At 61.3% G+C, this 230,199-nt stretch carries 205 protein-coding genes, 1 tRNA gene and 1 riboswitch (2 of these 207 running past the window's edge); of the genes, 131 read left to right on the top strand and 75 right to left on the bottom strand.

The window, feature by feature from the left end; all coding sequences use genetic code 11:
• The 5 genes in view from AACH87_RS18275 to AACH87_RS18255 are tightly spaced (at most 15 nt apart) and all read right to left on the bottom strand, a layout consistent with a single transcriptional unit that may run on beyond the window.
• Nucleotides 1–1,121, bottom strand: the 5' portion of a protein-coding gene (locus tag AACH87_RS18275) for a hypothetical protein (RefSeq protein ID WP_338795951.1). It extends 292 nt beyond the left edge of the window; 1,121 of the gene's 1,413 nt are visible here — the first part of the coding sequence; the start codon lies at nt 1,119–1,121; its stop codon lies off the left edge, out of view.
• A 9-nt stretch (nt 1,122–1,130) separates the two neighbouring features.
• Nucleotides 1,131–2,102: a glycosyltransferase gene (locus AACH87_RS18270; protein WP_338795950.1), complete on the bottom strand. Its 972-nt coding sequence runs from the start codon at nt 2,100–2,102 to the stop codon at nt 1,131–1,133.
• Nucleotides 2,103–2,117: 15 nt separating this feature from the next.
• Nucleotides 2,118–2,462: an EamA family transporter gene (locus AACH87_RS18265; RefSeq protein ID WP_338795948.1), complete on the bottom strand. Its 345-nt coding sequence runs from the start codon at nt 2,460–2,462 to the stop codon at nt 2,118–2,120.
• Between the two features lie 13 nt (nt 2,463–2,475).
• The gene (locus tag AACH87_RS18260) at nt 2,476–4,914 is read right to left on the bottom strand and encodes a hypothetical protein (protein ID WP_338795947.1); all 2,439 of its coding nucleotides are present in this window, start codon (nt 4,912–4,914) and stop codon (nt 2,476–2,478) included.
• Nucleotides 4,915–4,919: 5 nt separating this feature from the next.
• A complete protein-coding gene (locus tag AACH87_RS18255) occupies nt 4,920–6,545 on the bottom strand; it encodes a peptide chain release factor 3 (RefSeq protein WP_338795946.1) in 1,626 nt (541 codons plus the stop codon).
• 273 nt (nt 6,546–6,818) lie between these two features.
• A riboswitch (S-adenosyl-L-homocysteine riboswitch) is annotated at nt 6,819–6,899 on the top strand.
• A 65-nt stretch (nt 6,900–6,964) separates the two neighbouring features.
• Between AACH87_RS18255 and ahcY the strand changes: the two genes are divergently transcribed.
• The 4 genes from ahcY (at nt 6,965) to AACH87_RS18235 (ending at nt 11,068) form a co-directional block, all read left to right on the top strand.
• Nucleotides 6,965–8,401 (top strand): adenosylhomocysteinase, encoded by a 1,437-nt coding sequence (ahcY, locus tag AACH87_RS18250; protein ID WP_338795945.1) that lies wholly within the window; start codon nt 6,965–6,967, stop codon nt 8,399–8,401.
• Nucleotides 8,402–8,646: 245 nt separating this feature from the next.
• Nucleotides 8,647–9,648, top strand: coding sequence for a TlyA family RNA methyltransferase (locus AACH87_RS18245; RefSeq protein WP_338795944.1), 1,002 nt, complete (start codon nt 8,647–8,649; stop codon nt 9,646–9,648).
• Nucleotides 9,645–10,496 (top strand): methylenetetrahydrofolate reductase [NAD(P)H], encoded by an 852-nt coding sequence (gene metF, locus AACH87_RS18240; protein WP_338795943.1) that lies wholly within the window; start codon nt 9,645–9,647, stop codon nt 10,494–10,496. Before AACH87_RS18245 ends, metF begins: the two co-directional genes overlap by 4 nt.
• Nucleotides 10,497–10,543: 47 nt before the next feature.
• Entirely contained in the window at nt 10,544–11,068 is a 525-nt protein-coding gene (locus AACH87_RS18235) for a septal ring lytic transglycosylase RlpA family protein (protein ID WP_338795942.1), read from the top strand.
• Nucleotides 11,069–11,109: 41 nt separating this feature from the next.
• Here the strand turns inward: AACH87_RS18235 and rlmJ are convergent, their stop codons facing one another.
• On the bottom strand, nt 11,110–11,997 hold the full coding sequence (rlmJ, locus tag AACH87_RS18230) for a 23S rRNA (adenine(2030)-N(6))-methyltransferase RlmJ (RefSeq protein WP_338795941.1): 888 nt from the start codon (nt 11,995–11,997) through the stop codon (nt 11,110–11,112).
• Nucleotides 11,998–12,239: 242 nt separating this feature from the next.
• Here rlmJ and AACH87_RS18225 point away from each other — a divergent pair, with 242 nt between their 5' ends.
• From AACH87_RS18225 to erpA, 6 genes are all read left to right on the top strand, one after another.
• The gene (locus AACH87_RS18225) at nt 12,240–14,189 is read left to right on the top strand and encodes a serine/threonine-protein kinase (protein ID WP_338795940.1); all 1,950 of its coding nucleotides are present in this window, start codon (nt 12,240–12,242) and stop codon (nt 14,187–14,189) included.
• A gap of 221 nt (nt 14,190–14,410) precedes the next feature.
• On the top strand, nt 14,411–14,839 hold the full coding sequence (rplM, locus tag AACH87_RS18220; protein ID WP_338795939.1) for a 50S ribosomal protein L13: 429 nt from the start codon (nt 14,411–14,413) through the stop codon (nt 14,837–14,839).
• An 11-nt stretch (nt 14,840–14,850) separates the two neighbouring features.
• Nucleotides 14,851–15,243 (top strand): 30S ribosomal protein S9, encoded by a 393-nt coding sequence (rpsI, locus tag AACH87_RS18215; RefSeq protein WP_044396979.1) that lies wholly within the window; start codon nt 14,851–14,853, stop codon nt 15,241–15,243.
• Nucleotides 15,244–15,350: 107 nt separating this feature from the next.
• Nucleotides 15,351–16,064 carry a DUF6776 family protein gene (locus AACH87_RS18210; RefSeq protein WP_338795938.1) on the top strand — a complete coding sequence of 238 codons (714 nt, stop codon included), beginning with the start codon at nt 15,351–15,353 and terminating at the stop codon, nt 16,062–16,064.
• A gap of 114 nt (nt 16,065–16,178) precedes the next feature.
• Nucleotides 16,179–16,577, top strand: a complete 399-nt coding sequence (locus tag AACH87_RS18205; protein ID WP_338795937.1) for a polymer-forming cytoskeletal protein — start codon at nt 16,179–16,181, stop codon at nt 16,575–16,577.
• A gap of 58 nt (nt 16,578–16,635) precedes the next feature.
• Nucleotides 16,636–17,001 carry an iron-sulfur cluster insertion protein ErpA gene (erpA, locus tag AACH87_RS18200; protein WP_338795936.1) on the top strand — a complete coding sequence of 122 codons (366 nt, stop codon included), beginning with the start codon at nt 16,636–16,638 and terminating at the stop codon, nt 16,999–17,001.
• A gap of 44 nt (nt 17,002–17,045) precedes the next feature.
• On the opposite strand, the gene AACH87_RS18195 is transcribed toward erpA, so the two are convergent.
• Complete coding sequence (locus tag AACH87_RS18195; RefSeq protein WP_338795935.1) at nt 17,046–18,155, bottom strand: anhydro-N-acetylmuramic acid kinase; 1,110 nt, start codon at nt 18,153–18,155, stop codon at nt 17,046–17,048.
• A 39-nt stretch (nt 18,156–18,194) separates the two neighbouring features.
• Nucleotides 18,195–19,553: a M23 family metallopeptidase gene (locus AACH87_RS18190; protein ID WP_338795934.1), complete on the bottom strand. Its 1,359-nt coding sequence runs from the start codon at nt 19,551–19,553 to the stop codon at nt 18,195–18,197.
• A gap of 199 nt (nt 19,554–19,752) precedes the next feature.
• Here AACH87_RS18190 and tyrS point away from each other — a divergent pair, with 199 nt between their 5' ends.
• The gene (gene tyrS / locus AACH87_RS18185) at nt 19,753–20,988 is read left to right on the top strand and encodes a tyrosine--tRNA ligase (protein ID WP_338795933.1); all 1,236 of its coding nucleotides are present in this window, start codon (nt 19,753–19,755) and stop codon (nt 20,986–20,988) included.
• A gap of 133 nt (nt 20,989–21,121) precedes the next feature.
• On the opposite strand, the gene AACH87_RS18180 is transcribed toward tyrS, so the two are convergent.
• The gene (locus tag AACH87_RS18180) at nt 21,122–22,219 is read right to left on the bottom strand and encodes a GGDEF domain-containing protein (RefSeq protein ID WP_338795932.1); all 1,098 of its coding nucleotides are present in this window, start codon (nt 22,217–22,219) and stop codon (nt 21,122–21,124) included.
• Nucleotides 22,220–22,395: 176 nt separating this feature from the next.
• Nucleotides 22,396–23,391, bottom strand: coding sequence for a LysR substrate-binding domain-containing protein (locus tag AACH87_RS18175; RefSeq protein ID WP_338795931.1), 996 nt, complete (start codon nt 23,389–23,391; stop codon nt 22,396–22,398).
• Nucleotides 23,392–23,553: 162 nt separating this feature from the next.
• Here AACH87_RS18175 and AACH87_RS18170 point away from each other — a divergent pair, with 162 nt between their 5' ends.
• A complete protein-coding gene (locus AACH87_RS18170) occupies nt 23,554–24,201 on the top strand; it encodes a DUF2917 domain-containing protein (RefSeq protein WP_338795930.1) in 648 nt (215 codons plus the stop codon).
• Between the two features lie 97 nt (nt 24,202–24,298).
• On the opposite strand, the gene AACH87_RS18165 is transcribed toward AACH87_RS18170, so the two are convergent.
• On the bottom strand, nt 24,299–24,697 hold the full coding sequence (locus AACH87_RS18165) for a BLUF domain-containing protein (protein ID WP_338795929.1): 399 nt from the start codon (nt 24,695–24,697) through the stop codon (nt 24,299–24,301).
• 124 nt (nt 24,698–24,821) lie between these two features.
• Here AACH87_RS18165 and AACH87_RS18160 point away from each other — a divergent pair, with 124 nt between their 5' ends.
• From AACH87_RS18160 to AACH87_RS18150, 3 genes are all read left to right on the top strand, one after another.
• Complete coding sequence (locus AACH87_RS18160; RefSeq protein ID WP_338795928.1) at nt 24,822–25,574, top strand: Crp/Fnr family transcriptional regulator; 753 nt, start codon at nt 24,822–24,824, stop codon at nt 25,572–25,574.
• 120 nt (nt 25,575–25,694) lie between these two features.
• A complete protein-coding gene (gene glmU, locus AACH87_RS18155) occupies nt 25,695–27,125 on the top strand; it encodes a bifunctional UDP-N-acetylglucosamine diphosphorylase/glucosamine-1-phosphate N-acetyltransferase GlmU (protein WP_338795927.1) in 1,431 nt (476 codons plus the stop codon).
• 18 nt (nt 27,126–27,143) lie between these two features.
• On the top strand, nt 27,144–27,953 hold the full coding sequence (locus AACH87_RS18150) for an ATP-binding protein (protein ID WP_338795926.1): 810 nt from the start codon (nt 27,144–27,146) through the stop codon (nt 27,951–27,953).
• Nucleotides 27,954–27,982: 29 nt separating this feature from the next.
• On the opposite strand, the gene AACH87_RS18145 is transcribed toward AACH87_RS18150, so the two are convergent.
• Nucleotides 27,983–28,474 (bottom strand): Lrp/AsnC family transcriptional regulator, encoded by a 492-nt coding sequence (locus tag AACH87_RS18145; RefSeq protein WP_338795925.1) that lies wholly within the window; start codon nt 28,472–28,474, stop codon nt 27,983–27,985.
• 134 nt (nt 28,475–28,608) lie between these two features.
• Here AACH87_RS18145 and glmS point away from each other — a divergent pair, with 134 nt between their 5' ends.
• Nucleotides 28,609–30,528 (top strand): glutamine--fructose-6-phosphate transaminase (isomerizing), encoded by a 1,920-nt coding sequence (gene glmS / locus AACH87_RS18140; RefSeq protein ID WP_338795923.1) that lies wholly within the window; start codon nt 28,609–28,611, stop codon nt 30,526–30,528.
• Nucleotides 30,529–30,599: 71 nt separating this feature from the next.
• On the opposite strand, the gene AACH87_RS18135 is transcribed toward glmS, so the two are convergent.
• The 8 genes from AACH87_RS18135 to AACH87_RS18100 form a co-directional block, all read right to left on the bottom strand.
• Entirely contained in the window at nt 30,600–31,262 is a 663-nt protein-coding gene (locus AACH87_RS18135) for a methionine ABC transporter permease (protein ID WP_338795922.1), read from the bottom strand.
• Nucleotides 31,234–32,448, bottom strand: a complete 1,215-nt coding sequence (locus tag AACH87_RS18130) for an ATP-binding cassette domain-containing protein (protein WP_338795921.1) — start codon at nt 32,446–32,448, stop codon at nt 31,234–31,236. The genes AACH87_RS18135 and AACH87_RS18130 overlap by 29 nt, the downstream gene beginning before the upstream one ends.
• Nucleotides 32,445–33,269: a MetQ/NlpA family ABC transporter substrate-binding protein gene (locus AACH87_RS18125; RefSeq protein WP_338795920.1), complete on the bottom strand. Its 825-nt coding sequence runs from the start codon at nt 33,267–33,269 to the stop codon at nt 32,445–32,447. Before AACH87_RS18125 ends, AACH87_RS18130 begins: the two co-directional genes overlap by 4 nt.
• Nucleotides 33,266–34,087 carry a MetQ/NlpA family ABC transporter substrate-binding protein gene (locus AACH87_RS18120; protein ID WP_338799009.1) on the bottom strand — a complete coding sequence of 274 codons (822 nt, stop codon included), beginning with the start codon at nt 34,085–34,087 and terminating at the stop codon, nt 33,266–33,268. The genes AACH87_RS18125 and AACH87_RS18120 overlap by 4 nt, the downstream gene beginning before the upstream one ends.
• Nucleotides 34,088–34,262: 175 nt before the next feature.
• Nucleotides 34,263–35,687: an LLM class flavin-dependent oxidoreductase gene (locus AACH87_RS18115; protein ID WP_338795919.1), complete on the bottom strand. Its 1,425-nt coding sequence runs from the start codon at nt 35,685–35,687 to the stop codon at nt 34,263–34,265.
• 29 nt (nt 35,688–35,716) lie between these two features.
• The gene (locus tag AACH87_RS18110) at nt 35,717–36,535 is read right to left on the bottom strand and encodes a MetQ/NlpA family ABC transporter substrate-binding protein (RefSeq protein ID WP_338795917.1); all 819 of its coding nucleotides are present in this window, start codon (nt 36,533–36,535) and stop codon (nt 35,717–35,719) included.
• 38 nt (nt 36,536–36,573) lie between these two features.
• Entirely contained in the window at nt 36,574–37,839 is a 1,266-nt protein-coding gene (locus AACH87_RS18105) for an SfnB family sulfur acquisition oxidoreductase (protein WP_338795916.1), read from the bottom strand.
• A gap of 13 nt (nt 37,840–37,852) precedes the next feature.
• On the bottom strand, nt 37,853–39,094 hold the full coding sequence (locus tag AACH87_RS18100; protein ID WP_338795915.1) for an SfnB family sulfur acquisition oxidoreductase: 1,242 nt from the start codon (nt 39,092–39,094) through the stop codon (nt 37,853–37,855).
• Between the two features lie 285 nt (nt 39,095–39,379).
• Between AACH87_RS18100 and AACH87_RS18095 the strand changes: the two genes are divergently transcribed.
• The 14 genes from AACH87_RS18095 to AACH87_RS18030 all read left to right on the top strand — a co-directional run bounded on the left by AACH87_RS18095 (nt 39,380) and on the right by AACH87_RS18030 (nt 55,191).
• Entirely contained in the window at nt 39,380–40,360 is a 981-nt protein-coding gene (locus AACH87_RS18095) for a LysR family transcriptional regulator (RefSeq protein WP_338795914.1), read from the top strand.
• Nucleotides 40,361–40,442: 82 nt separating this feature from the next.
• On the top strand, nt 40,443–41,999 hold the full coding sequence (locus AACH87_RS18090; protein WP_338795913.1) for an NAD(P)/FAD-dependent oxidoreductase: 1,557 nt from the start codon (nt 40,443–40,445) through the stop codon (nt 41,997–41,999).
• Nucleotides 41,996–42,973 (top strand): ABC transporter permease, encoded by a 978-nt coding sequence (locus tag AACH87_RS18085; protein ID WP_338795912.1) that lies wholly within the window; start codon nt 41,996–41,998, stop codon nt 42,971–42,973. The genes AACH87_RS18090 and AACH87_RS18085 overlap by 4 nt, the downstream gene beginning before the upstream one ends.
• Nucleotides 42,970–43,875, top strand: a complete 906-nt coding sequence (locus tag AACH87_RS18080) for an ABC transporter permease (RefSeq protein ID WP_338795911.1) — start codon at nt 42,970–42,972, stop codon at nt 43,873–43,875. The genes AACH87_RS18085 and AACH87_RS18080 overlap by 4 nt, the downstream gene beginning before the upstream one ends.
• A 63-nt stretch (nt 43,876–43,938) precedes the next feature.
• The gene (locus tag AACH87_RS18075; RefSeq protein WP_338795909.1) at nt 43,939–44,949 is read left to right on the top strand and encodes an ABC transporter ATP-binding protein; all 1,011 of its coding nucleotides are present in this window, start codon (nt 43,939–43,941) and stop codon (nt 44,947–44,949) included.
• A complete protein-coding gene (locus AACH87_RS18070; protein ID WP_338795907.1) occupies nt 44,946–45,968 on the top strand; it encodes an ABC transporter ATP-binding protein in 1,023 nt (340 codons plus the stop codon). Before AACH87_RS18075 ends, AACH87_RS18070 begins: the two co-directional genes overlap by 4 nt.
• A gap of 68 nt (nt 45,969–46,036) precedes the next feature.
• Nucleotides 46,037–47,605 (top strand): ABC transporter substrate-binding protein, encoded by a 1,569-nt coding sequence (locus tag AACH87_RS18065; protein WP_338795906.1) that lies wholly within the window; start codon nt 46,037–46,039, stop codon nt 47,603–47,605.
• Between the two features lie 19 nt (nt 47,606–47,624).
• A complete protein-coding gene (locus AACH87_RS18060) occupies nt 47,625–48,953 on the top strand; it encodes an acyl-CoA thioester hydrolase/BAAT C-terminal domain-containing protein (protein WP_338795905.1) in 1,329 nt (442 codons plus the stop codon).
• 47 nt (nt 48,954–49,000) lie between these two features.
• Complete coding sequence (locus AACH87_RS18055) at nt 49,001–50,227, top strand: CMD domain protein (protein WP_338795904.1); 1,227 nt, start codon at nt 49,001–49,003, stop codon at nt 50,225–50,227.
• Between the two features lie 156 nt (nt 50,228–50,383).
• Complete coding sequence (locus AACH87_RS18050; RefSeq protein ID WP_338795902.1) at nt 50,384–51,280, top strand: TauD/TfdA family dioxygenase; 897 nt, start codon at nt 50,384–50,386, stop codon at nt 51,278–51,280.
• Between the two features lie 92 nt (nt 51,281–51,372).
• A complete protein-coding gene (locus tag AACH87_RS18045) occupies nt 51,373–52,419 on the top strand; it encodes an ABC transporter substrate-binding protein (protein ID WP_338795901.1) in 1,047 nt (348 codons plus the stop codon).
• A 3-nt stretch (nt 52,420–52,422) separates the two neighbouring features.
• Nucleotides 52,423–53,439, top strand: a complete 1,017-nt coding sequence (locus AACH87_RS18040; RefSeq protein ID WP_338795900.1) for an ABC transporter substrate-binding protein — start codon at nt 52,423–52,425, stop codon at nt 53,437–53,439.
• Between the two features lies 1 nt (nt 53,440).
• Nucleotides 53,441–54,295 (top strand): ABC transporter ATP-binding protein, encoded by an 855-nt coding sequence (locus AACH87_RS18035; protein WP_338795899.1) that lies wholly within the window; start codon nt 53,441–53,443, stop codon nt 54,293–54,295.
• The gene (locus tag AACH87_RS18030; protein WP_338795898.1) at nt 54,292–55,191 is read left to right on the top strand and encodes an ABC transporter permease; all 900 of its coding nucleotides are present in this window, start codon (nt 54,292–54,294) and stop codon (nt 55,189–55,191) included. Before AACH87_RS18035 ends, AACH87_RS18030 begins: the two co-directional genes overlap by 4 nt.
• A 155-nt stretch (nt 55,192–55,346) precedes the next feature.
• On the opposite strand, the gene AACH87_RS18025 is transcribed toward AACH87_RS18030, so the two are convergent.
• From AACH87_RS18025 to AACH87_RS18005, 5 genes are all read right to left on the bottom strand, one after another.
• Nucleotides 55,347–56,894 (bottom strand): methyl-accepting chemotaxis protein, encoded by a 1,548-nt coding sequence (locus tag AACH87_RS18025; RefSeq protein ID WP_338795896.1) that lies wholly within the window; start codon nt 56,892–56,894, stop codon nt 55,347–55,349.
• 486 nt (nt 56,895–57,380) lie between these two features.
• On the bottom strand, nt 57,381–57,728 hold the full coding sequence (locus AACH87_RS18020) for an H-NS histone family protein (protein ID WP_338795895.1): 348 nt from the start codon (nt 57,726–57,728) through the stop codon (nt 57,381–57,383).
• A 70-nt stretch (nt 57,729–57,798) separates the two neighbouring features.
• On the bottom strand, nt 57,799–59,082 hold the full coding sequence (locus AACH87_RS18015) for a DUF1501 domain-containing protein (RefSeq protein WP_338795894.1): 1,284 nt from the start codon (nt 59,080–59,082) through the stop codon (nt 57,799–57,801).
• Nucleotides 59,083–59,194: 112 nt separating this feature from the next.
• Nucleotides 59,195–60,760 carry a DUF1800 domain-containing protein gene (locus tag AACH87_RS18010; protein WP_338795893.1) on the bottom strand — a complete coding sequence of 522 codons (1,566 nt, stop codon included), beginning with the start codon at nt 60,758–60,760 and terminating at the stop codon, nt 59,195–59,197.
• Between the two features lie 152 nt (nt 60,761–60,912).
• The gene (locus tag AACH87_RS18005) at nt 60,913–61,488 is read right to left on the bottom strand and encodes an NADPH-dependent FMN reductase (protein WP_338795892.1); all 576 of its coding nucleotides are present in this window, start codon (nt 61,486–61,488) and stop codon (nt 60,913–60,915) included.
• 49 nt (nt 61,489–61,537) lie between these two features.
• On the opposite strand from AACH87_RS18005, the gene AACH87_RS18000 reads away from it, so the two are divergent.
• The 6 genes from AACH87_RS18000 to AACH87_RS17975 all read left to right on the top strand — a co-directional run bounded on the left by AACH87_RS18000 (nt 61,538) and on the right by AACH87_RS17975 (nt 66,871).
• A complete protein-coding gene (locus AACH87_RS18000) occupies nt 61,538–62,236 on the top strand; it encodes an FCD domain-containing protein (protein WP_338795891.1) in 699 nt (232 codons plus the stop codon).
• A 529-nt stretch (nt 62,237–62,765) separates the two neighbouring features.
• Entirely contained in the window at nt 62,766–63,626 is an 861-nt protein-coding gene (locus tag AACH87_RS17995) for a fumarylacetoacetate hydrolase family protein (RefSeq protein WP_338795889.1), read from the top strand.
• Nucleotides 63,627–63,707: 81 nt separating this feature from the next.
• Complete coding sequence (locus AACH87_RS17990) at nt 63,708–64,679, top strand: tripartite tricarboxylate transporter substrate binding protein (RefSeq protein WP_338795888.1); 972 nt, start codon at nt 63,708–63,710, stop codon at nt 64,677–64,679.
• A gap of 21 nt (nt 64,680–64,700) precedes the next feature.
• Nucleotides 64,701–65,279, top strand: coding sequence for an amino acid synthesis family protein (locus AACH87_RS17985; RefSeq protein ID WP_338795887.1), 579 nt, complete (start codon nt 64,701–64,703; stop codon nt 65,277–65,279).
• Nucleotides 65,280–65,281: 2 nt separating this feature from the next.
• Nucleotides 65,282–66,289, top strand: a complete 1,008-nt coding sequence (locus AACH87_RS17980; protein ID WP_338795886.1) for a zinc-dependent alcohol dehydrogenase family protein — start codon at nt 65,282–65,284, stop codon at nt 66,287–66,289.
• Between the two features lie 15 nt (nt 66,290–66,304).
• On the top strand, nt 66,305–66,871 hold the full coding sequence (locus AACH87_RS17975) for a VOC family protein (RefSeq protein WP_338795885.1): 567 nt from the start codon (nt 66,305–66,307) through the stop codon (nt 66,869–66,871).
• A 73-nt stretch (nt 66,872–66,944) separates the two neighbouring features.
• On the opposite strand, the gene AACH87_RS17970 is transcribed toward AACH87_RS17975, so the two are convergent.
• Nucleotides 66,945–67,856: a LysR family transcriptional regulator gene (locus AACH87_RS17970; RefSeq protein WP_338795884.1), complete on the bottom strand. Its 912-nt coding sequence runs from the start codon at nt 67,854–67,856 to the stop codon at nt 66,945–66,947.
• A gap of 312 nt (nt 67,857–68,168) precedes the next feature.
• Here AACH87_RS17970 and AACH87_RS17965 point away from each other — a divergent pair, with 312 nt between their 5' ends.
• The 13 genes from AACH87_RS17965 to AACH87_RS17905 all read left to right on the top strand — a co-directional run bounded on the left by AACH87_RS17965 (nt 68,169) and on the right by AACH87_RS17905 (nt 79,606).
• Nucleotides 68,169–69,080, top strand: coding sequence for a transporter (locus AACH87_RS17965; protein WP_338795883.1), 912 nt, complete (start codon nt 68,169–68,171; stop codon nt 69,078–69,080).
• A gap of 16 nt (nt 69,081–69,096) precedes the next feature.
• Nucleotides 69,097–69,588 carry a hypothetical protein gene (locus AACH87_RS17960; protein ID WP_338795882.1) on the top strand — a complete coding sequence of 164 codons (492 nt, stop codon included), beginning with the start codon at nt 69,097–69,099 and terminating at the stop codon, nt 69,586–69,588.
• 9 nt (nt 69,589–69,597) lie between these two features.
• Nucleotides 69,598–70,761, top strand: a complete 1,164-nt coding sequence (locus AACH87_RS17955) for a prolyl oligopeptidase family serine peptidase (protein ID WP_338795881.1) — start codon at nt 69,598–69,600, stop codon at nt 70,759–70,761.
• 35 nt (nt 70,762–70,796) lie between these two features.
• A complete protein-coding gene (locus AACH87_RS17950; protein ID WP_338795880.1) occupies nt 70,797–71,747 on the top strand; it encodes a VOC family protein in 951 nt (316 codons plus the stop codon).
• A gap of 9 nt (nt 71,748–71,756) precedes the next feature.
• Nucleotides 71,757–72,107: a Rieske (2Fe-2S) protein gene (locus AACH87_RS17945; protein WP_338795878.1), complete on the top strand. Its 351-nt coding sequence runs from the start codon at nt 71,757–71,759 to the stop codon at nt 72,105–72,107.
• Nucleotides 72,104–73,234 (top strand): FAD-dependent oxidoreductase, encoded by a 1,131-nt coding sequence (locus AACH87_RS17940; RefSeq protein WP_338795877.1) that lies wholly within the window; start codon nt 72,104–72,106, stop codon nt 73,232–73,234. Before AACH87_RS17945 ends, AACH87_RS17940 begins: the two co-directional genes overlap by 4 nt.
• A gap of 12 nt (nt 73,235–73,246) precedes the next feature.
• A complete protein-coding gene (locus AACH87_RS17935) occupies nt 73,247–74,404 on the top strand; it encodes an MFS transporter (protein ID WP_338795876.1) in 1,158 nt (385 codons plus the stop codon).
• Between the two features lie 54 nt (nt 74,405–74,458).
• Nucleotides 74,459–75,256, top strand: coding sequence for a cyclase family protein (locus AACH87_RS17930; RefSeq protein WP_338795874.1), 798 nt, complete (start codon nt 74,459–74,461; stop codon nt 75,254–75,256).
• Between the two features lie 12 nt (nt 75,257–75,268).
• Nucleotides 75,269–75,847: a cupin domain-containing protein gene (locus AACH87_RS17925; RefSeq protein ID WP_338795873.1), complete on the top strand. Its 579-nt coding sequence runs from the start codon at nt 75,269–75,271 to the stop codon at nt 75,845–75,847.
• A complete protein-coding gene (locus AACH87_RS17920; RefSeq protein WP_338795872.1) occupies nt 75,844–76,821 on the top strand; it encodes a tripartite tricarboxylate transporter substrate binding protein in 978 nt (325 codons plus the stop codon). The genes AACH87_RS17925 and AACH87_RS17920 overlap by 4 nt, the downstream gene beginning before the upstream one ends.
• A complete protein-coding gene (locus tag AACH87_RS17915) occupies nt 76,818–77,564 on the top strand; it encodes an SDR family oxidoreductase (protein ID WP_338795871.1) in 747 nt (248 codons plus the stop codon). The genes AACH87_RS17920 and AACH87_RS17915 overlap by 4 nt, the downstream gene beginning before the upstream one ends.
• Nucleotides 77,565–77,648: 84 nt before the next feature.
• Nucleotides 77,649–78,644: a fumarylacetoacetate hydrolase family protein gene (locus tag AACH87_RS17910; RefSeq protein WP_338795870.1), complete on the top strand. Its 996-nt coding sequence runs from the start codon at nt 77,649–77,651 to the stop codon at nt 78,642–78,644.
• Nucleotides 78,644–79,606 (top strand): NAD-dependent epimerase/dehydratase family protein, encoded by a 963-nt coding sequence (locus AACH87_RS17905; RefSeq protein ID WP_338795869.1) that lies wholly within the window; start codon nt 78,644–78,646, stop codon nt 79,604–79,606. The genes AACH87_RS17910 and AACH87_RS17905 overlap by 1 nt, the downstream gene beginning before the upstream one ends.
• Before the next feature lie 253 nt (nt 79,607–79,859).
• Here the strand turns inward: AACH87_RS17905 and AACH87_RS17900 are convergent, their stop codons facing one another.
• On the bottom strand, nt 79,860–80,690 hold the full coding sequence (locus tag AACH87_RS17900; RefSeq protein WP_338795868.1) for an IclR family transcriptional regulator: 831 nt from the start codon (nt 80,688–80,690) through the stop codon (nt 79,860–79,862).
• A gap of 120 nt (nt 80,691–80,810) precedes the next feature.
• Between AACH87_RS17900 and AACH87_RS17895 the strand changes: the two genes are divergently transcribed.
• From AACH87_RS17895 to AACH87_RS17855, 9 genes are all read left to right on the top strand, one after another.
• Nucleotides 80,811–81,815 carry a tripartite tricarboxylate transporter substrate binding protein gene (locus AACH87_RS17895; RefSeq protein ID WP_338795867.1) on the top strand — a complete coding sequence of 335 codons (1,005 nt, stop codon included), beginning with the start codon at nt 80,811–80,813 and terminating at the stop codon, nt 81,813–81,815.
• Nucleotides 81,816–81,856: 41 nt separating this feature from the next.
• A complete protein-coding gene (locus tag AACH87_RS17890; protein WP_338795866.1) occupies nt 81,857–82,777 on the top strand; it encodes an amidohydrolase family protein in 921 nt (306 codons plus the stop codon).
• Nucleotides 82,778–82,789: 12 nt separating this feature from the next.
• A complete protein-coding gene (locus AACH87_RS17885) occupies nt 82,790–83,806 on the top strand; it encodes a tripartite tricarboxylate transporter substrate binding protein (protein ID WP_338795865.1) in 1,017 nt (338 codons plus the stop codon).
• 56 nt (nt 83,807–83,862) lie between these two features.
• Nucleotides 83,863–84,549, top strand: coding sequence for an RraA family protein (locus AACH87_RS17880; RefSeq protein ID WP_338795864.1), 687 nt, complete (start codon nt 83,863–83,865; stop codon nt 84,547–84,549).
• Nucleotides 84,546–85,487 carry an NAD(P)-dependent oxidoreductase gene (locus AACH87_RS17875; protein WP_338795863.1) on the top strand — a complete coding sequence of 314 codons (942 nt, stop codon included), beginning with the start codon at nt 84,546–84,548 and terminating at the stop codon, nt 85,485–85,487. The genes AACH87_RS17880 and AACH87_RS17875 overlap by 4 nt, the downstream gene beginning before the upstream one ends.
• Nucleotides 85,488–85,571: 84 nt before the next feature.
• Nucleotides 85,572–86,579 carry a tripartite tricarboxylate transporter substrate binding protein gene (locus AACH87_RS17870; RefSeq protein ID WP_338795862.1) on the top strand — a complete coding sequence of 336 codons (1,008 nt, stop codon included), beginning with the start codon at nt 85,572–85,574 and terminating at the stop codon, nt 86,577–86,579.
• A 40-nt stretch (nt 86,580–86,619) separates the two neighbouring features.
• Nucleotides 86,620–87,573: a tripartite tricarboxylate transporter substrate binding protein gene (locus tag AACH87_RS17865; RefSeq protein WP_338795861.1), complete on the top strand. Its 954-nt coding sequence runs from the start codon at nt 86,620–86,622 to the stop codon at nt 87,571–87,573.
• 3 nt (nt 87,574–87,576) lie between these two features.
• Complete coding sequence (locus AACH87_RS17860; RefSeq protein WP_338795860.1) at nt 87,577–88,485, top strand: amidohydrolase family protein; 909 nt, start codon at nt 87,577–87,579, stop codon at nt 88,483–88,485.
• Between the two features lie 20 nt (nt 88,486–88,505).
• Nucleotides 88,506–89,420: an SMP-30/gluconolactonase/LRE family protein gene (locus tag AACH87_RS17855; RefSeq protein WP_338795859.1), complete on the top strand. Its 915-nt coding sequence runs from the start codon at nt 88,506–88,508 to the stop codon at nt 89,418–89,420.
• A 59-nt stretch (nt 89,421–89,479) separates the two neighbouring features.
• On the opposite strand, the gene AACH87_RS17850 is transcribed toward AACH87_RS17855, so the two are convergent.
• Entirely contained in the window at nt 89,480–89,791 is a 312-nt protein-coding gene (locus AACH87_RS17850) for an HU family DNA-binding protein (protein WP_338795858.1), read from the bottom strand.
• Between the two features lie 378 nt (nt 89,792–90,169).
• Between AACH87_RS17850 and msrP the strand changes: the two genes are divergently transcribed.
• From msrP to hisA, 8 genes are all read left to right on the top strand, one after another.
• Nucleotides 90,170–91,168: a protein-methionine-sulfoxide reductase catalytic subunit MsrP gene (msrP, locus tag AACH87_RS17845; protein ID WP_338795857.1), complete on the top strand. Its 999-nt coding sequence runs from the start codon at nt 90,170–90,172 to the stop codon at nt 91,166–91,168.
• Nucleotides 91,169–91,223: 55 nt separating this feature from the next.
• Complete coding sequence (locus AACH87_RS17840; RefSeq protein ID WP_338799008.1) at nt 91,224–91,814, top strand: protein-methionine-sulfoxide reductase heme-binding subunit MsrQ; 591 nt, start codon at nt 91,224–91,226, stop codon at nt 91,812–91,814.
• 197 nt (nt 91,815–92,011) lie between these two features.
• Complete coding sequence (locus AACH87_RS17835) at nt 92,012–92,236, top strand: CopG family transcriptional regulator (protein ID WP_066697387.1); 225 nt, start codon at nt 92,012–92,014, stop codon at nt 92,234–92,236.
• The gene (locus AACH87_RS17830; protein ID WP_338795856.1) at nt 92,233–92,685 is read left to right on the top strand and encodes a PIN domain-containing protein; all 453 of its coding nucleotides are present in this window, start codon (nt 92,233–92,235) and stop codon (nt 92,683–92,685) included. Before AACH87_RS17835 ends, AACH87_RS17830 begins: the two co-directional genes overlap by 4 nt.
• Entirely contained in the window at nt 92,682–93,824 is a 1,143-nt protein-coding gene (hisC, locus tag AACH87_RS17825) for a histidinol-phosphate transaminase (protein ID WP_338795855.1), read from the top strand. Before AACH87_RS17830 ends, hisC begins: the two co-directional genes overlap by 4 nt.
• A complete protein-coding gene (gene hisB, locus AACH87_RS17820; protein ID WP_338795854.1) occupies nt 93,821–94,456 on the top strand; it encodes an imidazoleglycerol-phosphate dehydratase HisB in 636 nt (211 codons plus the stop codon). The genes hisC and hisB overlap by 4 nt, the downstream gene beginning before the upstream one ends.
• 49 nt (nt 94,457–94,505) lie before the next feature.
• The gene (gene hisH / locus AACH87_RS17815; RefSeq protein ID WP_338795853.1) at nt 94,506–95,174 is read left to right on the top strand and encodes an imidazole glycerol phosphate synthase subunit HisH; all 669 of its coding nucleotides are present in this window, start codon (nt 94,506–94,508) and stop codon (nt 95,172–95,174) included.
• A 53-nt stretch (nt 95,175–95,227) separates the two neighbouring features.
• Nucleotides 95,228–95,971, top strand: coding sequence for a 1-(5-phosphoribosyl)-5-[(5-phosphoribosylamino)methylideneamino]imidazole-4-carboxamide isomerase (gene hisA, locus AACH87_RS17810; protein ID WP_338795852.1), 744 nt, complete (start codon nt 95,228–95,230; stop codon nt 95,969–95,971).
• A 100-nt stretch (nt 95,972–96,071) separates the two neighbouring features.
• Here hisA and AACH87_RS17805 read toward each other — a convergent pair whose 3' ends face one another.
• The 8 genes from AACH87_RS17805 to AACH87_RS17770 all read right to left on the bottom strand — a co-directional run bounded on the left by AACH87_RS17805 (nt 96,072) and on the right by AACH87_RS17770 (nt 109,962).
• The gene (locus AACH87_RS17805; protein WP_338795851.1) at nt 96,072–97,250 is read right to left on the bottom strand and encodes a spherulation-specific family 4 protein; all 1,179 of its coding nucleotides are present in this window, start codon (nt 97,248–97,250) and stop codon (nt 96,072–96,074) included.
• 115 nt (nt 97,251–97,365) lie between these two features.
• Nucleotides 97,366–98,739 carry an exopolysaccharide Pel transporter PelG gene (gene pelG, locus AACH87_RS17800; protein ID WP_338795850.1) on the bottom strand — a complete coding sequence of 458 codons (1,374 nt, stop codon included), beginning with the start codon at nt 98,737–98,739 and terminating at the stop codon, nt 97,366–97,368.
• Between the two features lies 1 nt (nt 98,740).
• Nucleotides 98,741–100,282, bottom strand: coding sequence for a GT4 family glycosyltransferase PelF (gene pelF / locus AACH87_RS17795; RefSeq protein WP_338795849.1), 1,542 nt, complete (start codon nt 100,280–100,282; stop codon nt 98,741–98,743).
• Nucleotides 100,279–101,295 (bottom strand): tetratricopeptide repeat protein, encoded by a 1,017-nt coding sequence (locus tag AACH87_RS17790; RefSeq protein WP_338795847.1) that lies wholly within the window; start codon nt 101,293–101,295, stop codon nt 100,279–100,281. Before AACH87_RS17790 ends, pelF begins: the two co-directional genes overlap by 4 nt.
• A complete protein-coding gene (locus AACH87_RS17785; RefSeq protein ID WP_338795846.1) occupies nt 101,288–102,538 on the bottom strand; it encodes a PelD GGDEF domain-containing protein in 1,251 nt (416 codons plus the stop codon). The genes AACH87_RS17790 and AACH87_RS17785 overlap by 8 nt, the downstream gene beginning before the upstream one ends.
• Before the next feature lie 144 nt (nt 102,539–102,682).
• Nucleotides 102,683–103,234 (bottom strand): penicillin-binding protein activator LpoB, encoded by a 552-nt coding sequence (locus tag AACH87_RS17780; RefSeq protein WP_338795845.1) that lies wholly within the window; start codon nt 103,232–103,234, stop codon nt 102,683–102,685.
• A 31-nt stretch (nt 103,235–103,265) separates the two neighbouring features.
• Nucleotides 103,266–106,946, bottom strand: coding sequence for a tetratricopeptide repeat protein (locus tag AACH87_RS17775; protein WP_338795844.1), 3,681 nt, complete (start codon nt 106,944–106,946; stop codon nt 103,266–103,268).
• Nucleotides 106,947–107,124: 178 nt separating this feature from the next.
• Nucleotides 107,125–109,962 carry an endo alpha-1,4 polygalactosaminidase gene (locus tag AACH87_RS17770; RefSeq protein ID WP_338795842.1) on the bottom strand — a complete coding sequence of 946 codons (2,838 nt, stop codon included), beginning with the start codon at nt 109,960–109,962 and terminating at the stop codon, nt 107,125–107,127.
• A gap of 476 nt (nt 109,963–110,438) precedes the next feature.
• Here AACH87_RS17770 and galE point away from each other — a divergent pair, with 476 nt between their 5' ends.
• From galE to tatC, 10 genes are all read left to right on the top strand, one after another.
• The gene (gene galE / locus AACH87_RS17765; protein ID WP_338795841.1) at nt 110,439–111,452 is read left to right on the top strand and encodes a UDP-glucose 4-epimerase GalE; all 1,014 of its coding nucleotides are present in this window, start codon (nt 110,439–110,441) and stop codon (nt 111,450–111,452) included.
• Nucleotides 111,453–111,647: 195 nt separating this feature from the next.
• Nucleotides 111,648–112,448 (top strand): imidazole glycerol phosphate synthase subunit HisF, encoded by an 801-nt coding sequence (hisF, locus tag AACH87_RS17760; protein WP_338795839.1) that lies wholly within the window; start codon nt 111,648–111,650, stop codon nt 112,446–112,448.
• 121 nt (nt 112,449–112,569) lie between these two features.
• Nucleotides 112,570–112,959, top strand: coding sequence for a phosphoribosyl-AMP cyclohydrolase (gene hisI / locus AACH87_RS17755; RefSeq protein WP_338795838.1), 390 nt, complete (start codon nt 112,570–112,572; stop codon nt 112,957–112,959).
• 4 nt (nt 112,960–112,963) lie between these two features.
• Nucleotides 112,964–113,359: a phosphoribosyl-ATP diphosphatase gene (locus tag AACH87_RS17750; RefSeq protein ID WP_338795837.1), complete on the top strand. Its 396-nt coding sequence runs from the start codon at nt 112,964–112,966 to the stop codon at nt 113,357–113,359.
• Between the two features lie 6 nt (nt 113,360–113,365).
• Complete coding sequence (locus tag AACH87_RS17745) at nt 113,366–113,752, top strand: hypothetical protein (protein ID WP_338795836.1); 387 nt, start codon at nt 113,366–113,368, stop codon at nt 113,750–113,752.
• Between the two features lie 4 nt (nt 113,753–113,756).
• Entirely contained in the window at nt 113,757–114,788 is a 1,032-nt protein-coding gene (locus tag AACH87_RS17740) for a patatin-like phospholipase family protein (protein ID WP_338795835.1), read from the top strand.
• A 150-nt stretch (nt 114,789–114,938) separates the two neighbouring features.
• The gene (locus tag AACH87_RS17735; RefSeq protein ID WP_338795834.1) at nt 114,939–115,295 is read left to right on the top strand and encodes a histidine triad nucleotide-binding protein; all 357 of its coding nucleotides are present in this window, start codon (nt 114,939–114,941) and stop codon (nt 115,293–115,295) included.
• 77 nt (nt 115,296–115,372) lie between these two features.
• A complete protein-coding gene (gene tatA / locus AACH87_RS17730; protein WP_338795833.1) occupies nt 115,373–115,615 on the top strand; it encodes a Sec-independent protein translocase subunit TatA in 243 nt (80 codons plus the stop codon).
• Nucleotides 115,616–115,637: 22 nt separating this feature from the next.
• Entirely contained in the window at nt 115,638–116,105 is a 468-nt protein-coding gene (tatB, locus tag AACH87_RS17725) for a Sec-independent protein translocase protein TatB (RefSeq protein WP_338795832.1), read from the top strand.
• Between the two features lie 53 nt (nt 116,106–116,158).
• Nucleotides 116,159–116,959 (top strand): twin-arginine translocase subunit TatC, encoded by an 801-nt coding sequence (gene tatC, locus AACH87_RS17720; RefSeq protein WP_338795831.1) that lies wholly within the window; start codon nt 116,159–116,161, stop codon nt 116,957–116,959.
• A 309-nt stretch (nt 116,960–117,268) separates the two neighbouring features.
• Here the strand turns inward: tatC and AACH87_RS17715 are convergent, their stop codons facing one another.
• Nucleotides 117,269–118,414, bottom strand: a complete 1,146-nt coding sequence (locus tag AACH87_RS17715; RefSeq protein WP_338795830.1) for a Do family serine endopeptidase — start codon at nt 118,412–118,414, stop codon at nt 117,269–117,271.
• 199 nt (nt 118,415–118,613) lie between these two features.
• Here AACH87_RS17715 and AACH87_RS17710 point away from each other — a divergent pair, with 199 nt between their 5' ends.
• On the top strand, nt 118,614–119,363 hold the full coding sequence (locus tag AACH87_RS17710; RefSeq protein WP_338795829.1) for a Nif3-like dinuclear metal center hexameric protein: 750 nt from the start codon (nt 118,614–118,616) through the stop codon (nt 119,361–119,363).
• A gap of 67 nt (nt 119,364–119,430) precedes the next feature.
• Nucleotides 119,431–120,510 carry a 4-hydroxythreonine-4-phosphate dehydrogenase PdxA gene (pdxA, locus tag AACH87_RS17705; protein ID WP_338795828.1) on the top strand — a complete coding sequence of 360 codons (1,080 nt, stop codon included), beginning with the start codon at nt 119,431–119,433 and terminating at the stop codon, nt 120,508–120,510.
• 50 nt (nt 120,511–120,560) lie between these two features.
• Here the strand turns inward: pdxA and mscL are convergent, their stop codons facing one another.
• Entirely contained in the window at nt 120,561–120,995 is a 435-nt protein-coding gene (gene mscL, locus AACH87_RS17700) for a large conductance mechanosensitive channel protein MscL (RefSeq protein WP_338795827.1), read from the bottom strand.
• A gap of 205 nt (nt 120,996–121,200) precedes the next feature.
• Here mscL and petA point away from each other — a divergent pair, with 205 nt between their 5' ends.
• The 6 genes from petA to AACH87_RS17670 all read left to right on the top strand — a co-directional run bounded on the left by petA (nt 121,201) and on the right by AACH87_RS17670 (nt 125,407).
• Complete coding sequence (gene petA / locus AACH87_RS17695; protein WP_338795826.1) at nt 121,201–121,797, top strand: ubiquinol-cytochrome c reductase iron-sulfur subunit; 597 nt, start codon at nt 121,201–121,203, stop codon at nt 121,795–121,797.
• Between the two features lie 11 nt (nt 121,798–121,808).
• Complete coding sequence (locus tag AACH87_RS17690; protein ID WP_338795825.1) at nt 121,809–123,221, top strand: cytochrome bc complex cytochrome b subunit; 1,413 nt, start codon at nt 121,809–121,811, stop codon at nt 123,219–123,221.
• Between the two features lie 18 nt (nt 123,222–123,239).
• Nucleotides 123,240–123,998: a cytochrome c1 gene (locus AACH87_RS17685; protein ID WP_338795824.1), complete on the top strand. Its 759-nt coding sequence runs from the start codon at nt 123,240–123,242 to the stop codon at nt 123,996–123,998.
• 106 nt (nt 123,999–124,104) lie between these two features.
• Nucleotides 124,105–124,716 carry a glutathione S-transferase N-terminal domain-containing protein gene (locus AACH87_RS17680; RefSeq protein ID WP_044400199.1) on the top strand — a complete coding sequence of 204 codons (612 nt, stop codon included), beginning with the start codon at nt 124,105–124,107 and terminating at the stop codon, nt 124,714–124,716.
• A 43-nt stretch (nt 124,717–124,759) separates the two neighbouring features.
• Nucleotides 124,760–125,284, top strand: coding sequence for a ClpXP protease specificity-enhancing factor (locus AACH87_RS17675; RefSeq protein WP_338795822.1), 525 nt, complete (start codon nt 124,760–124,762; stop codon nt 125,282–125,284).
• A gap of 47 nt (nt 125,285–125,331) precedes the next feature.
• Nucleotides 125,332–125,407 (top strand) — tRNA-Thr (locus AACH87_RS17670).
• Between the two features lie 20 nt (nt 125,408–125,427).
• Here AACH87_RS17670 and AACH87_RS17665 read toward each other — a convergent pair.
• A complete protein-coding gene (locus AACH87_RS17665) occupies nt 125,428–125,748 on the bottom strand; it encodes a hypothetical protein (RefSeq protein WP_338795821.1) in 321 nt (106 codons plus the stop codon).
• A gap of 21 nt (nt 125,749–125,769) precedes the next feature.
• Between AACH87_RS17665 and AACH87_RS17660 the strand changes: the two genes are divergently transcribed.
• The 5 genes from AACH87_RS17660 (at nt 125,770) to AACH87_RS17640 (ending at nt 132,324) form a co-directional block, all read left to right on the top strand.
• On the top strand, nt 125,770–126,753 hold the full coding sequence (locus AACH87_RS17660; protein ID WP_338795820.1) for a M23 family metallopeptidase: 984 nt from the start codon (nt 125,770–125,772) through the stop codon (nt 126,751–126,753).
• A 128-nt stretch (nt 126,754–126,881) separates the two neighbouring features.
• Entirely contained in the window at nt 126,882–129,647 is a 2,766-nt protein-coding gene (gene secA / locus AACH87_RS17655; RefSeq protein WP_338795819.1) for a preprotein translocase subunit SecA, read from the top strand.
• A gap of 100 nt (nt 129,648–129,747) precedes the next feature.
• Nucleotides 129,748–130,977: a bifunctional glutamate N-acetyltransferase/amino-acid acetyltransferase ArgJ gene (argJ, locus tag AACH87_RS17650; protein ID WP_338795818.1), complete on the top strand. Its 1,230-nt coding sequence runs from the start codon at nt 129,748–129,750 to the stop codon at nt 130,975–130,977.
• A 44-nt stretch (nt 130,978–131,021) separates the two neighbouring features.
• Nucleotides 131,022–131,894, top strand: coding sequence for an ATP-binding protein (locus AACH87_RS17645; RefSeq protein WP_338795817.1), 873 nt, complete (start codon nt 131,022–131,024; stop codon nt 131,892–131,894).
• A complete protein-coding gene (locus tag AACH87_RS17640; RefSeq protein ID WP_338795816.1) occupies nt 131,884–132,324 on the top strand; it encodes an NUDIX domain-containing protein in 441 nt (146 codons plus the stop codon). Before AACH87_RS17645 ends, AACH87_RS17640 begins: the two co-directional genes overlap by 11 nt.
• Nucleotides 132,325–132,419: 95 nt before the next feature.
• Here the strand turns inward: AACH87_RS17640 and AACH87_RS17635 are convergent, their stop codons facing one another.
• The 7 genes from AACH87_RS17635 to AACH87_RS17605 all read right to left on the bottom strand — a co-directional run bounded on the left by AACH87_RS17635 (nt 132,420) and on the right by AACH87_RS17605 (nt 139,117).
• Nucleotides 132,420–132,623, bottom strand: coding sequence for a DNA gyrase inhibitor YacG (locus AACH87_RS17635; RefSeq protein ID WP_338795815.1), 204 nt, complete (start codon nt 132,621–132,623; stop codon nt 132,420–132,422).
• A gap of 53 nt (nt 132,624–132,676) precedes the next feature.
• On the bottom strand, nt 132,677–133,432 hold the full coding sequence (zapD, locus tag AACH87_RS17630) for a cell division protein ZapD (protein ID WP_338795814.1): 756 nt from the start codon (nt 133,430–133,432) through the stop codon (nt 132,677–132,679).
• Between the two features lie 89 nt (nt 133,433–133,521).
• On the bottom strand, nt 133,522–134,136 hold the full coding sequence (gene coaE, locus AACH87_RS17625) for a dephospho-CoA kinase (RefSeq protein ID WP_338795813.1): 615 nt from the start codon (nt 134,134–134,136) through the stop codon (nt 133,522–133,524).
• Nucleotides 134,137–134,144: 8 nt separating this feature from the next.
• Complete coding sequence (locus AACH87_RS17620) at nt 134,145–135,026, bottom strand: A24 family peptidase (protein ID WP_338795812.1); 882 nt, start codon at nt 135,024–135,026, stop codon at nt 134,145–134,147.
• Nucleotides 135,026–136,243, bottom strand: coding sequence for a type II secretion system F family protein (locus tag AACH87_RS17615; protein WP_338795810.1), 1,218 nt, complete (start codon nt 136,241–136,243; stop codon nt 135,026–135,028). Before AACH87_RS17615 ends, AACH87_RS17620 begins: the two co-directional genes overlap by 1 nt.
• A 24-nt stretch (nt 136,244–136,267) precedes the next feature.
• Nucleotides 136,268–138,001, bottom strand: a complete 1,734-nt coding sequence (gene pilB, locus AACH87_RS17610; protein WP_338795809.1) for a type IV-A pilus assembly ATPase PilB — start codon at nt 137,999–138,001, stop codon at nt 136,268–136,270.
• Nucleotides 138,002–138,187: 186 nt separating this feature from the next.
• Entirely contained in the window at nt 138,188–139,117 is a 930-nt protein-coding gene (locus AACH87_RS17605; RefSeq protein ID WP_338795808.1) for a polyprenyl synthetase family protein, read from the bottom strand.
• A 208-nt stretch (nt 139,118–139,325) separates the two neighbouring features.
• Here AACH87_RS17605 and rplU point away from each other — a divergent pair, with 208 nt between their 5' ends.
• From rplU to proB, 4 genes are all read left to right on the top strand, one after another.
• Complete coding sequence (gene rplU, locus AACH87_RS17600; RefSeq protein WP_338795807.1) at nt 139,326–139,637, top strand: 50S ribosomal protein L21; 312 nt, start codon at nt 139,326–139,328, stop codon at nt 139,635–139,637.
• A gap of 14 nt (nt 139,638–139,651) precedes the next feature.
• Entirely contained in the window at nt 139,652–139,909 is a 258-nt protein-coding gene (gene rpmA / locus AACH87_RS17595; protein WP_338795806.1) for a 50S ribosomal protein L27, read from the top strand.
• A gap of 219 nt (nt 139,910–140,128) precedes the next feature.
• Complete coding sequence (cgtA, locus tag AACH87_RS17590) at nt 140,129–141,199, top strand: Obg family GTPase CgtA (protein ID WP_338795805.1); 1,071 nt, start codon at nt 140,129–140,131, stop codon at nt 141,197–141,199.
• A 65-nt stretch (nt 141,200–141,264) separates the two neighbouring features.
• The gene (proB, locus tag AACH87_RS17585) at nt 141,265–142,404 is read left to right on the top strand and encodes a glutamate 5-kinase (RefSeq protein WP_338795804.1); all 1,140 of its coding nucleotides are present in this window, start codon (nt 141,265–141,267) and stop codon (nt 142,402–142,404) included.
• A 68-nt stretch (nt 142,405–142,472) separates the two neighbouring features.
• On the opposite strand, the gene AACH87_RS17580 is transcribed toward proB, so the two are convergent.
• Nucleotides 142,473–143,153, bottom strand: a complete 681-nt coding sequence (locus AACH87_RS17580; protein WP_338795803.1) for an RNA pyrophosphohydrolase — start codon at nt 143,151–143,153, stop codon at nt 142,473–142,475.
• A gap of 90 nt (nt 143,154–143,243) precedes the next feature.
• Between AACH87_RS17580 and AACH87_RS17575 the strand changes: the two genes are divergently transcribed.
• Both AACH87_RS17575 and AACH87_RS17570 read left to right on the top strand, forming a co-directional pair.
• Complete coding sequence (locus tag AACH87_RS17575; protein WP_338795802.1) at nt 143,244–144,986, top strand: proline--tRNA ligase; 1,743 nt, start codon at nt 143,244–143,246, stop codon at nt 144,984–144,986.
• A 57-nt stretch (nt 144,987–145,043) separates the two neighbouring features.
• Nucleotides 145,044–145,712 (top strand): lytic transglycosylase domain-containing protein, encoded by a 669-nt coding sequence (locus AACH87_RS17570; protein ID WP_338799007.1) that lies wholly within the window; start codon nt 145,044–145,046, stop codon nt 145,710–145,712.
• A gap of 68 nt (nt 145,713–145,780) precedes the next feature.
• Here the strand turns inward: AACH87_RS17570 and AACH87_RS17565 are convergent, their stop codons facing one another.
• From AACH87_RS17565 to hemA, 6 genes are all read right to left on the bottom strand, one after another.
• Nucleotides 145,781–147,112 carry a hemolysin family protein gene (locus AACH87_RS17565; protein WP_338795801.1) on the bottom strand — a complete coding sequence of 444 codons (1,332 nt, stop codon included), beginning with the start codon at nt 147,110–147,112 and terminating at the stop codon, nt 145,781–145,783.
• Between the two features lie 121 nt (nt 147,113–147,233).
• Nucleotides 147,234–148,241: an AAA family ATPase gene (locus tag AACH87_RS17560; RefSeq protein WP_338795800.1), complete on the bottom strand. Its 1,008-nt coding sequence runs from the start codon at nt 148,239–148,241 to the stop codon at nt 147,234–147,236.
• 241 nt (nt 148,242–148,482) lie between these two features.
• On the bottom strand, nt 148,483–148,806 hold the full coding sequence (gene grxD / locus AACH87_RS17555; protein ID WP_338795799.1) for a Grx4 family monothiol glutaredoxin: 324 nt from the start codon (nt 148,804–148,806) through the stop codon (nt 148,483–148,485).
• 57 nt (nt 148,807–148,863) lie between these two features.
• Complete coding sequence (prmC, locus tag AACH87_RS17550) at nt 148,864–149,733, bottom strand: peptide chain release factor N(5)-glutamine methyltransferase (RefSeq protein WP_338795798.1); 870 nt, start codon at nt 149,731–149,733, stop codon at nt 148,864–148,866.
• 67 nt (nt 149,734–149,800) lie between these two features.
• Nucleotides 149,801–150,910: a peptide chain release factor 1 gene (gene prfA, locus AACH87_RS17545; protein WP_338795797.1), complete on the bottom strand. Its 1,110-nt coding sequence runs from the start codon at nt 150,908–150,910 to the stop codon at nt 149,801–149,803.
• 110 nt (nt 150,911–151,020) lie between these two features.
• Nucleotides 151,021–152,334 carry a glutamyl-tRNA reductase gene (hemA, locus tag AACH87_RS17540; protein WP_338795796.1) on the bottom strand — a complete coding sequence of 438 codons (1,314 nt, stop codon included), beginning with the start codon at nt 152,332–152,334 and terminating at the stop codon, nt 151,021–151,023.
• Between the two features lie 52 nt (nt 152,335–152,386).
• On the opposite strand from hemA, the gene AACH87_RS17535 reads away from it, so the two are divergent.
• Together AACH87_RS17535 and AACH87_RS17530 are read left to right on the top strand one after the other, a co-directional pair.
• A complete protein-coding gene (locus AACH87_RS17535) occupies nt 152,387–152,695 on the top strand; it encodes a hypothetical protein (RefSeq protein ID WP_338795795.1) in 309 nt (102 codons plus the stop codon).
• 88 nt (nt 152,696–152,783) lie between these two features.
• A complete protein-coding gene (locus tag AACH87_RS17530; protein ID WP_338795794.1) occupies nt 152,784–153,749 on the top strand; it encodes a tripartite tricarboxylate transporter substrate binding protein in 966 nt (321 codons plus the stop codon).
• A gap of 33 nt (nt 153,750–153,782) precedes the next feature.
• On the opposite strand, the gene ugpQ is transcribed toward AACH87_RS17530, so the two are convergent.
• From ugpQ to ugpB, 6 genes are all read right to left on the bottom strand, one after another.
• Nucleotides 153,783–154,538 carry a glycerophosphodiester phosphodiesterase gene (ugpQ, locus tag AACH87_RS17525; protein WP_338795793.1) on the bottom strand — a complete coding sequence of 252 codons (756 nt, stop codon included), beginning with the start codon at nt 154,536–154,538 and terminating at the stop codon, nt 153,783–153,785.
• 41 nt (nt 154,539–154,579) lie between these two features.
• Nucleotides 154,580–154,930 (bottom strand): VOC family protein, encoded by a 351-nt coding sequence (locus AACH87_RS17520; protein ID WP_338795792.1) that lies wholly within the window; start codon nt 154,928–154,930, stop codon nt 154,580–154,582.
• 21 nt (nt 154,931–154,951) lie between these two features.
• Nucleotides 154,952–155,956 carry a sn-glycerol-3-phosphate import ATP-binding protein UgpC gene (locus AACH87_RS17515; RefSeq protein ID WP_338795791.1) on the bottom strand — a complete coding sequence of 335 codons (1,005 nt, stop codon included), beginning with the start codon at nt 155,954–155,956 and terminating at the stop codon, nt 154,952–154,954.
• 60 nt (nt 155,957–156,016) lie between these two features.
• Nucleotides 156,017–156,868 carry a sn-glycerol-3-phosphate ABC transporter permease UgpE gene (gene ugpE, locus AACH87_RS17510; RefSeq protein ID WP_338795790.1) on the bottom strand — a complete coding sequence of 284 codons (852 nt, stop codon included), beginning with the start codon at nt 156,866–156,868 and terminating at the stop codon, nt 156,017–156,019.
• A 1-nt stretch (nt 156,869) separates the two neighbouring features.
• Nucleotides 156,870–157,754, bottom strand: a complete 885-nt coding sequence (ugpA, locus tag AACH87_RS17505) for a sn-glycerol-3-phosphate ABC transporter permease UgpA (RefSeq protein ID WP_338795788.1) — start codon at nt 157,752–157,754, stop codon at nt 156,870–156,872.
• Between the two features lie 133 nt (nt 157,755–157,887).
• Nucleotides 157,888–159,195 (bottom strand): sn-glycerol-3-phosphate ABC transporter substrate-binding protein UgpB, encoded by a 1,308-nt coding sequence (gene ugpB, locus AACH87_RS17500; RefSeq protein WP_338795787.1) that lies wholly within the window; start codon nt 159,193–159,195, stop codon nt 157,888–157,890.
• A 281-nt stretch (nt 159,196–159,476) separates the two neighbouring features.
• Here ugpB and serA point away from each other — a divergent pair, with 281 nt between their 5' ends.
• The 3 genes from serA to AACH87_RS17485 all read left to right on the top strand — a co-directional run bounded on the left by serA (nt 159,477) and on the right by AACH87_RS17485 (nt 163,585).
• On the top strand, nt 159,477–160,706 hold the full coding sequence (gene serA, locus AACH87_RS17495; RefSeq protein ID WP_338795786.1) for a phosphoglycerate dehydrogenase: 1,230 nt from the start codon (nt 159,477–159,479) through the stop codon (nt 160,704–160,706).
• 220 nt (nt 160,707–160,926) lie between these two features.
• Nucleotides 160,927–162,021, top strand: a complete 1,095-nt coding sequence (ychF, locus tag AACH87_RS17490) for a redox-regulated ATPase YchF (protein WP_338795785.1) — start codon at nt 160,927–160,929, stop codon at nt 162,019–162,021.
• Nucleotides 162,022–162,349: 328 nt separating this feature from the next.
• Nucleotides 162,350–163,585: a GGDEF domain-containing protein gene (locus tag AACH87_RS17485; protein WP_338795784.1), complete on the top strand. Its 1,236-nt coding sequence runs from the start codon at nt 162,350–162,352 to the stop codon at nt 163,583–163,585.
• Nucleotides 163,586–163,595: 10 nt separating this feature from the next.
• Here the strand turns inward: AACH87_RS17485 and AACH87_RS17480 are convergent, their stop codons facing one another.
• Complete coding sequence (locus AACH87_RS17480) at nt 163,596–164,078, bottom strand: YqaA family protein (RefSeq protein WP_338795783.1); 483 nt, start codon at nt 164,076–164,078, stop codon at nt 163,596–163,598.
• Nucleotides 164,079–164,236: 158 nt separating this feature from the next.
• On the opposite strand from AACH87_RS17480, the gene AACH87_RS17475 reads away from it, so the two are divergent.
• The 7 genes from AACH87_RS17475 to AACH87_RS17445 all read left to right on the top strand — a co-directional run bounded on the left by AACH87_RS17475 (nt 164,237) and on the right by AACH87_RS17445 (nt 172,545).
• Nucleotides 164,237–164,845 (top strand): D-Ala-D-Ala dipeptidase, encoded by a 609-nt coding sequence (locus AACH87_RS17475; protein ID WP_338795782.1) that lies wholly within the window; start codon nt 164,237–164,239, stop codon nt 164,843–164,845.
• A 253-nt stretch (nt 164,846–165,098) separates the two neighbouring features.
• Complete coding sequence (gene dusB / locus AACH87_RS17470) at nt 165,099–166,145, top strand: tRNA dihydrouridine synthase DusB (protein ID WP_338795781.1); 1,047 nt, start codon at nt 165,099–165,101, stop codon at nt 166,143–166,145.
• Nucleotides 166,142–166,375, top strand: coding sequence for a Fis family transcriptional regulator (locus AACH87_RS17465; RefSeq protein WP_044398839.1), 234 nt, complete (start codon nt 166,142–166,144; stop codon nt 166,373–166,375). The genes dusB and AACH87_RS17465 overlap by 4 nt, the downstream gene beginning before the upstream one ends.
• 110 nt (nt 166,376–166,485) lie before the next feature.
• Complete coding sequence (gene purH, locus AACH87_RS17460; RefSeq protein WP_338795780.1) at nt 166,486–168,093, top strand: bifunctional phosphoribosylaminoimidazolecarboxamide formyltransferase/IMP cyclohydrolase; 1,608 nt, start codon at nt 166,486–166,488, stop codon at nt 168,091–168,093.
• A gap of 36 nt (nt 168,094–168,129) precedes the next feature.
• Nucleotides 168,130–168,630, top strand: coding sequence for a c-type cytochrome (locus AACH87_RS17455; RefSeq protein ID WP_338795779.1), 501 nt, complete (start codon nt 168,130–168,132; stop codon nt 168,628–168,630).
• Between the two features lie 108 nt (nt 168,631–168,738).
• The gene (locus AACH87_RS17450) at nt 168,739–170,076 is read left to right on the top strand and encodes a sigma-70 family RNA polymerase sigma factor (RefSeq protein WP_338795778.1); all 1,338 of its coding nucleotides are present in this window, start codon (nt 168,739–168,741) and stop codon (nt 170,074–170,076) included.
• A 75-nt stretch (nt 170,077–170,151) separates the two neighbouring features.
• On the top strand, nt 170,152–172,545 hold the full coding sequence (locus AACH87_RS17445; RefSeq protein WP_338795777.1) for a TonB-dependent siderophore receptor: 2,394 nt from the start codon (nt 170,152–170,154) through the stop codon (nt 172,543–172,545).
• A gap of 93 nt (nt 172,546–172,638) precedes the next feature.
• Here AACH87_RS17445 and pobA read toward each other — a convergent pair whose 3' ends face one another.
• On the bottom strand, nt 172,639–173,823 hold the full coding sequence (gene pobA / locus AACH87_RS17440; protein ID WP_338795776.1) for a 4-hydroxybenzoate 3-monooxygenase: 1,185 nt from the start codon (nt 173,821–173,823) through the stop codon (nt 172,639–172,641).
• Between the two features lie 223 nt (nt 173,824–174,046).
• Here pobA and AACH87_RS17435 point away from each other — a divergent pair, with 223 nt between their 5' ends.
• Complete coding sequence (locus AACH87_RS17435; protein WP_338795775.1) at nt 174,047–174,826, top strand: IclR family transcriptional regulator C-terminal domain-containing protein; 780 nt, start codon at nt 174,047–174,049, stop codon at nt 174,824–174,826.
• 29 nt (nt 174,827–174,855) lie between these two features.
• On the opposite strand, the gene AACH87_RS17430 is transcribed toward AACH87_RS17435, so the two are convergent.
• The 3 genes from AACH87_RS17430 to AACH87_RS17420 all read right to left on the bottom strand — a co-directional run bounded on the left by AACH87_RS17430 (nt 174,856) and on the right by AACH87_RS17420 (nt 179,014).
• Nucleotides 174,856–176,616: an alkaline phosphatase D family protein gene (locus AACH87_RS17430; RefSeq protein ID WP_338795774.1), complete on the bottom strand. Its 1,761-nt coding sequence runs from the start codon at nt 176,614–176,616 to the stop codon at nt 174,856–174,858.
• 159 nt (nt 176,617–176,775) lie between these two features.
• Nucleotides 176,776–178,080 (bottom strand): glutamate-1-semialdehyde 2,1-aminomutase, encoded by a 1,305-nt coding sequence (gene hemL / locus AACH87_RS17425; RefSeq protein ID WP_338795773.1) that lies wholly within the window; start codon nt 178,078–178,080, stop codon nt 176,776–176,778.
• On the bottom strand, nt 178,064–179,014 hold the full coding sequence (locus tag AACH87_RS17420) for a bifunctional hydroxymethylpyrimidine kinase/phosphomethylpyrimidine kinase (RefSeq protein WP_338795772.1): 951 nt from the start codon (nt 179,012–179,014) through the stop codon (nt 178,064–178,066). Before AACH87_RS17420 ends, hemL begins: the two co-directional genes overlap by 17 nt.
• Nucleotides 179,015–179,108: 94 nt before the next feature.
• Between AACH87_RS17420 and AACH87_RS17415 the strand changes: the two genes are divergently transcribed.
• Genes AACH87_RS17415 through AACH87_RS17390 form a run of 6 tightly spaced genes read left to right on the top strand, consistent with a single transcriptional unit; the run spans nt 179,109 to nt 189,148 of the window.
• Nucleotides 179,109–179,282, top strand: a complete 174-nt coding sequence (locus tag AACH87_RS17415) for a rubredoxin (RefSeq protein ID WP_338795771.1) — start codon at nt 179,109–179,111, stop codon at nt 179,280–179,282.
• A gap of 51 nt (nt 179,283–179,333) precedes the next feature.
• Nucleotides 179,334–179,732: a response regulator gene (locus AACH87_RS17410; RefSeq protein WP_338795770.1), complete on the top strand. Its 399-nt coding sequence runs from the start codon at nt 179,334–179,336 to the stop codon at nt 179,730–179,732.
• Nucleotides 179,732–180,097, top strand: a complete 366-nt coding sequence (locus AACH87_RS17405) for a response regulator (protein WP_044398821.1) — start codon at nt 179,732–179,734, stop codon at nt 180,095–180,097. The genes AACH87_RS17410 and AACH87_RS17405 overlap by 1 nt, the downstream gene beginning before the upstream one ends.
• 15 nt (nt 180,098–180,112) lie before the next feature.
• Nucleotides 180,113–180,640, top strand: coding sequence for a chemotaxis protein CheW (locus AACH87_RS17400; protein WP_338795768.1), 528 nt, complete (start codon nt 180,113–180,115; stop codon nt 180,638–180,640).
• 21 nt (nt 180,641–180,661) lie between these two features.
• Nucleotides 180,662–182,950, top strand: a complete 2,289-nt coding sequence (locus AACH87_RS17395; protein WP_338795767.1) for a methyl-accepting chemotaxis protein — start codon at nt 180,662–180,664, stop codon at nt 182,948–182,950.
• 45 nt (nt 182,951–182,995) lie between these two features.
• Nucleotides 182,996–189,148, top strand: a complete 6,153-nt coding sequence (locus AACH87_RS17390) for an Hpt domain-containing protein (protein WP_338795766.1) — start codon at nt 182,996–182,998, stop codon at nt 189,146–189,148.
• Between the two features lie 410 nt (nt 189,149–189,558).
• Here the strand turns inward: AACH87_RS17390 and AACH87_RS17385 are convergent, their stop codons facing one another.
• Entirely contained in the window at nt 189,559–191,028 is a 1,470-nt protein-coding gene (locus tag AACH87_RS17385) for a deoxyribodipyrimidine photo-lyase (RefSeq protein WP_338795764.1), read from the bottom strand.
• Between the two features lie 21 nt (nt 191,029–191,049).
• Between AACH87_RS17385 and AACH87_RS17380 the strand changes: the two genes are divergently transcribed.
• The 7 genes from AACH87_RS17380 to AACH87_RS17350 all read left to right on the top strand — a co-directional run bounded on the left by AACH87_RS17380 (nt 191,050) and on the right by AACH87_RS17350 (nt 197,308).
• Entirely contained in the window at nt 191,050–191,649 is a 600-nt protein-coding gene (locus AACH87_RS17380; protein WP_338795763.1) for a YqgE/AlgH family protein, read from the top strand.
• Nucleotides 191,646–192,083, top strand: a complete 438-nt coding sequence (ruvX, locus tag AACH87_RS17375) for a Holliday junction resolvase RuvX (RefSeq protein WP_338795762.1) — start codon at nt 191,646–191,648, stop codon at nt 192,081–192,083. The genes AACH87_RS17380 and ruvX overlap by 4 nt, the downstream gene beginning before the upstream one ends.
• On the top strand, nt 192,080–192,604 hold the full coding sequence (gene pyrR, locus AACH87_RS17370) for a bifunctional pyr operon transcriptional regulator/uracil phosphoribosyltransferase PyrR (RefSeq protein WP_338795761.1): 525 nt from the start codon (nt 192,080–192,082) through the stop codon (nt 192,602–192,604). Before ruvX ends, pyrR begins: the two co-directional genes overlap by 4 nt.
• Nucleotides 192,605–192,616: 12 nt before the next feature.
• A complete protein-coding gene (locus AACH87_RS17365; RefSeq protein WP_338795760.1) occupies nt 192,617–193,579 on the top strand; it encodes an aspartate carbamoyltransferase catalytic subunit in 963 nt (320 codons plus the stop codon).
• Between the two features lie 195 nt (nt 193,580–193,774).
• Entirely contained in the window at nt 193,775–195,076 is a 1,302-nt protein-coding gene (locus AACH87_RS17360) for a dihydroorotase (protein ID WP_338795759.1), read from the top strand.
• Nucleotides 195,077–195,133: 57 nt separating this feature from the next.
• Nucleotides 195,134–195,874 carry a lysophospholipid acyltransferase family protein gene (locus AACH87_RS17355; protein ID WP_338795758.1) on the top strand — a complete coding sequence of 247 codons (741 nt, stop codon included), beginning with the start codon at nt 195,134–195,136 and terminating at the stop codon, nt 195,872–195,874.
• 270 nt (nt 195,875–196,144) lie between these two features.
• Nucleotides 196,145–197,308: a Yip1 family protein gene (locus AACH87_RS17350; RefSeq protein ID WP_338795757.1), complete on the top strand. Its 1,164-nt coding sequence runs from the start codon at nt 196,145–196,147 to the stop codon at nt 197,306–197,308.
• A 60-nt stretch (nt 197,309–197,368) separates the two neighbouring features.
• On the opposite strand, the gene AACH87_RS17345 is transcribed toward AACH87_RS17350, so the two are convergent.
• The 3 genes from AACH87_RS17345 to AACH87_RS17335 all read right to left on the bottom strand — a co-directional run bounded on the left by AACH87_RS17345 (nt 197,369) and on the right by AACH87_RS17335 (nt 200,779).
• Entirely contained in the window at nt 197,369–198,991 is a 1,623-nt protein-coding gene (locus AACH87_RS17345; protein WP_338795756.1) for a methyl-accepting chemotaxis protein, read from the bottom strand.
• 193 nt (nt 198,992–199,184) lie between these two features.
• On the bottom strand, nt 199,185–199,595 hold the full coding sequence (locus tag AACH87_RS17340; RefSeq protein ID WP_338795755.1) for a hypothetical protein: 411 nt from the start codon (nt 199,593–199,595) through the stop codon (nt 199,185–199,187).
• 119 nt (nt 199,596–199,714) lie between these two features.
• Nucleotides 199,715–200,779 carry an ABC transporter ATP-binding protein gene (locus AACH87_RS17335; RefSeq protein ID WP_338795753.1) on the bottom strand — a complete coding sequence of 355 codons (1,065 nt, stop codon included), beginning with the start codon at nt 200,777–200,779 and terminating at the stop codon, nt 199,715–199,717.
• 124 nt (nt 200,780–200,903) lie between these two features.
• Here AACH87_RS17335 and AACH87_RS17330 point away from each other — a divergent pair, with 124 nt between their 5' ends.
• A complete protein-coding gene (locus tag AACH87_RS17330) occupies nt 200,904–202,532 on the top strand; it encodes an iron ABC transporter permease (RefSeq protein ID WP_338795752.1) in 1,629 nt (542 codons plus the stop codon).
• 103 nt (nt 202,533–202,635) lie between these two features.
• Here AACH87_RS17330 and AACH87_RS17325 read toward each other — a convergent pair whose 3' ends face one another.
• From AACH87_RS17325 to AACH87_RS17300, 6 genes are all read right to left on the bottom strand, one after another.
• Nucleotides 202,636–202,953: a hypothetical protein gene (locus AACH87_RS17325; RefSeq protein ID WP_338795751.1), complete on the bottom strand. Its 318-nt coding sequence runs from the start codon at nt 202,951–202,953 to the stop codon at nt 202,636–202,638.
• Nucleotides 202,950–204,647, bottom strand: coding sequence for a PepSY domain-containing protein (locus AACH87_RS17320; protein WP_338795750.1), 1,698 nt, complete (start codon nt 204,645–204,647; stop codon nt 202,950–202,952). The genes AACH87_RS17325 and AACH87_RS17320 overlap by 4 nt, the downstream gene beginning before the upstream one ends.
• 15 nt (nt 204,648–204,662) lie before the next feature.
• The gene (locus tag AACH87_RS17315) at nt 204,663–206,741 is read right to left on the bottom strand and encodes a TonB-dependent receptor (RefSeq protein WP_338799006.1); all 2,079 of its coding nucleotides are present in this window, start codon (nt 206,739–206,741) and stop codon (nt 204,663–204,665) included.
• A gap of 275 nt (nt 206,742–207,016) precedes the next feature.
• Complete coding sequence (locus AACH87_RS17310) at nt 207,017–207,385, bottom strand: DUF2946 family protein (RefSeq protein ID WP_338795749.1); 369 nt, start codon at nt 207,383–207,385, stop codon at nt 207,017–207,019.
• A 69-nt stretch (nt 207,386–207,454) separates the two neighbouring features.
• Nucleotides 207,455–208,204 (bottom strand): LytTR family DNA-binding domain-containing protein, encoded by a 750-nt coding sequence (locus AACH87_RS17305; protein WP_338795748.1) that lies wholly within the window; start codon nt 208,202–208,204, stop codon nt 207,455–207,457.
• Complete coding sequence (locus tag AACH87_RS17300; protein WP_338795747.1) at nt 208,201–209,442, bottom strand: histidine kinase; 1,242 nt, start codon at nt 209,440–209,442, stop codon at nt 208,201–208,203. The genes AACH87_RS17305 and AACH87_RS17300 overlap by 4 nt, the downstream gene beginning before the upstream one ends.
• A gap of 51 nt (nt 209,443–209,493) precedes the next feature.
• Between AACH87_RS17300 and argH the strand changes: the two genes are divergently transcribed.
• The 4 genes from argH to AACH87_RS17280 all read left to right on the top strand — a co-directional run bounded on the left by argH (nt 209,494) and on the right by AACH87_RS17280 (nt 215,474).
• Nucleotides 209,494–210,963: an argininosuccinate lyase gene (argH, locus tag AACH87_RS17295; protein WP_338795746.1), complete on the top strand. Its 1,470-nt coding sequence runs from the start codon at nt 209,494–209,496 to the stop codon at nt 210,961–210,963.
• A 76-nt stretch (nt 210,964–211,039) separates the two neighbouring features.
• On the top strand, nt 211,040–212,038 hold the full coding sequence (locus AACH87_RS17290) for a Bug family tripartite tricarboxylate transporter substrate binding protein (RefSeq protein WP_338795745.1): 999 nt from the start codon (nt 211,040–211,042) through the stop codon (nt 212,036–212,038).
• 454 nt (nt 212,039–212,492) lie between these two features.
• A complete protein-coding gene (locus tag AACH87_RS17285; protein ID WP_338795743.1) occupies nt 212,493–213,974 on the top strand; it encodes a diguanylate cyclase in 1,482 nt (493 codons plus the stop codon).
• A gap of 24 nt (nt 213,975–213,998) precedes the next feature.
• Complete coding sequence (locus AACH87_RS17280; protein ID WP_338795742.1) at nt 213,999–215,474, top strand: rhomboid family intramembrane serine protease; 1,476 nt, start codon at nt 213,999–214,001, stop codon at nt 215,472–215,474.
• A 1,014-nt stretch (nt 215,475–216,488) separates the two neighbouring features.
• On the opposite strand, the gene AACH87_RS17275 is transcribed toward AACH87_RS17280, so the two are convergent.
• A complete protein-coding gene (locus AACH87_RS17275; protein WP_338795741.1) occupies nt 216,489–217,886 on the bottom strand; it encodes a hypothetical protein in 1,398 nt (465 codons plus the stop codon).
• Between the two features lie 232 nt (nt 217,887–218,118).
• Between AACH87_RS17275 and AACH87_RS17270 the strand changes: the two genes are divergently transcribed.
• The 5 genes from AACH87_RS17270 to AACH87_RS17250 form a co-directional block, all read left to right on the top strand.
• The gene (locus AACH87_RS17270; RefSeq protein ID WP_338795740.1) at nt 218,119–224,115 is read left to right on the top strand and encodes an MG2 domain-containing protein; all 5,997 of its coding nucleotides are present in this window, start codon (nt 218,119–218,121) and stop codon (nt 224,113–224,115) included.
• Nucleotides 224,116–224,218: 103 nt separating this feature from the next.
• Nucleotides 224,219–224,587, top strand: coding sequence for a hypothetical protein (locus AACH87_RS17265; RefSeq protein WP_338795739.1), 369 nt, complete (start codon nt 224,219–224,221; stop codon nt 224,585–224,587).
• The gene (locus AACH87_RS17260; protein ID WP_338795738.1) at nt 224,580–225,395 is read left to right on the top strand and encodes a CPBP family intramembrane glutamic endopeptidase; all 816 of its coding nucleotides are present in this window, start codon (nt 224,580–224,582) and stop codon (nt 225,393–225,395) included. Before AACH87_RS17265 ends, AACH87_RS17260 begins: the two co-directional genes overlap by 8 nt.
• 59 nt (nt 225,396–225,454) lie before the next feature.
• Complete coding sequence (gene pbpC, locus AACH87_RS17255; RefSeq protein WP_338799005.1) at nt 225,455–227,812, top strand: penicillin-binding protein 1C; 2,358 nt, start codon at nt 225,455–225,457, stop codon at nt 227,810–227,812.
• A 304-nt stretch (nt 227,813–228,116) separates the two neighbouring features.
• Nucleotides 228,117–230,199, top strand: partial view of a diguanylate cyclase gene (locus tag AACH87_RS17250; protein WP_338795737.1) — the 5' portion only. 200 nt of this gene lie beyond the right edge of the window; 2,083 of the gene's 2,283 nt are visible here — the first part of the coding sequence; its start codon is at nt 228,117–228,119; its stop codon lies beyond the right edge, outside the window.

Raw genomic sequence — 230,199 nt, 5'->3', positions numbered from 1 at the left:
CCCCAGGCTCTGTACTCTGACGATGAGGTGATTCGAGGCAGAACGTTGGTCGAGTAAGAAAGTGCAGGAAAACCGCCTTGTGCCAAGGCCGCTGTCAGAAACACATTGACCCTGCTCCCCACAAAATCGGGCAGATTTTGCCAAAGGTTGTAAGTCCAGAACTCCTTCACCACGGTTTGCTTGTCTGCATCCGACAGCGCTCCGATTTGAGGGCCGTTCGGGTGGAAGACCAGCATGTCCCAATAGGCGGGGTCGCGGTATTGCTGGATTCTTTCCAACGGGCCCCGATGGCTAAGGGCCTCGATGGTTGCTGGGGAGACTTTGGGTTTTTGCAGCACCCAGGGGTCATTCATGTGGGGGTAAAGGGCCCAGAGTTCGTTCATCGCCCGCTTTTGCAAGAAACCGGCAGTTTCAAAGGCAGCCAGCGGGAACTGGGTCTCCTGCGTGGTCGATTTATGCAACTGGTTGCCCGCAACAGCTGCAGCCGACCAGGCCATCGCAATGAACAGCGTCCATCGGCGGCTGCGTGCATCCAGCCAGAGGGTAGCGATTGCCACAGGGGCGAGAAACACCCACCCGTTGGGCCGTGCAAACGCAGCAAATGGCAGAGCGACGGCCATCATCAGCAAAGAGCCAGTAGACGCTGACTTGCGCTGCACACACAGCCACACCTCAAACAGCAACGCTGCCGATGCCACAGCAAACAGGCCATCGGGGTACAGCGTGCCCATGAAGTAAATCATGTGAGGTGCCATAGCAATGGCCAGCAGCGCAAACCACAGTGTCTTGTAAAGACCTTGGTCCCAGTACCAGGCCAGCATCCGGGCGAACATCACAGCACACACTGCCAGTGCCCCAGCGATCGGTGCTTCCACATGCCCGGTGGTGCCGTACAGCAGTTTGACAAAGTAATACCAGACCACCGTCTTGCCCGAGCGGAAAGCCTCGGGGTTCTGGACTTCCTGCAGGATGGCTACGCTGTCCTCGCCCAAAACGCCTGGCCAGAAGGTAAGTAACCAAATGGAGTAGGCCGTAGCGAGCACCGCCAATAAGGTCAGAAAGCGCGCCAAGCTGCGGCGCTCCTCTGGGCCAGAAGGAGGTGTGAATGTCAGTGACTTCACGTTCACCCGTCAAGACTCATCAGGTTGCTCTGCAGCGAGAGAGTTGCTGAGGGGGGCTGTCGGGAGGTTACTCACGTCGTAGTGCAAAAAGGCGATGAGGAACTGGATGCCGATCAAAACAGGCAGCGCCGCCAGCATGACGGTGCCGCTGGTGGCGGGTTGATTGGACAACGCACTATCAAGCCAGTGCATCGCACCAAAGACGGAACCAACGGTTAGTAGCAAGACCCCGAAGAGACTGTAGAGCGTGCCCACGTTGAAGTCCCGGACAAGGTAGCTGTACACATACCGGCGCCACAAGCGCGATGCATGCTTTTTTAAAAACTCGGGTAGCACCTTCCCGATCTTGAGGTTGGATTCCTCGTCGGCATAGACCGAATCCATTGGAATATCTTTGACAACGGCGCGCAATGTGTTGAGCCGAAAAAGCATGTCGGTTTCAAAGAAATAGCGCTTCTCCAGCTTGTCCAGAGGCAACTCGGCCAAAACGCAGGTGCGGGCTGCCGTGTATCCGTTGGTCGGGTCCATGATGTTCCAGTACCCGCAACTGAACTTGGTCATGAAGGACAGCACTGCATTGCCAAACAGCCGGACAGGTGGCATGCCCTGCACTGACTCGGGGCGGAAAAACCGGTTGCCCTTGGTGTAGTCGGCTTCCCCTCGCAACAGTGGGCGAATGAACTTGGGCAGCAGGGCCGGGTTCATCTGCCCGTCGCCGTCGATCTTCACCACGATGTCCATGCCATCAGCAATAGCTGCTTTGTAAGCGGTGACTATGGCTCCTCCGACGCCACGATTTTCCGGATTGAACAGAACTTTGACTCTGGGGTCTTGGTTGCGCGTTTCAATAAAGTTGCCGCTGTGATCTGGGCATGCGTCATCTACCGCGTAGATGGCGTGAACTTCGGGGCCGATAGCGGCAATCACTCCGAGCACGTGCTGGGTGACTTTGTAGCATGGGATGGCGACGGCGATTTTCATATAAATCTATGAATATTATGATGAGGCTAGGGCCACACCGGCCAAAATAATAAAACCACCGACAAGCGTTTTCCAATGCAGTGGCTCACCAAGTATCAGCCATGCCAGTGTGGGGACTATGATGAATGCGAGTCCCATGAATGGATATGCAAGATGTAAAGGGACTTGCCGCAAAATCCAAATCCATCCCAATGTTGTTAGCCCATAAATAGCAAGCGATGTTATCAACCAGCCGTTCAGGATAATACTTTGCCAAGTGATTGGATCTGTAAGATGTGCGGCTGATTTTTTAAAGAGTATTTGGCCAATGGATATGAGAAAAACGCAAACTAGTGTTTGTGCTATGTTTAGTAATGTCATATTCTTGATTTCTTTATTTGACTGCAAACCATACCAGGCCCTTATGAGAACCTATCTCGTAGATTTTTGAACTTTGGCGTAATATTGCTGCTTGATCTTCAAGCGCCGCAACCCTTTGTGCTCCTATTTTTTTAAATTCGAACTCAAGAGGATCGATAATCACTGAAACTTGATCCATTGCAGCCGATGATACGGAGTAGCTTTTTTTCCCCGAGGGGGTTCCGGTTGAGAATCCGAGATGCTGGTATCTGTTAACAATTTGCCAATCTTCTTTTGAAAGTTCCATGCTCTGCCACAGTTCTTTGTGGGGGTAATAGTGTATTCCGTTAACTGTAGGTATACCTGAAGCCGCTAAAGTCTGTGCACCAAGACCATCCCCTCCAATCACAAGAGTTCGCAGTGGAGTGCCTTTTTCGTCAGAGGCCAATTCTTTTGTGATCTTTTCCGGGCTCAAATTTTTTGGAGATTGAGACAGCGGGTTAAACCCTATGGTTGATAAAAAGAAAGTTACCCACAAGAGGGTGATGGATTTTCCTATATGATTTTTTGCAATCCAAAATGTAATTAGTGTTGCAATTATAATTATTGAAATAATATAAACTGGACTGTTTCTTGGGAAAACTTCGACTGGAAGTTCAAGTAGTTCTTTTTGGATTAACCATGCAGTTGTTGAGATGGAGATCGTCAGGAGGATTTGATGTTTGTATTTTGATGTTTTGAGCCATCCAGTTGAAGCTAAGCTCAGAATTAGAAAGAATGATAACCCCATTGCGAGATCGCCGCGGTTGGTCGGTACTCTTCCCCATTGAGTAATCTTTGCCATCCATGAAGGAATGCCTAAAAATAGAAAGCAGCAATGGAATATTATGAATAATAGACATCCCAATAGAATCCATTGATGTTTTTTGCCCCTTGAAATTCCTGCGATGCATAGCCATATTGTTATGGCGGGCAGCCAGAAATATGAGCTTATCTCGGATTGGTTTGCCCAAGGTCCTGTGCCAAACGTTAAACTCTCCAGATTCGTATAGCCTCTGAATGCCCATAGAAAGCCGTTATCGCCACCTGTTAGTAGGGTTCTTTGACCTGGATAGACAGTATTTTTTAAAGTATTTACCGCTTCGCTAGTATCAAGCCACCAACTTCCAATGAATATGAATATTACTATACAAGTGAGAAATAGGGCGGTTATTTGATGGCTGGCAATTGAGATGGATTTTTTGTTGTCAATTAACCAGCCAATCATAACAAGCGTTAGTAAGGTTCCCGTCGTAACTATCCACGGGGGGTATAAAGTAAGAATCCAAGCAGATATGCTGTATCCTAAAAATAATGCCCAAAAAATACTCTTTTTCCATTCTCTAGATTGCGCAATTTTAATTGCGGCAGCCGTTCCAAGGCACGGAAATAATGCTGCGTAAAGAGGCCAGTTGGACCATGCTGCTGCGTACGGCGCGATACAAAATGTGAAAGAAAGTGCAAAATTTCTACCTGTAGACTCAGGTTTTATCAAATTCATTAGCCACCATACTGCTAATAGGCAGCTCCAAAAAGGTAATTGCCATTGCCAGGCCAAAGCATTTCTCAGGGGTAGGAAAAAATATCCCCATGTAGCAGGGCGTGCAATGGCTGATAATTGAGCAATTGGAACCCCGGTCATGCCAATGACCCCCATATTTTGGCCCTCAATTCCTATGTTTTTATTAACTATTGGGAACTTGGGGTCGTGATTCAGTTGGGCTATGACGTTTGGCATCAAGACCCCCCACTCATCACCTCTAATGGTTTGAGTTTTGAATATTTTTTTGTTATTTCCCTCTGTCTGGATTGAGGCGTTGCCAAATGGCCCTTCTAGAAAAATTCTAATGGAACTTCCAGTAATTCCTAGGGAAACAAGGAGAAAAAATATGAGAGTTAATGTGGTGGCAATTTTCTTTTGATGTATTTCAAGGAAAATTGATAATTTTTTCTCGCCTGCTAGATATTTTTTTGTCGAACAAAAAAATGCAACAAATAGTGTAATTATCAGTAAGATCCAATGGCGTGTATATATTTGTTCTATATGTATATAAGGCGTTTTATGGTCTTGGGATTTTAATTTAATTGATTTTTTATTTTCAAATTTTGCCTCTACCTCTACTTCTGATAATCCGCCTTTTAAGCTTTTTGGAAAATTTGCAGATATGGAGAAATTCTTCTCGGAATTGTCATCTTTTGTATTTTTTATTATTTTATTAATGGTTATCTCGGATTTCTGTCCTTGAGTTGATACTTCAAATGCATCAGCTGCACTTTTATTGATTGAGTCCCAAGCCCATCCTTGTACAAGAATGGTGTTGCTGTCAGGTAAATATTGAATAGAGTCGATTGAGCCAATAATTCCACTTTTTTCGGTAGACCATGCAGTTATCGCAAAAAAAGATAAAAGTGAGGCAAATAATATTTTGAACATTATTATTAACTGTATTGCAACGCCAACCCCGCATGCTCCCGCAGCGGATGAAAATGAATCTTCGGAAACCGCTCCTGTGCCAGTCGCACGTCATATGGTGATGTGCACAGATAGGCCAGCGTGTCTGCCGCGTCACGCGCCATGCGCATGGGGTAAGCGTTTTCAAACTCGCGCAGTTCGGCGGGGGTGTCTGCGGTAATCCAGCGGGCACCTGTGTACTGGCAGGCCTCCAGGCGCACGTCGCAGTCGTATTCGGTTTTCAGGCGGTGTTGCACCACTTCAAACTGCAGCTGGCCTACGGCGCCCAGCAGCATGTTGCCGCCCGCGTCGGGCTTGAAGACCTGGATGGCGCCTTCTTCGCCCAGTTGCATCAGACCCTGCTGCAATTGCTTGGTGCGCAGTGGGTTCTTCAGCACCACGGTCATGAACATTTCCGGGGCGAAGAAGGGCAGGCCGGTGAACTGCAGGTTGGGGCCATCAGTAATGGTGTCGCCCAGTTGCACGCCGCCGTGGGTGGTAAAGCCGATGATGTCGCCTGCGTAGGCTTCGTCCACGGCTTCACGGCGCTGGCTCATGAAGGTGACCACGCTGGTGGGGCGCAGTTCTTTGGCGGTGCGTTGCACCTTCATCTTCATGCCTGGGGTGTATTTGCCTGATGCCACACGCACAAAAGCAATGCGGTCGCGGTGGTTGGCGTCCATGTTGGCCTGCACTTTGAAGACCACGCCGGAGAAGCTCTCGTCTTCGGGCTGGATGGTCTTTTCTTCGCGGTTGCGGTTGACCTCGGTGTAGGCCACGCGCGGGCCAGGCGGGGGCGACATGTCGACCACCGCGTTCAGCACTTCCATTACCCCGAAGTTGTTCACACCGGAGCCGAAGAACACGGGGGTGAGTTTGCCCTTCAGGAAAGCATCGTGATCCCACTCGGCAGAGGCTCCTACAGCGAGGTCCATGCTTTCGAGCGCGTCGTCAAAAGCTTGACCGAAGCGGGCGCGCAGGTTGTCGGCGTCAGACAGGGGAATGGTCTCGAAGTCCTGTGGGCGCTTTTCGCTACCGGGCTGGAACACCGTCATGCTCTTGGTGAGCAGGTTGATGATGCCGCCAAAGCTCTTGCCCTGGCCTACGGGCCACGTGATGGGGCAGCAGGGCATGCCCAGTTCGCGCTCCACCTCGTCCATGATGTCCAGCGGGTCGCGCACTTCGCGGTCCATCTTATTGACGAAGGTGATGATGGGCGTATCGCGCTGGCGGCATACCTCGATGAGGCGGCGGGTCTGGCTTTCCACGCCGTTGGCGGCGTCAATCACCATCAGGGCCGAATCGACGGCGGTGAGCACGCGGTAGGTGTCTTCCGAGAAGTCCTTGTGGCCGGGGGTGTCAAGCAGGTTGACCACATGGTCGCGGTAAGCCATCTGCATCACCGACGATGCCACAGAGATACCGCGCTGCTTTTCAATCTCCATCCAGTCCGATGTAGCGTGGCGGCTGGCTTTGCGGCCCTTGACGGCCCCTGCGATCTGGATGGCACCCGAGAACAGCAGCAGCTTTTCCGTCAGCGTGGTCTTACCAGCGTCAGGGTGGGAAATGATGGCAAAGGTACGGCGGCGCCGGGTTTCTGGGGCGTAAGACACGGAATTTCCTGGAATGGGTGTGGCAAGCAGCGCTGCACGCTGCTGCGTTGCCAGATCAGACTCTGCAGAGGTCTGTTGCTGCGCTGGGATGCAGTGCAGTTGACAAAGATTTTACCTATGCGTGAAACGGCGGCTGAGCGGGTTGTTTCGCTGCGGACGTAGTCTGCCCAGGCGCTGAAGTGTGAATCGTACCGTGACGGCTTTCCCGCTTCGTGTCCAGATGGTTACCTGCATGAATGGATGCCATTGCAGAGCCTTGCTCCTATAATCCCGCCATCCGAGGAGCGTTGCAGCGCCCCCTGCCAATTGCGGGGCGTGAGGCTCGGAGTCATCAAGCAACGACGCTCATCCACTTTTCGTGCGGTGAGTTGCATCTTCCCCCCGTCAAGTGGCTTTTCAAACCTGCTTTGGAGCACACCATGAACGCACGCGTCAACGCCCCGGTACATACCGACTGCATCATCGCCGACATCGGCCTGGCCGATTGGGGCCGCAAAGAAATCAAGATTGCCGAAACCGAGATGCCTGGCCTGATGGCCATCCGCGAAGAATTCGCGCCCAAGCAGCCCCTCAAGGGCGCCCGCATCACTGGCTCGCTGCACATGACGATCCAGACCGCTGTGCTGATCGAGACCCTGCAGGCACTGGGCGCGCAAGTGCGCTGGGCCTCGTGCAACATCTTCTCTACCCAGGACCATGCCGCTGCCGCCATTGCTGCCACCGGCACCCCTGTGTTTGCCGTGAAGGGCGAGACATTGGTGGACTACTGGGACTACACCCATCGCATCTTTGACTTTGGTGCCAAGGGCACCGAGGGCGAAGGCCCCAACATGATTCTGGACGATGGCGGCGATGCCACGTTGCTGATGCACCTGGGCAAGCAGGCCGAAAAGGACCAGAGCATTCTGGCCAACCCCGGCAGCGAGGAAGAGCGCATTTTGTTTGCCGCCATCAAGGCCAAGCTGGCTGAAGACAACACCTGGTACAGCCGCAAGAGCGCGCAGATCATCGGTGTGACCGAAGAGACCACCACCGGTGTGCACCGCCTGAAGGAAATGTCGGCCAAGGGCACGCTGATGTTCCGTGCCATCAACGTGAACGATTCGGTGACCAAGAGCAAGTTTGACAACCTGTACGGCTGCCGCGAATCGCTGGTGGACGGCATCAAGCGGGCTACCGACGTGATGATCGCTGGCAAGGTGGCCGTGGTGTGCGGCTATGGCGACGTGGGCAAGGGCTCGGCCCAGGCGCTGCGCGCCCTGAGCGCTCAGGTGTGGGTCACCGAGATCGACCCCATCAACGCCCTGCAAGCCGCCATGGAAGGCTTCAAGGTCGTGACCATGGAGTGGGCCGCCGACAAGGCTGATATCTTCGTGACGACCACCGGCAACCGCGATGTGATCACGTATGAGCACATGGCTGCAATGAAGGACCAGTCCATCGTCTGCAACATCGGTCACTTCGACAACGAAATCCAGGTGGCCAAGCTGGAAGAAAACTGCAAGTGGGAAGAGATCAAGCCCCAGGTGGACCACGTGATCTTCCCTGACGGCAAGCGCATCATCCTGCTGGCCAAGGGCCGTCTGGTGAATCTGGGTTGCGGCACCGGCCACCCCAGCTTCGTGATGTCCAACTCGTTCGCCAACCAGACCATTGCGCAGATCGAGCTGTTTACCCACCCCGAAGGCTACGACGTGGGCAAGGTGTACGTGCTGCCTAAGCATCTGGACGAGAAGGTAGCCCGCCTGCACCTGAAGAAGGTGGGCGCGATGCTGACTGAGTTGAGCGACGAGCAGGCCGCCTACATTGGCGTGCCCAAGCAAGGTCCTTACAAGCCTGACACCTATCGCTACTAAGAGCGGCTCACTCAACCCCCTGGCGCTGTGGGCCCGTCTCGCAGTTCTTATGGAACTGCCTGCGGCGAAAGCCCGGTCAGGAGCGCTGGGTGGAGTGGTGTGAACTGCTCCCGTTGAGGGAGGTCGGGGCGCTTCGCCGCCTCGTGTAGCGAAATTTTGTTATCGATTTTGCTATTTTTATGATAGCTGCCTGCGCTTGTTGAATAAGCGCTAGAGGCTGATTTGATTCATAAAGGATGAGCGCCATGCGCGCAGATGTATTTCTCGTGGAACGCGGCCATGCCGCCACGCGCTCGCAGGCGCAGCGGCTGATTGCGTCGGGGGTGGAGTGGCGTCTTTCGCCATTGGCCGCCTGGAACAAGGTCGTCAAAAACGGTGATGACATTCCGTCCGTGGCGGAGGTGCGGTTGCTGGACGATGCAGAAGCCAAGTACATCTCCCGTGGCGGCCTCAAGCTCGAAGGCGCGCTCAAGACGGCAGGTATTTCCGTAAAGGGCCTGCGCTGTCTGGATGTGGGGCAGAGTACAGGTGGCTTTACGGACTGCCTGCTGCAGCGCGGTGCCTTGCAGGTGATCGGTGTGGACGTGGGGCACGGGCAATTGCATGACCGGCTTCGGAACGATGCGCGTGTGGTGTGTGTCGAAGGCTTGAACGCGCGCTCCATGACGGCAGAGTCGCTAGTCGAAGCCTGCGACATTGCCTTGTCTGAAGAGGTGGTGCAAGACCTGGAAGACAACGACACCCAGCCCGTGGCCCCCTACAGCTGGATGCGCAATGGCGGCGTGGTCGATGAGGAATACGACGACAGCGATGATGCCAAGGAGCAGGAGATTGAGGCTTTCAAGGCCGAGCGGCAGGCGCTGGAAAAGGCGCGTGCTGAAGGCACCCTGCCCAAGGAACGCAGGCGCAGGCCCGGTCGCGAAGAGACCGACACCACACCGGTGTTTGATCTGGTGACGGGGGATCTGTCCTTCATCTCGCTGACGCTGGTGCTGCCTGCGCTCGTGCCTTTGCTGGCACCACAGGGCCGCCTGATCATGCTGGTCAAGCCGCAGTTTGAGCTGCAGCCTGGCCAGGTGGGCAAAGGTGGCATCGTGCGTGACGAGTCGCTCTACGCTGTGGTTGAGCAGCGTATCCGCGAGTGCTGTGGCGCTTTGGGACTGGAAGTTGTGTCGTGGATGGACAGCCCCATTCAAGGGGGTGATGGCAACCGCGAATTTTTTGTTGATGCAAGGAGGGCCGCATGAACGCCGTCAAAGCAGAAGCCACCGGGTTCCCGGTCAGTCTGGAGTTCTTTCCCCCCAAAACCCCCGAGGGGGCAGAAAAACTGCGCACGGTGCGCCAGCAGCTGTATGCGCTGCATCCTGAGTTTTGCTCGGTGACCTATGGGGCCGGTGGTTCGACCCAGGAAGGGACTTTCACCACCGTCAAGGAAATCCTTTCTGAAGGTGTCAGCGCCGCATCGCATTTTTCCTGCATCGGTGCCACGCGTCAGTCAGTGCGTGAGCAATTGCAGGTGCTCAAATCCATGGGAGTGCGTCGCCTGGTGGCGCTGCGCGGAGACCTGCCCAGTGGCTATGGTGCGGGTGGGGAGTTTCAATACGCCAGTGATCTGGTCGCCTTCATCCGGGAAGAAACGGGGCGTGACTTTCATATCGAAGTGGCTGCCTATCCGGAGTTTCATCCCCAGGCACGGTCGCCGGAGGCAGATCTGAAGGCTTATGTGGCCAAGGTGAAGGCAGGTGCCGACGCTGCCATCACCCAGTATTTCTATAACAGCGATGCTTACTTTCGCTTCGTAGAGGACACCCAGAAGCTCGGTGCGGACGTGCCCGTGGTTCCCGGGATCATGCCGATCTCCAGCTCTACGCAGCTGATGCGTTTCTCGGATGCCTGCGGAGCAGAAATTCCCCGTTGGATTCGCTTGCGCCTGCAGGGCTTTGGCGACGATACCGCCAGCATCAAGGCGTTTGGTCTGGATGTGGTGACCGACCTGTGCGACCAGTTGCGCAGTGCCGGGGTGCCAGCGTTGCACTTCTACACCATGAACCAGAGTGCCGCGACTCTGGAAATCTGCCGACGCCTGGAGCTTTGAGCGTGCCTGGGTGGTGGTCGAGGGAGTGGCGGGCGCGGTGCGGCGATGTGGCCGCATGGTTGTGCGTGCCCATCGGCGCTGCACTGTGGGTGGTGGCTGCGCATGCGCAGGACTTACCAGGTGCCAGTGCCGCGCACGCGGGCGAAAGCCCGTCTTCTACCACGACTGCGCAGACCTCTGTGCGTTCTTCCATTGATCTGCTTGGTGAGGACCCTGTGGGTGATGACGATGCCAGCGAAGCAACTCCCAGTGAAACGGGTTTGGTCTCCTGGTATGGCCCGGGTTTTCATCGGCGGCGCACGGCTAGCGGAGAGCGCTTTGACATGCACGCGTTGACCGCTGCTCACCGAACCTTGCCTTTTGGTACGCTGGTCTGTGTGCGCAGCCAGGCGACAGGCCGCGAAGTCGTGGTCCGCATCAACGACCGGGGGCCTCATGTTGCCAACCGTGTCATGGACCTCAGCCGCGGCGCAGCCATGGCACTGGGCATGCACGGGCTGGGGTTGAAGCCTGTGGATGTCTTCCCTCTCAATGGTGACGACACCACCTGCCCACCCAAGCGGGCAGACTGACCTGAAAGGGGATGCAGCAGCCCGGCTGCAGCGGTTTGGGCTTAGCCCCCCGACTCCAGCGTGTGGGTGGCGTGCTGGTCTTGCCCCAGCAACTCCACCATCTGGGGCAGCGCCTCCTTCAAAAGCGCTTTCAGGGTGTAAGGCGGATTGATCAAGAACATCCCGCTGGCGGGCAGTCCAGGTCGCTTGGCTTCGCCTGTTGCGCTGGCCGTGACCTTGCTTGACTTGACTGTCAGCGTAGCGTGCAGCCAGTTCTTGCCCGCTTTGGTCGCCAGCGTTTTCAGCCTGCGCGGCAAATCATGCGCCTCGGGGCGAGGGATGATGGGATACCACACGGCGTAAGTTCCTGTGGCGAAACGTTTGAGCGAGTCGGTGACCATATCCAGCACCTTGGCGTAGTCGCTCTTGATTTCATAGCTGGGATCGCATAGCAGCAAAGCCCTGCGGGCGGGTGGAGGCAGAAACTTCTTGACGCCCTCAAACCCGTCTTCATGCAGCACCGCTACCTGACGGCCAGCTTCCAGCTGGGCAACGTTGCCCGCGAGGGCGCGCATGTCGGTCGGGTGGAGTTCAAACAGCTTGAGCTTGTCTTGATCGCGCAGCAGTCGCTGGCTGATAAAGGGGGAGCCGGGGTAGACCCTCGTCTTGGCCCCTTGATTGAAGGCTTGAACCATCGCGACATAGTCGGCCAGTGCGGGGGACAGGGTTGACTGGTCGCCTGCCATGAGTTTCAGGATGCCCTCGGCTGCTTCACCGCTGGTGCTGGCGTAGTCTCCGTCCAGCCGGTAGAGCCCGGCACCCGCGTGGGTGTCCAGAACGGTCAGTGCCGCGTCTTTCTCGGTAAGGTATTGCAAGGTGGCAATCAGCACGGTGTGCTTGAGCACATCGGCGTGGTTGCCTGCGTGGAAGGCATGGCGGTAACTGAACATGGCCCTATGGTAACCACTGCCGGTCCGGCGCTCCCTCAGAGGGGATGTGTGCGTGGGGCGATTAGGGCGGCGTCGTGTCTTGTTGCCGTAGCCCGAAGGCTGTGATGTTTTTGGCAGACAGTGTGCTTTTTGTTGCCTTTGTATCAGGTGGCATGCCCCATCATCGGGCCTGTTACGGGTCTCTACCGTCCAGTCTGTTAGATTTCGTTACAGACACTTGATCGATTTGCCTTTTCTGACCTATGACCGACAGTCCCAGCACCATCACAGCCAGCGGCATCAGCCATGTGGATGCGCTGCCGCCCGGGACCCGGCTGGCTGAGTTTGAAATTCTTGGCTTGTTGGGGGTTGGTGGTTTTGGAATGGTCTACAAAGCCTTTGACCATTCGCTGCACCGTGCGGTGGCGATCAAGGAATACATGCCTTCCGCCCTTGCAGGGCGCGCGCAGGGGCAGTCCTTATGGGTGCGGTCTTCGTCGGATCAGCAAACCTTTCAGGCGGGCTTGGCATCGTTTGTGGGCGAGGCGCGCTTGCTTGCCCAGTTTGACCATCCTTCGCTGGTGAAGGTGTTTCGTTTCTGGGAGGCCAACAACACCGCTTACATGGTCATGCCGCTGTACAGCGGCATGACTTTCAAGCAGGCGCGTGCGCAGATGCGCACTCCGCCGCCTGAGGTGTGGTTGCGCAAGGTCCTGTGGTCGGTACTGGGGGCGCTGCGGGTGTTGCATGAGGGCAATACCCTGCACCGTGACATCTCGCCTGACAACATCTTTTTGCAGGACTACGGCCCCCCGGTGTTGCTGGACCTGGGGGCCGCTCGCCATGCGATCAATGACCAGGGGCGTCAGCATACGGCGGTACTGAAGGTCAACTACGCTCCGATTGAGCAGTATTCAGAAGCAGATCAGGACCTGCGGCAAGGCCCGTGGAGTGACCTTTATTCGTTGGCTGCCGTCGTTCATGGCTGCCTTTGCAACGACACGCCACTTCCCGCCACGCTGCGTTCGATCCGTGATCGCATGGTGCCTTTCTCGCGTGTGGCCAAAACGGTCAAGCGGCAGTTTGGGGTGGAATATTCACCAGCTTTTGTGGCCGCCATCTCTCAGGCGCTTTCCTTGCGGCCGGAGGGACGTCCTCAGAGTATTGATGCATTTCTTGAGCTGATGGACATGGTCCATGCGCCAGACGACATCAATGAGTTTGACTTTCGTGCTGATCTAGGTGACATCTGGGTGGAACCCGCAGACCAGCCCGGCCCTGGGCTGGTGACTCCGACTGTGGATGTGACTTCTGCGCCGAAGGCTGTTGCCGAAATTCAGGCCCAGACCGAAAAAGCGCTTGCTTCGTCTGAAGGCGCCAATGCTGGCGCTGAGTCTCATACCCGTGAGGTGAGCATTGCGCAAGACGCAGCAGACACGCGCAGCGGCCCAGACACCGTGGTCGTGGACATGGCGGACACCGTGTTCATGGATCCGGGCGATACGGTTTCTCCCGACCCGGATGCTGTGGAGTTGCCCAAAGCCAGTAGCCGACCTAGCCTGGAATCGAAGGAGCGTGACAGCAGACCCGCCAGCCGTTCGGAAGGGGGCCGACGCTCTCGCCGCGCGACTGGAGCATCCCGCACGCGTCGCGTTCGGTGGGGCATCGCATTGGCTGCCACTCTTTTGGCGTTTGCTGCGGCGGCTTGGTGGGGCCAGCACCGCAAGGCGCCTCCGAAGGACGACATCATTACCGAATTGGCCTCAGATTCGGTGCCCGTTCCGCTGCCCGAGGCCTCTGCGCCTGATGTGGTGGCATCAGAGCCTACATTGGAGGCCAGTGACGCTGCCTCTGCTTCCGCCTCCGCTGTGGTGGAGCTGCCATTGCAGGCGGTGCCCGCTCCAGCAACACCCGCTTCCAAACCCGCGGCCCGGAATGCTTCCAAAAAGACGCAAGCTGAACCTGCACCCGTTCCGGTAGTGGTTGAGGCACCCCCTCCACCACCGCCCCCTCCGGTGGAAGTCAAGCCCAAGCCAGCTCCCGTGCGGGTTCCCACGCCCCAGGAGGTATGTGCCAACGCCAGCTTCCTTGCCAAGCCCATGTGCATTCATCAGGAATGTCAGAAGCCCTCGCAGGCGGGATTGGCGATTTGTGTGGAAACTCGCAAGCGATACGAGGCGGAGGAGCAGCGGGCGCGTCAGATGGCTAACTGAGCGCTGTCAGTCTTCATCAGACCGGATGAGCGCTTTGACGGTACGCCCAAATCGAATCGAGTGGCCGCTTGCTGCGGCTACGGGATAAATCGTATAATAAAAGGCTTCGCAGCGATTTAGCGGCCCCGCGGCGAATACTTAAAGCCACCTAAGAGGCTTCCTTCAGAGAAGCACCGACCGTGGAAAAGGGCCCTCAAACCACCTCTTGAAAAGAGAATCTCATGTCTACATTCAGCGCAAAGCCCGCTGAGGTTGTGCACGAGTGGTTTGTGATTGACGCGACCAACAAGGTCCTCGGACGAGTAGCCAGCGAAGTTGCTCTCCGTTTGCGCGGCAAACACAAGGCCATTTACACGCCTCACGTCGATACTGGTGACTTCATTGTTGTGATCAACGCAGCACAACTGAAGGTAACCGGCACCAAGTCCCTGGACAAGGTGTACTACCGCCACTCTGGTTATCCAGGCGGTATTACGGCTACCAACTTCCGCGATATGCAAGCCAAGCACCCCGGCCGTGCTTTGGAAAAGGCTGTCAAGGGCATGCTTCCCAAGGGTCCCCTGGGTTACGCAATGATCAAGAAACTCAAGGTGTACGGTGGTGCTGAGCATCCGCACACCGCCCAGCAACCCAAAGTGCTGGAAATCTAAGGAGCCTTGAGATGATTGGTGAATGGAACAATGGCACCGGCCGTCGCAAGTCCAGCGTCGCCCGCGTGTTTCTGAAAAAAGGCTCTGGCAAGATCACTGTGAACGGCAAGGACATCCAGTCCTATTTTGGCCGTGAAACATCGATCATGATCGCCAAGCAACCTCTGGTGCTGACCAACCATGTCGAAACCTTCGACATCCAAGTCAATGTGCACGGTGGTGGCGAATCTGGCCAAGCGGGTGCAACCCGTCACGGTATCACTCGTGCCCTGATCGACTACGATGCGACCCTCAAGTCGGCACTGAGCCAAGCTGGCTTCGTGACCCGTGACGCTCGTGAAGTGGAACGTAAGAAGGTTGGTCTGCACTCTGCCCGTCGTGCAAAGCAGTTCTCGAAGCGTTAATCGTCAGAGTCTTGCGATGCGCAGCTGGTGCTGCAAATCAGAAAAGCCGCCCTCGGGCGGCTTTTTTTCGTTTATGGTGCGCTCTTTGTTGAATTGAATCGAACTCCATGCGTCTGCGTTTGCTTCGCCGTCGGTTGACCATCAGTGCCCCCCGGGTTGCTATTCGTAGTGCGTTACCTTGGCCCCTGCGCTGGCTGGTCTTTGCCCTGGTATTGGGGCTCAGCTGTGCGGCGGCGTTGTGGGCGTTCGAGTTTGGAAAAACGATTGCCGGTCTCGAATCTGCGTCTCGGGAAGAAGTTCTGCGGTTGCGCTCTGAGCTGGAGCAACTGAGGGAGCAGTCTTCCCAGCGTCAGCTTCTGTCCGAGACGGCAGAGAGCCTCTTGGCTGCCGATCGTGCGACTTTGGAGCGCCTGACAGCCCAGGTCAAACAGCTGGAGTCTGAAAACCGCATGCTGCGCGACGATCTGGGTTTTTTTGAAAAGCTGATGCCTGCAGCCAAGGGAGACGGCTTGGCCATCAGGGGGTTTCAGGCGGAGGTGCTCGCCGGAGTTCAACTGCGTTGGCAGATGCTGGTGATTCAATCGGCTGCGCGCAATGCGCCAGAGTTCAAGGGGCGGGTTGAGTTGACAGCGGCTGGCTTGAAGGAAGGCAAACCCTGGTCCCAGGCCATTCCCGCCGAGGGCAAGGCGCTGCAGTTCAAGCAGTACCGGCGCATCGAAGAGATACTCACGCTCCCCCCCAATGTCGTGGTAAAAACTGTTACTGCACGTGTCCTGGAGGGGCAGACTGTTCGTGCATCTCAAACCATCGAACTGGATTGATGGCTCGCCGTGGCAGGACTCATGCTGTTCCTGCCTACCTAATGATTCGTTGTTGATTGGCGTCTCGGCCATGGTTCCCATGGGTAATCCGTCGCCGTCCTGGAGGAGTTCCCTATGTTCAAGAGCAAGAAGCAGCCGCCCATCAAAAGTCTGGTGGCCCATGGGACACGGATTGAGGGAAATGTACTGTTTGAGGAAGGTATCCGGATTGATGGTGACGTGATTGGCGATATCCGTGCCGCGCTGGAGCAGCCTAGCATCCTGGTGATTTCCGAAACTGCGCGTGTGGAAGGCGGCGTGTATGCCGACCATGTCATCATCAATGGATCGGTGGATGGGCCCGTGCACGCAGCAGAACTGCTCGAACTGCAGCCCAAGGCGCGGATCACTGGCAACGTGCATTACCGGGCGCTTGAGATGCACCAGGGGGCCACTATTGCGGGGCAGCTATTTCCCTCGGCTGTTCTGATCGAAGAAAAGGCCCCACTCAAGTTAGCGTCAAGCAATCAATAGTCGCCGTGGCGGCGGGGGTTGCAGTACCATCACGCCAAATATTGATTTGGAGCTTCCCATGAGCGCTGTTGCAGACAACGTCCAGACCGAGATGCCGGCCCCCATTGTGTTTACGGACAGTGCGGCGGCCAAAGTGGCAGATTTGATTGCCGAAGAAGGTAACCCCGACCTGAAGCTGCGCGTCTTCGTGCAAGGCGGTGGCTGTTCGGGTTTTCAGTACGGCTTTACTTTTGATGAGATCACCAACGAAGACGATACGACCATGACCAAAAATGGCGTCTCGCTGCTGATTGATGCGATGAGCTACCAGTATCTGGTGGGTGCAGAGATCGACTACAAGGAAGACCTGCAGGGCGCTCAGTTTGTCATCAAGAACCCCAACGCCACGACCACTTGCGGTTGCGGTTCGAGCTTTTCGACCTGAGAGCGTTGATTTGGTAATAGGCCCTGGGCACTTAACGCCGGGGCTTACGCGGGGTAAATAGCCCCCAAAACACGGGCGCCTCTGGCGCCCGTGACGCTTTGGAGATTGCCTGGAAGTCCCAAAAGGGCCTGACGCGCAAGCCATGCGAAAGCGCTGGCTTCCACCTGCATGGCGGGCAGGCCCAACGCATCCGTTGGGCGCACCTGTAATGCTGGATGCAGGTGCTGAAGGCGCTCCATCAGGTAGGTGTTCAGCGCTCCGCCCCCACACACCGCAAGAACACGGGCGTTGGCGGCAAAAACCCGCGTAGCCTGTGCGCAAGCCTGCGCCGTGAATTCTGTCAGCGTCGCCTGCACGTCTGCCGGAGCCATGTGTGCATGCGGCCCCAACTGCCCTGCCAGCCAGGTCGGGTTGAAAAGGTCTCGGCCCGTGCTTTTGGGCGGAGCTTTTTGCAGGAAGGGCTCTTGGAGCAGCTGGTTCAGCAAGGCCGGAGCAACATTGCCTGTGCGGGCCCATTGGCCGCCGATGTCAAACGGCTGACCTGTGTGCTCCTGGCACCAATAATCCATCAATGCATTGCCTGGGCCGCAGTCAAACCCTGAAACGGCACCGTCGTGGCAAAGCACGCTGAGGTTGGAGATGCCTCCGATATTGAGAACCAGAACGGTCTCTGTGGCGCTGCCAAAGACGCCTTGATGAAACGCCGGCACCAGCGGGGCTCCTTGGCCGCCAGCCGCCACGTCACGGCTTCGGAAATCAGCGACTACAGGAATTCCGGAACGCTCTGCCAGCAACGCGGGGTTTTGCAGCTGCAAGGTGTAGCCCGTGGCGTCAAATTCCTGGGGGCGATGGCGTACCGTTTGCCCGTGTGCTCCTATGGCACGAACCGTTTCGCGCTCCGTGCCACTCTGGCGAAGCAGCTGGTCTACCAGGTCAGCGTAAGTCCGGCTGACGGCATTCCCAGCCAGTGCAGCACGGTGCAATTCGTTGTTGCCAGGACTGTTGAGCGCCAGCAGTTCTGCCCGAAGGGAGTCTGGAAAGGGTGCAAAACAATGCGCGATCACCTCAAGCGGCTTCGCAGCGAAGTCCACCAACACGGCATCCGCGCCATCCAGAGACGTTCCGGACATCAGTCCGATGAATAGCTCACGCATGCGTGTCAGAGGCCTGCATTCATGCGGGCCTGGTAGAGGTCACTGGGCGCTGGCTTGCTGAATCAGCTCTGCCGCGGAGAGCTGGGTGCGCATGGAGGAGGCCAAGCGGTCGAATGCGGGGCGTGCTGCCGCAGATACGGGGGCTGCTGCCTCGCTTTGCTGGGCAATGGTTTGAGGATCCTGGTGCTGCCCGTTGATGCGGAACTCAAAGTGCAGATGGGGTCCTGTGGCCCAGCCTGTAGCGCCGACCGCACCCACCGTCTGCCCCTGCGACACCGATTGGCCGTTTTTCACGTCAATGCGGCTCAAGTGGGCGTATACGGTGACGTGCTGATTGCGGTGCTTGATGAAAACGACATTTCCAAACCCGTTTTGCACACCGGCGAACTCCACGACACCGTCGCCCACCGTGCGCACAGGGGTGCCGGTCGGTGCGGCGTAATCAGTGCCCAGGTGGGCGCGCCATGTTTGCAGGATGGGATGCAGGCGCATCTTGAAGCCGCTGGTGACGCGCGAAAACTCCACTGGCGAGGCAAGGTATGCGCGGCGCATGCTTTCGCCTTCCAGCGTGTAATAAGCGCCCTTGTTGCTCTCGCTTTCCTGGAACCAGACGGCCTGGTGGGTTTTGCCGTTATTGCGAAATTCTGCGCTCAGCACGCGCCCGCTGCGCAGGGGCTCGCCATCGGCCTCAAGGGTTTCGTACACCACGGCAAAACGGTCTTCCTTGCGCAAGGAGCGATGGAAATCGATGTTGCCGGAAAAGATTTCTGCGACCTGAACTGCCACCGCATCGGGGATGTTGGCGGCATCGGTCGCGGCAAACAGCGAACTGCGGATGACGCCCCCTGCCAGGCGCGTGCCTTTGGTCAGAGGCGCGGTCTCAATACGCGAATTGAAGCCATCGTCCTTGCGCTCGACCACCAGTCGGCGGAAGGTTCCACCATCGTCAGGAGCCCAGCGTGCTGTCAGGCGCACCAGACGGTGGTCATCGGTGGTTTCGGCTGAAACCATGCGACCCGTGCGGCCCAGCAGGTTCTGGCGCACAGCGTTGTCGCTGCGCAAAAATGCGGCAGCGGCAGGGTCTGCCACCCCCATGCGCTGCAGCAGGGACTCGGCCGTATCGCTGCTGCGTGTTTGTTCGGAGCGGAACAGGGAGAAGCCGGGGGCATCCAGCGCTTCCAGTGCGACGTTCTCTGCAAGCGACTCCACCGGATAGCTCACCATTTTGGTGGGCAGTTCTGCAGCGTCTGGGCCCAGGGACGCTACAGCGAAAGCACCGCCGCCGCCCGTCAGCAGCACGGCCGCGACGGCGGCAGTGATGCGTTTGGGATGTTGTTGTACGGTCTGGGACAGTCGATCAAGCAATGCCAAGCTGGCGGTGGTCAAGCCGTGAATCAATGTTCTATCCCCAGAATAGTTGTGCGTACGCAGGGCGCGCGGGCTTGAAGCCTGGCTGGAACCGGAAGCACAGAGATGGAAACGCTATCAATCTCGACCGGGGCTGCCCGGGCTGAGACGGCGGGCCTACTAGAATCCGCCTTTGCAATGGAGCCCGAGTATAGCGGCGCACGATCCCCAGACATCGAAAAAAACCCTTATGAATCAATCTGCTGTTACAACAAGCCCGCTGTCCGATGGTGTACGTCAGGCCCTCGAAATCTCGCTGCGCGGTGTGGACGAGTTGCTGCCGCAGGATGAGTGGGTCAAGAAGCTGGTTCGCTCCGAAACCACGGGCACACCCCTGCGTATCAAACTGGGGCTGGATCCTACGGCTCCCGACATCCACATCGGCCACACCGTGGTGCTGAACAAGATGCGCCAGTTGCAAGATCTGGGCCATCAGGTCATCTTTTTGATCGGTGACTTCACCAGCCTGATCGGTGACCCTTCTGGGCGCAACAGCACACGCCCGCCGCTCACCCCCGAGCAGATCAAGGTCAACGCAGAAACCTACTACAAGCAGGCCAGCCTGGTGCTGGACCCTGCCAAGACGGAAATTCGCTACAACAGCGAATGGAGTGAGCCGCTGGGCGCTTCCGGCATGATCCAGCTGGCAGCCAAGTACACCGTGGCGCGCATGATGGAGCGGGACGATTTCCACAAGCGCTTCACTTCGGGCCAGTCCATCAGCGTGCATGAGTTCCTGTACCCGCTGATGCAGGGTTATGACTCGGTGGCACTCAAGAGTGATCTGGAGCTGGGCGGCACCGACCAGAAGTTCAACCTGCTCATGGGGCGCCACCTGCAGCAGGAATATGGTCAGGAGCCGCAGTGCGTGCTCACCATGCCGTTGCTCGTGGGGCTGGACGGCGTGGACAAGATGTCCAAGTCCAAGAACAACTACATCGGTATTACCGAGGATGCCAACACCATGTTTGCCAAGGTGCTGTCGATTTCGGACACGCTGATGTGGGACTGGTACACCCTGCTGTCGTTCAAGAGCCTGCAAGAAATTGCCGCGCTCAAGGCCGAGGTGGCGAACGGGCGCAATCCCAAGGATGCCAAGGTGATGCTGGCCAAGGAGATCACCACCCGCTTTCACAGCGCGGCAGCGGCCGAGGCAGCAGAGCAGGACTTCATCAATCGCAGCAAGGGCGGCGTGCCGGACGAGATTCCGGAAGTGGCACTCAGCGGTGCCCCACTGGGCATTGGCGCGCTGCTCAAGCAAGCCAATCTGGCTCCTTCCACCAGCGAAGCCAACCGCCTGATCGATGGCGGCGGTGTGCGTGTGGATGGCAGCGTGGTCAGCGACAAAGGCCTGAAGCTGGAATCTGGTACGTATGTGGTGCAGGTGGGCAAGCGCAAGTTTGCCCGTGTAACGCTGGCTGCTTGATACAAAAATGGCTTGTAGCGCTTGCAGTAAAAGCGCAGCAAGCTATCAATTTTGTAGTGAATGATGGGTGGAACTTTGCCCGGTTCCACCCTCCCTCGGCCTTTCCAGGCCGCGCTCAGCGGCTCCCCGTCACTCAGTTGGTCTGTTGCTCTGCAAGAAGGCTGGTTTCCGGGCTGCCGACAACCTGGTCGCGCCCGGCGCGCTTACCCCGGTAAAGCGCCTTGTCCGCGCGGTGTACGGCATCCATCAGCGATTCGTCCTTGCCCAGAATGCTCACCCCCACGGTGACGGTCACCTGCAGCTCGGCAGAGCCCGTGGTGAAGGGGGCGGAGTTCACAGCCACCCGCAGCCGCTCTGCCAGCTGAAGGGCGCCCGCCTTGTCGGTATCGGGCAGCAGGATCAGAAACTCCTCACCGCCCCAGCGGCAGATGCTGTCGGACGAGCGCGTCACCCCCAGGGCCCGGCGGTGAAAGTCCTGCAGCACCAGATCACCCGCCTTGTGTCCGTGGGTATCGTTGATGCGCTTGAAGTGGTCGATATCGCACAGCAGCAGCGCCAGCGGTGGCTCTGTCTCGCCCGGCTTGGGTGGCCGGGCATGGCGCATGCGGTGCAGCTCGGCGCGGCCGATTTCCATCAGGCCCCTGCGGTTGATGGCTCCCGTCAGCGGGTCGGTGGATGCCTGCCGGGCTAGCGCCGCCTGCGCTTGCGTGACCACGTTGTAGTAACCACGCGAGAGGATGATGAACGCCAGCAGCAGCGTGACAATGTTCTGGTAGCGCAGCAGGTCTTGCAAGGTGCCGTTCAGCACGTAAAGCGGAGTGTTCTGGTCGCTCCACCCATCCAGCCCCAGGTAGATGGCCGAGAGGCACAGCGCAATGGTGTTCTTGAGCGTAGCGTGTTCGCTGGAAGACAGCATGGCGACCGGTATCACCGGCAGCATGAGGTAGTGAAAGCCCGTGTGCCAGCCGACAAAGACCGTCGCAGCAATGGCGTGCACCGTGATTTCACCGATCAGCAGCAGCGTGGCTGCCCGCAAATGTCCCTGCGGGCGGGACAGGTGAAAGGCCAGTGCATGGGTGGCCACACTGAGCACATTCAGCCAAGCCAGCCCATCCACCTGTGCCCACGCAAACAGGGCGATGTATAGGCTGTGCACCACCACGCACAGCGCAGACGCCTGCCGGATCAGCATCCGGAAGTTGTCGGTGGGTGGTGGGGCTGGGGTGTTCATGGCGTGGAGGGCGGGGCTTCTGAACTATCCGGCGTCTGGTTCAAAAAGGCGTCTGCCGCACGCCGCGCGTGGCAGAACAGGTCCGCAGAGTGTCTCTCTGTGCCGCGTCTTGCGGGCTGGTGTTTTCACGGGGCTGCAGTGTGGTCACGTCTTTGAACAGGTTGTGACGCAGCTTGTCAGTCCAGCTGATCCTGGGTGTCTGGGTCGGGCACGTCGCCAATGGCCGTGCGGGTAATTTGGGCCTGCGCTTGCAGCCAGGCGCAAAAAGCCTGCACCTCGGGCCTGTGCCCGCTGCGCGGGCCCAGCAGCAGCCAGTAGGCAAGGGGCGAGTCCAGCCGGTGGCGTGGCAGCACCTCCACCAGGTCACCCGAGGCCAGCGCGTCGGCAATCAGCGGCATGCGTGCCAGTGCCAGACCCTGGCCGCTGAGGGTGGCCTGCACGATCTGGTGGGCGTAGTTGAAGTAAATCCAGCGCTCGGGCTGGACCTGGGTGGTGCCAAACTGCTCAAACCAGCGGCGCCAGCTCAGCCACTCCAGGTGCTGGGTGCGGTAGGCATCTCCGGCCTCGATCAGGGTGAACCGCGCCACATCGGCAGGCGTGCGCACCGAGGGCTTGTTCTTGAGCAGCCAGGGGCTGCCCACCACCGCCAGCTGCTCGCCAAACAGACGGTGCGCGCCTTGCATTGGTGCGCCAGGCAGGGCGTAGCGGATGGCCAGGTCCACATCCGAGGTTTCCAGGTCCTGCTTTGCATCCGTGGCATCGATGCGGATGTCGATGCCTGGATGGTCGCGCTGGAACTCTTCCAAGCGCGGTATCAGCCACATCGAAGCGAAGCTGGCCCAGGTGGTGATGGAAACCAGCTTGCGCCCTGCACTCAGCCGCACCTGCCGCACGGCGCTGTCCACCCGCTCCAGCGCTGGCCCTACCGCGCGGTGCAACTGCGAGCCCGCGCTCGTCAACTCCACAGCCCGCGTGTGGCGCAGGAACAGGGGCACTCCCACTTCGTCCTCCAGCGCCTGGATCTGCCGACTGACCGCAGATTGGGTCAGTGCCAGCTCATCAGCGGCCGCGCGAAAGTTCAGATGCTTGGCCACCGCCAGAAAAGCCCGCCAGTGGCCTGCGCCCACCGGGCGGGAGCGGGGAATGGCTGGGGCGTTGTCGGCAGTGCTCATGGCTGGGTGAGGGTGTGAAGAGGGTGGTTGATTGATGCGCAGATGGAATCAATAGCGTAACGCCTTTTCATTGGACCGGGCATGCCAATCTGCGCACCATGGAGCCTGCACAACACCTCCTGTTGTCACTGATTTCCCAGCCATCCAGACAAGGAGCCCACCATGCAGACGCCCAGCTCACCCTCGCATCCATCCTCGCCCCTATCCTCTTTGGCCCCGCTGTCGTCCTCTTCGTCTTCCATGACTGACAAGGCGGCTCAACCTGGCGCAGAGACCCCTTCACCTGCCGGTTGCTGGCGGCTGGCACCCGGGCGGGCGCTTTCGCTCATGCCGCAAGTGCCCAGCACCTTGCACATTGTGCGCGGCAGGGTGTGGCTGACCACGGGGGATGCCGCTCCAGACCAGGTGCTGCCTGCGGGTGCCCGCATCACGGTGGAGCCTGGGCAGCATGTGGTGATGGAACCCTGGGCTGATGGACGCACCGCGCACCCCTCGCACGATGGGGCAGTGAGCTTCTGCTGGGATGCGTTGCCGCAAGCTCGCGTGGCCTCGCAGAGCCCGGTGGCGGGCCAGGTGCATGACTGGGAACGCAGCGTGGCAAAGCCCATGCGTGATCTGCTTCAGGCCCTGGCAGGTGCGGGCCGCGCCGTGGGGCAGGCCGGGGTCGATGTCTGCGTGGCTGTTGCGCGTCTGGCCGCAGGGGTGGCGCACTTTGCGTTTGCCTCCTTGGGGGCTGGGCAACCACGGCGGCACATGTCCGTTGTGCCGGAGACTGCAACTACGACTCCTTGTGCCTGCAAAGTGTCCTGATACTGTTTTTGGTAAATCGTGCTGCAGGGCAATGAAAATCAGCGCAAGGTGCTATGAAAGGTGTAGCGTAGCGTGAGGGGGCGATGCCCGTCTTGCCTCACAGCACCAGCTCTTTGCGCATGGCTTCAAACGCATCCAGCGCTGCAGCACCATCCAGTTGCTCCATGCGGGGCAGGGCGTCTTCGTCCTCCACCGTGCTGAAGGCCAGGCTGAACTGCTGAAAGCGTCGCGCGGGCAACGGCCCGTGGTGCAGCACTTCCACATTCATGTGGCGCGCATCGTTGCGTATGCGCTCCATCAGTTTGAGCACGGGGATTTGCGGCCCCTCCAGCTGCTGGCAGAACCGTTGTCCATCGAAGATGAGTAGGCCTGTGATTTCCAGCTGGGCATTGGCGTGGCGCGCCACGGCGGCGATTTCGGCCACGACCTGCAGGGGCTGGTCAGGGGCAAGCGTGCTCACGTAAAGCACTTCGTATAGATCAATGGAATGGTTCATATGCCCGACCCAATGTAGGCGGATGTCGTACAGCAAGCAATGTACTAAGACATAGTGATGCTGTTACCAACGGTGCGAAACGCGCTCAGCAACAGGGCTGCTGTGTGCCTAGAATCTGCGCACCATGAACACCCCATCACCAGCCTCATGCCCGCCCCACTGCCGGGATTGCAGGTTGCGCCGTACCGAGGCGTTCACCCCTCTCAAGCCCGAGCTGGTGGACTTCATCCAGAGTTTCCGCGCCGAAACTGCCACCGTGCCTGCGGGCAGCAGTGTGGTGCATGAAGGGCAGACCAACGCACGCCTGTTCACGCTCTATGCAGGCTGGGCATTTCGTTACAAGACGCTGAGCGATGGCCGCCGCCAGATCCTCAATTTTTTGCTGCCCGGCGACTTGGTGGGCCTGCAGCAGGAGTTTGACAGCGTGTCTCTGCATGGTGTGGAGGCGTTGACCGATTGCTCGCTGTGCGTCTTCCCGAACGACAGCCTCTGGGCTGTGTTCCGCGAGCATCCCCGCCTGGGCTACGACATCACCTGGCTCGCGGCCCACGAAGAGAGCCACGTAGACGACAACCTGCTGAGCACAGGGCGGCGCAATGCCACCGAGCGCGTGGCCATGCTGCTGGTGCATCTGTATCGCCGCATGGAACGCCTGGGGCTGGTGGAAGATGGCAGCGTGGCATTTCCTCTGAACCAGCAGCACATTGCCGATGCGCTGGGCCTCTCGCTGGTCCACACCAACAAGACCTTGCGACGCCTGTCGGCGCTGGGTTTGCACGAGCTGAAGAACGGACGGTTGCGCTTGCTCAACCCCCGTGCGCTGGCGCGCATTGCCGAGTATTACGACGCGGCTGAGCGGCCCAAGCCTTTGCTGTGAGCGGGCTGCCGGGTACGGCGTAACAGCTCCCGTCAAGCCACAACGCCAGCGCCGATAATCCGGCGCAGACCTTTGCTGCAGCGCCATCGTGCTGCCGCACCCCACCCACTGACGCATTCCATGACTCCACTCGACATCCTCATCATGGCGGCCGGCAAGGGCACGCGCATGAAAAGCCGCACCCCCAAAGTGCTGCAACGCCTGGCCGGGCGCCCCCTGCTGCACCATGTGCTGGACCAGGCTGCCCACCTGCAGGCCCGCAGCGCCATCGTCATCACGGGCCACGGTGCTACAGAAGTAGAAGCGGCTACCGCTGGATTCACGGGCGCTGCAGCCCATTTTGATCTGAAGTTTGTGCGGCAGGAGCCGCAATTGGGCACCGGCCATGCCGTGCAGCAGGCCGTGCCCCATCTGCCCGCGGATGGCACGGCGGTCGTACTCTCAGGCGATGTGCCTCTTACCCAAGCAGATACTTTGCGCGCCCTGGTGGCTGCCAGCGGTGGCGAGCGGCTGGCGCTGCTGACGGTGACCCTGCCTGACCCCACAGGCTACGGCCGCATCGTGCGCAATGCCGATGGCGCGGTGCAAGGCATCGTCGAGCACAAAGACGCCACCGATGCGCAGCGCGCCATTACCGAGGTCTACAGCGGCATCATGGCCGTGCCCGCGCGCCTGCTCACGCCCTGGCTGGCAAGGCTGACGAACAACAACGCGCAGGGCGAGTACTACCTGACCGACGTGGTCGCCATGGCAGTGGCCGACGGTGTGCCCGTGATGGCCCATCGCATCACCGATGCGCTGCAGGTGGCAGGCGTGAACAGCCCGCTGCAACTGGCCGAGCTGGAGCGAGCCCACCAACTGCGCCAGGCCTGTGCCTTGATGGAGCAGGGCGTGCGCCTGGCCGATCCTGCCCGCTTTGACCTCCGCGACGACACCCGCATCGGCGTGCGCGGTGAACTGGTGTGCGGGCAGGATGTGGAGATTGACGTGAACTGCGTCTTCACCGGCCGCGTGGAGCTGGGCGAGGGCGTGAGCATTGGCGCCAACTGCTGTATTTCCAATGCATGCATCGCGGCGGGCGCCGTCATCCATCCCTACACCCACATCGACGGCGAAAAGGCCGGCGCCACCGTGGGCGAAGGCGCGCTGATCGGCCCCTTTGCCCGCCTGCGCCCTGGTGCGCAACTGGGCCGCGAGGTTCACATCGGCAACTTTGTGGAGGTGAAGAACAGCACGCTGGCCGATGGTGCCAAGGCCAACCACCTGGCCTACCTGGGCGACGCCACGGTGGGCGAGCGCGTGAACTACGGCGCAGGCAGCATCACCGCCAACTACGACGGTGCGAACAAGCACCGCACCGTGATCGAGGCCGATGTGCACATCGGCAGCAACTGCGTGCTGGTGGCACCTGTGACCATTGGCGCGGGCGGCACGGTGGGCGGCGGCAGCACCATCACCAAGAGCACGGAGCCCGGCGCGTTGAGCGTGGCCCGTGGCAAGCAGATCAGCATTGCCAACTGGCCCCGCCCCACGAAGAAACCCAAGGCCTGACCCTGTGACGAGCGTGCCATGCAAGACGATGCCCTGACCCCCGAGCAACTGTGCGCTGCACTGGCCGCCAGCCAGCAGCAGATGGCCGACATGGCCGCTGCGCAGGAGGAGTTTGTGCGTGCCGTATCGCACGACCTGCGCGCGCCGCTGCGGCACATCACCTCCTACGGCAAGCTGGTGCGCGAGGTGCTGGGCGACTTGCCTGCCGATGTACGGGCCAGCGAGCCCTTGCAAGAAGCCCAGGGCTTTATCGGAACCATGGAGCAGTCGGCCCGCCGCATGGCGCTGATGCTGGACGGGCTGCTGGCCCTGTCCCGTGTTGGGAGAGCGCCTTTGCATCTGCAGCCGGTGGATTTGGCGCGCGCTGTGGCCCAGGCTCGGGAGGTCTTGTCTGCCACTTGGAGTGGACAGGCGGCCCCTGCCGTGCAATGGGATGTGGCAGCCGATTGGCCCACGGTGCATGCCGACCCCGCTTTGCTGCAAGAACTGCTGCAGCAGGTGCTGGGCAATGCGCTCAAGTTCAGCCAGCATCAATCCACCCCTTGCATCAATCTGCGCCCCGTGGCGGCGGAGCAGGGGGCAGGCTGGGTGGCGTGGGAGGTGCAGGACAACGGCGTGGGCTTCAACCCCCAGCGGGCGGCGAGTCTGTTTGGCATCTTCCAGCGCCTGCACCGCGAGACGGAATTTGAAGGTGTGGGCGCAGGCCTGGCCGTGTGCCGCGCCATCGCACAGCGCCACGGCGCAGTCATCACCGCTACGGCTGCGGTGGGGCAGGGCTGCACGGTGCGGGTGGAGTGGCCTGCCCCACCCGTTGTTTCGATGGATTGATGTGCTATTGAATCAGTAGCTGCCTGCGCTTATTTATCAAGCGCTAGCGGCACTTTTGTTTCAAACTTTGCGCGCTTGGTGCTGAAGAATGCCTTCACATTGCGCACATTGGCATCGGCCGTGAACAGCCGCTGCGACAGGGCCAGATACCCCGGCATGTCGCGGGTGTGCACCACCAGCACAAAGTCGGGTCCTGGCGACACGCGCCAGCACTGCTGCACTGCGTCCTCGGCTACGGCGCGGGCTTCAAACGCATCCAGCGCCTCTGCGCCCTGGCGGTCCAGGGTCACCTCCACAATGCACGCCAGGCCATGCCCCTGGATGGCCGCCAGCTTGTCGGGCTGCAGCAGGGCCACCTGGCGCTCAATCAGTCCGGCATCGTGCAGGCGCTTGACCCGCCGCAGGCAGGTGGGCGGGGACACATGCACCTTTTCTGCCAGGATCTGGTTGCTTTGGGCCGCATCCTGCTGCAGGAGGTTCAGCAGCTGCAGGTCGATGTCATCCAGGTTGATTGATTCCATATGTGGAGGTTTTGTGAATTTTAATTTCTTGATTTGTGTAGGCTGAAATTAAATTTCAAATACCGTTTTTAATCAATCTGAAATTTCCTTTGCTCCCGCCTACGATCCAGTCATCTTCTTGATCGGAGGCACCTATGTGCGGCATCGTCGGCGCAGTTTCCACGCGCAACATCGTTCCCATCCTTGTCCAGGGCCTGCAGCGCCTGGAATACCGCGGCTATGACTCGTGCGGTGTTGCGGTGCACGGGGCCAGTCTGGATGCAGCGCGCCACGGCACGCCCCAAGGCGGCCTGCTGCGCGCCCGCAGCACGGCCCGCGTGGCCGAGCTGCTGGAGCAGGTAAATACCGACCACATCGACGGCGCCACCGGCATTGCCCACACCCGCTGGGCCACGCACGGCGCGCCTGTGGTGCACAACGCTCACCCTCACTTCAGCCACGGCACCGGGGGTGAAGCCACCCAGCCCGGTCGCGTTGCACTGGTACACAACGGCATCATCGAGAACCATGAGGAACTGCGCCGCGCGCTGCAGGCCAAGGGCTACCACTTTGCCAGCCAGACCGATACCGAGGTCATTGCCCATCTGGTTGACAGCCTCTACAACGGTGACCTGTTCGAGGCCGTGCAGGCTGCCGTGGCCCAACTGCATGGTGCCTTTGCCATTGCCGTTATCCACAAGGACGAACCGCACCGCGTGGTGGGTGCGCGCGCTGGCTCGCCGCTGATCCTGGGTGTGGGCAAGGATGGTTCCGAACACTTTCTTGCCAGCGACGCCATGGCACTGGCTGGCGTGACGGACCAGATCATGTACCTGGAAGAGGGCGACCTGGTGGACCTGCAACTGGGCCGGTACTGGATTGTGGGCAAGGGCGGCGCATCGCTCACACTCGCACAACGCCCCGTGCGCACGGTGCTGGCCCACAGCGGCGCGGCCGAACTGGGGCCTTACCGCCACTACATGCAAAAGGAAATCTTCGAGCAGCCCCGCGCCATTGCCGACACGCTGGAAGGTGTGGAGAACATCGTGCCCGAGCTGTTTGACGGCGCAGGCCTGCATGGCGAGCCCGGCGCAGCAGCGTGGCGCGTGTTCAAGGAGATCGACAGTGTCCTTATCCTGGCCTGCGGCACCAGCTACTACAGCGGCTGCGCGGCCAAGTACTGGCTGGAAGGGATTGCAGGCATCCCCACCCAGGTGGAAGTCGCCAGCGAATACCGCTACCGCACCAGCGTACCCAACCCGCGCACTCTGGTGGTTACCATCAGCCAAAGCGGCGAGACCGCTGACACCCTGGCCGCACTGCGCCACGCACAAAGCCTTGGCATGCAGCACACCCTCACCATCTGCAACGTGGCCACCAGCGCCATGGTGCGTGAATGCAAACTGGCCTACATCACCCGTGCGGGGGTAGAGATTGGCGTGGCCAGCACCAAAGCCTTCACCACGCAACTGGCGGGCCTGTTCCTGCTGACGCTGGCCCTGGCGCAAAGCAAGGGCCGCCTGACCGAGGAGCAAGAGGCCGAGCACCTCAAGGCCATGCGCCATCTGCCTGTGGCCCTGCAAGGCGTGCTGGCGCTGGAGCCTCAAATCATCAGCTGGGCCGAAGACTTTGCCCGCATGGAAAACGCCCTGTTCCTGGGCCGGGGTCTGCACTACCCCATCGCGCTGGAAGGCGCACTCAAGCTCAAGGAAATCAGCTACATCCACGCCGAGGCCTACCCTGCAGGCGAACTCAAACACGGCCCCCTGGCCCTGGTGACCAGCGCCATGCCGGTGGTGACGGTGGCCCCCAACGACGCCCTGCTCGAAAAGCTCAAGAGCAATATGCAAGAGGTGCGCGCCCGCGCCGGTGTGCTCTACGTACTGGCCGACGCCGACACCCACATCGAAAGCGCCGAAGGCCTGCACGTCATCCGCATGCCAGAGCACTACGGTGCCCTCTCGCCGCTGCTGCATGTGGTGCCGCTGCAGCTGCTGGCCTACCACACTGCATGCGCACGGGGGACGGATGTGGATAAGCCTCGGAACCTGGCCAAGAGCGTCACAGTGGAGTGAGTTTGGGCTTGGGCTGCTGGTTCTGCGGCGTTTGGCTTGAAGAGACTTGAGCTCCGCCTAGCGAGTCCTGTTTACCGGCTGCGCAGCCAGCGCACCCATCGGTCACCCGTGAACTGCACGAGCGACACCAGGGCGATCAGTACTGCAATGACGATGAGCATGACCTGGGTATCAAAGCGCTGGTAGCCGTAGCGGATGGCCAAGTCGCCCAACCCTCCCGCCCCCACAGCGCCGGCCATGGCAGACGAGCTGATCAGAGCTACCAGGGTGATGGTGAAACCACCGACGATTCCTGGCAGCGCCTCGGGCAGGTAAACATGCCAGATGATGTGCCACTTGCGGCAGCCCATGGCCTGTGCTGCTTCGATCAGTCCTGGATCGACCTCGCGAAGGCTCACTTCGGCGATGCGAGCAAAGAACGGTGTAGCACTGATCGCCAGCGGCACGATGGCGGCCCACACACCGATGGTGGTGCCGGTGATCAGCCTCGTGAACGGGATCAATGCCACCAACAAAACGATGAAGGGTGTAGCCCGGAAGCCATTGACCACACTGCCCACGCTACGGTGGATGCGTGGCGATGCCAGAAAGCCGCCTGGGGCCGTCACGATCAGCAGGATGGCCAGAGGAATGCCTGCCACAAAAGCGATGCTGGCGGATATACCCACCATGGTGAGCGTGTCTGTCAGGGCCTGGATATAACGTTCAAAGGGAATGCTCAACGTCAGCGACATAGCCGATTACCTCGATGGAGTGGGCAATGGCATCAGGGCCTTGCACCAGGGAAGAAGCGTCTGGGATTGCTACGCCTGCGGGCAGCGACACGATCAGTCGGCCTTGTGCATGGCCGCGAATACGGTCGACACCGCCATGCAGCAGGCGCACAGGGCCTTGCAGCGCCGCGGTGATGCGGGCGAAGTCAGGCTCCAGACCGGCCACGCCTGTGTAGCTGAGTCTCAGCACACGCTGGGGACTACCGTTGGCAGGCGGCTCGGCCTGCAGCCTCGCCTGCAACTCGTCTGGTAGTCCGTGTTGCAAGGGCGCCAGCAGGGCTCGGGTGGCGTCGTGCTCAGGAGCGCCGAATACTCGCCACACCTCACCCCGCTCGGCGATACGTCCTTGCTCTAGCACCAGCACCTGGTCGGCAATTTCACGGATCACGCTCATCTCATGGGTGATGAGGATGATGGTGATGCCCAGCCGCTGGTTGATGTCACGCAGCAGCTGAAGGATGGAGTGGGTGGTCTCAGGATCTAGTGCAGAGGTCGCCTCATCGCACAGCAGAATTTCCGGACCGGTGGCGAGAGCCCGCGCAATGCCTACCCTCTGCTTTTGTCCACCCGACAGGCGTGCTGGATAGGTGTGGTGCTTGTCTTGCAGGCCCACCAGGGCCAGCAGCTCTTCGACCCGGCGGTGTACCTCGGCAGGACGCACGCCAGCCACCCGCAAGGGCAGCGCCACATTGTCGTATACCGTCTTGGCGGCCAGCAGGTTGAAGTGCTGGAAGATCATGCCAATGCGTCGGCGCAGGGCTACCAGCCCCTCGTCATCCAGGCCGGCAATATCCACGCCATCGACCAGCACACGTCCTGCTGTGGGGGATTCCAGCCGGTTGATGGTGCGCAGCAGGCTGGATTTGCCCGCTCCGCTGCGCCCGATGATGCCGAAGATGCTGCCGGCCGGGATGCTCAGACTGATGCTGTCCAAGGCAGCCACCGGCCCTGCAGAAGAGGCATACACCTTGCTCAGACCTTCGAAGACCACAGAGCCTGCGGGTGACGGAACAGGCTCTTGTCTATCGGTCTTAGCAGTGTCTTGCCGCGCTGGGCCGGAGAGCGCGTGGCTGGCGGCAGCCACAGGTGAGGAGCCTGAGGCTGTGCGCCACGCGGCGGGGGGATGTGGAGCGGCAATGAGTGTCATGGCGTCTTCCAGGGCAGCGTGTAGAGCTTGGAGTCGTTGTTAAAACGTGCGGAAACCACCTCGCGCACCTTGGCGGACTGCTGGAACAGTTTGATGAAGCGGGCTATCTTTGGATCTTGCGCACGATCCTTGCGGGCGACGAAGCCCATGGCATAGAAAGTGTCATCAATACCCGAATACAGCAAGGCTCGGCTTGCCTGCTCCTTCTTGCCAGCATTGACGAAATAGCTCGGCCAGACCACTGCCAGATCCACGTCCTGAAGGGAGTGGATGAGTTGCGGTCCTTCGATCTCGTAAAAGCGCAGTTTTTTCGGGTTCTCCACCACATCGTTCACGCTGGCCCCCACCGCATTACCCTGGCGCAGTTTGATGAGGCCAGCCTTCTGTAGCAAGAGCAGGCCGCGGCCTTGGTTCACCGGGTCATTGGCGACCGACACCTTAGCCCCCTCGGGAACGTCCTGCAGCCGCTGGATGCGATTGGAGTAAATGCCGATGTTCTGCAGTAAGCCCAGGCCCACCAGCTGCAAGGCATAGCCCCGTTCCTTGATGGCGTTGTTCAGAAAAGCCTGGTGTTGGAAGAAGTTCAGGTCAATGTCTCCGTTGTTCACGGCCTCGTTGGGCAATGTCCAATCGGTGAACTCGACCAGCTTCACCTCTAGGCCTTGCGCACGGGCTTCTGTGGCCACGGCTTCCACAGCGTCGGATGTTACGCCGGGTGTGGAGCCGATGCGGATCACGTCTGCCGAGTGTGCAGCCATCGCAGATGCAGCCAGCAGCCACCCCATGGCAGCCGCTTTGAAGTGTTGGGTGATGCTTTTCATTGTTGTGTCCAGGTCAGTACATACAGGCGCTTGTCACCGGCAAAAGCCTTGTCGATAGCGGCTTTCACGCCAGCAGAGTTTTGGAATACCTTTACGAACTTCTGGATGACTGCGTCCTTGGTTCGGTTGGCCTTCGTGACAAATTGGATGGCGAAACGCGCATCTTCGATACCTGAGTACGCGAGCCCGCTGGACGGATCAAACGCCTTGGAGGCCACGATGAAATGGGGATAGCCCTGTGCGAGATCGACGTCGCCTGTGATGCGCGCCAGCTGAGGGCCTTCCACCTCGACAAATTTCAGTTTCTTGGGGTTCTGTACGATGTCATCCAACGTGCCCAAAAAGCCGACACCGGGCTTCAGTGTGATCAAGCCGGCCTTTTGCAGCAGCAGCAGCCCCCGGCCCTGGTTCACCGGGTCGTTGGCCAAGCCAACCTTGCCACCCACAGGTATGTCGTTGATCGCTTTGTGCTTGAGGGAGTACAGACCAATGTTGGAGAGAAAGCTGGTGCCCGCGCTGGCCAGCTTGAAGCCGTTCTTCTGAATGGCGTTGTCCAGGAACGGTTGGTGTTGGAAGAAGTTGAGGTCCAGATCCCCTGAGTCCACTGCGACGTTGGGGGTCGTCCAGTCGGTGAATTCGGTGACGGTGATGTCGATGCCTTGCGCTTTGGCATCAGGAATGACGGCCGCGATGGCATCGGCGTAGACACCCGGCAGCACGCCGATGCGCAGTTTTTCTGCGGCATGGGCAGGCATTGCTGTGAGCGCAGAAAAAGCCAGTAATGGGGCGAGGGCGAGTAGGCGACGGTTCAATGGCATGGTGAGAAGGACCGCGTTGGCGCGGTGAGAGGTTGGTGAAAGTGAAGAGCTGTGAGTGGGTTCGCGGCTGCGGCACGCTGTTACCGGCGGGCAGCTTGCGTTTTTCAACGCTTGGTTGCGATGCACACGGATGTGACTCGTGAGCGGCCCAGGAACGGATAGGGAGCAAAGTGGTTCACAGTTGCTCTTCCAGGAGTGCAGGGGTGTGAGCCTGGGTGACATCGCTGCGCTGTACCACCGAGGCTCTACGGAATGCATGTGCAGCGTGACGCGCGGGCAAACGGTCACCCTCTCCAAACAGGCGCTGGCGCAGCGTGCCTTCAGCGTAGGCCGTCTTGTACAGGCCACGGCTTTGAAGCTCAGGAATGACGAGGTCGATGAAGTCTTCGTAGCTTTCGGGTACCACCGTGCGGCTGAGGTTGAAGCCGTCCACGCCTGTTTCAGCCACCCACGATTGCAGCTCGTCTGCGATCTGCTGAGCATCGCCCACGATGGCAGGGTATCTGCCTCCCAGCGAGAACAGCTCCAGAAGATTGCGTCGTGTCCAGCCGTGTTGTTGGGCGGTGCGGCTCGCCGACTCGATGGCGTTTCCAGGCGAATAGTCGACGGGTTCGTCCAGGTCGTACTGCGCGAAGTCGATACCGGTGCTGGCGGCAAAGTGCGCCAGCCCCGCCTCACGGCTGGCGTAGCGCAGATAGTCGGCGTGCTTTTCGTGTGCTTCTGCTGCGGTGCGACCTGTGACCACTGCTGCCCCGACGAAAACCTTCACGTCTTCGGGTCTGCGACCCGCGAGCACCAATTGCTCACGCAGCGCTTGCACCGTCTTGCGCGCTGCTTGCTTGTTGGGTGGTGAGATGAATACGCACTCAGCGTGCCGCGCCGCGAATTGCTGTCCTCGACCCGAACTACCAGCCTGGAACAGCACTGGCGTACGTTGGGGGGAGGGTTCGCTCAGGTGGTAGCCCTCTACATGAAAGTAGCGGCCCTGGTGTACCACGGGGTGCACTCGATTCGGATCCGCAAATACGCGTGCGGATTTGTCACGCCGTACAGCGCCGTCTTCCCAGCTACCTTCCCACAGCTTGTACAGGACTTCCAGGTATTCGTCCGCCCGCTCGTACCGTTCGTCGTGGGGTAACTGCTGCGGCTGGCCCATGGCTCGGGCGGCGCTGTCCAGGTAGCCGGTCACCACGTTCCACCCAACGCGTCCGTTTGTCAGGTGGTCGAGCGTGGAAAAGCGTCGAGCCAGCAGGTAGGGTGCTTCGTATGACAGGTTGACTGTCACACCAAAACCCAGGTGCTTTGTGGCTGCGGCCATGGCAGGAACCAGCAGCAATGGGTCATTGACGGGTAGTTGTATCGACTCCCGCAGGGGTACGTCCACATTGCCTTGGTACACGTCGTAGGTACCCACGATGTCTGCCAGGAAGAGTCCATCGAACAGGCCTCGCTCCAGGGTGCTGGCTAGATCGGTCCAGTACTCCAGAGTGCGGTAGTCGGCAGACCGGTCGCGCGGATGTGTCCACAGGCCGTGGTTGATGTGACCCACGCAGTTCATGTTGAACGCGTTGAGCAGGATGTGTTTTGGGGCTTGGGTCATGGCGCAGCTTTGGCGTTGGCAGTCAGTGCTCAAGGCTGCTTCAGCCAGGTCAGACGGTAGAGCTTTGCGTCGTTGAGGTAGAACGCATGGATTGCCTTGCGCACCGCGTCCGATGTCTTGTAGATGTTCAGAAACTGCGCGATGCGTGGATCTGCGGCGCGGTCTTTTCGGGCTACGAACTGGATGGCCCACGAGTCGTCTTCATAGCTGGTGTAGGCCAGACCCCTGGTCGCATCGAAGGCCTTCGACGGGATGATGAAATATGGAAAGCCTTGCGCCAGGTCCACATCCTGCGTGGCGCGTACCAGTTGGGGACCTTCAATCTCGACGAACTGCAGCTTCTTCGGGTTGGTCTGGATGTCCGCTGTCGTGCCAAGCAGGCCTGTGTCGGGGCGCAAGGTGATCAAGCCTGCGTGCTGCAGCAACCGCAGCGCCCGCCCGATGTTGACGGGGTCACTGGCAATCGCTACGCGTGCGCCCTGGGGAACGTCTGCCAGGGTTTTGTGTTTGGTGGAGTACAGCCCCAGGTAGGACAGGATGCCCGGCTGCACGCTGACGAAGGGGAATCCTCTGGTACGCACAGCATTCGCAAGGTAGTTGCTGTTCTGGTAGTAGTTCAGGTCAATATCACCTGCATCCAGCGCCACGTTGGGCGTGGTCCAGTCCGTAAATTCCACCACCTGAATCTCCAGGCCCTGCTTGCGTGCCTCAGCAGCCGCTACGGCGACGGAATCGGCAAAGATACCCGGCACAACGCCAATCTTGAGGGGCGCAGCGAGCACGCTTGCGCAGAGTGCTGCCGAGCCCAGAAATACAGAAAGTCTACGCAGAAGTTTGCTTTTCAACATGTTGAGCGAAAGGTTGTGTCCGAGGGAAAGTGAACGATTCAGAGTGCACCGTGGCGTGGCGGAAAGCGACCGTTGAGGTAGAAGTTGCCTACAGCGTGGTACTTCCAGCGCACAGGGTCGTGCAGGGTATGGGTGCGAGCGTTGCGCCAGAAACGGTCCAGTCCCTTCTGGCCCGTGGTGGCAGAGGTGCCAGCCAGTTCGAACAGTCGGGTACCGGCGTCCAGCGATGCGGTGGTGGTGAGGGCACGTGCCTCAGCGACAGCAATGGATGCCTCGGCCACGCTTTGTTCGGTGGCTTGCGCCTGCGCTGCATCTACGAAGCGGGCTGCGCGGCGTACCAGCGCCTCGGCTGCTCGAATGCCCACCGCGATATCCCCCACCTGTTGCACGAGCAGCGGGTCGTCGGCAGCGTGTTCCACGTTTGCATCGATCCAGGGCCGTGCGTGTTCGCGCACATACGGCAGCATGGCAGCAAATGCACCTCGGGCCAGACCCAGATCAATGGACGCGTGCAGAAGCTGTGCCAGTGGCCCGATCGGTGTGGGTCTCTCGAACGAAGCCAGGAACGGAACGACCCAGTGCGGCTCTACGCGTACGCCGTCAAAGCGCACGGAGCCACTGCCCGTGACCCGTTGGCCAAATCCATCCCAGTCGTCGGTAATATGAACGCCCTGCGCTGTGCGCGGTACGAAGGCAAGGTAGGTGACTGGGCGTCCGCTTTCCTCCACGACTGCCAGCGTGGGAATCCAATGCGCAAAAAGAGCTCCTGTGCAGTAGAACTTCTCTCCGTGCAGGTGAAATCCGCCATTGCCATCGGGCACGAGGCGGGTGCGTCGCTGGAAGTCCCGGTGGGTGATTTCTGCCAGTGCGTTGCCGAAGCGCTCTCCCGCGAGCACACGGTTGTAGAAAAAGCGCTTTTGCTCATCGCTGCCGCCCACTCGGAGCACTTCCAGTGCATAGAAGTGGTTCTGCGGAATCTGGCCCAGAGAGCCATCGGCTGCGCTGATCAGGGCCGTGACCTCGGCCAGAATTCCCGCTGACAAGCCGGGTCCATCGTAGGCTTTGGGGACAGTGATGGTCCACAGCCCGGTGGCAACAAAGTCTTCCAGAGCGTCCCAGGGTAGAAGCCGTTCGCGGTCACGTTGCGCAGCGCCGGGGGCAATGTGAGCCGCATAGCGCTGCGCTGCGGTAATGGCCTCGGCATCTGTCGTGATGCGGTGCGGCGTATTGCGAGGCGCTTGCGCAGGCGTTGGCTCTGGGCGGGCGATGGGGTTGGAGTGAATGGGTGCGAGCAGCGCAGACATGGCAGCTTCCTCCTCAGTTCCACGAATGCCGTGCTGGCAACTTGCCGTTGAGGCGGTAGTTGCCGATCAGGTGAAGCTTCCAGCGCACCGGATCGTGCAGCGTATGCACGCGTGCATTGCGCCAATGGCGGTCCAGGTTGTGCGCGGCGCGTGTGGCTGACGAGCCAGCCAGTTCAAACAGTTTTTCACTCGCCAGCAGCGCAATGCGTGTGGTCAGTACCTTGGCCTCAGCCACAGCGACCGAGGCGCGGGCACTGTCGTCAGCGCTGATCGTGGCTTGCGCGGCCAGCGCATCAAAGAGGGTGCCTGTCTCACGCAGCACCTCGCGCGCTGCGTGCAGGTCCATCTGCAGTCGGCCTATATCGGCAATGAGATACGGGTCGTCATATGCGTGCTCTACTCCAGAGTCCACCCACGGCCTGGACCGCTCGTGGACAAAGCGCTGCGCGTCTGCCACGGCAGCTTCGGCAATGCCTTGATCGATGGAGGCCTGCAAGAGCTGGGATGTGGGGCCAAAGAGTCCCGACCGATCGGCGAGTTGCCAGACCGGCAGGACATCGTCGGCCTGCACGGCCACTTCATCGAACACCACCGTGCCGCTGGCCGTGGTGCGTTGGCCGAAGGCGTCCCAGTCGTCGATGACGGTGAGGCCGGGGGCTTCGCGTGGCACCCAGACTTGCACTGCCTGCCCCTCGTCGTTGATGGCCCGCACAGGGATGCGGTGGGCGAACAGTGCTCCAGTGGAATAGAACCGTTTGCCTGTGAGCCTCAGGCCGTTCTCCGTAGCGCGCAGGCGTGTGCCGCTGTGCAAGATGGTGGCTGCACCATCGGCCTTGCGTTCGGGCCCTGCGTTACCCAGGCGGCGGCCAGCGAGCACCTCGCCGTAGAAGCGCCGTTTCTGTGCGTCGGTGCCGATCTCGCGCAGAACGCCCAGCAGACCAAAATGATTCTGTGGGATTTGCCCGAGAGAGGAGTCCGCTGCGTTCAGGATGACGAATACCTCTGCCAGTGTGGAGTAAGACACCTGAGCACCGCCGTAGGCGCGGGGGACGGTGATGGTACCCAGCCCGCTGGCGGACCAGCGGTCCAACTCGTCCCAAGGCAGGATGCGGTGGCGGTCACGCTCAGATGCCCCTGCGGCGAAGTCAGAGGCCAGACGGTGTGCGGCTGCGATGGCCTCGGTGTCTGTGGTGATGCGCTTTACTGGGCCAGGGGGGCTGGGCAGGCGCGGGTGCAGTGAGGGTCGTGCGGTCATATTTTCATTAAAGACCGCGAAGCCTCCTTACGGTACGAAGGAATCAGCGCATGGATATGCGAAATCTTTAGAAGGCTTGCGCCTCAGCCCAGAGGGCTTCCAGTGCTGGAAGCGCCGTTCGGCGGCCGACGGCATGAGGCTCGGCAGGCTGGCTGTAACGCCGCGGGTGGCCCGAGGCCGCAGATGCATGCGGGGCGGTCGTTTGTGCTGAGGGCCCCCAGGTCGGACCTCTTTCATATAAGCACATGCGGTTTTAGTATTTGTCATTGGCATGCTTGATGCAGCATGATGCAAAAAACAAATGCTTGTGCTATGGAAATTCGCCAACTTGAGGCATTCGCTGCAGTCATGACCACCGGAAGCGTGACGGGTGCTGCGCGTCTGCTGGAGAGGTCTCAGCCTGCGATCACCCGATTGGTGCAGGAGCTGGAGGCAGAAATCGGGTATGCCCTTTTTGCGCGCAGTGGTCCCCGAGTCACGCCCACGGAGCAGGCTTACCTGCTCTATGGGGATGTGGAGCGCATGCTCGGCAGCTGGCGCAGCATTCATTCGCGCGCTGCGGAGGTGGGGCGCGGCGGGGTTGCGCAACCCTTGGTGCTTGCGGCAACGTCCGCGCTGGCGGTAGGACTGGTCCCTCAGGCGCTGCATGCACTGCAAGAGTCTTTCGCAGATACGCCGGTGCAATTGCGCTCGGCAGCGCCTGAACAGGTGGTGCACGATGTGCTCAACGGCGTGGTGCAGATGGGGGCCAGCAGCCTCCCGCTGGAGCACAAGGGGCTTCATATCCTCTGGATGGGACAAGCCCCCTGTGTGGCGGTGCTCCCTGCCGGGGATGCGTTGTGCGATTTGCCAGTGGTGCCTGTGCATGCTTTGGCCCAGCGTCGTTGGGTCACCATGAGCAACCCTTATCGCTTGCGGCACAAGCTCAATGCCGCGCTGTCAACCAACGTGGGGCAGGGGATGGGTGCTCAGGCATCAGACTTCATGGGGCCAGCGATCGAGACCAACTCCTCCATCAACGCGCAAGCCATGGTTCGCGCAGGCTTAGGGGTCGCAATACTGGAGCCGCTGACTGCCCTCGGAGCACCCGCAGAGGGTGTGGTGGTGCGCCCCCTTGACGCTTCCGTCCTGTTTGACTTTGGGGTGTTTGTCCTCGCGGGGCGTTCGCCTTCAGGCATGGTGCAGGCGTTGGCGCAGGCCATGCTGGCAGCCGCCCGGGCCGTGCCGGGCTTTGTGCAGCTTGAATCGACAGAGTCCAACCGATGACTACAGCGAGCGTCAACGTCTTCCAGACATCAATCAGTGGTGGCAACCCATCTGACAGCTCTTCTTTGCAGCGGATTTTCCAATGAACTTGCCTTCCCAAAAACCATCTTCTCCAGCCTCTGCTGTGTCCTTTCCAGCTAACGATGCCCCTGGCCTGCCGGCGCTGGAGGCTCGCCTTCGTCAGGACTTGCAGTGGCTCTGCCTGCCGGCAAAACCGTGGGTGCCAGTGCAAACGGTGGACGGTCAACAAGTGCTGGATGTCGCCATCGTGGGCGGTGGCATGGGCGGGCTTGCCTTGGCGGCCTCGCTGCGCAACCTGGGCATACGTGCCCGAATTTTTGACAAGGCACCTGAAGGCTATGAAGGGCCTTGGGCCACAACGGCCCGCATGGAAACCTTGCGAAGCCCCAAGGAGCTGACAGGCCCTGCACTGGGGCTGCCTGCACTGACGTTCAGAGCGTGGTTTGAGGCCCAGTTCGGACTGCAGCAGTGGGAGGCGCTGGACAAGATCCCCCGCTTGCAATGGGCAGACTACCTGCGCTGGTATCGCAAAGTTCTGGGGCTCGATGTGCATAACCACCAACGCCTTCTGGATGTCCAGCCGCGCGGCGACGGCGTGGTGCAGCTGGAACTGGTGGACGAAACTCCGGGTAGCACGCCCCGACATTACTCTGTTCTGGCCCGCCATGCTGTGCTTGCCACGGGGCGTGATGGCTTGGGCGGCCCATGGTTGCCAGACTGGGCGGCGCAAGTTCCACGGCATCAGTGGGTGCACTCTTCGCACGAGTGGGATGGCGAGACACTGCGCGGACTGCGCGTGGCTGTGATCGGGGGAGGCGCCTCGGCGATGGATGCAGCCGCCACAGCGCTGGAACATGGTGCTGCCCGGGTCGACCTGCTGATCCGCCGCAATGAGCTGCCACGGGTCAATAAGGGCAAGGGTGCAGGCAACCCGGGCATGTCGCAGGGCTTCTGGGCCTTGCCGGATGAGTGGAAGTGGCAGTTCCGGCGGTACATCAACGTGTCGCAGGTGCCTCCTCCGCACGGCAGTACCTTGCGTGTCTCCAGGCATGCCAACGCGCATTTCCACCTGGGCGCGCCGGTGCATGGAGTGCAGCCCCGTGGGGATGGATCACTGCGTATTGACACGGGCAAGGGGCCGCTGGCCGCAGATTTTGTGATCTTCTGCACGGGGTTTCGCACGGACTGGGGGCAGCGCCCGGAGTTTGCCCGGCTTGCTCCTCATGTTCGCGTGTGGGGTGACCGCTTCAATGCCCCCGATGGGGTACCGGATGCGGAACTGCTGGGCTCCCCTGACCTGGGGTCCGTGTTTGAATTTCAGCCTCGCATCCCCGGATCGTTGCCGGGGCTGGAGCGTGTGCACTGCTTCAACTATGCGGCTGCGTTATCGCAAGGGGCAGGAGCCGGTGACATTCCGCAGATCAGCGACGGCGCACAACGTTTGGCACGCGGACTGGCTGCAGGTCTGCTGGCTCAAGATGTACAGACCCACTATGACGCCATGGTGGCTTATGCGGAGCCTGAGCTGGACGGAACGGAGTGGACGCCTGCAGTATTTCCGGCTTACGAGGGGGAGTCTGAGGCTGGTGCACCAACTGCTGTGGCGGCACAACCATGAGCGCTGGCTGGCTACTGCGCCGCCTCGGGCAGGCCGCCTTGGTGGTGTGGGTGATGACGCTGATCGTGTTCATCGGTTTGCATTCCATCGGCAATCCGGTGGACATTCTCGTGGGGGATGACATGAACCAGGCCGAGCGTCTGGCGGCGATTGCCCGGCTGGGGCTGGACAAGCCCTTGTGGCAGCAATACCTTGCCTTTGTAGAAGGGGCTTTGCGGGGCCAGCTGGGCAAGAGTTTCGTCTACCAGGAAGACGCCGTGCGTCTCATATTGCACCGCTTGCCCGCAACTCTAGAGCTGGCTGTGGCTGCGCTGCTGCTGGCCGTGTTGCTCGGGGTTCCGCTGGGTTTGTGGGCGGGGATGCGGCCTGAACATCCTCTTTCCAAAGGACTCATGGCGGGCAGCATCGTCGGCTTTTCTCTGCCCGCATTCTGGGTGGCGCTCATGCTGATCATGGTGTTCAGCGTGCAACTGGGCTGGCTGCCCGCCAGTGGCCGGGGGGAGACACGGGCTTTGCTTGGCGTGCAGTGGTCCTGGCTCACCTGGGATGGGTTGCAGCATTTGATGCTGCCCGCTTTGAATCTGGCCTTGTTCAAGATTTCTCTGGTGCTGCGTCTCACGCGTGCAGGTGTACGCGAAGTGCTGCCACAGGATTTTGTGAAGTTTGCGCGTGCCAAGGGGCTTTCTCCGGTGCGCGTGGTGCTCATGCATGTTCTGCGCAATACCTTGATTCCGCTCGTCACCGTTCTGGGCCTGGAGTTGGGATCGACCATTGCCTATGCCGTGGTCACGGAGTCCATTTTTGCCTGGCCAGGGGCGGGAAAGCTCATTCTGGACAGCATCAATTCACTGGACCGCCCTGTGGTGGTGGCGTACCTCATGGTGGTCGTGGTGATTTTTGTGACGTTGAATCTGCTGGTAGATGTGCTCTACCGCTTGCTGGATCCACGTGTGCGGCTTGAGGGTGCCGCATGACCCAAGCCACGTCATCTACTGTGAGAGAGAGATCCCTTTGGTGGCAGATTGCGGCAGATTTCGCACAGTCCAGAGTTGCCATGGCCGGACTGATCGTGCTCGTGATTGTGAGCATCGCAGCCCTGTGCGCTCCATGGATCACTCCGCAGAATCCCTATGACCTCATGCAACTGGACGTGATGGATGCGAGACTGGCACCAGGCAGCCCCAGTGCCGAGGGCCATTACACCTATGTGCTGGGCACAGATGGACAAGGGCGCGATCTCTATTCCGCCATCGTCTATGGCTTGCGTATCAGCCTGTTTGTAGGGATTGGTTCTGCCTTGATTGCTGCAGTGCTGGGCACTTTGCTGGGGCTGGTGGCCGCCTACGCCGGAGGCAAGGTGGACGCTGCACTGATGCGGCTGGTGGATTTGCTGCTGTCCTTTCCCACCATCTTGATGGCGCTGATGATGCTTGCCTACATGGGCAAGGGAATCGGCAATGTGGTGCTCACGCTGGTACTGCTGGAGTGGGCCTATTACGCACGCACCGCCCGAGGCCAGGCACTGGTGGAGGCACGGCGTGAATACGTCGAGGCGGCTCGGGGGCAGGGCATTGGGCCTTGGCGCATTGTGATGGGGCATATCCTGCCCAATTGCCTGCCGCCCCTTCTGGTGATTGGAGCGCTGCAGGTGGCGCGAGCCATCACGCTGGAGGCGACCCTGTCCTTCCTCGGACTCGGCGTACCCATCACCGAGCCCTCGCTAGGGCTATTGATCTCCAACGGCTACCAATACTTGTTGTCCAACGAATACTGGATCAGCTTCTTTCCAGGCCTGGCTTTGCTGGCCACCATCGTTGCCATCAACCTGGTGGGTGACCAATTGCGCGATGTACTGAACCCGAGGTTGCAGAAATGAGGCACTTCGACAAAGGCTATGCCTTGACCTTTTGGGGGGTGGACACCTCAATGAAGGATGCAAATGAGTAATCACCTGCTGGAAGTGCGCAATCTCGTGACCCGCTTCCACACCCGCGCGGGGGTGCTGCCGGTGGTGGACGATGTGTCCTTCACCTTGGGAAGGGGCAAAGTGTTGGGCCTGGTGGGCGAATCGGGCTCCGGCAAATCGGTCACCGGCTTCTCCATCATGGGCTTGGTGGATGCGCCCGGGCGCATCGAGTCGGGCCAGGTGTTGTTGCATGGCCAGGACATTACCCATCTGCCAGAAGCAGAGCGGCGCAAGCTGCGGGGTAACCGCATGGCCATGATCTTTCAGGACCCGATGGCCACCCTCAATCCGGTCTTGCGCATTGATGTGCAGATGATCGAAGCCGTACAGGCCCATCGCAAAACTTCCAAAGCCGAGGCTGCCGAGCAGGCCGCGCAGACTCTGGCGCTGATGGGCATACCCAGCCCCCGCGAGCGCCTGTTGACCTACCCCCACCAGTTGTCTGGGGGTATGCGCCAGCGTGTGGCGATCGCCATCGCGATGCTGCACGGCCCCGACCTCATCATCGCCGACGAGCCTACCACTGCACTGGATGTCACCATTCAGGCCCAGATCCTTTCCGAGGTGCAAAAGCTTGTACGTGATCGGGGTACCTCACTGATCTGGATCAGTCATGACTTGTCTGTGGTGGCGGGCCTGGCCGATGAAATTGCTGTGATGTACGCCGGCCGGATCGTGGAGCAGGGGGACGTGGACCAGGTGCTGGACAACCCTCAGCACCCGTATACCCAAGGCCTGATAGGCAGCCTGCCCAGCGCCAACCGCCGTGGAGAGCGCTTGCGGCAGATCCCGGGCATGGCTCCTCAATTGCTGAACATGCCCGAAGGGTGCGCCTTTGCTCCCCGCTGCCAGCGCGCTAGCGCAGCCTGCACTCAGCGTCCTCAGCTCACGCCCGTTGCCCCTGAGCAAGGTGCCACCGTACACAGGGTGCGTTGCTTTCATCCTGGAGCAGGGACTGTCACCACCGTCCAGGAGGCCGCATGAGTAACCATTCGACGCCTTTGATTGAGCTGCGTGGGGTCGCCCAGCGCTTTGGAAGCCGACCGCAGCCAGGCCGGTTTGGCCAGTGGCTACGCCGCCTCGGCATGAACCAGCCGCCTGTGATCACGCATGCGGTCGATGGGGTCGACCTGCAAGTACATCCGGGTGAAGTGGTGGGGCTGGTAGGAGAGTCTGGCTGCGGCAAGTCCACCTTGGGACGCATGGCTGCAGGGCTTTTGGCTCCCACCGAGGGCGAGGTCCTGGTGCAAGGTCGGCCACTGCACAATCTGCAAGGGGCCGACCGGGTTGCTGCCAGACTGGCGACGCAGATGGTTTTTCAGGACCCCTTTGGAAGTCTGAACCCCCGTTTGCGGGTGGCGCGTATCGTGGGTGAAGCCGCCCGCCTGCATGGGTTGACCGATGCCGCAGGGGAAGACGACTACGTGTGTGCCCAGCTCGAGCGCGCGGGGTTGGACCCGGCACTGCGTTTTCGCTACCCGCACCAATTCAGCGGAGGCCAGCGCCAGCGCATTGGCATCGCCCGTGCGCTGGCCGTGGGGCCCACTCTGCTGGTTTGCGACGAAGCCGTGGCCGCCCTGGATGTTTCAATCCAGGCGCAGATATTGAACCTGTTCATGGACCTGCGAGACCAGCTGGGGCTGGCCTACCTGTTCATCAGCCATGACCTGGGTGTGATCGAACACCTGTGTGACCGTGTCGCGGTGATGTACCTGGGGCGTGTGGTGGAAACGGCTCCGGTAGAAGAGTTGTTTGCCCGGCCCAACCATCCTTACACCCGTGCGCTGCTGGCGGAAATTCCTCGCATCAGCAACCGAGGTGCTCGCTTTGGTGGCATCCGGGGGGAAATTCCCAGCCCCATCCATCCGCCTTCAGGTTGCCACTTCCATCCACGCTGCCCCCACGCCATCCCGCGTTGTGCTGTTGAGGTACCTACGTTGCGCGGCATTGCAGTGCGGCACGCCAGCGCCTGCCATCTCAATGAGACCGCATCTGGGTCTTGAAGAGAAGTCCTCAGCCGCATGCCCGTTCAGTGGCCTGTCTTTTACCGCCCTTTCAGGAGATCATTCCCATGACCACCCTTCGTATCACAGCCATCGCTGCTGCAGCCTTGCTGGTTGCCAGCGCCCATGCGCAGAATCTCTCGATTGCCTTTGCCGACCCCATTTCCTCGGTAGATCCACAACTCAACAACCATGCCGGAGATCGCTCTTTGGCGCTGCATTTTTGGGATTCCATCATCAACTCACGTGACGGTGGAAAGCTCGAACCCGCGCTGGCATCCTCGTGGAAGTCACTCGATGAAAAGACCTGGGAATTCAAGCTGCGCAACGACATCAAGTGGCAAGACGGCAAGCCTATGACGGCTGACGACATCGTGTTCTCGTTCACCCGTGCTCGCAATGTGCCGGGTTCCGTGGCATCTTATGCAGGAGCTTTGCGAACGGTGGAGTCCGTGACCGCCAAGGATGCACATACGGTGATCGTCAAGACCAACACCCCCAACCCCATGCTGCCACTGGAGGTCGCCTCGATCTATGTCGTAAGCAAGCATGTGGGTGAAAAGAGCCAGACCGAAGACTACAACGCTGGCCGCGCCGTTGTCGGCACTGGGCCCTACAAGCTGGTGTCATTCACGCCTGGCGATCGTACGGTGATGGAGCGCAACCCTGGCTACTACGGCCCCAAGGCGGAATGGGATAAGGTGACCTACCGCTTCATCAGCAATGGTGCCGCTCGTACAGCTGCCTTGCTTGCAGGCGACGTAGACGTGATTGACAAGGTGGCTGTGACCGATGTGGAAAAGCTGCGCAAGACTTCATCGGTCAGCGTCTTTACCTACCCAGGCCTGCGTGTGCTGCTGCTGCAACCTAGCTTCCGTGCGGGGGCTAACGAGTTCATTACCGACAACGCAGGCAAGCCGCTGGCTGAGAATCCACTGCGTGACCAACGCGTACGCCAGGCCCTTTCGGTGGCTATCAATCGCAAAGCCCTGGCAGACCGGGTGCTGCAGGGGACTGTGACAGAGGCCAACCAATGGATGCCTAAAGGCAGCTTTGGCTACAACCCCGAAGTCAAAGACATTGCCTACAACCCGGAACAGGCCAAGAAGCTGCTGGCCGACTCGGGTTTCGCGCAGGGCTTCCAGATCACTATCCACGTGCCAGGCGATCGTTACCCGCAGGCTCCGGAAACGGTGCAGGCTGTAGCCCAGTTCTGGAGCCGTGTCGGGGTGAAGACCAAGGTGGAGGTCGTGCCTTGGGCTGCTTATTCCAGCCGGGCCAACAAGAACGATTACGCCGTGAGCGTGATTGCGTGGGGCAACGGCACGGGGGAGGCGGGCTATGGCCTGCTTCAGACACTGGCCACTACCGATGCCAAGCGCGGTCGCGGAGCCAACAACTGGGGCCGCTACAGCAACGAGGCAGTGGACAAGGCGCTGGATGCCGCCACAGTGGAGTTCTCGGCCGACCGCCGTGCAGCGATCTTCCGCCACGCTGCCAAGTTGGTGACGGATGACGTGGGCCACATTCCGCTCTTCCACTACCAGAATATCTGGGCTGCCAAGAAAGGCTTGAAGGTCACGCCGCTACTCAGTGACCGTACCTCTGCGCTCCAGGTAACGCGTGTGGGCAAGTGACGCAGACTGAGCTCCGTTCATGACTGCAGTATTGGCCATTACACCCTCCGATGCACTGATCGATGTGCCTCGCCGTATCTTTGTGGAGGGGCTTCAATCTGGTGAGTGCATTCGTCTGCACAGCACCACGTTGCGCGGGCCGGGTGTTGCCTGGCGTGCGCAAGCCGACTTTGTGGCTGACGCACAGGGGCAGGTCGATTTGTTGCGCGATGCACCAATATCTGGCTCCTACTCCGGCGTTTCATCCATGGGTCTGATGTGGTCACAAGTGCCTGACGACGGCCGTGCACCCCGTGAGATTTTTGCGGCGCATCCTTGGGAAGCGCTTGAAACCCATGTGGTTCTGGAACGGCAACCGGGCTTGCGTAGCGCCAGCGATGTCACCGAAGCCTGGCTTCTCCAAACTCTGGCTGGGCAGGGGGTGGTGCGACAAGAGGTGCGGGAAGCGGGCGTGGTGGGCACATTGTTCACACCCCCTCCCAGGGCCGATGGCATGTCGCCCCCGGTGATCGTGGTGCTCAACGGATCCGGTGGCGGAATCAATGAACCGCGTGCAGCACTGTACGCATCCCATGGCTACGCTGCCTTGGCGCTGGGGTACTTCAAAGCGCCTGGGTTGCCGGACTACATCTCCAATACTCCGCTGGAGTATTTTGAGAATGCATTGCAATGGGTGCATCGCACGCTGCGCCCCGCTGGGGGACGTGTTGCGCTTAGCGGGCAGTCACGGGGCGGAGAACTGGTACTGCTGCTTGCGTCGATGTTCCCCCAATGGGTGTCTGCTGTGGTGGCCTACGTTCCCGGCGCAGTGGTGCACAGTGCCCAGAATGCTTGTGACCCCCGCTTGGGATCAGACAGCCGCAACGGCCCTGCGTGGCTCTACCAGGGCAAGGCGCTGCCGCACTTGTGGCAGGGCAATCGTACGGCCACATGGCAACCTTGGGATGAGGGGCCTGAGCCACGTCGCCACGCCAATGCGCTTCTCACAGCGTTACAAGACCCAGAGGCCGTGCAGCGAGCGTCGATTGCCGTAGAGCGCATCCGCGGGCCTGTGCTTCTCCTTTCGGCGTCGGATGACGGCTCTTGGCCCTCTAGCCTCTACAGCCGCATGGTGGTGGAGCGCCTTGAGCGGCATCGTCATCCATACGCTGTGAAGCATTTGGATTTTGAGGGAGCAGGGCATTCGATTCTCTTCCCCTACATGCCCACAACGCAGCTGGTCTATGCCCATCCTGTATCGGGTCGATTGAGCACGACCGGCGGAGCACCCAGTCCTAACGCACTGGCAGATGAGCAGTCTTGGATAGGCGTGCTCTCATTTTTGAAGCAAGCTTTCTTTGCCTGTTAAGCGCAAGAGAGCAAAAAACATTCAACTGTTGATTCGGAGACAGCTATATGTCCAATTTTTCATCGGTCACTGGACCATCTGACAGTGATGTGATTGATCAGCTGCTTGGGTTTTCCCAGGACGATCCCATGCATGTGGTGCGGTACCAGCGCGACAAAGTGGTGGCTGCAACCCAGGGCAGCTACGATGGCTTGTTCGATCCTGCGCTCCCCGGCCTGGGGTTGGCCGAACGCTTGCTGGTGGCATTGCTCATCGCTCGTCTTTCGGGTAGCGGCCGTCTGGAAGCGCACTACCTTGCTCGACTGAATGCGTTGCACGCCACCAGCCCCCTGTCCGCCGCGGAGCAGCGAGCGCTGGACGCCAACGCTGTGTCTACGGCACCCCAGGATGATGCGTTCACCGGTGCAGAAGACGCTCGGTTGCGGGCTATCCTGACTTTTGCCCATACCCTGGCGCTGCGCCCGGTAGAGGGTGACCGGGACGCCTTGTTGCGGTTGCCGGAGGCAGGCCTGACCACGCCTGAGGTGGTGGTTTTGGCTCAGCTGATTGCCTTTGTCGCATACCAGGTGCGGGTGGTTGCAGGCCTGCAAGCGCTGGGCCAACTGAGCCATGTCAGCGAATCTGCGACGGCATCGAGCGTTGCTGGAGACACCTCGCCTTTTGTGCACCCAGCTCATCTGCCCAAGCCCGGCGAGCCTGTCCGCGTGAACGGTTTCACCAGTGAAACTCTGGGCTGGAAAGCATGGTTGCCAGTGGTTGCGCTGGACCAGGCCACGCCCGAGCAGATCGCAGTGCTGGAAGCAAGTCATCCGGCAGCCAAAACATCAGACTACTACCGCGTGCTGGTGCACCAGCCACGTATCCTGCAAGAGCGATCCATCGCTTTCAACGCCATCATGTATGCGCCTGGAGGTCTTTCGCGCGCAGAGCGAGAGCTTGCCAGTGCCGTGGTGTCGCGCGTGAATCGATGCGTGTATTGCGCTTCTGTCCACGCTCAACGCTTTGAGCAACTGGCCAAGCGCAACGATGTCATCTACCAGGTGTTTGCCGATCCGCAGGGTGCAGGAACCAACGCTCGGGAAAAGGCCATTGTGCAGGCGTCCATCGATTTGACTTCAGCGCCTGGTCAGTTCGGCCCGGATCAGCTACGTCCGGTCAAGGCTGCTGGCCTGTCTACGCTGGAAATCATCGATCTCATCCATGCGATTGCGATCTTTGCTTGGGCGAACCGGTTGATGCTGAATTTGGGCGAAGCCGTGATTCCGAGTCCCTGAAATGCCGTAGGGATGCCTGTCTCTGCGTGGTACAGAGAGAGGCGTCGGATTTTTTGCTTCTAACGATCAAATTTTTTATTCGTTTCTCTTATTGATCGACTTCCGTAAATTGGTAGCCAGTTGCTTGTGTAGACGTATTGATGTCGAGACTTTTGAATGGCTGCCAATTTCGCTATTGCTGACTCTCCGGCCAGAACCGCGAGTTCAATCCACATTTCGCCGTTGGGTGACCATCTGGGGGCAGAAGTTTGGGGTCTGGATATGTCCGAGCCCCTGTCTTCGGAGGATTTCAGTCGCATTCACCAAGCGCATCTGGAGCACCATGTGCTGGTGTTCCGCGAGCAGCACATCACGCCATCTCAGCAAGTCGAGTTCAGCCGACGTTTTGGTCCTTTGCAAATCCATGTGCTGAGTCAGTTCGCGCTGGCCGGGCATCCTGAGATCCTCATCATCTCCAACATCAAGGAAAACGGTCAGCCCATTGGCCTGGGCGATGCCGGACACTTCTGGCACTCGGACCTTTCTTACGTGGAAAAGCCCAGCCTGGGCTCCATGCTGCATGCGCAGGAGCTGCCCGCTGAGGGCGGTGACACGCTGTTTGCCAACCAGCACCTGGCTTGGGACTGGCTACCCGAGCACCTTAAAACCGCTGTGCAAGGCCTGCACGCTGAGCACACCTATCTGGCGCGCTACGAAGAGCTGCGTGCACGCAACCCCTGGCGGCCCCAGCTCACCCAAGAGCAGATCGACAAGGTCAAGCCTGTAGTCCATCCGGTGGTGCGCACCCACCCTGAAAACGGGCGCAAGGCGCTCTTTGTGAGCGAGCATTTCACCACCCGCATTGTTGGCCTCCCAGAAGATGAGAGCCGTGACCTGCTGGGCCAGTTGTTTGCCCACAGCACACAGCCAGCCTTGCAATATCGCCATGTTTGGCAGCCGGGGGATATGGTGTTCTGGGACAACCGCTCGGTCGTGCATCTGGCGACCGGCACGCCGGACCACCTGCGCCGCAAGCTCTATCGCACCACCATCGAAGGCTCCGTGCCTTATTGATCGGCCTGCAGGCCACATCGCTCTACTTTTTGCCCCTTCATAAAGCCTGGTTGAACCCAGGTGGGCCGCAGCATTCTCTGGAGAAAACCACCATGACCTCTGTTCTTCCCTCCCATCGCCGTCGCTGGGTGCGCCGAGCTACCTCTTTGCTGGCGGGCGCAAGCCTGCTGGTTGCTGGTTGGTCCTTCTCTGCCGCCGCGCGGGCGGAAGGGCAATTGCGCATTGCCGAGCAGTTCGGCATCGTCTACCTCTTGCTCAACGTCGCACAGGAGCAAAAGCTCATTGAAAAGCATGGCCGTGAGGCCGGGGTGGAAGTAAAGGTAGACTGGGTCAAGCTCTCGGGCGGCTCGGCCGTGAACGATGCGCTGCTGTCTGGCTCCATCGACATTGCTGGGGCGGGCGTGGGGCCACTGCTCACGCTGTGGGACCGCACCTATGGCAAGCAGAACGTGCGCGGCGTGGCCTCGCTGGGCAACTTTCCGTACTACCTGGTGAGCAACAACCCCAACGTGAAGTCCATCGCTGACTTCACCGACAAAGACCGCATTGCACTGCCTGCCGTGGGCGTATCGGTGCAGTCTCGAGTGCTGCAACTGGCCTCGGCCAAGCTGTGGGGCGACAAGGAGTTTGCGCGCCTGGACAAGATCAGCTTAGCCGTGCCCCACCCCGAGGCGGCAGCGGCCATCATTAAGGGGGGCACTGAAATCACGGGGCATTTTGGCAATCCGCCGTTCCAAGAGCAGGAGCTGGCCGGCAACCCCAATGCGCGCATCGTGCTCAAGTCCTACGACGTGCTGGGCGGCCCGGCATCGGCCACGGTGCTCTATGCCACCGAGAAATTCCGTAAAGAGAATCCCAAGACCTACAAGGCCTTCATCGGTGCCTTGACCGAGGCTGCTCAGTTCGCTACTGCCAATCCCGAGAAGGCCGCGGACATCTATATCAAGGTAGCCAACGCCAAGATTGATCGGGACTTCCTCATCAAGATCATCAAGAACCCGGAAGTGCAGTTCAAGATCGCTCCGCAGAACACTTTTGCCCTGGCCGAATTCATGCACCGCGTAGGGGTCATCAAGAACAAGCCTGCGTCATTCAAAGATTACTTTTTTGACGATGCGCATGTTGCATCCGGGAGCTGATCCATGGCACAGCCTTTGAACCGTTGGGTGCGCCGTAGCCTGTGGGCCTGCGTGGCGGCCCTGGTAGCGACAGCCAGCGCCACTCAGGCGGAAGGCCGTATCCGTGTGGCGCAGCAGTTTGGCATTGGTTACCTGCTGCTCGATGTGGTGCGTGAGCAGCAGCTCATCGAGAAGCACGGCAGGCAACTGGGCGTGGATGTGCAGGTCGAGTGGGCGCAACTCTCGGGCGCCACGGTCATGAACGAAGCTCTGCTGGCAGGCTCGCTCGACATCGTCTCTGCAGGCATCCCCCCAGCCTTGGTTCTGTGGGACCGCACACGGGGCAAGCAAAACGTGAAGGTGGTGGCGTCGCTGGGTTCGTTGCCCAATTACCTGCTCACCAACAACCCTAATGTGCGCAGCCTCAAGGACTTGGGCGACAAGGACCGTATCGCCGTGCCTGCGGCGGGGGTGGGGTTTCAGTCACGTACCCTGCAGATTGAAACTGCCCGCCAGTTTGGCGCTGCCGACTTCAAGCGCTTTGACAACATCACGGTCAGCCTGCCACATCCCGACGCCACGGCTGCGCTCATCAAAGGCGGCTCTGAGGTCAACACCCATTTCTCGAGCGCGCCGTTTTACTACCAGGCGCTGGAGAGCAAGCAGGTGCGCAAGGTGCTCAGCTCGTACGACATTCTCGGTGGGCCGGCCACGTTCAACGTGCTCTACACCACCCAGAAGTTTCATGACGAGAACCCCAAGACCTACAAGGCGTTTTACAACGCGCTGGTCGAGGCCGAGCAGTTCGTCAAAACCAACAAAGCCAAGGCGGCAGAGGTGTTCATCCGTGTGCAACAGTCCAAACTGCCTCCCGAGCTGGTGCGCCGCATTGTGGAAGACCCTGAAAACGACTTCACGGTGACTCCACAGCGCACCTTTGTTTACGCCGACGAACTGCACAAGCTGGGCGTCCTCAAGAACCGCGCTGCTTCATGGAAAGACTATTTCTTTGAAGAAGCCCATGCCTTGCCAGGAAGTTGACATGGCCACCATCACTCATTTACCAGCTGCAACTTCCATCCATGCCACCCCGCTGCTGCAGGTGGACAACGTGAGCCTGGAATACCGTACACCGCAATCGGTGGTGCGCGCCACGCATCGCGTGAGCTTTGATGTGTACCAGGCCGACCGGTTTGTGCTGCTGGGCGCATCGGGCTGTGGTAAGTCCACGCTGCTCAAATCGGTGGCGGGCTTCATTCCCCCGGCCGAAGGCGAGATCCGCCTGGCGGGCCAGGTGGTGCATGGGCCAGGGCCTGACCGCATCGTGGTGTTTCAGGAGTTCGACCAGTTGCCGCCATGGAAGACCGTGGTGCAGAACGTGATGTTTCCGCTGCTGGCCTCTCGCACTTTGGGGCGGGCTGAAGCCCGTGAGCGCGCTTTGCATTATCTGGACAAGGTGGGCCTGGCGAAGTTTGCTGACGCCTACCCGCACCAGCTCTCGGGCGGCATGAAGCAGCGCGTGGCCATTGCCCGGGCCTTGGCGATGCAGCCCCAAGTGCTGCTGATGGACGAGCCCTTCGCTGCGCTCGATGCCTTGACCCGGCGCAAGATGCAAGAGGAATTGTTGGCGCTGTGGGAGGAGGTGCACTTCACGCTGCTGTTTGTCACCCATTCCATCGAAGAGGCCCTGGTGGTGGGCAACCGCATTGGTCTGCTATCGCCCCACCCTGGCCGGGTGCGGGCTGAGATCAACAGCCACGCCTTTGGCCTGCACAGTGCGGGCAGCCCTGAGTTTCAGGCGGCGGCGCAACGCATCCATCACCTGCTGTTTGAAGGCGACACTCCCGCCGTGGCGGCTGCCGCAGCCCCGGCAGAGCACCGGAGGAAATCTGCATGAGCACCGTCCCCGGAAATGCTGCGCTCATCGGTGGCCTGCAGCCGCCGGTGCGGCCTGAATACGAACGCCCGCTGGAGCCCATGATCGATGTGGCACCACAGCGTCCACTGCCCTGGGCGGCGCGCTTGTGGCAGCAGGGCTGGCTGCGCAAAACCGCCATCTTGCTGGTGCTGGCCCTGGCTTGGGAGCTGCTCGCGCGCTGGCAAGACAACGACCTGCTGCTGCCCACCTTCACCGCCACGGCCCGGGCTTTTGTCGATGGCATCGCCACCGGCGAATTGCTGGGCAAGGCCGCGCTGTCGCTGGGTGTGCTCCTGCAGGGCTACCTGGCAGGCATCGTGGCGGCCTTTGTGCTGACGACGCTGGCCGTGTCCACCCAGATCGGGCGCGACCTGCTGGCCACGCTCACAGCCATGTTCAACCCTTTACCTGCTATCGCACTGCTGCCGCTGGCCTTGCTGTGGTTTGGCTTAGGTCAGGGCAGCCTCGTGTTTGTGCTGATCCATTCTGTACTTTGGCCGCTGGCATTGAACACCTATGCAGGCTTTCAGGCAGTGCCAGAGACCCTGCGCATGGCGGGGCGCAACTACGGTCTGCGTGGCGTGCCCTACGTGCTGCAGATTCTCGTGCCTGCCGCACTCCCATCCATCCTGTCCGGGCTCAAGATCGGTTGGGCTTTTGCGTGGCGCACCCTGATTGCAGCCGAGCTTGTGTTTGGCGCATCATCGGGCAAAGGTGGTCTCGGCTGGTACATCTTCCAGAACCGCAACGAGCTTTACACCGACAAGGTGTTTGCCGGACTCGTGATGGTCATTGCCATCGGGCTTTCAGTGGAGAACCTGATTTTTCGCTCATTGGAAAAAGTGACAGTGAAACGCTGGGGGCTACAGCGATGATTTTCCTGTGATGTACTGAAGGTAGTGGTCCCGGCTCCATGGAAGAAACTTTATGAGCCGGGAGAAAATTCTGGCAGACCGCTCAGTAAATTTATCTATGTAACGCTAATTCAGTAGCTTGGGGTATCAAAGCTAAATTCACATGGATAAAGGATTTATTGAGGCGCAAGTTTGAACCGGCCAACGGCTCTGGATAAATCCCCCGCCTGTGAATGTAAAGATGCTGCGGCTGCCGCAGATTGCTCAACTAAGGCTGCATTCTGTTGGATCATGTGATCCATCTGAGTAATTGCTGAATTAACCTCTGTCACGCTCTGGGTCTGTGCGCGTATGGACGATGCGATTTCCCCGATGAGTACTTGCACGCTTTTGACAGAAGACACAACCTTGGACATCGTGCTGCCTGCCTCCTGCACTAATTGACCACCTTGGTCTATTTGCTCAACGGAGTTGGAAATCAAAACCTTGATTTCTTGAGCGGCTTGGGCAGACCTTTGGGCAAGGGTGCGCACCTCCGTCGCAACCACGGCAAAACCTCGGCCTTGCTCTCCAGCGCGTGCGGCCTCCACTGCTGCGTTGAGCGCAAGGATGTTTGTCTGAAAAGCGATCCCATCTATGACACCAATGATGTCTCCGATTTTCGTGGAAGAATTTTGAATGCCACTCATCGTTTGAACCACACGGTTCACTACGGAGCCACCCAAAGCAGCTATTTCTGCAGCGGTATTGGCTAGCTGGAGCGCTTGCTGAGAGGTATGGGCGCTGGAGCCTACGGTGTCGGCAACCTGCTGCATTGCTGCAGAAGTTTGTTCAATGTTTGCTGCAGCTTGTTCTGTCCTTATGGAGAGGTCATGACCTCCAGCAGAGACTTCTTGCGCAGCGATGGCTACCGCATCAGCTCCTGCCCGCACTTTGGAAACAGAAGCGTTCAGTGCTTCCTGCATGCGCGAAAGAGCGCGCAGCAAGTCGCCCAGCTCATCTCTTCGGTCTGAATGCACATCGTTGCTTAAATCGCCATCTGCAATACGATCAGCGGTAGAGGCTGCATATGCCAGCGGTGTAGTCAGTGAACGTGTGAGTAACCAAGCGACAAAAGCTCCTATTGCCAACGCGGCAAAAAGTATTACCGCTATACCAAAAATGATGGAGTGATAGGCGGACTCGGATTGCTTTGTAGCGATCGCAGCCCCATTGGTATTGGCCTGGGTTAACTGGGCCATAGCGTCGGTAGTTGCACGAAAAGCCCGCCGTGATTCCCCTCGTATGAAGGACCTTGCTTCTTCTGCTTTGCCTTGTTTCAGCAAATCCAAAAGGCGTGGCTGACTGGCCCTGTAGCTTTGAATGGCTGACACCAAAGCAGCATATGCATCACGCTCTTCGCCACTCAAAGTTTGCTCATACGCCAGCAAAAGGGGTGGTAGCACGTCCCACTGTTTGGCAATTCGTGCGGATTCATCTTGCAAAGACTGGATGTCCCCGCCCAGCATCATCTGCAACTCACCTCGGCGCATCTGGTTCAGGGCCTCATTGATACCGGCAAGTTGCTGGGTGCTTGGTAGCCAATCGGTTGCAAACAACTGCATGTTGTCATGTATCCGCGAGACGCGATTCAGGGCATAAGTGCCCATGACTAAAACCAAGGTGAGAAGAAGGGCGAAGCCCGCCCCCAAGCGAACACCGACACGCCAGTTGGATAAATGCATTTGACCCTCCATCAGTGATGAATCTGGTCCCCATTTATTGGAATGGTCTTGGGGTATTTCCAATTCTGGCTTAACTATTGAAAAGTTTGTGAACTAATTGAGCGGCACTCTAGTTGGTGAAGCCATGACACGCTGCGATTCACATTGCCTGCGTTCAAAGTTAAGCACTTCTGCTTGATTGAATGCACCAATTTGGTGTGAACTCTGATCAAAAAAAGGGGCGGCCCAAATAAGAGCTGTGTGATTAACACGGAGCGCTATTCCAGGGCACTTGCGGGAAGCAGGACGGAGATGCTTGAGCCAAGCGCACGGGATGCAGAACACCCACCGCACACGCAATATGCGCACTTCGCGTTGCGGTTGTAGTGTTGTAGGGCTGTGTGCGCTTGTATGTAATTCTGGTTACTGACGGAGGAAGGTCGCAGTCAGCGACCGTTTACGGGCGGGGAGTCTTGGCCGAAGCGCTCTACCAGGGCATCAATCCGCTCAAACTTGGGCTTCCGTCGCTGACTGCACCATCACCCGAAATGACTCGATGGTCTTGTCTTCAATGGCTTGCATGATCCATGCAGGCTTGCGGCCCCGGCCGCTCAAGGAGCCATCCCAGGCCAAGCCACGATTGGGATCGTAAAAAGTGGTGGGACGCTTGGTCGATGGGGGCAGAGGTTTGCGGCTGATCGATCCCAGACCTATTTGGACTGGCGTCAAGCCGAATTCGGCAACCAGTTGGCGCGCGGTCTGAATCGCTTGGCTTTTGTTCTCTCGTACCAGCTTGTCGCGGCGGGCCTGCAGTTCAGCGATCTGGCGGTCTAGTTCTCGGATTTCAGTGTTCATCCCAGGATTTTAAAAAGACTGCGCTGAGAGTGCCCTGCCGCGGGAGAGTTTCTTCAGGTTGATCCGGTCTTTACCCTGTGATGAGCGAAAGGTTCCCCCCTTGCAGACTTGCTTGCGAGAATCCGGGCAACAGACTGGTCAGTTGGCGATCAGAGAGGCGCATGTGCCGCGTCGCCACCTGAGCGACCACGCTCCGAAAATCTGTGGTGACCGCGAGGTCTCGCTCTTCATACAAGGCGCTGGTGTCCAGGCCGGGCCAATGTCCGTGCACCTTGCCGCCCTGCACTGGGCCGCCCAGTGCCCAGAGCACGTTACCGTGACCGTGGTCCGTACCCCCGTTGCCATTTTGGCGAACCGTGCGGCCAAACTCTGACATTACGAGCACCACGGTGTCTTCGAACACGGGGCCTAGCCCTTGTGCCAATGCCGCGAGACCTTGACCCAGTGGTTGCAATCTGTTGGCCAGCTGGCCTGTAGCGTTGCCCTGGTTGGCGTGGGTATCCCATCCGCCCAGTGCCATGAAGGCGAGTTGTACCTGACCATCGTTGCGCATGAGTCTCGCAAGTCGCGCCGCGTCTGCCGGAAACCCGTTGGGCAGTGGGGCTCCATTGTTCGCTGCTGCCATTTCCTTGGTGACATCTTCCTCGTTGCTCAGTGATTGCATGACCTCGCGATGGGCTTGTCGCGATGCTTGGTAGGCGGACGAGATCGCGTCTGAACTCGCATACATCCGGTCAAATGCCGCACCCACTTTTGGGCGATCCAGGACATCAGGTTTGGTCGCAGCGTTACCCGACGCCAGGTTGGCTACCGCCTGCGGTCCTGCATAGATACGTGGCAGCACCGGCCCCACACTGATAGCTTGCGTTGGCGCCTGCGATGGTGGACTGTCCTTCCGGGATGGGAGCTGCCCCAGCAACCGGTTCATCCATCCATCTGCCGTTGTTTTACGCCCAGGAGTCGCGGACTCCATATAGTCTTGTGCATCAAAGTGGGAGCGCGTCGGGTCGGGTGACCCGCAAGCGTGGACAAACCCCAAGCGGCCCGCGTCCCATAGAGGGAGCAAGGGTGCAAGTGCCGGGTGCAGGCCAAAGCGATTGTCTAACGGCAGGGCGCCTCCATCCTTGCCGGGGGCCTGCAATCCGATGTCCGGCCGGTGGGCTGCGTACTGCGGATCCGAATGGGGAACCACCACACTCAACCCATCGACCGCGCCGCGCAAGAAGACCACCACCAGTCGGCGCGGGCTGCCTGCATTGGCCGTTTCCAGGGATTTGGCCGCCAGCGCGTGTGGCCCTATCGCGAGGGTGGTGGCGCCGCTCACGGCAGCGCGTATCAGGGTGCGACGTTGCATGTGGAGTCTCCTGATGCAAAGGGGGAGGTCGGCTTGCTTGGGGCGAGTGTCCGTTGAGCTGATGCGCCTGGACCTTAAGGTATGGCAAAGGCTGATAGGCAATGCACAGCAGTCAATGGCGCATGAAGTCGGGACTACCCAGAACGAGGGCTGTCTGCAGGTTGGCTGGCTCTGATGCCACGAGGCTCCGGGTTCTGGTGGAGAGGGTGCTGCCCAAGGTTGCCAGAAGCGTGTTGGTATCCAGTTCTCGGCTTGGTGGTACTGCACCCATGCCGCCAGAGACTGGGCTGCCCTCGCTCCCCGGCAATTCGTCCAGTGGCAGCCGACCACCTCCCAGCGCCGTGGAAAATGCAACGCGGCGAGTGATGGCTTCCGGATTCAACCACGCTTCCTCTGTGTTCTTGTACCCGTCAGGTGTGGGACATCCATACAGCGGCATACCCTGTTGCTGCAGGGCATTGAGCACAGGACGTACGTTACGCACCGCAACAGCCGATGCCCGCAGGGCAGAAAGCACGTAGCGGTAAGGTGTTTTGAACTTCTTGCCGAAGTGTGCGGGATCACGGAATTCCGGGCTTGCAAAGAGCGTTTCGAGGACCGACCGGATATCACCGTCGCTAGAGGTGAACCGGCGTGCCAGTTTTTGAACAAGCCCCGGAGGAGGGATATCGGCAACAAAGTGCTGTGCCAGCTTGTAGCTGATGTGGCGTGCCGTTGCGGGGTGCTTGGCCAGCTGGTCCAGTGCCCACTCGCCCTCTTGCTGCCCTGAAGGCGGCACTTCATGTCTCAACCACTGTTTGCTGCCGGAGTCATGACGGGCCGGGTTGAACACGAACAGCGACGGACCGCTGGCCTTGGCATCGAATGTCCAGCCTGTCAGCATGCGGGCCAGTTCTGTGACATCTGACTGGGTGTAGCCGCCATCCACACCGAGCGTGTGCAGCTCCATCAATTCGCGGGCATAGTTTTCGTTCAGGCCACCGGGTGTGGGTTTTGTGCCTGAGCGGCGGGCTTGAAAGCCCGGCGCCACGGACAGCCAGTTGTCCAGGTAGAACAGCATGGCTGGATGCTTTGCCGTGGCCCCCAGCATGTCCCGAAAGCGCCCCAAGGCGTACGGGCGAATGACCTCGTTCTCGTAGCTGGCGATGAGGACCTGATCCATCCCCTTGCCTGAAAAAACATTGAAGTGGTTGAACCAGAAGTCCACCATCACTTCGTTGAGTTGCTGCGGGCTGTACAAAGCCCGCATTACACGGGCCGTGCTTGCATCCAGTATTGCCTGCTGAAGCAGTTCTCTCCTGGCTGCCTTGCCTGCTTCTGGATCTCTGCGAGCCAGTTGGGTTACCTCTCGGTATCTGGTGACTGCCTCGCGTTGGCTGAGGTATCCACGAGGCTGCTCCCCGGGTGTGATGCCCAGGTCGTCAGTCAATGCACTGGGCAGTGGCTGCAACTGCTGGTTGATCCAGGCATCCACCCCCGCCTTTTGAAGGCGCATGAGGTCCTGACTGGACGGCCCCCAGCCCAGTCGGTTGATCACATGCAGAGCGAAAGGGTCTGCGGAGGGGGCGACTTGCGCCTGCGCTTGTCGCATTGCCGCAGGCAGCAAGGCGGTGCCAAGACAAAGGTGCAGCAGCTCGCGTCTTCGCACTCCCTGAGCGGCCATGAACAGCGCTGTCATTCCAAACTCCTTCCAGGTGGCGAGGCTCAAGAGCCTTGTCTCGCAACGCCACCATTGGAGCTGAAGTTGACCTGCTGCCTGTGTCTGTTATGTAAATCTTTCTGTGGGTCGGCAACCAATGTAGACAGGAGGGTGCGCGCCAGCGGCCCGATTCAAGAGTGCGCGTTACGCAGCCACCTGATTTCCCGAAGAAAGTCATCCAGCCCTTCTTGGATCACCTGCAACGTGGGAGCATCTGCAAGACGCCCTTCTTGGAGTTTGGCTGCTACTCCCGGGATGGCAATGTGCTGCCTCACCAGAGGCCGGGCCAAGGTGGCCATGAGGGCTTCCCGGATCTGTGCTTGTGCACGTACTCCGCCTGCGGTGCCGGGGGATGCCGTCATGACCAGCACCGGTTTGCCCTTGAGCGGAGATGCAAAGCCAGGGCGTGACGCCCAGTCAATGGCATTTTTGAGGACACCAGGAATGCCATAGTTGTACTCTGGTGAACACAATACCAATCCATCGGCTTCTGCGATGGACGCTTTCATCCGGGCCACTGACTCCGGCAATGCATCTCCTTCCAGGTCGGCGTTGTAGAGTGGAATGTCGTTGAGTGGAAAGATTTCCATCTTGACCTGTGCGGGTAGAAGCGGGTCCAGGCTGCGCAATACGGCTGTGCAATGGGAACCGTTACGAATGCTTCCTGAGATGGCCGTAATGCGAACTGGTGCGGGAGATGCAGTCATGTCTGGTCCTGAAGTTGTCTTTTTATAGTTTATGCATAAAATTTGAATCATGTATAAAAATGATGCCCTCTCACGAACCCCGCCGCTGGTAGACCAAGCCTTCCAGCAGCTGCGGCACGATGTCCTGATCGGGACCTACGGACCCGGCGTGAAGCTCAAGTTGGATGAGTTGCAGACCGCGTATGGCTTTTCCAGCAGCCCTTTGCGCGAAGCGCTGAGCCGTTTGGCACAGGAGGGGTTGGTGCGTGCAGATGAGCGCCGTGGATTCCGTGTAGCCACTATTTCTGAAGAAGATCTGGCCGATATCACGCGCATGCGCGTCATGCTGGATGTGCAGGCTTTGCGTGAATCCATCGCATATGGAGACGATGCATGGGAGGCCTCCATCGTGGGAGCCTTTCACCGTCTCGAGAAAGTGGAGGGGCGCCTGGGCGATGGTCCTGTGGTGCTGGATGATGAATGGACGGAGCTGCATACGGCGTTTCATGCAGCATTGATCTCTGCTTGCCCGTCGGATCGGCTCCGAGCCTGGAGTGCCAGCCTGTTTGACCAAGCCGAGCGTTACCGCCGTTATTCAGCGCGCCACAGAAAGACTTCCAAGCGCAAATCGAGCGAGCACAAAAAGCTCATGGATGCGACTCTGCGCCGTGACGTGGACAGTGCATGTGCCATGCTGGAGGAACATATCTTGAGCACACAGCGCAACGTGATGGCTACGTTGGCGCAACATCCTATCCCGGCGAGTTGATTTTTATTGGGTATTTGCTATTTTTTTATAGCTGTCTGCGCTTCTTTTCATTGAGGTTCAGGCCGTTGAGCTTGTGTCTCGATGCTGCAGGATAGGCCTGCACGCGTGACGAGCGTGTAGGTGGCACTCCCTCGCATTTGTGCGGCTCAGTTCTCTCCGGCGGCGTGCCGCGCAATCTTCTGCGTCTTGTCAAAGACTGCCTCAAGCGTCCTACCCTCCCCGCACGCTTGATCAAAACCTTGCTCTTACTTGCTGCATCAGGTCGCCTCTGCGGCGATTTTTGCTGATGCGCCTGCTGTGCTCCTCCTAGGGCTTTTTCCTTTTCCTTGCTCTCCGTGATCTTCCGCGCAGGCGGGAGCCGCTTCTCAGGCCTTCCAGAAAGCTACCAAAGCGGGGGGCTGTCCATGAATGGTTACCTGACTCTCGTTTCAGTAGAAACCACTATGCTTAAAATATGTTTTGTGCATAAAAATGAAGTCATGCATGTTTTTCGAGACATGCTGAACATCTAACTCTCTGAAGGAATGCAATGAAGCTGCTGTCGTACGTGGTTGGTGGTCGTGAGACTTGGGGCGTGGTGGTGGGTGACGGAGTGGCAGAGATGGCAGGCCGCACGGGTTACGCCACCTTGGCTGACTTCATTGCGAGCAAGGACTTTGCTCGACGTGAAGAGCTCGCTCAGGGTTTGGCGCCCGAGCTGAAGCTTGCGCAGGTGCAGTACCTTCCGGTGATTCCACGGCCCGAAAAAATCGTGTGTGCTGTGCGCAACTACATGGACCATCACCAGGAGGTTCTGGCGGCGGGCATGCAGCGTGAATTGTCGGAACAGCCTCCGATCTTCTTGCGGGTCTGGCGTTCGCAGGCGGCTCATCTGGCGCCCATCGTCAAGCCCCGTGTTTCCGATTCGCTCGATTGGGAGGGAGAGCTCGCCGTCATCATTGGTCAGGGAGGGCGCGACATTACGGAAGCCGATGCATGGAAGCATGTGGCTGGCTATAGCTGCTACAACGATGCGAGCGTGCGGGAATGGCAGTTCCATGCAAAGCAAATCGCATCCGGAAAGAATTTCGAATCCACGGGCGCGTTTGGCCCCTGGATGGTCACGGCGGACGAAATCTCACCGGGTCGGGAACTCAAACTGGAGACCCGCCTGAACGGCGCGGTCGTCCAGTCCAGTCATACCGGCCACATGATCTTCTCCATCCCTCGGCTCATTGCCTACGCCTCCACGATCTTTACCTTGGTGCCGGGTGACGTGATCGCCACAGGCACTCCAGCGGGGGTGGGCTGGAGCAAGAAGCCTCCACAGTTCATGCAGCCGGGTGATGTGGTGGAGGTGGAGATTGAAGCCATCGGAGTGCTTCGCAATCCGGTGGTTGCGCAAGCATGACGGATTGATGATCTGACCACTCCTTTCCAACCCAACAGGCAGAGCTGGCCGCAAACGACGGCCACCGCCCAGGAGACATAGATGAACAGGAGAGAACTCATCGCATCCGGTAGCGCTGCGCTGCTTGGATGGTCCGCTGCTTCGGCATGGGCTCAGGGCTATCCGGATCGCGCCATCAAGCTGTACCAAGGCTTTGCTCCGGGTGGCAATGCGGATGCCATCGCAAGAGCTCTTGGCACAGAGCTGGGCAAGACACTGGGCCAGCCCGTGGTGGTGGAAGCCCAGTCAGGGGCTGGCGGGACCATTGCCGCGACGACGGTAGCGCGAGCCAAACCTGATGGGCATACATTGCTTCTTGCCACAGGCGGCCATGCCGTGGCTGGTGCGCTGTACAACACGCTACCTTACAAAACCGTGGCGGACTTCGAAATGGTGTCCACCATCACCTACTTCCCATTTCTTCTGGTGGTGGCTGCGGGTTCCAAAGTCCAGACGTTGCGGGAGGTCCTGTCCACTGCGCAGGCAGCGCCAGGTACGGTGGCTTACGGTTCTGCCGGTATCGGGTCCACCCACCATTTGGCAGGCGAACTTTTGGCGAAGCTGGCTCGCGTCAATCTGATGCATGTGCCTTACCGGGGTGATGCCGCCGCACTGACCGCACTGTTGGCGGGAGATGTTCCTTTCATCGTCGCTCCCCCTACAGCGGTCATGACCAATATCCAGGCCGGAAAGCTGCGCGCCATTGCCACCACAGGGCCTCAGCGCTGGGGTGGGCTGCCCCAGGTTCCCACAGTGGCAGAGCAGGGCGTGGCCGGATACGACGTGCGGTCGTGGGCCGGGCTGATGGCCCCGGCGGGAACGCCTCGCATCGTGATAGACCGGCTCAATCTGGAGACCCAGCGAGCGCTTCAGGTGCAGACGGTACGGCAGAGGCTGGAAGACATGGGGGGAGAGGTGCGCGGCAGTACTCCCGAGGAGATGAAGGGCATGGTGACGCATGAGCTTGAAAAGTGGCAGCAGGTGGTGGCCGATGCCAAGATTCCCAAACAATGAACTGATGGAAAGAATATTTGCATGACTTTGATTGCCATACGCAAACGGAGCCTGACGGTTGAAACGATCTTTCACGAAGGTGGTCCCGCGCCCGAAAAGCCCTTACGTGTTGCATCGGCCTGTGCCGTGATTCGCAACCCCTATGCGGGCCGTTACGAACCCAACCTCCTGCCTTTCATGGCAGAGCTGCGCAGCCTGGGCACACTGTTGGCGGAGGAATTGGTCGCCACGTTGGGCAGGGAGAACGTGGAGGCCTACAGCAAGGCTGCCATTGTGGGCGTCAACGGCGAGTTGGAGCACGGCGCCGTGTGGCACGAAGCCGGGGGCTGGGCCATGCGCCAAGTGTTGGGGGAGCCCAAGGCTATCGTGCCTGCTGCGAAGGTGGTGGCCGCTACGGGCTACCGACTGGTGGTTCCGCTGCACTACATCCATGCGGCTTATGTGCGCAGTCATTTCAACACCGCAGAGGTGGGCATACAGGACGCACCACGTCCTGACGAAATCCTGTTTGCCCTGGTGATGGCAGACGGGGGACGCATCCATTCCCGACTGGGCGGCTTGACCAAAGAACAAGTCTCCGTGCACGACGGGCAGCGTTGACCATGGTAACGACCACGACGATGCAAGCCGTACAGCTGCAGGTACCTGGTGGGCCTGAGGTGCTGTCGGTTGTCGATTTGCCGGTGCCGGTTCCGGCGCCCGGCGCTGTCAGGGTGAAAGCGCAAGCGATTGGAGCTGGTGGACCTGATGTGCTCATTCGCAATGGCACCTATAAATGGATGCCCCCACTTCCTGCCATCCCTGGCAATGAGCTCGCGGGCGTCATCGATGCAGTGGGGCTAGGGGTCACGCGACTGAAGGTGGGAGACCGTGTGCTCGTCAGCGCTCGTGAGCTGCCTCTAAGGGGTGGGTGCTATGTGCAGTACATCTGCGTCAGCGAGGCCGTTCCGTTTCTGTTGCCGCAAACCATTGCTTTTGACGACGCGGTCAGTCTGGGAAATTTTCAGCTTGCGTTGGCGCTTCTGGCCAGCAACGGCAATTTGCCTGCACAGGCCATTCTGGTGCCTGGTGCAGCAGGTGGTGTGGCTACAGCACTGGCTCAGGTGGCTCGCGCCCGTGGATTGCGTGTGATCGGTACGGCATCAACACCTGAAAAGCAGGCATTTGCCCGTGAGAACGGAGTTTCCGATCTGGTGGACGCAGACCCCAAAGGCTTGCCGCAACAGGTGATGGCCCTGACCGGAGGCCGGGGTGTCGATATGGCGTTTGATCACATCGGCGGTGAGCTGTTCATCGCCTGCCTGCGCTCCCTGGCTCCTTCCGGCATGGCGGTTTCCTACAACATCCTTGCGGGGCCACCCTCGCATGATGTCTTTGATGAGATGCGCAAGCTGCTTGCCCGCAGTCTGGCCGTGCGTACCTTCTCCATCCACGCGGTGGACTCGGATGCTGCTCTGCGTCGCGGGCTGATGGAGCAAGCCATCCGATTGATGGCTGAGGGGCAGGTCAAGGCGCCCCGTGCCATGCACCTGCCGTTGACTGAGGCCCGCAAAGCGCACGAACTGCTGGATACCGGTGGCACGTTGGGCAAGCTGGTACTCGTTCCGTAAATTGGGGAGTCTTTGATGAATGCAGCCTACTCAGCCAACCTCGCGCACTGCGGCATCTTTTGTCGTGACCTGGATGTGATGAAGGCGTTCTACACCAGCGTCTTTGATATGCAGGAGACGGACCGCGGGCAGGGCGTTACTTTCAGATTCGACATCATTTTCCTGAGCGGGCGGGAGGATCAGCACCACCAACTGGCCCTGGCCAGCGGCAGGGCGGCGGACGCGCCCAGCACCGTCATGCAACTCTCTTTCAAGGTGAAGACGCTGGATGATCTGCGCGAGGCCCGCCGTCGAGCGCTGGCGCACGGTGCGACAGGCATGCGAGGCCTCAACCACGGCAATGCCTTGTCCATCTACTGCCTTGACCCGGAGGAAAACACGGTGGAGGTGTATCTGGACACCCCGTGGTATGTCAGCCAGCCCCATGGTGACCCTTTGGACCTGGACCAGGATGACGCCACGCTATGGGCGCAGACTGAAAAGCTGGTGCGTGCAGACCCGAGTTTCATGCCCGCTGCGGAATGGTCTGCGCGCTTTGTTCAGCGCAGACGGGCCTTGGATAGTGTCCAGCCCAGACCTTGATGGAGAGGCACCAGGTAATGTGCGTTGTATGTGCGAGGTGTCCGTTCGACCCGAACACCTGGTGCATTGGTTGTCAATGCGCAGAGTCCATTTCCATCACTGCGTCTTTGAGCAGTTTGCGCAGCCACATCAGTCCCGGGTCGTTGGTCTTGTACTCATGCCACTGAACCAATTGCTCCATTCGCGGAACAGGAACCGGAAGGTCCCGAATCGTGATGGGCAAGAAGCGTTTCGCCATCATTGCCAGTCTGCGGTGCATCGTCGCAATCCGGTGCGTTCCAACGACCAGATGAGCCTGTGAGAGAAAGCTGAAACTGCTGACTTCCGCGCGCCTCTTGACGCCACTCTGCTGCATGAACCAGTCCTCGAGTGCCCTGCCATCACCTGGTTGAACCACGACATGCCCTGCTGCCACATACCTGTCTTCAGTCAACTCTCCGGTGGCGAGGTGGCTCTCGCTCCACAGCACGCTGCAGAACACCTCTTCTAGCAGCTTTTCCGATGGATGGTTGGCTGAACAGAAATCCTTCGGAATGATCAGAAGGTCCGCCTCGCCCCTTTCCAGCGCACGCTGTGGCTGGGTCGTCTGTGGCCTGAAGTCGAACTGCACTCCGGGCGCTTGCCGATAGGCCAGTTTCTGCAGGTGGGGGATCACGGTCATCAGGGTGTAGTCCGAGATGAGCAACCGGAACAAGCGGCTGGACTGTGCGGGTACAAATTCAGGCTGCGTGGCCACACTCGCCTCCACGCGCACCAGAATGTCGCGCACCGGATCCTTGAGTGACTCCGCGCGCGAGGTCGGCTCCATCTTGCGGCCTACCTGTACCAGCAACTCATCATCGAAATATTCCCTCAGCCGCGCCAGCGCGTTGCTCATCGCGGACTGGCTCAGGTGGGTCTTCTCGGCTGCCCGGCTGATGCTTTGTTCGGTCAACAGTGCATCCAGCGCGACCAGCAGGTTCAGATCAAGCTTGTTGAAACGCATCAGCGTTGTCTCCGTGGGGGTACTTTTGTGCCCGATACCGTCATGGAGTTCCCTCTTCGCCGGAGGGACGGATATCAGGGTTTGTACTTGATCTATTCGCGCGATCAATACACCAAATGGAATCAATCCATTTGATCTAGGTAAAGGCAAATCTTAATCTAACCCCCGTTCTGCAGCGGCTCTGATAGGCCCCCGCAGAACGGTGGGACTGAAGTGATTGCTGTACGGGCGACGCCTTCCCGCCAAGACCGCCCCATTACCAATAGACCAATAGCGCCCGGTACGGCCGAGGTGCGATAACAGGAGACAAATGTGAAAACCGTATTTTCCCGCGCAGGCATGGCTGCGGGCTGTGTGATGCTGAGCCTTCTGGGGGCTGGCGCTGCCCATGCATTTGAAGGCGGTGTTTCCCCGTTCCCGGTGGGATCGACGGGTGAATACGTGGCAGGCATTCCTCCCATCCCTGGGTTGTTTGTACTGGAGCAGCTGCACTACACATCGTCCAGCGGTCTGTACGACAACGAAGGGAACAAGCGCCCCATTCCTTTCAAGATGGGGACATTCTCCGCAACCACGCGTCTGCTTGCCGCTTACCCCACCACAGTACTGGGTGCCCGTCTTTACTCGCAGCTGGTGATTCCAGCTGTTTCGCTGCACACCGAGGTGGCAGGGCACAGCGAGCGGCATAACGGCGTTGCCAATATCACTGTCTCCCCCGCCGTTTTGCGTTGGAACGTTTCTGAGCACTCCTATGCAGTGGCGGGTCTGGACCTTGCTCTGTCCAACGGCTCATACAACCCCAACAGGCCCAGCGTATCGACTGGGTACACGTCCATTCAGCCCGTCCTGGGTTTTCGCCATACCGATCCCAACGGGCTGGACATTGGTGTCATCAACCGGTTGCTGATCAACCGCGAGAACAGCACCACCCATTACCGCTCGGGGCGTGGCTATGTGGGCGAGGTCACCGCAGGCTGGAACAGCGGGCCCTGGAAGATGGGTGTGGTGGGGTCTTACCTCAACCAGTTCAGCGATGACCAGCAAGGCGGGAACACCATCCATGGCAACCGGGCCCGGAGCTTTGCGCTGGGGCCATCGGTCGCCTACAACGCAGGCAAATTCAGCGTGAGCCTGAATTACCAGCGCGGTGTGTACGCCACCAACACCACCAAGAACAACATCCTGGGTGTTGGCATTGCGGTGCCGCTCTGGATCATGCAGTAAGCGCTGCCGCAGCATCATGAAGACACAGCATCTTCTTGCCTCGGTGCTGCTGGCGGTGGCTGGGTTGGCAAATGCCGCTCAGCCTGCAACGCCCGCTGCCGTGTTTGAGCAATACGTGCAAGCCGTGCATGCCGCCGACATGGCGGCAGTGCGCGTCCTGATTGCCAGTGACGTCGAGCGCTCTGACTTCGTCGGCTGTACAGCGCAAATGGATAACCCGGCCTGCCTGGCTTTCTACATCGAGCAGACAGTGGTCAAACCACGCGCGCAGCTCAAGGTGATATCGGTGCAACTGCGCGGTGATGAGCTGCAGGCCCGACTGGAAGTGCGCAGTGAGTTGTACCGCAAGACCGCGGGTGTGGAGCGCATCGTGGGGGCCGACGTCTTGCGCATCACCGACGGAAAGATCCACGCCTTCCGTTTCATTCCAGATTTCAACGACGAGGCGACGGCCTCTTTTTTCGCAAGCATCGGCATCAAGCCGCCTGCTGGCTCCAAGCAACCCTGACCTTTCAAGATGTTCAAGTACTTCCCCACCAACTATGTCTGGAATCTGTCTGTCGATCTCGCGATTGAGATGGGCGCACGCATCGGCGAAATAGAAGAGATGTGCGCCCCTCTGCAAGAGGCCGCCAAGGCACCGGATGCCGCAGGTACTCAAGCGTTCAGAGAGATCTGGGTGCGCATGGCAGACAAGCTCTGTGGCCTGGCGGCAGAGGACGAGGCGCACGGCCGCATCTATTCCGCAGGTGAGAAGTACCGCCGTGCGGCCAGCTACCTGATCACTGCCGAGCGACTGCAGGCGCACAACGCGCCGGGCAGGCTGGATATCTACCGCCGCGAACTGGACCTCTTCCTCAAGGGCTCCCGCATGATGGGTGACCCGGTGGAGAGGGTCGAGATTCCCTACGAGGGCACTCATCTGTCTGCCCTGTATTACCCGGCTGCAGGTTTGCAGCCCGGCCAGAAGGCTCCTTTGCTTGTGCAGCTCAATGGCCTGGACTCGACCAAGGAAATGAAGCATCTGGTGGGGCTGCCCCTGTGGCTGGCCCGTCGGGGCGTGTCGTCTTTGGTGGTGGATCAGCCCGGCACTGGTGAGGCGCTGCGCCTTCAAGGCCTGACCGCTCGCTACGACACCGAGCATTGGGCCAGCCGTGTGGTGGACTGGCTGGAGCAGCACCCTGCGGTAGATCCGCAGCGCATCGGATGCGAAGGCGTCTCTCTGGGCGGGTATTACTGCCCGCGCAGCGTGGCGATGGAGCCTCGGTTTGCCTGTGGTGTGGCCTGGGGTGCCAACCATGACTGGCGTGATGTGCAAAAGCGCCGCCTGGAGAAAGAAGGCGACTTCCCGGTACCCCACTACTGGGCCCATGTGTGCTGGGTCTGGGGTGCGAAAGACATTGACGACTTCATGCGCATTGCAGAAGACGTTCACCTGGACGGTGTGGTCGAGAAGATCCGGGTTCCGTTCCTCGTCACGCATGGCGAGCGCGATTCCCAGATTCCTCTGAAGTGGGCGCATCGCACTTACGAGCAACTGGTCAACAGCCCCAAGCGCGAACTGAAGATTTTCACTGACCGCGAAGGTGGAGCCCAACACGCCAGCTTCGACAACAGCATCAACGCCGGTCATTACATCGCTGACTGGGTGGCCGAAACGCTGGGTGGCCACACGGCTTGATGTAGCGAAACAACTTCAACAAGAAAGACATAAACATGAAAATCATTGGACCTGACGCTTTGGTCTTTGGTGTGGACGATGTCGCGGCCTGTGCGCAGTACCTGACAGACTACGGTCTGACCCCTGTGGGGCTTACTGCCCAGGGCGGTCGTTTTGAAGCCCTGGATGGGACTGCCATCGAAATCCGCGCCAAGGAAGACCCTGCTTTGCCCGCACCGCTGCCCACCGGCAACCTGCTGCGAGAAACCGTGTATGGCGTGGCTGACGCTGCGACGCTGGATGCGATTGAGGCCGAGCTTTCGAAAGACCGCCCGGTGGTGCGTGCAGGAGGTGTCTTGCGCACCCAGGATGATCTGGGCTTTGCCCTTGCTTTTCAGGTCAGCGTGCGCAAGCCATTGGCGCTGCCAGCCGAATCCGTCAACGCTCCGGGTGCAGCGCCGCAGCGTGGCCCCAATGCGCTAGGGTTGTCGCCTGACATGGAGGCTAAGCCCCGCTCACTCTCGCACGTGGTGTACTTTGTGCCCGACACTGCAAAGGCCGAGGCTTTCTACCGCCGCCTGGGCTTTGTGTGCACTGACCGATTCACGGGTGTCGGGCCCTTCATGCGTCCGGCAGGCACGCTGGACCATCACACCCTTTTCATGATCCAGACCCCGCCCTTCATGCAGGGTTGCGAGCACTTCACCTTTCACATGGGTGGGCCCACCGACGTGTTGCTTGCCGGAACACGCTTTGTGGAAAAAGGCTACCAGAGCTTCTGGGGGCCCGGGCGTCACAAGTTTGGCAGCAACTGGTTCTGGTATTTCAACTCGCCGCTGGGTTGCCATGTGGAGTACGACGCGGACATGGACCTGCACGACGACGCTTGGGCTGCCCGCGAAGCACCGATGGGGGCTGATGCGTCGCAACTCTTCCTGTTCCAGTACCGCGAGAAGTGGGCTCCTTCCGGCCCACCACCCGCAGCCGAGGCAGGCGCAGACCACTGAGGTGACGCCGTGAAGCTGTGCCATATCCGCGATGTGCCCGAAGGCTCCAGCCGCGGCTTTGATCCGCTCGGAACCGGGCAAGACACGGTGCTGGTGGTGCGCAAGGGTGAACGATTGCATGCCTATGCAGACTCCTGCCCCCACCACCAGACACCCATGGCATGGCGCAAGGACCATTACTTGAACGCCGCGGGTGATCGCATTGTGTGCGCCGCCCATGGCGCTTTGTTTGACATTGATACGGGTCAGTGCACCCTGGGCCCTTGCCTGGGGGATTACCTGACGCCGGTACCCCTGATATTGCAAGCGGATGGCGAAGTCCATATCGCTGAAGAAACCCGAACGGAGACAAAACCATGAACCTCACCTCACAGCGCATCCTGATCATTGGCGGGGGCTTCTCTGGCATGGCGGCCGCTATCGAGCTGCGAAAGCAGGGCGCCCAGGTCGATCTGGTGGAGATTGACCCCGGCTGGCGCAGCTACGGTGCAGGTATCAGCCTGGGTGGGGCCACGCTGCGTGCGTTCCGGCGGCTGGGCATTCTCGATACCTTCCTGCAGCAAGGGCATGCCTCCGATGGCGTGCATCTGCACATGCCCCATGGCCCGCGCGTGGCCACGCTGCCCACCCCCCGCATTGCGGGCGATGATGTGCCAGGCGGTGGCGCCATCATGCGTCCCGTGCTGGCGCGCATCCTGGCTGAAGCCACGCGAGCCGCCGGTGTCAACGTGCGACTGGGGTGCACCTTCACCATCATCCAGCAAGATGCAGACGGCGTGGAAGTGGACCTGACAGACGGCACCAGCCAGCGCTACGACCTGGTGATCGGTGCTGATGGTCTGTATTCCAAAGTGCGGCAGACCGTGTTCCCCCATGCCCCCAAGCCTCAGTACAGCGGTCAGGCAGTCTGGCGCGCCGTGCTGCCGCGCCCTGCAGAGATTGAAACGATCACCATGTGGATGGGCCCACAGGTCAAGCCAGGCGTCAATCCCGTGTCCAAGACAGAGATGTACCTCTTTGTCACCGAACCCCGTCCAGTCAACGACCATGTGGACCCGGCCACTTTCGCGGAGCGCTTGCGTGGCTTGCTTGATGGCTTTGCTGACCCCGTGCTCAAGGGCATACGCGAGCAGATTGATGCCCACTCGCAAATCGTCTTTCGCCCTCTGGAAGGGCTTCTCATGCCGCGCCCATGGTCTTGCGGGCGCGTGGTGCTGATCGGCGACACCGTGCACGCCACCACTCCTCACCTCGCATCGGGTGCCTGCATTGGTATTGAGGACGCCTTGGTGCTTGCCGATGAGTTGGCTGGAGCGGGCGACATGGCCCAGGCCCTGGCGACATTTGAGGCTCGCCGTTGGGAGCGTTGCCGCATGGTGGTGGAAAACTCCGCCCGCCTGGGAGAGATCGAGATATCAGGCGGCGACAAAGAAGAGCATTCGCGCATCATGCGCGAGTCCCTCATGGCCCTGGCACAACCCATCTGAGGAGTCCAAGCCATGACGACAACCCGTTCATTGCGCGGCCGGGCTGCGCTGATGGTGGCCCATTGCGCTGGCATGGTGGACCTGGTGGCTTTGCCTGTCTGGGTCGGCACCCTGATTTCCGTGTACCGGTTTGACCCGCAGCAGGCTGGCTTGCTTGCGACCTTGTTCTTGGCCGGTGCCGTACTCGCCAGCTTGATCCTGGCACCGTTCTTTCAGGTGTTGAATGGCCGAGTCGTTGCAGCGCTGGGCTTTGCGGTGGCTGCCGCAGGCTTTGCGCTGGCTTCGGCCACGACGCAGTTCACCATGCTGGCTTTGCTGCACGCTGCATCGGGTATTGCCGCCGGGGCTGCCTTGAGTGTGACCCACGGCACCATTGCCAGAAGCCACAACCCCCACCGCATGTTTGCGCTGGTGGGCATGGCACTGGGCGTGTTTGCCATTGCTTTTTTGGGTGGTACTCCTGTGCTGGTGGCCAAGCTGGGCGGTGCAGCGCTGTTCCAGGTGTTTGCTGTGGTGATGGCGTTAGGGGCTGTGGCGGCTACCTTGGCCTTTCCTGTGCCCGATGAGGTGCAGGCCGCTCAGGCCGCAGCACCTTCTGCTCCGTTACCTGCCCCGGTGTGGTGGGGCGTTCTGGGGGTGGCGGGCATGGGGCTGGTGCAGTCCATGACGTTCAGCTTTCTGGAGCGGGTGGGGAGTGACCGTGGCTACGGGCTGGAAGCCGTCACGGGGGTTCTCATTGCCCTGGGGCTCGTCAACCTCTTCCCTGCCGCGCTGGCCGCGGTGCTGGAAAAGCGCTGGCCTGCCCGCACGGTCCTGATGGCGGGGCCTGCCTTGCAAGCCTTGCTGGTGGTCGTGATCATGAACTCGCCGGTCTTTGGCCCTTATGCCGCAGCGGCGGCGGTGTTTGCTGCCGTCATGATCTTTACCCACACCTTTGCCTTCGGTGCTCTGGCGCGGCTGGACCCTACAGGTCGTGCATTGGCTGCAACCCCGGCCATGTTGATGTTCGGAGCAGCCATTGGCCCCATCCTGGGCGGCACGCTGGTGAAGTCCTGGGGCTATGGCAGCCTGGGTGTGGCGGCTTTGCTGATTGACGGACTCGCCATCTTTGCCTTTGCGCGCATCTACCGCGCCGGGCCTTCTCCACGGCCTGCCCATGGTGCGGCGTAAGGCCTTTGCCCTGCGTCTTTTCGCCCCTTGCTCACCTTTCGCTCCCTTCCTGTCATGACCAAACCACGACGCCGCTTTGTCGACCTGTCCATCTATCTGGAGAACGATGTGCTCTCCGATCCGCCCCCGCTGGCCCCGAAGATCACGTACCAGAAGCATGCGGACACCCTGCCAGAGTTCATGGCAATGATTCCGGGTACCCGTCCTGAGGACTATCCCGATGGCGAAGCAGCCGCTGCCGAATGGGTCACGCTCACCACGCACAACGGGACTCACCTTGATGCGCCCTGGCATTTCCATTCCACGCAGGATGCGAAGAATGGGGGGGCATGCCCCTCCATCACCATTGACGAGGTACCTCTGGAGTGGTGCTTCCAGCCAGGCGTCAAGCTGGACTTTCGCCATCTGCCCGATGGCTACGTGGCAACAGCGGCCGATGTGGAGGCGGAGCTCTCCCGCATCGGTCACACCCTGCAGCCGCTGGACATTGTGGTGGTCAACACGCGGGCCGGGTCACGCTACGGGCACAAGGACTATCTGGGCGCGGGCTGCGGCATGGGCTACGAAGCCACCATGTACCTGCTGGAACGCGGTGTGCGCCTCACGGGCACGGATGCCTGGAGCTGGGATGCACCGTTTTCGTACACCGCCCAGCGCGTTGCCGAAACGGGCAACAAGGCATTGATCTGGGAGGGCCACAAAGCGGGTCGGGACATCGGGTACTGCCACCTGGAAAAGCTCCACAACCTGGAAGCTCTGCCACCCACGGGTTTCACCATCAGCTGCTTCCCTCACAAAATCCGCGGCGCCTCGGCAGGGTGGACGCGCGCGGTTGCCATCTTTGAAGATTGAAGAGGTTCCTCCATGCCATTCCCACCCATCCATCGTGTGGTCACCGGGCACAACGCCCAGGGGCGCTCCATCATTGCCAGCGATGGCCCCCTGCCAACAGTGGTTCCCATCACAGCGATTCCAGGTACCGTGTTCCATGAGGTCTGGAGCACTTTGGCCACGCCAGCTCCTGTAGACAACGGCCCCGATCCGACGACCGGGCCGCTGGTGTTGCCACCGCCAGCGGGCGGAACGCGGCTGCGCTTTGTGGATATCCCACCCGATACACCCGAGTTTCTGGCCCATGGCGCACAGCGCATGCATGCCGCCTTCAGCCAGACGGGGGACGCATCGGTGTCCACGGTGCGTGATGATTCGCCCCATCCGCTGATGCACCGCACCGAGTCTGTGGACTACGGCGTGGTGATAGAGGGCGAGATGACGTTGGTGCTGGATGACGTTGAAGTGCTTTTGCGTCCCGGCAGCGTGGTGGTTCAGCGAGGGACCAACCATGCCTGGGCCAACCGCTCGGGCGCACTGTGCCGCATGCTTTTTGTCCTCATTGACGGCGCGTACGACGCAAGTATTGCGAAAGCGAAGGACCACGCATGACCACGCGCCGCCAATGGCTCGGCTGGGGTGCCGCGGCAGCCGCGGCTGCTGCTCATCCTGCCTGGGCGCAAACTGCATTTCCGGCAAAGCCGGTGAGCTGGGTGGTTCCGTACCCTGCAGGGGGCTTTGGGGATGCCATGTCGCGCGTCATGGCCCAGAAGCTCGGCCAGCAACTGCAGCAATCCGTCATTGTGGAGAACAAACCAGGTGGAGCGGCCCAGATCGCCGCGCAGTACGTCAAGCAGCAGACTGCCGATGGCCACACCCTGCTGTACGCCGATATCGGCCCGCTGGCCATGTACCCGGCGCTCTATCCGCGCCTGAGCTTCAGCCCCCTCAAGGACTTTGCTCCGTTGACGCGGCTGTTCAAGTCCCCTCTGGTGCTGGTGGTTCCGCAGGACAGCCGCTTTCAGTCGCTGGCCGACCTGTTGCGCGCCGCCAGCAATGGTGAGGGGCTCAACTACGGCTCCTACGGCCAGGGCAGCCAGCCCCATATCTGGACGGAGCAGCTTCGGCTGAAGACTCGCACTCGCATGACCCATGTGCCTTACCAGGGCGCAGCCCCCGCCCTGCAAGATCTCATGGCCGGGCGGCTCGACTTCATGTGCGATGTGGTGGCCTCCAGCCTGCCCATGGTGCGCGAAGGCAAGCTGCGTGCGCTTGTCAGCATCGGCAGCGAGCAGCGCTTGCAGGTGTTGCCTCAGGTGCCCACCCTGACAGAGGCTGGTCACACCGATCTGGACACCCCGGGCTGGAACGGCGTCATGGTGCGTGCATCCACCCCCGCGCCTGTCGTGCAAGTCTTGCACAAGGCGGTGGTGGCGGCTCTGCAGTCGTCTGAAATGCTGGGGCGGTATGTGCCGCTCGGGCTGGAGCCCGCGCCCCTGGAGCCTGCTGCATTCGGTGATTTCATCCGCAGTGAGACGCAGCGCTGGGGCACTGCCATCCGCAATGCCGGGATTCAGCTGGAATGAGCCTGTTTGACCTTTCGGGCCGCAAAGCCCTGGTCACTGGGGCCACGCAGGGCATTGGCCTGGCTATCGCGCGCACTCTGGCGGAGCAGGGGGCTTGTGTGGTGGTGTCAGACCGCGATGCCCTGGCCTGCAATCAGGTGGCGGCTTCGTTGCCCCTAGCGGTGGGTGTTGCGGCGGATTTGGCTCAGCCTGCGGCGGTGGATGCGCTGGCGGCGCAGTCAGGTGCCCTGGACATTCTGGTCTGCAACGCGGGTGTGCAAGGCCCTGCTTGCCCGTTGACGGATGCTACCGACGCTGACTGGCAGCAGGTGTGGAACATCAACCTGCGCGCCACCGTGCAGCTATGTGCTGCCGTACTGCCCCGTATGGCTGCGCGCGGTGGTGGCAGCGTGGTTCTCCTGTCCAGCATTGCCGGGCTGCGGGGCAACCGGTCCATCGGGCTGTATGGCATGAGCAAAGCAGCGTTGGCACAACTGGCCCGCAACCTTGCGGTGGAGTGGGGGCCGTCAGGGATTCGGGTGAATGCCGTGTCACCGGGGCTCGTGCGGTCGCCGCTGTCTGCGGCATTGATGGCGGACACGACTTTCATGGAGCGTCGTCTGCAGGCGACTCCGCTGCGCAGGGTGGGGGAGCCCGACGAGGTGGCGGGCGTGGTCGCCATGCTCGCAAGCCCCGCTGGTGCCTTTGTGACGGGGCACAACCTGGTGGTGGATGGCGGCACCACGATCAGTGATGGAAGCTGAAACGGCACAGGGTGCGTGGCGTTGCCAACGCCTTTTTGTTCATGTCTGAAGAGCGGAAAGCTCGCGTTTTGAGATCGGATTTTTATGCGTTTTGCTACCTTGAAAAACGGCACTTTGGATGGACGTCTCGTGATCGTCTCCTCGACGGGTCTCCACGCCGTAGATGCCCAGCCGATTGCCCCCAACCTCCTGACCGCACTGCAAGACTGGGATACCGTCGAGCCGCACTTGCGCAGACTGGCCGATGCGCTGGAATCGGGCTCTGCGCCGGGCATCTTTGCGTTCGATCCCACCGCCTGCTCGGCACCTCTGCCAAGGAGTCCCCAGTGGCTGGATGCCTCTGCCTTCCTCAACCACGGTCGCCTCATGGAGCGTGCGTTCAACACGCCGCCCATCCCGCATTTCGACACCATTCCCGTGATGTACCAAGGGGCCAGCGATGACTTTCTAGGCCCCCATGAGGATGTACCTTTGCCTGCCGAGGGGGACGGCATCGACTTTGAAGGTGAGTTTGGTGTCATCTGCGGGCCTGTTCCCATGGCGGTCACGCCGCAGGCCGCGTTGGGGTGCGTGCGCCTCATCGTGCAGATCAACGACTGGAGCCTGCGAGCCCTCGGCCCGCACGAGATGAAGACCGGCTTTGGCTTCCTGCAGGCCAAGCCTTCCACCAGCTTTGCACCACTCGCTGTAACGCCGGATGAGCTGGGCGACGCATGGCGCGATGGTCGCGTGCAGATGCGTCTGCATGTGGAGTCCAATGGCCAATGGTTCGGGCATCCCCATGGCGGAGAAATGAACTTTGATTTTGGGCAGCTCATTGCCCACGCGGCGCGTACCCGGCGGCTTTCGGCCGGCACCATCGTGGGGTCTGGCACGGTCTCCAACCAGGCGCGCGACGCTGGTTCAGCCTGTCTGGCCGAGCGCCGTGTGATCGAAATCCTGGATGAAGGCGCACCCAAGACGCCCTTCATGCGCTTCGGCGACCGCGTGCGCATGCAGGCACGCTGGCCCGATGGCCGCAGTGGTCCATTCGGCGTGGTGGACCAGCGCGTGGTCGCAGCGATTCCTGAGGTGCGCTGATGCATGTGCTGATCACGGGTGCTGCTGGTTTTGTGGGCGCGGCTCTGGTCCAGCGGCTGCAAACACAGCCCGGCTTGTTGCCAGGTGCCACGCCCCTGCAGCTCACACTGGTGGACCGCAGTGGGGGCCATGATTGCGATGTGGCAGGCGTAACCTGGCATACGGGCAGCTTTGCGGATCCAGCGCTCATGCAACGCTTGAAGGAACAACCACCGCAATACATATTCCATCTGGCCAGCATGCCTGGGGCCTTGGCAGAGCGACAACCGACGGCAGGGGTTCAGGCCAACTTGCTGGATGTGATTCAGCTTCTGGAAGGCTTGACCCTTGCTGTGCGTGAAGGGCGGGGCGCTGCGCCCCGGCTGGTGTTTGCCAGCTCGGTCGCAGTGTATGGAGCGGTGGGCCCAGACGCTGTGCAGGAAGACCAGTTGCCACAGCCCGGCTTGAGCTACGGAACACACAAGTGGATGACCGAGTTGCTGCTGGCGGACTACAGCCGCCGGGGCGAGCTGGATGCCTGCAGCCTGCGCCTGCCCGGTGTTGTGGCGCGCCCCCCGGCGGAATCGGGCCATGGTTCCGCCTTCATGAGCCAGATATTTCATTCCGTGCGCTCTGGCGTGCCCTACGAGTGCCCGGTGGCCCCAGATGCCACGGCCTGGTGGATGTCATTGGATCGATGCCTGGACAACCTGCTCCATGCTGCGTTGCTCGGGGCTGATCGGATGCCTTTGTCACGCACATGGCAACTGCCTGTGCTGCAAGCCCGCGTGGGCGAGGTGGTAGACACCCTGAGCCGTCAATTGAACCGACCGTCACCCGTGCGCTACGCGCCTGATGCCCGCATTCAGGCATTGTTTGGGCAGCAGCCCGCCCTGCACACCCCCCGGGCGCAAGCAGCAGGCTTTGCACACGACGGAACCGTCGACGCATTGGTGGAACGGGTGCTGCGCAGCTTGCCGTAGCAATGAAGGAACATTGAGCATTGCAGGGAGGCGAGCGGGGCGCTGCCAAGGGCATCACACGGCAATGCCACTGGTGGGGTGTTGCTTGGTGTGACCCAGGCTTTGGCCAAGGCAGCGCCCCGATGAGCCTACCCCTGCCCGCAGGGCGTACAAGTTGTGCAGCCTGCCGGTGGGACGGATTGATGCACAAGCCTGACATCAGCGCTTCTCGGCTGCGTTTCAACGCAGGCTTCCAACTTGCTCTGACTGGCTTCTAAGGATGCCAATGGCTGGCGCGTGAAGCGGGTGCCGGTGCCGTGGTTCCTGCCAGTGCGTAAGACAGTGCGTTGGCTGCCGTCACCACGGTTTGTGCCAGGGATTCGAGCTTCTCAGGGGGAAGGCGCGAGTCTGGCCCTGAGATACAGACGGAGCCCAGCAGGCGCCAGTGCATGCCAAAAACGGGGGCAGACACCGTTGCCACCCCTTGTTCCCGCTCGCCAATCGAGTAGTGATAGCCCCGCCTGCGGATCTGTTCATACACCTCGCCGGGTTCACCCGAGAAGGCGAGGATGACCCGACCCGGAGAGCCTTTGTCCAGCGGCAGGCCCTCGCCCATGCGCGCATGGTGGCGCAAGGCCTGGGGGCCTTCCACACGCACCAGGCATGTGCGCACATTGCCTTCGCGCACATAAAACGCTGCGCTTTCGCCGCTGGCCTGTGTCAAGGCCCGCAAGGCAGGTTCCATCACGTTCTGTACGTCAAAACCTGCCTGGTAGCGCGCCCCCAGCCAGCCTGCCGACGGGCCCAGTCGCCAGTCGCCATCGTCCCTTTGCACCATGTAGCCCGAGGCGGCCAGGGTGCGCGCCAGCCTCAGTGCCGTGGTTTTGTGCAGACCACAGCGGCGGCTGAGCTGGGCCAGCGACAGATGCGACTCTCCCAGGGCAAAGGCATCCAGCAACTGCAGGGCACGGGTGACGGCCGTCACCCCCCCAGCCTCTGAGGGCGCGGCATCGCTGGCTGTTGTGGTCGGTAAGTCGCTCCCACGGGGTGTGTCCTCAGCCGGGGTGGGCAGTGGGGGGGCGGCGGTCGCTCGACGGTTGCTCATCATGCAATGTGTTTCATTGTTCGAAACGCCATTGTATGGATTGAAACGTTTTCATAAAGTCGCGCCCATGCCTAGCCAACGCGCTGGCATGTGTTTGCCACAACAACGGAGACAACCGCCATGACTTTCTTCAAGCTTGGCCGCCGACATGCGGCCTTCCTTTCCGCTGCAGCAGCCGTACTCATCGCGGCGGGGCTTCCCGTCACCGCAGCCCAGGCCCAGCCGGCTTACCCTGCCAAGCCCATCCGCCTGATTGTTCCGTTCCCACCCGGTGGCGGCACCGACATGATCGCCCGCGCCGTGGCGCAGAAGGTGGCCGACCAGAACAAGTGGAGCGTGATCGTGGACAACCGCCCCGGTGCCGGTGGCAACCTGGGGGTGGACGCCGTAGCCAAGGCCGACCCCGACGGCTACACCCTGGTGATGGGGCAGACCAGCAACCTCGCCATCAACCCCACGCTGTACAAGAAGCTGCCCTACGACCCGCTCAAGGACTTGGCTCCGGTGGCGCTGGTGTCTTCCTCGCCCATCGTGATGGCCGTGCCGGTCAACTCGCGCTTCAAGAACTTTGCCGATGTGGTGGCTGCGTCCAAGGGCAAGCCTGATGCCTTGACGCTGGGCTACTCGGGCAACGGCACCGTGGCCCATCTGGCCGGTGAACTGGCCGAGAACGCTGCTGGCATCCAGCTGCGTCACATCCCCTACAAGGGCGCGGCCCAGGCCATGACCGACCTGATGGGCGGGCAGATCGACCTGTACATGTCGTCCGTGCCCACGCTGCTGGGGCATGTGCGCAACGGCAAGCTCAAGGTCATTGCCATCACATCGGCCCAGCGTTCCGCGCAACTGCCCGATGTGCCCACGCTGGCAGAGTCGGGCTTCAAAGGCTTTGAGGCCGTGACCTGGTTCGGTGTGCTGGCCCCGGCGGGCACGCCCGCAGCCATCGTGGCGCAGCTCAACAAGGCCATCAACCAGGCCCTCAAGCAGCCGGACGTGGCCGACAAGCTGCGCTCTGAAGGCGGCGAAATCCTGGGTGGTACGTCCGAGCAGTTCTCGGCCCTGTTGCGCACCGAAGTGCCCCGCTGGTCCAAGATCGTGAAGGACTCGGGCGCCAGCCTGGACTGATAGCGCCGCGCCACGCTCATCCCCGCTGACAGCCTATCGCCATGACCCGCGATTGCCTTGCCACGCCCGTACCGTTCTCGCAGGGAACGGCGGCGCCCCGCACCACACTGCCTGCGGGGGCCTGCGACTGCCATGTGCATGTGTACGACCAACGCTTTCCCGCGGCACCCGGTGCCAAGCTGCTGCCGCCCGATGCGTCGGCCAGCGACTACCGCGCGCTGCAGCAGCGCCTGGGCACCGAGCGCACGGTGCTGGTCACACCATCCACCTACGGTGCGGACAATCGCTGCATGCTGCAGGGCCTGGCTGTGTTGGGCGAGCAGGCCCGGGGGGTGGCCGTGATCGATGGCCGCGAGAGCGATGCCCAGCTGCAAGCCCTGCACGACGCGGGCGTGCGCGGCGTGCGGCTGAACCTGTCGCTGGGCGTCACCGGCTCGGTGGACTCTATCTTGCCCCTGGCCCGGCGTATTGCGCCCTGGGGCTGGCACCTGCAGCTGCTGATGGCACCCGATGTGCTGGCCAGTCTTGGCGATGTGCTGCGCAGCGTGCCCGTGCCCCTGGTGTTCGACCACCTGGGCCGCATCGCCCCCGCACAGGCGGGGCAGCACCCCGCCCACGCGCTGCTGCTGCAACTGCTGGGCGGGGGCCGGGCCTGGGTCAAGCTCTCGGGCGGCTATATCGTCAGCCCCACCCATGCGGTGGACGACCCGGCGCTCGATGCGCTGGCCACCAGCTACCTGCGTGCGGCGCCTGAGCGCGTGCTGTGGGGCAGCGACTGGCCCCACGCCACCGCCAGTGCGGGCCTGCACCCCGTGCCGGACGACGCATTGCAAATCGACACCCTGGCGCGCTGGTGCGATCAGGCCGGTGCCGATGCGCTGCACCGCGTGCTGGTCGCTAACCCCGCCGCGCTCTACGGCTTTGCCCCGGTATCGATTTCTTCATCTCCCACCCCTGTCTGAGGGCCTTGCACCATGACCTCTTTGTCTCCCCTTTCCCCGCGCGGCGTGCAGCGCCGCCATCTGTTGACCACCCTGGCCTTTGCGGGCGCTGGTGTGGGGGCCGGGTTGCCCGCCAGGGCGCAAGGCGACTGGCCTGCGGGCAAGCTCATCACCTGGGTGGTTCCGTACCCCGCCGGCGGCAGCACCGATGTGTTGGGCCGCAACATTGCGCTCAAGCTGGGCGCGGCCCTGTCCACCAACGTCATCGTGGACAACAAGGCCGGGGCCACGGGCACCATTGGCGCGGCCTATGTGGCCAAGGCGGCGCCCGACGGGCTCACGCTGCTGGGCACGTCCATCGGCCCGCAGGCCATTGCGCCGCACCTGATGGCCAAGCTGCCCTACGACCACATCACGGCGTTTGAGCCCGTGATCACCGTGGGCACCATCCCGCATATTCTGGTGGTGGGCGCGAACCAGTCGTTCAAGACGGTGGCCGACCTGCTGACCGCCGCCCAGGCCCAGCCAGGCAAGCTGGCGTTTGCCTCGGGCGGCAACGGCACGATTTTGCAAATGCAGGGCGAGCTGCTGCAGCAGCAAACCGGCGCGCGCTTCATCCATGTGCCCTACAAGGGCGACACCCCTGCGCTGCAAGACACGCTGGCCGAGCAGGTGCAGTTCATGTTCGCCCCCGCAGCCGCTGCCCTGCCGCATGTGCAGTCGGGCAAGTTGCGCGCCCTGGCCGTCACATCGGCCCAGCGCCTCAAGGCCCTGCCTGCCGTGCCCACCATGGGCGAGGCGGGGATCAAGGACTTTGTGGTGGAGCAGTGGCAGGCCGTGTTTGCCCCCGCCAAGACACCCGCCGCCATCGTGCAGCGCCTGAACCGCGAGATTGCCGCCGCGCTGAAAGACCCCGCCCTCATGGCCCTGGCCGACAAGCTGGGTGTGACGCTGGTGGGCGGCACGCCCCAGCAGCTGGGCGACCTGCAAAAGGCCGACTCCGCCAAGTGGGCCAAGGTCATCAAAGACGGAAATATCAAGGCCGACTGAACACTTTTCATACCCCCATTTTTTTCTTCATTGACTCCTTCAACCGGACCGATCCCATGAGCCAACTCCCTGAAATCATCCGCACCATCGACCGCGTCAGCGCCGACGTCGTGGCCAAAGCCTCTACCTACCAAGCCGCCATCCTGGCCGACGTGGCGGGCCGCCGCGGCACCATGCATGGCCGCGTGGCGCCTGTGCACCAGAACATGAAGGTGGCTGGCCCCGCCTTCACCGTGGAAGTGCGCCCCGGCGACAACCTCATGATCCACGCCGCCATCGCCCTGGCCCAGCCGGGCGATGTGTTGGTGATCGACGGCAAGGGCGACCAGACTGCCGCACTGATGGGCACGCTGATGCTCAGCGCCTGCAAAAAGCGCGGCCTGGCGGGCGTGATCGTGGACGCCGCCATTCGCGACAAGCTGGAAATTCTGGAGCTGGACTTCCCCGTGTTCAGCGCGGGCTTCAACCCCGCAGGCCCGACCAAGTACGTGCCCGGCCGCATCAACCACCCCATCAGCGCCGGTGGCGCGGTGGTGAACCCCGGTGACCTGGTGGTGGGCGACGCCGATGGCGTGGTCGTCATCGAGCGCGAGAAGGCCCCCGGCATGCTGGCCCTGGCCGACAAGAAGGTGGCCGACGAAGCCGCCCGCATCGAAGCCATTGCCCGTGGCGACACCGCATCGAAATGGCTGCCTGCCGCCCTGCGCGCGGCGGGCCTGCTGAAGGAAGGGGAATCGCTGTGAGCAACGTTACCCAACCCGTCATCATCGTGACCGGCGCCGATCTGGCGCAACAAGCCCTCGATCTGCTCACAGGCTACGAAGTCGTCTACGCAGGCAAGACGCCCACCGAGGACGACATGGTGGCCTTGTGCCGCGCGCACAACCCCGTGGCCATCATCGTGCGCTACGGCAAGGTGGGCGCAGCGGTGATGGACGCGGCCCCCGCGCTCAAGGTCATCTCCAAGCACGGCAGCGGCACCGACACCATCGACAAGGTGGCCGCCAAAGCCCGTGGCATTGAAGTGGTGGCCGCCGTGGGCGCCAACGCCGCTGCCGTGGCCGAGCAGGCCCTGGCCCTGCTGCTGGCCTGCGCCAAATCGGTGGTGGCACTGGATGCGCGCATGCACGCGGGCCACTGGGACAAAGCCACGCACAAGAGCCTGGAACTGGGCGGCCGCACCGTGGGCCTGGTGGGCCTGGGCGCCATTGGCCTGCGCTTTGCCAAGATGGCTGACGCCCTGGGCATGCGCGTGATCGGCTTCGATCCATTTGCCAAGAACCTGCCCGCCTATGTGCAGGCGGTGGACCTGGAAACCATCTGGCGCGAGTCGGATGCCATCTCGCTGCACTGCCCGCTGACCGACGACAACCGGGGCATGCTGAATGCCGCCACGCTGGCGCAATGCAAGCGCGGTGTGATCGTGGTGAACACGGCTCGCGGCGGCCTGATCGACGAAGCCGATCTGCTAGCCGCCGTGCGCTCGGGCCAGGTGATGGCAGCGGGGCTTGACAGCTTTGCGGTGGAGCCCATGACGGCGGGTCACCCCTTCCAGGGCGAGAAGAACTTCATCCTCAGCCCCCACATCGGCGGCGTGACGAGCGATGCCTACGTGAACATGGGCGTGGGCGCAGCCAAGAACCTGCTGGCCGTGCTGGCCCGCAGCGCTGTGGCGGCCTGAACACGGTTCAATGGACAACAAAGGCCCAGGGCCGCGCATGCCCCCGTGCTGCGCGGCACCCGTGCCCTCCCGGAGACAAGCACCATGCACAAGAAGTTTAAGAAAAATAGGTCTGTAGCGCTTATGAATAAAGCGCTGGCAGCTATGTTTTTGGTAGCGTATGGCGCTGCCCATGCGCAAACGGGCGCAGCAGCCTATCCGACTAAGCCCGTGAAGCTGGTGGTGGGCTTTGCGGCTGGTGGCCCTACCGATGTGGTGGCACGTGCGTTTGCCGACCATGCCAGCAAGGCGCTGGGCCAGCCCTTCATCATCGACAACAAGCCCGGTGCGGGCACCGTCATTGCCGCGCAGGCTGTGGCCAGTGCCCTGGCCGATGGCTACACGCTGCTGTTCGGTGCCACCAACCACACCATGATTCCGGCGCTGTACCAGGGCCGCGTCAAGTTTGATGCGGTGAAGTCCTTCCGCCCGCTGTGCACGGTGGCGGGCAGCCCCACGGTGCTGGTGGTGGCCCCCGGCCTGCCGGTGAAGACGCTGGCCGACTACCAGGCCAAGGCCCGTGCCGAGCCCGGACGCGTGACGGCAGGCACGGCGGGGGTGGGCAGCTCAGGCCACTTCGCCACTGAGATCTTTGCCCGCGCCCAGGGCCTGCAGCTCAACCACGTGCCCTACAAGGGCGCTGCGCCGGTGGTGACGGACCTGATGGGCGGCCAGCTCGACAGCTCGTTCGCCACGCTGGGCTCGGTGCTGCCGCAGATACAGAGCGGCAAGCTGCGCGCCTTGGCCGTGGGCGCGCCCCAGCGCTCGGCCCTGGTGCCTGACGTGCCCACCTTTGCCGAGGCAGGCGGTGGCAACTACGCGGCCGACGTGTGGTACGGCGTGCTGGCCCCGGCGGGACTACCCGAGTCCATCGCTCAGGCGCTGGAGCGCACGGCGGCCGACTTTGCCAAGAGTCCGTCGGCTACCGAGAAGCTGCGCGGCATGGGCATGGAGACTGAATCGGTCTGCGGCAACGCCTTTGCCACTCGCGTGGCCCGCGAAGTGACCACCTATAGCCAGATTGCAAAAGCGCTCGACCTCAAAGCAGATTGAGCGGCCCTGTTGTAGAACCCAGAACTGATTGGAGACACCGATGCTTCGCTTCCTCAAACCCCTGATCGCCGCCTGCGCCCTGGCTGCTGGCGTGGCCCACGCTTTTCCTGAGCGGCCCATCACCATCGTCGTGCCCTACGCCCCCGGTGGCGCGGCCGATGCGGTGGCCCGTGTGGTGGCTACCCGCCTGGGTGCCAAGCTGGGCGGCAGCGTGATCGTGGACAACAAGGCCGGTGCCAGCGGCACCATTGGCGCGAGCTTTGTGGCCAAGGCCCCTGCAGACGGCTACACCATGCTGTACGACGCCACGCCGTACTCCATCAACCCGCACCTGTTCCCCAAGATGCCGTATGCCGCCAACGCACTGCAGCCGCTGTCGCTGGTGCTGCTGGCGCCCAACGTGCTCATCGTGAAGGCCGATGCGCCCTACAAGAACGTGGGCGAGCTGATCGCCAAGGCCAAGGCACAGCCGGGCAAGATCAACTTTGCCTCGGGCGGCAGCGGCACGGTGCAACGCCTGGCCGCTGAGCTGATGGCCCAGAAGCTGGGCCTTGATATGGTGCATGTGCCCTACAAGAGCGGCGGCCCCGCCATCACCGATGTAATGGCTGGACAGGTGGACTTCATGTTCGGTACCGTGGCTGCCACCTACCCGCATGTGGCGGGCGGCAAGCTGCGCGCACTGGCCGTGTCGGCGCCTGAGCGATCCAAGCGCCTGCCTGATGTGCCCACCGTGGCCGAGGCCGCCATTCCCGGCTACGAGGCCTATGAGTGGAATGGTGTGTTCCTGCCCGCAGGCGTGCCCGCCTCCATCGCCACCAAGCTGCAGCAGGCTCTGCAAGACGTGCTGAAGGAAGATGAAGTGAAGCAGCGCCTGGCCGACCTGGGCGCACAGCCCGTGGGCTCCACACCCGCAGACTTTGCCGCCTTCTTGAAGAAGGAAGACGCAAAGTGGGGCGAGGTGGTGAAGAAGGGCAATATCAAACTCGACTGACCCATGCCCCTGCCAGCGCTGACCACGCCCGTGCCGCACTCCGTGGGTCTGAACCGCCCACAGCGCCCGTTGCCACCCGGCGCGTGCGATAGCCACATGCACATCTTTGACCCGCGCTTTGCGCCGTCAGCCCACTGGCCGCGCACGCCGCCGGTGGCGCCCGTGGCGGCGTACCGGCAGTTGCAGTCGCGCCTGGGCACTACCCGCACGGTGGTGGTCACGCCATCCACCTACGGCACCGACAACGCCTGCACGCTGGATGCGCTGGACCAACTGGGCAACGATGCGCGCGGCGTGGCCGTGGTGGGCGAGGGCGTGAGTGCCGATGAACTGGCCCATCTGGCCGCACGCCGTGTGCGCGGGCTACGGGTCAACTTTGTCTCGCCGCAATCGTGGGGCACCACCACACCTGACATGCTGGCCACGCTGGCACGCAAGGTGGCCGAGCACCCGGCCTGCGCTGGCTGGCATGTCCAGATCTTTGCGCACCCCGAGCAGCTCATCGCGCTCGCGCCCCAGCTGCGCACCCTGCCTCTGCCCCTGGTCATCGACCATCTGGGCCGCATCGACCCGGCTGAAGGCCCCGCTGCGCAGGCCTATGGCGTGGTGCGCGGCCTGCTTGATGGAGGCAACACCTGGGTCAAGCTCTCGGGTGCCTACATGCGATCGACCGTGCACGGCCCCAGCTACGCCGACACGCTGCCGCTGGGCCAGGCCCTGGTGCAGGCTGCGCCCGACCGCCTGGTGTGGGGCAGCGACTGGCCGCACACCACCGAGACGCCTGGCACCGTGAACGACGCCGATCTGGTGGATCTGCTGCAGGCCTGGGCTGGCAGCGAGGCTGCCATGGATCGCATCCTGGTCGACAACCCGGCGCGGCTGTATGGTTTCGATACCGCCGCCCCCGCCTGAACGAATTGGAAAGACCCGCCATGTTTTTGCTGCAAGCCCCTGAGGTCCGAGACCTCGATGTCTTCACCACCATGCCCGAGCACTTTCGCCGCCGCGAGCGCAGCGACTGGGCCGATGCCAACCGGGGCGGCACCATTACCGATTCGTTCCTGGAAGGCCCGGTGTTCGACGACGCAGGCAACCTCTACGTCAGCGACATCCCCTGGGGTCGCGTCTTTCGCATCAATCCGCAAGGCGAATGGGCGCTGGTGGCCGAGTACGACGGCGAGCCCAACGGACTGAAGTTTTTGAAGCCCGGCACGCTGCTCATCACCGACTACAAAAACGGCCTGATGCAGCTCGATGTGGCCACAGGCGCCGTCACCCCGTACCTGCAGCGCCGCAACAGCGAGCGCTTCAAGGGCGTGAACGACCTGATCTTTGACGCCGAAGGCAACCTCTACTTCACCGACCAGGGCCAAAGCGGCCTGCACGACCCGAGTGGCCGCCTGTACCGTCTGCGACCCAGCGGCCAGCTCGATTTGCTGCTGCACAACGTGCCCAGCCCCAACGGCGTGGCGCTGTCGCCCGACGGCCGTGTGCTGTATCTGGCCGTGACGCGCGGCAACTGCGTGTGGCGCGTGCCGCTGCTGCCCGATGGCAGCGTGGCCAAGGTGAGTCAGTTCTTCACCTCGTACGGCCCCAGCGGCCCCGACGGCCTGGCGGTGGATGCGGAAGGCCACTTGCTGGTGGCCAACCCCGGCCTGGGCTATGTGTGGGTGCTGAATCACCGGGCCGAGCCGGTGCAGGTGCTGCGCGGTGCGCCGGGCAGCTCCACCACCAACCTGGCGTTTGGCGGGGCAGGGCGCACCACGGTGTATGTCACCGATTCCACCCATGGCCGCGTGCTGAAAGCCGAAATGGCTGCGGCGGGGTTGCCGCTGCACAGGGCGTAAAAAAAGCCGCCAGGGCTTCGCAGCATCTGGCGGCTTTTCAGCCTGAGGGCAGTGCGGGCTTACTTGCCTGCTTTTTCAGCCTTGCGCTTGGCGGCCTTGGGGTCCACCACGGCCTTGAACTTGGCACCAGCCACAAACTTGGGCACGGTGGTCGCTGGGATCTTCAGCGCTGCGCCGGTGGATGGGTTCTTGCCGGTGCGGGCTGCGCGCTTGGCGGCCTTGAAAGTGCCGAAGCCCACGAGTTGCACGGCGTCGCCTTTTTTCACGGCGGTTTGAATGGCGTCAATCAGAGTTTCCAGCACAGCGTTGGCGGCTGTTTTGGACAGGTCGTTCTTGGAAGCCAGGATTTCAACGAGTTCTGCGCGATTCATGGTTCTCTATGCGTAGTAAAAAAGGTTGCGATGCCCGGTTTATATCGCAATCACGAAAAGCTGCGTTGCTTGTGCACAGTGCTTGCGGCATTTTTTTTGCAGTAGAGGCGTTTTGTCGGGTTGGCGTCGGTCTTGTTCCAGCTTTTTGATGGATCTTGAGGGACCGTTTTACGGCATAAGCCCCGGCGGTCAGGGGGCTTGAGGGTTGTTGGCGCGGTGGCTGCCGAAATTTTGCCTTCGGTGTAACCTGAAATGCCCTGCCAACGAACTAGCAGCTACTGAGCGAAATTTGGCGAATCTTTCCGATGCCATCTGCTCCAAGCGCTTTTGGCTCCAAGCGGGCCTCCAACCTCTGCACAGACTCTCAGGAGACTTCACATGCCGATCACCCCACGCAATCAAGGCTTTCAGCACCCGTACTCCAGCGAAATCACTCCCAAGGCCGTGTATGAGCGGCGGCGCGAGATCTTGAAGCTGATGGCCGGAGGCGCTGCAGGCGCAGCCATGGCGGCATGGGCGGGGCGCGAGGCCATGGCCCAGCAGGTGGCGCGCCCGGGCAAGCTGGCTCCGCTGCCCGGTGCCAAATCTGCCGTGGCGGGGGCCACCACGATGGAGAAGCTCACCGATTACAAGGACGCGAGCACCTACAACAACTTCTACGAATTTGGTACGGACAAGGCCGACCCCGCGCGCAATGCGCACACCCTGAAAACCACGCCCTGGACGGTGGAAGTGGAGGGCTTGGTCAAGAAGCCGGGAAAGTACGGCATTGAAGATCTGATCAAACTCAGCGCGCAGGAAGAGCGCATTTACCGCCTGCGCTGTGTGGAAGGCTGGTCCATGGTGATTCCGTGGGTGGGCTATTCGCTGGCGGAGCTGATCAAGCGCGTGGAGCCCATGGGTAGCGCGAAGTATGTGGAGTTTGTGACGCTGGCCGACAAGGCCACCATGCCCTATGTGGGCTCGCGCGTGCTTGACTGGCCCTATGTGGAAGGCCTGCGCATGGACGAGGCCATGCACCCGCTGACCCTGCTGGCGTTTGGCATGTATGGCGAGGTGCTGCCCAACCAGAACGGCGCGCCCGTGCGCCTGGTGGTGCCATGGAAGTACGGCTTCAAGAGCGCCAAGAGCATCGTGAAAATCCGCTTTGTAGAGAAAGAGCCAGGCACCGCCTGGAACAAAGCGGCGCAGCAGGAGTACGGCTTTTATTCCAACGTGAACCCCAACGTGGACCACCCCCGCTGGAGCCAAGCCACCGAGCGCCGCATTGGCGAAGACGGCCTGTTTGCCAAGAAGCGCAAGACGCTGATGTTCAACGGCTACGAAGCCCAGGTCGGCCAGCTGTATGCGGGCATGGACCTCAAGAAGTTCTACTGACGTGCAAACGGGTACGAGTCCACAGCGCCCCCCCAGCACGGCGGGCGACTGGCGCATGGCGCTGCTGCATCCCGCCGCCAAACCCATCTTGTTTTGTGCGGCGCTGCTGCCCGCGGTGTGGCTGGTGGTGGCCGCGGCCACCAACCAGCTCGGTGCCAACCCGGCCGAGGCACTGATCCGCTCCACCGGTGACTGGGCCTTGCGCGCACTGTGCGTGGTGTTGGCCCTGACCCCGTTGCGTATCACGTTGGCCGTGCCTGCGCTGGCACGGTGGCGGCGCATGCTGGGGCTGTTTGCGTTTTTCTACGCTTTCTTGCATGTGCTCAGCTACAGCTGGCTGGACATGGGGCTGGACGTGCCTGACATCCTGGCCGACATCGCCAAACGGCCTTTCATCCTGGTAGGCACACTGGCCTTTGTGGTGTTGCTGGCGCTGGCGGCCACTTCGTTCCAGCGGGCCATTCGGGCGCTGGGGGGCAAGCACTGGCAGGCGCTGCACCGCACGGTGTACGCCGCCGCTTTGCTGGCAGTGCTGCATTTCTTCTGGATGCGCGCTGGCAAAAACAACTTCGCTGAAGTGGCGGTGTACGCCGCCATCATCGCAGCGCTGTTGGGTTGGCGGCTGTGGCGCAGGCTGAAGGGGTGATGCGCTGATCTGGACGATTGCTGTGAAATAGTGAGAGTGCTACATATTTTGTAGCTGCTTGCGCTTATGGAATGAGCGCTAGAGCCTAATTTCTTTCGAATACTCACGTTGATGGCGCATCCCTTTTGTGATGGGTGCTTGGGATAAGTTAATCGCACGAACTTCGTGGTCCACGAAGTTCGTGTAAACTAAATTCCATGAAAAACGTCACCATCACGATGGACGACACCGTAGCCGAGTGGGTTCGCGTCGAAGCAGCCAAGCGCGGCAGCAGTGTGTCGCGGCTCATGGGTGAATGGCTGGCTGAGAAGATGCGCCAGGAAGACGCATACGCGCAGGCCATGCGCGAGGCGCTGGCGTTTGAGACCTGGGGCGCTTCATCAGGCCCCTATGTGCCCCGCGAAACCCTGTTTCAGCGATGAGCACCACTCCCATTTTTGTAGACACCGAGGTGTTGCTCGCCAGCGTGGACGAGCGCGACCCGCAGCGCCAGGCACGTGCGCGCGAGTGGCTCACTTTTTGCTGGCAAACGCGCAGCGGGCGTATCAGCTCGCAGGTGCTCAACGAGTTGTACAACCAGGCCATCCAGCGCTTTTCCAGTCCCCATGTGCTGCAGCAGGTGCGTGCCCAGGTGCGCCGTCTGCGCGTGTGGCTGCCCCCGCACTTGGACGCCTACACCGTCGATGGTGCGTGGGACCTGCAAGACCGTTATGGCCTGGGCTATTGGGATGCGCTCATCGTCTCGTCCGCCCACCAGCAGGGCTGCCGCTACCTGCTGACCGAAGCCTTACCGCACGACCAGGTGCTGGATGCCGTGCGCGCCATCAACCCCTTTGTTTTGGCCCCCAACGAACTGGACACTGCCGAATGACCTCTGCCGCCACGCCCTCAGCAACGCTCCCTGACGTGCTCACCAATGCCTTGAACCGCATTCGTCCCGATGTGCGCGCCATGCACTCGTACGTGGTGCAGCCGTCCACCGGCATGCTCAAGATGGACGCGATGGAGAACCCGTTTGGCCTACCGGAGGCGCTGCAGTCGGCGTTGGGTCAACGCCTGGGTTCGCTACCGCTCAACCGCTACCCCGGTGCCCGGCAAAACGATCTGAAGGCGGCTCTTGCCGCCTACGCTGGCGCGCCCACAGACTTGAGCGTGGTGCTGGGCAACGGCTCTGACGAACTCATCAACTTGCTGGCACTGGCCTGCGCACAGCCCGGCACGGGCCACCACGCCACCATGCTGGCCCCTATGCCGGGCTTTGTGATGTACCCCATGAGCGCGCAACTGCAGGGGCTCGATTTTGTGGGCGTGCCACTGACGCCTGACTTTGAACTGGATGAGCCCGCCATGCTGGCTGCCATTGCGCAGCACAAGCCCGCCATCACTTACATCGCCTACCCCAACAACCCCACTGCCACGCTGTGGGACGAGGGCGCGGTGCAGCGCATCATCGACGCCGTGGGCGCGCAAGGCGGCATCGTGGCGGTGGACGAGGCCTACCAGCCCTTTGCCAGCCGCACCTGGCTGACCCGCATGCAGGCCGAGCCCGCGCGCAATGCCCACGTGCTGCTCATGCGCACGCTCAGCAAGTTTGGCCTGGCCGGTGTGCGCCTGGGCTACATGCTGGGCCAGCCTGCCCTGGTGGCCGAGATCGACAAGGTGCGCCCGCCCTACAACGTGAGCGTGCTCAACTGCGAAGCCGCCCTGTTTGCGCTGGAGCATGCCGACGTGTTTGCCGCCCAGGCGGCCGAGTTGCGTTCGCAGCGCACCGTCCTCATCGAGGCCCTGCGCGCCATGCCGGGCATTGAAAAGGTGTGGGACAGCGAGGCCAACATGGTGCTGGTGCGCGTGGCCGACTCTTCCAAAACCTACGACGGCATGAAAAACCGCAAGGTGCTCGTCAAGAACGTTTCTACAATGCATCCATTGCTGCACAACTGCTTGCGCCTGACTGTGGGTAATGCCCAGGACAACGCGACCATGCTGTCAGCACTCCAGGCTTCTTTATGACCTCCTCCGCACTCGTCACCTCTTCCGCCATCGACCCCGCGGCCGACCGCATTGCCGAAGTCAGCCGCAACACCGCAGAGACGCGCATCACCGTGCGTATCAACCTGGATGGCACCGGGCAGGCCAAGCTGCACACGGGCATTGGCTTTTTTGACCACATGCTCGACCAGATCGCCCGCCACGGCCTCATCGACCTGGAGATCGACTGCGCGGGGGACCTGCACATTGACGGCCACCACACGGTGGAAGACGTGGGCATCACGCTGGGCCAGGCGTTTGCCCGGGCGGTGGGCGATAAGAAGGGCATCAACCGCTATGGCCACGCCTATGTGCCGCTCGATGAAGCCCTGAGCCGCGTGGTGGTCGACTTTTCGGGCCGCCCCGGCCTGCACCTGCACATCCCTTTCACGGCGGGCAGCATCGGTGGCTTTGACACCCAGCTCACCTACGAGTTTTTCCAGGGCTTCGTGAACCACGCAGGGGTCACGCTGCACATTGACAACCTCAAGGGCATCAACGCCCACCACCAGTGCGAGACCGTCTTCAAGGCCTTTGCCCGCGCCCTGCGCGCCGCATTGACCCGTGACCCTCGTGCGGCGGGCGTCATCCCCTCGACCAAGGGCAGTCTCTGATTATTGGTAAAAAAGGCCTCTAGCGCTTGCCAGACAAGCGCTGACAGCTATGAATACAGAAGCAAAAACAGTGGCTGTGGTGGACTACGGCATGGGCAATCTGCGGTCCGTCTCGCAGGCCGTGCAGGCGGCTGCGCAAGGCACGGGCTGGACGGTGGTGGTGACATCCCAACCCGACGAAGTCCGCTCAGCCCAGCGCGTGGTGTTGCCAGGGCAGGGGGCCATGCCCGACTGCATGCGCGAACTGCGCGAATCCGGCCTGCAGGAATCCGTGCTGGAGGCTGCTGCCTCCAAGCCCCTGTTTGGCGTGTGCGTGGGCATGCAGATGCTGCTGGACCACAGCGCCGAGGGCGACACCCCCGGCCTGGGCCTGATCCCTGGCGAGGTCATCAAGTTTGATCTGGCAGGCCGCACCCAGCCCGATGGCAGCCGCTTCAAGGTGCCGCAAATGGGCTGGAACCGCGTGCGCCAAGTGCCCCATGCGGGCGCAGTTCACCCCGTGTGGGCTGGAATTCCTGACAACAGTTACTTTTACTTCGTGCACAGCTTCTACGCCCGCCCGCAAAGCGCGGCGCACTGTGCCGGAGAGGCAGACTACGGCGGAGTGTTCGCCGCAGCCATTGCGCGCGATAATATTTTTGCCGCGCAATTTCACCCCGAGAAAAGCGCGGAACATGGCTTGGCCCTGTATCGCAACTTTCTGCACTGGAATCCCTGAATCCCTCAACCCGTTCGGGCCGAGCCCTGACTCGCCCTTTTCCTGAACCCATCATGCTGCTCATCCCCGCCATCGATCTCAAAGACGGCCACTGCGTTCGCCTCAAGCAAGGAGATATGGACCAATCCACCACCTTTGGTGAAGACCCCGCGGCGATGGCCCGTAAATGGGTGGATGCTGGTGCCCGCCGACTGCATCTGGTGGACCTGAACGGTGCGTTTGCAGGCACCCCCAAGAACTACAGCGCCATCAAGTCCATCCTCAAAGAGGTGGGCGACGACATTCCGGTGCAGTTGGGCGGCGGTATCCGCGATCTGGACACCATCGAGAAGTACATCGACGGCGGTCTGCGCTACGTCATCATCGGCACCGCAGCCGTCAAGAACCCCGGCTTTTTGAAGGATGCCTGCAGTGCCTTTGGCGGCCACATCATCGTGGGCCTAGATGCCAAGGACGGCAAGGTGGCCACGGACGGCTGGAGCAAGCTCACCGGCCATGAAGTGGTGGACCTGGCCAAGAAGTTTGAAGACTGGGGCGTGGAATCCATCATCTACACCGACATCGGCCGCGACGGCATGCTCTCTGGCATCAACATCGACGCCACCGTGAAGCTGGCCCAGGCCCTGAGCATCCCGGTGATTGCCTCGGGTGGCCTGGGCAGCATGGCCGACATCGAGCAGCTGTGCGCTGTGGAAGACGAAGGCGTGGAGGGCGTGATCTGCGGTCGCGCCATCTACAGCGGTGATCTGGACTTTGCGGCTGCACAGGCGCGCGCAGACGAACTCAGCGAAGCTTGAGAGTTTGCGGGCAGCGGTTGGTGCTGCCTCCCCACCTTCTTCGTCAATCAATACAAAGCCCGGCTCGGAGTCGCTTCGAGTCGGGCTTTTTGTTGGCGGATCAGCAGGCGGGCAGTGCAGTGGTTGAGTTGATAGCCTGTACCGTGCTCACTAGCGTATTCCAGTAGCTTGGCAGACTGGCCCATGGGTTGCCGACCTGCGTAGTGGGGTTGTACTGCAGGTTGGTTGCGTACACCAAGCCTTGGTTGTAGCGGGCTGATCCGGCGGCCTGAATAGCGGCTTGCATAGCGGCACAAGTGTCAGCGTTGTGCATCAGCATCGCATGGCGATTGTTGCTAAGTGTGTACAGCCAGGGAGTGCTGGACCGTGGGTCAAAGCTCTGAAATGCAGTGGCTGTACCTTCAAAGCTGACGATGGCGTCCGTGACTCCTGCATACGATGCAGCCGGAACCAAACCAGGGTTGCCCACCACGCGCAGGGTGGCGCCACGGGCTTTGATGTGATCGTAAATCTCGCGATAGAAAGGAATCTGCGCTTCGTTGGCAGACATTTCATCCAGAAAAATGCCACTGATCACTGAGGTGCCGTACAACTCCAGATAGCGGTCAATGTTGGTCTTGATGTCAGTCACGCTGCGCGTGCCGCTTCCGTAGCGGGTGTATACATATCCGATGACTTTGCCACCTGCAGCGACCAGATTTCGAGCTGCCTGCAGCGTTGCGGCATCTGCTGTGGTGAAGATGCCGTTGGAAGGGTTCAGGATCGCGGTGATGCTAGTGGTGGGGTTGACGCTAGCTGTTGCCGTCATCTGGGCCCAACCGGGGTTCGTTGTGGGGTGGAAATAGGCAGGCACCAAAATCTCAAGCGCTGCTGGCTGAGGCCGCAGGTAGATGGTCTGTGTGCCGGTTCCGGTGGATCCATTCACGGTACTACCCACCGTGATAATTTGGGCTCCCGCAGTGCTGCCCGTGAGCGATGTGGAGGCCAGCCCTGAGCGCGTTTGGGGCGCGACGGGTGAGAAGCTGCCGCCAAGCATCGAGAACGATACCGGGGTTCCATCGGCTGCAGCACTGCCATTCACGGAAACCTGTGCCTGGACTGTGACTGGCGACTGGATGGTCAGCACGCTGCCTGCAGCCGGCGCTGTGACCGCTATTTGCACTGTGCTTGGTGGTGTAGGGGCGTCTGAGCTGCCGCCACCACCTCCGCAGGCTGCTACCAGCGCAGTGATCGGAAATAGGCGGAAGGTACGCAGCAGGAGGTTCAAAGGATGGGACATTGCATGGCTTGAGGCTGGGGTAAAAAAATGTTACCTCAGCCAAGCGGTCACGCTCCACAGACTTTTGTAAAGATGCTTCTGTGAGAGCGCAGTTGGCACTTCTTGGCTGTACTGCTCATTGCAGCATGAAGGTTTCGTATTCCAACCGGTTGAGCTGCCGCGTCAGCAGCACCATGCCGGTGCATAGCGTAATCAGCATCGCGCCGGCGAAGCCATATCCGTAGAACGCAGCCCCCAAGTGCAGTGTCAGAGCTGTGAAGACAATGTTCAGTACCACCATCTCTGCACACAGCACCAGCACAATACGGCGTTGGTCTAGGTAAAAGAATACGTTGAGGATGGCCATCAACCCGACCTGCAAGCCTGCACCTACTACCTGAACGTGCAGCAAGGGCAGGTACAGACTGGAAATCCCCAAGGCATCCAGCAATGCCGGACCCGCCACGAAGGTGACCAGTACGGCCAGGGTCTGGATCTTCGCTATTTCGCTGAGCCCCTGCTGGATGGCATAGACCATTTCATCGCGCATCGATTCGATGTATTCCAGCGAGCCGCCGCTGCGCACAGCGTCGTAGAACTTGTCGTAGTACTCCACAAAGTCAGTCTCGATACGCACCAGAAACACCGCCATGCCGGGGATGATGGACAGGTACGACAGAAACACTGGCAAGTCGTAGATCAAGGAGGCACGCAGGCCGCCGATGATGGGCTCAGACGTGGGCGGAAAGTACCAGAACATGAACTTGTCTGCCCAGATGGCCACGTTGTACAGCAGACCCACCAGCACAAGCGATGGATACAGCAGCTTGCGCTCGGCAAAATCGAATGCGATCAGCGTTCCCTTGGGGCTGAAGTCGCGCACCACCATCACCCACATACCGGCCAGCAACACAAAATTACCCAGTACGAAGCCACCCAGCAGCCCTTCCAGTCCCCATGGGCGCATCAACAGCGAGGCCACTACGATCAGTGCGTAAGCGCCTCCAAACAGCACGGTGATGGCTTGGTATCGCTTCATCCCTGAGAGCAAGATGGCCAGTACCCATACGCCGCACATGACGCAAAAGCCTGCCAGCATGAGCAGCCGGTACAGCACCCGCTCACCGGGAAATACGACGAATAGCGCCAACGTACCCAATATTGCGGCTACCGTAACCACGCCCAGCAGCAACCCGTGCAGGTTGGGCAAGATCAGATCTCGCTTCTTTTCAAACAGCCGGTCGGAAACAAAGCGGGTGAAGGCTAACTGCGCGAAACCCGTCAAGATCAGGCTGCAGGCCACGAGGTAAGTCACAGAGGTCTGGAATTGGGTGACCAGAAAGTTGGGTACTACGACGCTGGCGCTGAAGATACCCACCAGCAAAATGCCAATAATGGAAAATACCCAAGGCCCTGAACCAATCACACCTGCGTAGGCGTATGCCTGCAGGAGGCCCGTCAAGGTGTTCTTGCGCAACATCCGGCGCAGTTCAAAACCAATGCCGGCCATGTCAGTGCACCTCTTCGGTTGCAGGTCCACCCAGAGCCTGTTGGTACACCTTGCGGTAGCTTCCAAACATCATGCTGTCGGTGTAGTAGCGCTCCACGCGGGCAATGGCCGCCTGGCTGGCACGTGTCCACTCTGCCGGATCGTTCAGCAGGGCAATCGCTGCATCGGCCAGCGCCTGCGGGTCAGCAATGCCGACGACGCTCCCGCTGCTGCCCAGTGCACGGTCTTCGTCGCCCAAGCCCTCAATTAACTGGCGGCACGAGCCCACATCAGTGGAAACTGTGGGAACACCTGCCGCATAGCCTTCCAGTATCACGAGCGGCAGGGCTTCGCTGATGGAGGATAGTACGATCAGTCCGATCTTGGGCATGAGGTCTTCCACCTTCTGGAAGCCCAGGAACTTCACGTGGTTTTCCAGCCCCAGGCTACGTACCAGGTTCTCGCACTCTTGGGCGTAAGAGGGGTCTTCATCTGTGGGGCCAGCGATCCAGCCCTCGGCTTGCGGCATCTGGTTCACCACCCGGCGCATCGCGCGAATGAAGGTCTTCACGTCTTTGATGGGCACCACGCGGCCAATGAGGCAGAGTACGGGCGGCACCTGTGCCGGGCGCTTGTCGCGCATGGGCGCAAAGCGGGCGAGCTGGATACCGTTGGGGATGTTGAACGTGCGCGCCGGGTCGGCTCCATCTTGCACCTGCCGCAAGCGGTTGGTTTCGTACAGCGCGATGATGGGATCAGCAGCCGCATAGCAATAGCGTCCCATCCACTCAAACAGTCTGATCCACATTTGCCGGAAGTACGACAGCTCCGTAGGGTCGCGCTGGAACACGTTGCGGTTGTCCCGAATCCACTCGCTCTTGAGCAGATCGATCTGCCGCTCTTTGGTGTAGATGCCATGCTCGGACAGAGCAAACGGAATGTTGCGGGTGTCGTGCAGCACAGCTCCCAGGAAGCCTGCGTAGCCGGTGGAGGCGCTGTGCAGCATGCGTACCGGGATGAGATTCTGTGCAACGCTCGCCAGCGTCCACAGGGGCTTGAACATGATGCGCACTGTCCAGAAATAATCTACGAAAGAGGGATCTGTGCAGTACTCACGGTAGGTGTCGCGGATCAACTCCCAGGAGCGTTCGCTGTACAGAAAGTCTTCCAGGGGAAAATTGCCGCCAGGGGCCATCTCGCGCGTGACTGCGCGCAGCATCTGCAATGTTTGCTCGGTACCCGTGCTGCCTTCGCGCAAGGTGTTCACGATGCCGCGCAGCACTTCGAACGTGGCTTCGTCACCCTTGCGGGCCTGGGGCAGGTTTTGGGCCGAAAGGTCGTCGTACAGAAAATGCTCTTCAAAGTGCACCACATTGGCGGGCAGCTTGTATTTGAACTGCTTGTAGTCCGAGCGCTGGCTGCCCAGAAACACCAAAGCGAAGCGGTACTCCGGGAAAGCCTGGATGATCTGGTTGATCCAACTGGAAACGCCTCCACTCACGTAGGGAAAAGTGCCTTCCAGCAGCAGCGCGATATCAGCGTCGGCAGCTTTGGGATGGGTCATCGCGCCCTCCAATAGTCGATGACTGGGCGCAGTCGGGGGAGGGCACTCCATTCGTCCAGTTGCTGCATCAGCTGACGGGTGTGGGTGAAGTCGCGTTGCTCAAACCTCAGCTCGGCCAGGTAGGGCAAGACTCGTGTAGCTGGCAACCCCAACTCCAGCGCCCGCTCATAGGCTTGCTCTGCATCGTCCATACGGCCCTGTGCGTGAAGCAGAAGACCACGGCGCAGGGTGTGCTGGGCGTGTTCAGGTTGCTGTGCCAGTACCTGTTCGCAATAGCGCAGGGACTCATTGATAGCGTAGCTGCGCATGTCCCCTTGTGCCAGGTTTTGGTAGACCAGTTCCCAGTAAAGGGCCGACAGCTTTTCTGCTGCCTGCAAGCCCGTAGGGCCCAGCGGATTGGTTCCCTCTTTTTCCTCTGCTTCGCGCAGGGTACTCAGCTCCTGATCGATGGAACGGCTCAGGTTGCGCTCCAGGGCGTCGAGCATGCCGTATGCGAGCAAACGAAGGTCTTCACTGGAGTCGTTGAGTACATTGCGCAGCAGGGGAGAGGAAATGCGCCCAGACATGTGCTGCAGAGCGACCATGGCCCGCATGCGGGAGCGGGCGGGGACTTCGCTATTACCCAGCACTGCACGCAGGCCAGTTTGACGGAAGCCACCATGAATGCGCTGATGCAGGTCGAACTCTGGCAAGTGCACAGAGTGAAAATCCTCTGTGGGGCGGGTAGCTCGGTACAGTCGTAGCACCACGGTGCCTACAAATACGCCCACAAAGCCCGCTATTGGCACGGCATAGCTACACACTGCCATCAGCGCGAGCATGGGTAGCCTGGGGCGCGACTGCTCGTTCTTGAGCAGCGGCAGTGTGAACACTGCCAGCAAAACACAGGCCGCTGCGTGGGCTAGCAGGTAACTCAGCAGTGCAGCATCTGAATACCCATCCAGAAGCGCTGGCCCCGCCCACGCAGTGAGCTCCATCGCAATGGCCGAAATCCCCCATTTGGTGTTAAGCATGGGCGAGTTGCAGAAGCTTTTGCAGCATGGGCAGTGGCCCATCCGAGTCTGCCAAGGGCAGGGGGTGCGGATAAATACCTGCTTGTGCGAGGCTCGTGTGCTGCTTGCGTTGGATCCACTCTTCCAGGCGACCAATGAACCCTTCGGCGGTAGATGCATCGCCCAACGGCATCAGGATAGCAATGACTTGCCGTTTCGACCCGGCAATGACCCAGCTTTCGTCCATCATCCGCTTGAGCCGCAGGAATTGCTGGGGTAGATCTCTTTCTGCAGCGTCCTGGGTGAATTCCAGCGCCACCACGATGCTGGGGACTTTTGTGCTCTGGTGCATGCGCCACAGACGCTGCAATTCAAAGGCAAATTCCGGGGGGCAGATGGGAACTTGCTCCAGTAGAGGTGCCGCCAGTGCCTGGGTTGACAAGCCGTCAGTGTAGTAGCCCAGCAGCAGGTTGATGGTTTGCAGGTTCTCGTCTTGCAGCGCGAAAAACGGCAGCTCATCGATGAGAAGCATTGCGTATATCTCGCCCCCGATGTCCAGCAGAGGGGCGGCTACAAGGTAGCGGGTAGCTTCCTGTCGCACCGTTGCCTGAACGACATGGCACAAGGTGCGTGTTTCCATTGCCTGGGCAAGCAAGGGGTCTTTGATGTCAACTGCAACAGGTGAACCAATGGTGGCTGTTGCGGTTATTTCCAGTTTGTCATCATTGACAGGGTGAACTGCAGCAGAGCTGATCTGGCAATACTGCGCGAGCAACCGAAGCAGGATCTGGGCTCCGTCCTCTCCACCACTGAGGCCGCGCAGTGTCTTGAGTGCGTCGCGCATCGACATCGGACGACCAATCAGTTCCTGCTCCAACCGGTCGTGCGACAGCCTCAGCAGGTAGTACTGACGTATGAGGTGTTCCAGCCGTTGGTCCAGGTAATACTGCACGGATTCCGCGCGGCGGGTGCGCGCCCGCCATAAGCTGGAAAACTCACCCACCAGCATTACTGTGATCAGTCCACCCAAAAAGAAAATCTGCGGGAATTGGTCCATCTGGTCCTGGTGCAACGCTACCCATGCCAACAACAGCACCGCGGCAGCACCCAGCCCTGCCAGCGGCCCGTAGCGCAAGGCCACGATGATGGGTGCAAGCCAAGCCCAGTGAAATGCCGCGTTCACCCCCAGTGGATCCTCAGGATGAAATGCCATGCCTATCCCTATGGCGAGGCTGGGCACCATGAGTGATTCCAGCGTGACCAACCAGGGTCGGTCTCCTGCCGTGCCCAGTTTGCCCAAGGGGGCGCCGGTAAATCCTGGCTTACGCTGTGCGGTAGACGCAGTAACGTCGTCAGGGCGAGCTGAGGGGGCTGGATCGGGAGCTTGCATGCGCTGAGAGGCCAAGACTTAACGTGTGCCGGACAGGCCAGCTTGCAGGAGTTCGCGAATCAGCTTTTGTGCCACAGCCGACAGTGCTTCACGGCTCCAGCCGGACTTGCCCCCTGCACCGCTCCAGAGAACCTCCCCGTTTTGCACGTCAATGATTTGCAACGTGACTCCGGCTGCAGGTTCACCGTCCACCCCCACTTTGTAGCGCCACTCGTCTACCGTGCCTGCCAGCGCATAACGCACGCCTTGCTCTCGGGCCCAGGCCAGTGCTTGTTCCTGGCGTTTGGTGTCTCCCGCGTCGAACAAGGCCTCTTGCTGCGCTGTGCTTGTATAGCGTTTGACCTTGCCCACGCCCTGCGCATGCAGCAGAGCCTCTGCAACGCTTTCGGCACGATTACCGGCCATGGGGGTCTCGGTATGGTTGGCAAAAGGCAGTACGGTCCAATCAGCGTTGGACTGCAGTGTGGGAGCTCGGCCACGGTCCATCGTCGAGCAGGCGACCAGTGTGCAAAGCGCCCATGCGCTGGCTATGACTTTCAGTCTGCCCAGGGTTCTGGTGTTGCAAATCATCGGATTTTCTTTCTATCAATATTGGATGGGTTCAGAAGTGCTTGCGGTAGCGCAGCTGTATCTCGCGCGTGAGCCCCTGTGTAAGAGTTCCGCCCTTGCCCAGGCTCCAACCCAGGTTCAAGTGGTCGCTACCCAGCAAGCTGCCTGCCAAGCCCAGACGCAGGCTGTAGCCCGCACCCTGGCGGCTGTGCCATGTTCGGGCAATGCTGCCAAAGGGTTGCAGTGCGCGCGTGTAGTCGCGCTCAAAGCGGGTATTGGTCGATATCTGCAGACCATAGAAGCTGAAATTCTCAGGCAGGAAATAGGTTTCGCCGACACGCTCTACGCCGGGCGGGAGGTACTGGGTGAAGGCCAGATCTCTGCCCGAAAGCTCTCCAGGGTCGCGCCTGTCATAAGCGTGTTGAGACCAAAACGCTCCAAATTCCAGACTCGGAGCTTCCACCCGGTAGCTGTGGGTGTATGTCAGTGATGAGTGACGCCCATTGCCCAGCATCCCACCAGTCTGTAGCTTGTAATTCTCTCGCCAGTGTTCCATGGTGATCTGGTCGAGCCGGGAAATCTGGTAGCGCAAGCTGATGCCGGCTCGGTCTTTCATGCCCGCCATACGTAGCACGGTGCTCTCCTGGGTGGGCAGTTGCATGCCGATGTCCATGCGCAACGTCAGACGGCTGTCCAGACGCCATTCGTGTTCGAGCTGTACGGGGGTGTAGCTGGCCAGGCTCTCGCGCCGTGCAATATGTAGCGTGGTTGTGGTGTCCTGCTCTTGCCAGCGTAGATCGACCTTCACACCCCTTTCCTGCGAGGGATTGCTCAGCTGAGTGGAAAGTCCTGCAGTGCGGTGAATGCGAGTCAGGCCCAGATCCATCGACAGGCGGGGACTCAACGCCACATGCCATTGCGCATTGGCCTCTGTTTCCTCCAGGTCTCCGAGCTTTCTTGCTTCAACCTGGGGGCCTGCATGGTCACTGAAAGCTAGCAAGTTTTCGGTGAGCTGCAAATGCAGCGGTGCATCGTCAGGCTGATCTATTTGGTATTCAAAGGCCGATGTCTGCGCCAAGCGCACATCTTGCACGGCAACGGCGGCGTTGATGTGATCGTAACGAGGCAGGCGTTCGCCAAAGGTGTCCAGCAAGGCACCGGTGGACGCGTTGTCTTGTTCTGCCAGAGCGAGGGTGATGTCCGCCCACAAAGGTCGATTGGCGCGCAGGCTTTGGCTGCGTGCGTATTGCTGCCACAGCAAGCCCCGTTCGGCAGAGTACTGCCCCGCGTCTTGTAGCCAGCCAATGGCGGTTTCGGCCGCTGCGTTGGACAAGTTGCCTGCGGCATCCCGATCCAGTCGCATGAGTTCACGCAGCGTTTCGAAGGCGGGGTCACCAGGCTTATTCACCAGCAGCAGACGCGCGCGGGCCAGGCGTCGGGTGACATCCAGTCCTTCTTCTGTAAGCCAGTGCGCGCGTGCTTGGGGGCGTGTCATGGGCAGACCCTGTTGGGCTTGCGTCCATTCCGAGGACAAGAGATGTCGGCGCAAGCGCCAGGACTTGTCGGGCTCCTGGTTTTGGTCCAGTGCATCGGCATAGTTCATCAGCCACAGGAAGTCGTTTTGCCGTTCAGCCAGCTGAGGGGTGAAGTATCGAGCCAGCGCCACTGAGGGCAGGGATAGGGCTTGATAGGCCGAACCCAGGGCATCATGCATCTCCTTGTCCTCACTCCACTCCGCTTCGTAGGTGGCCAGCAGTTTGCGCAAAGAGATGTTGTCGTTGCTATCGATAAATAGCCACACGATGGCCTGTCGCATTTCAGCCGAATCGGGGGCCAATCGTAAGGCCGCATCAAACAGCTTGGCTGCCCGGGTAAGGTTGCCCTTGTTCTGCTGGTAAAGGCCCGCGATGCGCAAAAACTGAGCGTCTTTCCACAGAGGCGCGATTGCCTCCCGCAAAACGCTGCCCTCGGGGTTCGCTTTATCCAGCAGTTGCTTGACCTGCATCCACTGGCTACGGCTGACGTAGGTATTCAAAGCGAGGATTAGGTGACGCGGTTGGTAGAAGCGGTCCCAGGCCTGCACGGCTACTTCTGCTGCCTGTAGTGGATGGTCCACTTGCAGCAGTCTGATGGCCGAATCAAAGTCCGGCAGCTCGGCATCGGGTGTGGTCAAAAGTTGTCGGTATGCGTCCAGCGCCACTGCGTCACGCTGCTGGCGTTCGGCCAGTTGCCCCGTCATGCGCCAAAAGTCTGTGGTGATATCTGCTCCGGGGATGACTGCTTTGCGCGCCGCCTCCAACCAAGCCATTGCCAGCTCAGGCTTGCCTCGCACGACCGCCAAGGTAGCTGCGCGCATGACGCGCTCCGGCGTGGCTTGAGTGCCATCTGCCAGAAGCTGCTCCCAGGCTTGAAGGGCTATGTCCATTTGTCCTGCCCGGGTCGCAATGTCCGCCAGCAATTCCAAGTTGGCGGGCAAGCGTGGCTGCTGTTGCAGGAATTCGATGGCTGGCGCGGGAGAGCCCACCCGCTCATACGCCTGGACGAGCTCCTTGGATAGAACTGCGTTGTCAGGGTTACGCCGCAACTCGTAGCGCAGACCTTCAATGAGCGCCGCATCATCAAACAATCCAGGCGCAAGCCTCAGGACTGATTGCCAAGCGCGGTCCTGTTGAGTGGTCCGTGCGATGACCAGCCAGTTTTGCAATGCGACATCGCTGCGCTGTGTCCACTCGGCAACCTGGGCCAGCCGCTCACGCCATGCCAAGTTGTCCGGGGCTTGTTGTACGGCGGACTTAGCTACCAGCCAAGCGTCTTCAAGGTTGCGGTTTTCCAGAAAAACCTGATACCCCAGGGCATATATCTTGTCGTCAAACGGCAGGCCTGGACCCGCCTTCTCCATGCCAGTGCGGTCGCTCCCCTGCGCGGTCATTAACCTCCGTACTCCCGCTACGCTGGGGTGGTGAAGCATGCTCGTGTCCAGCAGGTAGGCGCGATCTTCATAGCGCATCAGTGCCGGCTCAGTCACCATGGCATCGCCCGACATGGGATGCATCTGCGGCGATGCGGCGGCAATGACGGTCTGCTGCCATTGCTGAAGCAGGGCCAGACGAAGCAACCGCTTCATGTATTGCTCGGCAATCGAGGGTTTGCCAGCTGCCCGTGCTAGCTCCACCAGCACACGCAATACCTCTGGATCTGTTTCGAGGTCACCCGCCTCGCGCTGCGCCAAGGCCAGTGCCTCCGCCGGCTTGCCAGATGCCTGCATGGCAGCGATAGCGCTCAGATAGAAAGCCTTGGCTTGGTCTGAGCGGGAACTGGAGCGGCATGCTTTCAGAAACAGACTTGCTGCCTCCTGGTGGGCAGAGACCCCGAGTGCTTCGCGCGCTGCGCGCTCATAGAGCGCTACAGCGCTGTCTTTGGAGCGGGCTTCATCCCCCATTCGGCGATACATCTGAATGCCCAGCAGGGGCTCCCCCAGGTGGAAGGCATCTTCCGCTAACGCTGGAAGCACTTCAGCAGGGACCTCGTCGGTCACCAGCTCACGCAGGCGCACTATCAGGTCAGCACGCAGAGTGCTGCGCTGTTCTGTGGCCGCGATAGGGAGTGCGTGGTAGCTATCCATTGCATCGCGCCAGCGTGTCCATGGCGAAGGCTGGCGGTTGGCCAGCTCAGCTTCCTTTTGTTTTCGAGCCTCATCTTCCGCCACGCGCTGCGCCAGCAACTGTTGCAGCATCGGGTTGTTCGGATCGCTTCGCAGCAGATTCTTCAGGTACGCCAGTGAGAGGCTGGAATCGCTACTGGACGCGAGTAGCCTCCGCTCCAAATCTTGGCGTGGATACATAAGCCATAGAGCGCCGCCGACCAAGCTTGCCAGTAACGCAGTGAGCCAATAGCTGGCAAGTACGGGGCGTTCAGCGTCCGGAGCAGATAACTTGGATTTGCGCGGAAGCATCGGCTAACTTGTAGGCACGCACGTCGGTGCGCTGGTTGTGGGAAGGTTTGATTGCCGCCAAAGGTTGCCCATTGGCGTTCAGCTTGCATGAGGGGTTCATACCCGCCAAGCTGAATTGCAGTGGTACGTGGCCTTGCAGGGTGAAGTCCGTACGTTGCCCTTGTTGTGAGCGTTGCCACTGCGTCAAGCGGGCATTTGCGTTGTACAGCCATACTTGCGGTGCGTTGACGGGCTCCGAAGCGCCTCCTGGTCGTGCAATCCACGCGCGGTCACTGGTGAGGTGGATGTAGCTGCCTTCGATTCCTTCGCTCATACCTGCTACGCCGGTACTTTGGGCAAGCGCAGGGATTAGATCACTCACGGAGTAGGGCATGCGCAACGTGCGCAAGTTGCCTGCGCCACGCACCCGCCAACCCCCGTCTTCGCAGGCAATAGCGTACGTGTGGAAGTCTTGCACCTTGCGGATGAACTCCGATGCGCGAATCGGTTGCAGAGGCTGGGATAAGGCCCAGTCGTATACCTTCTTCAAGGCCTTGATGCCTGCAGCCTTGGAGGCTGAGTACGTGTGGTAATAAATGCCGACGGGCTTGATACGCTTGGGCTTGTCGGTCATCTCGAAGGTTTCGAGTACTCGCTCGAAGCCGTAATAGGGGCCCTGCCACAGGTTGGTATAGATGTTCTCGTTTGTGACAGGCGCGTAGACCTGCAAGTAACTGCCCTTGGTAATGCCCAGGGCGCCAATGGCAGTCAGCGTTGGTTGCGCCTTTGAAATGGACGTGTCTCCTCCGTTGAGGTTTAACAAACCCGCTTCATAAGAAGCCTTGAGAGCCGCTTCGTTGGGAGCGGTGTCCCCTGACCATTGGAGTATTTCTACCGCCTTGCCGGCAGGTACAAGCTGGTTACGAATGTATTCAGCAGAGCCAGCCGTTTCGCGCTGGAAGTCCAGCTTGTAACCGGGAATATTCAATGATTGCTGGGCTTCGGCGTTTTCTGAGAACACCCCATGTTTGACCGAAGGGTCCCACAGGAAGGGATGCGAGAAAGTGTGGCTAGCTGCCTCGATGTGCGGAAGTTTGAACATCTTGCGCGCGATGTCTTCCAGTTGCTTGCTTTGGTCTGGATAGAGTCCGTGGGGGGCCGTTTCTGCCTCAATGATCGACATGGTTTGAGGAATACGGTACTTCTCGAAAATTTCCTGCAACAGAACTTGCGAAGCCAGAGGGCTACCCGCCAATTCGGCTTTGGAGGGGAAACCGTCCCCGTCAATATGCGCCAGAAGCAGTCTTAAACCATTTTCTGTGGTGGTGTCAGGCACCGGCAAAGGGGGGAGTTGCAGTGCTTTTTCGAGGAAGGTAAATGGGTTGACTACCCAGCGCGTTTGTCCAGTGCCGGGTAGCTCGGTGAGAACATAGGGGTCGAGAATGAAGCCCCCCCAGGGCATGAAAGCCCCGCCAACGAAACTGCGGCTCTTTTTGTCTACAAATTCGACCAGAGGCTCAGCTTGTGCGGCCTGCGGTCCGACCAGCAAGACGGGAGTGTCATCCCGCCTGATGGGCGGAAGGGCGATTTCAAATTCCATCGCTGCATGTTTGTCCTTGAGGCGCAACGGCGCGGCGATATTCACATCGCTGACTTGTAGACCGAACGTAGCAGCCCATGATTTATCCGGCAGAAGCCCAAAGTCACCCATGATGGCAATTGGCATTCCTTCAGCTTTTCGGGTCTGCAACCATTGGTTCAGCTCCCGCATGCGGTTCTTGGGGACAAAGCCCGAAAAATAGGTCAATACCCCTGCATAGCGGTCCCGGTGAATGGCGCTCGGCAAGGTGCTAAGCACGTCTGCGTAATCGACTACATAGCCCATATGGTTCAGGGGCATCTGTACATAGCGGTGGGGGTTGCTGTAGTTGATTGCGGGGGACTCCGAGCTGTTGTAGATCACGAGGATTCGACGGGGCACAAGTTCTAGCGATCCCACGCCAACGGTGCTCAGGCGGCTGTCGGTCACCCAAGGAATGAAACCATCAGTTTCGATACGCCTGGCAGTGTCGCGTGCGAGTGCCCGATCGTGCGGGGGGACGTAATCAATGACCAGTGCTGGAATGCCATCACGATCCTGAATGGTCTTGAGTTGCGCAGTTAGCCAATCGCGATCATTTGCTGGTACTTCTTCATAGCGACTGGCAACGCTATTCCACCTGCGATACAGCGATTCCGCTGCAATCATTTGAATCTTGCCTTTAAGGCGTGGCGAAATTTCGAATCCCCGGTTCATGATCAGCTGAATGCCGGGGAAGCGTTTGTGCAGCGTCTCAATTACGCGCAGCAGTCCGTCTTGCTGCGCAGCTTCATCAAAGTGACTGGCCAGACGGTACGAGTCCATGGTGTCCAGAAAGAAGCCCCGGTAGCCCTTTTGCCACAGAGGGGCTACTACTCGGTCTGCAAAAAAAGCGGGCCATTCCGGGGGCGTCTGGTCGACAACTACCGAGTTCCAGTGCCCGTTGCGTGCCATTTGCCACTGCGCAGGGATGTCCTTGAAATAGGCCCGCGTGGGCTGTACTTCTGCGACGGATGTGTACGCATAAAGCTCCGTCCCCTTTGTGCGCAAATCTGCTGGGTCATAGCCATGGTCAGGCTCTACCACCACGATATCAAAGACTTTCAGGTCCTCCAATGGAGCGTTGTGCTGGTAGTAAAGCGCAATAGCTGGTGCTTTTTTTGCCTGAGCCTGGCCTGCTGTGCCCACGAGCACCAATGCCGACATCAACAGGATAAGAAAGCGAAACGGGTGTGTCATGAGGGCGGAGGAACTGGGGTGACGCTTTTGAGGCGCAATGCAGTCCGATGGGCTACGTGTAACAGAACTTGCTTGCACGGTAGCAACCGGATGGGAATCGGCAGATCAAGGATTTTAGGAGGTCCGGCTCGGGATGGTGTCGATCTCTTTGGATGGAAAAGTAGAGGGGGTGTGAGTGAATACTCTTCTCTTATGCCTTATTGAATCAGCGATGCCAACGCGGTTCTTCCCAATATCACTTCGTCGTGTTCGGATCGGCAGGGCGCGTACAACGATTGTTTGCAATGCTGCTTGGACTACGAACCATCCGTTCATGCTCCAGTCCCGTTGCCGGGAGTCTTGCGAACAAGAAAAAAGAACGTGCAGATATCCCGCGCTAAATTGCGACACGGCTTTTAACCCGACAATTTAGAAGCGATTTCGATTAAGTGAGCCTTCCCCGGGAAGTGAAATCCCATTTTGAGGAGTTCGATAGCGTGATTCTTGTAACTGGCGGAGCTGGCTTCATCGGCTCACACACTTGCGTGGCTTTGGCAGCGGCTGGTATCCCCTACATGGTGCTGGACAATTTCTGCAACAGCCGCCGATCGGTGCTGGACCGCATGGCTCGCATCACGGGCGCTCCTGTGCCTTTTGTGGAAGGCGATGTCCGCGATGCAGCCTTGCTCCAGCGGGTGTTTGCAGACCACCCTATTGAGGGCGTGATTCATTTTGCGGCACTCAAATCGGTGGGCGAATCGGTGCGTGCACCGCTCAACTACTACCAGAACAACGTGGCGGGCACCTTGGCTTTGCTGCAGGCCATGCAGGCAGCGCAGGTGCGCACGCTGGTGTTCTCTTCCTCCGCCACGGTGTATGGGGACCCTGCTTCTGTGCCCATCCGCGAGGACTTCCCGCTCTCTGCCACCAATCCCTACGGCTGGAGCAAGCTCATGATGGAGCAGATGCTGGCTGATGTGGACATGTCAGAGCCGGGGCTGTGGCGTATTGCCCGGCTGCGCTATTTCAACCCCGTGGGGGCGCACGAAAGTGGCCTGATCGGCGAAGACCCCCAGGATGTGCCCAACAACCTGCTGCCTTACGTGGCCCAGGTGGCCGTGGGGCAGCGTGAGTGCCTGAGCGTGTATGGCGGCGACTATCCCACGCCCGATGGCACGGGGGTGCGCGATTACATCCACGTGTGTGATCTGGCCCAGGGGCATGTGGCGGCGCTGGAATATCTGCGCAAGCACCCGGGGCTGCTGACGGTCAACCTCGGCACCGGGCAGCCGCTGTCGGTGCTGGACATGGTGCATGCCTTCGAGCGGGCCAGCGGCAGAGCGGTGCCCTACAAAGTGGTGGCTCGCCGCCCTGGGGATGTGGCGCAGTGCTGGGCCGATCCTGCACTGGCCGCGCAACTGCTGGGGTGGCGCGCGCACCGCGGGCTGGACGCGATGTGCCAGGACGCCTGGCGGTGGCAGGACGGCGTAGCCCGCATGTTGCAAGACTGAGCCCGGCTCTGAATTGACGCGCCGTGCGCGTCATGCCCTGCGTTGTGTCTGCCCACCCTGCCGGGCGTGGTATCTTGGAGTCCTTGCCGCATTGCAGCATGGCATGTGCACTCCGCAGTGTTCTGACGGGTTCGCATGTGTGCTGGCTGTGCCGCTGTTTTGCCCTCACTTCTCACTCGTTACCCCTTTTGCGCCATGCTCGCCAAACGCATCATTCCCTGTCTCGACGTCACCGGTGGCCGTGTGGTCAAAGGCGTCAATTTTGTTGAACTGCGCGATGCGGGCGACCCAGTGGAAATTGCGGCCCGCTATAACGCCCAGGGGGCGGACGAGCTCACGTTCCTCGACATCACCGCGACCAGTGACGGCCGTGACCTGATCCTGCACATCATCGAAGCGGTGGCCAGTCAGGTGTTCATTCCGCTCACCGTGGGGGGCGGTGTTCGCACGGTGGAAGACGTGCGCCGTCTGCTCAATGCCGGTGCGGACAAGACCAGTTTCAACTCGGCTGCCATTGCCAACCCTGAGGTCATCAGTGCCGCTTCTGCTAAGTACGGCGCGCAGTGCATCGTGGTGGCGATTGACGCCAAGCGCCGCTCCGCTGAGGACGAACTGCGCCTGGACGCAAGTGGCCAGCCCGTGGGCCCTGGCTGGGATGTGTACAGCCACGGTGGCCGCAAAAACACTGGGCTCGACGCGCTGGCGTGGGCCAAGGAGATGGCCCAGCGCGGTGCTGGCGAAATCCTGTTGACTAGCATGGACCGCGACGGCACCAAATCTGGCTTCGATCTGGCCTTGACGCGCGCAGTGAGTGACGCCGTCAGCGTGCCCGTGATTGCCTCGGGCGGCGTGGGCAACCTTGACCATCTGGCCGACGGCGTGCAGCAGGGCGGTGCCGATGCGGTGCTGGCCGCCAGCATCTTCCACTATGGTGAATACACCGTGGGGCAGGCCAAGCAGCGCATGGCCGAGCGGGGGATTCCTGTTCGGCTGTAATCGTCTATTTGCTATTAATTGAATAGCTGCCTGTGCTGATATAGAAAGCGCTGGACGCCAAAATGATCAAATACTCTGCAGCCACTCCGGCCGTCCCACACAAATCATCGACAATCCGCCCATGAATTGGCTCAACGAAGTGAAATGGGATGACCAGGGCCTGGTGCCGGTCATTGCGCAAGAGCAGGGCACGGGCGACGTGCTGATGTTTGCCTGGATGAACCGCGAGGCCTTGGCAAAGACTGCTGAGCTGGGGCGTGCGGTGTATTTCAGCCGCTCGCGCAAGAAGCTGTGGTTCAAGGGCGAGGAATCCGGTCATGTACAGACCGTGCACGAGATCCGCCTGGACTGTGACAACGACGTGGTTCTGCTCAAGGTCACCCAGCAAGGGCATGAGCCCGGTATCGCGTGCCACACGGGCCGCCACAGCTGCTTCTTCAGTGTGCTCAAGGATGGAGCCTGGAAGGCCGTGGATCCGGTCTTGAAAGATCCCGAATCCATCTACAAATAAGCCCATGAGTTCCAATACCACCCCAGCCGCCGATTTGCAGGATGCGCTCAGCCGCCTTGCCGCGGTGATTGAGAGCCGCAAGCCTGCCAACGGTGGCGATCCGGAAAAAAGCTACGTCTCACGCCTCTTGCACAAGGGGCCTGATGCTTTCCTGAAAAAAATTGGAGAAGAGGCCACTGAGGTTGTCATGGCAGCCAAGGACGTGGACCACGGGGGCGATGCCTCCAAGGTTGTGTACGAGGTGGCTGACCTCTGGTTCCACTCCATGATCGCTTTGGCCCATTACGGCTTGAGCCCTGCAGATGTGGTGGCCGAGCTGGCCCGCCGCGAAGGCACCAGCGGCATTGAGGAAAAAGCTCTGCGCAAAGTGGCAGCCCGTGCTGCCGAAGAGAAAGGCTGAACCCCCATGGCCGACGACTTCACCGATATCGAGACCTCCTCCCAGAAGGCCGAAGACCTGAAGGCGATCGGCTGGGTCAGCTACCTGCTGCATCTGATCGTGGCCGTGGGAGCGGTGATGCCCGGGGCTCAGCCTGGGGCGGTTTTGCTGGTCGTGGCGCTGATCATCGATCTGGTCAAGAAGAGCGATGCCGAGGGAACATGGCAAGCCAGCCATTTTTCGTGGCGCATCCGCACGGTGATCTGGGCAGGTGTGCTGTATGTGCTCACGGCACCGTTGTGGATACTGATCCTCCCCGGCTGGATAGCCTGGGGGCTCATCTCCTTGTGGTTCCTTTACCGCATCGTGCGCGGCATGGTTTCTATGAACAAGAGCCAGCCCATACAGGCCTGATGCTGTGAAGGCTCTGGTGAGGTTGAATCTGGCCCTGCAGGGCGGTGGCTCTCACGGCGCGTTGACGTGGGGTGTGCTGGACGCTCTGCTGGAGGATGGCCAGTGGGCCTTCGAAGGTATCAGCGGCACCAGCGCGGGGGCCATGAACGCGGTGGCTGTGGCCCATGGGTTCGCCCAGGCGGCACAACAGCATCACGACCCGTTGGACGCCCATGCCGCTGGATGCGCCTTAGCCCGTGAAACGCTTACCCGCCTGTGGGAAGGGGTAGGCACCCTGGGCAGCTTGATGTGGGGGGCTCCGTTGGCTGCGGCCAATCCGTTTTTCGGCATGATGAGCCAGTGGCTTTCTCCCTACCAGACCAATCCCCTGGACATCAACCCTCTGCGCAGCCTGCTGGAGCGTGAGGTGGACTTTGAACTGCTGTGCAAGGCCCGCTCGGTACCTTCTGCCACACTGCCCAAGGTGTTCGTGTGCGCCACCAACGTGCGCACGGGGCGGGGCGAAATCTTTTCTGGCCCACGCCTGAGTGCGGACGCGGTCATGGCCTCGGCCTGCCTGCCGCTGCTGTTCAAGGCAGTTGAGATTGAGGGCGAGCGGTACTGGGACGGAGGCTACTCGGGTAACCCGGCCTTGCATCCCCTGATCTACCAGACCGATACCTCTGACATCCTGTTGGTGCAGATCAACCCCATTGAACACCATGCGCTGCCTGAATCGGTGCCTGAAATCATGGAGCGCATGAACGAAGTCACCTTCAACGCCAGTCTGCTGGCCGAGCTGCGGGCCATTGAGTTTGTGCGCCGCCTTCTTGCGGAAGGCAAGCTGGATGAGCGGCGCTACAAGAGCGTGCGCATGCACCGCATTGATGGAGGGGCCGTGCTGGCTCCCTTTGGCTCAGACAGCAAGACGCGGGCCGATCTGTCCTTCGTGCGCAAGCTGTTTGCTCTGGGGCGCGAGCAGGGCGCGCAGTGGCTGGCAGCGCATCGCAATGCAGTCGGGGTGCGGCCTACCATTCACATCGCAGACAATGCCTGAGGCGTTCATGGCAGACCGTTCTGTGGTTCTTCGGTCTTGTTTTTCTGACGTGGGGCATGACGCTGCGTTGTGCGGCATGCGCTGATTTTCCGCACGTCTGAGCCCGTTAAATCATCCTTCCCACAACTATCCCCGTTTCATTTCATCACCATGCACGATCCCAACTGCATTTTCTGCAAGATCATTGCGGGCCAGATTCCCTCCCGCAAGGTGTACGAAGACGAAGAAATCTTTGCGTTTCATGACATCAACCCTTGGGCTCCGGTGCACTTTCTGATGGTCCCCAAGGCCCATATCCCTTCGATGGCGCAGGTTACCCCTGAGCATGCCGGGCTGCTCGGGCGCATGATGGCGCTGGCGCCACGTTTGGCTCTGGAGCAAGGATGCAATCCTTATCCGGACGGTGGTTTCCGCATCGTGACCAACACGGGGGTTGAAGGTGGGCAGGAAATCCACCATCTTCACATCCATGTGATGGGTGGCCCGCGGCCCTGGCTCAAAGGCTGAAGGGCTTTGACGCCCGCCCTTCATATCAGGGTTACATCGGGCGTCTAAAATGGTTGCAATTCGTTAGGAGAAATTCCATGGGTTCCTTTTCCATCTGGCACTGGCTGATCGTGCTGTTGATCGTCGTCATGGTCTTCGGCACCAAGAAGCTCAAGAACATGGGTTCTGACCTGGGCAGCGCCGTCAAGGGCTTCAAGGACGGAATGCGAGACGGTTCCAGCGATGCTCCCGCCTCCAACACACCGCCTGCTGGTCAAGTTGCCAACAGCCAGGCCACTGACAAGACCACCATCGACGTGGAAGCCAAGCAAAAGAGTTGAGCGCTTGAGCGAACACTGATCCATGATTGATATTGGCCTGTCCAAAATGGCGCTGATCGGGGCGGTGGCGTTGATCGTCATCGGCCCCGAGAAGCTGCCCCGCGTGGCGCGCACCGTAGGCACCCTGCTGGGCAAGGCCCAGCGTTACGTGGCGGATGTGAAGGCTGAGGTCAATCGGTCGATGGAGCTGGATGAGCTGCGCAAGATGAAAGACACGGTGGAGAACGCCGCGCGCGATGTCCACCAGTCCATCCAGACCAGCGCCAGCGAATTCGAAAAAGACTGGGCACAGGCCACCAGCCTTGCGGACGATACCTACACCAGTGCGACCGAGTCTTCCGTAGTGCCTGCCTACAAGCACCCAGGCAAGAACTGGCGACTCAAGCGTGGGGCCACGCCCCAGTGGTACAAGGCCCGTGCTGGCGTGCGTACCAAGGCCCAATCGGGTGCGGCCCGGGTCGCGCGTTTTCGGCCCAAGAAATTCCACTGACACGGCCCTCTGCCTGCCGTACGGGCGGCGCTGACGCCCTTTACCTCCCCACCATGTCCGAAACCCCTTCCCCCGAAGACGAACTCGCAGGCACCGAGCAGCCGTTTGTCCAGCACTTGATGGAACTGCGCGACCGTCTGGTCAAGGCCATCATTGCGATTGCCGTGGCTGCGGCCTTTCTGTTCTTCTTCCCTGGGCCTGGCCCGCTGTACGACTTTCTGGCAGCACCCCTGGTGGCCCATCTGCCCAAGGGGGCCACGCTGATTGCGACCTCGGTGATCTCGCCCTTCATGGTGCCGCTCAAGATCTTGCTGATGTCGGCATTTTTGCTGGCCTTGCCTTTTGTGCTGTGGCAGGTTTGGGCGTTTGTGGCCCCGGGCTTGTATTCCCATGAGAAGAAGCTGGTGCTGCCGCTGGTGATTTCCAGCACGGTGCTCTTTTTCATCGGGGTGGCGTTCTGCTACTTCTTTGTGTTTGGGCAGGTGTTTGCCTTTATCCAGAGCTTCGCGCCCAAGAGCATCACGGCCGCGCCCGACATCGAGGCGTATCTGAGCTTTGTGCTGTCCATGTTCCTGGCCTTTGGCATGGCCTTTGAGGTGCCTATCGCCGTGGTGGTGCTGGCCCGCATGGGCGTGGTGAGTGTGGAAAAACTCAAGAGCTTCCGCGGCTATTTCATCGTGATCGCTTTTGTGATCGCCGCGGTGGTCACTCCGCCAGACGTGGTTTCGCAGCTGGCCTTGGCTGTTCCCATGTGTTTGCTCTATGAAATCGGCATCTGGGCGGCTCAAGTGTTTATCAAGCACACTCGCGCTCCAGACGACAGCGCGGACGAGCAGACTGCCTCATCATCCTGACCTTGCGATTTACAAGGGTTACAGCGGCACTGGCTTGGCCTGTGCCGCTTTTTTCTTTGTGAAGTGCGCCGCATGTGCAGGCGGTGGGGGAGGCCGGTGGCGTATCGGATTCGCACGCCGCCGCCAGCGCCCCGATCTGACGTTGCCTTGGGGGAGCGCTGCTACCTGCGCATATCCCGCTAACGCCGTTCGTGTATGCGCGAAAAGTCGTTCTAGCGCTTACCAGGAAAGCGTAAGCAGCTATTAAATCAATAGCGGCCTGTGATCGACTTGTGCGTCGGCAGCAACCAACGCCTCATGCGCTTGCCGTTACCGCCGCACGTTGCGCTGGGGGCGGGGGCGCAGACCGGGGTTGATGCTCAGTTCCAGCTTGCGATCGGTGCGTTGCACCTCGAAGGTGGAGGCTGTGCCGGGCTTGAGGGCGGCCACGGCCGTGAGCAGTTCGGACACATTGGTCACCGGCTTGTCATCCACTTTCAGGATCACGTCACCCGGCCGCATGCCTGCCTGCGCTGCAGGACCATCCTGCAGGACGCCGGTGATGATGACCCCTTCTGTGGCCTTGACGCCGAAGGTTTCTGCAAGTTCCGGAGACAACTCGTTGGGCTCAACGCCAATCCAGCCGCGGGTGACCTGACCGTCCTTGACGATACCGTCGAGCACTAGACGGGCTGTGGAAACGGGAATGGCAAAGCCAATGCCCATGCTGCCCCCCGATCGGGAATAGATGGCGGTGTTGATGCCCATCAGGTTGCCGTAAATGTCCACCAGCGCGCCGCCGGAGTTGCCGGGGTTGATGGCGGCATCGGTCTGGATGAAGTTCTCAAAGGTGTTGATACCCAGCTGGCTGCGCCCCAAGGCGCTGACGATGCCGTTGGTGACGGTTTGCCCCACGCCGAAGGGGTTGCCAATGGCCAGAACCTGATCGCCCACTGAAAGCGCGTCCGAATTGCCGAGGGTGATGACAGGCAGCTTGTCCAGCGTGATTTTCAGGATGGCCAGATCGGTGTCCGGGTCGGTGCCGATTACCGAGGCGCGGGTGCGGCGGCTGTCAGTCAGTGTGACTTCGATTTCGTCTGCGCCCTCGACCACGTGGTTGTTGGTCAGGATGTAGCCCTCGGGGCTCACGATGACCCCGCTGCCCAGGCCTGTCTGGGCTTGCGGTGCCTGATCGCCAAAGAAGAACTGGAACCAGGGATCGTTGCTGCGCGGGTGGCGAACTGCCTTGCTGGTGTTGATGCTGACCACTGCGGGTGAGGCCTTGCGCGCCGCCGCGCTGAAGCTGCCGGGGGCGGGCTGGCCTGCGGGTGATGGTGGTGCTTCCAGCAGGGAGATTCCGGCACCCGAGCGCATGGTGCCGCGGCGCACCCAGTCTGGCTGGAGGGTGGCGACGACAAAGTACGCTGCAACAAAAACGGTGACGGCTTGTGAGAACAACAGCCAGATACGCTTCATGGTGTCTGTAGGTAGAGGCAAAGATGCATGCGGTGTGATCACTGACCACCTTGTGCGTGGTCAGCCCGTCATTGTCCGTCATGTGCGGTGGCCGTGGTTACAAGCCCTTGGATCAGGTGCTTGGGCTCGGACAATCCAGACAATCCAATCAGAGGGCTTTTTGCTTCGGTGCCTGCGGAGCCGCGAGACAATGGGAGCCATGAGCATATCCAGGCAGCAACTTTTGCAGGCTTTTGATGGTCTGTTGCAACCCGAGCGTTTCAAGGACTACGGCCCCAACGGCCTGCAGGTAGAAGGGCGGGCGCAAGTGTCCCGTATCGTCAGCGGAGTGACGGCCAGCAAGGCGCTGATCGAGGCTGCCATTGCGGCCCGCGCCGATGCAATCTTTGTGCACCATGGTCTTTTCTGGCGCGGTCAGGACGGGCGGATCACCGGCTGGATGAAGCAGCGGCTGCAACTGCTGCTGGCGCACGACATCAACCTCTTTGCCTACCACCTCCCGCTGGACGCTCACCCGCAGCTGGGCAATAACGCCCAGTTGGGGCGCGTGCTGGGCTGGCGGGCAGACGGCCAGTTTGGTGAGCAGGCCCTGGGCTGCATTGGCAGTGCGGTGTACCCCCATGCGCAGGGGGTGGCCGACCATGTGGCTTCCTCCCTGGGTCGGACCGTGACGGCGGTCGGCAACCTGCAGCGCCCAGTGACCCGGGTGGCCTGGTGCACGGGCGGTGCCCAGGGGTACTTCGAGTCGGCCATCGCAGCCGGGGCGGATGTGTACGTGACAGGTGAAATCTCGGAACCGCAGGCCCATCTTGCACGCGAGATGGGGGTTGCCTTCATCGCGGCGGGGCACCACGCTACGGAGCGTTATGGAGCTCCCGCTGTGGCCTCCGAGGTCGCGCATTCCCTGGAGCTGGAGCACGAGTTCATCGAGATCGAGAATCCCGCCTGATTTGCTATTAAAAACATAGCTGATTGCGCTTATTTTTAAAGCGCTGCACGATAAAAGGTGTGCCAAGTTGAATTCCCTTGCTCCCACTGTTTTTCCGGCCTTCGCAACGGCTCCTGTCGCTCCTGTGCTTGCGGTGACGCAGGGTGATCCTGCCGGTATCGGGCCAGAGATCATTGCCAAAGCCTTCCGTGATGTGCCCGCGCTCATGCGTGGCTGCATTGCAGTGGGAGACGTCGCAACGTTACGTCGTGCGGCCGCGTGCATCCGGCGCTCTGGCGAACCGGATTTACCCGTCGCTGTGATCGAGTCTGTATCTGAGGCTCTGGATATGCCTGCGCGTTGCCTGCCGGTGCTTCCTCTGCCCGGCTTGCCCGGCCCGCTGCCCTGGGGTCAGATCAGTGCAGAGGCCGGACGCGCTGCGGCAGATTGCGTGGAGTGGGCTGCGCGGGCCGCACTGCGAGGTGAAATCGCGGGGCTAGTGACGGCCCCGCTGCACAAGGAGGCGCTGGCAGCTGCCGGCATTGCCTATCCAGGTCACACAGAACTGCTTCAGGCGGAGGCTGCTGCGCACCAAGGTGTGGGCATGGATGCCATGCCGGTGCGCATGATGCTGGCCAGCGATGAGCTGCGTACGGTGCTGGTGAGCATCCACGTCTCGCTGCGCGAGGCCATTGCAGCCGTCACGTTCGACAACGTGGTCCAGACGGTGCAGATCACCCATGCAGCCCTTGAGCTCAGCTTGGGCCGCAGTCCGCGCATCGCGGTGGCCGGGTTGAACCCGCATGCGGGCGAGGGCGGATTGTTCGGGCGCGAGGAGCTGGAAATCATTGCGCCTGCTGTGGCGCAACTGCGAGATCAAGGGCTGGATGTGCATGGCCCGTTGCCACCGGACACGGTGTTCATGCGCGCCCGCAGCACTTCGGATTGGCCCGGTGAGTTTGATGTGGTGGTGGCTATGTACCACGACCAGGGATTGATCCCGGTCAAGTATCTCGGTGTCGACAAGGGGGTGAACGTGACGCTGGGATTGCCGCTGGTGCGCACCAGTCCAGACCACGGAACTGCGTTCGATATCGCCGGGAAAGGCGTTGCAGATGCTTCGAGCCTGATCGAGGCCGTGCGAATGGCGCGCCAGCTGGCTGGGTGAACCAAGCCGCTGATTTTGGCATCAGCGGCCCTTGTCGCTCGACTATTTTTTTAGCGCTTGAGGCTGTCCCGGATCTCGCGCAGGAGCACGATGTCTTCCGGGGTGGGAGCGGGCGCAGCGGGTGCTGGTGCTGCCGTGGTTTCGCGCTTGAGCCTGTTGATTTGTTTGATCATCATGAAAATGATGAACGCCAGAATAATGAAATTCACCGCGACGGTGAGGAAATTACCGTAGGCGAACACCGGTACACCTGCTTTGCGCAATCCGTCCAGAGTCATGGCGGTCCCTGGTGGCACATTACCGAGAACCAGGAAAAGATTCGAGAAATCCAGCTTGCCAAATACCAGCCCGACGACCGGCATGATGAGGTCGGCCACCACGGAATCCACAATCTTTCCGAACGCGCCGCCGATGATCACACCCACTGCGAGATCGATCACATTACCCTTGATGGCGAATTCTCGAAATTCTTTGATGAATGTCATGTTTGCTTCCCTTTTTGTGAATTGGCAGACAAATTCGTCCAGCGTGCTTTGAAAACCGCATTATCTGGGCAACACGGGCTCAGTATTAACCATTAAGAGCGGTCATCGGGGCGTTTTGCGCGCGCTTCTCCCTAGTAGTTACGAGATTTCACTCCGCTACAATTCGCGGCTGACCCCAACATAGCGATGTATACCGAGGATCCCCATGAGTGACACACCAGTCGACACCAGCAAACGGACGTGGCTGATTGCGTCCGGATGCGCTGGTGCTGCGGGAGGGGTGGCAGTAGCCGTGCCCTTCGTCAGCAGTTTTCAGCCTTCGGAAAAAGCCAAAGCAGCGGGCGCTGCGGTAGAGGTGGATATCTCTGCCTTGCAACCCGGTGAAAAACTGACCGTTGAATGGCGGGGCAAGCCGGTCTGGATTCTCCGTCGCACTCCGGAGCAGGTGGCATCGCTGGCCAAAACCGATCCTCAGGTGGCCGATCCCAAGTCTGATCGCAAGACGTATCCGACCCCGGAGTACGCCAAGAATCAGCACCGCTCCATCAAGCCCGAAATTCTCGTTTGCGTCGGTATCTGCACCCACTTGGGTTGCTCGCCGGGCGACAAGTTCCAGACTGGCCCTCAGCCCTCGCTGCCGGACGACTGGAATGGCGGCTTCCTGTGCGCCTGCCACGGCTCCACGTTCGACGTCGCTGGCCGCGTGTTCAAAAACAAGCCTGCGCCAGACAACCTGGAAATCCCGCCCCACATGTACCTGTCCGATTCGCGGCTGCTGATCGGTGAAGACAAGAAGGCTTGAGGTAGCACAACATGGCTGAATTCAAGGAAATCTCCCCCAACGCATCGGCCACCGCCAAGCTGACGAACTGGTTTGAAAACCGGTTTCCCACGGCGTTTGATGCCTACCGCGTGCACATGTCGGAGTACTACGCTCCGAAAAACTTCAACTTCTGGTACATCTTCGGTTCCCTGGCACTCTTGGTGCTGGTGATCCAGATCGTGACCGGCATCTTCCTCGTGATGCACTACAAGCCCGACGCCAACCTGGCGTTCGCTTCGGTGGAATACATCATGCGCGACGTGCCTTGGGGATGGCTGATCCGTTACATGCACTCCACGGGTGCCTCGGCCTTCTTTGTGGTGGTTTACCTGCACATGTTCCGTGGCCTGATTTACGGCTCGTACCGCAAACCGCGCGAACTGGTCTGGATCTTTGGCTGCGCGATCTTCCTGTGCCTGATGGCCGAAGCCTTCATGGGCTACCTGCTTCCCTGGGGCCAGATGTCGTACTGGGGTGCGCAGGTGATCGTGAACCTGTTTGCAGCCATCCCATTCATTGGTCCCGATCTGGCGTTGCTGATCCGCGGTGATTTTGTGGTGGGCGACGCTACGCTGAACCGCTTTTTCAGCTTCCACGTGATTGCTGTGCCGCTGGTGCTGCTGGGCCTGGTGGTGGCTCACTTGCTGGCCTTGCATGATGTGGGCTCTAACAACCCAGATGGCGTGGAAATCAAGGGCCCTAATGCTCCGCGCGACGCGAAGGGCAAGCCTTTGGATGGCGTTCCTTTCCATCCTTACTACACCGTGCACGATATTTTTGGCGTTTCGGTGTTCCTGACGGTGTTCTCTGCAGTGGTGTTCTTCGCGCCTGAGTTTGGCGGCTACTTCCTGGAGTACAACAACTTCATCCCGGCTGATCCGCTGGTCACGCCGCTGCACATTGCCCCTGTCTGGTACTTCACGCCTTTCTATTCGATGCTGCGTGCCATCACCAGCGAAATGATGTACGCGCTGATCGCTTGCGTTGGCTTGGGCGCTCTGTTTGGTATTTTCAAAGCTCAACTGCCTGCGATCTTCAAGCCTGTGATTGCAGGTGCCGCTGTGGTTGTCATTGCGCTCATGCTGGCGATTGATGCCAAGTTCTGGGGCGTTGTGGTGATGGGTGGCGCGGTCATCATCCTGTTCTTCTTGCCATGGCTGGATTTCAGCCCCGTCAAATCGATTCGATATCGCCCAGACTGGCATAAGTACCTGTATGGCGCTTTCGTGATCAACTTCCTGATTCTGGGTTACCTCGGTGTGCAGCCACCTTCTCCCATGGGTGAGCGTGTGTCCCAGGTCGGTACGCTGTTCTACTTCGGCTTTTTCCTGCTGATGCCTTGGTGGAGCCGTGTGGGCGAGACCAAGCCCGTTCCTGATCGCGTTACCTACGTTGCTCACTGACACCAGGAGATAAGAACAATGAAGAAACTGATTCTCACGATGGTGGCAGCGCTGGGCTTGGTGGCTGGTTCTGCATTCGCTTCTGGCGGCGGTGTTCCGCTGGACAAGGCTCCTGTCAAAACCAACGATCTGGCTTCCCTGCAAAACGGCGCGAAGCTGTTCGTCAATTACTGTCTGAATTGCCACTCGGCTGCCTTCATGCGGTTCAACCGTTTGAAGGACATTGGCCTGACAGATCAGCAAATCAAGGACAATCTGCTGTTCACCACCGATAAGGTGGGCGAGACGATGAAGTCTGCGATAGATCCGAAGCAGGCCAAGGCTTGGTTTGGTGCCAATCCTCCTGATCTGACGGTGATTGCCCGCTCGCGTGCAAGCTCCGCAGGTTCTGGTGCGGACTATCTCTACACCTACCTGCGCACTTACTATCGGGACGACGCCAAGCTGACCGGTTGGAACAACCTGGTGTTCCCGAACGTGGGTATGCCCCATGTGCTGTGGGAACTGCAAGGCGAGCGTCGCCCGATCTTTGAAGAACATGAAAGTCACGGGCAAAAGACCCATATCCTTAAAGGTTGGGAACAGGTCACACCGGGCAAGTTGACTCCTGTCCAGTACGATCAGGCGGTGGGCGACTTGGTGAACTACATGCAGTGGATGGCCGAGCCCGCCCAGAACACACGTATCCGTGTTGGCGTGCTGGTGCTGATTTTCCTCGGCATCTTCATCGTCATCGCATGGCGTCTGAATGCGTCTTTCTGGAAAGACGTCAAATAATTCGCTGATCTTCCGCGGGTTCCCGTCTGGGAATCTCGCGGAATTTTTTTGACAGAGTGGGCGCTTTGGCGTGTCCCACTCTTTTGATTTTTAGGAGTCTCTCACCATGATGGTGCTTTATTCGGGTACGACCTGCCCCTTTTCTCATCGCTGCCGTTTCGTCTTGTTCGAGAAGGGCATGGACTTTGAAATCCGCGATGTGGATCTGTACAACAAGCCAGAAGACATCAGTGTGATGAACCCCTATGGGCAGGTTCCCATCCTGGTGGAGCGTGATCTCATCCTCTATGAGTCGAACATCATCAATGAATACATTGACGAGCGCTTCCCGCACCCCCAGCTCATGCCCGGTGACCCGGTTGATCGTGCGCGCGTGCGTCTGTTCCTGCTCAATTTTGAAAAAGAACTCTTTGTGCACGTCAACACGCTGGAGTCCCGTGCCACCAAAGGCAACGAGAAAGCTCTGGAAAAGGCGCGTGCCCACATCCGCGATCGCCTGACACAACTGGCCCCCGTGTTCCTGAAGAACAAGTACATGTTGGGCGACAATTTCTCCATGCTTGATGTCGCCATCGCTCCGCTGCTGTGGCGTCTGGATTACTACGGTATTGAACTGAGCAAGAATGCTGCCCCCTTGCTGAAGTATGCAGAGCGCATCTTCTCTCGCCCTGCTTACATCGAGGCGCTCACTCCGTCCGAGAAGGTAATGCGCAAGTAAGCGCCTTTCCCCAAGCTTTTCACCAGAGAGACTGCTCTTGCCTATGAATGCTCAGGAATCGACCTCCACGCGCCCCTATCTGATCCGTGCCCTTTACGAATGGTGCACAGACAATGGGTTTACGCCCTACATTGCTGTGCGGGTAGATGATTCTGTGCAGGTTCCTCGTGAGTTCGTGTCAAACGGCGAGATCGTTTTGAACATCAGCTACGACGCCACAAGTGCGTTGCAGTTGGGCAATGATTTCATTGAATTCAAAGCCCGCTTTGGTGGAAAGCCGCGCGACATCATGGTGCCTGTGGGGCGCGTGATCGCTATCTATGCGCGTGAGAACGGGCAGGGCATGGCGTTTCCGCCGCCTGCAGATAATCTGGTCAGCCCTTCCTCATTGGTGTCTGATACGCTGCCCGCGTCTGCCACCGCTTCGGAATCGTCAGAATCAGGTGGTGATGACCGCGTGGTGCAATTGGTGCCGTCGACAGGTAGCGATGCCGATGGCGGGGAGGGGGTCGGGCCTCGTCCACCCTCTGGTGCTGGCGGTCGCCCGGCACTAAAACGCGTGAAATAGCAGTTTTTTCTCTGGGGCCCGATTTTTCGGTATAGAATGCGGGCTTCGCCGGTTTAGCTCAGTTGGTAGAGCACCCGCCTTGTAAGCGGTAGGTCGTCAGTTCGATTCCGACAACCGGCACCAAATTCTTCTCATTCGGTAGTTCAACACACGCTAGTTTGAACTTTCAGCCGAATCGAGTTAATCTCCCACCCCTTGACTCGTAGATGTGCCAGTAATGCTGGCACAAGCTGGCGCAGCTTGGCTGCTGCGGAATTGCTTTTGACCAGCAGGCACCAGCTGGTACCTTCTATGGGGCCCGCTTGAATGGTGTCGCGCAAGCCCGGCGGGATGAGGGGCTCGATAGCCTTGAGTCTTTGGCTGGAGTCTTGGGTCAATGCCGCAAGTTTGGCCAGTGTGGGGGATTCGGCGCTGGCTTGTTGCAAACTGATGGCTTGGTGCCTGCGGGTCGAGTAATAAGCCATGATGGGGATGGAGATAACCTAGTGCAACTGATTATCACGGACGCTCGTTCTGCCCGTACCCATTCCATACGACTGTCAGGCTTGCGGTTGGTAGGGGTGATCACCTCGCTGTTGGTTGTGATGTTCCTTGGATCCGCGCTTTTGTACCACTGGGTATTCCTGAAAGGCGCGAGAGAAGGGTGGCCTGTGTTTGGCGCATTGGTCAAATTGGTGGTCAAGGATGAATTCGACGAGCGAGATCGTTTCATGCGCGCCAACCTGGATGCCATGGCCAAGCGTGTGGGGGAGATGCAGGCTCGCATGGTCCAGCTGGAGTCGCTTGGGGATCGGGTCATGGGTCTTGCTGGAATGTCCCCAGCGGACCTTCCCAAATCGGATGGCCGCGGAGGAGTCCTGGTTGGCGCTCGCAATCTGTCACTCGAGGAGTTGCAGGCCACGCTGGACGATCTGGAAAAGATCACCGCACAGCGTGTTGATTGGATGACTGTGATGGAGTCGCGGCTGTTCGACCAGCACATCCGAAAGAAGATGATTCCCACCCATGCCCCTGTCACTGGTCGCCCGGCGGGTTCCGCCTTCGGTTGGCGTCTGGACCCCTTTACTGGCCAGTCAGCATTGCATACCGGGCTTGATTTTCAGGCCGACACGGGAACCCCCATTCTTGCGGCTGCGGGGGGGGTGGTCATTGCATCTGAATTTCATCCCGCGTACGGCAATATGGTAGAGGTTGACCACGGCAATCAATTGGTGACTCGCTACGCCCATGCCTCCCGAGTGCTGGTCAAACAGGGTGACCTCGTCAAGCGGGGGCAAAAGATCGCAGAGGTGGGTACGACGGGACGATCCACGGGGCCTCACTTGCACTTTGAGGTGCTGGTGCAGGGAGTGTTTCAAGACCCGCAAAAGTTTCTGAGCGCGGGCGCTGCCAAGGCAGATGCTCTTGCGGCAGCAACACCTGCAGGTGCTGTGGTGGCTCAGCAAAGCCGCACAGCTGCAGGCAGGTAAAATCTTCCGTCCGGTGTTCTTCGCCTGAGTGCTTGCATTCCCAGGCGATGGACCCAAATGCATTCAATTCTTATTAGGGATTTCGGTCGTTCGACGGCGCATGAGGCGCAGCGAACGGTCTTGTTCGCATGGCCACCAACTTTCTCACCAAAATTTTCGGCAGTCGCAATGACCGGCTTCTCAAGCAATATCGCAAAGTGGTTGCTCGCATCAATGCGATGGAACCCGACTACGAGAAGCTCAGCGACGATGCGTTGCGTGCCAAGACCCAGGAATTCAAAGACCGTGTAGCCAAGGGCGAATCGCTGGATGCCATCCTGCCTGAGGCTTTTGCCGTGGTGCGCGAAGGCTCCAAGCGCATCATGAAGATGCGCCACTTCGATGTACAGATGCTCGGGGGGATGGCCTTGCACTACGGCAAGATTTCCGAGATGCGCACGGGCGAGGGTAAGACGCTGACAGCCACGCTGCCTGTGTACCTCAATGCCCTTTCGGGCAAGGGCGTACACGTGGTGACGGTCAACGATTACCTTGCCAGTCGCGATGCCCAATGGATGGGGCGTCTGTACAACTTCCTCGGGCTCACGGTGGGTATTAACCTGCCTAACATGCCGCGCGAGGAAAAGCAGGCAGCCTATCAGTCAGACATCACTTACGGTACGAACAACGAATACGGCTTCGATTACCTGCGTGACAACATGGTCTACGAGTCTGGTGATCGTGTACAGCGGGGCTTGAACTACGCCATCGTTGACGAGGTGGACTCGATCCTGATCGACGAAGCCCGTACCCCTCTGATCATCAGCGGCCAGGCTGAGGACCACACCGCGCTGTACATCGCCATGAACAAGGTGGTGCCCCTGCTGGTGCGCCAGGAGGGCGAGGCCGATCCGCGTACAGGCGAAGGCATCATCAAGCCCGGAGATTTCACACTCGACGAGAAGAGCCATCAGGTCTTCCTGACCGAGCAGGGGCACGAGTCCGCCGAGCGCATCCTGGCCAGCCAAGGGTTGATAGCGGAAGGCGCATCGCTCTACGACCCCGCCAACATCACGTTGATGCACCACCTGTACGCAGCCTTGCGTGCCCAGCATCTCTACCACCGTGACCAGCACTATGTGGTGCAGAACGGTGAAATCGTGATCGTGGACGAGTTCACGGGGCGCCTCATGTCGGGTCGCCGCTGGAGCGAGGGCTTGCATCAGGCTGTGGAAGCCAAGGAAGGCGTCAACATCCAGGCCGAGAACCAGACACTCGCCTCCATCACGTTCCAGAATTACTTCCGCCTGTACAGCAAGCTGGCAGGTATGACGGGTACCGCAGACACGGAAGCCTACGAATTTCAGGAAATCTACGGTCTCGAAACCGTGGTCATTCCGCCCAACCGTCAAAGCCTGCGCGACGACCAGCTCGACCGCGTGTACAAGACCACGCGCGAAAAGTACGAGGCGGCCATCAAGGACATCCGTGAATGCCATGAGCGTGGTCAGCCAGTGCTGGTGGGGACCACCTCCATCGAAAACTCTGAAATCATCGACCAGCTCCTGAACAAGGAAGGCTTGCCGCATCAGGTGCTCAATGCCAAGCAGCATGCGCGCGAGGCCGACATCGTTGCCCAAGCGGGTCGCAAGGGCATGATCACCATCGCCACCAACATGGCCGGTCGTGGTACCGATATCGTGCTGGGCGGCAATATCGAGAAGATGGTGGCTGCCATCGAGGCGGACGAGTCTCTGGACGAGGCTGCCCGCCATGCGCAGATTGAGCAACTGCGTGCCCAGTGGAAGGCCGACCACGAAGAGGTGAAGGCCCTGGGTGGTTTGCGCATCATTGCCACCGAGCGCCACGAGTCACGCCGTATCGACAACCAGTTGCGTGGTCGCTCCGGTCGTCAGGGTGACCCTGGTTCTTCGCGCTTCTATCTGAGTCTGGATGATTCGCTGATGCGCATTTTTGCGGGCGATCGGGTCAAGGCCATCATGGACCGCCTGAAGATGCCCGACGGTGAGGCGATCGAGGCTGGCATCGTGACTCGCAGTATCGAATCTGCGCAGCGCAAGGTGGAGGCTCGCAACTTTGACATCCGCAAGCAGCTGCTGGAATACGACGATGTGGCAAATGACCAGCGCAAGGTCATCTACCAGCAGCGCAACGATATTCTGGATGCCACTGACCTGTCGGATGTGCTGGCCGCGATGCGCGAAGACTGCATGACCGATCTGGTGCGCCAGTATGTGCCAGCAGAGTCGGTGGAGGAACAGTGGGACTTGCCTGCGCTGGAGAAGGCGCTCAACGAAGAGTGGCAGATTGCCGTTTCCCTGCAGGAAATGGTCGCTGGCTCGGAGTCCATCACCGACGAGGACATTCTGGAGCGTGTCGTCAAGCTGGCCCATGCTGCTTTCGACGCCAAGGTTGCCTTGGTGGGCCGCGAGAACTTCACCCAGTTTGAGCGCGCTGTCTTGCTGCAGAGCTTTGACTCGAACTGGCGGGATCACCTGAGTGCGCTGGACTATCTGCGCCAGGGCATCCACCTGCGTGGTTATGCCCAGAAGCAGCCCAAGCAGGAATACAAGCGCGAGGCTTTCGAGCTGTTCCGCCAGCTGATCGATCAGGTCAAGAACGAAGTGACGCGCATCCTTCTGACCGTGCAGGTTCAGTCGCCAGCCCAGCTTGACGAGGCTGCGCAGCAACTGGAAGCCCGTGCCGAGAGCATCACCAACGTGACCTACACTGCACCCACGGAAACCGGCGAGGCGCAGACTACGGCAGAAGGCCAAGTGGCTGGTGCTGCGGCCGGCGACTCGGGCTTTGAGGGCATGCGCGTGGGGCGCAACGACCCCTGCCCCTGCGGCAGTGGCAAAAAGTACAAGCAGTGCCACGGCAAGCTGGCCTGATTTCAGACGACACGACACACGGGCTGCGGCCCGTGTTTTCATTTGCAAGCCTTCTCTTTGCGCATAATCGTCCGCAAATTTTTCCCAGAAAGAGTTTTGTATGCCAGTGAATCTTCTTGCCCCCGTGGCTGCTGACCTGCACCCGATTGCGGGCGTTCGTATTGGTGTCACGGAGGCGGGGGTGCGCAAGGCCAACCGCAAGGACGTGACCGTGTTCTTGCTGGATGAAGGGGCCAGCGTGGCGGGCGTCTTCACGCAAAACCGTTTTTGCGCCGCTCCTGTGCAAGTCAGCCGCGAGCATCTGGCGGCAGGCCAAGGCGTGCGCGCCATGGTGATCAATACGGGCAACGCCAACGCAGGTACGGGCGCGGATGGCCTGGCCCGTGCGCGCTCTACCTGCGCTGCACTGGCGCGCCTGTTGAATGTCACGCCTGAACAAGTGCTGCCGTTCTCTACCGGCGTGATCATGGAAACCCTGCCTACGGAACGCATTGAAGCAGCCTTGCCAGCCGCCATTGCCGATGCCCAGCCCGCCCACTGGGCGCGTGCTGCCGAAGGCATCATGACGACGGATACGCTGCCCAAGGCTTTCAGTCAGCAGGCCAAGGTGGGCGATGCGGTAGTGTCCATCACCGGTATCAGCAAGGGGGCAGGCATGATCCGCCCCAACATGGCCACCATGCTGGGCTTTTTGGCGACAGATGCTTGCGTGGCCCCTGCGGTGATGCAGCAGCTGGCGAAGAATCTGGCTGAAGGTTCGTTCAACCGGGTCACGATCGATGGGGATACCTCCACCAACGATTCGTTTGTCGTGGTTGCCACCAACAAGGCTAGCCATGCGCCCATCACCTCGCTGGATTCGCCCGAAGGGCAGGCCTTGTACGCCGCCATGCTGCAAGTAGCCCAGAAGCTGGCCCAGGCCATCGTGCGCGATGGCGAAGGTGCTACCAAATTCATCACCATCCGGGTTGAAGGGGGGAAGACGGGCGAGGAGTGCCGCCAGGTGGCGTACGCCATTGCACATTCGCCCCTGGTCAAAACCGCCTTCTACGCCAGCGACCCAAACCTCGGCCGCATTCTCGCGGCGGTGGGCTACGCAGGCATTGCAGACCTGGACCAGACGCAGATCGACCTGTACCTGGACGACGTGCATGTGGCAGTGAAGGGCGGCCGCAACCCGGCATATCGCGAAGAGGATGGCCAGCGTGTGATGAAGCAAAGCGAAATCACCGTGCGCGTGGTGCTGGGGCGCGGCGCAGCTGCTGACACAGTGTGGACTTGCGACTTCAGCCATGACTACGTGACCATCAACGCGGATTATCGCTCCTGATTTGATAGCTGTTTGCGCTTATTCAGTAAGCGCTGGAAGCCAAAATGAATGAAAAATTTGAACGGCTGATGGAGCGAGCCGAGCAGCTCATTGGCCGCATTGAGTCTGTGCTGCCGCAGCCCCTGGGGGCACCCGACTGGTCGCAGGCCATTGCATGGCGCTACCGCAAGCGCAGCAGTGGCCATGGCACGCTGGAGCCTGTGCGCCACGTGGCTGCAATGAAGTTGGAAGACCTGAAGGAAATCGATGGCCAGAAGGAAAAGATCCAGCGCAACACGCAGCAGTTTGTAGAAGGCAAGACCGCCAACAACGTGCTGCTGACGGGTGCCCGCGGCACGGGCAAGTCTTCCCTGATCAAGGCGTGCCTGAATGCTTACGCGGCCCAGGGCTTGCGCCTGATCGAAGTAGACAAGGCCGACCTCACCGATCTGCCCGATATCGTGGATGTGGTGTCCGACCGCCCTGAGAAATTCATCGTTTTTTGCGATGACCTGAGCTTTGAGGACGGAGAGCCTGGCTACAAGGCCCTGAAATCCATCCTGGATGGTTCGGTGGCTGCTGCCACGCCCAATGTGCTCATCTACGCCACCAGCAACCGCCGCCACCTTCTGCCGGAGTACATGTCCGAGAACCTCACGTACACCCATACGGAGGATGGAGAGGTGCACCCGGGCGAGGTGGTGGAGGAGAAGATTTCTCTGTCTGAGCGTTTTGGACTGTGGGTGAGCTTCTACCCCTTCAGCCAGGATGAATACCTCACGATCGTGGCGCAATGGCTGTCATCGCTGGGCGTGCCTGCCAGCGCTGTGGAAGCAGCCCGTCCGGAGGCGTTGGTGTGGGCGCTGGAGCGGGGCTCGCGCAGCGGCCGGGTGGCCTATCAGTTTGCGCGTGACTATGCGGGGCGCCATGGCAGCTGAATCCACTGGCGTGCAACCTGCACAACGTGAGCCGCGCAAGCACACCGAGGTTGCGGTCGGCATCCTGCTGCGTGCCGATGGGGCCATGCTTCTGTCCACCCGCCCGCCCGGCAAGCCTTATGCGGGCTATTGGGAATTTCCGGGCGGCAAGCTGGAAGCCGGCGAAACGGTGGAGCAGGCCCTGCGCCGTGAGCTGGAAGAAGAACTGGGCGTCACGATTGGCCCTGCAGAAGTCTGGAAGGTGACGGAGCACGACTACCCCCACGCCTTGGTTCGCCTGCATTGGTGCAAGGTGTGGCAATGGTCGGGCGAGTTTGAAATGCGCGAGGGGCAGGCGATGGCTTGGCAGCAGTTTCCGCTGACGGTAGAGCCTGTGTTGCCCGGAGCGTATCCCGTGCTCGACTGGCTGGAGCAGGAAAGAAACAGCTGATTTGCTATAGAAATAAGAGCTTGCAGCGCTTTATCTATAAGCGCTGCAAGCTCTTTTTTTATGTTCAATGCGCTGGGTTGTCAGCGGTCAGTACATCAATGCTCGACCCTGGGATCTCCGTACTGCGCATCCATGGGTGGGGCTTCGGCGGGCATGCGGAAATCTTCGTTGGCCCATGCGCCCAGATCAATTTGCTTGCAGCGTTCGCTGCAGAAGGGGCGAAATCGGTTTTGGGGGCTGAACAGACTTTCCCCACCGCAGGTGGGACAGGGAACGGTGCGTGGCTTTGCTGGTTGCATGGTGGGATGAGATGCGGCGCGTGTCGACTTTTTCAACCCGAAACGAGCCCTTGTCAGGCGCAGAGTGTCAGCTCAAATGCCGCGTCGTCCGTGCAGGCGTGCAGCCTTCCGTCCGCTTCCTGTTTCATCAGGCGTACGGAAACAATCAACCGGTTTCCGCTGATTTCAGGAATCAGACCCAGGGCCGGGTCAATGCGCAGGCGCAACAGCTGGAAGGTACGACCTGCAGGCAAGTTTTGCTGGAACTGCCCCCGTGTCGCGGCCACCTTCTGCGGGACACCCGAATCGCGCAGCAGCTTTAGCAGCACATAAATGGCTTCTGCCAAAGGGGCCAGGGTGGATGCCCATTGCTGCAAGGCGTCTTGCCGAACCGACGCTTCACGGTGCTGCCATGCATAGTAAGCAGGCAAATCAAAGCCGCAGGTGCCCCCGGGTATGCCAACGCGGCTGCGAATGCTCATCAGCCATTCGTTCTCCGTCAGTGCATGCCCTGCCTTGCCGGATTGCTGGTTCAGCGCCGTAAAGCAGCGATCCAGCTGCGCGATGACGGCATCCAGCGCAGCCTCTGAAATGGATGGATTGCCCCGATAGCCATCCAGCTGATGCTTGTGCTTCTCGATGTCTTTCAGAACGTCGGACTTGAGGTCGGCTCTGGCCGCCACGTCCATGATTTCAAAGATCGTGACAATGGCGAAGTGATGGTCCAGAGGGTGGGAGCGTGGAATCAGCTCCCCTAGCCGTCTAAACAGCTGTTCCAGCCGCAGATAGGTTCTGAGCCGCTCGTTAAAGGGGTATTCGTAGAGGATCACGCTGGCAGGTTCCTGGGCGCTTGAAATAAGGCCATGCGCCAATGGTGGTGAAGAACAGGCTGGCCGGTGCTTCTAGGCATTGCCGCACATCATAGCCCGAAGAGAGCGGCGGTTTCCTGTGCCAGAAGTTCCAATGTACGCAGCTCACAATCGTCACCATTGTGAATCACGATATCTGCGGACTGCCGCCGCTCCTCTCGCGTCGCCTGCGCCTTCATGATCGCTTCCACCGCAGCCCTTTCGAGGCCACTGCGTGCCATGACGCGGCGTATCTGGGTTTCGGGAGCGCAATCCAGAACAATCACTGCATTGAGGCGTTGGGCCCATCTGCGGGACTCCACGAGCAGTGGTACATCAAAGACTATGACTTTATGCCCGCTTGCCTCTGCTGCCAGGGCTTGCTGTTGGCTGCCCGCGTTGACGAGTGGGTGGATGATCGACTCCAGACGTGTCCGCGCTTCGGGGTGTTCGTAGACCAGTTGCCGCATGCGGACTCTGTCCAGCCCGCCTTGGCTGTCGATGTAGGCTCCTCCAAAAGCTTGCCGGATGGCGGGAATCGCGGCCCCGCCGGGAGCCGCCACCTCACGGGCTATCTGGTCTGAGTCGATGAGGGCTGCGCCTTGCGCCTGCAGTAGCGAGGCAAATGTCGTCTTGCCACTACCGATGCCACCCGTCAGCCCAATGTGCTGTGCGCTCCTGGACATACACACCTTCACAAACCGAAGGCTCGCAGCACGGTGTCAAGAATAGCCTTGGGTCCAAACACCATGGCGGTGAACCCCGCACCCGCGAGAAACGGACCAAACGGTACGTAGCCTCCTTCACGCAGGTTGCTGAAAATTTTCAGCGCAATACCTACGATGGCACCGATCACTGAGGACATCAGAATGATGGGCACCAAAGCTTCCCAGCCGAACCATGCACCGAGTGCCGCAAAGAGCTTGAAGTCGCCATAGCCCATGCCCTCCTTGCCTGTGGCCAGCTTGAAAGCCCAGTACACCAGCCACAAGGACATGTACCCCGCAATGGCCCCAAACACCGCAGACTGCAGGGGAACCTGAGTCCATTGCATGGCTGATGCCAGCAGCCCTCCCCACAGCAGTGGCAGAGTCAGATCGTCGGGTAGCAGGGTGGTGTCCCAGTCGATAAATGCCAATGTAATCAGCACCGCTGAGAACGCGCACCAAGCCACACCCGCCGGATTGGCCCCCCAGTGCTGAATACAGAAGAAAAAAAGAGCTCCTGTGGCCAGCTCTACCGCTGGATAGCGGGGGCTGATAGGTGTGCGGCAACCCGCACATTTTCCTCGTAGAAAGAGATAGCTGATTACCGGAATGTTTTCATACCAGGTGATCAGATGCCCACAGGAGGGGCATCGAGATCGCGGCACCATCAGATTGAACGTGTCTTGGGGCTTTGCCGCTTCAATGCCAATGTCTGCACCGCTTTGCTCTGCCTGAAAGGCGGCAGCCTCCAATGCCCACTGCCTCTCCATCATCTTGGGTAGCCTGTGAATCACGACATTCAAAAAGCTTCCGATTAGCAGCCCCATGACTGCTGCCAAAGTGACAGCAGATGCCAACTCCGCATCCATCAAACCACCTGGCCCAGCTTGAAGATAGGCAGGTACATGGAAACCACAATCCCCCCAATCAAGGTACCCAGGAACACGATGATGATGGGCTCCATCAGGCTCGAGAGCCCGGCAACCATTTCATCCACCTCAGCCTCATAGAAGTCGGCAGCTTTGCCCAGCATGTGGTCAATAGAACCCGATTCCTCACCGATGGCGCACATCTGAATCACCATGGACGGGAAAATCTTCGCGTTGTCCATAGCCACGGTGAGGCTCGTACCTGTGGAAACCTCCTGCTGGATTTTCTCTGTGGCCGTGGAGTAAACTGAGTTGCCCGAGGCGCCTCCTACAGAGTCCAGCGCTTCAACCAGGGGCACACCGGCCGCAAACATCGTGGCCAAGGTTCGGGTCCACCGCGCAACACAGGATTTATCAATCAACGCTCCAAAGATGGGCATCTTCAGGAGAAATCTGTCCATGAATTGCTGCATCTTCTCGCTGCGTTTCCAGGCTTGGAAAAAGAAATAAAATCCACCGCCAATGATGGTGAATATCAGCCACCACCACTTCACGAAAACTTCGCTGATACCCATCACGAAAAGTGTCGGTGCAGGTAAGTCTGCCCCAAATGATGTGAATACCTCCTTAAAGGCAGGAATCACAAAAATCATAATCACAGTCACCACCACAAAAGCGACGATGATCACGGAAATGGGATACATCAGAGCTGATTTGATCTTGGACTTGATCGCCTCGGTTTTCTCCATGTAGGTTGCCAGTCTGTCCAGCAATGCCTCCAAGATACCCGCAGCTTCCCCTGCTTCGACCAAATTGCAGTACAGGCTGTCGAAGTACATGGGATGCTTGCGGAACGCTGTGTTCAGTGAAGTTCCTGTCTCTACATCGGCACGGATATCATTAAGAAGTTTGGTCACGCTGGCATTGGTGTTGCCTCGGCCAACGATATCGAACGACTGTAGCAGGGGAACGCCAGCCTTCATCATTGTTGCCAGCTGGCGCGTAAACAAGGCTATATCCTTAGGCTTGATCTTTTTGCCAGATTTTGTACGGCGCTTCTTGATTTTGGTAGGCAGCACCCCTTGGCGGCGAAGCGTTGCTTGGACCTGATTTTCTCCTACCGCGCGAATTTCGCCGCGCACGACTTTGCCTGCACGATCTTTGCCTTCCCACTCAAAGACATATTCCTTAATGTCCCTTGACGCTGCAGTTGCCATGCTTTTCCCTAATTGTTTAATTCATTATTCATTGGTAACGGCAAGTACTTCTTCGAGTGAAGTCAAGCCTAACTTGGCTTTATAAAGGCCAGATTCCCGCAGTGAGCGAACCCCCTCCGCACGAGCTTGCTCTGCAATTTCCAGGGCGCTGCCATCACGCAAAATGATGCGCTGGATCTCTTCCGAAACAGGCATTACCTGATAAATACCAACGCGACCTTTGTAGCCGTTGTTGCAGGCTGAGCAACCGACCGGCCGGTAGGTAACCCATGTGCCATCTATTTCTTCCTCTTTATATCCAGCCTCCAGCAAGGCTTCATGAGGAATATCTGCTGGAGCTTTGCAGGCAGGGCAAAGACGCCTGGCCAAACGTTGTGCCGTAATGAGAATGACGCTGGATGCAATATTGAATGGGGCAATGCCCATGTTGCGCATCCGCGTCAAAGTAGTGGGCGCATCGTTGGTGTGCAGTGTAGATAAAACCAAATGCCCAGTCTGAGCCGCTTTGATGGAGATATCTGCGGTTTCCAAATCTCGGATTTCCCCCACCATAATAATGTCTGGATCCTGGCGAAGAAAAGACTTCAGTGCGACTGCGAAAGTCAAGCCAGCTTTCTCATTGACATTGACCTGATTGACTCCTGGTAAATTGATTTCAGAAGGGTCTTCTGCGGTAGCAATATTGACACCAGGCTTGTTCAGCAGGTTCAGGCAGGTGTAAAGGGAAACAGTTTTGCCTGAGCCCGTAGGGCCTGTAACCAAAATCATGCCGTAGGGCCTGCCGATGGCGTTCAGCAGGCGCTCTTTCTCCTCCGGTTCATAGCCCAGGGCATCGATACCCAGCTTGGCACTGCTGGGGTCAAGAATACGTATAACTATTTTTTCGCCAAACAGAGTGGGCAATGTGCTGACACGGAAGTCAATGACTCGGTCAGGCCCCACTTTGAGCTTCATACGGCCATCTTGCGGAATCCGTTTTTCAGAAATGTCTAGCCTGGAGATGACCTTTATTCGAGAGGCGAGCTTATCTTTGATGGCTATCGGGGGGGATGCAATTTCCCGCAATTCACCATCGATGCGAAAGCGGACTCGGTACTGGTGCTCGTATGGCTCAAAATGCAAGTCGGATGCGCGCATATTGAACGCATCGAGCAGCATTTTATGCAGGAATTTAACGACCGGCGCGTCTTCTACTTCATTGGCGCCGGCGTCAATAGCCTCTGGCACCTCTTCAGTAACGGATTCATCAAACTCGAAGTCACCTCCGGCCATGGTCTCCATAGACTCATTAGCAGACTTGGTACTTGAGTCCACGAGCCGGTTGAGTTTGTCATACTCAGCAATAATCCAATCAACACCCAGCTGGGTGGTGAATTTGATTTTTTCTGCGGCTTCCTGGTCTGTGGGATCTGCTGTGGCAACAATCAGGCGATTGCTGCGCTTGCTCAGCACCAGGACTTTGTAAGACTGACAAATCTTGGCGTCCAGCAAATCCTTCGGTAGTCTTTGCGGATCAATGGCGTCCAAATCGAGTAGCGGCGCTCCGAAAACAGCAGATACCGTATGCGCCAGATCGGCCGCTGATACCACACCTGAGCCAGTCAGCTCTGCAATAAAACTAGTGCGATTATTTTGTGACTTTTGGTAAATTTCTTCCGCTGCTTTTTGGGCAAGTTTGCCAGCAGACATCAATGCTCTGCCTAAACCTGGCAAAGCGACTGAGGGTGTGTCTTTCGAAGCGGTGTCAGCGACGGCCATGTAACCAAGGGTGCATTATTGTGAATAGCGAATCATCCTATCACTCCCTTGTGTTTTTGGGGTTGTCAGGTCCCCTGTTACGGTGGTTAGTCCGCAACGTTGGGTTGAGTTCTTTGGGCGAGTGAGCTCAATTAGTAGGCGAGATGGTTGAGCTGATTCGTGTTTTTGGGCACGTCATGCTTTCGATCAGTGACGTCTGTCGATCAACTGGCTGGCCAGCACTGTCATGCTGTCGCGATATGGTGAGGGAGCGAGTGTAGAGATTGCAGCAACGGCTCTTTCTGCTTCTCGAGAGGCTGCAACCTTGGCAACTTCCAGGGCGCCAGTCTGTTTCACAACATCAATGATGCTGTGCAGATTGTCTGTAGATCCCTCTTCAATCGCTTGGCGAATCAGTTCGGCTTGTTCTGCTGTGCCTCGTTCCATGGCCGCTATCAAGGGCAGTGTTGCCTTGCCTTCGCGCAGGTCGTCGCCTAAATTTTTACCCATCTCCGCAGCGTTGCCGTCGTAATCCAGTACGTCATCAATGATCTGGAATGCCGTGCCCAAGGCTTGCCCGTAGGTCGCGCACGCTTCCTCAATCAGCGGGGGAGCCTCAGCCAATACGGCTCCGAGCCGCGCGCTGGCTTCGAACAATTTGGCAGTTTTCGAGCGAATGACCCTGAGGTAGTCTTGCTCGCTCAGGGAGGCGTCATGCATGTTCATCAGCTGCAGGACTTCCCCCTCGGCAATGATGTTTGTAGCTTCAGACAGAATTTCCATCACGCGCATGCTTCCGGTTTCAACCATCATTTGGAAGGAGCGGCTGTGCAAAAAGTCGCCGACAAGCACGCTGGCAGGGTTGCCGAACGTCTCGTTAGCGGTTGCTCGTCCTCGGCGTAGTGTGGATGCGTCCACGACATCGTCATGCAAGAGCGTGGCCGTATGGATCAATTCGACCACTGCCGCCAGCGTATGCCGATGCGGTTCCTTGTACCCCAATGCACCAGAGATCAAAAGCAGCAACGCTGGACGCAGGCGCTTTCCTCCTGCAGCGATGATGTACTGCGATATCTGCCCGATGAGCGGGACGGAAGAGGAGAGGCGCAATCCGATAACACGGTCCACTTCACGCATGTCGTCTGCGATAAGCGTAAGAGGAGATTGTGGGGAGAAGGGGGGGGTGTGATCAGTCAAGATGGCGGCTACCGAATGTGCACCGGATTATAGGAACCGAGGTCTGGGTTCCCATCTGAATGTGGCAGAGGTGCTACTTTTTGTGTGCTGTGGCATAATGCTTGGCTCTGCGGAAATAGGTCTGCAGAACTCCATCCAAGAGGTTCACATGTACGCGGTCATAAAAACCGGCGGCAAGCAGTATCGCGTTGCTTCCGGCGAAAAAATCAAAGTAGAACAGATTGCTGCGGACGTAGGCCAGGAAATCGTGATTGATCAAGTTTTGGCAGTCGGTAACGGCGCAGAACTCAAGATCGGTACGCCCCTGGTGTCCGGCGCAACCGTGAAAGCCACTGTCGTGGCCCACGGCAAGCACGACAAGGTGCGTATCTTCAAGATGCGTCGCCGTAAGCACTATCAAAAACGCCAAGGCCATCGCCAGCAGTTCACTGAGCTGCAAATCGGTGCGATCGCTGCTTAAAAGGAGTCGATGTCATGGCACAGAAAAAAGGCGGCGGCTCTACGCGAAACGGTCGTGATTCCAAGCCAAAGATGCTGGGTGTCAAGGCTTTTGGTGGCGAATTGATCAGCGCTGGCTCCATCATCGTGCGTCAGCGTGGTACACGTTTCCACCCTGGTACGAACGTGGGTGTTGGTAAGGACCACACGCTGTTCGCACTGGTTGACGGACATGTGTCGTTTGGTACCAAGGGTGCCTTGTCCAAGCACACAGTCAGCGTGACTCCAGCCTGAGTCCAGACTCTTGACTGAATCAAAGCCCCGCATTGCCGGGGCTTTGTTGTTTATGTTCTTGCTGGGCACCTCTTCCAATACTCTTTTGAAGAGTGCCAGGCCGGTGGGGTTGAGGCTCTTTCAGCTCGGTCCTAGGATAAATGGCTTACGCTTGGGCCACTCTGATGAGTGGTCTGGGAATCTCAGCCTCTATCCCTGTTTTTGTAAATTGGAAATGCCATGAAGTTCGTCGACGAAGCCTATATTGACATCGCTGCAGGTGATGGGGGCAATGGCTGTGTCTCTTTTCGGCACGAAAAGTACAAGGAGTTCGGCGGGCCCAATGGGGGGGATGGTGGTCGAGGTGGTCACGTATTCGCTGTCGCTGACCCCAACCTGAACACGTTGGTGGATTACCGTTACTCACGTCGGTATGAGGCCAAGCGTGGTGAGCATGGCATGGGCTCAGACATGTTCGGTGCAGCGGGGGATGACATCACCCTCAAAATGCCAGTCGGCACCATCATTTCCGATGCAGAAACGGGTGAGGTGCTCTATGAATTGCTCAATCCGGGTGAGGTGATCACCATCGCCAAGGGCGGAGATGGCGGATTTGGCAACCTTCGTTTCAAGAGTGCCATCAACCGTGCTCCGCGCCAGAAAACTCCCGGTTGGCCTGGCGAAAAGAAGAATCTGAAACTGGAGCTGAAGGTGCTCGCTGACGTGGGATTGCTGGGCATGCCTAACGCGGGCAAGTCCACATTCATTACCGCGGTGTCTAACGCCAGACCCAAGATTGCGGACTACCCTTTCACCACTTTGCACCCCAATCTGGGTGTGGTGCGGGTGGGTCCTGAGCAGAGTTTCGTGGTGGCTGATATTCCTGGCCTTATTGAAGGGGCCTCTGAGGGGGCGGGGCTTGGGCACCAGTTTTTACGCCATCTCCAACGTACGCGGCTCTTGTTGCATGTCGTAGATCTCGCGCCTTTTGATGAAGCGGTGGATCCCGTGGCGCAGGCCAAGGCGATTGTGGGTGAGCTCAAGAAATATGACGCCCAGCTGTACGAGAAGCCCCGCTGGCTGGTGCTGAACAAGCTGGACATGGTGCCTGAGGATGAGCGCGAGGCTCGCGTGAAGGACTTCGTCAAGCGCTTCAAGTGGAAAGGGCCGGTTTTTGAAATCTCTGCTTTGACGCGCGAGGGATGCGAGCCACTGATTCATGCCATCTTCCGCCATGTGCAGACGGAGCAGAAGGTGGAGAACGCTCCGGTGGAAGTCGATCCTCGCTTTGCGGACGGTGCCGCTTCCTGATTGCTCCTAAAACTATAGCTGGTTGCGCTTGTTTTGAAAGCGCCAGCACCCGAATGACCTTCAATATGGTTTCTAGTGTTTTGCGTGATGCACGGCGTATCGTCGTCAAGGTGGGTTCCAGTTTGGTGACCAACGAAGGGCGGGGGCTGGATGAGGCGGCCATCGGCGAGTGGAGTCGGCAGCTTGCGGCCTTGGTCAAGGGGCACGGAGGCGCTGCTCGTGAGGTGGTCATGGTCTCCAGCGGGGCCATTGCCGAGGGCATGAAGCGCCTGGGCTGGGCCTCACGTCCTCACGAGATCCATGAACTGCAAGCTGCCGCTGCTGTGGGGCAGATGGGCCTTGCGCAGATGTACGAAACCAAGCTGCGTGAGCAGGGCATGGGCAGCGCGCAGGTGCTGCTCACACATGCTGACTTGGCCGACCGGGAGCGCTATCTCAATGCCCGCTCCACCTTGCTGACCCTGCTTCGCCTGGGGGTGGTTCCGGTGATCAACGAGAACGACACGGTGGTCACGGACGAAATCAAGTTTGGCGACAACGATACTCTGGGTGCCCTGGTCGCCAATCTGGTGGAGGCGGACGCCTTGGTGATCTTGACGGATCAGAAGGGGCTTTACACCGCCGATCCGCGTCGCGATCCTTCGGCCCAGTTTGTGCACGAAGCCAAGGCGGGAGATCCTGCTCTGGAGGCCATGGCAGGCGGAGCTGGTTCCAGTATTGGCAAGGGCGGCATGATTACCAAGATTCTGGCGGCCAAACGGGCGGCTGGCTCGGGTGCTTCCACGGTGATTGCATGGGGGCGTGAGTCAGATGTTCTCCTGCGGTTGGCGGCGGGCGAGTCGCTGGGCACGCTGCTGGTTGCGCAAACCCAGAAGAAGCAGGCGCGCAAACAATGGATGGCGGACCATCTGCAGCTGCGTGGTTCTGTCACTGTGGATGCAGGGGCTGCGTCCAAGCTCAGGGATGAGGGCAAGAGTCTTTTGCCTATCGGCATGGTTAGCGTTGAGGGAGATTTCTCTCGCGGAGACGTGATTGCAGTGCGTGACGTTGCAGGCCAGGAGATCGCTCGCGGCCTTGCCAACTATGCTGCAGCTGAAGCGCGCCTGCTTTGCAGAAAGCCCTCTGCCGAGTTTGAGCGCTTGCTGGGCTATGCCGCGGAAGCGGAGATGGTCCACAGAGACAACCTGGTTTTGTCTATAGTTTGAACCCAGAGACACAAACGGCCGGTTTTGAAAATCTCAAAACCGGCCGTTTTGTTTTGCTTGCCAGAAAACTACCGTGGGGTCTGCCCTGTAACTGTGATGGGCAGGGCATCAAGCTCTGCGGGCATGCTGTTTTGCGGGTCGGGGTCAAAACTCGCACCTGGCGGCAATTCCATGCCTGGGTGCAACAGCAGAGAACCCGTGCGGAACATGGGGGTGGGTGAGTGCTCTGCATCTCTGCCACGCATACCGCCGCGCAAATAGCGGTTCCTCTGATCCTGCCGGGGGAGGTAGCGCGCCAGTTCTGTCAGGGCCATCTCATAGACGGCCCGTTTGAACTCAACAACTACATCCAGAGGAACCCAGTAGTCGTTCCACCGCCACGCATCAAACTCGGGGTGGTTGGTGGCACGCAGGTTCAAATCCCAGTCGTGCCCGACAAGTTGAAGGAGGTACCAGATCTGTTTCTGGCCCTTGTAATGTCCGCGCGCATCGCGGCGGATGTACCGGTCAGGCACCTCGTAGCGCAACCAATCCCGGGTCCGGGCCACCAAGCGCACGTGATTGGGCAATAATCCTACCTCTTCGTGCAATTCCCGGAACATCGCTTGTTCGGGGGTCTCCCCCCGGTCAATGCCCCCTTGCGGGAACTGCCAGCTGTGGGTGCGGATCCGCTTACCCCAGAACACTTGGTTCTTTTGGTTGAGCAGGATGATGCCGACGTTCGGCCGAAAGCCGTCCCGGTCAAGCATAATCGAACCCCAATTTTTTAAACTGCGTCCATTATGCACGGTGCCATGCGCCCGGCAAGAGGACCAGTCTGAATAGACTGAATCGCTCCGATGAAAGCCTCCCAATTTTTTATCTCCACCCTGAAAGAAGCTCCTGCCGACGCTGAGGTGGTCAGCCACAAACTCATGATGCGGGCGGGGCTGATCAAGAAGCTGGGCGCAGGCATTTACAACTACATGCCCATGGGGCTGCGGGTGATTCGTAAGGTGGAGGCCATTGTGCGCGAGGAGATGAACCGTGCAGGGGCTGTGGAATGCACCATGCCCGTCATCCAGCCCGCAGAACTTTGGCAGGAAACGGGGCGCTTTGAAAAGATGGGGCCTGAATTGCTGCGTATCAGCGACCGGCATGGGCGCGATTTTGTGGTGCAGCCCACCAGCGAAGAAGTGGTGACGGACATCGCCCGCCAGGAGCTGCGTAGTTATAAGCAGCTGCCCAAGAACTTCTACCAGATCCAGACCAAATTCCGCGACGAGCGCCGCCCCCGCTTTGGCTTGATGCGGGGCCGTGAGTTCATCATGAAGGATGCCTATTCCTTTGATAAGGACCAAGCCTCCGCCAAAGCCAGCTACCAGGTGATGGCTCAGGCCTATCGCCGCATCTTTGACCGCTTTGGCCTGACGTATCGCGCTGTGGCCGCTGACAGCGGTGCCATTGGTGGCGACCTGAGCGAAGAGTTTCAGGTGATTGCTGCGACGGGCGAAGACGCCATCGTCTACTGCCCCGGCAGCGACTACGCCGCCAACATGGAAAAGGCGGAAGCCTTGGCCCCTCAAGGCCCCCGTGGTGCTGCAAATCAACCACTGACAAAGACGCCCACGCCGGGCAAGAGCACCTGTGCAGATGTGGCAGAGCTGCTGGGTTTGCCCTTGCAGCGCACGGTGAAGTCGCTGGTGCTGGCGACGGATACGACCAACGAGCATGGCGAGATCGTCAAAACGCAAGTTTGGCTTCTGTTGCTGCGTGGCGACCATGACATGAACGAAATCAAGGTCAGCAAGGTGGAGGGGCTTGCCAATTTCCGCTTTGCGACCGTGGCAGAGATCGAGGATCATTTCGGCTGCAAGCCCGGCTACCTGGGGCCTATCGGTTTGCGCCAGCCTGTGAAAGTGGTTGTGGACCGAGAAGTGGCCGTGATGAGCGATTGGGTGTGTGGTGCCAACGAGGTGGATTTCCACCTGACGGGCGTGAACTGGGGACGCGACCTGCCTGAGCCGGATCTGGTGGCTGACCTGCGCAATGTGGTGGCAGGCGACCTGTCGCCTGATGGCAAAGGCCAGCTGGCGATTGAGCGCGGTATTGAAGTGGGCCATGTGTTCTACCTGGGCACAAAGTACAGCCGTGCGATGAATGCCACATTCCTGGACGAAAACGGCAAGCCCCAGCCGCTGGAGATGGGTTGCTATGGCATCGGTATTACCCGCTTGCCTGCGGCAGCGATTGAGCAAAATCACGATGAGCGCGGCATCATCTGGCCGGATGCCATTGCACCCTTCACCGTGGTGATCTGCCCGATTGGCATGGATCGCAGCGAAGAAGTGAAGCAGGCGGCCGATAAGCTGTATGCAGACATGCTGGCGCAGGGCATGGATGTGCTGCTGGATGACCGTGGTGAACGCCCCGGAGCGATGTTTGCAGACTGGGAACTGATTGGCGTGCCGCACCGCGTGGTGCTGTCGGACCGGGGCTTGAAGGAAGGCCAGGTCGAATACCAGCACCGCCGTGACGCCGCGGCGACCAAAGTGGCCGTGGTTGAGGTGTTGGCTCATGTCAAGGGCCGAATGACGGTGTAAGGCCGTCTAGCAGGTGATTGCGAAGGTATGACGGAAGGGATGTAGAGCGTGAGCGGGTTGGGTACAAAGGCTGGGCTGTTGGGGCGCGCACCGTGGGTGTCACGCCGTGCCTGTTTGATTGCAGCGACCGCACCAGCAGGGTGGTTGGCCTTGCCGGGGCAAGCGCATGCGGGTGGTCAGCTTGAAGAGCCTCTGATGGACTCGGTGCGTACCGCACTGAGTTCTGCCATCGCGAACCAGGCTCCCCCTGAGCCCGTCTTTTTCTCGACCGAGTCGCGCCTGAGTTATCTGCGCTGGCTGGGCACCATGAGTGACCGCCTGCGCAACCGCAAACCCGACTGGGAAGTGCGCCGGGACTTTTTGCAGACCGTGTGGTACGAGTCCAAACGTGCGGGGCTGGATGTGTCGCTGGTCATGGGGCTGATCCAGGTGGAAAGCGCCTTCCGCAAGTTTGCTGTGTCCAGTGTGGGGGCGCGTGGATACATGCAGGTCATGCCCTTCTGGACCCGTGTGATCGGCGATGGGGACCCAGGCAAACTGTTCCACATGCAGACCAATCTGCGTTTTGGTTGCGTCATCCTGCGCCACTACATTGACCGGGAGCAGGGCGATCTTTTCATGGCCTTGGGCCGCTACAACGGAAGCCGCGGCAAGCCTCCATACCCCAACGCCGTGTTTGCAGCCCAGCGCAACTGGGTGTACGAGCCGAAGGTGGTGGCAGGCTAATCTGTGAGCTGGGAGTCGCTCTTGACGACGACCACCACCAGTGAATAAAGCCCGGTAGATCCCGGGCTTTATGCTTTGTGGACTGCGGTGTGTTCTGTCCCCGCGGCATCTCCATGAGGGGGCTGGACGCGGGACACCATCACCTGGTCAATGCGGAAGCTGTCCACGTCCAGCACTTCAAACTTGAATCCACCCCAGGTCACGCTGTCTGTGCGACGTGGCACGCGGCGCAGCATCACCATCAAGAAGCCCGCCAGGGTTTCGTATTCGCCTGCATGGGGCAGTTCATCCAGGCCCAGCACCCTCAGCACATCGCTGATGGGGGTGACGCCATCGATCAGCCAGGAGTTGTCGTCCCGCTGAACGATCTGCTCCTCGTCCTCTGTGCCCACCAGATCACCCATGACGGTGCTCATCACATCGTTGAGGGTGACCACCCCCACCACCAGGCTGTATTCGTTGACGATGACAGCAAAGTCTTCATGCACCTGGCGGAACTGTTCCAGCACTTCTGACAGCGTGAGCCGATCAGGCACGATCAGCACCTTGCGCACCAGGCTGTCGTCCGCCAATGAAATCGGCTGGTTGTTCAGCACGCGCTGGAAGAGGTCCTTGGCGTCCACATAGCCCACCACATGGTCGATGTCGCCTTCGCACACCGGGTAGGTGGAAAACGGTTCGGCCGCAATACGCAGGCGGATGACGGAGTCAGGATCGTCCCGCAGAAAAAATGCGACCCGGTCGCGCGGGGACATGGCCGAGGACACCGTGCGGGTGTCCAGCTCAAACACGTTGGTGATGACTTGCTGCTCCCGCGCCGCCAGCACACCCGCGCGCGCTCCGGCCTCCATCATTGCCAGGATGTCGTCTGATGTGATGCGTTCATCGCGCAACGAAGAAAGACCCAGCAGGCGAAACAGCGCATCGGCCCCGCGGCTGTAGATCCACACCAGCGGGTGCAGCAGCGTCATGCACCAAGCCATGGGCTGCGCCAGACGCAAGGCCACGCGTTCGGGCTCGGCCATGCCCAGGCGCTTGGGGAACAGGTCTGCAAACAGGATGAACAGCGAGGTGATGATGAGGAAGGAGGCCATAAAGCCGGCGGTTTGTGCCGATGCTTCCGACATCCACAGCCCCAGCAACTCCGTGAAATGCGGGCTCAACGCCCCTTCGCCCACAATGCCGCCGAGGATGGCGACAGCGTTCTGGCCCACCTGTACCACCGTGAAATAGTCGCCGGGCTGCTCTTGCATGCGCAGCACCCGGTCGGCTCGCAGATCGCCTTCATCGGCCATTTGCCGCAGACGCAGGCGGCGGGCAGCGGCCAGCGAAATCTCGGCCATGGAGAAAAACGCACTGGCTGCAATGAGCAGCCCGATCACAAGAAGGCTTTGGGTCATGAAAGGTGACAGAGCGTGGCGCTATGGCACACAGGCCCATGAAGTGTATCTGCCTGCACCCGCCCCTCGTCAGCCTGCCGAGGGGCGGGTACAAGGCTCAGAAGTGCCGCAGCAAGGCTGGCTACTGCACAAACCCGATGCGCCCGCGGGCGTTGGCGGCCCTGGGCAGGTCGCTGATTTCCACGGTGGATCGCAGGGCCAGCCGGGCGTTGCCAAAGCCCGTCATGAGGGCGCGCCGCATCTCGCGCGGGGGCATGTGGGCCAGGTAGTCCAGCACGTCGTCCTGGGGCTCGGGGTCCAGCTTGCGGCCCCAGTCGTGCCCGTTGCGGATGCTTTGGTACAGGTTCAGGGCGATGGTTCGCGCCTGCTCCAGCGTGGGGGCCTCCACCTCAAACACATTCATGCGGTTGAGGATGGGGTCTGGAATGCCGCGGGCATCGTTGGCCGTGGTGATCCAGATGACCTGGCTGGCATCAATGGCCACTTCGGCAAACTCGTCGGTAAAGCTCTGCGCCGTGTCGTGCTCCAGCAGGCTGTAGAGCGCGCCCAGAGGGTCGTACTGCGCATCGCTGCTGGCCTTGTCGATCTCGTCCACCACGATGACCGGGTTAGCGTATTCGCCCTCTATCAGCGCCTCGAACACCTTGCCGGGGCGGGCACCCTTCCACTGGGCCGACGACCCGGACAGCAGCCAGCCCGCGGTCATGGAACTCATGGGCAGCAGGTTCATGCCCGTGCCCAGCAAGTCGGCCAACTGCCGGGCAAAGTGGGTTTTGCCAATGCCGGGCGGGCCCAGCAGCAGCATGGGGGTCACTTCCAGCCCGTCGCTGCTGTCCTGGGCCAGAGCGACGTGGCGTTTCACATCGTCCAGTACATCGGTGAAGTTGGGTAGCAGCTCGTACAGCTCGCTCATGTCCGGCACGCCCGAGGGCTTCACCTGAAACCGCTCGGGGCCGCGTTCCAGCATGCGTTCGTACACGGTGCGCAGGGTTTCATACTCGCGCTGGCTGCCTGCGTCCTGCAGGCGGGCGAGCTTGCGTTCCACATCGCCGGGGTGGAACACATTGCGCATTTGCGCCACAGGAAGGCGCAGAGGGGCGCTTTGGGGAACAAGGCTATGGCTGGTCATTGCATGCTCCTGTGAATGTCGATCACGATCCCATTCAAGCACACAACATGCCCACCCTCAACGTGGGATAAGCCCTGAAATGGTGCTGCTGTTGCGCCCATGCTGCGGGGAGCCAGCCGAGGGGGCGAGTACCCCCAAGCCATCCACCAAAAACAAAGGCCACCCGAAGGTGGCCTTGCGTGCAGAGGGATGCGGACGCGGCAGAGGTGGCGAATGCGGCCACCAGCCGTAGCACTCCGTGTCAGTTGGAGGCGCCCAGCACTTGCTGCAGTTCACCCGATTCGTACATCTCCATCATGATGTCCGAGCCACCGATGAACTCGCCCTTGACGTACAGCTGGGGGATGGTGGGCCAGTTGCTGTACTCCTTGATGCCTTGGCGGATGCCGTCGTCTTCCAGCACGTTCACGGTCACCACGCTCTTGGGGTCCACGCCGCAGGCCTTCAGGATCTGGATGGCACGGCCGGAAAAGCCGCACATGGGGAAGCTGGCGCTGCCCTTCATGAACAGCAGGATGTCGCTGGATTTGACGAGGGCGTCGATGCGTTGTTGGGTGTCGCTCATGGGGAAAACTCCTTGAATGGGTCGGGCGAGAAATGCTGAGAACCCGCAATGGGTAGATTATTTCATTGTCTGGGCCACAGGCCATTGCCCGCCTGTGCAACGTGCAATGCCAGCAAGGTCATTGCGACTTTGCACCTGGCCGTAGCCGTGGTGGATGAGCAGATTGCGCACGGCTTCTGCCTGGTCGTAGCCATGCTCCAGCAGCAGCCAGCCACCGGCGCGCAGATGTGCGGGGGCCTGGGCGGCGATGAGCCGGATGTCCTGCAGCCCATCGGCACCGCTGGCCAAGGCCTGCAGCGGCTCGTGGGTCAGGGCCGCCAGGTGCGGGTCGGCGCTGGGGATGTAGGGCGGGTTGGAGACGATGACGTCCCACGCTCCCTCGGCGTCTTGTGGGGCCCTCACGCCCTGCAACCAGTTGCCCTGCTGAAAGCGCACGGGCAGGTCCAGCCGCTTAGCGTTGGCCTGCGCCACGGCCAAAGCATCGGGGCTTGCGTCTACCGCCAGCACCTGGGCGGTGGGGCGCTGGCTTTGCAGGGCCAGGGCGATGGCACCGCTGCCCGTGCCCAGGTCCACCACGCGCGGGGCGGGCATGGGGGCCATCACTTTCAGCGCCCAGTCCACCAGCGTTTCGGTGTCGGGGCGCGGGTCCAGCACGCGGGCGTCTACCTGCAGCATCAGCCCATAAAACTCCTTGCGCCCCGTGAGGTAGGCCACGGGCTCGCCCGCTGTGCGGCGCTGGCACAGGGCGATGAAAGCGTCATGGGCGCCGGGCTCCAGCGCGTCGGTGTCATGCGCCAGCAGCCAGGCACGGCCTGCATCGGGGCGGCCCAGGGCGTGCAGCAGCAATAGCTGGGCGTCAATGCGCGGCAGGCCCAGCGTGTGGGCCTGGGCCAAGGCTTGTGCCAAAGTGGGAGTGGTCTGGTTCACTATGAATTTGATAGCTGCCTGCGCTTGCTGGTGCAGCGCAGGAGGCCTATTTTTTATATGGCTGTGGTCACACCACGCTCATCTCCAGCTCTTCCAGCTGTTCCGCCTCCCGCGCATGCTGCAGCGCCTGCAGCACGTCGCCCAGGTCGCCTTCCATCACCTGCAGCAGCTTGTACAGCGTGAGGTTGATACGGTGGTCCGTGAGTCGCCCCTGTGGGAAGTTGTAGGTGCGGATGCGGTCGCTGCGGTCGCCGCTGCCGATCAGGCCCTTGCGCAGCGCGGCCTCTTTGGCGGCGCGTTCGCTGCGTTCTTTCTCCTGGATCCGCGCCTGCAGCACCTGCAGCGCCTTGGCCTTGTTGCTGTGCTGGCTGCGGCCGTCCTGGCATTCGGCCACGATGCCGGTGGGCAAGTGCACCACACGCACGGCAGAGTCCGTCTTGTTGATGTGCTGGCCGCCTGCGCCGCTGGCGCGGAAGGTGTCGATGCGCAGGTCCGCCGGGTTCAGCGTGATGGCCTGGTGCTCGTCGGGCTCGGGCATCACGGCCACGGTGCAGGCGCTGGTGTGGATGCGGCCCTGCGTCTCGGTGGCGGGCACGCGCTGCACGCGGTGGCCGCCGGATTCGAACTTGAGCGCGCCATACACACCGCTACCGGAGGGGCCCGTACCGGGCTGGCCTTCCACGCGCAGCACAATTTCCTTGTAGCCGCCCAGCTCGCTTTCGTTGGCGCTCATCACCTCCACCTTCCAGCCCTGGGTGGCGGCGTAGCGGGTGTACATGCGGGTGAGGTCGCCTGCGAAAAGGGCCGATTCGTCGCCGCCCGTGCCTGCGCGGATTTCTACAAAGGCGTTGCGCGCGTCGTCCGGGTCTTTGGGCAGCAGCAAGCGCTGCAGTTCATCCTCCAGCTGCACCAGTTCAGCTTCGGCGCTGGTGACTTCTTCCTGCGCCATCTCGGCCATGTCGGGGTCGGCCAGCATCTCGCGCGCACCCGCCAGGTCGGCCTCGCGCTGCTGGTAGCGGGCGTAGCGGCCAGCAATCTGCGTGACCTCGGCATGCTCGACAGAGATGCGCCGGTACTGCGCCATGTCGCTCATGATGTCTTCGCGCGAGAGCAGAAAGTCGAGTTCGCCCAGGCGCTGTGCGTAGCGTTCCAGCTGGCTTCGGAGAAAGGGTTTCATGGATCAGGAAAAATGTTTGCTACGATTTTTGTAGCTGCTTGCGCTTGATGAATAAGCGCTGGAAGCCGATTTTGCTTTGAATCGGCGCGGCAGTGTGCAGGCGATCGCCGCTACAGGCCGTTGGTGTTTTTGCTCTGCGAGCGCAGGAACAGGCGCGAAACCGTCTGGGCTGTTTGTGCGCGCATCTCGGCATCGCCCGCGCGCAGCTCGGCCAGGGTGCCGTGCAGCATCTTTTGCGTCAGGCCGCGCGAGAGGGCTTCCAGCACGGCATCCACGTCTTCGCCCTTGGCCAGCAGCTTCTTGGCGCGTGCGATCTCTGCGGCGCGCCACTCGTCCGTCTGGGCGTTGAGCTGCTGGATCAGCGGCACCACGCCGCCTGCAGCGCTGGCGGGGCTGCGCAACTCCATCCAGTGCATGAAGCTCTGCACACCGGCATCGATGATGGCTTCGGCCTGCGCAACGGCGGCCTGGCGGTTGGCCTGTGCTGTCTGCACCACGGTGGCCAGGTCGTCCACGGTGTAGAGGTACACATCGCCCAGGGCTTTCACCTCGGGCTCGATGTCGCGCGGCACGGCCAGGTCCACCATGAACATGGGGCGATGGCGGCGCTTTTTGAGTGCGCGCTCCACAGCCCCCAGACCGATGATGGGCAGGCTGCTGGCAGTGCAGCTGATGACGGCGTCAAACTCGTGCAGGCGCTCGGGCAGGTCGGCCAGGCGCATCACCTCGCCGCCAAAACGGGTGGCGAGCTTTTCGCCGCGCTCCAGCGTGCGGTTGGCAATGGCGATCTGCTTGGGATTTTTGGCAGCAAAGTGCGTGGCGCACAGCTCAATCATCTCGCCCGCGCCGACAAACAGCACGCGGATCTTGCCCAGGTCTTCAAACAACTGGCTGGCCAGGCGCACTGCGGCGGCCGCCATGCTGATGCTGTGGGCACCAATCTCGGTGCTGCTGCGCACTTCCTTGGCTACCGCAAAGCTGCGCTGGAAGAGCTGGTTGAGCGTGGTGCCTAAGGCACCAGCCGTCTCGGCCGCGCGCACGGCGTCTTTCATCTGGCCCAGAATCTGGGCCTCGCCCAGCACCATGGAATCAAGCCCGCTGGCCACGCGGAAGGCGTGACGGGCCACCAGACTGTCTTCAAGGGTGTAAGAGTGCGAACGCAGCAGCGCGGGGCTCACGCCACCGCTTTGGGCCAGCCAGCCCAGCGTGTGGTCTACGGCAGGCTGCTCGCCTGCGCAGTAAATCTCGGTGCGGTTGCAGGTGGAGATGATGGCTGTTTCCACACTGGGGTGGCGGCTGGCGTTGCCAAGGGACTGGCGCAAGCCGTGCAGCGTGGGTGCAATCTGGTCGAGCGCAAACGCAAACCTGCCACGCAGATCGAGCGGCGCGGTGGTGTGGTTGATGCCGAGGGCCCAGACTGCCATGTACGGATTATAAAATCGTTACAAGAAACGCCACTCCCCACCCGGTCAAGACTTGATCTGGGTCAACCCTTTGCACGGTGCCATGGGCCCGCTCGACAGTCTCAACCACCTCCTGAACTTCCTGGCCCCCGCTTTCTGGATGGCGACTTTCATCGCCCTGGCGGGTAGGCTGGTGTTGCGTGGCCGCACTGCAGGCCTGGGGCGGGGCGCCCAGTGGCTGCTGGATGTGAGCATCTGCATGGCGGTTTTGCTGGCCGGGCTGTGGTGGACGGGGCGCGACGGCAAGATGGTGACCTATGCGGCCCTGGTGCTGGCTTGCGCCACCTCGCATGGGGTGGGTCAGCGTATCTGGCGCGCCTGACCTGGCGCGCCTGGTGCTGCTTTGCCACAGATCGCAACGATCTGCCGTGGCGTTCATTTTTGAAAACAACATTACAACGGAGACACCCATGAACCTGCTTCGCACTCTGCTGGCCGCTGCGGCACTGGCTTGCGCCACGGCTGCCTCAGCCCAGTCTTTTCCGACCAAGCCCATCCGCATCGTGGTGGGCTTTCCGGCGGGTGGCCCGCTGGACCAGCATGCGCGTCTGCTGTCTGACAAGCTGCAGGGCGTGCTGGGCCAGCCAGTGGTGATGGACTACAAATCGGGTGCGGGTGGCACGGTGGGCGCACAAGAGGTGATGAAGTCACCTGCCGATGGGCACACCATCATGCTGGCCAACACGGGGGTGATGGTCATCAACCCCGCGCTGTACAGCAAGCTGCCCTATGCCACGCTCAAGGACTTTGTGCCCGTGGCCCGCACAGCCATGCAGCCGCTGGCCTTGCTGGTCAACCCTAATGTGCCCGCGAAGAACCTGCAGGAGTTCATGGCCTACGCCAAGGCGCGTCCGGGTCAGGTCAACTTTGGCTCTGCGGGCAACGGTGGCATCAGCCATTTGGTGCCGGAGATGTTCAAGTCCGCCACGGGTCTGTTCATGGTGCACATCCCTTACCGTGGCAGCGCCCCGGCGTTTACCGACCTCATGGCCGGGCAGGTGCAGTTCATGGCCGAGAGCATTCCGCAGGCTGCGTCGTACCACAAGCAGGGCAAGGTGCGTGCCCTGGCCGTGACGAGCCGCGAGCGCAACCCTGCCTTGCCCGATGTGCCCACCGTGATCGAGAGCGGCATCAAGGGCTTTGAGGTGGTGGGGTTCTATGGATTTTTGGCCCCTGCGGGCACACCCAAGGACGTGGTGAACAAGCTCAGCGATGCGTTTGGGCAGGTGCTGCAAATGCCCGAGGTACGCAGCCGCATGGTGAGCCAGGGGGCGGATCCGGCCTTTTTGGGGGCTGATGAATTCGCCAGATTTCTGGCTGCAGAAATGCCCCGATGGGCTGAGGTGGTGAAAAAGTCCGGGGCGAAACTCGATTGACCACTGCGCGCCTTCCCCCTGGAAGGGGGGCGTTCAGTGTGCTGCGGGTGAAAACAGGTCTACGCGGTCGGTGATGATGCCGTCCGTGCCCAGGTCAATCAGGCGCTGCGCAGCCCATTCGTCGTTGACGGTGTAGCTCAGGGTGCGCATGCCCAGGGCTTGCACCTGGGCCACCAGCGCTGCGTCCCACAGCGCGTGGTTGCACACGATGGCCACGCAGCCCAGGCGGCGGGCTTCGTCCAGGCAGCCGTCCCACAGCGCGTCGATCAGCAGGGCACGCGGAATGTGCGCGGCAGTGGCCTGTGCGCCCGCCAGCGCCTCAGGCTTGAACGAGGAAAACAGCGGTGGCACCGCTTGCCCCTGCCACAGGCGGGCAGCGGTTTCACCCACCACGCGGCCTGTGCGTTCTTCATGGCCCGGTGTGGGCTTGATCTCGATGTTCAGAAAGTAGCCGTTGGTGATGCAAAAGCGTGCCAGTGACTCCAGCGTGGGCACGGCTTCACCCGCGTAAGCGCGGGAATGCCAGCTACCCGCATCCAGCTGGGCGAGCGCGCCCAGCGGCAAATCGCCGCCCGTCCCGCGGCCATTGGTGGTGCGCTCCAGCGTGGCGTCGTGCAGCAAAAACGGTACGCCGTCGCTGCTCAGCTTGGCGTCGCATTCAAACATGCGGTAGCCGTGCTGCGCACCCAGGCGGAAGGCGGCCAGGGTGTTTTCAGGGGCCAGCTTGCCCGCGCCACGGTGGGCAATCCAGCGGGGGTAGGGCCAGGAGGTTGCAGTGATCGCGTTCATGGTGCGAAGAAGAAAAGCGGTAGCAGCCGGTTCAAGCGGGTTCAGGCCGATTCAGCGGGTTCACCGAACTTGAGCAAGTTGCCGTGGGGGTCGATGACGTAAAGCTCGCGCATGCCCCAGGGGCGCCATTGCGGAGGCTCGACTTGCAGGCCGCGGCGGGTGAAGTCCGCGTGCAGCGCGGCGGTGTCACCGCGCACGTAGCACGAGGTGTTCTCTGCGATATGGCGCTCGGTGCAGTGCCACAGGTGCAACTCGCAGCCGTCACGCTCCAGCATCAGGTAGTCGGCCGATGCATGCAGGCAATCAAAGCCCAGCCGTTCGGTGTAGAACTGCCGGGACTCTGCCAGATCCAGCGATGCCAGCACGGGGATGGTTGCAAGAATGCCTGTCATGGTGGAGCGTGAGGGGGTGGGTCAGATGCGCTTGCCGGTCTCCGCGCTGAACCAGTGCAGGCGGTCCTGACGGGGGGCGACGCGAATGGTGTCTCCAGCCTTGGGCGAGGGACGGCCTTCGTCAATGCGCACGATCAGCGTGTCTTCGCCCATGGTGGCGTACACCAGGCGCTCGGCACCCAGCAACTCGATGGTGTCCACGCGCACTTCCCAGCCGTCGTTGCCAATGTCCATGTGCTCGGGGCGGATGCCCAGGATGGTGCCGGGCTTGCCGCCGGGCGCATTCTTGAGCAGGTTCATCGGAGGCGAGCCGATGAAACTGGCCACAAAGGTGGAGGCGGGCGTGTGGTAGACCTCTTCGGGCGTGCCGAACTGTTCCATGTTGCCCGCGTTCATCACGATCATGCGCTGCGCGAGCGTCATGGCTTCGACCTGGTCGTGGGTCACGAACAGGCTGGTGATGCCCAGCTCGCGGTGCAGCTTCTGGATTTCGAGGCGGGTCTGGGCGCGCAGCTTGGCGTCCAGGTTGGACAGGGGTTCATCAAACAAGAAGACTTGCGGCTGGCGCACGATGGCGCGGCCCATGGCCACGCGCTGGCGCTGGCCACCCGAGAGTTCACGCGGCTTGCGTTCCAGCAGGTGCGAGAGTTCGAGAATCTTGGCGGCCTTGTCCACACGGCGCTGGATCTCGTCCTTGGGCACCTTGGCGATCTTCAGGCCGTACGCCATGTTCTCGTAGTTCGTCATGTGCGGGTACAGCGCATAGTTCTGGAACACCATGGCGATGTCGCGCTGGGCGGGTTCCAGGTCATTGACCATGCGGTTGCCAATGTGCAGCTCGCCGCCGGAGATTTCCTCCAGGCCCGCCACCATGCGCAGCAGGGTGGATTTGCCGCAGCCCGAGGGGCCGACGATGACGATGAACTCACCGTCCTTGATTTCAGCGTTCACGCCATGGATCACCTGGTTGGCCTTGGGGCCGTGGCCATAGCGCTTGATGATGTTGCGAAGAGAGATGGATGCCATTTTGCTATTTATTTGATAGCTGCCTGCGCTTTTTGAATAAGCGCTAGAGGCAGATTTTGTTTATTTTTCCGTGTCTACCAGGCCCTTGACGAACCAGCGCTGCATGAAGATCACCACCAGGGCGGGGGGCAGCATGGCCAAGAGGGCGGTGGCCATCACCACGTTCCATTCATTGCCTGTGTCGCCGCCAGCGATCATGCGCTTGATGCCGATCACCACGGGGTACATGTCTTCCGAAGTGGTCACCAAGAGCGGCCACAGGTACTGGTTCCAGCCGTAGATGAACTGGATCACGAACAGCGCGGCAATCGAGGTGCGCGACAGCGGCACCAGGATGTCCTTGAAGAAGCGCATGGGGCCTGCGCCATCAATGCGAGCGGCTTCCACCAGCTCGTCCGGCACCGTCAGGAAAAACTGACGGAACAGGAAGGTGGCCGTCGCTGACGCAATGAGTGGTACCGTCAGGCCTGCATAGGTGTTGAGCATGCCCAGGTTGGACACCACCTGGTAGGTGGGCCCGATGCGCACTTCCACGGGCAGCATCAGCGTGATGAAGATGAGCCAGAAGCAGATGCCCTTGAACGGGAAGCGGAAGTACACGATGGCAAAGGCCGACAGCAGCGAGATGGCAATCTTGCCCACGGTGATGACGATGGCGGTGACAAAGCTCACCCACATCATGTGCGCCACGGGTGCGCTGGAGCCGGGGCCCGAGCCGCCGCCAAACAGGGCGGTTTTGTAGGTCTCCCAGAAATTGCTGCCGGGCAGCATGGGCATGGGCACCTGCACGATGTCTTGCGCAGTGTGGGTAGATGCCACAAACGCCAGGTACAGCGGAAAGCCCACGATGATGACGCCCAGCACCATGATGAGGTGCGAAAACGCCTTTAAGAACGGACTGCGTTCAACCATTTCAATACTGCACTTTCTTCTCAACGTAGCGGAACTGGATCACGGTGAGCACCACCACGATGGCCATCAGCACCACCGATTGCGCAGCCGATCCGCCCATATCCATGGCCTTGAAGCCGTCGTGATAGACCTTGTAGACGAGGATCGAGGTGTCCTGGCCAGGGCCGCCCTGCGTGGTGGAGTCCACGATGGCGAAGGTGTCAAAGAAGGCGTACACCACGTTGATCACCAGCAGGAAGAAGGTGGTGGGCGACAGCAGCGGGAACTGGATGCTCCAGAACCGGCGCCAAGGGCCTGCACCGTCAATGGCTGCAGCTTCGATCAGCGATTTGGGAATGGACTGCAGCCCTGCCAGGAAGAACAGGAAGTTGTAGGAGATCTGCTTCCACACGGCGGCAATCACGATCAGCGTCATGGCGTGGTCGGAGTTGAGCAGGTGGTTCCAGTCCACGACTCCGGACTTGCGCAGCAGATAGGCCACCACCCCCAGTGAGGGCGAGAACATGAACATCCACAGCACGCCCGCCACCGCCGGAGCCACGGCGTAGGGCAGCAGCAGGGCCGTCTTGTAGACCAGGGCACCGCGCACGATGCGGTCGGCAAAGATGGCCAGCACCAGCGAGATGCTGATGCCCAACAACGCCACGGCAATTGAGAAATAGGCTGTGGTCTTGAAGGAGGCGAGGTAGCCGGGGTCTTCGAAGAGGGTGCGGAAATTGTCTAGCCCCACCCATTCGTTGGACATGCCGAAGGCGTCCTGCATCTGGAAGGACTGCACCAGCGCTTGCCCGGCGGGCCAGAAGAAAAAGATGCTGATGACCGCCAGCTGGGGTAGCAAAAGTACCCAGGGCAGCCATGCGGAGCGGAATAAAACGCGTTTTTCCATATCGGATCAGTCTGAACAAAACAGCCCGCAGCCCATGCAAACCGGGGTTTGCGGGGGGTGCGGGCCTGAGATGAAGCGGCAGATTCAGGCGAGAGCCTGAACCGCTACCCCATCAGGGAAAGATGGGCAGAGCTTAACGGTTGGCGCGAGCGAAGCGTGCCAGTTGCTCGTTGCCCCGGGTCACGGCGGTGTCCAGAGCTTCCTTCGGCGTCTTCTTGCCAGACCAGATTTGCTCGGTTTCCTCGTCGATGATGGTGCGGATCTGGGCAAAGTTGCCCAGGCGGATGCCACGCGACTTGTCGGTAGCCTTGCGGATCATCTGCGTCACAGCCACGTCGGTGCCGGGGTTCTTTTCATAGAAACCGGAAGCCTCGGTCAGCTTGTAGGCCGCGGTGGTCACAGGCAGATAGCCGGTGCGCTGGTGGCTGGCTGCCTGCACGCGGGTGTCGTTCAGGAAATTGAGGAAGTCGGCCACGCCCTTGTATTCCTCAGGCTTCTTGCCGGCCATGATCCACAAGCTGGCACCGCCGATGGCGGTGTTCTGTGGAGCGCCCTTCACATCAGGGTAGTAGGGTAGGGCGGAAATGCCGTAGGCAAACTTGGCTTCCTTGGCCACGCGGGCGTACAGGCCGGAGGAACCGGTGATCATGGCGCACTCGCCCGATGGGAAGGATGCGTCCGCCGTGTTGCCGCGGCCCTTGTACACAAAGCTGCCTTCCTTGGACGCCTTGGCCAGGTTTTCGAAGTGGCGCACATGCAGGGGCGTGTTGATCTGCAGTTGTGCATCGGTGCCATCAAAGCCGTTGTTCTTGGTTGCGAACAGCGTGTTGTGCCACAGCGAGAAGCTCTCCAGCTGTGTCCAGCTGATCCAGCTGGTGGTGAACGGGCAGCTGTGGCCGCTGGCCTTGAGCTTGGAAGCAGCCTCGAACACTTCAGGCCAGGTCTTGGGAGGCTTGTTGGCGTCCAGACCGGCCTTCTTGAAGGCGTCCTTGTTGTAGTAGAAGATGGTGGTGGAGCTGTTGAGCGGGTAGCTCAGCATCTGGCCGTTGGGGGCGGTGTAGTAACCCGCCACGGCAGACACGTACTCGGTGGGATCAAACTTGAACCCGCCGTCGTTCAGCACCTTGCCTGCGGGCACGATGGCGCCCTTGCTGGCCATCATGGTGGCGGTGCCCACCTCAAACACCTGGATGATGTGAGGCGCATTGCCCGCGCGGAAGGCGGCAATACCGGCTGTCATCGATTCGTCATAAGTGCCCTTGTAGGTAGGCACCACCTTGTATTTGGTCTGGCTGGCGTTGTACTGCTTGGCCAGGTCGTTCACCCAGTCGCCCAGCGCAGCACTCATCGAATGCCACCACTGGATTTCCGTCTGGGCATGTGCAGGAATGCACGCACCCACGGCGATGGCGGCTGTCAAAGCCAGTTTCTTCAGTTGCATAGATTGATCTCCAAGGATGGCGTTGGGCACAAAGCGGCCGATGCTAGGCGTGCTTTGTGACAAACATGTGTCGTTGTCCCATGGTTGCCGGAGGGGCTCAACGGTAAAAACCCGTTGAACTTGCGGCGGTGTGTCCAATTGTGACGCTTGTGTGACAGTCTTGGAGCAGATTTGCCCAGACTTGCAAGGTTTTGTGCATTGCACCATGCTTGTCTGTGAACCGGTTTCATCCCGAGCAAGCGTCGCGCCAGCCATCTTTGCCACACCCACCAAGGACATCCATGACCACCAATTCGCTGGACAAGAGCAAGATCAAATTTTTACTGCTGGAAGGCATTCACCCTTCTGCCGTGGACACGCTCCGCGCTGCGGGCTACTCCCAGATCGAGAGTTTGTCTGGTGCGCTGCCTGACGAAGAGCTCAAGCGCAAGATTGCCGATGTGCACTTTCTGGGCATTCGCTCTCGCACGCAGCTGACCGAAGAAGTCTTTGCCCACGCCCACAAGCTGGTGGCGGTGGGCTGCTTTTGCATTGGCACCAACCAGGTGGATCTGAATGCTGCCCGTGAGCGCGGCATCGCGGTGTTCAACGCGCCTTACTCCAACACCCGCTCGGTGGCCGAGCTGGTGCTGGCCGAGGCCATCCTGCTGCTGCGCGGCATTCCTGAAAAGAACGCCGTGGCGCATCGCGGAGGCTGGCTCAAGTCGGCCGACAACGCCTATGAGATTCGAGGCAAGACACTGGGCATCATCGGCTACGGCTCCATTGGCACGCAACTGTCGGTGCTTGCCGAGGCCTTGGGCATGCATGTTGCCTTTTACGATGTGGTGAGCAAGCTGCCCCTGGGCAATGCACGCCAGGTGCCCAAACTGCATGACCTGCTGGCACAAAGCGACATCGTCAGCCTGCATGTGCCAGAGCTGCCCTCCACGCAGTGGATGATCGGTCAGGCCGAGATCGACGCCATGAAACCCGGCAGCATCCTCATCAATGCCGCCCGCGGTACGGTGGTAGAGATTGAGCCGCTGGCCAAGGCACTGAAGGAGCGCAAACTGTTGGGCGCGGCGATTGATGTCTTTCCGGTGGAGCCGCGAACCAACAAGGACGAGTTCATCTCTCCCCTGAGGGGCCTCGACAACGTCATCCTCACGCCCCACATCGGGGGCTCCACCATGGAGGCGCAGGCCAATATCGGTACGGAAGTGGCTGAAAAGCTGGTCAAGTACAGCGACAACGGCACCAGCACGTCATCGGTCAACTTTCCGGAGGTGGCCCTGCCTGCGCACCCCGGCAAGCACCGCATCCTGCACATCCACCGCAACGTGCCGGGCGTGCTGTCCGAGATCAACCGCATCTTTTCGGACAACCAGATCAATATCTCTGCCCAGTACCTGCAGACCAACGAAAAGATTGGCTACGTGGTGATTGATACGGACGCCGCCTCGTCCCTGCTGGCACTGGACAAGCTGGCAGGGGTGACAGGCACTTTGCGCAGCCGCGTGCTGTTCTGAGTCACTTCTGGGCGGGCCGCAGCCTCAGGCTTTGCGGCAGGGCTTAAAATCCGCGCACGCCAGAGGCGCAGTGGCACCCCACCCGGTCAATACCGGGCAGGTTGCAGCAGTGCCTCCTCCCAAGCCCCTTCGGGGCTGCGCCCAGCCGGGCCAGCCCGCCACCGCCACCCAGCCCCAGTGGGCCCGCGGTGCACCCGGGGGCTCTTCACAAGGAATTTCCATGAGCCTCAAATGCGGCATCGTGGGCCTGCCCAACGTGGGCAAGTCCACCCTCTTCAACGCGCTGACCAAGGCGGGCATTGCCGCCGAAAACTATCCCTTCTGCACCATCGAGCCCAACACGGGCGTGGTGGAAGTGCCGGACCCCCGCCTGCAGCAGCTGGCAGAGATCATCACCCCCGAGCGCATCGTGCCAGCCATCGTGGAGTTTGTGGACATCGCTGGTCTGGTGGCGGGTGCCAGCAAGGGCGAAGGCCTGGGCAACCAGTTCCTGGCCCACATCCGCGAGACCGACGCCATCGTCAACGTGGTGCGCTGCTTTGAAGACCCGAACGTGATCCACGTGGCAGGTCGCGTAGACCCCATCGCCGACATCGAAGTCATCCAGACCGAGCTGTGCCTGGCCGACCTCGGCACGGTAGAAAAGGCGCTGCAGCGCTACAGCAAGGCCGCCAAGAGTGGCAACGACAAGGAAGCCGCCAAGCTGGTGCAGGTGCTGACCCGGGTGCAGGCGGCGCTGGACCAAGGCACGCCCGTGCGCGCGCTGGAGTTCTCGGACGAAGAGCGCGCGCTGCTCAAGCCCCTGTGCCTCATCACAGCCAAGCCCGCAATGTTTGTGGGCAACGTGTCTGAAGACGGCTTTGAGAACAACCCCTTGCTCGACCGCCTCAAGGAATATGCGGCCAAGCAAAACGCCCCTGTGGTGGCCATCTGCGCCAAGATCGAAGCCGAACTGGCCGAGATGGACGACGCTGATCGCCTGGAGTTCCTGAAGGAACTGGGCCAGGAAGAGCCCGGCCTCAACCGCCTGATTCGCGCGGGTTTCAAACTGCTGGGCTTGCAGACCTACTTCACCGCTGGCGTGAAGGAGGTCCGTGCCTGGACCATCCGCATCGGTGACACCGCACCCAAGGCAGCGGGTGTGATTCACGGCGACTTCGAGCGCGGCTTCATTCGCGCCCAAACCATCGCCTTCGATGATTTCATCCAGTACAAGGGTGAGCAGGGCGCCAAGGACGCGGGCAAGATGCGTGCCGAAGGCAAGGAGTACGTGGTCAAGGATGGCGACGTGCTCAACTTCCTGTTCAACGTCTGATCCATCAGGCACGCCTGTCGCGCCTGCTTGTTGTGTGATGTCGTAGGACGTCACACACGCTTCCTTAAGCCCCGCTTTGCGGGGCTTTTTTATGCGTGTGTGGGTGTTTTGGTGGCCAAACTAATGGTTAACACGGACGGGGAGTGGGTCTCCCCTCCGTAAGATGCGCGAGCCCAGAGACTGCCCGTGCCCATTTCTTGATGTAGAGCGTAGGTTGTCGACCCCAAGCGGTTTATGGTGTCCGGCGGGTGCCATTCTTGCTTGCCTTGCCCATGTGCAGGCGGGCTGCACTGCTCGCAATTTCATCGCCACGCAATCTCATCGCAACATGCTCTTCGGTCGCCAAGCCCTGTTCGCTGCCACTGACGCCTTTCCGACCTCGGACGTCCTTCCGGATTTTGAAGATTCGACCCAGGCACCTGCCACGCCGTCGCGGCGGCGCCCGGTCGCAGTGCAGGGAGCCTTGGGGCGCGAAAAGGACCTGCGTCGCTGGCTGCTGGTGGCGGGCTTGGTGCTGCTTTATGTGGCTGGGGTTGCAGGTTTCTGGCTGCTGGATGTGGTGGAAGTGACCACGCTATGGGTGCTGGCGGCCATGGTGGTGGGCGGGTTCGCGTTGTTCGGCCTAGTCGTGCAGCTCGGGTGGAACGGCTTTTTGCGCGACCGCCACCTCAAGGTTCCCATCGTGACGGCCATGCTTGCGTGCATGACGGTGGTTTTCTACCTGGAGCCTGTGACCCAGATTCTGTTGGGCCCCTTTGCCTTTGTGACGGTGGCCTACGGGGTGTTCTCCATCTCTCGCAAGGTCATGCTGCGACTCATGCTGCTGGCTTTGCTGGCCTATGTGGGGGTCATGGCTGCGCAGTACCACCTGCAGCAAAACCTGGCGCTGCTCCGGCTGCAGGGGCTGCATTTGCTGGCGCTGGCGCTGACACTGCCCGTGTTTGTGCTGTTGATGGGGCGTGTGCAGCGGCTGTACCGAATCCTTCACCACGCCAACCGCAAGATCAAGAACATCCAGGAAGACGCGCAGCGGGATGTGCTGACGGGCTGCTTCAACCGCCGCTACGTGCTGGCCGTGCTGGAAGAACAAAAGCAATTGGCCGATGAGAGCGGAATTCCCCTGTGCCTGGCGGTGCTGGACATTGACCACTTCAAACACATCAACGATTCGCTGGGTCATCTGGGAGGCGATCAGGTGCTGCGTGATTTTGGTCGGCTGGCCCAGCAGAGCGTGCGATCCGGCGAGGTGTTTGGCCGCTATGGCGGCGAAGAGTTTCTGCTGATTTTTCCGGCCACGTCCCTCCTGCCTGCCCTCAACATTTGCGAGCGCATCCGCGCCCAGATTGAGGCGCATGCCTGGGACAGCCGCCTGCGCAGCGGCGTCACCGTCTCGATAGGCGTCACCCAGTATGTGCTGGGCGAGTCTGTGATGGAGTTCTTCTCGCGTGCAGATACCGCCATGTACCTTGCCAAAGAGGGCGGGCGCAATCAGGTGGTGGTGGAGGAGCCGGTGCCGCACGCGGACTCACTCTCATCCGAGTTTCCCCAGCAGCGCAGTCGCTGAAAACGCTGTTTTACAGAGAGACTGCGCCGGGCATCAGGTACAGCAGTGCGGTCGTCATGGTGACGTAACGCGCCAGCTTGCCCACTGCCATGTAGAACACACATAGCCAGAACGGCATGCGCAGCCAGCCCGCCATCGCGCACAGCGGGTCGCCTACGCCGGGTAGCCAGCTCAGCAGGCAGGCTTTGGGCCCAAGGCGCTGCAACCAGCGCAGTGCCCTCAGTTCCGTGGTGCTGCCGCGTGCCTTGTCCACCGCCTTGTGGGCACCCAGTCCCATCCACCAGCTGGTGGCCCCACCCAAGGTGTTGCCCACCGTGGCGACCAGGATGGCGGGCCAGAACAGTTCCGGGTTGAGCTTGATGAGCCCGAACACGGCGGGCTCCGATCCCAGCGGCAGCAGCGTGGCTGATACGAACGAGACGACAAACACCGTGCTCAGTCCAAACTGTGGCAAAGCCAGCCATTGCAGCAACTGGTGCATCCAGATTTCCATGGCTGCCAAGTGTAGGTGGGTGCAGGCGTGTGTGGCGCGGTTTCCCGGGCCGGGCAGGGGTAACGGAGCCTCTGTCCTACACGGATTTGCGGCGCGGGTAGCGGACCAGGATATGGTTGCGTGAATAAGGTGGGGCATAAACAGATCAGGAGGATTTCATGCGCAGCCTTGCTCTACCCTACGCTCTGCAAAGCTCTGCCCTCGTTGGCATCCATACCGCAAGAAAGCTTTTTTTTGGCGGGATGAGCCTGCGTCGGCGCGCAGGGGCGTTGGCCTGGCTGTTGATCTCTGCGGCCTCCATGGGGTCAGCCTGGGCGGTGGTGCCTGCGGAAGAGATGCCTGGTCGCGCGGAGGCCAGCCCTACACAACCCCCCTGCACCGATGCGGCTGCGGCGCATGTTGCTCTGCAGCCGGTCATGCGCCAGTTGCAGGACCAGGGCATGGAAATGCGGGCAAGCTGCCACGCCGCTACGGGCGCCTGGGTGGTGCAGGTGCGGGTGGTGAACGGCTTTCAGGCCAGCAAGGTGGTGCGCGGCCCGCTGGCCGATGGGCATGACGTAGACATGGGTACACCTGCGGGGGTGGAGTTGGCAGGGGCTCCGGTGGATGCGGCCGGCTTCTCGCCCGATGTGCAGTTCAACCGCCAGTGGTTGCGCAGCCTCATGGCACAGCACCGATTCAATAATCTGCCAGATGCATGGTGGCGCTATGCGCTCAAGGGCTCGGCTCCATCTTCCAAGCGGTCTACAGACGTGGCGAGCCGCTGATGGCGGGGGCTAGGGAGCAGGGCGGAGGGCGGAGGGCGGAGGGCGGAGGGCGGAGGGCGGAGGGCGGAGGGCGGAGGGCGGAGGGCGGAGGGCAAAGCTGTTGCGCGATGGAGAGTGCTCCTAGGCTGGTGCCGCAGGCTATGGGACAGCGTTGTCCAACAAAAGCCCGCACTTTTCATTTGCTGAAATTTTAAGCAGGTACAATCCTGCCTCCTTTTTCAGCATTCGCTGCCAAACCCCCTCCTCACCTTCTATGCACATTGGCCAGTTTCCTTTGGCGAATCGGTTGTTTGTTGCTCCCATGGCGGGGGTGACGGACCGGCCTTTCCGCCAGCTGTGCAAGGCGCTGGGGGCGGGGTACGCGGTGAGTGAGATGGTGACCTCGCGCAAGGACTTGTGGAACAGCCTCAAGACCTCGCGCCGTGCCAACCATGAGGGAGAGCCGGGCCCCATTGCCGTGCAGATTGCCGGCACCGAGGCGCAGATGATGGCCGAGGCCGCGGTCTACAACGTGGAGCGCGGCGCGCAGATCATCGACATCAACATGGGCTGCCCGGCCAAGAAGGTGTGCAACAAGTGGGCGGGCTCTGCCCTGATGCAGGACGAGGCCCTGGCCGTGTCCATCGCCCAGGCGGTGGTCGAGGCGTGCGCGCCTTTCAATGTGCCTGTCACGCTGAAGATGCGCACCGGCTGGTGCCAGCAGCACAAAAACGCTGTATCCCTGGCGCGCCAGTTCGAATCCATTGGCATCCAGATGCTGACGGTGCATGGCCGCACGCGCGAACAGGGCTACAAAGGCCAGGCCGAGTACGACACCATTGCCGCCGTGAAAGCGGCGGTGAAAGTGCCCGTGGTGGCCAATGGCGACATCACCTCGCCCGAGAAGGCGCGCGATGTGCTGGCCTACACCGGTGCCGACGCCATCATGATTGGCCGTGCGGCCCAGGGCAGGCCCTGGATCTTCCGCGAGATCGGCCACTTTCTGGCGACTGGCGAGCACCTGGCCCCACCCCTGGTGGCCGAGGTGCGCCGCCTGCTGCTAGACCATTTGCACGACCACTACAGCCTGTATGGCGAGCTGACTGGCGTGCGCAGCGCCCGCAAGCACATTGCGTGGTACCTGCGTGCCCTGCCGGGCGGCGAGGCCTTCAGGCAGCACATCAACACGATAGAAGACAGCGCCACGCAGTGGCAGGCGGTAGCGGATTTTCTGGACGCCCTGGGCACCCAGATGGACCGCATGCCCGCTGCTGCGCAGGCGCAAGCAGATACAGAAGAACAAGAGGGATTGCCCGCATGAGCAAACAACACATAGAAGAGTGCGTCCGCGAAAGCCTTCAGGGTTACTTCCGCGACCTGGGCGGTGAAACCCCCGACGGCATGTACGACATGCTGGTTCGGGTGGTGGAAAAGCCGCTGCTGGAGGTGGTGATGAGCCACGCTGACAACAACCAGTCCCGCGCCGCTGAATGGCTGGGCCTGAACCGCAACACCTTGCGCAAGAAGCTGGTGGAGCACAAACTGCTCTGATCCGTGCCAGCGCAGCCCCCTCCTGGGGTCGATTGCTATGAAAGATATAGCTTCCTGCGCTTGATGGATAAGCGCTAGAGCCAGATTTCACTTAAAACTTTACCTCCACCATGGCCATGAACGCACTTCTTTCCGTATCCGACAAGACCGGCATTGTTGACTTTGCCAAAGCCCTGCACGCGCTGGGCATCAAGCTGCTGTCCACCGGCGGCACTGCGCAACTGCTGGCCAAAGAGGGCCTGCCCGTGACCGAGGTGGCCGAGGTCACCCAGTTCCCCGAGATGCTCGACGGCCGCGTGAAGACCCTGCACCCCAAGGTGCACGGCGGCCTGCTGGCCCGCCGCGAGCTGCCCGCCCACATGGCTGCCCTGAAGGAACACGGCATTGACACCATCGACCTGCTGGTGGTCAACCTGTATCCCTTTGAAGCCACCGTGGCCAAGGCCGGTTGCACACTGGCCGACGCCATCGAGAACATCGACATTGGCGGCCCCGCCATGGTGCGCAGCGCCGCCAAGAACTGGAAGGATGTGGGCGTGATCACCGCTGCCGACCAGTACGACGCCGTGCTGGCCGAGCTGAAGGCCAACGGGAAGCTGAGCGACAAGCTGCGCTTTGCCCTGTCGGTGGCCGCGTTCAACCGCATTGCCCAGTACGACGGCGCGATCAGCGACTACCTCTCGTCCGTCACGTTCGAAGAAGAAAAGCTGTCGGAAACCTACGTGCCCGAGCGCAGCCCGTTCCCTGGCCAAAGCAACGGTGCCTTCATCAAGGTGCAAGACCTGCGCTATGGCGAAAACAGCCACCAGCAAGCCGCGCTGTACCGCGACCTGCACCCCGCACCCGGCTCGCTGGTCACCGGCGTGCAATTGCAGGGCAAAGAGCTGAGCTACAACAACATTGCCGACGCCGATGCCGCGTGGGAATGCGTCAAGAGCTTTGACGCCGCTGCCTGCGTCATCGTCAAGCATGCCAACCCCTGCGGCGTGGCCGTGGGCCTGGATGCGTTGGACAGCTACAGCAAGGCCTTCCAGACCGACCCCACCAGCGCCTTCGGCGGCATCATCGCCTTCAACCGCACGGTGGACGGAGCCGCTGCCGCCCAGGTCAGCAAGCAGTTTGTGGAAGTGCTGATGGCCCCCGACTTCACGCCCGAAGCGCTGGAGATTTTCAAGGCCAAGGCCAATGTGCGCCTGCTCAAGATTGCGCTGCCCGCCCACGGCGGCACCACGCACTGGAGCCGTGGCCGCAACGCCATGGACACCAAGCGCATCGGCTCGGGCCTGCTGCTGCAAACGGCCGACAACCACGAGCTGTCGCTGATTGACCTCAAGGTCGTGACCAAGAAGCAACCCACGCTGGAAGAAATGTCCGACCTGCTGTTCGCCTGGAAGGTGGCCAAGTACGTCAAGAGCAATGCCATCGTCTTCTGCAAGAACGGCATGACCATGGGCGTGGGCGCAGGCCAGATGAGCCGCCTCGACTCCGCCCGCATCGCCAGCATCAAGGCCGAACACGCCAAGCTGTCGCTGCAAGGCACCGTGGTGGCCAGCGATGCGTTCTTCCCCTTCCGCGATGGCCTCGATGTGGTGGTGGATGCAGGCGCCACCTGCGTCATCCAGCCCGGCGGCTCCATGCGCGACCAGGAAGTGATTGACGCCGCCAACGAACGCGGCGTGGCCATGGTGTTCAGCGGCGTGCGCCACTTCCGCCATTGATCTGTCTGCTGCGCGCTCTCATCGCTACAGCCGCCCATGCAGCCTGACGACGACAATTCACCCCCCCGGCCACGCTGGCTGGGATGGGCGCTGATCGTCTTCATGCTGCTGGTGGTGCTGGGCATGCTCAACTTGGGGGTGCGCATGGTGTTTTCAGACAAGCCCGCTCAGGCCGGTACGTCACCGGTGCCTGTGGCGGGTGATGCGGCAGACGCAGCGGCAGCGTCCAAGACCACTCCGCTGGCCGGGCAGGCGCTGGTCGAGTCCAGTGACTGCCTGCGCTGCCATGGCATGGATCGGCGTTACGTGGGGCCATCCTTTCGCCAGATTGCCGAGCGCTATCGCGAGCAGCCGGACGCAGCCAACTATCTGGCCCGCAAGATTCGCGAAGGCAGCGTTGGGGTCTGGGGGCGCACGGTGATGCCCCGCCATCCCCAGGTCGACGAAGCGCAGGCCCAAGGCATAGCCCTGTGGCTGCTGAGTCTGCCCCCAGTGCCGTCGGGGCGGGACGAAAAGGCAGCATCGCCCCAGCAGTGACCAGCCAGCGCCGCCCTGCGCAAGGTCGGGATCTATGTGGCTGATTTGCAGACATGCCCTGTTTTAATTGATATTGGTTCTCATTACAGGCGTTATCATGCGCTGTAGATGAGCACCCCCGCCCCCTTTTCCCTGTTGCATGAATTTCCCCAGCGCTACGACGCGCTGGTGCGTTTTCTGCGCCGCAAGACAGGGAGCAGCGACGAGGCGCGGGAGATTGCGCATGACACCTGGCTGCGCCTGGCCGAGCGTGCCCAGGCCGATGCAGCAGGCGCAGAAATGGCCGAAGACGCCCGTGCTTACCTGTGCACCGTGGCCGCCCACATTGGGCTGGACCGCCAGCGCCGTGCGCAGTGGATGAGCCATTACGTGCAGGGCAGCCAGGCCACCCAGGCCCCCGCCACCCACGCCCCCGATGTGGCTGAGGGCCTGATGTACCGGCAGGCTGTGATGGCCGTGGAGGCGGCCTTGGCGGCTTTGCCGGACAGGGCCCGCAACGTGTTTGTGGCGCACCGCATTCATGGTGAGCCGCAGGCACAGATTGCCGAGCGCCTGGGCGTTTCGCTCAACACGGTGGAGCGTGACCTCATGCACGCGGCCGACCGCATGGAGGCGGCCTTGCTGCACTGGCGCGGAGATGCCGCTCGACGATCCGCGGAGGCTGCAGGCGCACCGGCTCTGCCCTCGGCACTTGGGTCCTCCCACACCGCCCCACGCTCGTCCCCGCGGCGCAAAAGTCTGGCGGCATTGCTGGCGGGCGTCAGCATGTTTACGACGGGCACGGTGCTGTGGCGGCATTGGCGCGACGAGACCTTGCGCTGGAGCAGTGCCTTCGCCACCCCGCGTGCACGGCGGCTGGTGCAGCCGCTGCCGGATGGCTCCACCCTCACGCTGGATGCCCAGTCCCGCGTGCGCCTGGATTGGGACGCACGCCATCGCGTCACCCATTTGCTGGAAGGCGCGGCCTTCTTTGCTGTGCAGCCCGATGCGGCGCGACCCTTTGTCGTGCATGCCGCGGGCGTGACGGCCACGGTGCTGGGCACCCGCTTTGGCGTGGAGCTGGAGCCGGACGGTGCCGTGCGCGTGCAGGTCGAGGAAGGTCGTGTGCAGGTAGACACCGGTCCGGGCGCACAGCCTGTGGTGCTGCGCGCAGGGCAGGGGGTGCGTGTGGGGGCGCGCGGTGCGGTGCAGCCCACGGTGGGCACGGCGGCTGATTGGCGAGCGGGCCGCCTGCACTTTGAAGCCACCCCACTCGCCCAGGTGGCGCAGACCCTGTCGCGCTACACCACACAGGACGTACATGTAGACCCCCGCGTGCAGGCGCTGCGCATCAGCGGCACGGTGCAGGTGGCCGATATGGGTGACTGGTTGCGCGCCCTGCCCGCCACCCTGCCTGTGCGCACCGTGCGAGAGGAGGGCGGTGGGGTGTGGATTGCACCCCGGTAAAAATTTCTTCAGGGTTTGCAAACGCCGTTCGTCCAGCCAGTGAAGAGCCACTTTTCACTTGAGGACGTTTTCCGCATGACCCCCAACGCTTTTGTGCTTTCTCCTGCCCCCCGCCGCCACGCCGTGGCCCGCGCTGTGCTGGCCCTGGGCCTGGCAGCGCAGCTGCAATATGCAGTAGCCCAAACCGTACGCTTTGATGTGCCCGCACAGCCCTTGGCCCCCGCGCTGGCGACACTGGCGGCGCAGGCAGGTCTCCAACTGGCCTTTGCTCCCGAGCTGGCCGAAGGCCGCCGTGCGCCTGCAGTTCAAGGCCCGCGCGACGTCGCCGACGCGCTGCGCGAACTGCTGGCAGGCAGCGGTCTGCAGGGCCGCGTGCAAGGTCGCACACTGGTGGTGGAGCGTGTGGCCCGCGACAGCCGCACCCTGGGAGAGGTCACCGTGACCGCTGCCGCCGTGCGCGACAGCAGCACCGAAGGCACCGGCAGCTACACCGCTGCAGGGCCGACCACCGCATCCACCGGCCTGCCGCTCACCTTGCGCGAGACGCCACAGTCCGTCACCGTGATGACGCGCCAGCGCATGGATGACTTCAAACTCGAAACCCTGGCCGATGTGATCGAGCAGACCCCCGGGGTGACCGTGCACCGCCAGGGCAACGCCATCGACTTCCAGTCGCGTGGCAGCAGCGTGAACCTGCTCACCGATGGCGTGCGGCAGTTTGCCGATGGCTGGTATTTCTTCTCCAGCACCTTGTACTCCCTGGACGACATGGCCGACATCGACCGCATTGAGGTGCTCAAGGGCGCCTCAGGTCTGCTCAATGGTTATGGAGCCCTGGGCGGCAGCATCAACATGATCCGCAAGCGGCCCACGCGCGAGTTCCAGGCCAGCGCATCGGCAGCCCTGGGCAGCTGGGGTAACCGCCGCGCTGAGGTAGACCTTGCAGGCCCGCTGAACGCGGTGGGATCGCTGCGTGCGCGGCTGGTGGCATCGGCAGCCGAGGGCGACAGCTTTCGTGACCACGAGAAGAAATCCAGCCAGATGCTGTTTGGGGCGGTGGAGGCAGACCTGACCCCCGACACCTTGTTCAGCGCGGGCTTCACCTATCGCCACCGCACGGTAGATGGCATGGGCAGCACCCAGCCTATCCTGGCGTACACGCGCACAGGGCAGTTCGTGGGCTGGCAGCCCCGCTCATTCAACACCGGTGCCTCCTGGACGGGGTACGGGCAAGATTCGCTTGGACTGTTTGCGCGGCTGGAGCAGCGCCTGTCTGGTGACTGGAAGGCCAAGCTGCAGGTGGGCCACCAGAACGTAACCATGGACGAGATGCGCCTGGGCCATCTGTATGACGAGAGCACCGCCTTTCTCAACCACTGGAAGGACTCCAAGAACCGCAACTGGACGGTGAACCTGGACCTGCAGGGGAGCGTGGACTGGTGGGGCCGCACGCACGAGCTGGTGGCCGGGCTGGGCACGTCGCACTACCGGGGCGACATGCTGCTGGGCGATTCGCGCAACGTGCCGCTGGCCGATCTGGGCGTGGTGTACGGGCAAGGGGGTGGTGCGCTGCAGCAGCCGGATTTTGCGGGCTGGACGTATGGCGACAACCGCTTCACGCGCCAGCAGACTTATGTCTACGGCGCAGGCCGTTTTCATCTGGCCGAGCCACTGCGGCTGATTGTGGGCGGACGCGCCACCGACTACGAACGCAAGGACACCACCCCGTTTTGGTGGAACTACGACATGAAGGAACGGGGCGTGTTCACCCCCTACGCAGGTCTGGTGCTGGACGTAGGCCGCGATGTATCGCTTTACGGCAGCGCCACCAGCATCTTCGAACCCCAAAGTGGCCAGACCGAGCAGGGCCGCACGCTGGAGCCTGAAAAAGGCGTGACCTATGAAGTGGGGGCCAAGGGCGAGTTCTTCGACAAGCGGCTCAACGCCAGCATCAGCCACTTCTGGATGCATACCGACAACACGGCGGAAGAAACCGGTGGCACCACCCCTTCAGGCGATCCCGCTTACCGGGCAGTCAAGGGCGCACGCCGCCACGGGTTTGAGCTGGAGATGTCCGGTCAACTTGCATCTGGATGGCAGGCCCAGGGCAGCTATGTGATGAACAGCAGCAGCCTGACCAGCGCCAGCGCGTACCCGCGCCACCAGTTCAAGCTGGGAACCACCTACCGCTTTGCCGAGGGCGCCTTGCGGGGCCTCATGGTGGGCGCGGCCACACGCTGGCAAAGCGCCATTTCGGTCAGCAGCGGCAGCGCCACATTAGGCCAGTCTGCCTACTGGCTGCTGGACCTGACGGCCCGCTACCAGATCGACCCGCACTGGAGCGTGGGCGTGAACCTGCTCAACGTCACTGACAAGGCCTACTTCTCAGGTGTCACGAACTTTGGTGCGCTGCACTACACCTGGGGTGCCCCGCGCAGCGTGAACGTGAGCATGCGTTACGACTTCTGAGACTGCAAAACAGGGCTTGAAGTAAAAATAGCTTGCTGCGCTGATGGATAGAGCGCAGCAAGCTATCAATTCAATAGCGTGGCGAGTTCACAATCAGGCACCAAAATTCATCGGCAGTCCCACGTAGTTCTCTGCCAGCGAGCGCGAGGCGGCTTCTGAATTCACCAGGTAATCCAGCTCTGCCTCCTGCATCTTCTGGCCGAAGGCACCGGTTTCTGGGAAGTGGTGCATCAGCGAGGTGAACCACCACGAGAAGCGCTCGGCGCGCCACACGCGGCGCAGGCACCGGTCAGAGTAGGTGTCGATGCCTGCTCGGGATTTGTCATTGTAGAAATCAGCGAACGCATTCCACAGATAACCCACGTCGCTGGCGGCCAGGTTCAGGCCCTTGGCACCGGTGGGCGGCACGATGTGGGCGGCATCGCCCGCCAGGAACAGGCTGCCAAAGCGCATGGGTTCGGCCACAAAGCTGCGCAGGGGGGCAATGCTCTTTTCGAGCGAGGGGCCGGTGGTCAGGTTCTCGCGGGCTTCGGGGTCCAGGCGGTTGCGCATCTCGGCCCAGAAGGCGTCGTCGCTCCAGTTTTCCACCTTGTCGGTCAGCGGCACTTGCAGGTAGTAGCGGCTGCGGGTGTTGCTGCGCATGCTGCACAGCGCAAAGCCCCGGTCGGTGTGGGCGTAGATCAGCTCGTGCGCCACGGGCTTCACATCGGCCAGCAGGCCCAGCCAGCCAAAGGGGTACACGCGTTCGTAGGTGCGAATGGCGCTCTCGGGCACGCTGGCGCGGCACACGCCGTGAAAGCCGTCGCAGCCCGCGATGAAGTCGCAAATGATGGTGTGCGTCTGGCCGTCCTTCTCATACGTGACGCGCGGCGTGGCGCCGTCAAAGTCGTGCACTTGCACGTTGGCGGCTTCGTACACGGTGGTCAGGCCTGCAGCGGCGCGGGCGTCCATCAGGTCTTGCGTGACTTCGGTCTGGCCGTAGACCGTGACGCGGCTGCCATCCGTCAGCTGGTGCATGTTGATGCGGTGGCGTTTGCCCTTGAACAGCAGCTCAAAGCCATCGTGCGGCAGGCCTTCGGCATGGGCGCGGGCACTCACGCCTGCCTGGTCCAGCAGGTCCATGGTGACCTGTTCCAGCACGCCTGCGCGGATGCGGCTGAGCACGTAGCTGGGGCTGCGTTGCTCGATGATGACGGCATCAATGCCGGACTTGTGCAGCAGCGCGCCGAGCAGCAGGCCCGCAGGGCCTGCACCGATGATGGCAACTTGGGTTCGCATGTCTCTCTACCTCGTGATGGGATGTTGACGAACATCAAAAAATGGTGAGGTGGAGCGTAGGTGGGGTGCGGCCGATGCACCAGAAGCCGGACGTGAATGTGTGCGATCCATAAAAGCTTTGTGCGATGATCGCGCAGAAATTGATTTTCGTCATGTCGCAAACAGCACTCCCGGGGCGTTGCTGCGCAATGCGTCATCACGCCTCTCTGCAGGAGTTCATTCCATGGCTACGTTTCCTATCGCCAAGTCCGACCTCATCGAAGGCATGGCAAAAGGCATGGCAGTGCTGGAGAGCTTTGATACGGAGCGCCAGCGGCTCAATGCCACGCTGGCTGCGCAGCGTACGGGGCTGACGCGGGCGGCGGCGCGGCGGCATTTGCTCACGCTGGCGCACCTGGGGTATCTGGAGACGGACGGGAGCTACTTCTGGCTGGCACCCAAGGTGCTGCGGTTTTCGGGCAGTTACCTCGCATCAGCCCGGTTGCCGCGCGTGCTGCAGCCCACGCTCAACCGCCTAGCGGCGCAGACACAGCAGTCGTTCTCTGCCGTGGTGCTGGATGGGGATGAGGTCGTCATCGTGGCACGCAGCGGTGTCTATGGCGCACCGGCTCGGATGATGGCGTACGGCTTGCATCTGGGGGCGCGGTTACCTGCGCACCCCACATCCACAGGCCGGGTTTTGCTGGCCGCGCTGCCTGCCAGTGAGTTCACGCCCTGGCTGCAGGCCTGCACGCTGCAGCGCCTCACGCCGCACACCATCACGCAGCGCAGCGCCCTGCGCAAGGTGGTGGCCCAGGCGCGGCGCGACGATTTTTGCCTGGCGGTGGAGGAGCATGAACTGGGCGTGCACGCCCTGGCCGTGCCGCTGCGCAATCTGCAGGGGCAGACGGTGGCTGCCCTCAACGTGGTCGCATCACCCCAGCAGATGCAGGCGCAAACCCTGCAGCGCGACATGCTGCCGCTGCTGCAGGAGGCTGCACGCGAAGTGCGTGGCCTTTTGTAGCGCTACCCTGGCAGGCGCGGGTGTGAGCGTCAGGCCGCCACGATGCGGCCCACGCCCGCAGCGCCTGCCACCACCTTGAGGGACTTGTCCGTGCTGGCCGTGTAGTTGCGGGTGGTGATGGTGTTCACGTACACCCAGTCGGCACGGCATTCGCTGGCCGTGGCGGTAAGCACCATGTAGCCACGGCGGGCGGTGTCGCAGTACTTCAGCGGGGCAATCATCTGCTGCAGCGCGCTGGCCAGCGTGGCGGGGTTTTCGCTGGGCAGGTAGTCCTCGAACCCCGGCGATGTGACGGACGAGGTGGCGAACTCCACGCCCACCGCGTTGCCGTTGCGGTCTTGCAGTTCGTTAGCCCAGGCGTTGTGCGTGTCGCCAGACAGCACCACCAGGTTCTTGCCCAGGCTGCGCGAGGTGGCGAGCACGGTCTCGCGCGCGGCCTGGTAGCCGTCCCATGCGTCCAGGTTATACGGAATGGAAGGCTGCGCCAGGATGGCCTGCTCGGCAGGCGTGAGGCTGCTGGGGTTGGTGCGCGCGCGGGCGGCCAAGGCGGCGTACTGGCTGAAAGACACCCCGGCACCGGGTTGCACCGTGCCCATGAGGATGGGGGCGGGAATGTTCATGCGGCCCATCAGCACCTGCTGCCCCAGCACTTGCCAGGTGGCAGTGGAGGCGGTCATTTGCTGCTGCAGCCACTGCGTTTGCGTGCTGCCCATCAACTGCCGGGTGGTGCTGCCCACGGCGGCGGTGAAGCCCGCCGCATCCAGGCCGCTGGCGGTGAAGAATTGGCTGTAGCTCAGTTGCTCATCGCGCCCTACCACGCGGGTGTCGAGCATGTGCAAGGCCATCAGGTTGCCAAAGGCAAAGCTGCGGTAGATCAGCTCGGGCTGCGCGTTGCGGGTTGGCATCCACTCGTGATAGGCCTGAATGGCCGCAGCCTTGCGGGCGCTGAAGCTGCCTTCGGTGGCGCTCTGGTGGTTCTCTGCTCCATCGCGCCAAGTGTCGTTGGCGACCTCGTGGTCGTCCCACACGGCAATCATGGGGGCGGCGGCGTGCAGGGCCTGCAGGTCGGTATCGGTCTTGTACTGCGCGTGGCGCTGGCGGTAGTCGGCCAGGCTAACGATCTCGTTGGCGGGCGCAGACAGACGGCCCATGGCACTGGCGTTGGCCGATGCGTAGCCGCCCTGGCCGTATTCGTAGATGTAGTCGCCCAGGTGCACGGTGGCGTCCAGGTCGTTGCGCTTGGCAGCATCGGCATAGACGTTGAAGTAACCCGCCGGGTAGTTGGAGCATGAAAACACGGCCAGCTTGACCTGCGGCACGTTGCCCGTGGGCAGCGTGCGTGTGCGCCCTGTGGCCGATGTGGCGGCGCTGGCGCGGAAGCGGTAGTAGTACACCGTGGCGGGCTTGAGGCCGCTGGCATCGACTTTGACGGTGAAGTCTTTGCTGGCCGCTGCCGTGGCCTGGCCTTGCGCCACCAGCGTGGTGAATGCACTGTCTGCAGCCACTTCCCAGCTCACCGGAATATCGCTGGTGTGCCCGGCGGGCGGAGTAACGCGGGTCCACAGGATCACGCGGTCGGCCAGCGGGTCGCCACTGGCAATGCCGTGGGCAAACTGTACCGCGGGGCCGTCGTCACCGCCGCCGCAAGCAGTCAGGGGCAGTGCGCTCAGCGCTGCAGCAGCTGCGCCCAGTTGGCGCACAAAGCGGCGGCGGCTGGGGTCGGTTTCGGCCGCGTCGCGAATGGGATGGGCCGTGTGGGGAAAACTGTGGGGGAAGAAGGGATGCGTCATGGCACTGTGAACGTGGGTGAAACACCCAAGCGTGCACGGTGCCCATGACGGGCTTGTGAAAGGTGCGTGAAGGCCGCGCAGGCAGAAAGCCCGCCACGCAGCCCTCTATGAGAAATAGGCCACTAGCGCTTGCAACATAAGCGCAGGCAGCTATTCTTTTTATAGTGTTTTGAACACTTCACGCGCAGCCGCTACGGTGGTGGCAATGTCGTCAGCGGTGTGCGCTCCGCTGACGAAGCCAGCCTCGTACAGCGCAGGCGCGATGTACACGCCGCGATCGAGCAGACCGTGGAACAGCTGGTTGAAGCGGGCGCTGTCGGTCTTGAGCACGGCGGGGTAGTTTTGGGGCAGCTCAGGCAGCAGGAAGAAGCCGAACATGCCGCCTTCGCAATCGGCGCTGAAGGGCACGCCTTCTTCCTTGGCGGCTTGGGCCAGCCCATCGACCAGCGAGCGGGTGGAGGCCGACAGTGCATCGAAGAAGCCGGGCTTCTTGATCTCGCGCAGCGTGGTCAGGCCGCAGGCGGTGGCCACAGGGTTGCCCGACAGGGTGCCTGCCTGGTACACGCCGCCCAGCGGGGCCAGATGTTCCATGATGGCGCGCGGGCCGCCAAAGGCCGCCAGCGGCATGCCGCCGCCAATCACCTTGCCCAGCACCGTCAGGTCTGGCTTGAAGCCTGGGATGCTCTTGGCGTACACGCTTTGCGCGCTGCCCAGGGCCACGCGGAAACCCGTCATCACTTCATCGAGCACCAGCAGCGCGCCGTACTCTGTGCACAGCTCGCGGCAGCGCTTCATGAAGGGCACGCTGGCGCGCACAAAGTTCATGTTGCCTGCGATGGGTTCGATCATCACGCAGGCCAGCTCCTTGCCGTGCAGGGCAAAGGCTTCTTCCAGCTGGGCGACGTTGTTGTATTCGAGCACGATGGTGTGCTGCACCACTTCGGGCGGTACGCCCGCGCTGGTGGCATTGCCAAACGTGGCCAGGCCCGAGCCCGCCTTGACCAGCAGCGAGTCTGCATGGCCGTGGTAGCAGCCCTCGAACTTGATGAACTTGCTGCGGCCGGTGGCACCGCGCGCAAGGCGAATGGCGCTCATACCCGCTTCAGTGCCCGAGCTGACGAGGCGGATCATCTCCATCGATGGCACGAGGCTCAGGATTTCTTCGGCCAGTTCTACTTCGCGTTCGGTGGGGGCGCCGAAGCTGAAGCCTTCCAGTGCGGCTTTTTGCACGGCTTCGAGCACGGCGGGGTGGCCGTGGCCCAGGATCATGGGACCCCAGGAGCCGATGTAGTCAATGAAGCGCTGATCGTTGGCGTCCCAAAAATAGGCGCCCTGCGCGCGCTTGACGAAGCGGGGTGTGCCACCCACCGCCTTGAAGGCCCGCACGGGCGAGTTCACGCCGCCGGGGATGAGTGCCTTGGCGCGTTCGAAAAGAGGAATGTTGAGGTCAGTGTTTGGTGTCATGGGGGGGCATTACAAAGCCTTCAATGGCCTGTGTTTCATCAAGAGATTCTTCGTCGTCTGCTTCGGCTTCATCTTCGGGTTGGGCCCAGAACATGCGGTCCGGAACAATGTGGCCCATGCCGGGCCGAAAGCCTGCATCCAGGCAGCGGTCCAGATAGGCCAGCGCTTCGCTGGTGGCTTCGCCCAGATCGGTGCCGCTGCCGACCAGCGCTGTGAGGGCGGCTGAGAGCGTATCGCCCGCGCCCGCAAAGGTGGCATCAAACAGCTCGAACTTGCCGCTGCCCATGACGGCCTGGGGAGATGCGAGCACGTTCTCAACAAACTGCTCTGGCAGCGGGATGCCGGTGACCAGGGTGTAGGGCACGCCCATCTCGGAGGCCGCGCGGGCGATGTCGCGTGCGGTGGGGCTGCGGTCACTGCTCCAGTCTGGCAGCAGCCAGCGCCAGAGCGTGCTGTGGTTTCCAACCAACACCGAAGTTTGTGGAAGCAGCAGCTCGCGAAAGGCGTCTAGGTACTCGTCAATCTGCTCTTCACGCCACCACGAAAGGTTGGGCATGTAGGCAATCACGGGCACTTCGTCGTAGTCGGTGGTGATCTCGGCGATGGTGCTGATGTTCTCGGTGCTGCCGACAAATCCGACCTTGATGGCCTGCACCGGCAGGTCTTCCAGCACGGCCCGGGCTTGCTCGGCCACGGCTTCGTCGTCGAGGCAGAAGTGATCGAATATTTGGGCAGTGTCCCGTGCGTAGGCCCCGGTGACCACGGCGATGGGATGACCACCGACCGAGGCAATGGTGCTGATGTCGCCCGTGAGCCCGCCTGCGCCACTGGGGTCGCTGGCGTTGAAGACGAGGATGCAGGCTGGGCTGGCCTCTTCCGGTGGACCGCTGTCGGTCACATCGGGGTCAGAAGGTGGGGGAGATTGATGGGTCATGATCCAGTTCCTGCGCCAATGGTGGCATAGAAGCAGCAGCCCGCAGAGATCACTAGATACAATCGTTGCATTCTATGTGAAGGCCCATTAAGCTGTGACCGACTCTAAGACGTGGATGTGTTTGATATGTGGTTGGATCTATGACGAGGCTGCAGGTTCACCTGAGCACGGCATCCCGCCCAACACACCTTGGGACCAGGTTCCGATGAACTGGACCTGCCCCGAATGCGGAGCCCGCAAAGAAGATTTTGAGATGGTGCAGATTTGAAGCGCGGCTCCTGCTGCGGTGTTTATTTTTTCCATCGGGAGCAGTAACAAATTGACTACAACAGGCGCATCTTTCAAGGTGCTCGTGGTGGATGACAGCAACACCATCCGTCGAAGCGCCGAGATTTTCCTCAAGCAGGGAGGGCACGAGGTACTGTTGGCTGATGATGGCTTTGATGCCTTGGCCAAGGTCAACGACTATCAGCCACAGCTGATCTTCTGCGACATCCTCATGCCCAAACTGGACGGCTACCAGACCTGCGCCATCATCAAGCGCAACGCCCGCTTTGCAGATACACCCGTGGTGATGCTTTCATCCAAGGACGGCGTGTTCGACAAGGCCCGTGGTCGCATGGTGGGCTGCCAGGACTACCTCACCAAACCCTTTACCAAAGACCAGTTGCTGCAGGCTGTGCAGCAATTTGGCAATTCCCAAATAGGAGCGATGTAATGCCCATCCAGAAAGTACTGGTCGTCGACGACTCGAAGACCGAGTTGATGTTCCTGACCGACCTGCTTCAGAAAAAAGGCATGCAAGTGCGCACGGCAGAAAATGCCGAAGAAGCCTTCCGCCGACTGGCTGAAGAAAAGCCTGACCTCATCCTGATGGATGTGGTCATGCCTGGTCAAAACGGTTTCCAGCTCACCCGCGCCATCAGCCGCGACCCGCTGTATGCAGATGTGCCCATCATCATGTGCACCAGCAAGAACCAGGAGACAGACCGCGTGTGGGGCATGCGCCAGGGCGCCCGCGGTTACATCACCAAGCCGGTGGATCCTGCAGAGCTGCAGTCCAAGATCGACGCGCTGAACTGAGGCTACGGCGCGTCCATGGCCAATCGCGAAGCCCTTCGAGAGCTCCAGGTACGTCTTGCTGGCCGTTTGCAGGCAGCGACGGGCGAGGGCTTGTCCGTGTCATCGTGGCTGGCCGTGGAAGCGGCTGGCCAGTTTTATCTGCTGCCGCTTGCGCAGTCGGGTGAGATTTTTCCTTGGGTCTCTGTGCAGACCGTCCCGTACACCCAGGCTTGGTTCCTGGGGGTTGCCAACCTGCGTGGCGGTTTGGTGGGGGTGGTTGATCTGGCTGGCCTGCTCGGCACGCCCGTGCAGCGCACAGAGCAGATGCTGGCAGACGCCAGCCTGCTGGCGTTCAACACCGCACTGGATGTGAACGCTGCCCTGCTGGTGGATCGTCTTGCCGGTTTGCGAGGCACCGAGGCGTTTGTGGCTTCGGAAGCGCCTGCCCAAGACGCACCTGCTTTTTTTGGCTCCACCTACATCGATGCGAGCGGTGTTCGCTGGCAAGAGCTGAACCTTCAAATCCTGTCCCAACATCCTGCATTCCTGAGCATCAGTGCTTGAGTTTTTCTGTAAGGCCGCACCATGTCCGTCGTCAATCAATTTGGAAAACTGTTCAATCGCAAGCCTGCGTCCTCCGATGCGGGACAGGGCGCTGACGGCAACAACGATTTGTTGTCCGCGGAAGCCAATGGCTTGGACGCAGGTACGTCGCGCGACCCTTACCAAGTAGATGCTCTCAACAGTGTGCAGGGTGATTCGGAGGGTGGCTACACCCTTGATCCTGCTGAAGCCCCGGGGGATGATGAACTCATCGCCCTGCCGGGTTTGGGCCGTGCCACTGCGGCAGCCCATCAGCGCCGTCTGCTGGGTTTGCTGGGCGTTGGTGTGGTGGCTCTGGGGCTGATTGCGGCGTGGGTGCTGCGTCAGGCAGATCAGTCTGCCCAGCAGCTCGCCGCTACGGGTCAGTCTCTGATGCAATCGCAGCGTCTGGCGAAGTCTGTGTCGCAGGCGCTGGTGGGTAGCCCCCAGGCTTTCCCTGATGTGGTGGAAAGCTCGGGCGTTTTGGCTCGCAACATTCGCGCTCTGACTGCTGGAGACAACGAATTGGGCGTGCCCCCGCTGGGCGAGCCCTACAAGCCCGAACTGGACTCGGTGAACCCCATGATGGAGCGCGCAGAGCGCAACGCTGGCGTGGTGATGGGACAGCAAAAGATTCTGACGCAGGTGGGCGACGCTCTGCGCACCATCAACCGCCAATCGTCTGACCTGCTGGAAATCGCAGAAACCGTTTCTTCGCTGAAGCTGCAGCAAAACGCACCTGCCTCCGAGATCTCCGCTGCGGGCCAGTTGGTGATGTTGACCCAGCGTATCGGTAAGTCTGCCAACGAATTCCAGACCATGGAAGGCGTGAGTCCAGAGGCCGTGTTCTTGCTGGGCAAGGACTTGAACTCTTTCAAAGAAATCGCCCAAGGCATGCTGGATGGCAGCCCCGAGTTGCGCCTTGCCGCTACCAAGGATGCTCAAACTCGCGAGCAGCTCGAAAACCTAGTGAAACTGTACGAACAGACCCGCACACAGGCCAGCGCGATCCTGGGTAACCTGCAAGGTCTGGTGTCTGCCCGTGAAGCGCAGTCTGCGATCATTGCAGACAGCGAACCCCTGCGCCGCCAACTGGAAACCCTGCAAACCAAACTGTCCGCACAAACGGGTGTGGGTGCTGGTCAACTGGCTGCGCTGGTGCTTGCCAGCGCATTCTTGCTGGTTTGCGGTTATCTGCTGTCTCGCGTGCAGCTGCTGGACAGCCGTAATCGTCAAAAAGCCGCTGAATTGCAGCAAAAGGAAGCCAAGCGGCAAGAGCAAGAGGCCAAGCGTGTCAACGATGCCAACCAGGCCGCCATTTTGCGTTTGATGAACGAACTGCAATCAGTTGCTGAAGGTGACTTGACGCAGGAAGCGACGGTGACCGAAGACATTACCGGCGCTATTGCTGACTCGGTGAACTACACGGTGGAAGAGTTGCGTCAGCTGGTGGGTAGTGTGCAGAACACGGCAACCCGGGTGGCTCAGACCACCGCCCAGGTGGACAGCACTTCCACAGAACTGCTTGCTGCCTCTACAGAGCAGCTGCGTGAAATTCGCGAAACAGGCCGCTCCGTTCTGGATATGGCGACTCGTATTAACGAGGTGTCTGCCCAAGCGCAAGAGTCTGCCTCGGTGGCCCGTCAATCGCTGCAAGCGGCCGACTCCGGTCTGCAGGCTGTGCAAAACGCCATCGGCGGTATGAACTCGATTCGTGACCAGATTCAGGATACCTCCAAGCGAATCAAGCGCCTTGGCGAATCTTCGCAAGAGATTGGTGAAATCACCGAACTGATTTCTGACATTACCGAACAGACCAACGTTCTGGCTCTGAACGCTGCTATTCAAGCTGCATCTGCCGGTGAAGCCGGTCGCGGCTTCTCTGTGGTGGCGGAAGAAGTGCAGCGCCTTGCTGAACGTTCTGCAGACGCGACGCGCCAGATTTCTGCGCTGGTGAAAGCCATTCAGACCGACACCCAAGATGCTGTGGCCGCTATGGAGCGCTCCACCCAAGGTGTGGTGGAAGGGGCTCGTCTGTCTGACTCTGCTGGTACTGCACTGACAGAAATTGACCGTGTGTCGCGTCGTCTTGCTGAGCTGATCGAGCAGATTTCGTCCTCTACGTCCCGCGAAGCTGTTCTCGCCAACGAAGTGGCCGACAACATCCAGCACATTTTTGCGGTGACTGAACAGACCGGTGAAGGTACGCGTACCACAGCACAACAGGTGCGTGAGCTTTCACACATGGCGGAAGAGCTGCGTCAGTCGGTGGCGCGTTTCAAGATCGCCTGACGTCAGTCATCAACCAGCTGGCTCATTGCAGCCGGGGACGAATCCATGTCATCTATTGATGTCAATAATGCACCGGCCGCAGAGTGGACCCACGGAGACCAAGATCTCGGGCCACTGGCTTGGGTGCTAGAGGAATTGCGCAAATCGCTGGGCGGTGCCGTCAAGTCGATGCGCCGCTTTGTGCGTGAGGCGGAACAAGCCCATGAGTCGGATCTCGCGTCATTGGATGCTGGTTCGCTGCGTATCGCGCGCCAGCAGTTGCACCAAGCCAGTGGTGCCCTGGAGATGGTGGGTATGGGACCCACGGCGCTGGTGCTGCGTGCCATGGAGTCGGCGGTTCAGAAGTTCGTGCAGAAGCCTGAGCTTTGCAATGACTCTGCAACGGATGTGATCGAGCGCGCCAGCTTTGCACTGATTGAATTTCTCGAAAGCGTTCTGGCCGGAAAGCAGGTCTCCCCGGTAGCGCTCTTCCCTCAATACCGTGATGTTCAGTCACTCGCAGGCGCAGACAGAGTCCATCCGGCTGACCTCTGGCCTGTAGAGAGGCGTTTCCGTGAGCCCGACCTGGATGTTTCTGCTGCACCTCTGCCATACGGTGCCGAGGCTCGGGCGCGGCTGGATGCCGCTGTTCTGAAGATCGTCAAGACTGGTGATTTGAAAGCCGCGCGAAGCATGCGGGACACCTGTCTGGGTTTCGTATCGGCGCAGCAAGACCGGCAATCACGGGCTTTCTGGAAGATTTGTGCGGGGTTCTTTGAGGCTTTCGCAGATGGTCTGTTGCCAGCCGACGTTTACGTGAAGCGCGTCGCTTCGCGTGTTCTGATGCAATACGCCACTTTGGCAAAAGGCGATACCACCATTGCAGATCGCCTGGTTCAGGACCTTTTGTTCTTCTGTTCTCAAGCCAAGTCTCCCGATGGTGCGCAGGCACCCGCCTTGCAGGCTGTTCGTCAGGCGTTTGCCTTGGATCGGTTCAAGCCAGTGGACTATGACACCGTCCGGTTCGGTCGGTTCGATCCTGCTTTGCTCGCTCAGGCACGCAAGCGTATCGCTGCTGCTACCGAAACCTGGTCAGCCTTGGCAGGAGGTGATCGCAACAAGATCAAGCCAGCGGCAGATCAGTTCAGCCTGGTGTGTGACTCGCTTCGCAAGCTCAACCCTGGCAGCGAGAGTCTGGCGGTAGCCCTCACCAACACCATGGAGGGCATTGCCCGGACAGGTGAGCCTCCTTCTGCAGCCTTGGCGATGGAAGTGGCCACATCGGTGCTGTACCTCCAGGCCGCTTTTGAAGAACTGGATGCTGCCGATGAGCAATTGGTAGAGCGCGCGGCACGGTTGGCCGAACGGCTGGAGTCTGTTGGCAGGGGTGCCGAGCCCGAGCCCCTTGAGCCCTGGATGGAAGAGCTGTACCGCCGTGTCAGCGATAACCAGACCATGGGCAGTGTGGTGGACGAGTTGCGCGCGACTTTGGCAGAAGCCGAAAAGTCACTCGATGCGTTCTTCCGCAATCCTCAGGACACCACTTTGCTGGCCCCAGTGCCGGGTTTCCTGGCACAGATGCGCGGCGTGCTTTCTGTGCTGGGTCTGGACCAGGCTTCGCTGGCGGTGGTGCGCATGCGTGACACTGTCGAGCGTCTCTTGATCAATGAAGTTCCCGAAGCGGAAAAGCAAGCTACCTTTGAAAAGTTGGGCAGCAGTCTGGGAGCGTTGGGCTTCCTCATCGACATGCTCAGCTACCAGCGCGCCATGGCGCGCAAGCTTTTCGTGTACGACGAAGAGCAGGGCGAGTTGCGTATCCTGACGGCCAAGTCGCGTGCCCGTGCGTCGGACGCAGTGGAAGAAGCCCCCGCCAAACTGGAGGCCCGTGCGCCACAACCCACGCCGGATGTGATTCCCCGGTTCCAGGCCGAGGAGCCGGAGGGTGTACCTACCGACTTCTCTCCCTTCCCAGGCATGCCCGCAGAGCCCAAAGAGGTGCCTGAGGCAGCGCCGCTGCTGGCGCCTGAGATGGATTTCGATCTCACTCCAACGGCACAGCCTGAGGTAGCCTCTGCACCGATAGCAGCCCCCGCGCCTGCTCCTGTTGCGATTGCTGTCAAAGAACCTGTGGATGTGGAAGACGAGCTGTTGGAAGTCTTCCTGGAAGAGGCTCGGGAGGTTGTAGTTACAGGTACAGGTGCGATTGCTGCGTTGAACGACGAGCCTGGCAACTTGAGCGAACAAACGACGCTGCGGCGCGCGTTTCATACGCTCAAGGGAAGCTCGCGCATGGTCGGCTTGAATGACTTTGGCGAGGCCGCCTGGGCTATGGAGCAGTTGCTCAATGCGTGGCTTGCTGAACAGAAGCCCATGCAGCCACCGCTGCTGGCGCTGTCGTCAGATGCTCTGCAGGCTTTTGATCGCTGGGCGGGTGATATTGCTTCGGGGGCTGCTACCCCTTGGAGTTCCGACGCATTCCGCCAATCCGCCGACGCTTTGCGTCTTGAAGGCAAAGTGGTCCCGCTGGCTCTGCCAGGTGGTGCTCCGGTGGAGGAAACCACTGTGCAGCCAGCTGCCGCTGAGCTGACGGAGATTACCGTGCCTGAGGTGCCTGAGGTGCCTGAGGTGCCTGAGGTGCCTGAGGCTGTCGATTTCCAGAACACCGAAATTGCGGAAAACGCCACCGATGTGGAGGCTGCTGCTGAACCCGCCCCATTGACTGCTACAGAACCTGAGGAAATTGACTTCTCAGCGTTTGCTGCTGCGGTTTCTGAGGCTGAGCCTGCGACGGCTCCTGCACCTCTGGAAGGGCTGGCCGCCAACGACGACGCTTTGGACTTTGCATTGCCGGATTTGGATCTTTCCGAGCCTGCACCCGCAGATGTTCAGCCTTCGATAGTCGAGGCGCAAGCCGACGCGGAGTTGTTGGAGCTTCCGGCTCTCGATGCTGTGTTGTCTGACGAGGTGGTGGTTTCCGATGCTTCAGTTGCCGTTGTCGAAGAGGCTGAAGTTCTGGAAGATCCTTCGCTGATTGCAGAATTCCCTGAACTGGCAGGGGTCCCGGCTGAGGAGGTCGTGGCCGAAACTCAGGTTGAAGAGCCTGTTCTCGAATCACCGACGACAGATGTAGAGCAGCCCATCTCTGAGCCTGAAGTGCCCATGGAAGAGGTGGTTCGTGAAGAGGCTGTCAAGGTCATTGAGAGCCTGCGCATTGGCCTGCCCCTTTACAACGTCTATCTGAACGAAGCCGACGAATGGTCTCGTCGTCTGGTGACTTGCCTGCAAGAGTGGTCGCTGGAACTGCACGAACCGTTGCCAGACACTGCCGTGGCGTTGGCTCACTCTCTGGCTGGCAGTTCCGCGACGGTCGGATTCACTGCCCTGTCGGACATGGCGCGTGTGCTGGAGCATGCGCTGCAGCATGTGCAATTGCAGTCCCGCGGGACTGAAGAGCAGGCTCGCGTATTCATGGACGCGGCAGAAGATATTCGTCGCTTGCTTCACCAGTTTGCGGCTGGCTTCCTCAAAGAACCCAATGAGGATGTACTTGAAGCGCTGCGTCAGATTCTGCAGACGGAAGTCAGTGCGACCCTTTCTCCCCCCGAGGAAGACGCCGACGAACTGCAGTCCTTCATGGATGCCGAAGCGGTGCAGGATAGCTCTGAACCTGACACTTCAATCCAGCCTGCCGTGGAGCAGGTAACTGAAATTGAAGAGCCTCAAGCAGGACTGGTTCCCGCACCAGCACCTGTCGTGGCGGCCCCCGTCGTTGCGCCAGCCCTGTCTGTGGTGGTGCGCGATACCTCCTCATTGGTGGTCGCGCATGACGTGGATGACGATATTGACGTCATCGACGTCATCGATCCTGACCTGTTCCCGATCTTTGAGGAAGAGGCCGCTGAACTGCTGCCGCAGTTGGGTGGAGCTTTGCGTCAGTGGGCCGCAAGACCAGACAACCTCAGTGCTCGCAGCGAAGTCCTTCGTGCCCTGCACACACTCAAAGGCAGTTCGCGTCTTGCGGGTGCGATGCGTCTGGGTGAGATGGCGCACCGGCTGGAATCGGCCATCGAGCAGATTGATGTAGAGACAGTCACTGCCGACCAGGTGGAGGCTTTGCAAGCCAGCTTTGACGGGCTGGAAGCCAACTTCAACGCCCTCAGCGCGCATGGCGGTCAGATCCCCGAGGCGGTTTCTGGCGACTCGACACCCGTCCTCCAATCTGCCGAGCCCGTACTGGCTGCCGCGGCAGATGCACCTGTGGCTGGCAAGGCAGAGGCATTGCCCTCCACCCCTGCCGTTCGTCTGCCCACGCCTTCGCAACTGGCTCCCCTGCGTGTGGCGGGTAACCAGTCGGTGCGGGTGCGTGCACAGCTGCTGGACCGCTTGGTCAATCAAGCCGGTGAGGTGATGATCAGCCGTTCGCGTCTGGACGTGCGACTGGGCCAGTTCCGCAGCTCATTGAACGATCTCTCGGGCAACCTGGATCGTCTGCGTCAACAGCTGCGTGACATTGAAGTGCAGGCCGAGTCGCAGATGCAGTCGCGCATGGCCTTGGCCAAGGATTCTGCAGCGGGCTTCGATCCGCTCGAATTCGACCGCTTTACCCGCGTGCAGGAGCTCACGCGCATGATGGCCGAGTCGGTGAACGACGTGGCGACCGTGCAGCGTAACTTGCAGCGCGCCATGGAAGGTGCCGAAGACGACCTGATTGCTCAAGGCCGCCAAGCCCGTGAATTGCAGCGCGATTTGCTGCGCACGCGTATGGTGGAGTTCGAAGGCATTGCCGAGCGGCTCTATGCCGTGGTGCGCCAGGCCTCCAAGGAGACCAGCAAGCAGATCAAGCTGGACATCACTGGCGGCACCATTGAAATGGACCGTGGCGTGCTGGACCGTATGACACCTGCGTTCGAGCACTTGCTGCGCAACTGCGTTGCCCATGGCATCGAGGAACCAGAAGTGCGCGTGGCTGCGGGCAAACCGGCCACAGGCACCATCACGGTGGATTTACGGCACGAAGGCAACGACGTGTCGGTAGAGTTCCGTGACGATGGCGCTGGTCTGAACCTGCCCCGCATTCGCGAGAAGGCGCTGGCCCAAGGGCTGCTGGAGCCTGGCACGGAACTGACGGATGAAGCAGCTGCCAATCTGATCTTCATGCCTGGTTTCAGTACGGCCACTGAGGTCACTGGGCTGGCAGGTCGTGGCATTGGCATGGATGTGGTCCGTGCAGAAATCAACGCCTTGGGTGGCCGGATCGAAACCTCCACCAAAACGGGCGAAGGGGCCGCATTCCGCATGGTTCTGCCCCTGACCACGGCGGTGACGCAGGTGGTGATGTTGCGGGCGGGCGAGTTGTCGGTGGGCGTCCCTGCCAACCTGGTGGAGATCGTGCGCCGCACTTCTGCCAAGGATCTGGAAGAAGCCTACCGTAGCGGCTATTTCGATGACGGCCTGGAAAAGGTACCGTTCTTCTGGTCCGGGGCGTTGTTGCAGTCTTCGGCACGCAGCAACGAACCTGCAGGCAAAACACGCCCCGTGGTAGTGTTCCGCAGTGCGTCGCAGCGTGTGGCCATGCACGTTGATGAAGTTCTGGGCAACCAGGAAGTGGTGGTGAAGAACCTGGGGCCTCAGCTGTCGCGGTTGCCCGGTTTGGCAGGTATGTCCGTGCTGGCCTCTGGCGCTGTGGTGCTGATTTACAACCCCGTGGCTCTGGCAACGGTGTACGGCGATCAGGTGCGGGCTGCCAGCGCAGGCGTATCGATGCTGGCCGAGACGGACGGCCCCGATGCACCCAAGACCCCTGTCGCCAGTGCAATGGCAGGCCCCAGCCAGGTGCCGCTCATCCTGGTGGTGGACGATTCGATCACGGTGCGCCGCGTGACCCAGCGTTTGCTGCAGCGCGAAGGCTACCGGGTTGCGCTCGCGGCCGATGGTCTTCAGGCCCTGGAGCGCCTGCAGGAAGAGCGGCCCACCGTGGTCCTGTCGGATATCGAAATGCCCCGTATGGACGGTTTCGATCTGGCGCGCAATATCCGTTCGGACAGTGCGCTGCGTGACCTCCCCATCATCATGATCACTTCGCGTATTGCTGAAAAGCACCGTGAGCATGCGATGGAACTGGGTGTGAACCACTACCTGGGCAAGCCCTATTCTGATGAAGAGCTGCTCAGCTTGATTCAGCACTACGCACGTCTGGCGGCTGCGACAGCGGAAGTCTGACCGGAGTAAAAGGCTCAAGGCCTCATCAAGGCCACAGTATCAACGGCGGAAGTCTTTCGGGACTTCCGCCGTTTTTTATGGCCTGCGTGTGGTTGTAGGTGCTGGTCTAAGAACCTGTTCAAAATCTTTTTGGGGATCGCATTGGAGTGCAATCGGGATGAGTGGATGCTTCGGATGCGCCGCATGGGCTCATGCCCATGCAAGCAGCCGGGGCGTCCAATCACCCGATTTCACTCCAACCCTTCGGGCAAGTGGCTTGCCGGGCGGTCTGCGTTGTTGCACCGCTTGCCAATAGCACGGGCTATTGGCGGCGCGCTGCGCCTAGCAGCCCATCCCCTAGCCGGGCGCCCGGCAAGACACTTGTGCGACCCTAAAAAGATCTTGAACAGGTTCTAAGGGTTGAAATGGTTTCAGGCAGGGGCCTTGACCACCGCGTAGCGCTCCAGCGTCTTGCGGCGCGCTTCATCGTGTTGCACGACCGGGTAGGGGAAGTCGCGCCCCAGCGTGACATGGGCTTCCTGCAATTCCAGTGGCTTGGCCAGCCAGGGGGCGTGGATGGCTTTGGCGCTGAGCCCCGCCAGTGAGGGCAGGTAGCGCCGGATGAATTTGCCTTCGGGGTCAAACTTCTCGCTCTGGCTCACCGGATTGAAGATGCGGAAATAGGGCTGCGCGTCACACCCGCTCGAGCTGGCCCATTGCCAGCCGCCGTTGTTGGCTGCCAGATCGAAGTCGTTGAGTTTGAGTGCGAAGTAGCGTTCACCCCAGCGCCAATCGATGCCCAAATCCTTGGTCAGAAAGCTGGCTACCACCATGCGCAAGCGGTTGTGCATGTACCCCGTCTGGTTGAGCTGCGCCATGGCGGCATCCACGATGGGATAACCCGTTTGCCCGTCGCACCAGGCCTGAAATAGCGTCTGCGCTGCCTCGCCGTCCTCCCAGGCTATGGCATCGTAGGCGGGCTTGAAGCTGCGCTCAGCCACATGCGGGTGGTGGTAGAGGATCTGAAAGTAGAAATCCCGCCAGATCAGCTCAGTGAGCCAAGTGGTGGCTCCAGGGTTGCCCTGTTGGGCCAGTGCATGCGCGGTGCGCGCCAGAAGCCGTGGCGATATCGTGCCAAAGCGCAAATGCACACTCAGGTAGCTGGGGCCCTTCACTGCCGGAAAGTTGCGTGTTTCCTCGTAGCGGCTGATGCGCTGCAAGAAATCATCAAAAAGCTGCTGCGCCCCTTGGCTGCCTGTGGGCAGCTTGAGCTGCGAAAGCCCTGCGGGCTCAAACCCCATCTCCTGCAGCGTGGGCACGGGGCGATTCAGTGCGTCTGGTCTGGGTGCTAGGCGGTGGGCATGGCGTTCTACCGGATAACTTTGAAGGTAGAACGGATTGATGGTCTTGAGCCATGCGTTTTTGTAAGGGGTGAACACGCTGTAAGGGCTACCCGACTGGGTCAGTACCTCGCTGCGCTCCAGCACCGTATGGTCCTTGAAGGTGTGCATGGCAATGCCGAGCCGGCTGAGCTGTGCCCGCACGTGGTCATCCCTCGCCAGCGCCTGGGGTTCGTCGTCATGGTTCACGAAAACGGCCTGTACGCCCATTTGTGTGGCCAACGAAGGAATCGCTTGCGTGGCCGCAGCATGCGACAAGATCAACCCGCCTTGGGGGTGGGTGCTGAGCGAGCGCAGGTTTTCGTCCAGCTCGATCAAAGATTCTCGGATGAACTCCACCCTGCGGTCCGTGCGGGGCAGTGCGTCGAGAATCTCCGTGTCGAAGATGAAAACGCAGTGCACCTGCTGGCAGCGTGTCAGTGCGTGGTAGAGGGCCGCGTGGTCACTCGCGCGCAAATCGCGGCGGAACCAGACGAGGCCTGTGGCGTAAGTGGGCTCCATGTTCACCGTTAAAATTGGGCAATGTCTTCCGATTCTGCGCCCATCAACCTGACGCATCATTTCCTGATCGCCATGCCCGGTCTCGAAGATGAGTCTTTCGCGCGCAGTGTGGTGTACCTGTGCGAGCACAGCGAGCGTGGCGCGCTGGGGCTCATCATCAACAAACCTTCCGACATCACCCTCAAGGGCCTTTTTGACAAGGTGGACCTCTCCTTGCGCCGCGAGGACTTGTCCAGAGAGCCCGTCTTTCAGGGCGGCCCCGTTCAAACCGAGCGGGGCTTTGTGCTGCATGAGCCCATGCTGGCCATGGACAGCGGTGCCGAAGAGTCTGCTTACGCCTCCAGCATGTCCATCCCCGGTGGTCTGGAAATGACCACATCGAAGGATGTACTCGAAGCGCTTTCCACCGGTGCCGGGCCCCGGCGCGTGCTGGTCACGCTGGGTTATTCGTCCTGGGGCGAAGGGCAACTGGAGTCTGAACTGGCAGAAAACGCCTGGCTGACGGTGGGTGCAGACCTCTCGGTGATTTTTGACACCCCTGTGCCTGAGCGCTACGACCGCGCCCTGGCCTTGCTGGGCCTGCAGGCCTGGATGCTTTCTCCTGAGGCGGGGCACGCATGACCGGGCTTCCCGCTCAGCCCACCGCTTCCGCTTCACCAGCCGTTCCCGCGCATTTCCAGACTTTTCTTGCTTTTGATTTCGGGCTCAAGCGCACGGGGGTTGCCTCGGGCAACCGCATGCTGCGCACCGCCAGTCCGCAACAGACCATCAAGGCAGAGGGCGATGCCCGGTTTGAGCAGGTGGCGCAGCGCATCAAGGAATGGCAGCCCGATGCCCTGGTGATTGGTGTGCCCTACCACCCCGACGGAGCCAGTCACGAGAACACGCAGCGCGCCCTCAAGTTCGGGCGCCAGCTGCGGGGGCGTTTCGGGTTGCAGGTGTTTGAAGTGGACGAGCGCTACAGCACCACCGAAGCCATTGCCCAAGGGGCCAAGGATGCGGATGCCGCGTCGGCCTGCATCATCCTGGAACAGTTTTTGAGGAACCTCCCATGACCCTTTCTCCTGCCGGCCAGGCCGGCAGCCTCGTGCTGGATGCCGAGGCCCTGTACCGTGAACTGCTGCGCGGTGTGCGCAGCATGCTGACCCCCACGACGCGACTGGCGGGCATCGCCTCGGGCGGTGCCTGGCTGGCCGAGCGCCTGCAGAAGGACCTGGGCCTGGACGGCGCTCCCGGAGTGCTGTCCTCGGTCATGCACCGCGATGACTTTGCCCAGCGTGGTCTGGCCACCGGTGCGCAGACCAGCCTGCCCTTCGATGTGGATGGTGCCGATGTGCTGGTGCTTGATGACGTGCTCTTCACCGGTCGCACTATCCGTGCCGTGCTCAATGAGCTGTTCGACTATGGCCGCCCCGCCAGCGTGCGCCTGGCCGTGCTGGTAGACCGCGGCGGGCGCGAATTGCCCGTGCAGGCCGACTTTGCCGCCGCCCGCGTGGCATTGCCGGGTAACCAGTCGCTTGCCCTGGCCCGTGATGCGGGCGGCAGTTTCCAGTTCCAAGTCCAAGACAAAGACTAAAGAGGCCTGACCGTGCTGCACAAGCGCAATCCCCAACTCAACAAGAACGGCGAACTGATCCACCTGCTGTCGGTGGAGGGCCTGCCGCGCGACATCGTCACGCACATCCTCGACACCGCCGCCAACTTCGTGAGCGTGAACGATCGCGAAGTGAAGAAAGTGCCCCTGCTGCGCGGCAAAAGCGTGTTCAACCTGTTTTTTGAAAACAGCACGCGTACCCGCACCACGTTCGAGATCGCAGCCAAGCGCCTGTCGGCGGACGTGATCAACCTGGACATTGCCCGCAGCTCGGCCAGCAAGGGCGAATCGCTGCTGGACACCATTGCCAACCTGAGCGCCATGGCTGCCGACCTGTTCGTGGTTCGGCACAGCGAATCGGGGGCGCCTTACCTGATTGCGCAGCACGTGGCACCCCATGTGCACGTGATCAACGCGGGCGATGGCCGCCATGCCCACCCCACGCAGGGGCTGCTGGACATGTACACCATCCGCCACTACAAGAAGGACTTCAGCAACCTCACCGTCGCCATCGTGGGCGACGTGCTGCACTCGCGCGTGGCGCGCTCGGACATCCACGCCCTCACCACCCTCGGCGCGGCTGAAGTGCGCGTGGTGGGCCCCCGCACCCTGGTGCCCGGCGACATGGCCCAGATGGGCGTGCGCGTGTGCCACACGCTGGAAGAAGGCATCAAGGATGCCGACGTGGTCATCATGCTGCGCCTGCAGAACGAGCGCATGAGCGGCGCGCTGCTGCCTTCCAGCCAGGAGTACTTCAAGAGCTTCGGCCTCACGCAAGAGAAGCTGCAACTGGCCAAGCCCGACGCCATCGTCATGCACCCCGGCCCCATCAACCGCGGCGTGGAGATCGACTCCGCCGTGGTCGATGGCAAGCAGAGCGTGATCCTGCCGCAGGTCACCTTTGGCATTGCCGTGCGCATGGCCGTGATGTCCATCGTGGCGGGAAATGAAGCTTAACCCCCTGAGCCGCTGCGCGTCTTCCCCCAAGGGGGACGCCCCCAGTGGCCCGGCAAAGCCGGTTCCACGGGGGCGCTGGCGTGGGGCTGCTGCGGCGCTGGCGTCAGAGGCGGTACGAAGAGTTGTGTTTGCTATGTATTTTGTAGCTGCTTGCGCTTATTCATCAAGCGCTAGTGGCCTGTTTGGCTTGAAATCATGAAAATACTCATCAAGAACGGCCGTGTGATCGACCCCCACAGCGGGCTGGACCAGGTGGGCGATGTGGCCCTGGCTGCAGGGCGCATCGTGGGCTTGCTGCGCACTCCGGCAGACTTTGCGCCCACCCGCACTATGGATGCAGCCGGTTGCATCGTGCTGCCCGGCCTGGTGGACTTGGCAGCGCGCCTGCGCGAGCCCGGCCATGAGCACGAAGGCATGCTCGAATCCGAAATGGCCGCTGCCGTGGCAGGCGGGGTGACCAGCCTGGTATGCCCCCCCGATACCGACCCGGTTCTGGACGAACCTGGGCTGGTGGAAATGCTCAAGTTCCGCGCCGAAAAGCTGTACCAGTCGCGCCTCTTCCCCTTGGGCGCGCTCACACGCAGTCTGGCAGGCGAAGTGCTGACCGAAATGGCCGAGCTGACCGAATCCGGCTGCGTGGGCTTTGGGCAGGCCGAGGTGCCGCTGGCCAGCACCCAGGTGCTGCAACGTGCGCTGCAGTACGCCGCCACCTTCGGCTACACCGTGTGGTTGCGCCCGCAGGAGATGCATCTGGGCAAGGGCGTGGCGGCCAGCGGCCCCCTGGCCACGCGCCTGGGCCTTTCTGGCGTGCCCGTGGCCGCAGAGACCATTGCCCTGCACACCATTTTTGAACTGCTCAAGACCACCGGCGCGCGTGTGCACCTGTGCCGTATCAGCAGCGCTGCAGGTGTGCAGCTGGTGCGCCAGGCCAAGGCAGAAGGCCTCAAAGTCACGGCCGACGTGAGCATCAACTCGTTGCACCTCACGGATGTGGACATTGGCTTCTTCGACAGCCGCGCTCGCCTGTCGCCCCCGCTGCGTCAGCAGCGTGACCGCGATGCCTTGAGTGCTGCGCTGGCAGACGGCACCATCGACGCGCTCGTGTCGGACCACAACCCCGTGGACGAAGACGCCAAGACCCTGCCCTTTGCCGAGGCTGAACCGGGAGCTACCGGGCTGGAGCTTCTGCTGTCCCTGGCGCTCAAGTGGTCGCAAGACCAGGGCGTGCCACTGGCGCGCGCGCTGGCCGTGGTCACGGCAGAACCTGCGCGTGTCCTGGGTTCCGCCCTGGGCACCTTGCAGGCCAGCGTTGGGCAACTGGTGGAAGGCGGCGTGGCCGACCTGTGCGTGTTCGACCCGCAGGCCGCATGGACGGTCGATGCACCGGCCCTGCGCAGCCAAGGCAAGCACACACCGTTTTCTGGCTACGAGTTGCCTGGCAGCGTGCGTGCCACGCTGGTGGGCGGCCAACTGGCCTTTGAGCGTGAGCGGGGCTGATCGCTGCGTGTTACCCATCGTGTCTCGCCCGATCGTCGCCGTCAGCGCCATCCCGCAATGAAAGTCCTGCGAGCCGTCTGGCGCATGCTGCGCCTGCTGGGCCATGTGCTGCACGGTCTGTGGGTGGTCACGGTGCGGTTTCCCCGTCTGTCGCAAGAGCAGCAATACATCAGGGTTCAAGTCTGGTCACAGCAGCTGTTGGCCTGTGCCGGCATCTCCCTGCGGGTGCAGGGCCAGCCCCCCGTGGGCGGGCCCATCATGCTGGTGGCCAATCACATCTCGTGGCTGGATATTCCGGTCATGCACGCGGCACGCCACTGCTGCTTCATCTCCAAGTCGGACGTGCAGGGCTGGCCGCTGATCGGCACCCTGGCCACGGCGGGCGGCACGCTCTACATTGAGCGCAGCTCGCGCCGCGACGCCATGCGCATGGTGCGCACCATGCAAGAGGCGCTGGAACGCCACGAGGTGCTCGCGGTTTTTCCTGAAGGCACCACGGGCGATGGGCGCACCATGCTGCCTTTTCATGCCAACCTGTTGCAGGCTGCGGTGCTGGCCAATGCACCTGTGCAGCCTGTAGGGCTCCGTTTCGTGGATCGGGCCACCGGTGCCACCAGCTTCGCTCCCAGCTATATCGGCGACGAGACCTTGCTCGGCTCCATCTGGCGCACGCTCAGCGCCCCGGCCATTGAGGCGGTGGTGACCTATGGCGAACCCGAAACCCCGCAGGGCCGCGATCGCCGCGAGTGGGCGGTCCATCTGCAGGCTTTGGTCGATACGCTGCGGCTGAAGGGCTGAAGGGCTGAAGAATCCTGCGTCCGCGTGCGTGACTGCAGGCGCGAGGCAGACGAGCGATGCCAGGTTGCGTCATCGCATCCGCATTTCGCGCACTTTTGCACGGTTTGGCTGCCTGCGCGAAGACTCTGGTGCGCATCAGGCCGTCAACGGCCGCTATCGTGCGCGCTTGCGGGTTGCCAGTGTGTATTCGGCCACCGGTGCGCCTTTCATGGCCGCCGTGTTGTGCTGGTGGGTGACCCTGCGTTCTCCACGACCCAGAGGTTCCTCTCCATGCAAGCCCTCATCCAGCGCGTTCAGCGCATCCTTTTGCAGCCCGTGCCCACCTGGGCCGAAATCGACAATGAGCGCACCGATGTGCTCTCGCTCTTCAAAAGCTATGTCATGCCTTTGGCGCTGATTCCTGCGCTGTGCGGTTTTATAGGCATGTCGTTGATCGGCATCAGCCTGCTGGGCGTGACGGTGCGCATTCCGCTGGTCAGCGGCCTGGTGCAGATGGTGGTGTCGTACGCGCTCAGCCTGGCGGGTGTCTTTGTGCTGGGACTGGTGATTGATGCGCTGGCTCCCATGTTTGGCGGGCAGAAGAACCCTATCCAGGCCTTCAAGGTCGCTGCGTATTCGTGCACAGCGGCTTTCGTGGGCGGTGTCTTTGGTCTGATCCCGGCTTTGTCCGTGCTGGGTCTGTTGGCCGCGCTGTACTCGTTTTACCTTCTGTACACGGGGCTGCCGGTGCTCATGCAAAGCGGGCGTGACAAGTCGCTGGCCTATACCGCGGTGGTGGTCGTTGTGGCGCTGGTGTTGGGGTTGGTCATGGCGGGTGTCAGTTCGCTGTTCACACGTTCGCAAATGCCTGCCTTGGGCCACAGTGGCGGCGGCAGCATCACCGTCAATGGTCCCAAGGGCAAGGTGACTGTGGACATGGCCGGACTGGAGGCTGCGGGCAAAAAGATGGAAGAAGCTGCACGCCAGATGGAGAAGGCCAACAACAGCGAGGCCCTGCCCGTGCAGGCGCTCAAGGCTGCCTTGCCGCAACAGCTTGGAGGCATGCCTCGCACTGCAGTGCAGACGCAGGACGGCGCCGCTTTGGGCCTGCCCTCCAGCCATGCCAGCGCCACTTACACACTGGAAGACCGGCAGGTGAAGCTGGACATCACCGACGCCGGAGCCCTGGGCCAGATGGCCGCGCTGGCCGCGGGCATGGGCACTTCCGAAAAGGAGGACGAAGTGCGTGTGGAGAAGACATGGCAAGAGGGCGGCCGCACCCGGCACCAGCGCTACTACAAGGATGGCAGCCAGGCCGAGATGGAAGTGGTGCTGAAAAACGGTGTGGTGATCCGAGCCAACGCCAACCAGATGAATGTGCAGGCCCTGCAGACTTTGTTGTCGCAGGTGAGTTGGACAAGTCTGGAAGCCATGGAGCGCAAGCCCAAATCTTGAAGGTTTGCAAGCTCGCGCCGACCCTCAGGAGTGAGAGATCAGCCTCCTCCCTGGGCGGAGTCAATGCTGAGGCAGCGCGGGCAACGCATGGCGTGGGGAGGTCGGTACCCCCTCGGCCTGAGGCAACACAAACTGGCTGATCAACTGCGTGAGGTCATGCGCCTGCAGCCGCAGCCCTTCAGACGCCGCTGCAGATTCCTCCACCAGTGCTGAGTTCTGCTGCGTCATCTCATCCAGCTTTGCCACCGCCGTGTTGATGTCATGAATGTCGCGGGTTTGCGAATGGGTGGCGGCGCTGATGTCGCTGATCATGCTGGCCACGTTGCGGATGGATTCCACGATCTGGCCCATGGTCTGGCCCGCACCGTTGACCAGGGTGGTTCCCGCTTCCACGCTCTGCACGGACGTGGTGATCAGCCCCTTGATTTCGCGGGCGGCCTCTCCGGCGCGCGTGGCCAGTTGCCTCACTTCCGCCGCCACCACGGCAAAGCCCCGGCCTGCCTCTCCGGCACGCGCCGCTTCTACAGCCGCGTTCAGGGCCAGGATATTGGTCTGGAAGGCAATGGTGTCGATGACACCCGTGACCTCTTCCACCTTGCGCGATGAGCGCTGGATGCCTTGCATCGTCTCGATGATCTGGGCCATGGCCGCTCCGCCCTCGGCCGCCACGGCAGAGGCCTGGCTGGCCATGTGCTCGGCGCGGGCTGCCGTCTCTGTGGATTGCTGCAGGCGCTGGGTGACCTGCTCCAGCGCGGCGGCTGTCTGCTGCAGGCTGGAGGCCGTCCCTTCAGTGCGTTCCGACAAATCGGCATTGCCCTGGGCCATCTCATGGGCGGCCAGGCGCACGCTGTGGGCCGAGTGGCGCACCTGGGTCACCAGCGTGCGCAGGGCTTCCTGCATGGTGTTCAGGGCCAGCAGCAACTGGCCCGCTTCGTCGCGCTGGTGGCCCGCAATGTCCTGGCGCAAGTCCAGACTGGACACGCGCTGTGCCGTGGCACTGGCCAGCACGATGGGGCGGGAAATGCTGCGCATCAGCCACCAGGTCAACACGCTGCCCAGCAGCAGGGCAGCCGTGCAAAACAGGGCCAGTGCCAGCTGTGCGTTGTGGCTGCGCTGCGCAATCTGTGCCCCTGCAGCGTCAATCGCATCGCGCTGCGACTGGGCCAATTGCTGCAAAGCCCCGAGGAGGGCGGCGGCGCTGGGCTCAAAGCGTTCAGAAAACACCTTGCGGATGCGCTCGGTCAGGCCAAAGTCGCGGGCGGTGACGAGTTCTTTGACGGCGGCCTGAAAGTCCTGGGCCCGGGTGCGGGTCTTGTCCAGCAGGGCTTGCTCTTCGGGCGTCTGCAGGCGGCTTGCCAACTGGCCGAGCAGCGCGGTGTAGGCGGCCTGGGTGCGGTCAATGTCAGCCGTCAGAATCTCGCCCACTTCGGGCTCTGAACTGAGGGCCATGGCCTTGTAGCGCTCGGTGTTGATGGCCTGCAGGCGGTAGGCATCGGCCACCAGACGCTCGGTGGCCACGTTGTTTTCAATGGCCTGACGCGTGGCGGCGTCTACCGCGCGCAGTGACCAGATGCCGATGGCCGAGCCCGCAAGAGTGAGCAACAGCACAGTAATGAACGTGGCCAGCAGGCGGCGGCCCAGGATGTTGGTGGTACGTGGACGGGTGTCAACAAAAGCGGTCATGGCAGGTGCTTTCGCTCCCCTTGAGGCGCATCGCTCTGCCGCTGGTGGCAGCAGGCTGGGCGCCAGCACTGTGGTGTGCAGACAGGGGGCTCAACGGGCAACATCGCCCAGAGGTATTGGGCCTGCCATTTGTGACAATTTGTTTTCTTTTGGCTGAGTCAATCCCGTTGGCATTGCAATGGGATCGGTCGGCTCAAGACCGGGCGAAATCGACTGCGGCCAGTGGCGCTGGGCGCCGCGGTGGCCTGCCTTTTAGAAGAACCTTGGCCGAGCCTTCAGGAATAGGTTTGATCAGCGCAGATCCATCGCTTTGGAAGCGATAGTAGAAATAGATACCGTGGGTGTTTTTCAGAATGCGTATGCACTGGTATTGCAAGACAAAGTGCGCGTCAAACGTGAACGACTCCTGGACACACAGCACTTGCGCTTGTGTTCTCATGAGTTCGTAGTCAGGGACACTGCAAGACACTGACAAGGCTCGAAAGTGCCTTGAGCCTTGTTTGCGCAGCTTTCTTTTTGCAGCCCTGCAAAACAACCGCGCATATAGGGGACCGCCTGCTGCATGCAGCATGTGCACGACGATCCAAAAAAGAAGTTCTGTCATCCTGGTTAAGACCTTGGGTGTCGCAAGAGGCTCGGCCAAAGTCTACACGCAGCTATTCAGCGCTTGCTTCAAGATCAGTCCGTTGCAAATTCGGAGCCTGGCGTCTGGTGCTCGCCGTCTTACTCACGTGCAAAGGTCACCACATGGTCGACCTGCGCGCGGATGCCGATGCGCTCGCCCACGGCGTGGTCATGGTGGCTGGGCACATGGGCCATCACCTGCAGGCCGCTGTCCAGCTCCAGCGTGTACAGAAACTCGGATCCGCGAAACGCTTTGCGCACGATGCGGGCCTGCACGGGGGCCTGGTCGTCGTGCACGATGTCGTCGGCCCTGAGCAGCACATCGCATTCGCCGCCGGGGTAGCTGCCAGGCAGGGGACATTCGGCCAGGTCAGTCAACTCGCCCAATGGGGTTTGTGCCACCACGTTGCTGCCCCGTTGCACCAGCGTGGCGGGGGCAAACACACCGTGGCCGATGAAGTCGGCCACAAAACGTGTGGCGGGGCGGTGGTACAGGGTGTAGGCATCGTCCCACTGGTGCAGATGGCCGTCGTGCATCACGCCAATCACATCGCCAATCGCAAACGCCTCGAACTGGTCGTGCGTGACGAACAGGGCCGTGGCCCCTGCCGCCTTGAGAATGCCGCGCACCTCATGGGCCAGGCGTTCCCGCAGGTCCACGTCCAGGTTGGAAAAGGGCTCGTCCAGCAGCATGAGCTGGGGGCGTGGTGCCAGCGCACGCGCCAGGGCCACACGCTGCTGCTGGCCGCCAGAAAGCTCGTGCGGGTAGCGGTGCTCGCTGCCCGCCAGGCCCACCAGTTCCAGCACTTCTGCCACGCGCGCTGCCTGCTCCGCGCGGGGCAGCTGGTGGATGCCAAAGGCCACGTTGCGACCGACCGAAAGATGCGGGAACAGCGCGTAGTCCTGGAACACCATGCCAATGCGCCGCTGCTCAGGCGGAACGCTGCGCTGGGCGCTGCTGACCACGTTCTTGGTCAGGCGGATCTCTCCGCCAGATACGGGCTCCAGCCCGGCCACAGCCCGCAGCAGCGTGGTTTTGCCGCAGCCCGAGGGGCCAATCAGCACGCCAATATCGCCTGCATGCAAACCCAGCGAAACGCCTTGCACGGCGGCTTGTGCGCGGCCGGGGTAGCGCACTTCAAGTTGGGAGACCTCTAGGAACATCCCGCCATTCTAGGTGGCAGGGCGTGAATGCTTAAAATTCGCATTTGCATCCAATGCCTTGCGGCAAGGGCTAGGACCTGCCGTGGCGCAGCCTATTCACCCCCCTTCTGAACGAGTGCCCGTCTTGCGCCGCCATCCTTTTGCCTTCCGTTCCCTGGCTTTGATTGTGCTGGCAGGTGTTCTGGCCCTGCCGGTGCTGGCCGTGCTGGCCTCCTGGCTACCGTTTGGCCAGACCGATGCGCAGGCCGGGAGCATCTTGCGTGAGATGGCGGCCACTGTGCTGCCGCGCTACACAGGCACCACGCTGTGGCTGAGCGTGCTGGTGGCATTGGGGGCCGCGGCTGTGGGCACCGGGGCGGCGGCGGCGGTCACGCTGTTTGATTTCCCGGGGCGGCGCACGTTTGAATGGCTGTTGCTGCTGCCCCTGGCCATGCCTGCCTATGTCACGGCCTATGCGTACACAGACTTCCTTCAGTTCAGCGGCCCGCTGCAGGTGGGCTTGCGCAACACCTTTGGCCTGGAAGGCCGACTGCTGCCCGAAGTGCGCAGCCTGGGCGGTGCCGTGTGGGTGTTCATCTTTTCCCTCTACCCCTACGTGTATTTGCTGGCCCGCACCGCACTGGGGGAGCGGGCTGCGCAGCTGATGGAAGCCGCCCGCCTGTTGGGTGCCCCGCTGCCGCGCCGCATTCGCACCGTGGCGCTGCCACTGGCGCGCCCCGCAGTGGCTGCCGGTGTGGCGCTGGTGCTGATGGAGACCTTGGCTGACTTTGGTGTGTCGAGCTATTTCGGTATCCAGACCTTTACCACCGGCATCTACAAGGCCTGGCTGTCCATGGACAACCGGCTGGCTGCCGCGCAACTGGCCACCATGTTGCTGGTGGTGGTGCTGGCCTTGCTGCACCTGGAGCACCGGGCCCAAAAGCGCATGCGGTTTGCGGCGGGCGGGGTGGGGCGCGCGGGTTCGTCTGAGGCGCAACCCCTGGTGTTGCGTGGTGCACCCCGCTGGGTGGCCTGGCTGCTGTGCGCTGTGCCTGTGGTCATGGGTTTTGTGGCCCCGGTGGCTTTCATGCTGCGCCCGCTGGCGGCCGACTGGTCGGTGTTGCCCTGGGACCGGTTTGTGGAGTGGGCTGGCAACAGCGTGCGGCTCGGGGGCATCACGGCTGCCATTGCAGTGGCCCTGGCGCTGGTGCTGGCGTTTGCCGTGCGCCGCAACCCTGATCGCATCACCCGGGGGGTGGTGCAACTGGCCAGCGTGGGCTACGCGGTGCCTGGAGCCGTGATTGTGGTGGGCCTGCTGCTGCCTGTGGGCTGGCTGCAGGCGGCTATGCCGCAGTGGGGTGTGGGTGCCCTGGTCACGGCCACGGTGGTGGGCATCGTGTGGGCCTACCTGGTGCGCTTCTGCGCGGTGGCCTTGCAGTCCATGCAAAGCGGATATGCCCGCATCCCCCTCAGCCTGGACGACTCCGCCCGCATGCTGGGCACCGGCAGCGCCGGTTTGCTGGCCCGCGTGCATTGGCCTTTGCTGCGCCGTTCCACCGCGGCGGCAGCGCTGCTGGTGTTTGTGGATGTGATGAAGGAGCTGCCCGCCACCATGGTGCTGCGCCCCTTCAACAGCGACACCCTGGCCGTGGTGGCCTACCAGCTCGCACGTGATGAGCGGCTGGGCGAAGCGGCCTTGCCCTCGCTGGCGCTGGTGGCGGTGGGGTTGGTGCCGGTGATCTTGCTGAGCCGCACATTGCGCAGCAAAGGCTGATTTTCGGGATGCGGGGCGTCTACCTACGCCGCACAAGGTTCCAACAAAAAAAGTCGCCTGAAGGCGACTTTTTTGATTCATTCCCGTCTGTGTGGAAACGCTCTCACTCGCTCCAGTCAGAGTGCTTTTCGCACAGCTTGTTGGTTTCCTTGCCCTTGCGGGTTTCCGCAAACTTCACCAGGTTGCCCTTGAAGTCATCGGGTGTTTCATTCCACATGCAGGTGCACCAAGCCTGTGCCTTGGTTTGACCTTTGACAGGGCTTGGCTCATTGCCGCCCTCGTACAAACGGTCAGCGTATGTCAGGCACTGGGCATATTGCTTGTCTCCTGCGGGTGGGCGGTTGTAGCCACCCTGGGCGATGGCAACGCCCGCTGCCAGGGTCATGAGCACGGCGGCTGTGAAAGTGGTGATTTTTTTCATCGTGTTTTTCTCTGATGGATGAAGCCTGGGGCTTTGGACTGTGGGGCAGACGCCCTGGCACCGGGGTGCACGGACGAGCCGGTTGCAGTGTAACCATTAGAAACACTTTTGGTAAGCAGAAAACTCCCAGGGCTTCGCCGTGGCAGGCTCCAGGTACGCACCTTGAGCTTTAGTCTGCGCCAGCCTACTACCACGCCGGTCAGGCTCAGGGCCGCGCCACCCAGGGACAGCAAGATCATCACGGCGTCCCACAGGGGGCGGCGTTCCAGCAGAGGCAGCCAATCCCAACTGTGCAGCATGCCAAACAGCCAGCGGCTGGTGCGTCGGTGGCTGTCTGTGCGGCCCAGCACGGCACCCGTGTGGGGGTCAATGTGCACCCAGGTGGCATGCGCATCGGCAAACACCACACGCAGCACGGGCAGGGGCTTGTCAGTGCCGCCAGTCATGGTGTGGGCGGCGCGGTCGTAGTAGTGCAGGTCGTAATCCGTCAGGGTGACGGTGCGCTGCACCGGTGCATCCAGCAGGCGTGCGGCGGCAGTGGACAGGGTTTCGGGCGTGAGCAGGTGGCGCTGTGCCGTGGCGGCATGCAGCACGGTAGGCGCTCCCGTGGGGGTCCAGGCTTGCACTAGGGGGTAGCCTGCCGTGCGCGCCCAGCGCAGCTCACGGGTGTTGGGTGAGGCGCTGGCTAGCAGGGCCTGCACCGAAGCCATCGGGTTGCTCGCCATGGGGGTGATCTGCAGCGGCCCGCCATGCATGGCTGCAGTGCGCAAGGCGGGGGCGCCGCTGTCAAACATCTTCCAGGGGTTCATGGACATGAGGCCGCTGAAGATCCAGGTGATGGTGACCAGCGCAAACAGCAGACCCACTGTATGGTGCCAGCGCAGCATGGCCCCGGGGTAGGGCGAGCGGGCGCCGCTTTTGTAGCTTGGCCCCGCAAAGCGCCAGCGTAGCACGCCAACCACCGTACCCGACAGCGCCAGTACCGTGCCTGCGATGGACAGCCAGTTCACGATGTCGGCCCAGTAGGTGTTGAAGGCGTTGCCGCGCAGGGGGTAGAGCCAATGGATCCAAGCACCCACGTAGTTCCACAGCCGCTCGGTGCGCGGTGCATCGCGCACCACTTCGCCCGTGGTGCCCGAAACGTAGAGCCAAGTGTCTGCCTGATCGGCCAAGGTCAGCACATGCAGGGGGCGGTGTATGTCCAGCGCCCGAGAATGGGTAAACGCGTCTTCGTCAACCCGTCCCAAATAGCGTGGCGCGACCCCCTCAGCGCTGGCAGCAGAAAAAGCGTGGGCCGAAGCCATGGCGTACTCGGCCGTCACCTTACGCAGCGCAGCGCCGGTGTTGGCGTCGATGACCAACGGGGCTGCGTTGCGAAGGCGTTTGCCAGGTATGCCCTCGTCGGGCGCAGCAGGCGTAGCAAGGTACACGGCACGCCCGCCGCTGGCCACCGTCAGGCGCAGCTCTTGCAGTGGGCCTGACACGCCAGCCGCTTGCAGGGCCTGCGCGGGCTCCAGCGCTATGGGGACATCCCGCAGGGGGCGCAGGTGCTCCAGACGCTCGGTGTGCGTGAGCTTGGGGTAGCCCACATACATCATCACCAAGCCGGAGATGAACCACATGGCGAAGAAGCTGCACAACAGCACCCCCAGCCAGCGATGAGCCAGATAGAGCCAGCGTTTGGCGTGCCGCATGGTGACCCCTTGTCCTTAAAACGCGGTGTGCAGTGCCACGTCCAGCGTGCGTGGCGCGCCCAGGTAGACCTGGTCCCGTGTCTCTTCTGCGTAGGTGCGGTCAGTGGCGTTGCGCACGCGGGTGGTGAGGGTGGTGGTGTGATTGATCTTCCACGCCAGACCCAGGTCCAGCAGCGTGTAGGAGGGCCAGAACTTGGTGTTGGCGGCGTTGCCATACACCTTGCCTACATGGCGCAGCCCCGCGCTGGCAATCACTGTGGGGGTGATGGCATACGACGCCCACAGATTGGCCACTTGCTGTGGAACCAGCTGCGGCACGTTGCCCGCGCGCGATACCCCGCCCTGTACAAAGTTCTCATACCGCGCGCGGATCAGCGACAGGTTGCCCTGCAGTTGCCATTGCGGAGTGGGGCGAATGCCTGCTGCCAGTTCGATGCCTTTGGACGACTGCTCGCCCACCAGCACCGTGAGGTTCGGGTTGGATGGGTCTTGCGATGCGATGTTCTTGCGGCGGATGTCAAACACCGCCACCGTGGCGCTGCCCTTGCCACCCCAGAAGTCGAACTTGCTGCCCACCTCGATCTGACGACCCGTGGTCAGTTCGCTGTTGTTGCGCACATCGGCAAACGAAGCCGACGCCAGCGAGCCCGACGGTGGATCCGCGGCGTTGGAGGCTTGCGCATACAGGTTGGCGCCGGGAGCAATGTCCCACACCGCCGCCAGACGGCCCGTGGTGGGGCTGTAGCTGCGGCTGAAAGTGGCGGGCGCAGTGGCTGTGATGGCGCGGCGGTTCACCAGGTCCAGTGCAATGCGTTCATGCCGCAGTGCGGTGACCAAATTGACCCCCGACGCAACCACCGTGCGGTTTTCCAGATACAGCGCGGTGTTGGTGATCTTGTTGTCTTTGTCAGGGGTCAGGGCTGGCGACATGCCAGGAATGTCGAAGAAGTTCTCGGTGGTGAAGTTGTACGGATTGACTGTGCTCACGGTGACCGAGGGGCCGAACGGAAAACGCGTCTGCTTGTTCACGCTTACGTCCATGCCAAAAGCCCAGTCGCTTTTCTTGCCTGCCAGCTGGCTTTGGTACGTGCCTTCCAGTCGGTCACCCACCAGCGTCTGGTCGTGCCGCTGCAGGTAAGGCGAGGTGCGGGTGACGGCGGTGTTGGCGGCGTTGAAGGTGTAGATCTCGACGTTGCGGTAGTCGCGCAGCGCGTCGTACACATAGAACGTGTTCTTGAACTGCAGCGCATCGGACATGCGCCAATGCGCGACAGAGCGCAGCCACTGCACGCGATGCTCATACATGCCGTCAGCGCTGTTGTAGTTTTGAAAACGCGTTCCTGGGTCTATGGCCAGAGCGCCCACAGCGGGGTTCAGCACCGGTGTGCCCCAGTAGGGGCGATCCACATGGTCCTTCTGGTACTCGTAGGCCAGCGTGTGGGTGAGGCCACCGCCCAGGTCGGACAGAAGGGAGGTCGCCAGTTGTGTGGCCTGGGTTTGGGTGCCGTGAGTCCAGCTGCCTGCGTCGCGGTGGTTGATGTCGATGCGCGCATAGTGTGCGGGGCTCGCGCCTTGCTCGCCGCCAGCAATGCGGCGGTTCAGCCCTACGGACACCTCTTTGAGTCCGTACGAGCCCAGGCGCAACTGTCCTTCGGCAAAGTCGCTGCGCTCGGCCGACTTGGTGATGTAGTTGATGGAGCCGCCCACGCCGCCCGAGCCGTACAGGAAGCTGGAGGCGCCGCCGATGGCCTCCACGCGGTCGTAGATCCAGCTATCGACCGCACGGGTGGCGCTGCCGTACTGCGGGTTGATGCCGTTGTAGAGCTGAGCCACCGAGTTGGCCGTGAAGCCCCGGTAGTGCGCGGCCATAGAGCCGGGCGCGTTGTGCGCCACTACGCCAGGGATGGCCCGCAGGATCTCTTGCGTGTTCTGCGCGCCGCGTGCATCGATGGTGGATCGGTCCACTACGGTGACAGATGCTGGGTTTTCACGCGCTGTCAGGCCCAGGCGGCTGCCGGTGTCTACGGGGATGTCCAGGCTGAGCTTGCCGTTGGAGGAGGTGGCGGGTTCCACCACCTCCACCGTCTTCAGCATGGGGGCATCAGGAGTTTGTGCTTGGGCTGGCACTGCGGCCAACGCGCAGGTGGCGAGCACCCCCAGGCAAAGAGGTGAAAGGGGCAGGCACGGGAAAGCCGCAGCGCGGCGCGAAGTAAGGGAAGGCATGAAGAGGCACTCTGAAAACGGCAGTGCAGCCACCAGCGGCGCCCAGAATGGCTACCGGGTTTGTTGTAGGGAGCTGCCGTGCAAACGAACGAAGACCTGCGTACCCCCACGGCAATGCCGTCAGGCGCACGCAGAAAGCGAACGGATCAGAGGAGAGAGGGTGGGCCGCGCGCTGGCAGCGGCGCCGCTGTGGCTGCGGCGATGCGCGCTGCGGGCACCGGTTGCACCGCGTGGGCCAGCGGGCTGGTGGGCAGTGGGGGTTGGGCGGGGGACGGTGGCGGGGCCCCGTTGGCCTGCGCACACAAAGGGCAGTCCATGCCTGTCGCGCCCATCTCGACCGCTCCGTCGTCGGTTTGCACCAGCCACTTGATGGCGCCCGAGCCCGAGCAAACGACCTCTAGCGACTGTGGGTGCACCAGTGGCGATGCCACGGACACTCCGATGGAGCCGACAAACCACGCCAGCACCCACAGGCGCACAAGGCGCCAGATGGATAAGGTGCGTGGCATGGACATGATGGGGATTATGCCGGGCGATGGGTGCGCCATCTTGCGCTGGCGCAGCGATGTGGCGGGTTGCGGTGCCTATCGGGCGAGTTCTTCGCGCACGGCGGCCACTTGCCTGCGCGACACGGAGAGCACCTCGGTGGAACCTTGCAGGCGCACAGCCCAGCCTTCTCCCTCTTCGGGGTCGTAGTGCTTCTCCAGGGCCCGCAGCGCGCGTCGCGCTACCAGGGCATTGCGGTGGATACGCAAGAACCGCTCGCCGTAGCGGGATTCCAGATCACTCAGTGAGCCATCCATGATGAAGCTGCGGGTGGCTGTGCGCACAGTGACGTACTTTTGCTCTGCCTTGAAGTACAGCACCTCCGCCAGAGCAACCCGCTCGGTACGGCCCCGGTCCTGGATCAGCAGGGTCTCGCCTTCGGGCAGCGAGGGAATGGTGGGGGGCACTGCTGGGCGCTGCAGCCGCTGCACCTTGGCCAAGGCCTGTTGCAGCCGCTCGCGCCGCACGGGCTTGGTGAGGTAGTCCACCGCGTCGAGCTCAAAGGCGCTCACCGCATGGTCTGCGTGCGCCGTCACAAACACCACAGCAGGGGGCTGCGGCAGTTGCTGGATGGCATGGGCCAAACACAGCCCATCCTGCCCCGGCATGTGGATGTCCACCAGGGCGACATCAAAGCCCCGGCCTCCGGTGGCACCCAGCAGTTGCATCGCCTCGCCGGTATTGCTGGCCTCTGCCACCGTCGTGCGCAGAGTGTCGGCACAGTCGGCCAGCAGGGTGCGAAGACGGCTGCGTGCCAGGGGTTCGTCGTCAACGATCAGTATGTTCATGGCGCGGGTGGGGGTGGGGTGGCGGTTTCTGTGGCAACCGCTGGGGGGGGCACTGCCGCTTTGCGGCGTTCTACGTTGCGAGTTGGTGCGGCTCTGCCAGCCGACTGAGCAGCCTTTTGGGCTTTCTGGGCTTTGCGGACCTGACTGTCCACCGGCAGCGTGATGCGTACCTGGTACAGACCATCGCGCACACCGGCCGTGAATTCTCCCTGCACATCGTGCAGCAAGGCCAGACGAGCACGCACGTTGGCCAGCGCAATGCCATGGCCGCGCGGGGCTCCGTCGTTTTTGATGTGGGAGGGCGGCAATGTGTTGGTAATGCGCACCACCACGCGGCTGCCGCGCAGCTCGGTCAGCACCCGCAGCTTGCCGCCGCGCGGGCTGGGCTCCACGCCGTGCTTGACGGCGTTCTCCACCAGCGGCTGCAGCAACAGCGGTGGCAGGCGTGCCGCGTCGGTGCGGGGGTCCAGGCTCCACTGCACCTGCAGGCGGTGGCCAAAGCGCACCTCTTCAATCGCCAGGTAGCGCTGAGCCAGCGTGATTTCTTCTGCCAGCGTGACCGATTCACCTTGCTCGATGAGTGCGTGCCTGAACAGATCGCTCAGGTCTTCCAGCAGCGACTCTGCCTTGGCGGGCTCGGCGCGCACCAGCGCAATGGCGCTGTTGAGGGTGTTGAACAGAAAGTGCGGGCGGATACGCGATTGCAGTTCCGTGAGCCGCGCCGTCGTGGCAGCAGGGGTGCGGCCCCGGGCCCTCAGCACCAGTGCGGTGACCAGCATGGCCGATAGCAGCGCCCCACTGGCTGCGCTGGCCAGCCAGGGTGGGGAGGGGGGCGCCACCCCTGCCAGCTTGAGCATCGCGCAAGCGTAGGCACCGGCCAGCGCGCCCAAGGCCACACCTGCCGCATATTGCTGTGCGGTGCTCAGGCGCTGCAGAAAGCGCTTGAGGCTGCAGGCCGTGCCCAGCCATGCCAGGGTGGCGGGCAGCGCGCCGCCCGTGAGCAGGGCCACATTGGCCAGCCACTCGTACGCGCTGGAGACCCCAAACATGACACCCACCGCGACCACGGTCTCCACAAATAGCACCGCACGCAGTACCACACCCAGCTGGCATGCATCGAACACCAAGGCGCGGCCCGTGGGCGTTGCAGAGCCTCTGGGCACCTGCGCGCGAGGGGCTTGCCGGGGGGCTTGTCCGGACTCCGGGGGCAGCGTCGATAAAATTTGGGTGTTTTGCATTGCGGCATCCGGACGGTCCGGGTGTCTGAACCATCCAATTATTGCCCTCCCATGTCCTCCAGCCAAGCCAACAGCGCCCCGTCTGCACCGTCCCACAACCAGCTTGACACCAAGGCGCAAGCCTGGTCGGCGCTGTTTTCCGAGCCCATGAGCGACCTGGTCAAGCGCTACACCTCCAGCGTGTTCTTTGACAAGCGCCTGTGGCAGGCCGACATTGCAGGCAGCCTGGCGCACGCCGAGATGCTGGCAGCGCAGGGCATCATCAGCGCTGAAGATCACGCATCCATCCAGCGCGGCATGGCGCAAATCACGCAGGAGATCGAATCCGGCGCGTTCGAGTGGAAGCTCGATCTGGAAGACGTGCACCTGAACATCGAAGCGCGCCTGACCCAGCTGGTAGGCGATGCAGGCAAGCGCCTGCACACCGGCCGCAGCCGCAACGACCAGGTAGCCACCGACGTGCGCCTGTGGCTGCGTGGCGAGATTGACCTGATTGGCGACCTGCTCAAAGAGCTGCAAATCTCCCTGGTGGATGTGGCCGAGCAGAACGTCGAAGTGATCCTGCCCGGCTTTACCCACCTGCAGGTGGCCCAGCCGGTGAGCTTTGCGCACCACATGCTGGCTTATGTAGAGATGTTCAAGCGCGATGCCGAACGCATGGCTGATGTGCGCCGCCGCACCAATGTGCTGCCGCTGGGCAGCGCGGCCCTGGCAGGCACCACCTACCCGCTGGACCGCGAGCGCGTGGCCAAGACGCTGGGCATGGAAGGCGTCTGCCAGAACAGCCTGGATGCCGTGAGCGACCGCGACTTCGCCATCGAGTTCACCTCCGCAGCCAGCCTGTGCATGGTGCATGTGAGCCGCCTGTCCGAAGAACTCATCATCTGGATGAGCCAGAACTTCGGCTTCATCAAGATTGCTGACCGCTTCACCACGGGCTCGTCCATCATGCCGCAGAAGAAGAACCCCGATGTGCCTGAACTGGCGCGTGGCAAGACGGGCCGTGTGGTGGGCCACCTCATGGGCCTGATCACCCTGATGAAGGGCCAGCCCCTGGCCTACAACAAGGACAACCAGGAAGACAAGGAACCGCTGTTCGACACGGTGGACACGCTCAAAGACACGCTGCGCATCTTTGCCGAGATGGTGGGCGGCCAGCTCAACCCTGCCACGGGCAAGAAAGAGGGCGGCATTACTGTCAACGCGCAGGCCATGGAGCAGGCCGCGCTCAAGGGCTACGCCACCGCCACCGACCTGGCCGACTATCTGGTGAAGAAGGGCCTGCCCTTCCGCGATGCGCATGAAACCGTGGCGCACGCAGTGAAGGCGGCTACCTCGCACAACTGCGACCTGTCGGAGCTGCCCCTGAATGTGCTGCAAGGCTTTCACCCGCAGATCGAAAAGGATGTGTATGAGTGCCTGAACCTGCGTGGCTCGCTCAACGCGCGCAACACGCTGGGTGGCACGGCACCCGCCCAGGTGCGTGCCCAGCTGGCGCGCCATCGCGCCCGTTTGGCCTGATCGGTCCTGATCGCCACCACCGCGCTGCCCACCGCCCCGTTTTTGCCACATTGCCCATCATTGCTGGAGCCCTCGCATGACAACCTCTTTCTTCTCACGCCGTGGCCTGGTGCTGCGGGCTTTGCGCACCACGGCTGTGGTGGGCGCGGCTTTGACGATGGGCTTGGCCATGGCCCAGTCTGCCAAGCCGGTGCGTATCCTGGTGGGTTTCCCTCCGGGCGGGGGCACTGATGCGATTGCACGTCTGCTGTCTGAAAAGCTCAAGGACGAACTGGGCATGCCCGTGGTGGTGGACAACCGCCCTGGCGCCGGGGGCCAGATTGCTGCTCAGGCGCTCAAGGCCGCTCCTGCCGATGGTCACACGCTGTTCCTGTCGCATGACCACACCATCTCCATCCTGCCCCAGGTGGTGAAGAACCCGGGGTACGACCCGGTGCATGACTTTGTCTCCGTGGGGGGCTTTGCCACCTTCGTCAACGCCTTTGCGGTGTCAGGTGGCACGCCTGCCAAGAGCTTTGGCGACTACGTGGCATGGGTCAAGTCGCAAGGCAAGGGCAAGGGTGCTGTGGGCATTCCCGCCCCGGCATCTACGCCCGAGTTCCTGGTCAAGCTGGTGGCCGAGAAGTATCAGATCGACCTCGTTTCAGCCCCTTACCGCGGCAGTGCTCCCATGATGGCGGACATGCTGGGCAACCAGATTGCTGCCGGCGTGGCCTCGGTGCAGGATTTCATCGAGAACCACAAGGCGGGCAAAGTGCATGTGGTGGCGGTGCTGGGCACCAAGCGCCAGGCCGCCATGCCGGATGTGCCTACGTTTGATGAACTGGGCCTCAAGGGTTTTGAGGACCTGCCTTACTACGGCATCTACGCCCCAGTGGGCACGCCCCAGAAGTTTGTTGTTGATTTCTCTAACGCCCTGGCCAAGGTGGTGGCCATGCCCGATGTGCACAGCCAGCTCACCACCATGGGGCTCACCGTGGGTTACATGACACCCCAACAGCTCACCAACCGCCAAAACGCCTACACCCAGGCGTGGACTCGCATCATCAAGAACAGCGGGTTTGTCGCGCAGTGAGTGCCTGCTGCGATCAGGGATGCCCCTGCGGAGCGCATTGACCCCACCCTGACTTGTTTTCCCCTTTCGGCCCACTGCCCATCGCAGTGGGCTTTTTTGTGCGCGTTTTTTGTTGGCGACATGCGGGTATTCGTGCTGGAATGCGTTCAGAACCTGTTCACAGTCTTTTGGGAGATTGCATTGGAGTGCAATCGGGATGAGTGGATGCTTCGGGTGCGCCGCATGGGCTGGTGCCCATGCAAGCAGCCGGGGCGTCCAATCGCCCGATTTCACTCCAACCCTTCGGGCAAGTGGCTTGCCGGGCGGTCTGCGTTGTTGCAGCGCTTGCCAATAGCACGACGGGCTATTGGCAAGCGCTGCGCCTAGCAGCCCATCCCCTAGCCGGGCGCCCGGCAAGACACTTGTGCAACTCCAAAAAGACTGTGAACAGGTTCTTAGTACACGTTCAGTTCACATGCCCTCGCACCGTCTGCCCGCCAACTGGATACAGCACCGCCTTCTACCGCTGTGCGCAGGCCTGTGCAGTGCAGCGCTGGCCGCTGCGCTGGCGTGGCTGGTGATGGATATCTCCCACACCAAAGCACAAACCGAGATTGCTGCTCAGGCGCAAGCGCAGTTGCTACAGATCAGGGACCGGCTGGATCGCCAGTTGCAAAGCACCCTGTCGGTGCCTGAAACCGTGGCGGCGTTCATTGCCGCCCAGGGCGGGATGGCACCGGAACTGTTTGCAACGGTCGTGGGGCGCTTGCTGGAGCACCAGCGCAATATCCGCAACCTGGCCCTGGCCCCAGACAACGTGATCAGCGATGTCTACCCGCGCCTGGGCAATGAGCGGGCGCTGGGCCTGCGCTACATGGACAACCCCCAGCAGCGCGGTGCCGTAGAGCGGGCCATCCAGACGCGGCGGACGGTCGTGGCGGGGCCCATTCCCTTGGTGCAAGGCGGTTTGGGTATCGTGAGCCGCACTCCGGTGTTTCTGGTGGCTGAGTCATCGGCCCGCAAGGCCTCTACAGGGGCGCAGTCCGTCCCGGAGCCTCGGTACTGGGGCATCGTCTCGTTGGCCGTCAACGCAGACACCTTGTTTGCCGACGCCGGGCTGACCACCGAGCAGATGGGATTCCAGATTGCCGCCCGCGGGCTCGATGCCATGGGTGACAAGGGGGCGGTCTTTCTGGGCTCCCCCCAGGTGTTTGAGCACAACCCCGTCACGCTGGATGTGCCCTTGCCGGGCGGCGGCAGCTGGACCTTGGGTGCCGTACCTGCAGGTGGGTGGAGCGCTGCTGGCCGGGCTCCCGCGTTGGTCATCATGCTGGCCTACGCCTTTGCGCTGTTGCTGGGGTTGCTCAGTGCCCGGCTGGTGCGTGCCCACCAGCAGGTGCTGGCCCTGGCCAGCCATGACCGGCTGACCGGCCTGCCCAACCGGCGCTTGTTTGACGACCGCCTCTCACAAGCCGTGCTGACGGCGCAGCGTGACCGCCGTGCCGGTGCGCTGCTGCTGATTGACCTGGACGGGTTCAAAGAGATCAACGACAGCCTGGGGCACCGCAGTGGCGACCAGGTGCTGGAACGCGTGGCCCAGCGCCTGGCGGGCCTGGCCCGCGCCAACGACACGGCCGCCCGCCTGGGGGGCGACGAGTTTGCCCTGGTGCTCAACGCGGTGGCTTCTTCGCAAGCTGCCATGGAGGTCGCCGAGAAAGTGCTGCTCGCGCTGGTGGCCCCCATCGGCCTGGACGATGGGCAGTATGTGCTGGCCAGTGCCAGCATTGGCGTGGCCATGTTCCAGGGGGATCCCGACGAGCCGTTGACCTCGCTGATCGACCGGGCAGACCGCGCCCTGTACACCAGCAAGCGCAACGGCAAAGGGGTGGCCTGCCTGGCCGAGCCTTTTGATTCCTCGGGGTCCTTCGCTGCCGCAGCGACATCCCACGCTACTTGACTGTGGCCGGGTGAGAATGGCGGCATGTTCTACGCCATTCCCCTGGAAAACCGCCCCACCTGGCGCAACCCGCCCTGGATGACGGTGCTGCTCATCCTCATCAACATGGCCGTGTTCTGGGGGCCGCAGCGCACCGAGGAAAAGGCCCGCGATGTTGCGGCCACCTACTACGTGGCTAGCGTGTTGCCCTCGCTGGAGGTGCCGCGCTTTGTGGCGTGGCTGGAATCCACAGGAGACAAGCAGCTGCGGCAGGCCTTGCGCCTGCAAAAGGCGGGCAGCTACCGCACGCTGCTGCGCTGGATGGAGCAGGAGGACACCTTTCAGCAGCGCCTGCGTTCCGGGCTGGAGGTGCGCGAGAGCGACCCGCAGTACGCAGCATGGAAGAGCGCACGCACTGAATACGAGGCCAAGCTGCCAGCCCCGTTCACACGCCACTGGGCCATGGACTATGGCAAGGAGGCGGAGTTTCGCCCCATCACCTGGCTCACGGCGACCTTCTTGCATGGCAGCACGGGGCATCTGCTGGGCAACATGCTGTTCCTCTTTCTGTTCGGCTTCTCGGTAGAACTGGCGCTGGGCCGCACCACCTATCTGGCCTTCTACCTGCTGGGCGGGCTGGGCGGCTCGGCCCTGTCGGCCTGGGCGTACGCAGGCATGGGCAGCTACGGCCTGGGTGCCTCGGGCGCAGTGTCGGCGCTCATGGGCATGTATGCGGTCATGTACCGCTTGCGGCGTGTGCGTTTCTTCTACCAGCTCTTTTTCTACTTCAACTACGTCACGGCCCCCGCCTTGCTGCTACTGCCTGCGTGGATTGCCAACGAGCTGCTGCAGCACTGGTTCAGTGGGCGCGGCGTGGCCTACATGGCCCACCTGGGCGGGTTGCTGACCGGGGCCGCGCTCATGGCCCTGGCCATGGCCGTGCGCAGCAAGCCGCTGGAAGTGCCCGCTGCCAGCGATGCCGCAGAGGAAGACGATGGCTTTGACACCCATGTGGCCAACGCCCAGCGCCTGGCCCAGGCCATGAAGTTTGAGCAGGCCCTGGGCCAGTGGCGTGCCGCCGCCCAGCTGCGTCCGCAAGATGCGCAGGTGCTCAGTGCATGGTTCAAGACGGCATCGTTGTGGCCTGAGGGGGAGGACTTTCACCGCGCTGCGCGCCGCATCTTCCGCCTCAAGGCCCACGACCCGGCCACTCTGGATTTCCAGCACACCAGCTACCGCACCTATTTCGAAAAAGCCAAGCCCGGCGCGCGTCTGCAGCCTGATGACATGGCCCGTCTGTCGCGCCGCTTTGCGCGGGCGCAGCAATGGGGCGATGCAGAGAAGTTGTTTCTGGCCTTGCACAAGACAGCGCCGACCCATCCTGAGCTGGGTGAGACGCTGGGCATGTTGGTGGCGGGGTTGTGCCAGGCAGGCAGGCGTGAGCAGGCTGCGGCTTTTGGGGTGCAGTTGCAGCAGTTGGCACCTGCGAGTCCTGCGTTGCGGATGTTGGGCGGGGTTTAGGTTTGGTTTAGGGCTTATGGATCAAGCGCAGGCAGCTATGAAATTGGTAGTGATTGCTTGGATTTTTCTGCCCCTGTCATATCCCCATTCGTTCGGGCTGAGCTTGTCGAAGCCAGGGCTTTTGGGTTGATGGGGTGGCATGCCTTTGCTGAGGGCGGGAGCCGGGGATTGCGCCCGGCGGCGCAGTAACTTTCTTTTGCTTCGCCAAAAGAAAGTCACCAAAGAAAAGGCGACCCCCAGTCTGCGACCCCTTCGCGTTGCGAAGGGGCAGACCTGCGGCGGTCCGGTTGCGGGGTGCGCCGTGGAACTCGCTGTGCTGCTGCGCAGCGCCGCTCGGACAACCCCGGCGAGCTAGAGGACGAGGCATGGGCGCTTCGACGCCCATGCTCACCCCGCAACCGCACCGCCGCAGGCGCAGCCAGCAGGGGGGCGAACAGCCAAACAGCCACTCGGGTCGTCGCTGCGCTCGACCCTGCCAATGCTGCGTCCGGCGCCCAGCGCCCAGCGCGCGGCGCTTGCGCCCGCGAATTCGGGCCGAGCGAAGCAATGGCCCGAGTGGCTGTTTGGCTCCCCATCCCCTCTGTATGCGCCGAGGAGCGCAGCGGGCGGGGTGGCGCGTGTGCCGAAGGACACACGCGCTTCGTGAACTGACTCGCTGCGGCTGTTTGAGCGGAGCGCCGCAGGCGCGCAGCGAGTTCCGCAGCGCACCCCGCCCGCGAGCACCGCAGGTTGCCCCGTAGCGAAGCGCAGGGGACGCAGACAGTGGGGTCGCTTTCTCTTTGGTGACTTTCTCTTGGCGAGACAAGAGAAAGTTACTGCGCCGCCGGGCGCACTCCCCGGCTCCCGTCCCAGGCACAGGCATGCGACAAGATCAGCCAGCAAGCCCCGGCTTCGACAGGCTCAGCCCGAACGGATGGGGTATGACCGGGGCAGAAGAACCCAAGCAATCACTACCAATTTCATAGCTGCCTGCGCTTTCCCCATAAGCGCCAGAGCCCAATTTCACCTAAAAATTTATGCCTGCCCCGCCCCAGGCGCCTGCGGCACATGGTTGCGCAACAGCCAACGCGTCTCTTTGGTGGCCTCGCTCTCCGGGTAGCGAGACTCCAGCGTCGCCAGCACCCGCAGGGCCATATCCGCCCGGTGCATGCCCTGCAGCAGCACGCGCGCCACCAGTTCGTAGGCGGCGGGGATGGTTTCATGCTCCTTGAAGCGGCGGTCAAAACCCTGCAGCAAGGCCAGCGCCAGCGAGGCATCTGCGGCGGAATTCCACGCCGCCTTGGCCAGGTTCAGCGTGGCTGTGGCGTCCTGGAGCACAAACTCGGCATTCTTGCTGCGGCAGGTCTGGAAGGCTTTGACCGCCTCCGTGTTCTGGCCCGACCGCAGCAGCAGCGGAATGTAGCGCTGCGCATGGTCCAGCAATGTCGCCGTCTTGCCCTCTGCCAGGGCCAGCACGCGGTGGTAGCGGCGCTGCGCAGGCACGTCTTCGCCACGGGTGCGTTGCTCTTCATAGGCAATGCCCAGGGCACCCGCCACGTCGCCCGCAGTGATGCGCTCGGCCACCTGGGCGTCGAGGTTGTCCTGCTCAATCTGGCGGGGCGTGCGGCGGTCGATGGGAGCCTGATCGTCCTCGTCCAGTCCGCCACCGGGCAGCAGGTCGATGCCGAAAGCCTCGTGGTTCTGGTACATCGCGTAGCCCAGCAGGCTGGCCATCACCCAGCTGAAGTAGATGAAGATCCAGTTGCCAATCGGCAGCAGGATCCAGCCCTTGAACAGCGGCATGAGCATGCCCATGGCAAGGAACATGCCCTGGCTGAGCAGGAACAGGAACACGCACAGCAGCACATACGGCCAGCCGATGATGCGCACCGCGTTCCATGCATTCAGGGGGTTGACGGTTTCCGTAAAGCTGCAGGTCTGCACCAGCACGATCTGCGTGGCCGGCAGCAAAAAGCACATGGCCAGCCAAGCCAGCAGGCCCAGGCCAGGGCTCAGCCGCTGCATCCAGCCCACCACAAACGACTGCACCAGCACAATGCCAAACAGCTTCCAGGGCAGGTTCTTCCAGTCCGGGTCCAGCTCGTGGGGGTAGTCCTCGGCCTTGTAGATGCCGCGCGAACCCAGGGCCGTGACCTTGAAGCCATAGCGTGAGGCAGCCAGCAGCACCCCGATTTCCACCACCAAGATGGCCAGCGGTGCGGGCAGGAAGACCATTGCCTTGAACAGTAGGCTGGAGAGGGCCAGCAGCAGGCTGTACATCAACGGCTTGGACTGCAGCGGAAACGCAAAAAAGGTGTTGAGGCGGTGCCAGAATGGGACAGGCCGCTTGGGCTGCTGCTGTGCAAAGGGGCCCGAGGTCGCAGAAGCGGCGGAGGGGGCAGACTGTAAGTTGCCCGACGGACGTGTAGTCATAGTGGATGTCTCCCGCCTCCCTGCGCGGGCCGCGCAGCCCCATCGGGTGTTCCGGGATAGGGTGCCCGGGGACTGTGCTCACTTTGTGGGCGGATTGTAGGGGCGGTGCGAGCCCCCCTTTTGGCTGCACTTTCTCACACATTCGCGGTCTGGACAGGCGGCGCAGGGTGGCGCCTGAGCGGGCGGATCGGCTACGCTCAGTGCCCTTGCAGGCAAGACCCAAAAAATCACAATGAAAACACTTTGGAGGAAAGTCCCGGCCAGCGCCGTGCTGGTGGGCGGGTTGCTACTGGCGGCCCAGGCACATGCGTTGCAGATCATCAGCTTCAGCCCCCAGGGCGAAGTGTCCCGTGTGCGGCAGGCCGTAGCCAAGTTCGACGCAGCGGCGGTCAATTTTGGGGATCCCAAGGCACCGGCACCGCTGGCCATCAGCTGCAATGACGCCACGGTCTCGCGCGGAACGGGCCGCTGGACCAGCGAGCGTGAATGGGTGTTTGACTTTGAAGCCGACCTGCCACCCGGCATGCGTTGCACGGCCACCGTCAAAGCTGACTTCAAACCGGCCTCTGGCGCAACACTGACGGGCGCAAAAAGCTATCAATTCAATAGCGGTGGGCCGTTTGTGCAGAACGTGCGCCCCAACACCTATGAGCAGATCGACGAAGAGCAGTTCTTCGTGCTGCAGCTCAATGGTCCGGCCACCAAGGAAAGCGTGCTGGCCAACGTGTGGTGTGCGCTGGACGGCGTGGGCGAGCGGGTGCCCGTGCGCATGATTGAGGGCCCGCAGCGTACCGAAATTCTCAAGTCCCTGGGGCTGGAAAAGCAGGTTGCCAAGGAGCCGCTGCAGTTCCACAGCCTGACCTGCAACCGCCGCCTCACCTCGGGCTCGCAAATGCAGCTGGTGTACGGCAAAGGCGTGGCCACGCCCAGTGGTATCGCCAATGCGGTAGACAGGCGCTTTACCTTCAAGGTGCGTGAGCCGTTCTCGGCAGATTTCACTTGCGAACGCGAAAATGCCCAGGCCGCCTGCCTGCCGCTGCGGCCCATGACGCTGTCGTTCAACGCCCCAGTGCCGCGCAAGCTGGCCATGGCCATCCGCCTCAAGTCGAGCAAGGAAACCCTCAAGCCCCAGGTCGAGAAGGGGGAGGGTGAGGAGGGCAAGGATGCCGACACCCTGGTCAACAGCATCCAGTTTGATGCGCCTCTGCCCGAGCAGACCGCGTTCACCCTGGAGTTGCCCAAGGACTTCAAGGACGCTGCGGGCAGGCCTTTGCGCAATGCATCGAGCTTTCCGCTCAAGGTCGCTACATCCGGCATGCCGCCCCTGGCCAAGTTTGCAGCGGCATCCTTTGGCGTGGTGGAGCGTTTTGCCGAAGGCCCTGATGGCCCCGCGCTGCTGCCGGTGACCCTGCGCAATGTGGAAGCAGGCCTCAAGGTGCAGGGCCTGCAGGCGGGTACCCTGGCTGCGCCCACTGGCAAGGTGAGCACCTTCAAGCCTTCCAGCGACGCGGACATCATCACCTGGTTCCGCAAGGTGGCGCGCTACGACAGCTACAACATCCAGCGCCGCGTGGCGGCCCGTGAAGTGAAGAGCCCACTGCCCAAGATCGTGGACGACGACCGCGACTATGTGCAGACCCGCATGCTCTCGCTGCTGGCGGGGCAGGGCGGCGTCAAGACGCTGGACTTGCCGCAGGTCACGGGCAAGGAGTTGCGCCCGTTCGAGGTGGTGGGCATTCCGCTGCCACCTGGCTTCCATGTGGTGGAGATCGCCTCGCAAAAGCTGGGTGCCTCGCTGCTGGACGAGCGCCATGGCGAAGGTCGCACCATGTATGTGCGCACCTCGGCACTGGTTACCAACCTGGGCGTGCATTTCAAGCTGGGGCGCGAGAACGCCTTGGCCTGGGTGACCACGCTGGACAAGGGCAAGCCTGTGGCGGGTGCCAAGGTGCGCGTGTCGGACTGCAAGGGCCGTGAACTGGCGCAGGCCATCACCAACGAGCAGGGTGTGGCCTCCATCGAAGGGCTGTCTCCTGATGCGCCGTCGTGCCACGAGAGCGAGGACTACGCCCAGGGCTCCTCGGGCTACTTTGTCAGTGCGCGCAGCAGTGAGGGCGGCGTCGAAGACATGGCCTTCACCTGGAGCGAATGGCAGCGGGGCATTGAGCCCTGGCGCTTCAATGTGCCGCTGAGCATGCAGCCCCAGCCCGATGTGCGCGCCCATACGGTGCTGGACCGCATGCTGCTGCGCGCAGGCGAGTCGGTGTCGATGAAGCACTACTACCGTCTGGAGACACGCAAGGGCTTTGACACCCCCAAGAGCGGCCCCGAGACGCTGGTCATCACCCATGTGGGCAGCGGCCAGCAGTTTGAGCAGCCCATCCAGTGGCGCAAGACCCCCACCGGGGGGCTGAGCGCACAAAACAGCTTCTCCATTCCACCCGCGGCCAAGCTGGGCGAATACACCGTGGAGCTGCGCGATGCCGCGAACGACCGGGGCACGGTGACCACGGGCTCTTTCCGTGTGGAAGAGTTCCGCCTGCCCGTGCTGGAAGGGCGCGTGACGCCGTCTGACAGCAAGCCCCTGGTGCGCGTGCGCTCGGTGCCGACCGATGTGCAGGTCAACTATGTATCTGGCGGTGGTGCGGCCAATTTGCCGGTGCGCGTGTCTGCGCTGGTGCGCAGCAAGTCCCTGCAGTTTCCGGACTACGACATGTTCAGCTTCAACCCGCCGCGCCAGAAGGGTGCTGCCAGCGGGCAAAGCGACGATGAGGAAGCCACCGCCAGCCAGGACACCCGCGTGGTGGCAGACAAGCTGCCCGTGACGCTGGACAAGAACGGCGCGGGCAAAGTCACCATCGACAACCTGCCCCAGGCCCGCCGCCCGCAAGAGCTGTTGCTGGAAGCCACCTATGCCGACCCCAACGGCGAAGTGCAGACCCTGCGCAGCACCAACACCTTGTGGCCTGCAGGCGTCATTGCCGGTATCAAGACCGAAGGCTGGGCATCGGCCAGCCAGAAGATCCGCTTCCAGGCCCTGGCCCTGCAACACAACGGGCAGGCTGCACCGGGCACCGCACTGCAGGTGCAGGCCGTGGCTCGCATCACCACCACCACCCGCAAGCGCATGGTGGGGGGCTTCTACAGCTACGACAACCAGACCTCGACGAAAGACCTGGGCACGGTGTGCACGGGCAAGAGCGACAGCCGCGGCCTGCTGCTGTGCGAAGCCAAGCTGGACGAGGCGGGCGAGGTGGAACTGGTGGTGACAGCCACCGACGGCAGCGGCAACACCAGCGAAGCGGCCTCGTCGGTGTGGGTCACCCGCCAGGGCGAGCTGTGGTTTGGTGGCGAGGACCACGACCGCATCGACCTGCTGCCCGAAAAGAAGAGCTACCAGGTGGGCGAGACGGCCAAGTTCCAGGTGCGCATGCCCTTCCGCTTTGCGACGGCCCTGGTGGCGGTGGAGCGTGAAGGCATCATCGAAACCCATGTGGTGCAGCTCAATGGGCAAGACCCCACCGTGAGCCTCAAGGTCCAGTCTGACTGGGGCCCCAACGTGTACGTGAGCGTGCTGGCCCTGCGTGGCCGCCTGCGTGAAGTGCCGTGGTACAGCTTTTTCACCTGGGGCTTCCGTGCTCCCGGCGAATGGTGGAACGCCTTCTGGTACGAAGGCCGCGAATACCAGGCCCCTACGGCGCTGGTGGATTTGTCCAAGCCCGCATTCCGTCTGGGCCTGGCCGAGATCCGCGTGGGCACGCAAGCCCACCAGATCAACGTGAAGGTGACCGCCGACAAGGAAAGCTACCCGGTGCGCGGCAAGGCGCAAGTGACCATCACCGCCACCTTGCCCGGCGGCAAGCCTGCCGCCAACGCCGAAGTGGCTGTGGCTGCGGTAGACCAGGCCTTGCTGGAACTGATGCCCAACAACAGCTGGAACCTGCTCGAAGCCATGCTGCAGCGCCGCAGCTGGGGTGTGCAAACATCCACCGCGCAGATGGAAATCATTGGCCGCCGCCACTACGGCAAGAAGGCTGTGCCTGCGGGCGGTGGTGGCGGGCGTTCGCCCACCCGCGAGCTGCTGGACACGCTGCTGCTGTGGAACCCCACGGTGCAGCTTGATGCCAACGGGCAGGCCAAGGTGACGGTGCCCCTGAACGATGCGCTGACCACCTTCAAGATCGTGGCGGTGGCCGATGCGTCTTCCGGCCTGTTTGGCACGGGCTCGACCCAGATTCGCGCAACGCAAGACCTGCAGATCATCAGCGGCCTGCCACCGCTGGTGCGTGAGGGTGACAACTTCCGTGCCCAGTTCACGCTGCGCAACACCACCAAGTCGGCCATGAAGGTGGAGGCAGCGCCCCGCGCCACGCTGCTGGAGCTCAAGCCCCAGACCGTGGAGATTCCTGCAGGCGAAGCCCGCGAAGTGGCCTGGGAGGTCACCGCCCCGGCCCAGCTGGCGCAGACCCGGGCCGAGGCCATCCTGTGGGAGATTCAGGCGCGCGATACCACCTCGGGTGCCAGCGATGCCCTCAAGGCCAGCCAGCGCATCGTGCCCGCTGTGCCCCTGACCGTGCAGCAGGCGACCCTGGTGCAGGTGGATGGAAAGTTTGCACTTGATGTAGCGCCCCCCGCCGATGTCATTCCTGGCCGCGGTGGGCTCAAGATGTCGCTGCAACCCAAGTTGGCCGAAGGCCTGCCGGGCGTGCGCGACTGGTGGGCACGCTACCCCTTTGCCTGCCTGGAGCAAAAAACCAGCAAGGCCGTGGGCCTGCGTGATGGCAAGCTCTGGCAGACCGTGGTGGCCCAGTTGCCCACGTACCTGGACAGCGATGGCCTGGCCAACTACTACCCACCGCGCAACGGCGAGGCCAACAACGGCAGTGACACGCTGACGGCCTACGTGCTGGCAGCCACGCACGAAGCTGCTTCCCTCGACCCCGCCTTTGCCCTGCCAGATGAAGCCCGCGCCCCCATGGAGCGCGGCCTGATCGCCTTCATCGAAGGCCGCATCCAGCGCAACTTCTGGAGCCCGGTGAAGGACCTGGACATGCGCAAGCTCGCCGCCATCGAAGCGCTGTCGCGCTACGGCAAGGCGCAGGGCCGCATGGTCAGCAGCATCACCATTGCCCCCAACCAGTGGCCGACCCATGCGGTGATCGACTGGGTGAACGTGCTCAAGCGCGTGGCCGATGTGCCCGAGCGCGACAAGCGCCTGGCCGAAGCGATGCAAATCCTGCGCGCGCGCCTGTCGTTCCAGGGCACCAAGCTGCTCTTCAGCACCGAAAAGGATGACTACTGGTGGTGGCTGATGCAAAACGGCGATGTGAACACCGCACGCCTGATGCTGGCCGTGATGGACGACCCGAGCTGGAAGGACGACATGGGCCGCCTTGCCAACGGCTTCATCAGCCGCCAGCAGGCCGGTGCCTGGCACACCACCACGGCCAACCTGTGGGGCGGGCTGGCGCTGGAGAAGTTCAGTGCCAAGTTTGAAGCCACCCCCGTGGCGGGCCTGACCAAGGCCACCATGGGAGGCAACAGCGCCAGTGTGGACTGGAGCAAGGTGGACCGCGTGAAGGTGACCGATGCCACAGGCGCGCCGCACCAGACCACCTGGTTTGGCGCACCCGCAGCGCCCGGCAACCTCAAGAACAACGGCATGTTCCTGCCCTGGGGCAAGGCCGGTGGCAAGGAGGCGCTGGAGGTCGCCCACCAAGGCGCTGGCAAGCCCTGGCTGACCCTGCAATCGGTCGCGGCAGTGGAGCTGAAAGCACCTTTTGCAGCGGGCTACTCCATCAAGAAGACCGTGACCCCTGTGGAGCAGGCCAACAAGTCGTTGCCTGCAGGCCAGTACTCGCGTGGTGATGTACTGCGTGTGAAGCTTGAAATCAACGCCAGCACCGACATGACCTGGGTGGCCATCACCGACCCGATTCCGGGCGGTGCCACCATCCTGGGCAGTGGGTTGGGGCGGGACTCCGAGATCGCCACGCAGGGCGAGAAGCAAAGCGGTGGCGGCTGGCTGGCGTATGAAGAGCGCAGCTTTGAGTCGTTCCGCAGCTACTACCAGTATCTGCCCAAGGGCACCGTGACCATGGAATACACCGTGCGCCTGAACAACGTGGGCGACTTTGCGCTGCCCCCCAGCCGGGTGGAAGCCATGTATGCGCCCGAGATGTTTGGCGAATACCCCAATGCGCGAGTCAAGGTAGGGGCCGCGAAGTGAGCCCACGGCACGCCGCCACGGCCCGGCCTGCTGCCACCTGGCGGCGAGCCGCGGGCCGGGCGGTCATCTGCATGCACCTGTTGCACACAACTCTGCCAGCCCTATGAGCCTGAGTGTGTTTGTGGAGATGCGGTTCTGGCTGCTGGTGATCTTTTCGCTGGTGCTGCCTGCAGGCATTTACGGTGTGCTGCTGGCCAGTCGCTCCATCTCCAGCCGGGCTGTGTTGGTGTTTGGCATAGCGCTCGTGTTGATCTCAGGGGTGGACGTGTACCTGCTGCAATCTCTCAGCTCGCTGGCCAAAACCTCTCCCTCGCTGGCCGACGACGCCCTGTTTGTGTCTGAGCTTTCGATTGCGTTGTATGTGCTGCCCGTGGTGTTCGGTGGCATCGGGGTCAACCTGATTTCCCATGTGCTGCTGCGCCACCTGACCGAGGCGGAAAAGCGGTTTGAGCGGGAGCATTCAGATGAATGAGCGTCAGCGCAGGGCCTTGTTCTTCGTGGGCTGTGCGATGGGGCTGTCCTGGTCTTATTGGGGCGTCTTGCTGGCTTTGGGCTTGCGCGTGGAGGCTGCGGGAGGTGCCAACCACCCTTGGGTGACCCATCTGCCGGGCCTGTTGGGGCCTGCATTGGCAGCGGTTATCACCGCCCGCTGCTTTGGTGGCCCTGGTGCCGGAGCTGCGTTGTTGCGCCGTGCCTGGACGCAGTGGCCCCGCCCCGCATGGCGCGGCTGGTTGATGGCCCTGTCTCCGCTGGCAGTGGGGTCCGCACTGTGGGCGGTGTGGAGCCTGGCGGGCCAGCCCTTGCCGCAAGGCGCGGCGTTCTGGCACTTTCCGGGTCTTCCTTTGCAGTGGGGGCCCTGGGCGGTGACCTTGGCCGTGGTGCTGGTCAATGGCGTGGGGGAGGAGCTGGGCTGGCGTGGCTACCTGACGGAGCTTTTGCTCAAGGACCTGTCACGCTGGGCAACCACCTGGTGGGTGGTGCTGGCCTGGATGCTGTGGCACCTGCCCCTGTTCTGGCTGAATGAAAGCATGGCCGCCCTGGTGGGGCCCATGCTGCTGGGCTGGGCCCTGGGCTTGGTCTGTGGCGCGTTTGTGCTGGCCCAGGTGTATGTGTGGAGCGGTCGCAGTGTGGCTGTGGTGGCTCTCTGGCACGCCGCCTACAACCTGGTAGTAGCCACCGAGGCTGGGCACGGCACCATGGCGGCCGTGGTCAGCAGTGCCGTGATGGTGTGGGGATGTGCCACCGCGTATGGGTGGTGGCGCCAGAGGCGGGTGCAATGAAGGCTGAGATGGTGAGAGGGAGAGAGATGCGCACCCTGTGGCTGCGTGCATTGGTGGTGATGGGCGCGGCGCTGCCCGGCTTTGCTGTGCATGCCTTGCCCACTTATGCCGAGGTGCGACAGGACTTTCGTCCATCAGACACGCTCATCCTTTCCCGCGAGGGCGAGGTGGTGCAGCGCATCCGCACCGATGCCACGGTGCGCCGGGGCCAGTGGGTGCCGCTGGCCGATGTGTCGCCCGCATTGCGCACGGCGCTGGTGCTCAGCGAAGACAAGCGCTTTTATGAGCACAGTGGGGTGGACTGGCGCGCTGCGTCGGCAGCCGCCTGGGGCAACCTGTGGAACCAGCGCACGCGGGGGGCCAGCACCATCACCATGCAGTTGGCCGGGCTGCTGGACGGTGACTGGCGACAGGGGCCGGGGGGGCGCACAGTGGTGCAGAAGCTGGGGCAGACCGTGGCAGCGCAGGTGCTGGACCGCCGCTGGCGCAAAGACCAGATTCTGGAGGCCTACCTCAACCTGGTGCCGTTTCGGGGTGAGGTGGTGGGCATCGATGCACTGAGCCGAACCCTGTTTGGCAAGGCAGCCCACGGGCTGGATGACCGGGAGGCCGCGGTGGCAGCAGCCCTGGTGCGCGCACCCAATGCCAAACCCGCGCTGGTGGCGCAACGGGCCTGTGGCGTGCTGCGCGCCATGCAGCCAGCGCTTGCCGAACCGACGAAAGTGGCCACAGTAAGCCGTTCTGCAGCGCTGGACTGCGATGCGCTGGAGCTGTTTGCTTCTGCCGCTCTGCAGCACCGTGCGTTTGATGCCACCGAGGGCGTGGCTCCCCACTTTGCCCGCTATGCGCTGCGCCAGCAGCAGGGTGGGGCGGGTAGCGCTGGATCGGCTGCCGCAGGGGGCATCAGCCCGGTGACGACCCCGCAGTTGCGCACCACCTTGCGCGCACCTTTGCAGCGCTTTGCCGTGCAAACCCTGCAGCAACATCTGCGCGAGCTGCGGGGGCGGCATGTGGAAGACGGTGCCGTGCTGGTGCTGGACAACGCCACAGGGGCGGTGCTGGCGTGGGTGGGCTCCTCTGGCGTGTTGAGCCAGGCCAGCGAGGTGGATGGCGTGCTGGCCCCGCGCCAGCCGGGCTCCACGCTCAAGCCTTTTTTGTACGCGCAGGCTATTGCCGAGCAGCGGCTGACGGCGGCATCGCTGGTGGATGACTCTTCGGCCCAGATTGCCACCTCAGGCGGGCTCTACATTCCGCAAAACTACGACCGGCAGTTCAAGGGCTGGGTGTCGGTGCGCACTGCGCTGGCGGCTTCGCTCAATGTGCCTGCGGTGCGCACACTGGTCATGGTCACGCCGGATGCCTTCCATCGCCAGCTCGGCGCCTTGGGCATGCCTTTGCGCGAAAGTGGCGACTACTTTGGCTACAGCCTGGCGCTGGGCAGCCCCGAGGTGCCGCTGCTGCACCTGACCAACGCCTACCGCTCGCTCGCCAACGGCGGGCGCCTGAGTGCTGTGAGGGTGCTGCCAGCCGATGCCAAACCTGCATTTGCACTGGGGCTGGACCCGCGGGCGGCCTTTATCGTGGGCGACATCCTCTCCGACGGCAATGCACGGGCGCGCACTTTTGGCACCGACAGCGTGCTGGCCACGCGCTTTTGGACGGCGGTGAAGACTGGCACCAGCAAGGACATGCGCGACAACTGGGCTGTGGGCTGGTCGCAGCGCTACACCGTGGGCGTGTGGGTGGGCAATGCCAGCGGCGCAGCCATGCACGATGTCAGCGGCACCAGCGGCGCTGCGCCCGTGTGGGCTGCCATCATGGGTTTTCTGCACGCCCGCGAGCCCAGCCGTGCGCCGCAGCCGCCCCAGGGCGTTGTGCAGCAGGCCGTGCGTTTTGGGCCTGCGGCGAACGATGCCGCTGACGCACCCATTGCTGCCCAGCGCCAGCGGGCTGCCGCCATGCCGCTGGAAGCCGCGCGGCAGGAGTGGTTTGTGCAAGGAACCCAGCAGCCGTTTTTTGCTATCAATAACGTAGCTGCTCCCGCTTATGTTGCAAGCGCCAAAGGCAAAAATAATCCCAAGAGTGGGCAGCCTGCTGAACCCGAGGCGGGGCGCATCCTCAGCCCGGTCAAGGGCACCATCATTGCGCTGGACCCTGATATTCCCCCCCAGTCCCAGCGTCTGCGCATGACGGCCTCTGAAGGAAACAATGCCCGGTGGACCTGGCGACTGGACGGCAAACCGCTGGGCCGTGGCGCGTCGCTGGAATGGTTGCCCTGGCCCGGCCGGCATCAGCTGGAACTGGCCGACGAGCAGGGGCGGGTCATGGACGCCGTGCAGTTTGAAGTGCGTGGTGCAACGGTGGCGCAGGTTGCTGCACCCTCAGCCGGGGATGCACGGGGGCGCAAGGTGCGTTGACGGAGATCAAAACGGCGATGCACCCCATGGTCTGAAAAATTTGCTTTTGTGTAACAATTTGCTTACCTACAATGAGACACAAATTCAAACGCGCCGTTTGGATGCCTTGCCGGAACGCTGTGTGCGATTTGAGCCATCTTCCCTCCTTTTGATGAGTGCTTCTCGGCCACTCCGTGGTGATCGGGCCGATCCCTCTCCCCAGCGGCGGCTGGACGCCGAATGTCCGTACCTGGCAACGGCAGGCACTTCCTGCTAGCTGCACATGCCTTCAGTCCGCCAGTTCTTTTCTCACCGCCTTTTGTGGATGGCTCTTTTGCTGTCCTTGGGGATTGGTGCCTTGTCGGCCCGCACGCTCTGGACGTTGCGCAACGATGAGTGGAACTACGCGCTGCAGGCCAACGCCAATCTGGTCAACACCCTTTCGCAATCGCTGCAATGGACACTGGACGCCGTGGACCAGTCATTGCAGGGTGTGGTGCAGGACCTGGAGCGCCTTCCAGACCCCACCCGTGCTGAGCAGGTACGCAAGCAGGTGCAGTTTGACGGCATTGTGCGCATGCAGGCTGTGGGTGACCTGCTGGTGCTCAATGCCCAGGGCGATATCGTTGCCGACTCGGGGGCGGCGGTGCCGCGCAAGGCCAACTTTGCAGATCGTGACTACTTTCGGTCGCTCAAGGAGAACCCCAACCAAGGGCTGGTGGTGGGCCTTCCTGTCCCTTCGCGACTGACCAGCCTCAATTCACTGCCCCTGGCCCGCGCCTACCGCACGCGTGAGGGCGCTTTTGCTGGCGTGGTGATCAGCGGAGTGCGGCTGAGCCACATCAACGAGCTTTTTGCCTCGGTGGACCTGGGTGACAACAGCGGCGTGAACCTGTTCCGGGCAGACGGCATCGTGATCTCGCGCTTCCCCTACGGTGACATGGATGTAGGCAAGAGTCTGGCAGGCAGCTCCAACATGCAGCGGTTCCAGCGCGAGCGCGAGGGCGCGTTTGTCGGGATCGCCGAAATCGACAAGGTGGAACGCGCTTACTCCTTCGTGCATGTGGGGCGCTTTCCTCTCATTCTGAACGTGGCCCAGGCCAAATTCACCATCGAAAAAAAGTGGACCCAGTCCGCCTGGGGGCTGGGGGTGTTCACGCTGCTGCTCATGATCTTCAGCGTGGCGCTGGCGACTTTGTTCACGCGCGAGTTGCAGCGTCGCCAGGCCGTCAGCGCCCAGCTGTTGCGCGCGGAGCGTGACATGAGCACCATCCTGCACTCCATCCCCTCTGTGGTGGGATCATGGGACGCTGACCTGACCAACCGGTTTGGCAACCAGTCGCACCAGGACTGGTTTGGTGTGCCCCCGGAAAAGCTGCGTGGCATGCCGATGCGCGAGCTGCTCGGCGAGCAACGGTTTGCCTTTGTCGAGCCTTTGCTGCGCCGTGCCTTGAACGGTGAGCCGCAGGTGTTTGAGACCACACTCAACGACAGCCTGGGTGTGGAGCGGCACGTGATCGTTTCCTTCACACCCGAGCGGGGAGATGGCGACCAGGTGCTGGGTCTGTTTATCCAGTTGACCGACATCACCGACCGCAAGCACATGGAGGAGCAGCTCTTTGAAGAAAAGGAGCTGATGCGCCTGACCCTTCAGTCCATCGGCGATGCCGTGGTGTGCTGCAACGCCGCAGGGCAGGTCACCTATCTGAACCCTGTGGCCCAGCGGCTCACGGGCTGGCAGGGTTTTGATGCTGCAGGTTGCGACGTGGACGATGTGGTGCGCCTGCTGCCCGATGAAGCGGGGGCAGACCTTGGCAGCCCCCTGCGCACCGCCATGCAGATGGATCGGCCTATCGTCTCCACCCGCGGCGTGGTGGAGCACCGCACCACCGGACAGCGCTTTGATGTGGAACTGTCTGCAAGCCCCATTGCCGACCGCCACGGACATGTGACGGGTGCCGTGGCCGTGCTGCGTGATGTGACGCAGGCTGTGGCCATGGCGGCGCGCATGGCGCGGCTGGCCCACTACGACGCGCTGACGGACCTGCCCAACCGCGTGCTGCTGCAGGACCGCGCCCAGCAGGCCATTGCCCAGGCCCAGCGTGACGGCAAGCATGTGGCTGTGCTGTATCTGGATCTGGACGGCTTCAAGCAGGTGAACGATGTGATGGGCCACGAGGTGGGCGACCAGCTGCTGGTGCAGTGGGCACAGCGCCTGCAGGCCGTGGTGCGGCAGACCGACACCGTGTGCCGCCAGGGGGGCGATGAGTTTGTGCTGCTGCTGCCGGGCATTGGTGGGGCGCAGCAAGCCTGCGTTGTGGCGCGCAAGATCCTGCAGCAATGCGAAGCGCCATTCATGCTCCATGGGGTGTCTGTACCGGTGGGGGTGAGCGGGGGCATCAGCCTGT

It is taken from the genome of Acidovorax sp. DW039 (assembly GCF_037101375.1).
Classification (GTDB): Bacteria; Pseudomonadota; Gammaproteobacteria; order Burkholderiales; family Burkholderiaceae_C; genus Acidovorax.
Note: the sequence above shows the minus strand (reverse complement) of the source record. Positions and strands in the feature narration are given on the sequence as shown.

Coding starts and splice junctions, on each gene's coding strand:
- AACH87_RS18270 (WP_338795950.1), bottom strand. CDS start 2,102: ATGAAAATCGCCGTCGCCATCCCATGCTACAAAGTCACCCAGCACGTG.
- AACH87_RS18265 (WP_338795948.1), bottom strand. CDS start 2,462: ATGACATTACTAAACATAGCACAAACACTAGTTTGCGTTTTTCTCATA.
- AACH87_RS18260 (WP_338795947.1), bottom strand. CDS start 4,914: ATGTTCAAAATATTATTTGCCTCACTTTTATCTTTTTTTGCGATAACT.
- ahcY (WP_338795945.1), top strand. CDS start 6,965: ATGAACGCACGCGTCAACGCCCCGGTACATACCGACTGCATCATCGCC.
- AACH87_RS18245 (WP_338795944.1), top strand. CDS start 8,647: ATGCGCGCAGATGTATTTCTCGTGGAACGCGGCCATGCCGCCACGCGC.
- metF (WP_338795943.1), top strand. CDS start 9,645: ATGAACGCCGTCAAAGCAGAAGCCACCGGGTTCCCGGTCAGTCTGGAG.
- rlmJ (WP_338795941.1), bottom strand. CDS start 11,997: ATGTTCAGTTACCGCCATGCCTTCCACGCAGGCAACCACGCCGATGTG.
- AACH87_RS18225 (WP_338795940.1), top strand. CDS start 12,240: ATGACCGACAGTCCCAGCACCATCACAGCCAGCGGCATCAGCCATGTG.
- rplM (WP_338795939.1), top strand. CDS start 14,411: ATGTCTACATTCAGCGCAAAGCCCGCTGAGGTTGTGCACGAGTGGTTT.
- rpsI (WP_044396979.1), top strand. CDS start 14,851: ATGATTGGTGAATGGAACAATGGCACCGGCCGTCGCAAGTCCAGCGTC.
- AACH87_RS18210 (WP_338795938.1), top strand. CDS start 15,351: ATGCGTCTGCGTTTGCTTCGCCGTCGGTTGACCATCAGTGCCCCCCGG.
- AACH87_RS18205 (WP_338795937.1), top strand. CDS start 16,179: ATGTTCAAGAGCAAGAAGCAGCCGCCCATCAAAAGTCTGGTGGCCCAT.
- erpA (WP_338795936.1), top strand. CDS start 16,636: ATGAGCGCTGTTGCAGACAACGTCCAGACCGAGATGCCGGCCCCCATT.
- AACH87_RS18195 (WP_338795935.1), bottom strand. CDS start 18,155: ATGCGTGAGCTATTCATCGGACTGATGTCCGGAACGTCTCTGGATGGC.
- tyrS (WP_338795933.1), top strand. CDS start 19,753: ATGAATCAATCTGCTGTTACAACAAGCCCGCTGTCCGATGGTGTACGT.
- AACH87_RS18180 (WP_338795932.1), bottom strand. CDS start 22,219: ATGAACACCCCAGCCCCACCACCCACCGACAACTTCCGGATGCTGATC.
- AACH87_RS18175 (WP_338795931.1), bottom strand. CDS start 23,391: ATGAGCACTGCCGACAACGCCCCAGCCATTCCCCGCTCCCGCCCGGTG.
- AACH87_RS18170 (WP_338795930.1), top strand. CDS start 23,554: ATGCAGACGCCCAGCTCACCCTCGCATCCATCCTCGCCCCTATCCTCT.
- AACH87_RS18165 (WP_338795929.1), bottom strand. CDS start 24,697: ATGAACCATTCCATTGATCTATACGAAGTGCTTTACGTGAGCACGCTT.
- AACH87_RS18160 (WP_338795928.1), top strand. CDS start 24,822: ATGAACACCCCATCACCAGCCTCATGCCCGCCCCACTGCCGGGATTGC.
- glmU (WP_338795927.1), top strand. CDS start 25,695: ATGACTCCACTCGACATCCTCATCATGGCGGCCGGCAAGGGCACGCGC.
- AACH87_RS18150 (WP_338795926.1), top strand. CDS start 27,144: ATGCAAGACGATGCCCTGACCCCCGAGCAACTGTGCGCTGCACTGGCC.
- AACH87_RS18145 (WP_338795925.1), bottom strand. CDS start 28,474: ATGGAATCAATCAACCTGGATGACATCGACCTGCAGCTGCTGAACCTC.
- glmS (WP_338795923.1), top strand. CDS start 28,609: ATGTGCGGCATCGTCGGCGCAGTTTCCACGCGCAACATCGTTCCCATC.
- AACH87_RS18135 (WP_338795922.1), bottom strand. CDS start 31,262: ATGTCGCTGACGTTGAGCATTCCCTTTGAACGTTATATCCAGGCCCTG.
- AACH87_RS18130 (WP_338795921.1), bottom strand. CDS start 32,448: ATGACACTCATTGCCGCTCCACATCCCCCCGCCGCGTGGCGCACAGCC.
- AACH87_RS18125 (WP_338795920.1), bottom strand. CDS start 33,269: ATGAAAAGCATCACCCAACACTTCAAAGCGGCTGCCATGGGGTGGCTG.
- AACH87_RS18120 (WP_338799009.1), bottom strand. CDS start 34,087: ATGCCATTGAACCGTCGCCTACTCGCCCTCGCCCCATTACTGGCTTTT.
- AACH87_RS18115 (WP_338795919.1), bottom strand. CDS start 35,687: ATGACCCAAGCCCCAAAACACATCCTGCTCAACGCGTTCAACATGAAC.
- AACH87_RS18110 (WP_338795917.1), bottom strand. CDS start 36,535: ATGTTGAAAAGCAAACTTCTGCGTAGACTTTCTGTATTTCTGGGCTCG.
- AACH87_RS18105 (WP_338795916.1), bottom strand. CDS start 37,839: ATGTCTGCGCTGCTCGCACCCATTCACTCCAACCCCATCGCCCGCCCA.
- AACH87_RS18100 (WP_338795915.1), bottom strand. CDS start 39,094: ATGACCGCACGACCCTCACTGCACCCGCGCCTGCCCAGCCCCCCTGGC.
- AACH87_RS18095 (WP_338795914.1), top strand. CDS start 39,380: ATGATGCAAAAAACAAATGCTTGTGCTATGGAAATTCGCCAACTTGAG.
- AACH87_RS18090 (WP_338795913.1), top strand. CDS start 40,443: ATGAACTTGCCTTCCCAAAAACCATCTTCTCCAGCCTCTGCTGTGTCC.
- AACH87_RS18085 (WP_338795912.1), top strand. CDS start 41,996: ATGAGCGCTGGCTGGCTACTGCGCCGCCTCGGGCAGGCCGCCTTGGTG.
- AACH87_RS18080 (WP_338795911.1), top strand. CDS start 42,970: ATGACCCAAGCCACGTCATCTACTGTGAGAGAGAGATCCCTTTGGTGG.
- AACH87_RS18075 (WP_338795909.1), top strand. CDS start 43,939: ATGAGTAATCACCTGCTGGAAGTGCGCAATCTCGTGACCCGCTTCCAC.
- AACH87_RS18070 (WP_338795907.1), top strand. CDS start 44,946: ATGAGTAACCATTCGACGCCTTTGATTGAGCTGCGTGGGGTCGCCCAG.
- AACH87_RS18065 (WP_338795906.1), top strand. CDS start 46,037: ATGACCACCCTTCGTATCACAGCCATCGCTGCTGCAGCCTTGCTGGTT.
- AACH87_RS18060 (WP_338795905.1), top strand. CDS start 47,625: ATGACTGCAGTATTGGCCATTACACCCTCCGATGCACTGATCGATGTG.
- AACH87_RS18055 (WP_338795904.1), top strand. CDS start 49,001: ATGTCCAATTTTTCATCGGTCACTGGACCATCTGACAGTGATGTGATT.
- AACH87_RS18050 (WP_338795902.1), top strand. CDS start 50,384: ATGGCTGCCAATTTCGCTATTGCTGACTCTCCGGCCAGAACCGCGAGT.
- AACH87_RS18045 (WP_338795901.1), top strand. CDS start 51,373: ATGACCTCTGTTCTTCCCTCCCATCGCCGTCGCTGGGTGCGCCGAGCT.
- AACH87_RS18040 (WP_338795900.1), top strand. CDS start 52,423: ATGGCACAGCCTTTGAACCGTTGGGTGCGCCGTAGCCTGTGGGCCTGC.
- AACH87_RS18035 (WP_338795899.1), top strand. CDS start 53,441: ATGGCCACCATCACTCATTTACCAGCTGCAACTTCCATCCATGCCACC.
- AACH87_RS18030 (WP_338795898.1), top strand. CDS start 54,292: ATGAGCACCGTCCCCGGAAATGCTGCGCTCATCGGTGGCCTGCAGCCG.
- AACH87_RS18025 (WP_338795896.1), bottom strand. CDS start 56,894: ATGCATTTATCCAACTGGCGTGTCGGTGTTCGCTTGGGGGCGGGCTTC.
- AACH87_RS18020 (WP_338795895.1), bottom strand. CDS start 57,728: ATGAACACTGAAATCCGAGAACTAGACCGCCAGATCGCTGAACTGCAG.
- AACH87_RS18015 (WP_338795894.1), bottom strand. CDS start 59,082: ATGCAACGTCGCACCCTGATACGCGCTGCCGTGAGCGGCGCCACCACC.
- AACH87_RS18010 (WP_338795893.1), bottom strand. CDS start 60,760: ATGACAGCGCTGTTCATGGCCGCTCAGGGAGTGCGAAGACGCGAGCTG.
- AACH87_RS18005 (WP_338795892.1), bottom strand. CDS start 61,488: ATGACTGCATCTCCCGCACCAGTTCGCATTACGGCCATCTCAGGAAGC.
- AACH87_RS18000 (WP_338795891.1), top strand. CDS start 61,538: ATGTATAAAAATGATGCCCTCTCACGAACCCCGCCGCTGGTAGACCAA.
- AACH87_RS17995 (WP_338795889.1), top strand. CDS start 62,766: ATGAAGCTGCTGTCGTACGTGGTTGGTGGTCGTGAGACTTGGGGCGTG.
- AACH87_RS17990 (WP_338795888.1), top strand. CDS start 63,708: ATGAACAGGAGAGAACTCATCGCATCCGGTAGCGCTGCGCTGCTTGGA.
- AACH87_RS17985 (WP_338795887.1), top strand. CDS start 64,701: ATGACTTTGATTGCCATACGCAAACGGAGCCTGACGGTTGAAACGATC.
- AACH87_RS17980 (WP_338795886.1), top strand. CDS start 65,282: ATGGTAACGACCACGACGATGCAAGCCGTACAGCTGCAGGTACCTGGT.
- AACH87_RS17975 (WP_338795885.1), top strand. CDS start 66,305: ATGAATGCAGCCTACTCAGCCAACCTCGCGCACTGCGGCATCTTTTGT.
- AACH87_RS17970 (WP_338795884.1), bottom strand. CDS start 67,856: ATGCGTTTCAACAAGCTTGATCTGAACCTGCTGGTCGCGCTGGATGCA.
- AACH87_RS17960 (WP_338795882.1), top strand. CDS start 69,097: ATGAAGACACAGCATCTTCTTGCCTCGGTGCTGCTGGCGGTGGCTGGG.
- AACH87_RS17955 (WP_338795881.1), top strand. CDS start 69,598: ATGTTCAAGTACTTCCCCACCAACTATGTCTGGAATCTGTCTGTCGAT.
- AACH87_RS17950 (WP_338795880.1), top strand. CDS start 70,797: ATGAAAATCATTGGACCTGACGCTTTGGTCTTTGGTGTGGACGATGTC.
- AACH87_RS17940 (WP_338795877.1), top strand. CDS start 72,104: ATGAACCTCACCTCACAGCGCATCCTGATCATTGGCGGGGGCTTCTCT.
- AACH87_RS17935 (WP_338795876.1), top strand. CDS start 73,247: ATGACGACAACCCGTTCATTGCGCGGCCGGGCTGCGCTGATGGTGGCC.
- AACH87_RS17930 (WP_338795874.1), top strand. CDS start 74,459: ATGACCAAACCACGACGCCGCTTTGTCGACCTGTCCATCTATCTGGAG.
- AACH87_RS17925 (WP_338795873.1), top strand. CDS start 75,269: ATGCCATTCCCACCCATCCATCGTGTGGTCACCGGGCACAACGCCCAG.
- AACH87_RS17920 (WP_338795872.1), top strand. CDS start 75,844: ATGACCACGCGCCGCCAATGGCTCGGCTGGGGTGCCGCGGCAGCCGCG.
- AACH87_RS17915 (WP_338795871.1), top strand. CDS start 76,818: ATGAGCCTGTTTGACCTTTCGGGCCGCAAAGCCCTGGTCACTGGGGCC.
- AACH87_RS17910 (WP_338795870.1), top strand. CDS start 77,649: ATGCGTTTTGCTACCTTGAAAAACGGCACTTTGGATGGACGTCTCGTG.
- AACH87_RS17905 (WP_338795869.1), top strand. CDS start 78,644: ATGCATGTGCTGATCACGGGTGCTGCTGGTTTTGTGGGCGCGGCTCTG.
- AACH87_RS17900 (WP_338795868.1), bottom strand. CDS start 80,690: ATGAGCAACCGTCGAGCGACCGCCGCCCCCCCACTGCCCACCCCGGCT.
- AACH87_RS17895 (WP_338795867.1), top strand. CDS start 80,811: ATGACTTTCTTCAAGCTTGGCCGCCGACATGCGGCCTTCCTTTCCGCT.
- AACH87_RS17890 (WP_338795866.1), top strand. CDS start 81,857: ATGACCCGCGATTGCCTTGCCACGCCCGTACCGTTCTCGCAGGGAACG.
- AACH87_RS17885 (WP_338795865.1), top strand. CDS start 82,790: ATGACCTCTTTGTCTCCCCTTTCCCCGCGCGGCGTGCAGCGCCGCCAT.
- AACH87_RS17880 (WP_338795864.1), top strand. CDS start 83,863: ATGAGCCAACTCCCTGAAATCATCCGCACCATCGACCGCGTCAGCGCC.
- AACH87_RS17870 (WP_338795862.1), top strand. CDS start 85,572: ATGCACAAGAAGTTTAAGAAAAATAGGTCTGTAGCGCTTATGAATAAA.
- AACH87_RS17865 (WP_338795861.1), top strand. CDS start 86,620: ATGCTTCGCTTCCTCAAACCCCTGATCGCCGCCTGCGCCCTGGCTGCT.
- AACH87_RS17860 (WP_338795860.1), top strand. CDS start 87,577: ATGCCCCTGCCAGCGCTGACCACGCCCGTGCCGCACTCCGTGGGTCTG.
- AACH87_RS17855 (WP_338795859.1), top strand. CDS start 88,506: ATGTTTTTGCTGCAAGCCCCTGAGGTCCGAGACCTCGATGTCTTCACC.
- AACH87_RS17850 (WP_338795858.1), bottom strand. CDS start 89,791: ATGAATCGCGCAGAACTCGTTGAAATCCTGGCTTCCAAGAACGACCTG.
- msrP (WP_338795857.1), top strand. CDS start 90,170: ATGCCGATCACCCCACGCAATCAAGGCTTTCAGCACCCGTACTCCAGC.
- AACH87_RS17840 (WP_338799008.1), top strand. CDS start 91,224: ATGGCGCTGCTGCATCCCGCCGCCAAACCCATCTTGTTTTGTGCGGCG.
- AACH87_RS17835 (WP_066697387.1), top strand. CDS start 92,012: ATGAAAAACGTCACCATCACGATGGACGACACCGTAGCCGAGTGGGTT.
- AACH87_RS17830 (WP_338795856.1), top strand. CDS start 92,233: ATGAGCACCACTCCCATTTTTGTAGACACCGAGGTGTTGCTCGCCAGC.
- hisC (WP_338795855.1), top strand. CDS start 92,682: ATGACCTCTGCCGCCACGCCCTCAGCAACGCTCCCTGACGTGCTCACC.
- hisB (WP_338795854.1), top strand. CDS start 93,821: ATGACCTCCTCCGCACTCGTCACCTCTTCCGCCATCGACCCCGCGGCC.
- hisH (WP_338795853.1), top strand. CDS start 94,506: ATGAATACAGAAGCAAAAACAGTGGCTGTGGTGGACTACGGCATGGGC.
- hisA (WP_338795852.1), top strand. CDS start 95,228: ATGCTGCTCATCCCCGCCATCGATCTCAAAGACGGCCACTGCGTTCGC.
- AACH87_RS17805 (WP_338795851.1), bottom strand. CDS start 97,250: ATGTCCCATCCTTTGAACCTCCTGCTGCGTACCTTCCGCCTATTTCCG.
- pelG (WP_338795850.1), bottom strand. CDS start 98,739: ATGGCCGGCATTGGTTTTGAACTGCGCCGGATGTTGCGCAAGAACACC.
- pelF (WP_338795849.1), bottom strand. CDS start 100,282: ATGACCCATCCCAAAGCTGCCGACGCTGATATCGCGCTGCTGCTGGAA.
- AACH87_RS17790 (WP_338795847.1), bottom strand. CDS start 101,295: ATGCTTAACACCAAATGGGGGATTTCGGCCATTGCGATGGAGCTCACT.
- AACH87_RS17780 (WP_338795845.1), bottom strand. CDS start 103,234: ATGATTTGCAACACCAGAACCCTGGGCAGACTGAAAGTCATAGCCAGC.
- AACH87_RS17775 (WP_338795844.1), bottom strand. CDS start 106,946: ATGCTGCAACAGTTGCTGGCGCAGCGCGTGGCGGAAGATGAGGCTCGA.
- AACH87_RS17770 (WP_338795842.1), bottom strand. CDS start 109,962: ATGACACACCCGTTTCGCTTTCTTATCCTGTTGATGTCGGCATTGGTG.
- hisF (WP_338795839.1), top strand. CDS start 111,648: ATGCTCGCCAAACGCATCATTCCCTGTCTCGACGTCACCGGTGGCCGT.
- hisI (WP_338795838.1), top strand. CDS start 112,570: ATGAATTGGCTCAACGAAGTGAAATGGGATGACCAGGGCCTGGTGCCG.
- AACH87_RS17750 (WP_338795837.1), top strand. CDS start 112,964: ATGAGTTCCAATACCACCCCAGCCGCCGATTTGCAGGATGCGCTCAGC.
- AACH87_RS17745 (WP_338795836.1), top strand. CDS start 113,366: ATGGCCGACGACTTCACCGATATCGAGACCTCCTCCCAGAAGGCCGAA.
- AACH87_RS17735 (WP_338795834.1), top strand. CDS start 114,939: ATGCACGATCCCAACTGCATTTTCTGCAAGATCATTGCGGGCCAGATT.
- tatA (WP_338795833.1), top strand. CDS start 115,373: ATGGGTTCCTTTTCCATCTGGCACTGGCTGATCGTGCTGTTGATCGTC.
- tatB (WP_338795832.1), top strand. CDS start 115,638: ATGATTGATATTGGCCTGTCCAAAATGGCGCTGATCGGGGCGGTGGCG.
- tatC (WP_338795831.1), top strand. CDS start 116,159: ATGTCCGAAACCCCTTCCCCCGAAGACGAACTCGCAGGCACCGAGCAG.
- AACH87_RS17715 (WP_338795830.1), bottom strand. CDS start 118,414: ATGAAGCGTATCTGGCTGTTGTTCTCACAAGCCGTCACCGTTTTTGTT.
- AACH87_RS17710 (WP_338795829.1), top strand. CDS start 118,614: ATGAGCATATCCAGGCAGCAACTTTTGCAGGCTTTTGATGGTCTGTTG.
- mscL (WP_338795827.1), bottom strand. CDS start 120,995: ATGACATTCATCAAAGAATTTCGAGAATTCGCCATCAAGGGTAATGTG.
- petA (WP_338795826.1), top strand. CDS start 121,201: ATGAGTGACACACCAGTCGACACCAGCAAACGGACGTGGCTGATTGCG.
- AACH87_RS17690 (WP_338795825.1), top strand. CDS start 121,809: ATGGCTGAATTCAAGGAAATCTCCCCCAACGCATCGGCCACCGCCAAG.
- AACH87_RS17685 (WP_338795824.1), top strand. CDS start 123,240: ATGAAGAAACTGATTCTCACGATGGTGGCAGCGCTGGGCTTGGTGGCT.
- AACH87_RS17680 (WP_044400199.1), top strand. CDS start 124,105: ATGATGGTGCTTTATTCGGGTACGACCTGCCCCTTTTCTCATCGCTGC.
- AACH87_RS17675 (WP_338795822.1), top strand. CDS start 124,760: ATGAATGCTCAGGAATCGACCTCCACGCGCCCCTATCTGATCCGTGCC.
- AACH87_RS17665 (WP_338795821.1), bottom strand. CDS start 125,748: ATGGCTTATTACTCGACCCGCAGGCACCAAGCCATCAGTTTGCAACAA.
- secA (WP_338795819.1), top strand. CDS start 126,882: ATGGCCACCAACTTTCTCACCAAAATTTTCGGCAGTCGCAATGACCGG.
- argJ (WP_338795818.1), top strand. CDS start 129,748: ATGCCAGTGAATCTTCTTGCCCCCGTGGCTGCTGACCTGCACCCGATT.
- AACH87_RS17645 (WP_338795817.1), top strand. CDS start 131,022: ATGAATGAAAAATTTGAACGGCTGATGGAGCGAGCCGAGCAGCTCATT.
- AACH87_RS17640 (WP_338795816.1), top strand. CDS start 131,884: ATGGCAGCTGAATCCACTGGCGTGCAACCTGCACAACGTGAGCCGCGC.
- AACH87_RS17635 (WP_338795815.1), bottom strand. CDS start 132,623: ATGCAACCAGCAAAGCCACGCACCGTTCCCTGTCCCACCTGCGGTGGG.
- coaE (WP_338795813.1), bottom strand. CDS start 134,136: ATGTCCAGGAGCGCACAGCACATTGGGCTGACGGGTGGCATCGGTAGT.
- AACH87_RS17620 (WP_338795812.1), bottom strand. CDS start 135,026: ATGGATGCGGAGTTGGCATCTGCTGTCACTTTGGCAGCAGTCATGGGG.
- AACH87_RS17615 (WP_338795810.1), bottom strand. CDS start 136,243: ATGGCAACTGCAGCGTCAAGGGACATTAAGGAATATGTCTTTGAGTGG.
- pilB (WP_338795809.1), bottom strand. CDS start 138,001: ATGGCCGTCGCTGACACCGCTTCGAAAGACACACCCTCAGTCGCTTTG.
- AACH87_RS17605 (WP_338795808.1), bottom strand. CDS start 139,117: ATGCGTGAAGTGGACCGTGTTATCGGATTGCGCCTCTCCTCTTCCGTC.
- rplU (WP_338795807.1), top strand. CDS start 139,326: ATGTACGCGGTCATAAAAACCGGCGGCAAGCAGTATCGCGTTGCTTCC.
- rpmA (WP_338795806.1), top strand. CDS start 139,652: ATGGCACAGAAAAAAGGCGGCGGCTCTACGCGAAACGGTCGTGATTCC.
- cgtA (WP_338795805.1), top strand. CDS start 140,129: ATGAAGTTCGTCGACGAAGCCTATATTGACATCGCTGCAGGTGATGGG.
- proB (WP_338795804.1), top strand. CDS start 141,265: ATGGTTTCTAGTGTTTTGCGTGATGCACGGCGTATCGTCGTCAAGGTG.
- AACH87_RS17580 (WP_338795803.1), bottom strand. CDS start 143,153: ATGCTTGACCGGGACGGCTTTCGGCCGAACGTCGGCATCATCCTGCTC.
- AACH87_RS17575 (WP_338795802.1), top strand. CDS start 143,244: ATGAAAGCCTCCCAATTTTTTATCTCCACCCTGAAAGAAGCTCCTGCC.
- AACH87_RS17565 (WP_338795801.1), bottom strand. CDS start 147,112: ATGACCCAAAGCCTTCTTGTGATCGGGCTGCTCATTGCAGCCAGTGCG.
- AACH87_RS17560 (WP_338795800.1), bottom strand. CDS start 148,241: ATGACCAGCCATAGCCTTGTTCCCCAAAGCGCCCCTCTGCGCCTTCCT.
- grxD (WP_338795799.1), bottom strand. CDS start 148,806: ATGAGCGACACCCAACAACGCATCGACGCCCTCGTCAAATCCAGCGAC.
- prfA (WP_338795797.1), bottom strand. CDS start 150,910: ATGAAACCCTTTCTCCGAAGCCAGCTGGAACGCTACGCACAGCGCCTG.
- hemA (WP_338795796.1), bottom strand. CDS start 152,334: ATGGCAGTCTGGGCCCTCGGCATCAACCACACCACCGCGCCGCTCGAT.
- AACH87_RS17530 (WP_338795794.1), top strand. CDS start 152,784: ATGAACCTGCTTCGCACTCTGCTGGCCGCTGCGGCACTGGCTTGCGCC.
- ugpQ (WP_338795793.1), bottom strand. CDS start 154,538: ATGAACGCGATCACTGCAACCTCCTGGCCCTACCCCCGCTGGATTGCC.
- AACH87_RS17520 (WP_338795792.1), bottom strand. CDS start 154,930: ATGACAGGCATTCTTGCAACCATCCCCGTGCTGGCATCGCTGGATCTG.
- AACH87_RS17515 (WP_338795791.1), bottom strand. CDS start 155,956: ATGGCATCCATCTCTCTTCGCAACATCATCAAGCGCTATGGCCACGGC.
- ugpE (WP_338795790.1), bottom strand. CDS start 156,868: ATGGTTGAACGCAGTCCGTTCTTAAAGGCGTTTTCGCACCTCATCATG.
- ugpA (WP_338795788.1), bottom strand. CDS start 157,754: ATGGAAAAACGCGTTTTATTCCGCTCCGCATGGCTGCCCTGGGTACTT.
- ugpB (WP_338795787.1), bottom strand. CDS start 159,195: ATGCAACTGAAGAAACTGGCTTTGACAGCCGCCATCGCCGTGGGTGCG.
- serA (WP_338795786.1), top strand. CDS start 159,477: ATGACCACCAATTCGCTGGACAAGAGCAAGATCAAATTTTTACTGCTG.
- ychF (WP_338795785.1), top strand. CDS start 160,927: ATGAGCCTCAAATGCGGCATCGTGGGCCTGCCCAACGTGGGCAAGTCC.
- AACH87_RS17485 (WP_338795784.1), top strand. CDS start 162,350: ATGCTCTTCGGTCGCCAAGCCCTGTTCGCTGCCACTGACGCCTTTCCG.
- AACH87_RS17480 (WP_338795783.1), bottom strand. CDS start 164,078: ATGGAAATCTGGATGCACCAGTTGCTGCAATGGCTGGCTTTGCCACAG.
- AACH87_RS17475 (WP_338795782.1), top strand. CDS start 164,237: ATGCGCAGCCTTGCTCTACCCTACGCTCTGCAAAGCTCTGCCCTCGTT.
- dusB (WP_338795781.1), top strand. CDS start 165,099: ATGCACATTGGCCAGTTTCCTTTGGCGAATCGGTTGTTTGTTGCTCCC.
- AACH87_RS17465 (WP_044398839.1), top strand. CDS start 166,142: ATGAGCAAACAACACATAGAAGAGTGCGTCCGCGAAAGCCTTCAGGGT.
- purH (WP_338795780.1), top strand. CDS start 166,486: ATGGCCATGAACGCACTTCTTTCCGTATCCGACAAGACCGGCATTGTT.
- AACH87_RS17455 (WP_338795779.1), top strand. CDS start 168,130: ATGCAGCCTGACGACGACAATTCACCCCCCCGGCCACGCTGGCTGGGA.
- AACH87_RS17450 (WP_338795778.1), top strand. CDS start 168,739: ATGAGCACCCCCGCCCCCTTTTCCCTGTTGCATGAATTTCCCCAGCGC.
- AACH87_RS17445 (WP_338795777.1), top strand. CDS start 170,152: ATGACCCCCAACGCTTTTGTGCTTTCTCCTGCCCCCCGCCGCCACGCC.
- pobA (WP_338795776.1), bottom strand. CDS start 173,823: ATGCGAACCCAAGTTGCCATCATCGGTGCAGGCCCTGCGGGCCTGCTG.
- AACH87_RS17435 (WP_338795775.1), top strand. CDS start 174,047: ATGGCTACGTTTCCTATCGCCAAGTCCGACCTCATCGAAGGCATGGCA.
- AACH87_RS17430 (WP_338795774.1), bottom strand. CDS start 176,616: ATGACGCATCCCTTCTTCCCCCACAGTTTTCCCCACACGGCCCATCCC.
- hemL (WP_338795773.1), bottom strand. CDS start 178,080: ATGACACCAAACACTGACCTCAACATTCCTCTTTTCGAACGCGCCAAG.
- AACH87_RS17420 (WP_338795772.1), bottom strand. CDS start 179,014: ATGACCCATCAATCTCCCCCACCTTCTGACCCCGATGTGACCGACAGC.
- AACH87_RS17405 (WP_044398821.1), top strand. CDS start 179,732: ATGCCCATCCAGAAAGTACTGGTCGTCGACGACTCGAAGACCGAGTTG.
- AACH87_RS17400 (WP_338795768.1), top strand. CDS start 180,113: ATGGCCAATCGCGAAGCCCTTCGAGAGCTCCAGGTACGTCTTGCTGGC.
- AACH87_RS17395 (WP_338795767.1), top strand. CDS start 180,662: ATGTCCGTCGTCAATCAATTTGGAAAACTGTTCAATCGCAAGCCTGCG.
- AACH87_RS17390 (WP_338795766.1), top strand. CDS start 182,996: ATGTCATCTATTGATGTCAATAATGCACCGGCCGCAGAGTGGACCCAC.
- AACH87_RS17385 (WP_338795764.1), bottom strand. CDS start 191,028: ATGGAGCCCACTTACGCCACAGGCCTCGTCTGGTTCCGCCGCGATTTG.
- AACH87_RS17380 (WP_338795763.1), top strand. CDS start 191,050: ATGTCTTCCGATTCTGCGCCCATCAACCTGACGCATCATTTCCTGATC.
- ruvX (WP_338795762.1), top strand. CDS start 191,646: ATGACCGGGCTTCCCGCTCAGCCCACCGCTTCCGCTTCACCAGCCGTT.
- pyrR (WP_338795761.1), top strand. CDS start 192,080: ATGACCCTTTCTCCTGCCGGCCAGGCCGGCAGCCTCGTGCTGGATGCC.
- AACH87_RS17360 (WP_338795759.1), top strand. CDS start 193,775: ATGAAAATACTCATCAAGAACGGCCGTGTGATCGACCCCCACAGCGGG.
- AACH87_RS17355 (WP_338795758.1), top strand. CDS start 195,134: ATGAAAGTCCTGCGAGCCGTCTGGCGCATGCTGCGCCTGCTGGGCCAT.
- AACH87_RS17350 (WP_338795757.1), top strand. CDS start 196,145: ATGCAAGCCCTCATCCAGCGCGTTCAGCGCATCCTTTTGCAGCCCGTG.
- AACH87_RS17345 (WP_338795756.1), bottom strand. CDS start 198,991: ATGACCGCTTTTGTTGACACCCGTCCACGTACCACCAACATCCTGGGC.
- AACH87_RS17340 (WP_338795755.1), bottom strand. CDS start 199,595: ATGACAGAACTTCTTTTTTGGATCGTCGTGCACATGCTGCATGCAGCA.
- AACH87_RS17335 (WP_338795753.1), bottom strand. CDS start 200,779: ATGTTCCTAGAGGTCTCCCAACTTGAAGTGCGCTACCCCGGCCGCGCA.
- AACH87_RS17325 (WP_338795751.1), bottom strand. CDS start 202,953: ATGAAAAAAATCACCACTTTCACAGCCGCCGTGCTCATGACCCTGGCA.
- AACH87_RS17320 (WP_338795750.1), bottom strand. CDS start 204,647: ATGCGGCACGCCAAACGCTGGCTCTATCTGGCTCATCGCTGGCTGGGG.
- AACH87_RS17315 (WP_338799006.1), bottom strand. CDS start 206,741: ATGCTGAAGACGGTGGAGGTGGTGGAACCCGCCACCTCCTCCAACGGC.
- AACH87_RS17310 (WP_338795749.1), bottom strand. CDS start 207,385: ATGTCCATGCCACGCACCTTATCCATCTGGCGCCTTGTGCGCCTGTGG.
- AACH87_RS17305 (WP_338795748.1), bottom strand. CDS start 208,204: ATGAACATACTGATCGTTGACGACGAACCCCTGGCACGCAGCCGTCTT.
- AACH87_RS17300 (WP_338795747.1), bottom strand. CDS start 209,442: ATGCAAAACACCCAAATTTTATCGACGCTGCCCCCGGAGTCCGGACAA.
- argH (WP_338795746.1), top strand. CDS start 209,494: ATGTCCTCCAGCCAAGCCAACAGCGCCCCGTCTGCACCGTCCCACAAC.
- AACH87_RS17290 (WP_338795745.1), top strand. CDS start 211,040: ATGACAACCTCTTTCTTCTCACGCCGTGGCCTGGTGCTGCGGGCTTTG.
- AACH87_RS17285 (WP_338795743.1), top strand. CDS start 212,493: ATGCCCTCGCACCGTCTGCCCGCCAACTGGATACAGCACCGCCTTCTA.
- AACH87_RS17280 (WP_338795742.1), top strand. CDS start 213,999: ATGTTCTACGCCATTCCCCTGGAAAACCGCCCCACCTGGCGCAACCCG.
- AACH87_RS17275 (WP_338795741.1), bottom strand. CDS start 217,886: ATGACTACACGTCCGTCGGGCAACTTACAGTCTGCCCCCTCCGCCGCT.
- AACH87_RS17270 (WP_338795740.1), top strand. CDS start 218,119: ATGAAAACACTTTGGAGGAAAGTCCCGGCCAGCGCCGTGCTGGTGGGC.
- AACH87_RS17265 (WP_338795739.1), top strand. CDS start 224,219: ATGAGCCTGAGTGTGTTTGTGGAGATGCGGTTCTGGCTGCTGGTGATC.
- AACH87_RS17260 (WP_338795738.1), top strand. CDS start 224,580: ATGAATGAGCGTCAGCGCAGGGCCTTGTTCTTCGTGGGCTGTGCGATG.
- pbpC (WP_338799005.1), top strand. CDS start 225,455: ATGGGCGCGGCGCTGCCCGGCTTTGCTGTGCATGCCTTGCCCACTTAT.